Raw genomic sequence first — 228990 nt, forward strand, 5'->3', positions numbered from 1 at the left:
TGCATTTTTGCGAGGCGTTTGATCGCTTCAGAGGTACGTCCTTTGGCGCGTTCTTCTAAAAACCGACCTAATAGGATCAATACGACGATAACTGCAGCCGCCTCGAAGTACACGTTGACCGCTCCCTTGGGCAGTAGCCCTGCAGCAAAGGTCGCTACCACTGAGTACGCGAACGCAGCAGCTGTGCCCACGGCGACGAGTGAGTTCATATCAGGGGTTAACCTGAGGAGCGCCGGAATTCCCTTTTGGTAAAACCGTCTTGCTGGAAAAACCAATACTATCGTTGTTAGTGCAAATTGGATGTACCAGCTATTTTGCATCCCTATAGTATTCATGATTAATTCATGAACAGCGGTTATCAGGTGCGCCCCCATCTCCATCAAAAAAACCGGTAACGTCAATCCTGAAGCGAGAATGAGGTCATCTCTCAACTCAAGAAGTTTTACCTCTTTCTGATTGGAGGCAGCCTCTTGCAACTGAGTGACAGAATTGATGGCTTTTGCTTCGTAACCAATACGCACAATAGCGGAAATCAGATCGGCCTTCTCGACATAGCCATAAACGGTTGCCCTTTCTGTGGCCAAATTGACTGATGCCTCAGCAACACCAGGTACAGATTTCAATGCTTTTTCAACTCGACCAACACATGAGGCGCACGTCATGCCTATTACATTTAGTTCTATTTTTGATGTTGGGACTTCATACCAAATCTTACGAATTGCTTGAATCAAAGCTGAAAGATCAGTGTCTGCTGATGTTTTAATGTTTGCACGCTCAGTAACAAGGTTAACTGACGCACTTTTTACACCTGGCACTTTGTTTAACGCTGCTTCAACACGGCGGACACAGCTAGCACATGTCATGCCTTGGACAGGAAGGGAGATATCTTGGATAGCATCACTTAACTGTTTTTCAGACATACTTAATGGCCTCGGAAACTGCTTGGTTAAATGTTCATCCAGTCTAAAGCTTTCCATGATGGAAAGGTCAACCGCATTTCAATAAACAAACATTAAGAAAATGTATTACCAGAACCGAAAGTAGCTTAAGGATTGTGGTGTCGGGCTTAACGTGAAAAATACTTTTACATGGTTTAATTAATTTGCCTCCAAGTATTGGGATATGGTCTTTTTTAAATCCTCTGGATTATCCACGCTGAGGAAATGCCCAGAACCCGTGATAGTCTCAAGCTTTGCGTTTGGTACTTTCTTCCAAGTCAAATATCTTTCGGCTTGTCTTGACCAGTCATTTTCTCCGTATATCAGCATTACAGGGCTTTTGATCTTATGATATTGATCAGTGGCCTGCGCCCAACTGCGCCAGTTTTTTAATATGTTCCTGCCAAGAAAACTGTAGCCCGGCCGATGTCCTGTTTTATCAAACATTGTCATTAACCAGGTTGGGATTTTTTTGATTTTTGTGACGCCGCCATTCATCACCAGGCTCAAGAAAAATGGATTCTCAAGTGCAGCAAAAATCGCCCCATTGATGGGAATTGAGTAATTCCACATCATAAAGTTGGCAATAACGTTGCCACGCCGGATGCCATCTGCGTAACGGGTTTCATAATCGTATGTATTGACCGCAATCACCTGCTTAATCTTATCTGGGATTTGTGCAGCGACCGTGAGAGACAATGTCGCGCCAATAGACTCACCAATTAAGGTGAGATTGGTCAAATTCAGCTGATCAATTAAATCAAGCACAGAGGCTCTCAAATAGGGCTCGTCGTAGTTGATTTTCTTATTGATGGACGATTGACCGTGACCAGGTAAATCAATGGCATAGACGGTAAATTTGCTCGCATAAAATGGAATCATCTCGCTAAACAACTCAATTTGCGTTCTGATCGTATGCATTAAAAGCAGCGGTTCTCCACTCCCTGTTTTAATGACTCGAACCGTTTCCCCGTCTTTAAGCGTGACAAAAAATTCCTCTCCGTTAAATTTAAGATCTGTTGGTGCATCACGCATTTCATTCTCCCTTATCAAATTAATTAGTACTTATCATTGCGAATGAAGTGATATTTAAGTGATCACCCCACAGGTTTGATCCATCATGCTCAACCGTTAAAACGTTTAAAAATGACAGATGCATTAACCCCGCCAAACCCAAACCCATTCGAAAGGGCATATTCAAGATGTCGATGAATGGGAGCTTGTTTCGTAATCGCCAGCCCAGTTGCCCGCGCATCTGGCGTGTACAAATTGATCGTGGGTGGGCAACACTGCGCCTCAATTGCTTTAATGGTAAAAATGGCTTCTAGACCGCCCGCTGCGCCCAGCAAATGTCCAGTGGAAGACTTTGTGGCACTGATCACAGGTTGGGAATGGCGCTGACCAAACACAGTTCTGATGGCTGCCAGTTCACTTGCATCTCCCATGGGAGTAGACGTGGCATGCGCATTGATATGGTCAACGGCCTCGGGAGATATGTGTGCTTGATTAAGGGCAATCATCATGGCCCTGGCAGCACCGGAACCCTCCTCGGGGCTGGAGGTGATATGGTAGGCGTCAGAAGTGGTTCCATATCCCACTAATTCAGCAAGCGGTTTTGCACCTCTCGCCATGGCGTGTTCATAGGACTCAATCACCAAAATACCAGCCCCCTCTGCCATCACAAACCCATCACGATGCGTGTCAAACGGTCTTGAGGCTAACTCAGGGCTTGCAGCGTATCTTGTACTCAGTGCTTTTGCGGCTGCAAACCCGCCGAGGCTGACTTTATCAATACAAGCTTCTGTCCCCCCACAGATTGCGATATCGGCTTCATTGGCATGAATCATCCTGGCCGCATCGCCAATCGCTTGTACGCCTGCTGCACAGGCGGTAACCGGAGCACCGAGTGGTCCTTGGAATTGGTGTTTAAGTGCTATCTGCGCAGCCGCCAAATTGACCAAAAATGATGGAATCGTAAATGGCGAGAGCTTACCCACACCCACTGCTTCGCCTGTGCGGACTGCATGTGCAATGGCTGGGAAACCACCCACCCCTGAAGCGACAATCGTGGCAGTGCGTTGTTTTTGAATCTCAGTCATCGGTAGCCACTGGGCTTGCTGAATGGCCTCGTTAGCGGCAATCAGAGCAAATTGAATAAATCTGTCAGAGCGTCTTAACTCCTTTGCATCGAGATATTCAGACAAATTGAGCCCCATGCTCGGATCAAGCTCTGATGGTTTAACCCAACCGGCGATGTTGACTGGACTGCCTTCTGCCAACGCATCAGGGAGCATAGAGATTCCAGACTTTCCCTCCAACAAATGTTTCCATGCCAAGTCAACGCCTGTTCCAAGCGGACTGACTGCGCCCATCCCAGTAATCACAATACGTTTCATCATAAATTTCCCTGAAGGCCTATTGAGTTAAATTGGCAAGTTGTTTTGGGTGGGTATTGATCGGGATACATAACATGGCCGTAATGAGCGCCAATGCAATATGTATGCTGTACGTTGGGATAAAGTCACCCGGCTTGAGCAGTGCTTTACCAAGGAATAACACGGTGATGGACACACCTATCACCGTGCCAATTTGGCGGGCAGCGTGATTGATGGCAGAACCAACGGCATAGTCTTTTTGTGGCAAACCAAACATGGCGGCAGCGGATAAAGAGGGCATGACCAAGCCGACAGAGATGCCGCTTAATAGTAAACCCGGTAGCCATGTAGCCAGATAATTAGGGGTGGTATCGGGGACCATTAAAAACCACAGCCCACTGAGGGCGTAGGTCATGGTGCCTGTGATAAGCAAAGGACGATGTCCTACTTTGGAGGCTATTTTCCCTGCAACCAATGCGGTAGGCACAACCATCAGTGGCCCTGGCATGACAGACGCACCGGCTAAGGACTGGCTTAAATGCCATATATTCTTCATCCAAAAAAAGAATGAAAAAAACATGATGGAAAACGCAATCCCGAAAGTGATGGCTGCCAGGTTTGCAAATAAAAAGGTTTTGTTTTTAAACAGGCTGAGGTCAAACAATGGTTCTGAGTAAAACTTCGCCCATGGAATATAACTTGCCAGCAACACCAAACCTAACATCAGAATGGCTGTTAACTCATAGGGATTCCAACTAGGCGACTTCATCTCAACAATCGCAAACGCAATTGCTCCGACACCGACGACCAACTGCAACATGCCGACAAGATCAAGCCGCATATGCGCTCTTGGCTGAACCGACTCATGCAATACAGCTAAGCTTTGCCATATGCAGAATAATCCAATCGGGATGTTGATAAAAAACGCCCACTGCCAGCCACCTACATCAATAATCCAGGAACCAATCCCCGGACCTAATGCCGCGGCCAAAGCACCAACAGCGCCCCAAGCGCCCATGATGACTGACCGCCTCTCGCGAGGAAACGCCTCCAATACCAGCGCCAATGCAGAGGGGGTCAGCAGACAAGCGCCGATAGATTGAAAAACTCTGGCGACAATAAGCCATGAGACGCTTGGGGCGGCACCGCATGCAAATGAGGCGCTGATAAATAACAAGGTGCCTAGTGTGAATATTTTTTTACGCCCAAATTTATCTGCAATACCACCCGCCGGGATCAGCATGGCAGCATAGACAATAGAGTAGCCGCTCATCGCCCAGGATAGATCAGCGGCAGTAGAGTCCGGAAAGCTACTGAGAATATTATTGAACCCAGCATACAGAATCGTCGTATCCAGGGAGGACATAAAAATCGCAATACTGGCGATTGCGAATACCCGCCAAGCTGCCGGGATTGCTTTATTTGCTGACACTAACTGCTGTATGTTTGAGTTCATGACATTCTCTGATTTGACTTAGGCGTATTAGGAAACTGGCCACACCGCCTAGACTCGTTGCGGCCAGTGTTCTCTTAGTGACTCAGAAAGAACTCAGCTGTGTTTACAAACGAATCATGGTACTGAAAAATAGAACCGTGATTGGAGTCTGGATATAACAGCAATTGCGCATTTTTAAGCTGCTTATATAAGGTAATCGAACCCTCGGTTGGTAACATGGTGTCATTGCTACCCGTCACCACCAAAACCGGTTGTTGAATGGCTTTTAACGTTTTGAATTCAGGATCAGGTGTGCTCGTCCATACAATTAAGGCCTTGCCATGTGCATCTGCAATCTCCTTGCCACTTTCAGGGTCACGCCCTTCTTTTCTGGCATACACGCGAGACAAAAATGCAGCGGCGGCTTGCTTCCCTGCATCACTTTGTGAGAAGAACAGATAGTCGCGTGGATCTGGTGCATTGGCTCTGGAAAAAGCCTCACCCAACACTTTCATCAGATGATTGCCACCGCCTTGATGGGTAGTCCCGGCGAGAATCACTTTTCGAACCAGCTCTGGATGTTGCGCAGCAAGTTCTTGAGCAACAAACCCACCCATCGAAAACCCCAACACATCCACTTGCTTATAGCCCAGAGCTTGAATAAACGCATAAGCATCTGTGGTCATTTGTGCGATGTTGTCGGCAACCACTCCATTCGTAGCACCAACACCTCTGTTATTGAATACAACCACTGGACGATGCTTGGCCAAGGCATTCACTACCGCTGGATCCCAAGCATCCATATTGCCAGTGAAGTGCTGAAGGAACACTAATGGAGTACCTGATTGAGGGCCTAAAGTGCGGTAAGAGAATTTAATGCCATTGGCCTCTACAAATTTTGTGGCCGCTGTCTCCAGTTTATCCGCAGCCAAGGCCGTGCCTGACTCTATGATGGATAAGGTAGTGGCGATAAGTAACAATGATTTTAAAATTTTATTCACGAATATCTCCTGTTCAGTCAAATAGATGTTTAGCCCGCGGTGATTAGCTCAGGTAACGATTCGCTGGTTTAGCTAATGACAAATGCGGCCCCAATGCTTTTCTTGCCGCTTCAAATGCTTGCCAATCCTCAATATTTGGCAAAGAGGGAATAGTGATCACCTCGCCCAAATCAAATCCTCTTAGCGCGGCATCCACCAGATCATCAGTTTTCATCACCATTTCAGGCGGCAAGTGACTTGCTGGCATATTCACTTTGTCCAGGAACGGCGTATCGGTCGCGCCAGGCAATACCACCTGAATGCGCACCCCTTTGTCACCAAGTTCATGCTGCATGGATTGGCTAAACATCACCACATAAGACTTAGTTGCGTTGTAAACGCCATTGAACATTTCAGGAATATAGGCAAGCACTGAGGCAACATTGATGATGGCACCTTTGCCTTCAGCAAAAAATCGTTTGGCAGCTGCGCCGGAGAGTCGTGTGAGCGCGGTGATGTTCAATTGAATCATGGTCTCCATCGCATCCATATCAGACTCAACCAACGTCGTAGACGCACCACCACCTGCGTTATTCACCAGCAGGGTAATACTGCTATCTTCCCGTAAGCGTGTTTCGACTTTTAATAAATCAGCCTTGAGGGTCAGGTCGGCCGGCATGATTTCTACCTGACTTCCAGATGTGCTCTTAATACCATCTGCTACTTTTTGCAGCTTTGCTTGATCACGTGCCACCAAAATCAAGTCATAACCTCGCTTTGCTAGTCGGTCTGCATACACAGCCCCAATCCCAGTTGATGCACCTGTGATCAATGCTGTCCCAAGTTTATTCACTGCATTCATTTTTCTACCTCTTTACGGTTTAACAGTTACGTATATATATAAAATACCAATCGGTACATAAATACTATGCAACAAAATTTGCTCTGTCAACATTTTTTTGTAACAATTGGTATAAATTACTTAAGTGAAGAAAATTGAGATGACTGAAGAGTTAAAAAAGACACGAGGTCGCCCCAAAATGTTTGATAACGAGGTGATCCTGGACAAGGCTTTGAAAGTGTTTTGGGAAAGGGGCTATGAAGGCGCCTCAATGGCCGAGTTAACCTCCACGCTTGGTGTGAATAAGCCAAGTTTGTATGCTGCGTTTGGCAATAAGGAAGAATTGTTTAGGCAAGCACTTTCTAAGTATGTCTCCGGTCCAGCTTCATTTGTGAGGATGGTGATGAAAGAGCCAACAGCTCGCAAAGTCGCAGAAAAGTTTTTATTAAGTAGCGCAGAGTTTCTAACTAGTGAAGCACATCCCAAGGGATGCATGATCGTGCAAGGCGCCCTTTCATGCGGTGAAGGCGCACAGATCATCAAAGAACAGCTTATTCAGTATAGAAAACATTATGAGGGCTTGTTGACTGAGCGATTTGAGTTGGCACAACTGGAAGGTGATTTATCGCCTGACGTAAATGCCGTTGATTTATCTAAATATTTAGCTACTCTACATCAAGGGATGTCAGTGCAAGCGGTCAATGGCGCCACTCAAGAAGAACTCAAAAGGATGGTTAATGTAGCGATGTTGAATTGGCCGAGCAAATAAGGGGTATCTATCACTGTGGCAGGCGAAAAGCACAGCCCAATCTTATAAGGGCTTTCATCGGTCATTGCTTTAGAACACTTAGTTGATTGTTCAGATTTGATACTTACCACAACATAAGTTGAAAGTTTGATCGTTTAGACTACAATCGGTAAAACGCTAGTGCTCTGTCTCTACATTAATAATCTAATAAGGAGACGCATGAACAACAAAACCAAGAAGGAGCAAAGGATTCCAGCCATGTATATCGAATATTCAATTCATAATATAGAGACCCATGTGACTCTATAATTACTATTAGAACTCGGAATCTTGTTATGTGCAATTTCATAAAAAAATTGTCGGGAGCAAATGTATTCCCAACACTCTGTTATCTATTAGCAGCGTACTTTTTGTACGCTTTTTGTATGTTCGTTGGAGTGCCTCCTAGCAAACCTCTTGATAGTTCGAGCGGAAGTTACTTGGCACTTGCACTATTTCTATTTATGCTCCCCGAAGCCAAAAAGCTGAAATTCGGGCAGCTATTTGAGTACGAGGCTCGGGTCAAAGAAATCAAAGAAGAAGTAAAACAGTTCAAAGATGAAACCCGCTCCACGCTCGCTGCATACACAAGCCTTGTCTCCGCTATTAGCAATACTGTCAGCCAAACCATCAATGTCAATCTTCCAAGCCGCAGTGAGACAACTCAGGCGAAGGAGGACCTCGACACAACTTTAAAAACAAAAACAGGCAAGTCGGAGATTGAGGAACAAATCGAACAATTTCTAGCCTCTGAAGGAAACGATCTCAATTACGCACTTGCTAAGCTCCGTATGCAACTTGAGAAAGAGCTACGCCGTATCCTAGACAAGGAGCCCTCTGCCCCCCTCACGCCAGAGCGAAACACCAAGTTTCTTTCGACGCGTTCATTGTTCCTTCAGTTTGTTGGGCAATTTCCCAACTATCAAGGAATCGAGGGTTCCTTTGATTACGTGCTCAAAATTTGCAATGCAGCAATACATGGCCAATACATCCCCGAAGGCTACGCCCATGAGGCACTATCTATGGGGTTCCGAATGCTAGCAGAGCTCAAGAGCATCAATGAAACCTAGTTCTAACCCATCATTCAAGCGTGACGCCTAACGGCGCCCCTTAATTCAAACGTTAATCTAAATCTCAAATTTAGAAAAAAGTGCCGTTTATTGAATCCTGTAGGTTAAGAAGTTCGTTAACTATCTGATTTTATTGAAATGACACTCTCTTCTTGAATTGCAAAAATCTCAAGTTGAATTACAAACGACAAAAACCCATAAAATTTTTATGTATTAGCCCTTGAAATCAAAAAATCCCGCCCCAAATTAGCAATCAAGGTGCGCGAGTGCTAAAATGCGTACCGCTTTGATTGTTTTAGTTTTAACGTTATCCCTATAACACTTTAGGAAAACTCCAAGGAGAATCTCATGAACATTCGTCCGTTGCACGACCGTGTAATTGTTAAACGCGCTGCTGAAGAGCGCACTACTGCTTCTGGCATTGTGATCCCTGACAGTGCAACAGAGAAACCAGACCAAGGTGTGGTTCAGGCAGTTGGCAATGGCAAAAAAGATGACAACGGCAAGGCTATCGCTTTGGACGTGAAAGTCGGCGACAAAGTATTGTTCGGCAAATACTCCGGCCAAACAGTGAAAGTCAACGGCGAAGAGCTGTTGGTGATGCGCGAAGAAGACATTATGGCGATTGTTGAGTAATCACTCGCAACTCAATCCCACACATTTGTAATTTAGGAGAATTTAAATGGCAGCTAAAGACGTAAGATTTGGTGATGACGTTCGCCAAAAAATGGTAAATGGCGTTAACGTATTGGCTAACGCTGTTCGTGTAACTTTGGGCCCTAAAGGCCGTAACGTGGTATTGGAGCGTTCTTTTGGCGCGCCAACCATCACTAAAGATGGTGTGTCTGTGGCTAAAGAAATCGAACTGAAAGACAAGTTCGAAAACATGGGCGCACAGATGGTGAAAGAAGTTGCTTCTAAAACCAATGATATCGCTGGTGACGGCACAACGACTGCGACTGTATTGGCACAAGCCATCATCCGCGAAGGCATGAAATCTGTCGCTGCCGGCATGAATCCAATGGACCTGAAGCGCGGTATCGACAAAGCAGTTGAAGCTGCTGTAGCTGACCTGAAAGCACAATCCAAACCCTGTACTACCAGCAAAGAAATCGCCCAAGTTGGCGCGATCTCTGCTAACTCTGACGCCTCTGTTGGCCAGATCATTGCGGATGCAATGGACAAAGTGGGTAAAGAAGGCGTGATCACTGTTGAAGACGGTTCAGGCCTGAGCAACGAGCTGGATGTGGTTGAAGGTATGCAGTTTGACCGTGGTTACCTGTCTCCATACTTCATCAACAACCCAGAGCGACAAATCGCGTTGCTGGACAACCCATTCGTGTTGTTGCACGACAAAAAAATCTCCAACATCCGTGACTTGCTGCCAACCTTGGAACAAGTGGCAAAAGCTGGCCGTCCATTGCTGATCATCGCTGAAGATGTTGATGGCGAAGCGCTGGCAACCCTGGTAGTGAACAACATCCGCGGTATCCTGAAAACGACTGCAGTTAAAGCCCCAGGCTTTGGTGACCGTCGTAAAGCCATGTTGGAAGACATCGCGATTCTGACTGGCGGTACTGTGATCTCTGAAGAAGTGGGCCTGAAACTGGAAGCCGTACAACTGCACGATCTGGGTCAAGCCAAGCGTATCGAAGTGGGCAAAGAAAACACCATCATCATTGACGGTGCTGGCAACGAAGAAGCGATCAAGGCCCGTATCACTCAAATCAAAACACAAATCGAAGAAGCTTCTAGCGACTACGACCGTGAAAAACTGCAAGAGCGCGTGGCCAAACTGGCTGGCGGTGTTGCCGTGATCAAGGTTGGCGCGACGACTGAAATCGAAATGAAAGAGAAAAAAGCCCGCGTGGAAGATGCATTGCACGCGACACGTGCTGCGGTTGAAGAAGGTATTGTGGCTGGCGGTGGCGTGGCATTGATTCGTGCCCGCGAAGCGATTGCCAAAGTGAAAGGTGACAACCTGGATCAAGAAGCAGGCATCAAGATCGTTCTGCGTGCGGTTGAAGAGCCACTGCGCCAGATCACACAGAACGCTGGCGTTGAACCATCAGTCGTGGTGAACAACGTGGCTGCCGGTAAAGGCAACTACGGTTACAACGCAGCCAACGAAACCTATGGCGACATGGTTGAGATGGGCGTACTGGATCCAACTAAAGTGACCCGCTCTGCCTTGCAACACGCGGCTTCTGTGGCTGGCCTGATGCTGACCACTGACTGCATGGTTGCTGAACTGCCTAAAGAAGATGCACCAGCAATGGGTGGTGATATGGGCGGTATGGGTGGCATGGGCGGTATGATGTAGCCTTTGCTTGGATGACATCATTGCCGACCATACAAAACAGTGGCGCGACATGATGTCATTTCAATCTTCCCTGCATCGGTGATGCGTCGTTAGTTTTGACATTTAGTCCTTGCCGTACTTCATGTACTGTCTGCGTCGTAAATGTTTCAACGCCTAGCCTCACCTTGGCATTGAAGTTGAAATGCCCTAACAAGCATTCACACAAACAAAACCCGCTTCTGCGGGTTTTGTTTTATCTGTCATTCTCCGCCATAATGGCGAATGGCGCGGCGCACATGCGCGGCATACTCATCTCACGAAAGAATTCATATGACTACTCTAAACACCCTCACTCAACGCCTGAGCTATATCGTCGGCGAAAATATGGCTCACCAATTGCAAAATGACGGCCTGGAGCTGGATGCTGCGGCCGTGGCGCTGGCAGTGAGCGATGTGATGGCCGGCAATGCTTCACGCATGACCGACGACGAAAAACGCAGCACAGTGGAACAAGTGCAACAAGAGAGCCAGGCCAGACAGATGGCTGCCCACGCGAAAAACAAGGCGGCGGGCGAAGCCTATCTGGCAGACAATGCGAAAAAAGAAGGCGTAACCACGACAGCGAGTGGCTTGCAGTATAAACAACTGGTCGCAGGCAATGGCGCGAAGCCTACCACCAGCGACCGTGTCAAAGTCCACTACCACGGCACACTGACCGACGGCACGGTGTTTGATAGCTCTTATCAACGCGGCGAACCGATTGTGTTTCCAGTGACTGGCGTGATTGCAGGCTGGGTAGAAGGCTTGCAGTTGATGAACGTAGGTAGCAAGTTTGAGCTGACAATTCCATCGCACCTGGCGTATGGCGCAAACGGCAGCGGCCCTGTGATTGGCCCGGATGCGACGCTGGTGTTTCAGGTTGAGTTGTTAGCTATCGAATAAGCCGGTCCTAGTAGTACAAATTCAAGGCAATACAGATTCAGGGCATCCCTCGGGTGCCCTTTTTCATGGGGCCGCCGATTCCCGGCTTGCCTCCCTGCCTGCGCTATTGTTAGACTTTGTGAATCTTTCACATTGTCGAGCGCCACAGATGCAAGATCCTCAATTAAACTTAACCGGTGAAATCGTGACTGTGCGCCCTGAACACAGCATAGATACCATTCAGCACCTGCCCAATTATGTGGGCATCTCTCAAATGACGGCGGGGGCCAGGGGCATTTCGATGAATATCGTGGTGATCCCGCCAGCGGCCAAAGCGCAACCGCATTACCATCAAGGCTTTGAAACAGCGATTTACCTGCTGAAGGGTGAAGTGCAAACGTTTTATGGTGAAAATTTGAGCAAGTCCTGTATCAATCAAGCGGGCGACTTTATTTTCATCCCGGCAGGGGTGCCGCATCAGCCAGTCAATTTGAGCCCTGATACCGAAGCGATTGCGCTCGTGGCACGTAACGATGCCAATGAGCAGGAAAGTGTGCGGGTCTATGCGGCTCAGGCCACTGTGCTTGGCTGATCAAGCCGCTGGCAAAAAACCTAGACGGACTCTTGTCGCTGACCGCGACCCAACAAGGCGCTGACGGCTGCTTGCGCCGTTTTCTGGTTGGTGAGTAGTTGATTGACTTCAAAAGTGATGGGCATTTCGACGTCTATGGTTTCGGCACGACGCATGACTTCACGCGCAGTGTTGACGCCTTCTGCCACGTGGCCCAATCCCGCCAGAATGCTCTCTAATGATTTGCCAGAAGCCAGTTGCAAACCGACTTCACGGTTACGCGAATATTGGCCGGTACAGGTCAGAATCAAGTCGCCTGCCCCCGCCAAGCCCATAAAGGTCTCGGCCTTGGCACCCAGCGCCATGCCAAAGCGGGTGATTTCGGCTAAGCCCCGCGTGATCATGGCAGCGCGCGCATTGTTACCAAAGCCCATGCCGTCAGAGATACCGGCGGCAATCGCCATCACGTTTTTAACCGCCCCACCCACCGAAGCGCCGACCACGTCGACGCTATCGTAGACGCGCAAGCAGCCGCCATGAATCAGCTGTGCCGATTGCTGCGCCAGCTCGCGGTGATTGGCGGCGAGTGTAATTGCCGTTGGCAGGCCTCGCACCAGTTCGGCGGCAAAGCTGGGACCGCTTAACACGCCCCACGGATACTCTGCGCCCAACTCCTCTTGCGCCACTTCAAAAGGCAGCTTTGCCGTTTGCGGCTCCAGGCCTTTGTTGGCCCAGATCAAGGGCTGTTGTATGCCCAGACTTTTGAGTTGCTGCAAAATCGGCCGGAAACCCGCCGTAGGCACCACGGATAAAATCAAATCGGCGCCATCAATCGCTGCAGCCAGATCATCCTCTACCGAGAGTTTTTCAGGGAAAGCAAAGTCGCCCAGATACAGCGGATTGGCACGCGCCTTGCGCATGCCAGAAACGTGCCCGCTATTACGCGCCCACAACACCACCTCGTGTTGCAAGGCAATATGCATGGCAAGTGCAGTACCCCAGGCACCTGCACCAAGAACGGCAACTTTACTCATTTGGATGGATCCTGATCAGTCACCGCGTGCTGTCTGCGGTGACTGACAAAGTGAGACGAAATTAGTTAGGGGCGCCAGCCGCTTGCGCAGCTTGTTGCTGCTGTTGCAGATACAAGGCTTCGAAGTTGATCGGGTTCAACAACACGGGCATGAAGCCAGCGCGGGTAACCATATCGGAGATAGCTTCGCGTGCATAAGGGAACAAGATGTTAGGGCAAGCCACCGCCAGGATAGGCTCCATGTTTTCTTGTGGCACGTTGCGGATGGCAAAAATACCGGATTGGTTCACTTCTACCAGGAATGCGGTTTTATCTTCGATTTTCGCGGTCACAGTCACTTTGATGGAGACGTTGAAAATACCGTCTTCCACCTGTTGTGCCGTATTACCCAGTTCTACATTGATCTGTGGCGTCGTACGCTCGGTGAAAATCGCTGGTGCATTAGGCACTTCGATAGAAGCATCATGCACATACAATTTTTCGATGCTAAAAATCGGTGCTGCGTTTTGGTCCGCTTGGTTTTGTGGTTCCTGAGCCATGAATTGTCCTTAAAATTATCAATACACAAAGGCGCTATTCTAACCGGACATCCCTGGCCTGACTATGGGTTTTTTATGACAGCGGACAGGTCACTTCAAGCGGCCAGCAACGGGTCCAGACCGCCCTGCACATCCAGGGCATGCAAGTCATCAAAGCCGCCAACATGGTGCTCGCCAATAAAAATCTGTGGCACCGTACGGCGGCCGGTTTTTTCCATCATTTCGGCCCGTAACTCTGGCTGCAAATCGACACGAATTTTTTCAATTTCGGTCACGCCCTTGTTTTTCAATAACCGTTCGGCATTGATGCAATAAGGGCAGACTGCCGAGGTATACATCACTACTTTTGCCATCATGATTCCTTTCAAGTGGATGACTTGGTGGCTGGCATCTTGGCCTCCACCCAGGCGGCCATGCCACCTTTGAGCACATTCAACGTGGTAAAGCCCTGTGCCTTGAGCAATTTGGCGGCGGCGTTGGCGCGGCTGCCGCGCTGGCAAACCAGCAACACCGGCTTTTCCTTGAATTTTTGAATTTCATTTATGCGGTCAGCCAGTTGCGCAAGCGGAATATGGCGCGCACCCTGCAAATGCCCCAGGGCAAATTCGTCCGCCTCGCGCACATCCAGTACCAAGGCAGATTTTCTATTCATCAGCATCACGGCTTCAGTGACTGAGAGCACAGTTGCCCCCGCCGCAGAACGGCTCAGCATGGGCAGGATCAGCGCTAGGCCAGAGCCGACCGCCAGTCCGATTAACAACACATTATGTTTTAAAAATTCCACAGCGTTACTCACTTTGTTGGGTTATGACGACCGGTGTGCGGTCTTCAGGAGACTGGCCGCTTGGGTAGGCGTGACCAGCGGTTGCGATTATAATAGACGAATTCATCAATCCGACATTTCGTCACCACTTTTAAAGATTGTTAGCCATGTCTATCAAACCTGTCATATTGCTGATCCTCGATGGTTTTGGCCACAGCGAGACCCGCGAACACAATGCTGTTTTACAGGCAAACACGCCCAACCTCGACCGGCTCAAAGCCACTTACCCCCACAGCCTGATCAACGCCTCCGAACACTATGTCGGCCTGCCAGACGGCCAAATGGGCAATTCTGAAGTGGGTCACCTGAATATTGGGGCGGGACGCATTGTCTTTCAAGACTTTGAGCGTATTAATAACAGCATCAGCAGTGGTGAGTTTTTCAAGTTACCCGCCCTGGTCAATGCCATGCAGGCCCTCAAAGCCAGTGACAAAGCGCTGCATATCCTGGGCCTGCTGTCTGATGGCGGCGTGCATAGCTACCAGCCGCATATTCACGCCCTGCTCGAAATGGCCAAGCAACAGGGCCTGAGCAAGGTGTATGTCCATGCCTTTCTGGATGGCCGGGATACCCCGCCCAAAAGCGCGCAGCCTTACCTGCAAGCGCTCGAAGACCATCTCCAGCAGCTGGGCGTTGGCAGGGTGGCCTCTGTGGGCGGCCGCTTTTATGGCATGGACCGCGACAAGCGCTGGGAGCGGGTCGCGGTGGCTTATGAGTTGCTGGTCAATGGTACAGCCGAATATGTGGCGGCAGACAGCCTGACGGCCTTGCAGCAAGCGTATGCCCGCGATGAAAGCGACGAGTTTGTGAAGTGCACGGCAATTCGCGCGGCTGACGAAGCCCCCGTGCGTATGGAAGACGGTGACTGCCTGGTGTTCATGAACTTCAGGAGTGACCGCGCCCGCCAACTGACCGATGCCCTGCTCAACCAGCAGTTTGCAGGCTTTGAGCGCAGCCGGGTGCCACGCTTTAGCCACTATTTCACGCTGACCCAGTACGACAAAAACCAGACGCTGGCAGAACCGATTTTCGCGCCCTACACCGTGCCCAATACCTTTGGCGAATACGTCTCCAAACTCGGGCTCAAGCAATTGCGCATTGCCGAAACCGAAAAGTATCCGCACGTGACGTTCTTCTTCAACGGCGGTGAAGAAACCGTTTTTGCTGGTGAAGACCGCATTCTGGTGCCTTCACCCAAAGTTGCGACCTATGACTTGCAACCAGAAATGAGTGCGCCAGAAGTCACCGACAAACTGGTCGCCGCCATTGAATCACAGCAATATCAGGCCGTGATCTGCAACTATGCCAATGGCGATATGGTGGGCCATACCGGCAACTTGCAAGCGGCCATTAAAGCGGTAGAAACGCTGGACACCTGTGTCGGCCGGATTGTGGCGGCTGCCCAAAAAACCGGCGCTGAAGTGATTATTACCGCCGACCATGGCAATGCCGAGAGCATGTTTGACCACACCAGTGCGCAGGCACACACCCAGCACACCACCAATCTGGTGCCCTTTATTTACGTTGGGCGCCAGGCGGTGATTCGTAGCGGCGGCGCACTGTCAGACATTGCACCGACCTTGTTATCGCTGATGGGGGTCGCACAACCTGCAGAAATGACCGGCCAGTCGCTGATCCAATTGAATGCAGCGGCCTGAGTGGCCGCTCAGGTGCATGACTCCGATCATCGTTAAGCAGCTGGCAAAGCCAGCGATCAAGTGTTTTAGCCTGTTGGCAGGCCTCTGGCTCTGTGGCGCCGTGAGCCTGCCAGCGCAGGCCGCGCCTGCGGACAAAACAGAAACAACCAAAGGCGATCTCGAACAGGTCAAAGAGAAAATCCAGCAACTGGCCAATGCGCTCAAAGCTTCGCGCGTGGCCAAACAGGATGCACATGAAGCGCTCAAGGCTTCGGAAACGGCCATCAGCGCATCCCGCAAAAAATTGCGCGAGATTCAGGATGCGCAGCTGGAAAACCGCAGCAAATTACAAGACTTGCAAAAACAACTCAATGGCCTGCAACGTCAGGTCAACCAGCAAAAACAATCGCTCAACGAGCAGCTAAACCAGCAATACCGGCATGGCAACCATAGCCCGCTGCAAATGCTGTTGCAACAACAGGACCCCAACAACACGGCACGCAATCTTAAATACCTGGGCTATCTCACGGCGGCGCACCAGCAGCAGATTCAGTCGCTGCAAACCAACCAGGAAGCCATAGACCGCGTCCGCACGCAAACCACCGAACAATTGCACGAAACCGAACGTCTGGCCAGCCAATACAGCGACACCACGCAAAAACTCGAAAACGAAAAATCACTACGTAGCGAGGCGTTAAAAGAGCTGTCCAAACAGATCGAAACGCAAGAACAGCAGATGGTCCGGCTGAAAAAAGACGAAGAAGCGCTGTCACAGTTGTTCCAGCGCTTGCTGGCCGAGGCCAAGAAACGTGAGCAGGAAGCGCTGGCGAAAGCCAAGCGCGAGAAAGAAGCGGCGGCTAAAAAAGCCGCTGAACTGGCGGCGCGTAAAAAGAAATCCGGCGGCCGCACGTTTGAGCATACGCCGCAAGCAACAGTCGATGACTCAGGCAGCGACACGCAAAGCAGCACCGTGATTGCCAAAAACGAAACGCTACCTGAATACAATGCCAACAAGGAAAACTTTGCCCAGTTACGGGGACGCTTGCGCCTGCCGGTGCGCGGCGATGTGATCAACCGTTTTGGCACGGCCCGGGCAGAGACCGGGGTAAGCTGGAAAGGCATCTTCATCCGCGCCAGGGAGGGCAGCGAGGTGAAATCGGTCGCGGGCGGGCAAGTGGTGTTTGCCGACTGGATGCGTGGCTTTGGCAACCTGATTGTGATTGACCACGGCAACGGCTACATGAGCCTGTACGGTAACAACGAGGCCTTGTACAAATCGTCAGGGCAAAGTGTTAAAGCGGGCGATACGATTGCCGCGGTGGGCAATAGCGGTGGCAATGCTGAAAATGGGGTTTATTACGAACTGCGCCGCAACAGTGTGCCGTTTGATCCGCTGCAATGGAGTAGTGTGCGTTAGGCGTTGGCCCGCCTTGCGCACCCCGGTGTCCTGGTCGGCGCGCGGTCCTAGTACCGTTCTTCTGTTGAAGAATCCACGGCCTCGCGCACATGCTGCCTGGCTTCCAGATACAACTTGTCCAGCTCAGCTTGCGACATGGTAAGCGTGGTGTTAGAGACCTGCATGAGTTGCACGGGGCGTGTGCCCCCCGCTGCTGGCATGGCATCCGCTGGCGGCACCAGATCATTGGACGACACATCACTGGGTGGCAGGGGAAGCGCTGTAGACACTTGACTGGGCGCATCTTCGCTACAAGCCACCACCAAGAAACTACAGGTCAGAGATAAAAACAGTTCAGAATAACGCACGGCAATACGACACTTCTATCAAATACTCAAAAATCTTATTCACCCATCACATGCATGAGGACGCGTCTGCGGGCAGGCAGGTGCCGATGCTCAAACAAAAAAATGCCCTGCCACTGGCCCAGGGCAACCCTGCCTTGTAGCACAGGAATCGACAAGCTGGTTTGTGTCAGCGCGGTACGCACATGTGCAGGCATGTCATCCGGGCCCTCCACGGTATGAATGAACAGGTCATCGCCATCCGGTACCAGCCGGTTAAAAAAGGCTTCCAGGTCCACCAGCACATCGCGGTCATAATTTTCATTGATCAGCAGGCTGGCTGAAGTGTGCTGGATATACAGCGTCAACAAGCCGGACTGAATGCCGGATTGCTGCACCCATTGCAATACCTGCGGCGTGATGTCATACAAACGCCGCCCTTGTGCATTAATAGAGAGGGTTTCGTGCTGTTGTCGCATCCATCAATCTATCCGTAAATCAGCGTCAGTTTACCAGTAACGCCAGCCGCCGCCCCAATAGGGCCGGGCTCCCCAAGGGCCACCATAAAAACCGGGGCCGCCGTAAAAACCTGGCCCGTAAAACCAGGGATCCATGCTGCGCAACCGGGCATAATCCCGTTCACGCTTTAACTTGGCTTCTGCCTCAGCGCGCGCTTTTTCACGCTTGTTAATCTCATCGGCGATGGCGTTTTGCTGCGCCAGCGCATTCGCCTGCTGCATATAATCAAGCACGCCTTTGGAAATACCTTTTTGATGCCATGACAACACCTCTGAAGGGGTCAATGCATAACGCGATTGCGACTGCTTGATTGCATCAATAATCTCGGCATCCGTCTTGCCCTGCTTGCTCATGGTCACAATCTCATCCAAACTCAACGTCGACTGCGGCGGTGGCACCAGAGCAGCGAGTTGCTCGGGAGAAATACGGTCAATCTGCACCGGTTGCGGTGGTTGTGTCGCGCATCCGCTCATCAAACCGAGCAAAAAAATGATCAAGGATAAACGCCAAGCTTGTGAGTCTCGCATAGTTGCTCCATTTTACACCCGCACAATAAAAAAGGGTCATACGAATATGACCCTTTGCTTGCATCACAGGTTCAGCCTGCATGCAGATGACGACGCTGCGCCCAAGATGAGTGCGCTGACAGTCAGGCTTTGCGGAACTGCATTTTCCCGCCCTGAAAATCCACCTGTATCGTGTCTTTGGCCGCAAACTGCCCAGCCAGGATTTCACGTGCCAGCGGATTCTCTATTTCACTTTGAATGGCGCGTTTGAGCGGGCGTGCACCATAGACGGGGTCAAAGCCCGCATTGGCAATTTCGGCCAGCGCCGCATCGGTGACGTCGAGTTGCATCTCCATGGCCGCCAGCCGTTTGGCCAGCAATTGCAACTGGATATTGGCAATCGACTTCACATGCGCTTCACCCAGTGAATGGAACACGACCACCTCATCAATGCGGTTGATGAACTCTGGCCTGAAGTGCGTTTTCACCTCACCCATGACCGCCAGTTTAACCACCTGGTAATCCTGGTCACTCATGCTCTGGATCATCTGGCTACCGAGGTTAGAGGTCATGATAATGACGGTATTCTTAAAGTCTACCGTCCGCCCCTGGCCATCGGTCAGGCGACCATCGTCCAGCACTTGCAGCAACACGTTAAACACATCTGGATGCGCTTTTTCCACCTCGTCCAGTAATACGACTGAATAAGGCTTGCGGCGCACGGCTTCGGTCAGCGTGCCGCCTTCTTCATAGCCAACATAGCCGGGTGGCGCACCAATTAAACGCGAGACCGAGTGTTTTTCCATAAACTCACTCATATCGATGCGCACCAGATGGTCTTCACTATCGAACAGGAAGTTGGCCAGCGCCTTGCACAACTCGGTTTTACCCACGCCAGTCGGCCCCAGGAACAAAAAGCTGCCATACGGACGGTTAGGGTCACTCAAGCCACTGCGTGAACGGCGGATCGCATCCGAGACCAGCCGGACCGCTTCGTCCTGGCCCACCACCCGCGCATGCAGGCTGTTTTCCATATTGAGCAGTTTTTCGCGCTCGCCGGTCATCATTTTACTGACCGGGATGCCGGTAGCCCGGCTGACCACTTCAGCAATTTCATCGGCACCGACTTCGGTACGCAACATTTTATGTTTGACCGTGCCACTCGCTTCAGCGCTTGACGCGTGCTTCAACTGGGCTTCGAGTTGCGGCAATTTGCCATACTGCAACTCTGAGACTTTTTGCCAGTCGCCTTTGCGTTTGGCAGCTTCCATCTCCAGTTTAATTTTTTCAATCGCCTCTTTCACGCCTGCCGAGCCTTGTACGGCAGCCTTCTCCGCTTTCCAGATTTCCTCGAGGTCGGCATACTCTTTTTCAAGCTTGCTGATTTCTTCTTCAATCAGGCCAAAGCGTTTCTGGCTGGCTTCATCTTTCTCGCGGCGCACGGCTTCACGCTCAATCTTAAGCTGAATCAGTCGGCGATCCAGCTTATCCATCACTTCCGGCTTGGAGTCGATCTCCATCTTGATACGCGAAGCCGCCTCGTCGATCAGGTCGATGGCCTTATCCGGCAAAAAACGGTCCGTAATATAACGGTTAGACAGTTCTGCCGCCGCGACAATGGCCGGGTCGGTAATTTCCACACCATGGTGTAATTCGTACTTTTCCTGCAAACCGCGCAAGATGGCAATGGTCGCCTCGACGCTAGGTTCGTCCACCAGCACCTTCTGGAAGCGACGCTCTAACGCCGCATCTTTTTCGATGTATTTACGGTACTCATCCAGCGTGGTCGCGCCCACGCAATGCAGCTCACCCCGGGCCAATGCAGGCTTGAGCATATTGCCGGCATCCATCGCGCCTTCAGATTTACCGGCACCGACCATGGTATGAATCTCGTCAATAAAGACGATGGTCTGGCCTTCGTCTTGCGCCAGCTCCTTGAGCACCGCTTTCAAACGTTCTTCAAATTCGCCGCGGTATTTGGCCCCGGCCAACAGGGCGGCCATGTCCAGGCTCAATACTTTTTTGTTTTTAAGCGAATCAGGCACTTCGCCATTGACAATACGCTGCGCCAGTCCTTCTACAATCGCGGTTTTACCCACGCCGGGCTCACCGATCAATACCGGATTATTTTTGGTGCGGCGCTGCAAGACCTGAATGGCGCGCCGAATCTCGTCATCGCGGCCAATCACCGGATCCAGCTTGCCAGCACGGGCGCGCTCGGTCAGGTCCAGCGTGTATTTTTTCAACGCTTCACGCTGACCTTCGGCTTCCTGGCTGTTGACGGAATCATTGCCGCGCACGGCTTTAATCGCCTGTTCAAGTGCGGTTTTACTCAAGCCATGTTGCTTGAGCAGCTGCCCGGTGGGGCCTTTATCTTCGGCCAGCGCCAGCAAGAACATTTCGCTGGCAATATAGGTGTCGCCGCTCTTTTGCGCGAGCTTGTCGGTGACATTGAGCAGATTATTGAGGTCGCGCGACACGCTGACATCGCCGCTGTTTTCGCTGACTTTGGGCAGGTTATCTATGGCTTGTTGCAACCCGGTTTTAAGTGCACTGACTTGCGCACCTGCGCGTGACAACAGCGCCGCTACCCCACTGTCGTCCTGATTCAGCATGGCCAGCAACAAGTGAGGCGCTTCTATGGTGGGATGATCCGCCCCGACGGCCATGCTCTGCGCATCGGCCAGGGCCTGTTGAAATTTAGTCGTGAGTTTATCAAAACGCATGGCAAACCCTTTCTTGATTAAAGTATCGCCGCACGCTTGCGGCTGGATACCCATATAATGCGGCGGGTTTTTGCGTTTTCAATAGCGCCAGATCAAATGACAGCGTTTTTGAGCTGGCTATTTTGCGAATGGCAGGACTTTCAAGCCTTGATCACTGGTATTCACGGCCAGCGACACCTGGCCTTGTAAATTGAGCCATTGCGGGTAATCCAACTTCGTCGTGCTATGCAGCATGACACTGGGCGCGCCCCAGGTACGGCCACCATCCACAGAGACCATGGCCACGATATCAAAACCGCTGCTATCCCGCTCTTGCCAGGCCAGCCAGACTTTATCGGCCACGCTCAACAAGGCCGGGTGGCTGGCATTGCGTTTGAGGTCACCAATCCGTTTCGGCGGTGAGCTCACCCAGGCCTGGCCATCCATGCGCGCCAGCCGCAAGCCAGGCTTGTCCCCTGCCCCATCAAAATAGGCCAGGTGATAGCCAAAGCCTTCACCAACCGCAATCGCAGCACCATGATGCGGACAACCATCCAGTTTCCAGTGACCATAACTGGCACGCACCAGCACCGGTTTGCCGGTGCCACCAATTTCGGCCATGGCGTGGTCGCGCTCACTGCCCTCAAAAACATGCCGCCACAAGACTGCCACCGTGCCATCCGGCTTGCTAGTCATGGCAATCCGGCAACACTCGCAGCTGCTATCCGCCAATTTTTGTTCCGGGGCAAAACTTTTGCCATGATCGCTTGAAACCGCGTAGTAAATGGCAGCACCATCATAAGGTTTGCCCGCAGCCTTGGCGGCCAGCAAATCGCGTTTATCTACCCAGGCCACGGTGATGGTGCCATTGGCGGCCACATGCAAACTGTCAAAACGGTGGGTGATTTCATCGCGGTGCTGGTGCACGATATAAGGGGCCTCAAAGCTTTTGCCGCCATCGGTAGAGCGTGCAAACCAGATATAGCCGGCATAAGGCTTTTTCAGCGATTCGGTCCAGGTGACATACAGATGGCCATTGGGGCCAACCGCAATCTTGGGCCTGGCTTCGCCATCGGCGGCCACTTTCATCGGCAACGAATTGACCACGGTTTCCCGACCAAGGGGTTTGCCCGTGGCATCCAGCAAAGACACCCAGACCTGACCCTGCCTGGCCTGAGCCAGCCAGATGCGGCCGGCACCCTCGGGCGTGACACTGACGGCCAGGGCGTTGGGCGCCTGCTCGGCATGGCCCTCATGACCTTCGTGCGCTTGCGCACAATCCACCCAGCTTGTCATCAGGACAAACAGCCCTAAAACCACGCTTAACCCATGCCTGAGCAGATTGATTTTATGTATAAAATTGACGTTCATTAACACAAGTGAAACTCGCTAAAGTTTAGCGCCAACTGCGCCGTTAACCCACTTAATCGTCCCAGATAGACGCCTGGAATCAAGCAGACTGAATTATGTTACCCACCGTTTTTGATCATCATAGCACAGCATGGTTGCAGCCATTTGCCGTCACCATGCCCGATATGGCTATGCTGGCCATCAATCGCCGTGCAGTGAGCCTGGCGGCAAACGAACAGGCATTGTCTCTGCTCGCCCCCGTGGGTGAGGAATTACCCAAAGAGACACGTCAGGTGCTCATCGAAGCCATGCGCGAAGGCAAAACCGAGCTAAACATCACGCTTACTCTCAAAGGCCTCAAGCGCGATTTCAAATGCAGACTATTCTATCCGCAACACACCCGTCGCGCCGTGGGCCTCATGCTGGAGGAAGAAGAAAAGACCTTGACCGACCAGTTGCTGCATATGCAATCCATCGTGCATTCACTGATCGAAATGAGCCCTGACCTGATTTGCATCAAGGATAGCGACAACCGCTGGATGATGGCCAACGAGCAAATGCTCAACACCTTCCAGATCAACCATTTTGACTTTGAGTTTTTGAATAACCGTCAAATTGCGCAGACCTTGCATCCGGTATTCCGCAACAGTTTTGAACATCACGAAAAATCAGACCAACAAGTCTGGCAAACGCGCCAGCCCTACCACAATGAAGAGTTGGTGCATTTGCCACAAGGCGGTCATAAAACGCTAGAGGTGCATAAAGTCGCCTACTACGACCGCGAAGACCTTCCAAGCCACCTGATCACGGTCGCCCGCGATGTGAGCGAGCAAAAGTTCATTCAAACCCAACTCAACAACCGCAGTGCCGTGCTTGATACCCTGATCTCATGCGACTGGATGCTGCACTCGACTGAACGCTGGCAAACGGTGGCAGAAAACGTACTGCAACAATGCTGCCTGTCCTTCAGATTCAGTCGCGCCACCCTGCTGCAGCATGAGAATATCCATACGCGCAACAAGACAGAAATGCGCTCCAAGGCCCTGTTTCATTGGGCCATGAACGGCTTTCATGCCACCTATGAGCACTGGGAAAAAGTGTCTTTCCTCACGCCAGAACTACAACGCTGGCATGCCCTGCTGGCGCAGGGCCAGCCTGTCATGTGTGATGCCCTGAGCCTGCCAGAGGCCGAGCGCGCCCTGCTCAAGTCGCACGACACGGTCAACCTGGTCATTGTGCCGCTGATGCTGGACGATGACTGGTGGGGCTCCATGGTCATTGAACGCTGTTTTGATGCAGAGCCGACCAGTTCACAAGAACTGGGCTCACTGATGGCTATCGGCCGCACCTTGAGCGTGGCCATCAACCGCGAACAAACCGGCAAACATCTCAAGCTGGCAAAAATCGCCTTTGACAGTACCACCGAAGGCATCATGATTGTGAACCCGGCCGGGGAGCTGGTGGGGATCAACCAGGGTTACACCTTGATTACCGGCTATGCAGAAGAAGAGGTGCTGGGCAGCAAACCGCAAATCTTCAAACAGCGTCCGCGCGGCTTGTTTGGTGCGCTCAAACGTCATGGCAAATGGTCTGGCGAAATTGAGAATGTCCGCAAAAACGGTGAGAGCTACACCGAGTGGATGACCATCACGGCGGTGCGTAACCACGCCAATGCCATCACCAACTATGTGGGCGTGTTTGCGGATATTTCGGAAATGAAACGTTCGCAACGCCAGTTGAACTCTCTGGTTAATCACGATCCGCTGACCGGCCTGCCTAACCGCCGTCTGATTAATCACCTGTTCGCGCATGCGATTCAGCGCTCCGGCCGCAATGAGCAGCAAGCGGCCATTCTGTTTATCGACCTCGACCGCTTTAAAAATATCAACGACAGCCTGGGGCATTATGCAGGCGACCAGTTATTGTTGAGCGTAACCGAACGTCTGCGTCAGGCCGTCCGTGAGTCTGACATCGTTGGCCGCCTTGGTGGTGACGAATTCATCATCATGCTGGAAAACCTGCGCAGCAAGGCCGATGCGTCACAAAAAGCGCATGATATTCTGGAAGCCCTGCGTGTTGAATTCAATATTGATCACCACCAGATTTTTGTCAGTGGCAGCATTGGTATCTCGATGTACCCGCAGGATGGGCAGGATGTCGAGAGCCTGATCAAAGCCGCCGACCTCGCCATGTATCAGGTCAAAAACAACGGTAAAAACCATGTCGCGTTTTACGACGCTGCACTGAGCCGCGACGCCGTTGAGCACTTCCAGCTGGAAACCGAGTTGCGGCAGGCGCTCAATAAAAACCAGCTGAATATGTTCTATCAGGCCCAGATTGACCTCAAGACAGGCATGATTATTGGCGCGGAAGCGCTCATCCGCTGGATGCATCCGACTCAGGGCATTATCTCGCCCGCCAAATTCATCCCGCTGGCAGAAGAAACCGGCCTGATTCTGAGCATAGGGGAATGGGCCCTCGCTCAGTCGGTCCGGCAAGCGCATGCCTGGCATCAACAGCATCCGGAATTCAAGAAAATTGCGATTAATGTCTCTGCTGTGCAGATCATGAAAAGCAAGTTTGCCGACACGGTCTACGGCATCCTGATGGAAAGCGAATGTGACCCATCCATCATTGAGCTTGAAATCACCGAAAGCACCTTGATGCAGCATACGCAACATGTGGTCGACACCTTCAATCAACTCAAGCTGTTGGGAATCAGCATTGCGATTGATGATTTTGGCACCGGCTACTCTTCACTCTCACACTTGAAACGGTTGCCGCTGGACCAGATCAAGATAGACCGCAGCTTTGTCAAAGACCTGCCAAATGACAAGGACGATGCTGCGATTACCAGTGCGATTTACGCCATGGCGACCCAGCTGGGATTTACCGTGGTGGCTGAGGGCGTAGAGACAGAAGAGCAGGAAAAATTTTTACAGCGACTGGGGTGCCAGACAGCCCAAGGCTATCTGTACGCCTACCCGGTCAATGCGGACGATTTTGTAAAACTGTTAACATTAAACAATCAAAGAAAAATAAAACGCCATGCATAATCAAGCCTCCGACACTTATTACATTAGCCCAGACCAACTGCAAGTGGGGTTATATATCCACCTTGATCTCGGTTGGATGGATCATCCATTCTCGGTCAGCAACTTCAAGATCACTGAAGATGCGCAAATTGACACGATCAAATCGCTGGGGCTCAAGCAGCTACGCTATGACCCGCGACGAAGCACCAGTCACCCGCTGAAAAAAAATGCCAATGTCGTGGAGTTTCTGGTGAAAAAAGCGTTGTTCCCAGAGCCGGAACCCGCCAAGGAAACCACGCCGCTCAATGCTGCACAGCAGAAACGACAGGTGCTCAAGCAAGTCATCAACGAGAGTGAGCAAAAGTTTATGCGCACCAGTGCCGAGGTCAAAAACATTCAGAAGCTCTCAACCGAGCATCCTGACCAGGCTTATGGACTGGCTCAGACCCTGGTACAAGACCTGGTCAGCAGCACACTGACTGAAGGTGATATTGCGATCCACGCCATGAGCGGACACCGTGTCGGCGATCAGCATTACCAGCATGAGCTGAATACCCTGGTGGCCAGCCTGATCCTGGCCAAGAACCTGAATATCAGCGATGAGGATGCGGTGATACTGGGCATGGCGGCCATTTTGCATGATATTGGCAAGCGGCAGATTAGTGACAAAATCCTGTTGAAAAAGGACCCCCTTAACCTGCGCGAAGTCGGGATTTATCAAACCCACGTCGCCTTAGGCCTGAATATGCTCAAAGAGGTCGCCGTACCCAAAAAAATCATGACACTGATTGCCCAGCATCATGAATTTGCGGATGGCAGCGGTTACCCGCAAGGCCTGCGTGCAGAACAGATTGACCCGTTGGCGCATATCCTGATCATCGCCAATGTGTATGACAACCTATGCAACCCTTCTAACCCGGCCTTGGCAAAAACGCCCTACGAAGCGCTCAGCATGATGTTTGCGCAGCAACGTCACCAGTTTGACCAGACCATTTTGCGCCGCTTTATCAAATGCCTGGGCATTTATCCGCCAGGCAGTGTGGTGCGCCTTTCAGATCAGCAACTGGCAACGGTGATCTCCACCAACCCGCAGCAACCCTTAAGGCCTTTCGTGCAGATACTCAACGATGATCCTGAGGAAGAAGGTGAAACTTTTGACCTCAGGGAAGCGCTGGACATCAACATCATCCAGTGTCTGAAACCAGAGCAGCTGCCCGATATCCTGCAAAAACGCATGCGGCTCAAACAGCGCACCAGCTACTTTCTGGATAAAGTTTACGCGACCGTTTGACCCGGTTGAAAGGTGACCCGCGGTAAAGATGGCGCGGGTCAATAATCAAACTTGACTTGTACATACCCTGTGCGTTGCGGGTAGGGGTGGCGGACATAGGCCTGATCGTTGTTCAGGTTATCGATCCCCACACTGGCGGTCCAGCGCTTGCTCATGTGATAATTGGCCTTCACATCCACGAAAAAGAACTTGCTCGCAGCGATGTAGGTGTCATCATTGACATCGCTGTTATCCAGCAGGTTATATTGGCGGCCGCTATACCGGGCACTCACACTGTAGGTGATCTGACTGCCCTGATGATAGGTCGTCACCAGCTTGAACATTTCGCGTGGAATCCGCGGGGCCTTGTTGCCCTCAATACTACGGTCCACCCGGTTACGGAGTATTTCTGCATCGGTAAACGTGGCACTGCCCAAAATATCCAGGCCATGAATCCATACATCCTGCCATTCTGTGGACAACTCTATCCCCCGGGTCCTGACGTGGTCCAGATTCTGGATAAAGGAACAGCCACCCGCCCCGGCTGTACACACCCCTGTGCCATAGGGAATCGCGCGGCCATTGGCAATGGTCTGTGAGATCAATGCATCATATTTTTCTTCGTTAAACACGCTGGCGCGAATCAGGCCGCTAGCAAACCGCCTTTCAGCAGTGATTTCAGCTGATAGCACCTCCTCCGGTTTGAGATTCGGGTTGTTCTGGACAATCTGGCTGCTCTGCGTAACCTGTTGATAGAGCTCACTCACCGTCGGAAAACGGAATGCCTGTCCAAATGAAGCACGGAATCCCCATTCTGGCATGGGTTCAAAACTCAATGAAACCTTGGGCGAAAACCGGTTAGCCTCTGCCGTCGCATAATTGGCCGTAGACAACACGCCGCCAGTCACGGCCTGGTTACGGCCATCCATAGCCTGCCAGCGCTCTGCACGTCCTCCTAACGTGAGCGACCATTGCGGGTGCAATTGCCATTTATCCTGAATAAACAATGCTTGCGTACGCGTGCTGCCACGTGAGCTGCTATTCAAGTTGCCTTTGTTTCCCACTTGCCAGTCTGCCGTATCAAAGGTGGTGCTGCCAAGATCGTACTCATCAATATGGTAGCCCACATCCACAACATGCCGCCCCCAGCCAGCCTCTGCCGGCCTGAAGGTTGCACGCGCATCAAAGGTGGTCCAGCCCGTGCCTGACATGTCTGTCACGCGCCCGGCACGATTGATGTAGGGATTCCCCGCAGCAAGTGTCGTTGTCGAGGTAGCAATATTTGACTGGCTATTTTTGTCCTGCTGGTAGTCATAGTCTGAAAAAGTCAGTTGCCAGTCAAAAAAGCCTTTGCTGTCCGACTTGAGGTCTATGGCCTGCATGACATGCGTCGCGTCGGCTTTTGACGGATTAAATCCGCTCAAATCATAGCGCAGGCCATTGAGCTGTACGCGGTTGTTATACACCGTGTTTCCATTAGCGTCCTTGAGATACGACGCCACATCCGTATGACTGTTCAAATGCCATAACCCCAAGGTATAGGTGGCTTTCACGGTATCCGTTACATCGTATGCGGCCTTGAACCGCAGATTCGTTTGCTCCGGCCGCTCCATGCTCACTGCCCCAAACACATTACGCGGCAAATTTCTATCGTTCTTGTCGACAGAGGCACCGGTAACGGCGACCCCGCCCGCTGTGCGGCTCCCAGCACTCAAATCACGGACGACAAAATCCATGGGCTGGCCTTCATTATTCAGATAATCAGCGCTGAGCAGCAGGCTCAGGTCATTCCATTTATCACCAAGCGAAGCAGAAAGGTGCTGGCCTTCAAGATTGAGTTTTGAATGGTATAAATCAAAATTCTGGCGGAAATACTGCACATTGGTATGCGCCTCCAGCTTGGTCGGCATCCTAGTTTTTACGCTGACCACACCGCCAAACGAGTTACCGGCGAACATGGCAGAAAAAGGTCCGTACATCATGCTAATCTGCTCAATCTCATCCGGACTAATCATGCCCCAGCGTGGCGGGAAGGCAAACGAGTTTCCCAGCAAATTGGAGAGTAATACGCCATCTGCGTACAGCATGGTTTGCGCACTTGAAAGTGTCCCCACGGTCCGCCCGGCAATAATGCCGTTTCTATCGCCAATATAGCGCTCCCGGATTTGCAAACTGGGCAAAAACTTCATCGCCTGCGCGGCCGTGGTGGCATTCACACTCTCCTGAATCTGTTTTTTGTTAAAGCTTTCTACGGTGGCCGGATAATCGACAATCCGGCTATCCACCGTACCCGATACCTCGACATCATCCAGCTCTACCTGATTATGATCGGCATACACTGGCATGGATGCCAACCCCAACACCAGGCTGGCACCCCAGTAAAGGCTGCCTGGTAAACGAAACGGCTTCATGACTTCTTCCCTGAGCATTTAAGTAGATGGTTAATAAAATAGATTAAAAGCCACATTGACCGACCGCCCCATGCCGGGCACATTCATCCCGTAATAGGCTGCACCCCCCGTCGTCATGGAGTTACCTTCTGCCACATATGCCCCGCCCAGGGGCAATAAATAAAATTTGTTGAACAAGTTTTCGACAGAAAAATCGAGGCGGGCATGCTGCCACTCATAGCTGCTGCGCAAATGAAAAATCGTGTAACCCGGCGTATTTACTTCGTTTCGCACCTCTGAAACACGCACTTTTTCTGCCACACTTTGCAGCTCAAGACGGTTGGTCCACTTGCCCAATTGATGCTGAAAGCCAGCTTTTAGATTGAGTGGCATCATGTGATAAAGATGTCCGCCAGTGGTTTGATTATTCCCGCGTACGTAGCTAATTACCCCTGTGGCTGAAAAGTTGCCTACACTTGCCAATCGCCCAAACTGATAGCTGCCGGACAAATCCGCCCCATATAGCAGCGCATCCACATTCTCATACTGCAACAAGACGTAGCAATTCGTGGTCGTGACGTTAGTACCATTACAGCCACTTCCTGCAGAGGTATTTCGTTGCAGGCGCCTTGCATCAATATAATTGTCAACATAAGTGGCATATGCCGTCGTTTTCACCGCCCATTTTTCATGGTTGGCATCATGCCAATCCGCGACCACACTCATGGTATAGGCGACCTCAGGCTTTAGGTCTGGATTACCCACATAACCATTGCCATCACCAACAAAGTTATTCATCAAGGCGGCCATGCTATTGGTAGACCATGCGAAGCGTTCGTATAAATTGGGGGAGCGATTTTTGCGGGCGAATCCGATCTCATAAGCCTGATTGGCGTCAGCACGATATTTCACTAGCGCGGTAAAATCATACTGCTGAGTCTGGGTGTTACGATCGCCACGATTCAGTTTGGCAGCATCCACACTATAGGTAGTGTTGTAGCCTTGAACAGGGTCAACAGATGAACGGACACTGTCTGTACGCAGGCCTAATAATGTCATCCATTCTGCATCCCATACAGACTCCCACTCGCCATAAACACCCAGACGGTCTCTTTTACCATTCCGTATGTTCTGAAACGTGTTTGGCCCCATATTAAAACCATCAATAGGTGTCCACCAATCGTCGAGACGATAGTTTTGGAAATCCATCCCAAGGCGCAGCGTGTCACGCGCATTAAGTAGCAAAGTGGTTTTGATGCTGCCGCCATCAGTGCTTGCGTCGCTCAGCATAGGCATATACATACCAAATGCCCGGCTGCGCAACATATCCATGGCGTGTCGGGTGTCTTGATGAAAATAGCGAACCTCCAGTTCACCCCAATCGTATGCTCCCAGATAATGCATGTTGACGGTTTTATTTACGTTTGCAGGCTTGTGCGTTAACAGGCTGGAACCATTATTCGGATCAAACTCGCTGGAGACCATGTCCATACGCTGATTGGGAAACCCCTCCCAATCTAGGCTTTGCTCACCCCACTTCAATTCAAACAGGTGATTGTCATCCACGTTCCACGCCAACCCCAACTCCTGATTACGCGATCGGCGGAAAGCAGAGCTGGCCACCTCTTTTTCGCCAACCCGATCTTCAGTCGGAGTCGTTTGCAGAATTGGTTTTTTGAAATTGCCTGCTGCCTGATAATTATTAGCATCGGCATAAGTCTCTGTATATGCCAGGCTAAACTGACGGGTTGCTGCACCCAAAGCCACATTGGCTCCTCTGGCCGCCCCATTGCTCCGGTAAAACGTCCCCAACTGCCCAAAGCTGACATAGACCTGATCGTCATTGGCAAAGCGCGGACGCGCTGAATCCACTTGTATGGTGCTGCCGATACTATCGCCGCCCACGCTAACTGGGGCAACGCCCGCATAGACCTGAATGCTGCGCACTTGCGCCGGATTGATAAATGACAACGCCGGGTTCATATGATTTGGGCAAGCACTCATCAAATCCATGCCATCCACTTGCGTACGGTTACGGTCATCTGCAAACCCATGAATGGTCGGCAGACTTGAAATGCCGCCAGCACTAAAGCTACTGACACCAGGGATATCTTCGAGCAACTTAGCGGTATCTGTCGTGTTAACCCCCTTTTGCCGAATGGCTTTCAAAGGGATGACCTCCCCTTTAAAACGGCTTTCCTGGTCAACTTGCACGGGAGGCAATTGCAAGCTTTTCTCGCTTTCCTCAGCATTAGGGCCAGCGTAACCAAGCATGGGCGAGACGAGCAACGCCATCAACAATCTCAATAATTTCATGATTTTTTCAGTCAAAGATGGCAAATGCGCATGCATTTGCCATCTTTCTCCGCTCTTCCTAGTTATGCTTGCTCACGGCGGCGGCGCGCTATCATGCCGGTCATGACCAGGCCTAAACTCAACAGCGTATAGGTGCTTGCCTCAGGAACAGGCACAGCCACCATGCTGATCACCTGACTAACGGGATACCCACTCATGGTTCCCACCGAGCCATACCCAGCCGCGGAGGTCCCTGTCATACAAACGGCGCCCATCATGCCGCCAGGCGCACAGTCGGCATAAGCAAGTTTGTTAATTTGAGTCTGTGTCAACGCAGTCAATGGATTATCAGGGACAAAAATCAAGGCGTAAGCGTTACCAGGATTATTTGCCGGACGCGGATAGCCGTAATAAACACCGCCGATATCCACACCCGCCTGAGGGCTCCAGCCATCCCCGCCAGCCAGGGTTGAGAAGGTACTCGTGTTGCTGTTTTTAAAGGTGGCAGCAAATGTGCCGCCTAAAGCAGCGTCATACCAAGAAACCAACTGGTAATTCAGGTTTAACCAAGTCATATTGGAAGCATCTGTACCAGTCATAGACTCACTCAGCTTACCCGCCAGGCCGGTAATTACTTTTGTTGCTGAGTCATAACTAAATGACCCTTCAAAAATAGAGTTTTTTGGCTGGGTGTCTGGCTCAAACCAGGTGGTGGTCACGTTGTAAGTAGATACCGCAGCAAATGCTGGGCTGGTTACCAAGGTCATGGCAGCGATTGCCAATGTTTTTTTCAATACGTTCATTATCTTCTCCTATCATGTTGGTGAGGGCGTTAAGCACACTCTCCAACGATTCATGTCATGGGGTTATTTGCTACGACGGCGCACCTGCCAGCCGACCAAGGCCAGACCTGTCAGCAACAGGGCCATGTTTTCCGGCTCTGGGACTGCGCTGACGTTCAGTGAGGCGGTGTAGCCAAAACTAGTCGCCAGCTGGTTTGCGGCGTTGTTACCGCCAATCATGATGGTGTAATCCCCTGCCCCCAGCAGAAACTTGCCGGTGACCACATCGGTCGCTGTGGTCGCAGAGCCCTTGTAGATAAAGCTGCTCAGTTCGCTGTCGATGCCAATCGCATCGCCGTCACCGCCCATTTTCCAGTTGCCCAATGCATTCCAGCTGCCATCGGTGTCGGTATACGACTTGTTGGAGCCCAGGTTGGCTTGCGCCCAGCTGTAGCGCCAGACGATAGAAGCGTTGGCACTATCGTAATCGGCACTGGTTTGCGTGCCTGGAAAAACGCCACCGGTTCTGACTGCCGCCAGTCCACCGTAAATAGAGAAAGCAGGTAACAGATCGGCAGAGGTTGCATCGACGCTGAAATCCACCCAGGCATTGTTTTGCAGGGTGAAGCGGAAAGCGCGGCCGATATGGCTATCGCCCAGATTGCCGTCAGCGGCGCCGGCCCAGCCATAGTTGGTATTGACCGTGGTGGTAATGCTATTGCTGGCATTCACCAGGCCAGAGAATGTGCCAAAGTCACGCCCGGTATAACTTAAATGCGCCCAGGCAGGTTGAGTGAGTCCCAGCAAGGCCAGGGCCAAGAAGGTTTTTTTCATAGACTTTTCCTCAGAAATATTTTTTGTAAACGGCATGCCCCCTACTGGTCAGCTACCAGCAGGGTGAGCATCACACATCAGGCGGCGAAGACTTGCCTGGCATCCCGATCGGGTTGCCAGCGGATAAGCGCGCTGATGTCACAAGCGAAATAAGAGCAAAGTTTGCCCAGATGCTCGGTGCATGCGTTGTAAGAAGGATTTTTGACCATGCGATGCAAGGTCATGCGGCTGATGCCGGTAGACTCAGCGATTTCTTTGAGGGTGATGTGGCGTTTCCACTCCACCTGTTTGGCAAATATCATTGCCTGAAGGTTGATGACGATCATGTCATGACTCCATATGTGCCTGCATCACAGGCATACCCATAAACCGTCTACACAACAGACGGCACTAGATTGAGTAAGGTGGAGTCAGTGGGGGTGCGCGCGTGGGGTGCGCGGTGGAGTAAACACTTGCGACAACCGGGGCCTGATAGCTGCTTAAAGCAATCTCGGCCTGGGCTTGTTGAAACAGAATGTAAGCCGGATTGGGCTGGGGCAATACCACATCATCCATCGCCATATGGCAGAACGGACAATGATTGAGATGATGCCCCAGTGAAACCGGTTTTTGTGAAGGCTGATAGTCAATCAGGGTAGCGCGCAATTTTCCTTGCGTGGTGATCACCTGAATGACCAGTTTACTGCCCTGCGAGGAACACACCTCCTGAATAAAGCTTTTGCCTGCTTGCATGGGAAACGCGAGGCTCAACGTCGGCACGAGCGCAGCCAGCATGATTGCCATCAAGGCCATGCGTGCCATCCAACGTTGAAATTTGCGCGTCACCATGCCGCCATTTTAACGGCAATCCTTTAAAATAAACAATAGCCTCTTCATTGACACAGGACAAACCATGGCCACCCCCAGCCTGCTGGCACTATTAGATGACATTACCACCATGCTGGATGACGTTTCCGTCATGAGCCAGCTCGCGGCCAAAAAAACAGCGGGGGTACTGGGCGATGACCTGGCACTCAATGCCCAGCAAGTCACAGGGATTGCCGCCAAGAGAGAGCTGCCAGTGGTGTGGGCGGTGGCGCGAGGATCGCTGCTGAACAAACTGATTCTGGTGCCTGCAGCGCTGTTGATCAGTGCGTTTTTACCTTGGCTGATCACCCCCTTGCTGATGCTGGGAGGGGCCTTTCTGTGCTTTGAAGGCTTTGAGAAAGTCTGGCACAAACTGCGCCATGACAAGCACTCGGACACCAGTGAACAAGCGATCCACGCCGCCATGCAGCAACCTGAGACAGACCTGGTCGCCCTGGAGCAGGAAAAAATCAAAGGCGCTGTACGGACGGACTTCATTCTGTCCGCCGAAATTATTGTGATTGCCCTGGGCGTTGTCGCCGATGCAGCTATCACGCAGCGTATTCTGGTGCTCTCCCTCATTGCCGTCGTCATGACACTGGGGGTGTATGGCCTGGTCGCTTTGATCGTCAAAATGGATGATATCGGCTTATGGCTGATGCAACGAAGCGGTTATCATCTTCTGGCCACTGCCGCACGCAAAACAGGTTGGGGCATGGTGCAAACGGTCCCCTACCTGATGCGCTTGCTCAGCATCGTCGGCACCGCGGCCATGTTTCTGGTCGGCGGCGGCATTCTCGCCCATGGCACCCCCCCCTTGCATGCGCTGATTGAGCAATCTCCACAGTGGACGCTGTTGTGGAACGCCTTGATCGGCATATTGGCGGGCGCTATCTGCTTCGTCTTAATCCATATCGCGATGATATTTAGAAAGAAACACTAGTTTTTTTCTAAGCCCTTGTTAGAATTACCTAAAAAGGGGGCTTCATGATACTTTCGCGCAAAGTAATAGTGGTTGCTTTATCGGTTTCCGTTGCTTGCTTGCTCGGTTCTTTGCAAGCAACACCCGCTCAAATGTTATGGCTGGATAATGTGCACTGGTTTGTCACCAATGCGGCCTGCCTGATTCTGGCGCTACTGGGTTATTACCGCAGCCATCTCTCACACCGCCCCTGTAAACGCTGGTTTGTGTTTGGTACCTTGGCCTATTTTACCGGCGGCGTGCTCTGGATATTTGAAGTCCTCACCAAACAAACCAATTTCCCCGCCCAGTCCGATATTTTTTACCCCCTCATGGGCGTATGCCTCATCATCGGCTTTATCACCGCCTTACGCAGCCAGCTTTCTGCGGCCAAAACCTGGGCATTCTCGATTGACACCATTTCATTCAGCATTGCTGTTCTCAGCTACATCCTAATTTTATATTTGCCACAATCGTCCGAAGTCAGCCCACTACAGCTGGCCGTGCTCAGTGCCTACCCTGCCAGTTTACTCAGTGCTGCGCTGGTTTCCCTGCTATTGATCCCATACCTGCGACCGGCATGGATGATGCCCTGGCTTATGCTCAGCGCGGGGTTGACCTTGCTGGGCGCATGCTGGATGCAATGGAACCTGAACTCACTCAACCACGTGCCTCAAACTAGCCTCTGGACCAATTACGGTTTTTCAGCGGCAGACCTGTTGATCGGCAGCGGGCTGTATGGCTGGCAAGTCCGCATTGCCAAGCGCGTGTCTTATCACAGGCAATGCAGACGCGTTCGCGGCTTGATTCCAGCCATTACCTTTATTTTTAGCATGTGTACACTGGCGCTCATCTGGTGGCAAAGCGGCCCGCACCCCTATGCCTATTACATTGCCATCGGCTCAGTCATGATGATCCTGGTGTTCTCGGCCCTGCGGCAAAGTATCTTGCTGCGTGAGAGTGAAAAACTGCTACTCGCCGAAAACCTGCTGGCCGAAAAAGAACGCCAGTTCCAGCAGTTGTCGCGCAACGACCCGCTCACGCGGCTTCCCAACCGGCTGGCCATACACACCCTGCTAGAACACGCCATCATCACGGCAGCCGATGCCAGCGACACCGTCGCCCTGCTTATGATTGATTTAAAGCACTTTCAAAGCATTAACGACAGCTTCGGCCACCATACCGGCGACTTGTATTTACTGGAGATCGCACAGCGCCTGCAATATATCACGCACGAATCTGGCGAGTTAGGCCGTGTGCATGGCGACAAATTTGCCTTGATTACCTCGCGGAAAACCGATGCCGAACTGGTTCATCTGGCAAACAATTTATGCAGAATTGTGCATAAGCCCGTGCTGATTGAAGGACATGAATTGATTCTGGATGCTTATATCGGCATCAGCCTGTTTCCGCGTGATGCAGAAGATGCAGAGCAGCTGGCACGCAATGCCAACACCGCACTTGCGCATGCCAAGCACGGCACCCAACATCCGTATTTATTCTATTGCAAAGAACATACCCGACTGGCCCAAAACCGCTTCAAGCTCGACGTGCAACTGCGCAAAGCCATCAAAAAACAAGAATTCTTTTTGCAGTTTCAACCGATTTTCAGCCTGGGCAAACAACAACCGGTCATCTGCAATATTGAGGCGCTCATCCGCTGGAAAACCAATAAGGGAGAGGTGGTCTCCCCGGCTGAATTTATCCCCTACGCCGAACAGTCTGGCCTGATTTTACCCATGGGCGAATGGATTATTGCAGAAGCATTCAAGCATTGGGCCAAGCTGGTTAAAGACAGTGGTCATGAGGTGGGCCTTTCAATTAACATCTCCCCGCGGCAATTCCGTGACCATAGCTTGCCACTCCGCATTGCCGGGCAACTACAACGCTATCACCTGCCGGCCCGCTTGCTGACCCTGGAAATCACCGAAAGTGCCGTCTTTGAACATGAAGAACAGGCGCTGGAAACCTTAAAACAATTCAAGGCTATTGGCGTGCGCCTGTCGCTCGATGATTTTGGTGTAGGCAACTCATCGCTGTTTAAACTCAAACACCTGCCCCTGGATGAACTCAAAATTGACCGTGCCTTTATGATTGATGTGCCGGAAAGCAGCGCCGACAGCGAAATTGTCAGCACCATTATCAAAACAGCCGGCATTCTGGGCTTGTCCGTTGTGGTAGAAGGCATTGAAACCGAAGCGCAGCTTGAGTTTCTACGCAAGATCGGTTGCGATTGCATACAGGGCTTTCTGCTGGGCCGCCCAATGGATATCCAAGGCATTCCGCCCCTGTTAGTCGCGGCCAAGACACAAACGCTGAGCGCTTAATCTTTGACGCTGTCAGCCTAAGGCTTAAAACTGCAGTTTGAGCTGTATAGTCACGGCATCACCTTCCCGCACACTCGCCTGCTTGCGAATTTCTGCCTTTAAAAACAAGACATAGCGCTTGTGATCAAATGCCGGAAAAATCGAGGTTTGCCACGTCAAGGCTGGGGCTGGAATAGATGGGGCGCGGCTGGAAGTGATACTCGCAGTGACCTTGACCGCCCCCCAGCCGCGGCGTTTGGTTTGATGGTATTGGCTAAGGGTATGAATTTCGTCAGAGATGTCTTGCGGCAAGCTGACGTAATGCCAGGTGCTTTTGCTGCCTTGCCAAAGCCTGATCACATCGCTAAACGTATACTCTAACCCATCCATCGCTGTCTCACTCATCGCAAGTCACCAGAACGCGCGTTCACCTGACTGCAGAACGCGGTTTCAGGAGGCCGTGGGTTGTTTAAAACTATCCAGCATCAACATGCCCACACCGACGCAAATGGCACTGTCTGCCACATTAAACGCAGGCCAGGCCCATTGCTGATAATAAAACAGCAAAAAGTCCACCACATAGCCGAGCGTGAGGCGATCATAGAGATTGCCCAAGGCGCCGCCCAACACCAGCGCCAGCCCCAAACAGAATAACTTTTTCTGCGGATGTTTGACCAGCAAATACACCATCACGGCAGAAGCCAGCGTCGAGACCGCCGTAAAAAAGCCATGCTGCCAGCCACCGGCATTGGCCAAAAAGCTAAAGGCTGCGCCGGTGTTGTGGTAACGCACCAGATCAAAAAAACCGGTGACGGGCAAATGCTCGCCATAGACAAACATGCGCTGAATCAGATGCTTGGTGTAGAGATCAAGCGCGATGACAATGGCGCTTAACACCAGCCATGGCAGAGCCGAGCGAACATTAGGCATAGTTGCGCACTTCACCTTTGCCAAACAGGTTGCTTACACAACGACCGCACAGGGTCGGGTGTGCGAGATCAATGCCGACATCCGCACGGTAATGCCAGCAGCGGTCGCACTTCTGGTGTGCGCTCGGCTTTACCAGGATTTTCTGCGCTGACGCATCGGCCACTTTATAGGTGGTCGCACTGGAGGTGATCATGACAAAGCGCAAGTCATCCTGCAGGCTGCTCAGGGCTTCAAATGCCTCGCTGGCAACATGAAACTCGAGCTCGGCTTGCAATGAAGAACCCACCTTGCCTTCGCCACGCAACACTTCAATCTCCTTGGCAGCTTGTGCACGCAAGGCAATAACAGTTTGCCAGTGCTGTAATTGCGTGTCACTCAAGCCATGGGCTGGCAATGCATACCAGTCTTCTTCAAATACGGTTGCCACAGCATCCAGCCCTAAGGTCTGCCAAATTTCATCAGCAGTAAAGCTCAAGATTGGCGCCATCAAGCGCATCATGGCATGCGTGATGTGATGCAGGGCGCTCTGAGCCGCACGTCGCGCATGCGAGGTTTCACCGCTGGTGTACAAACGGTCTTTGAGGATATCGAGGTAGAAACCGCCCAAGTCTTCAGAACAGAAACTCACAAATTTCTGTACGGCCAGATGGAATTCGTATTTGTCGTAATCGGCCAGAATACCCGTTTGCAATTGATGGGTCAGATGCAGCGCGTAACGGTCAATTTCCAGCCACTGATCAACCGGCAACAAGTCTTTGCTGGCATCAAAGTCAGCCAGATTGGATAGCAAAAAGCGCAAGGTATTGCGGATACGGCGATAGCCATCGGCCACACGCTTGAGGATCTCGTCACTGATGGTCAGCTCACCTGAGTAGTCGGTTGAGGCCACCCACAAGCGCAAAATATCGGCACCATAGGTGTCCATGACCTTTTGCGGCGCCACCACGTTACCTTTGGACTTACTCATTTTGTGACCAGCGCCATCCACCACAAAACCATGCGTGAGCAGAGCCTTGTAAGGCGCGTTGCCGTCAATGGCGCAACCTGTCAGCAAGCTGGACTGAAACCAGCCGCGGTGCTGGTCTGAACCTTCCAGGTACAAGTCAGCCACTGGCTGGTGTTCAGCCTCACGCTGGTTAGCTGCCGCAGATAGGCTAGCATGATGCGCTGAACGCACCACCGCGTAATGTGTCGCCCCAGAGTCAAACCACACGTCCAGCGTATCCGTGACTTTTTTGTATTGCTCGGCATTTTCAGGCGCATGCTGCGCAAGGAAAGCGGCACCATCCAGGCTGAACCAGGCCTCGATGCCCTGCTGCTCCACCTGTTTGCACACGGTTTCCAGCAACTGCATGGTCTGTGGATGTGGCTCACCGGTTTCTTTATGCACAAAGAACGGCATAGGCACGCCCCAGTTACGCTGGCGAGACACACACCAGTCTGGGCGGTTTTTTATCATCGCCTCCAGGCGTGCACGGCCCCAGCTCGGGAAGAATTGGGTCGCGTCTACCGCTGTGTTGGCATGCTCACGCAAAGCTTTGCCATCTTTGCCTACCGAATTCATACCGATAAACCACTGGTGCGTCGCCAGTTGCATGAGCGGCGTTTTATGACGCCAGCAATGTGGGAAGCTGTGGTTCAAACGGGCAGAGGCAAACAGCACGCCGTTTTCCTGCAATTTCGCCAGAATAACTTTATTCGCATCTTGGCGGCTTAATCCACGGATATCGGCCAGCTCAACCAGTTCACTGCTAAAAAATTTGCCATCGCCACCAATCAATACAAGTGGTTTCTCGTTAGGGAAGTTGGCACGCATAACCAGCCAGTCATCGTTACCGTGCGCAGCGGCCGTATGCACTAGACCTGTACCTGCATCAGTCGTCACGTGGTCACCATAGATAACTGGTACTTCACGATTATCAAAAGGGTGTTTTAACGTTAATTGATTGTAGCCATGCACCCCCCTGTACTCTGGATCAGGAGGTAGACCACATAAAACTCTACCGAGAGTTTTTCCAATAACGCTTGCATCAGAAACCTCATATCGTGAAAGAGTCTTTTCGAGTAATTCAGATGCAATAATTAGGTTTCCTTTAGAGGATTTTACCAATGAATATTCAAGATTTGCATTAACACTAACCGCTTGGTTAGCAGGTAAAGTCCATGGTGTCGTTGTCCAAATCACTGCATAAACATCACCTTCAACTTTGTCCAAGCCAAAGGCCTTCGCTAAAGCGGCGTTATCCACAACCTTGAAGCCCACATCAATCGCAGGCGAATTGACATCCTCGTACTCCACCTCAGCTTCAGCCAAGGCAGAACCGCAGTCCACACACCAGTGGACGGGCTTGGAACCCTGGTACAAATAGCCATTCTGGTAGATTTCGCCCAAGGCACGCATGATATCGGCCTCGGTATTAAACGCCATGGTCAGATATGGGTGATCCCAATCGCCCAGCACCCCCAGGCGAATAAAGTCTTTTTTCTGTTTCTCGACCTGCTCGGCGGCATAGGCGCGGCACAGCTCGCGGAACTTGGCCGGGTCTATATTTTTGCCATGGTTTTTCTCGACCACCAACTCAATGGGTAGGCCGTGGCAATCCCAGCCTGGCACATAAGGCGCGTCAAAACCACTCATGGTTTTGGCCTTGATGATGATGTCCTTGAGGATTTTATTGACGGCGTGACCAATGTGAATATCGCCGTTGGCATAGGGCGGGCCGTCATGCAGGATGAACGCTGGCGCACCTTTGCGCTTGGCGCGGATACGCTCGTAGACCTTACGCTCTTGCCAGCTTTTTAACCAGGCGGGTTCGCGCTTGGACAAATCGCCACGCATGGGAAAGCTGGTTTCAGGTAAATTCAGTTTATATTTTGAATCTTTGCTTTGGTCGGTCATTTAAAAATCCATGAGTTAACCGCCGATCAACGCAGATGCACGCCGATAAAACCCTCTATCAAAATATAGAAGGCTATCGGCGTTTATCCGCGTTCATCGGCGGTAAAATATTGCTTTGCCTGCAAGGCATCCAGCGCAATCTGCGCTTTTAACGCATCTAGTCCGGCAAACTTTTGCTCGTCGCGCAGTTTGTGAAAAAACTGCACCTGCACATGTTGATCGTAAAGATCACCATTAAAATCAAACACATGCACTTCGAGTTTAAGCTTGGGGATGCCTTCCAGCGTCGGGCGATTGCCCAAATTGGCAACAGCCGGTAAATTGTTCAATTTTACCGCATAAACCCCTGTCAGTGCAGGCCGTTCGTGGCGCATATGGACATTGGCAGTGGGGAACCCCAGTTGCCGCCCCAGCTTGGCGCCATGGACGACCTTGCCACTGATGCTGTAAGGCCGTCCCAGCAAGGCCTGCGCTTTGAGCAACTCGCCAGCCGCCAGCGCATCGCGCACCAAGGTGCTCGACACACGCTCACCTTGCAGCTGCACTTCTGGTAAGGGAATCACATTAAACCCGTGCTCAATCAGGGTTTGCACACTGCCCGCCCGCCTGGACCCAAAACAGAAGTCCTCGCCCACCATCACCACATTGGCGTTGAGTTGCTCGCGCAGCACTTGCATAAAAGCGGTTGGGCTCTGCCCGGCAAACGCCTGGTTAAAGCGCTGCACATAGACATGCTGCACACCACACTCGGCAAAATACTCCAGCTTTTCGCGCATGGAGGCCAAACGCGCGGGGGCATTTTGTGGTGTAAAAAATTCACGTGGATGCGGCTCAAAGGTCATGACCGCTGGCGTTATCTTGTAGGTTTGCGTGTAGGCAATCAGCTGCCTCAGCAAGGCCTGATGCCCTAAATGCATGCCATCAAAATTACCGATGGCAATCGCCTGCGGCGTTTGAGCCGCTGGAAAATGACGAAATATTTGCATTATTTGGCCACCCGCTTCATAAAATGTTGAGGCCTAAAGCCTAGCAAACCTAAGGCTGAAAAATAAACCGCCATACCCAAAACTACCACACCTGCCAGATGCAGCATGCGCGTCAAGGCAGGCATGGCTAACCAATCCCCCACCCAACGATCTGCGGCGTGCAATGCCAAGGCCATCAGGGTGACCGCAACGAGCAGCTTAAACAGAAAGCGGCCCCACCCTGGCTGCGGCTCGAACGCACCACTTTTTTGCAACATAACCCACAGCATGGTCGCATTCAGGCAAGCGCCCAAGCCCACAGCCAGCGCCAGCCCGGCATGCTGCAATGAGGTAAACAGCAAAAAGCCCACATTGAGAATTTGGGTCATCACCAAGGTAAAAACCGCAATTTTGACTGGCGTTTTGACATTTTGGCGTGCATAAAAGCCAGGGGCCAGTACCTTGACCATAATCAGGCCCAGCAGGCTTAGGCTATACGCAATCAGGGCGCGCTCGGTTTGCGCCACATCGACCGGTGTGAATTTGCCGTAATAAAATAGACTCGCCACCAATGGTTTGGACAGCACGGCCATCGCCACAGCCGCCGGAATGGCCAGCATAAAGGTGAGGCGCAGGCCCCAGTCCAGCAATTGCGAAAACTCGGCGCCGGATTTATCTACATGCGCCTTGGATAAGCTGGGCAACAAAATCGTGCCCAATGCCACGCCCAGCACCCCGGTCGGGAACTCCATGAGACGGTCAGCGTAATACAGCCAGGACACACTGCCTGTGGGCATGAATGAGGCAAAAATGTTATTCAACACAATCGAAATTTGCGCGACAGAAACGCCAAAAATCGCGGGCCCCATGAGCTTGAGGATGCGGCGTACGCCTTCATCTTGCAAATTCAGTTCGTAGCGCGGCAACATGCCTATCTGTTGCAGGTAAGGCAGTTGATACAGCAACTGAATAATCCCGCCGACAAACACGGCCCAAGCCAGTACATACACCGAGTTGTGAAAATGCGGGGCAATAAAAATCGCAGCGGTGATAAAACTCAAATTGAGCCAGACCGGCGTAAATGCGGGCACCTGAAACTTGCTGAAGGCATTCAACACGCCCCCCGCCATCGAAACCAGCGAGATAAACAGGATATAAGGAAAGGTAATGCGCAACAGCTCCGTGGTGAGTGCGAATTTGGCCGGGTCGCTCACAAACCCAGGCGAGGTCAGCCGCACGATCAGCGGTGCTGCCAGCATGCCCACAATGGTGATCCCGACCAGAAACAGGCCCAGCAAACTGGCAACATGATTGATCAAGGCCCGGGTCGCTTCTGGCGTGCGTTGCTTGCGATATTCGGAAAGGATAGGCACGAAGGCCTGACTAAACGCACCTTCGCCCGAGATCCGGCGTAATAGATTAGGAATCTTGAAAGCGACAAAAAAAGCATCGGTGGCCATCCCCGCGCCAAAAATACGGGCAATCAAGGTGTCACGCACAAATCCCAGCAGGCGCGAAATAAAGGTCATGCCACCCACGGTGGCCAATGCTTTGAGCAAATTCATAAATGGTGGAAAATACAGGCCCTGGTTTATTTTTTTGACCGTGAGCCGCTCCCAACGAACGGCTGACTGATTAAAAATTTGGCCGATTTTACCATGCAGGCATCCGCAGTCGAGGAAAATGCGTTTTTATCTTGCAAAAACAAAGCGAAAACAGTATGATGCACGGTTTCGTATCACACCCCTTTTGAAAGTTACAGGATAAAACGAATATGGCAAATACCGCACAAGCTCGCAAACGCGCGCGCCAATCCGTCAAAGTTAACGCGCACAACGCTGCGTTACGTTCAACTTTGCGTACTGCGATCAAAAAAGTAATCAAAGCGATTCAATCTGGTGACAAAGCTGCTGCTGTGGCTTCTTACCAAGAAAATGTCAGCGTGATCGACCGTATCGCTGACAAAAAAATCATTCACAAAAACAAAGCTGCTCGTCACAAGAGCCGTTTGACTGCAGCAATCAAAGCATTGTCCGGTGACGCACCTGCAACTTTGGTTTCTGTGAAAAAAGCAGCAGCCCCTAAAGCCGAAGCTGCACCAGCTAAAAAAGCTGCCAAGCCTCGCGCGAAAAAAGCCGCTGAATAATTTCAGTAGGGGTGCATACTAGAAAAGCCGGACTGATGTCCGGCTTTTTTATTGCCTTGATCTATTGATTACGATGATCTAGCGCATTATCCAAACCGCTGTTGCTGTTATGATCACAGCTAAAAATGCAATCTTTGCTCAGGAGAGCCCTTTGAGTTTTATTGACAAAAACTTGCTTGAGAATGAAGTGGTGATTTACCGCGCGCAGATGCACTGGATTATTTTCCTGAATACCTTCATCTACTTATTGTTGAGCGTGTTGGCGTGCGCATTTAATCTGCGCTTGGCACAATCCAACCAGCTATTATGGGCGATCAGCCTGCTCGGCTTGTTGCTGGCCCTGATCAGTGGCATCAGCAGCTATATCCGCTACAAGACCTCTGAATTTGCCATTACCAACAAACGCGTGCTGATCAAGATTGGCTTTATCAGACGCCACTCGCTGGAAGTATTGCTCCATAAGGTGGAAGGCATAGGCGTCAATCAAAGCATCCTCGGCAGAGTGTTAGGCTTTGGGACGATTACCGTCACAGGCACAGGCGGCACCAAAGAAACGTTTGACCAAATTGCTGCACCGCTTGAATTTAGAAAACAGGTGCAGGCAAACCTTTCGTAGCCTGCCTGCTTCAGAGCGAAAAAAAGCCCGGATAACCGGGCTTTTTGGTGGCATTGGCAAACACTTATTCACCAATATGTAACTCGCTACGCGCCACTTTAGCGGCATTCAGCACGGCCTGCGCATCATCGCCAATCACCGTGAAATGTCCCATTTTGCGGCCTTTGCGCGGCTCATGCTTGCCATACAAATGCATTTTGAGGTTGCCGTGGGCAAAGGCTTTATCCCAAGCTGGCTCTACCTGTTTACCACTGTACAGCCAGCTATCGCCCAGGATATTCACCATGACCGCATCGCTATGCAAGCGCGGACTGCCCAAGGCTTGGCCGGTGATCACGCGCACTTGCTGTTCAAACTGATTGGTGACACAGGCATCAAGGGTGTAATGACCAGAATTGTGAGGGCGTGGCGCAATCTCATTCACCAGCAACTGGTTGCCGACCACAAAGAACTCCACCCCCAGCACGCCGACATAGTTGAGTTTGGTCGCCAGTTTTTTGGCCAGCTCTTGCGCATTGGCTTTGATCACTTCAGAACAGCGCGCCGGGGCGATACTCACATCAAGAATACCATTCAAATGGCTGTTTTCTGCCGTGGGGAAAGCTGCAATGTGGCCGTGCGCATCGCGCGCCAGCACAACAGACACTTCCAGGTCCAAAGGCAGCATTTTCTCCAGCACGCAGACTTCTTGCTTAAAGCCCTGAAAGGCAGCGACCGCTTGCTCACGGTTGGCAACACGCGCCTGACCTTTGCCATCGTAACCGAAGCGCGCCACTTTGAGCACGGCAGGATACATCTCGCCATCCGCAGGCAAGTCGCTCTCCGCCATCACCGGCACAAACGGACCCACCGGCAAGCCAGCTTCTTTAAAGAAGGTTTTTTCTTTCACACGATGCTGGGCAATCGCCACAGCATCCGCGCTCGGATGCACGACGGTAGACTTAGCCAAGGTAGCCAGCGTCTCGGCCGGCACATTTTCAAATTCGGTAGAGATGGCCTGGCAGGTTTCCGCCATGGTTTTCAGCGCGGCCGCATTGTCATAGGCTGCACATAAATGCACATCGGCAATCATGCCTGCCGGACTGTTCTGGTCCGGGTCCAGCACAGTGACTTTATAGCCCATCTCGTGCGCTGCGATCACAAAAAAGCGACCCAGCTGGCCGCCGCCTAACATGCCCAACATGGCAGGAGGTTGAATCACGGATGATGTCATGGTTTTTCGCTCAACTCCATTGCATGCACTTTTTCAGCTTGTTTTTTGCGGAAGGTAGTTAATTTTTCTGCTAACGCCGGATCTTGATTGGCCAGCATCGCCACCGCAAACAAACCGGCATTGGCCGCACCGGCATCGCCAATGGCAAATGTCGCTACCGGGATGCCCTTGGGCATTTGCACGATGGACAACAGGGAGTCTTGCCCTTGCAGATGCTTGGAAGGTACAGGCACACCCAACACTGGCAAGGTGGTTTTTGCTGCAACCATGCCAGGCAAATGTGCGGCGCCCCCCGCCCCGGCAATAATCACCTGAAAGCCATTGCCTGCGGCAGACTCGGCAAACTTGAACATCAGGTCTGGCGTACGATGGGCAGAGACCACACGCGCTTCATAAGCGACACCAAAGTCTGCCAGCATTTGTGCGGCATTTTTCATCACCGGCCAGTCACTGTCCGACCCCATAATAATGGCTACCAAAGGTTTACTCATCCCGTTACCTTTTAATCAATGTGTTCATTTGTCATGCGTAGCTGGCTTCTGCAGCCAGCTACGTTTGCTTATAACAACACCAGATTGTCCCGGTGTATCAATTCTTTTTCTTCCACATACCCCAGCACGCTTTCTATTTCACTACTGGGCTTACGTTTAATCCGTCGTACTTCATTGGCATTGTAATTGACAATGCCGCGTGCCCATTCCTTACCCGCAGCATCGACGCAAGCCACCACATCGCCGCGCTCAAATTGGCCCAGCACATCCACCACGCCAATCGGCAGCAAGCTTTTACCCTCTTTGGTCAGGACATTCACCGCGCCGTCATCCAGCACCAATTTACCACCCACGCGCAGATGATCCGCCAGCCATTGCTTTTTAGCCAGCGTTTTCATTCTCACGGCTTGCAGGTGCGTCCCAATCGCCTCGCCCTGACTCAAGCGTACCAGCACTTCCGGCTCGCGCCCTGAAGCAATCACGGTATGTGCGCCACTATTGGCGGCACGCTTGGCGGCCAATATCTTGGTTAACATGCCGCCAGTACCCACTGAGCTGCCTGCGCCGCCTGCCATGCTTTCGAGCGCAGGATTGCCTGCGGTTTCAAAATTGATAAACACGGCATTCGGGTCTTTACGCGGATCGGCGGAATACAGGCCTTTTTGATCAGTCAGGATGATCAGCGCATCTGCTTCAATCAGATTCGCCACCAGCGCACCCAGGGTGTCGTTATCGCCGAAACGGATTTCTTCGGTCACCACCGTATCGTTTTCATTGATAATCGGGATGACATTGAGGTCTAGCAGTGTGCGCAAGGTGGAGCGCGCATTGAGGTAGCGCTTGCGGTCGGCCAGATCTTCGTGGGTGAGCAGCAATTGCGCCGTGTGCAACCCGTGTTGCGCAAAGCATTGTTCATACATCTGCACTAGGCCCATTTGACCAACGGCCGCAGCGGCCTGCAGCTCATTAACCTCTACCGGGCGTTTTTTCCAGCCCAGTCGCTGCATACCTTCGGCAACCGCACCACTGGAGACCAGCACAACTTGTTTGCCCTGCTTGACCAAGGCACTGATTTGCTGTGCCCAAGCGGCAATCGCCGTCTTATCCAGGCCCTGACCATTGTTAGTCACCAGGCTGGAACCCACCTTGACGATCAGGGTTTTACTGTCTTGTATGAGTGAAACGCTCATAAAACTTATTCTGTGATCGGTTGGACGGGAGTCTCTTCAAGATCACGTTGCGCACGCGTCTGGTCTATATGATCCATGATGGCATAGGTCAAGGCCTGACAACCAACACCGCTAATGGCGGAGATAGGGAATACCGGTCCATCCCAGCCATAGGCTTTAATAAAGTCAGCCACTTTTTGCGCACTGTCTTCCAGCATATCAATCTTATTCAACACCAGCCAGCGGGGTTTGTCGTAAAGTTCTTGATCGTATTTTTTCAACTCGTTGACGATGGCCTTGGCTTCTTGCACCGGATCGACGCTCTCATCAAACGGCGCAATATCGACCAGATGCAACAGCAAGGAGGTGCGTTGCAAATGACGCAGGAACTGATGTCCCAGTCCTGCCCCCTCCGCCGCGCCCTCAATCAGGCCAGGCACATCGGCAATCACAAAGCTGCGATTGCTATCGACCCGCACCACGCCGAGGTTAGGGTGCAATGTGGTAAAAGGATAATCGGCGACCTTGGGCTTGGCGGCAGACACCGAGCGAATAAACGTCGACTTACCGGCATTAGGCATCCCCAGCAAGCCCACATCGGCCAATACTTTCAGCTCGAAATATAACTCAAAAGCTTCACCAGGCTCACCCTTGGTGCATTGACGTGGAGAACGGTTGGTACTGGTTTTAAAATGGATATTCCCCAGACCGCCATTGCCGCCTTTGGCAATCAGCACTTTCTGGCCATCAGTATTCAAGTCCACCATCATCTGGCCGGTCGCCTTATCGCTGATGGTCGTACCGACAGGCACACGCAGTATCATGTCGTCGCCCCCCTTGCCATAGCAATCGGAACCGCTGCCGTTTTCGCCACGCTCGGCCTTGAAGGTCCGCGTATAACGGTAATCGACCAGGGTATTGATATTGCGGTCTGCAATGACAAAGATGGAACCACCACGGCCACCGTCACCGCCATTCGGACCGCCCATAGGCTCGTATTTCTCACGGCGGAACGTGGCAACACCGTTGCCGCCGTCACCGGCGTAGACTTTGATGGTCGCTTCGTCAATAAACTTCATGATTCAATTTGCCTTTAAGCGCATTACTGCGTAACTCGGTGCTCAAAACCTGTGTGTATTGCAAGCTTGGGCCTACCGTGCGCCTTGCACTGCATCTTAAAATTTCTCACTGCGCGCGGACAATCCAGCGCACAACCATACAAGGCTACAATCTGATAACTATAAAGTAAAAAGCCCCGTCAAGCGACAGGGCTTTTTTCATAAAAGTGCGATTAGACCGCTTCGATGCTCACGGTATGACGCTTCAACGCGCCTTTTACAGCAAATTTTACTTTGCCTTCTACCAGTGCATACAGGGTGTGGTCTTTGCCCATGCCAACGTTTTCACCAGCGTGCATTTTAGTCCCGCGCTGACGCACGATGATGCTACCAGCGTTGACAACTGTTTCACCGAAGGCTTTAACGCCCAGGCGTTTGGCTTGTGAGTCGCGACCGTTACGTGAACTACCGCCTGCTTTTTTGTGTGCCATGTTTGATTCCTTATTCTAGCAATCTGCTCTACTCAAGCAGAACGTGCTTATTTTGCTGAAATAGTGTCGATTTGAATTTCTGTGTAGCTCTGACGATGACCTTGCGTCTTGCGGTAGTGCTTACGACGACGCATTTTGAAGATCATCACTTTGTCACCACGGCCATGTGAAACCACTGTGGCATTCACTTTTGCACCAGCTACCAACGGTGCACCAATCGTAGTTGTCTCGCCGTCTGCAATCAACAACACTTTGTCGATCACTACTGTGGAGCCAACGTCGCCAGTCAATTTCTCAACTTTTACTTTGTCACCAGCGGCTACTTTGTACTGTTTGCCACCTGTTTTAATCACTGCGTACATAATAATGCCTTAAACATCGCCTTTTAAAGAACCCGCAATTATACGCAATTTATTCGGGAATGCAAATATATTTATGCATCATTTCAATCGCGTGCAGGAACGGTGGATGGTAGCCAGCGCTGGCACCAAAGGGGGCTAGTTTACCCTAGATCGCCAGGGACGAATACTGCCACGTGTGTAATAGCGGTAGACTGCAAACACGCACATGAGCAACTCCTCTTCCAGCACGGGATTTATCTGCTTGTCCATTTGCATGTCCGCCACCCGATACACCGGTTGTATTTCCAGATTATTCAGCGAGCTCAAAGGCTGAAATCGCACATTGAGCAGAACCCGGCTGTGTTGCATTAATTGCACGGTAAACATATCTTGCACGGCAAGCTGTAACGACTGACCATCTCTCAATGTGACGCCGTACAGCTTTTTGTTGTGCTGAGTCATTTGCTCAACCCCCGTATTAATTTTCCCTGTGTCAGTCATTCGTCCTGCCGCCTGCTGAAAAGGCCAAGCTTAACGCCTACGCTGGTTGCATCACAGAGGCAGTTTGCTTTAAATTGACCATATCAGATAACCTCCCTGTCAGGACCATGGCTTGAAAAAATACGAAATGATTGCCGAAGAGATCGCCAGTGCGATTCAGCAAGGCTTGCTCAAGCGGGGAGACAAACTGCCTTCTATCCGGCACATCCAGGCCAGCAAACAGGTGAATGCTTCGACCGTGTTTCAGGCATATTATCTGCTGGAGGCCCGCGGCCTGATTGTGACGCGCCCGCGCTCTGGTTACTATGTGGCGGGACCGTTACGCAGCGAGCGCCTGCTGCCACAAGCAGCTCACAATGCCAGCCACCCGACCAAACTGCAAGTCAGTGACCTGGTGTTCACGTTGCTGGAGCGTATCAAAGACCCGCAACAAATCCCGTTTGGCTCGGCGTTCCCCAGCCCGTCCCTGTTCCCGCTCGCCAGACTGGCCGATCATATGGCCAGCACAGTGCGCCGCATGCAGCCACAACTGACCGTCAGTGATATCGGCCAAGGCGATGTCGAGCTGCGGCGGCAGATTGCATTACGCTACCAACTGGACGGCAAACCGACGGATCCGCATGAGATCGTGGTGACCAATGGCGCCATGGAAGCACTGAACTTATGCCTGGCCGCGGTCACGCAACCGGGCGATAGCGTGATCATCGAATCGCCCAGTTTTTATGCCGCGTTGCAAGCCATCGAGCGCATGGGGCTGAAAGCCATCGAAGTGCCTAGTGACCCTGAGCTGGGCATAGACCTGGTGGCACTTGAGCAAGCAATCCTTCAGCATCACCCCAAAGCGTGCTGGCTCATGACCAATTTTCAGAACCCGACCGGCAGCCTGATGCCGGAGCCGAAAAAACAGGCGCTGGTGGCCCTGATTACCCGTCACCGGTTACCGCTGATTGAGGATGACGTCTACCGCGAATTGTATTTTGGCAAACAGCGGCCTTTACCGGCCAAGACTTGGGACAACGACGGCTGGGTCATGCATTGCAGTTCATTTTCAAAATCGCTCGCGCCCGGATACCGCGTCGGCTGGGTTTCCGCCGGGCGCTTCAGCGAAACCATCACGCGCCTTAAACTCTCCACGACCCTGGCGACCTCGATTCCGGCACAGCTGGCCCTGGCCAGCTATCTGGCGAAAGGCGGTTACGACAAACACTTGCGCCAACTGCGTCACCAGCTTATGTTGCAACAACTGCAGTTCACCCAAGCCATTCATCAATCCTTTCCTGCTGAGGTGCGCTACACCCTGCCGCAAGGCGGCTATTTCTTATGGCTGCAACTGCCCGGCCATCAGGATAGCCTCGGGTTGTTTCAGCAAGCCATCCAGCATAATATCAGCCTCGCCCCTGGACACTTGTTTTCCTCGCAACAGCAATATGCCGGATATGTGCGTCTGAACTATGGCCACCCGCTCAATGCAGAGCACAGGCAGGCGATAGAGACTCTGGGGCAGTGGATGCAATAGCCAACGAACAACCCAGCCAATCTGATATGGTTTTTTATTTAAAAACTGAATCTGTTTTAAATTAATCCCGCCCTCTACACTACACACGTCTTCATCAAGATAGAGTGCCTGTATGACCGCTTCCCGTAGCAAACCCGTGATCCCGATTGTGGCTGCCCCTGCCAGCGAACAAACGATTTCGCTGTATCAGAAAACCAGCAAAGTCTACCCGCGCAGTGTCAGCGGCTATTTTAAAAACTGGCGCTGGTTCATGATCTGGGCCACACAACTGGTGTTTTACGGTTTGCCCTGGCTGCAATATGGCGGTCGCCAGGCGTTCTTGCTCGATATTGATACGCATCGCTTTTATCTGTTTGGCCTGGTGATCTTTCCACAGGACCTGTTTTATCTGGCCATGCTACTGATCATTTGTGCGGTCGGATTATTTTTGTTTACAGCGGTGGCAGGCCGGCTCTGGTGTGGCTTTTCTTGCCCGCAGTCGGTGTATACCGAAATTTTCTTATGGATGGAACGCCGCATAGAAGGCGACCGCCTGGCCAGGCAAAAGCTGGATGCCCAACCCTGGGGGCTACGCAAAACTGGCCTCAAATTAAGTAAACACTCGGTCTGGCTCGGCTTTTCACTCATCACCGGCTTGAGTTTTGTCGGTTACTTTACGCCCATCCGCGAGCTTGTCACTGACCTCACGCAATGGCAGTTGGGTGGCTGGTCCTGCTTCTGGCTTGGCTTTTACAGCCTGGCGACCTATGGCAACGCAGGCTTCTTGCGCGAACAGGTATGCAAACATATGTGCCCCTATGCGCGCTTTCAGAGTGCGATGTTTGATAACCACACCCTGATCGTCGCCTATGACAGTGCGCGTGGCGAACCGCGCGGTCACCGCGCCAAGAGTCAGGACTACCAGTCACAGGGACTGGGCGCTTGCATCGATTGCAGTATCTGCGTACAGGTGTGCCCGGTAGGCATTGATATCCGCAATGGACTGCAGTATGAATGCATCAGTTGCGGCTTGTGTATTGATGCCTGCAATGACGTGATGGACAAAATGCACTATCCGCGTGACCTGATTCGTTTTTCTGCGGCCGGCGCCACAGACCAGCACGCGCTCAGTTCCCATTTATTGCGTCCGCGCGTACTGATTTACAGCAGTTTATTTGTGTTGATGATCGCCTGGCTGGGATACGGCTTGCTACACAAACCGGATTTCAAGGTCGATATCATGCGCGACCGCAACATCCTATACCGAGAAACCAACCAGGGCATCGAAAACGCTTACCAGCTGCACCTGACCAATGCCACCGAGCACCGCGAAAGCTATCAATTACGTGCAATTGGTCTGGATGGCTTGCAGATCGAAAGTGAGCAAACACTGACTGCGCAACCGACGGAGGAAGTCCTGGTGCCGATGAGCCTGCTGGCCCCTGCCGGCAACCAACGTGGCAGCCAGCGCATCCAGATAGAAGTGACTGCCTTATCCAGCGGCGAAAAAGTCAGCACGGAAAGCACCTTCTACCAGCCCTGACCGGACAGCGCCCCTTGCCCGCGTACCATGGCTGACCTACCCTCCTTTAGTCAGCCAAATCGAGTACGCGGGTCTTTTTATGCGCCAGCATTTTCAGTAGCAGTTTGTAACTATCCAGATCAAACTTGAGCGCTGTGGTTTGCGCACGCAAGGCATTTAAACTTTCATCGTCTTCTGCCACGCCCAGATAGACCCAGTGCTCAAACACATGAATCTGACGCAGACCATGCTCCAGGTCATATTCCTCAATGCCAATCTTGCCACGATAGGGCCAGACTTTCAGCTTGTGTGCCATGAGCGCCTGTTGTACGCGCAGAGCATGCATTTCTGGCGATTCCTGACCACAACATACGCCTTTGCAGCGCCTGAGCTGAAAGGCAAAACAAGGCCCGCTGCGGCCGGGTTCCAGCCCCAGGGCCTTGACACATAAATGACTGAGTTCAGCAATCTTGCGCAAGGTTTCCACAGCCTGGCGCTTGCTTCTAAAGGTGCCAAACAACTGGGACATCTGGCTAGGATCAATCTCATCCTCATGCACCAGCCTGACTAAAGGTTGCGCGGCCGGATCAATCTGCCAGCTGCATAAAGAGCGTTCGCGGCGAAGCTGACGGTTATAAATGGGCTGTCGCTCCTTGACCAGCCGCGACTCCAGCAACAAGGCACTGAACTCACCGGCGGTCGCGATCCATTCAAAACGCTTCATCTCCTGCGTCATGCGCATCTCCTTGGTGGAGGCATGATCGCTGCTAAAATGCGACAGCACGCGTGCGCGCAGATTGACACTTTTACCGATATACAGGGGCAAGTCATTCTCGCCATAAAACAGGTAGACACCCGGCGCCTCAGGCAACTCGCCGACCAGGCTGGCATCGATATGCGGTGGCAGGGTTGGGGCTGACATGAGTTTAAGCGCGGCAGCTTTCACAGCGTCTTCGCCAAGCTCTCGACGCGCATCGTTGAGCATGAACAGTATCGCCTCCACATCGCCCATGGCGCGGTGTCTGGCCAGGCCAGTGATCTGGTGGCGTGCCACAATCGCATCTATGCCATGACTATAATGTTGCGGATAAAGCAATCGTGACAGCTTGACCGTACACAATACTTTTTGCCGCAAGGTGATGCCTATGCGCTTGAATTCGGTCTTTAAGAACCCATGATCAAAGCGTACATTGTGTGCCGCCAACACCGTGCCCTCGAGAAAAGCAAGCAAGGTGTCTGCAACCTCGGCAAACGTTGGCGCCTCGGCCACCATGCCGTCATTGATGCCTGTCAGCGATTGAATAAACGGCGGGATAGGCTGTTGCGGGTTGATCAGTGTTTGCCAACGTGCCGTTTCAACGCCGTGGTCAAAGCGCACCAGCGCAATTTCGGTAATCCGGTCTTTGAGTGGTGTGGCCCCGGTGGTTTCGAGGTCAAGAAAGGTGACAGAGGGCAACATCAGGCAGACAAACGATCACAAATGCAACATAAGAAATTTCATGGCCTTTATTTTAGCCCAGAAAGAGTGTTTCAGAGGGTTTCAATTGAGGCGCATTGCAAGGCTGCTGTAAGCTCACTACGATAAGATTTAACGATTATTATGTAACATTAGTTACATACTCCTAGACGACAACTATGGACACCCTCGATAAATGGTGCTGTAATTGTCTTTATACATATTAATGACAATATAATTTTAACTATGCCAAATTTATACTTAGAAAATCAATTATGTTTTTCGTTGTATTCCGCTACTCATGCCTTATTGCGGTCTTATAAGCCTGACCTTGATAAGTTAAATCTGACTTATCCGCAATATCTGGTTCTGGTCGCCTTGTGGCAATACAAACAGCTCTCGATTAAAGAAATTGCAGAGAAGCTATTACTGGAGCCTGCCACGATTACGCCTGTGGTCAAACGACTGGAAGTCAAAAAACTGACCAAGCGTACCCGCCAGAAAGATGATGAGCGCGTAGTGATTGTCAGCCTGACTGAAGAAGGTCAAGCCTTGCGTAGCAAACTGTCAACCGTGCAAAAGCGCGTGGCCTGCGATACCGGCCTGTCTAATGATGACTTTGATGGGCTCAACAAAACATTGAGCAATTTGACTAAAAACGTTTCTGCCAAAATCCCTGGCTAAGCACACACGGGACTCTCGCCCAAACAAAAAAGCTGTGATGACATTCATCACAGCTTTTTTATTGCCGCCAGGGATAGCCGCCTAGTCAGGCATATTGAGCTGGCGCATAAAGGCGCGAAATGATCCTTGAGACGCTTGTAACGCCTGTAGTTTACTGAGTGACTCAGAGAGCGCATCATTCATCACCGCCAGCGCGTCTTCATCAAGCCGCAAACTCATGGCACCTATTTCCAGTTCAATCGTACGGTGGGTTTCACAATAGTGCACGCGAAACCCGCTTTGGCCGGACAATAATATTCTTTTACACATCATGTTTTCTTTCTACCATTCGTCGATCAGAATTCATCCAGCAGCACCAAAAGCGCGCGCTTAGCTGGTCGCCAGTGCCGGGCTGGCCTGCTCATGTTCATTAACCAGCAGGGTCCAGTGCACGCACATGCGGCGCGACACGTGACATATCAGGTCGGAATCCGCGTATTCTGGCGCAGCCAATGTTTCAGCCAGCCGCAACGCCTGTTTGGCCAGGTCATAGGTGGGTTTTTTGATATATAACGTCGCCACATACAGCAGCGAGGCCATCACAGACTCGGCATCGGGCAAGCTGGGGTCATACCGCATGGCAGGCATAGTCATGGTTTGCATGGTGTGTTCTCCTCTCTAAACCGTCATCGCAATCTCGGTCTGCATCACAATCCGTGCCGCCGCCTTGCGCAACATTTCATTAATCACAATAAAGCTGTCTGCTTCAAACTTGAGCGTGGTCCCGCCCACTTCGAGCTCCACCATGTCTGATGACTGGTGATAAAGTACTTTGCATGCGGTGTTGCCGGCCAGCATGGTTTTACCCACAACAGTTTGACGTTTCATCACAAGCCTCCTTTAGCTGGTTGAGATTAAATGATAATGATTATCATTTATAAAGTCAACAAAAATGACAGCAGGCGTGATAACGTTGGTAAATAAGGGCCAGAGATCGTGCGATTAGTGACGGTGCGGATAGGCCAGCAAGAATGCGGTGGCATCCTCGACTTGCATGGGTTTGCTTAACAGGTAGCCTTGCATTTCATCACAGCCTTGTGCCTGCAAAAAGGCTTGTTGTTCAGGCGTTTCCACCCCTTCGGCAATGGTTTTCAGGCCCAAGCTGCGCGCCAGTTGAATGATGGCAATGACAATGGCCTTGTCTTCATCATCGGTGGTGAGGTCGCGCACAAAAGACTGATCGACCTTGAGCTTGTAGACCTTGAATTTTTTGAGATAGCTTAAAGACGAATAGCCGGTCCCGAAGTCGTCAATCGACAGCCGTACGCCTAACCCGTTGAGCGCATCCATCATGGTCACCGCCCCCATGGGGTTCTCGAGGGCTACGCCTTCTGTCAGCTCAAGCTCCAGACAATCTGGTGCCACGTCATAGCGCTCAAGCGTGCTTTTCACCAGCGCAGGTAATTTGGGATCACGGAACTGAATACTGGAGAGATTGACCGAGACCGTCATCTTGTGTAACCCCAGCTGCTGCCAACGCTGAATTTGCTGCGTCGCCTGTTCCAGTACCCAGCTACCAATGGCAATAATCAGCCCGTTAGACTCCGCCAGTGGAATAAACTCTGCAGGTGAGATAAAGCCCAACTGTGGATGCTGCCAGCGCAACAACGCCTCGACGCCAACCAACTGACCATTCTCCAGTGCAATTTGTGGCTGGTAATACACTGCCAATTGCCCCAGGGCAATGGCGTGACGCAGGCCATTCACCAATTGCAAATTGCGCGCCGTTTGCAATTGCATATGATTACTAAAGAAGCGAAAACTGTTACGACTCTCCTGCTTGGCGCGATACATGGCGACATCGGCATTGCGTTGCAGGCTTTCCATATCCAGCCCGTCATCAGGATAAATCGCCACGCCTATTGAGGCCGTGATCGTTAACTCATACTGGTCAATAATCACAGGCAACTCAACCACCTTGAGCAGGCGCTCGACCATGTCTTTGGCCATCGCCTGATCAGCCTCAGTCAGCAGAAAGACAAATTCGTCACCGCCAAGGCGGCAAATCGTATCTTGCGGGCGCACCATGGCCTGAAAGCGCTTGGTCAGTGCCACCAGCAGATTATCGCCGTAGCGATGGCCCAGACTATCATTCACGTCCTTAAAGTGGTCTAGGTCGAGAAACATCAACGCAAACTGCCCATCCTGATCCCAGGCTTTTTCGATTTCAGCCATCACGCGCTCGGTGAGCAGGTTGCGATTCGGCAGCCCGGTCAAGGCGTCATAATTAGCCAGAAATCGAATGCGCTCCTCAGCCTGTTTTCGCGTGGTAATGTCGCGGATAAACGCGCTGTAATAATGATCGTCGTCGCGCTCGATTTCAACAATCGTCAGCTCGATCGGAAACTCCTGACCATCGCGCCGGATCGCCGTGATCTCAATCAACTTGCCCAGTAGTGTAGATTGGCCGGTTTGCTGCAAACGCAGCATGCCCTGATGATGCGCCTCCCTGTAAGCGGAAGGGACAATGACCTCGCCCAGATCGCGTCCCATGACATCAGCCCGCGCATAGCCAAACAGTTGGCTGGCCGCCCGATTCCACTCTACAATCCGCCCGGCCTGATCAATATTCACAATCGCATCCAGCGCGTTTTCAAGCACAAGCTGCGCGCGCTGCTCACTGATCTGCAAATCCCGCCTAAAAGCCGTGCGCTGCGCCTCTACCGCAAAGCGGTCCAGCGCAAAATCAATATTGGCCGCCATGTCCTTGAGCAAATGCTGGATATTTTCATGAAACGCCTGCGGCTGCTGGGCATACAATGCCAGGCAACCTATCACCCGGCCTTCTGTATGCAACGGTAAAAAAGCGGCTGAATGCCAATTGAACTCCTTGGCTTTGTCATGCCAGGGCGCGGTGACCGGATGCGTTTGGAAATGCTGTACCCAGTAAGGATGGTCTGACACAATCGCCAACCCACAAGGTCCTCTGCCACTGACCTGTGAAGGATCTGCTGTAATGGTCAGCTGATCAAGATACTCAAGCCCTGAACCATAAGCGCTCGCCACCCGAACCTGCTTGGTATCATGATCCAGCTCACCGACCCAGACCAGATTCGCGTGGCCCAGATGTACAATAATGCGACAAACTTGGTCGAACAGCGCCTGTTGATTCTGGCTTTGAATAATTAACTGATTACACTGGCTTAAAGCCATGTAGAGCTGATTCAGCTGCCTATGCTGCGCGCTGGCTTCAGCCTGCTGTGCCTCCACACGTCGCTTGAAGAGCACTTGCTGGCGCCAGGCCAACCAGCCGCCCACACTCCACACCACCAGGCCGATCACCAGAAGCAAACTGACAGAACCCGCCTCGGCAGAAAAATCATCGCCCGTCGCCAAATATAGGCAACACAATAGAACACACAAGCCTATCAGCCATATCATTCTGATAAGCGCGCCCTGCCCTGCGAATATGTTTTTTTGTGCAGTCATGGATGTCCAGCCTAACCTCCCGCACATTAATTTAAGGGAAGTGATTAAAATCAATTCGCCAATTACATAGATAAACATCCGACAAATTGACTGATACGGATAAATCAGTGATACAGACCGGCCGGTCATCAACAAGACCAGAAAGCTTAAGACAGGGGTATGGCGCAAAATACAAACATCACCAGACCAACAACCGCCCAGCAACGATGCTAATACAAGCGTTTAAAAATAACCAGCCCATCCCCTGCATGCAAAATATGTCACCTCTAGACCTCAAGCGCGGGAATCATCCCCAAACCGCATTAAACCAGATATATTTATAATCATAAAAACAACTCGGGGGCACAAAATGGACTTTAAGGTATTCTCGGCATTCTATTTGGTACCACTCATTATCTCCGCCATCGGCTCGCTGATTGAATTCAGAAACTGCGAATTCAACACTCCCAGGCACGCCCTGGGCAAAGCCTTCTTCCTCACCTTCAGGAGCATGGTGCCCGTCCTCAACATCTTCTCCGCCATCCTCTACTTGATGACCTGCGGCGCCTACACCTGGAAAAAGTGCACCCTTAGCAAAAAGCAGTAAGCCAAAAAACAAAAAGACCCAAGGCACACACCCTGGGTCTTTGCATCTCTCGTGGCGACCATCTGCCCACACGCTTATCTGGACATCACTGACTGAATCAAGTGTTTATTTTCTGACGGCACATCCAGAAACTCCAAATTGGTCCTGAATCCCCGCATCCCGCACAAGGATGAAAAGACCACCCGGCAGTTAAATCTGTATTTGCGCAAGCCAGATTCAGCCGCCACCGGAATCTCAACATCACACACCTGCCCGGGCTTGTAATACTTATCCGCAAACAGACTCATGCCGCTCATGGAAATATCGTGGGTAACTGCAGTATAAGCGCGTCCAGTACTATCAATTAACTGAGACTTTTTGCGCCACAAACGACGGTTTACGTCAGATGAATTGTTGTACAAACTACTGATAGACATGATGCGAAAAACGTCAAAAACATTTACTTAATTGACCAATATTTTATTAAGGATTTTTGCTCTGAACAAGAGGGTTTTATTTAAAGAAAAAACTTTAAATAGGCAGGATTTAGCATAAAACACAAAATGCTAGACATCATCTAAAAAATCAGAGTGTTTTTTTACTCTGACCCCATTAGCATGGGTAAATAAGCTATTATTTTATTTTCTATAATCCTTAAGAAAATATATATGAAATCAATTGTTATCTTGCTAATCATTTTATTTTTTAGTTTTGAATCTAATGCTCAATCGGTAACAGCTTATAACAATTTTTTTGAACAGCCTCAGAACAGTACACAAAACACAGGTTTTGGACACTCTTATGGATTACAAGTAACTGATTCAATCATTGGTGTTTCATTCATTCCTACGATTAGTGGAGAGGTATCCAACATTTGGGTAGGCGTAGGAACTAGTTTACAAAATCCTGGAACAGATATATTCAATTTGTACATTGCGACTTCTGGCTCTTTTCAGGAACCAGACACAGTAATTGGAGAAGTCGAGGTTCAAGGTGAACTATCCAAAAGGACCAGTATTGTAGAACTTTCAGCAGAGTCCGGTATTTTTCTTAACAAGGGCACTTCATATTGGTTATTGATATCTCCTGGACAAGGCACTTCAGAGGTAGGTTTTTTAGGCGGTGCAACTACAACATCATTGGCATATTTATACCCAGATAGCCCCTCAGGTTGGTTTGTTGGTAACTCAATGGGTAGTGCAGCCTTCAGAATTGATGTAAATGTTGCAGAGGTATCACCTGTGCCAGAACCAGAAAATTATGCCTTGTTAATGTTGGGAATTGGATTTGCTGCATTAACCATTCATCGAAGAAAGTGAATTGGGCTTAATTTAATACAAAGGTCGGGAAACCGGCCTTTATTATTTTAAGCAACTCCCATCCAAAATAATATTGGTTCTTCGTGAGTAACTACCCATCAAACTAAGATAGGTTTTGAGGCCTCTGACCAAGGAAGGGTGAGTTTCGGGCAAAGCTGACTGATCAGCTAGCTAGAAACCCTGAAATGCCGAAAAACTTGAATTCTGAAAATCAACTACGTTTTTTGAAATTAGCGAAATGCTGAAAAACTGAAATCTGAATCACCGTTAGGCATTGAGAAAAGGAAAACGGCTCACATTTCTGCAAGCCGTCTTTGATTTATTTGATGGGTGTGCGGGGATCGAACCCACGGCAAACGAATTACGTGTTTAGCTTCTTCCGCAATCGAACTAAACCAATTAAACCTAAGCCAGCTAGCAACATTCCATTGTTTACAGGCTCAGGAACCATACTCAACATAAAAATTCTTTTTTCTCCATTGTAGAATCCTTCCCCCACTATTTGGCCAGAGTTATTAACTGCGATTGCCGAGCTTAGATACCAATTTGAGCCTGGTGAAACTAATGTATTGATATCTTTTAAAACGCCGTTTTCCCATAAGACTGCAGCAGTGTCATTTGAATTCTGGTCGAGATAACTACTACCAACAACTAATCCATGATTATTAATATCAAGTGCTTTACTGCCTGCATTGGCAAGGCTGCCTAAATCAACCGTTTGACCATTACTCCAAAGAGTCGCGTTGGCAAGGTAATCATGCAAACTATATTGAGAATATCCAACGATATCACCTAAATCGTTAATGCTATTTGCATAGCTATAACGTCCACCAAGCGTTCCTAAATCAATCATTTCGCCATCTCGCCAGAGTGTTGCGTGAGATGCATTTCCTCCATCATATTTAAATGAGTGACCAACGACCCAATCTTGATTATTAATTGAAGCAGACTGTGACGTATCACTATATAAGGAACCAAGAATATTTAACTGATTATTTTTCCAGACCGCTGCCGTTTGCTTACCGGAAATATCCACTGAACCAGCAACACTTCCTTGATCATTAATTGCAACCCCAGTTGCAAAAGGCTCATTCAAAATTGTGATGGTATTAGTTGTACTTGAAGCCCAAACTGTCGGTACAAGGTAAAACCCTTGCCTGTCATACGTTACGGCTACTTGGTTTGATGAGTTTATACCACCCGCATAAGTGGAACCATCCATACCCGAAAGCGTTGTAATACCTTTCGAATCAACAACTGTTGCTATTCGAAAAAAAGAATTGCCTTGTGAAACAACAGCCGTACCCGATATCACACCGTTGTCATTGATATCACTCACTAAGAAATCAACGTTATGTGAGGGGGTGGGTTATTTGGTATACGGGATTAAACGGGAAAATTTGGGCCAAAGTGGGATGGAATAAGGCTTACAGCGATATTTCATCAAAATAGAATTTGGCGCAAAAATTATCAGGAATTGAGCAAAACAGATAAATTTTGCACTTTTATTGGTACAAAACCGTTAAATTTCAAACCAACCAAACTTTAACGGGATTACTCGGCCTATCACGCGGAAATGTGAGGCTTCATCAGCTGAGTATATTTCGGGCGGGAACCCTTCCTTTTCATTATCGCTTTTGACGATAATTGAGCCATCCAAATTTAGCTTGATGCGCTTAAACCTTAGATTCTCCCCTTGTTGGATGCAATAGATCGCATCATCAATAAAGCTGCTGCAGGCAGTGTCTACCATTACCTGGTCACCATGAGATAGTGTTGGCTTCATGCTGTCGCCGTGGACAGTGATTAATTTGACGTGTTTATGGTCCAGGCCAATGTAGCGGCGCCAATCAGCCGCATTCACTTTAAGCTGCAATATTAATTGATCTGTAGGGGTTAACTGGCCATGTCCAGCTGCAGCGCGCACCTCAACGTAGTTATCAATATACAAATCAACAGGCATTTGCTTTGCAACAGGCTTTGGAGGCTCGTTAGCTGGATCTCTTAGCCTATATTCGGCCTTATTTTCGATGTTAGAAGAATCGTCTTGAGGCGATAGCCACCAATCTGCAGGCATACCCGTGGCTTGAATAAGCATATTTAAGCTGTTCTTGCCTGGCGTCCTATCGTTCTTTATCCACTCATGCACGGTTTGCTTAGCCAAGCCATGCCTTTCAGCCCATTTTTGGACTGTCTCTTCACCAATCAATTCAAGCAATTTTCGTGAAATACCCACGTCCGAGTTCCTTTCGTAAAGTCGGACGTTTAACTCGGACGTTTTTTTTGCGTCCAAGTTAAACAATAACGCATATAAATCAATACGTTACGAATCCTGTAATAAAAACATCAAAAAACTTAACTCGGACGTATTGACAGCCGAGTTTTGACGCGTTAAAGTTCGGACATGTCAAAAACGAATGTGATATTAAACATGCCAAAAAAACCAGCCTCATCAGACTGGCATCCTGCCGATGTGATCGCCGCATTTAAAAAACGTGGCACATCCATTACGCGTGTGGCGCGTGAGCTTGGTATGTGCGACTCATATCTGAGACAGGCATTAGTCAGGCCATACCCAAAAGCCGAGCGCGTACTTGCAGAGCAGCTGGGCGTGACTCCGCAAAGCATTTGGCCTAGCCGCTATCACGCCAATGGCACGCCAAAAAGCGGACGTGGCGAGCGCGGAATTGGCCGCCACCATAGCTATTACGCAAAAAAGAATGATACAGGCGTTACAAACAAAAGCAATGTAAAAGGGTTAACGGGGGTTAAACAAGCCGCATGAAAAAACTCGACTTAAAGACTGGCGATTTATTTGAGGTACCGCAAGCAGTGGCACCGATAGCTGGTGTTTTAGCTTGCCGTGCGCAGATTGCTAATGTGATGAGCGATGCCCTTAAAGGGTGTGATCGTTATCAAGTAGCCATGCAAATGAGCAAGCTACTCGGGCGTGATATCAGCAAGCATATGCTGGATGCCTACACAGCCGAGAGTCGTGAAGAGCATATGCCGCCGATTGATACAGCGATTGCTTTTGATATGGCGACCGAAGGCATGAACATATTGAATTTTTATGCGCAGATATTGGGCGCACGTCTGGTTGTTGGCCGTGAGAATCTTAACTGGCAGCTGGGCAAGCTTGAGCACATGCGCGAAGAGTTGGCTAAGCAGATCAAGCAGGTCAGACAAGCATTGGGTGAACAGTCATGAACTTAAAAGACTGGTACACAGCACTTGAGATTGCAGAAATGAAGCTACCAGACTTGCCAACATCTGACCGGCGTATGCGTGAAAAAGCCGAGCGTGAAAACTGGCCAGCCCGCAAGCGCAGTGGCCGTGGTGGTGGCTTTGAATACCAGCCACCCAAAGCAGTCATGAAGCTGATCAGCGACAAAGTACTTGGTGCAGTTGTCGCAGGCACAATAAAACCAGCCACCACGGCTGTGGCCAGCACTTTAAACCAGATGCCATCAGTGCGCGAGGCAAGATATACGTCGACCGGCGCCGTAGTGATCGCTGGCCTCAACCGTAAAGCCAGAAATGACGCTGACCTGACAACCAAAGAGCGTGAGCGCCGTGATGCCAGCATCGTGTTATGCAAAGCCATAGATGCAGGCATTGTGAGCAGCCAAAAAAGCGCACGTAAGGTGATCATGGCCTTGGCCGAGGGCATTTTTAGGGGAGAGGCGCCGCAAGAGATTGTTGATGCCGCCAATATTACCTACACCAAACCGCGTGCCGGTGGCCAAACTTATGATGCGCTGGTTTCACGGCTTCAAAAGATGTATACGGCCTACGATAAAGGCCGCTTGCAGGGCGATGTGAGCATGTATCTGGTACCTGGCCAGCGTCAGGAAGAGCAGTACCCGCCTTACCTGATCAAAGCCTTTTTAATCCACTTCTGCCACCCAAACCGCCCGCCTGTGATGACTGCATGGCGTAACAGCGCGGCATGGTTTGAGGCAAACGGTCTAGAGCAGCCAGCAGTCGACACCTTTTACCGCATTGAAAAACGGCTCCCTGTCACCGTGAAATATCGTGGCCGTGTCACCGGCAGCGAATGGCGCAGCCTGCTGCCATACGTGGCCCGTGATGTGAGCATGTTTAAAGCCAACGATATCTGGGTTGGCGATGGTCACTCATTCAAGGCCAAGGTACAACACCCGATACATGGTCGGCCATTCGTGCCAGAAATCACCGTGATACGTGACTGGGTCAGCCGCAAGATCGTTGGATGGTCTGTCGACATGGCTGAAAGCTGCATCGCTGTGAGTGCAGCGCTACGCGATGCCATGCTACGGACCTCGGCACGGCCATTGGTTTACTACTCAGACAACGGGTCTGGACAGACTGCCAAGCAGCTGGATCACCCTGTACATGGTGTGCTGGCCCGCATGGGTATCGCTCATGAAACTGGTATCCCTGGCAACCCGCAGGGACGCGGCATTATTGAGCGGCTATGGAGCGATACATTTATTGCTCTGGCACGTGAATACCCCACATTCCAGGGCAGATCAGGCGATGAAAACACCATTAATCGCATGCTTAAAGACCTCAACAAAAAAGAGCCCAAGACCATGCTGCCGCGCTGGGATGATTTTCTGGCAAATGTGGCCAGAGTGGTTGAGGAATATAACAGCCGCGATCACAGCGTGATCGGCATGACCCCCAATCAGGCGTACAGCGAAAAAATAGACCCTGACAGCATTGATGTCGGCGTGACCCCACAAGAATTAGCCAGCCTATGGATGCCGCAAGTAGAGCGCGTCCCACAGCGAGGCCTGATCGAACTATTCAAAAACGAATATGCCATGCCGGATCTGGTGAACTTGCTGGCCGAGGGTGAGCGCGTGGTTGTCCGCTTCGATATCCACCGTCCTGAAAAAGTCATGGTGTTCCGCCTGGATGGCCGCTATCTCGGTGAGGCGGTTTGGGATGGCCATAAACGTGCCGCCTTCCCTATCAGCTTCATGGATACCAAGCGCGAAGAGCGCGTAGAACGGAAGATCGTTTCCCTGCAACGCAAAGCAGCAGATGCCAGAGGTGAGTTGGGCAACACGGTCGACAGCGAAGCAACAGAAGTATTCGTTATCCCACCACAGGTCAAGCCTGAGCCACTGGAAGTACTGCAGATTAAGCCTAAAGCGAAAGAGGCTGAAATGTCCTACCTGGACGTGCAACGCATGATTTACCAGCAGGGAAACAACGACGACACAGATGAGGTGGCCGCAGGTTAGCTACCAACTAACCAACGGCCTTTTTGTAGCACTAGAGCAAAACTAGTAAGGAGAGTGTAGCAATGCGAAAACAATATGTCCAGACAAGCAACTGGTTCACCTTTCAGGCGGCAGTTCAAGCAGTAGAAAACTCAGGATCCGACGAAGCCAGAATCATGCTGTTAACCAGTGAGCCTGGTTGCGGAAAGACTGCTGCCGTTGACCGCTTTGGCAGCGAGGTAAATGCCATTTACTTGCAAGGCATGCCCAGCATGACCGTGACATTTACCAGCGACTATCTGGCAGATCGGCTTGGTGTAAAAGAGACGCGGAACTACCAAAAGTTTAACGCTATTTTAAAACGCCTGGCAGATACCAACACGCCAATCATACTTGATGAAGCGCAGCACGCCGCAGAGGGTAAAGCCAAGTCTCTGGAGTATCTGCGCCGCGTGAGTGAACAGGCTGGTGTCATGCTCATCCTTGTATGTCATACCCGTGAAAAAAACCTTTTCACCGAAAGCAAAATGGCACACATCAACACGCGCATCACCGCCAAGCCTGAGTTTCAACCTGCTGACATTAAAGACTGCAAATTGTATATGCAGGCCTTGTGCGAGGTCGGCTTTGATGAAGATGTGGTCAAGCGTGTGCTGGAGCAATCGCGTGGCAGGTACCGCATCATCAACAACGCCATTAAGACACTTGAAGGCCTAGCCAGAGTAAAGGAAACCGAGATTGTCACCGGTGACATGGTTGGCAAATTGCGCCTGTGCGAAGACGTTGGAAAGGCGCTGTAATCATGAAACGTCAGATCACAGCAGATCAATTTAACGCTCAGGTACCAGTGGGTACCCGTGTCAAATTCCACCCGATTATTGGTCGACCAGACTACATCTATACCACCACCAGATCCGAAGCATGGGATATGTGCGGGGCCGTCATTGTAAAGGTTGAGGGCCGTGCCGGTGGCGTGGATGTTGAGGCAATCGAAATGATTGAGGAGCAGGCCTGATGCTTGAAAACCGCAAACGTGCAATTGAAACCAGCCCACGCCGCCGCATGAACTCTGGTGGTCTGCGTGCCAAGGCATGGTGGGTCATGCGCAACCGTAAAAGCGCCACGCTTGAGAGCCTGCTTAATACCCTGGCTGACGGGAGTCAGAAAGATGCAGAGAGCAACCTGCGCAAGTACTTAAACGCGCTGGCCCGGGCTGGCATTTTAAAAGTTGAGACCCGCCGCCAGCCAGGCAAGGCACTGACCAGCAATGGGCATCACCGTTATAGCCTGGTTATTGATTGCGGAGTTTCTGCGCCAGTTTGGCGCAAGAGCCTTAATCAGGTTTATTGCCCTGACACTGCCAAGGTTTATGAAATTGAACAAGCTACAGGACCTATGAAGGCGGTATCACCGAAAGGCGGTACCCAATGAGTGAGATGAAGACTATATCTCTGCAAGAGTTCAGAGACACTTTAAAAATTCAGGGTGTTAAACCAGTGGACTATGCCTTTGTTTGTCCTCGTTGTAGAACGGTTCAATCCGCACAGGACTTGATCAAAGCAGGTGCTGGTGAAAATTTTGAGCAGGTTGAAAAGTACCTAGGTTTCTCTTGTTTTGGTCGCTTCACGAATGCGGGAGCACCAACAAAAGGACAAAAGGGACCATGCAATTGGACATTAGGTGGATTGTTTCAAATCCACAATCTTGAAATTGTCGATGAGGATGGAAAGCATCATCCAATATTTGAACCCGCCTCGCCTGAGTTAGCTCAACAGCACGCATTAAAACATGCTAGTGAGATTCGTCATGAGTGAGGTCTTTGCCTGGGCCAAGCAGTTTGCCACAGAAAACAGCGTGCAAGCACTGGCTGACCTTACCGCGGGCAAATACAACCGCAGCACGATGAGCCTGTATCTCAATGGCAAATACCCTGCAGGTGTTGAAAAGATCGAGGCGGTGTTGCGCCCGCTGATGACTCGCCGTGCCTGCCCATTTTTAAACAAACAGATCACTGCAGATGACTGCAAAAGCCGCCAGAGCCGCCCAATGCCGCACGCACGTAAGGGCGCCATGTTTCAGCATTACCAGGCTTGCCAGAACTGCGCACATAAGGAGAGCTGAAATGCAACAAGTTGAAATGCACAGGTTTGATGTATCAGTCACAGCGGTAACCACAGGCATGCCATCACGCACGTGCCGCATGGAGGTTATAGCACCCAATTGGGCAGATGCAGCGACTGCCAGCATGAAGCGGGTTGGTCCTGCTGAGCGCATTTGCGTGATCGTCAGTACACAAAAAGCAAAAAAGGAGCGTGCAGCATGAGCCGTCTACAAGCAATTGTTGTTGGTGCCCTGGTTGTGGTTGGAATTTCTGCGCTGCAAGGTTTTCTGCAGGAGCAAGAAGATCGGCTGATCAAAGCCAGCCTGAGCGAAAACATTGCAGCAGCGATCATGCAGTGCTTGCCGGAAGAGGTGGACGAAGTATGCACCATTAAGTTGGTGCAGGATGGTGTACAGCTCAAGTTTGTTACCGAGCGTCACACCCAAAAACATTATGGCCAGCCGGTTAAGCAGCCAAACCTTAAATTTGTGGTGGCACTGGGAGATCAAAAATGATTGATCAAATCGACAACATCCTGTTCTACCTGCGCAACTCAGACAGTAAAAAGCCAATGAAGGCCGAAACCTTGGCCGCTAAGCTTGAGCTATCGATGGAGCGCTTTGAAGAGATCATGAACGTGATCTGCAATATCGTGCCAGCGCCGGTGAATCGTGCTTACAGAGAGGTAACCGAAAATATTCAGAAAAAAATACCCGCCTTTAAAGGATATGTTTACTGGCCAACCGGCGTGATAGACAAAGCACATTGGAAAGACTTTAAGCCCGCATCAGCAAAGCCTGCTGCGCAGCCTATCCGTACTGAAAAAAGTATTCCAAAAGTATCAACTGATACTTATGAGACCCCTGTTTTTGGTCAGCCGACGATATCTGATGCGCCTGCAGCCCCTGATTATTCAGATAAGCCTAAGGCCTATCAGATCCTCAAATACATAGAGGCTAATCCAGGTACAACTAGCAAACCTATTGAAAATCTCCTCCGTTTAACATCAGCCATCAAGCCCTACATTAAGGGATATTTGGATCGTGAAGAGGTTATTGATGCAAACAGCGAAAACGGTCGAATCTACCGAGTAACTAAGCCGGTTGATGAGTTTTATCGCCATTGCAAAGTTGCTGAAAATAAACAACCAGGAGCCAAAGATGCAGCCACCCCGATTCCGCAACAGCCGCAGGAAACCACAGCCACGGATACGGTGGATGCGCAAGGACATGAAGTTGAATCGTCAGGATTTGCAGCTGATCAGGCGTCGCAAACCTTTACGGATAGTCGTGAAAATGAAATCCATCAAACTCAAGTGGAGCATGATCATCCCGTTGTAGATGAACCGGCACGCTACCGCTTTGCATACACCAACGATGGTTGCTTGATGCTAATGACCTTTGGTCAGTTGCCTATTGAGCTAAACCGTCACGAAACACAATTACTGATCTCATTCCTGGACGATCAGTTAACGCTGATGAGGGTTGTATGAAACTCGTCTGCCCAGTCTGCCAAGCTGAATTCTCGCTAGAAGCCGCGTTGAATGACCGAGCGGCACGTGACGCGATCGTGCTGGCTTTTCGCATGACCGAGATCGGTGACGTGCTGATCAGCTACGTGCAGCTTTTTAAGCCAGCCAAACGCGCCTTGAGCCTGAGCAAGCTGGAAAAAATGCTGACTGAACTGGTGCCGATTGTCACCGCTGGCAAAGTCAGCGTCCAGGGCACTGAGTATCCGGCACCGCAAGCGTATTTCAGGCAAGCAATGGAAACCATGCTGGCCTCGCGTGAAAGTCTCATCTTGCCGCTCAGCAACCACCGCTATCTGTTCAAGATCATCGCTGGATATACACAAAAAGCCAGCGGCCAAGCAGAACGGGCCAACGAACAAGGGCGCAAATATGGCGAATACCACACCGCAGACAAGCCTGCCGCTCGAAATATTGTGGTGGCACCTGCACCCGGAAAAGTTAAAGCAGAAATGCCAGCCAGAGTGCGTGAAAACCTCAAGCGCTTTGCACAAAACGCACAGCACTACATCGACAAAAAAGGAGCTGAAGATGGCGAATAAAACCAAGCATGACCTGCTCGCCGTGATGGTCAATCACTGCGGTAAGGATAAGGCAATCTCATCCCGGGAGCTGGCTTTTAAGGTAGACGTCACCGAGCGTAAGGTGCGTCAGCTAGTCACTCAATGCCGCCAAGATGGTACCGCCATCTGCGGCCACCCGACAACCGGTTACTTCATCGCCAGCACACAGCAAGAGCTGGAAGAAACACTCGACTTTTTACGCCATCGTGCCCTGACCAGCCTCAAGCTGGCCAGCACGCTGGGCAACATACCGCTGGGCGATCTTATCGGCCAGTTACACATCAACGCATAAGGATCATTTTATGAGCAACCAAAAACAATTAATCGAAAGCGCCGCCAAAGACTACTCCAAAGAGCGCAGCGTGTTGGCCGAGCTGGTGACCACGCTTGATAACGAGATATTGAGGCTTCAGCGTAAAGCCATCCCTGCTATCAAAAAAGCAGTCAGCTCTACGAAAGACGCCGAGGCCAAGCTTGAGGCGCTATTAGTGAATAACGCGAATCTCTTTAAAAAACCGCGCACATGGACTATTCACGGCATCAAGTTTGGCTTTGCCAAGCAAAAGGGAAAGATCGTGGTTTCAGATGAAGAAAACACAATCACCTTGATCCGCAAGCACCTGGCTTCAAAAGCTGATGTCCTCATTGTTAAACATGAGACCGTAAGTAAAGAAGCCCTGGCCAATATCACGGTTGAGGAATTGAAAAAAATCGGCTGCAAAGTAGTCGCCGATACCGATGCTGTGACTATCAAAGCAACCGACAGCAACGTCGACAAGCTGGTCACCGCGCTGCTCAAAAATGATGAGCCAGATCAGGAGGTCGCTTGATATGCATACCATAACACTCACATTTGCATGGTGGTGGATTCCTACTGCGATCACAGTAATTGGTATGGGTTGGGCGCTGTGGATTATCGCTAGGGCAGATGCAGGCATTAATGGTTTTTTTAGTTTATTCGCGCTAATTCCAGCTCTCTTCTTCAGCCTGCTTGCCTGGTTAATCGCGGCGATTTTTAAATAAGGAGATTTGTAATGCAACAAACACCAGAATTTAAAAACGGCCTGACAGCAGGCATTGTCCTGGCCGTGGCACAAATGATCCGTGATGGCTTTACCGCCACCGCAAGAAACATCATTGACGCAGCAGCTATCAAGCCAGAAGAGGACTTGAGCTTTTGCAGTGACTATGACCTCGAGGCGCTGCGCGATGAATGGCCAGAGTTTGCAGATGTATATGGCTACGACTATGAACCTGAGGAGGCCGAGATTCCTGAGTCTCTTTGGGTGAGAAACGATGATCAAACTATCGATTGCACTTTGCTGATCTCTGATCACCATTTTAATGGTCCGGTGACAAGGGAGCGTGTAGCTAAATGGTCCGATGCGGAATGCAAGGCCGTTGAAGAGTACTGCATTGCTGTGCATATCAATGCCAGCGATAACGATGATTATCCAGTGCCGCCAAAACCCGCAGTATTGGAGGCAGCATGAAAGCAAATCCATACGGTACTTGGACAGAGCAAAAGCTTCACAAAGCTGGATTTTTAACAGCCTCTGAGCGTAGGCAAAAAGGCATTAATGACACATGCGGCAGCTGCGCAAGCCTCGATAAAAAACACGGGGCCCATTGTAAAACGCATGACTTTAAAACCCGGACAGGTGCTGTCTGTAATGAATTTAAAGAGCGTACAGCGGAGGATATCTGATGTCAGCACTAGACAACATTCCCTGCGCGCATACGCCCCTGCATCAACGCGCTGCGGCCATCCTCGCCGCGCACGGCGACATGCTGCAAGACCAGCGCCGATCCGATGACCTGGTGTTTTTAAACATGCTGGTACGTCGACACATGGTATTTGGCACGCCGCGTTACGAAGCACGCCTCGACGAGATCCAGGCTGAGTATCCGATCAGCAATATCGCGATCGCACAAGCGGACACCGATGTGGCTGCAGTTGTGAAATCAAACCGAACTTAGGAGAAATCGATGTTTATCGTAAAGCTCAAAAAACTGTTTTCAAAAAGTAAAGATAAGCAGGCCCCTATGAAAAAAACACTGCCGCCACCTGTGCCGCTCTCTAGCAAACAAGTTGCAGATTTAGCAAGCCGCGCCTGCGCTCCGGCTCAGACAAGTAAAGCCAGCTCTGAAGACTTTGGTACCAGTATGGCGGTCGGCATGATCACAAATAACGCCATGATTGGTGGCATGGTTGGAGGTAGCTTTGCAGGCGGCTTAATGGGCGACCTGGCAAGGGATGGTGCACTCGGCGAGGCGCAGACAAGCTCAAATGATTGCACCAGCAGCTCAAGCTCATATGACACTTATTCATCCAGTTCTGATTTTTGATTTAAACCCTCAATTCAGGCCGTTAACCAGCGGCCTGATGTGGATAGTTTAACGGGGATTGGAATGCAAAAAAAAGACTACGTGATTCTGGTTTATAACCCGTTTGGCAAGACATGGTTTTGTGAGCCAAGCGATGAGGATGATGCATCGGACTTAATAACGACTACCGATGCAGTTATGGCAGCTCGATATGATGACTTTAACAAGGCCAGATGGAGACTTAGAACCTTAGTAAGGCTACATCCTAAGCAAAGTTTCAAACTTGATGTGATTGATAGACAACCATGACTAAAAAAGAAGCGATCGACAAAATCAAAAAATGCCTGGCTTTGGCCAAGTCGGCCAACGAGCATGAAGCTGCTGCAGCTTTACGCCAGGCGCAGGCCTTGATGGAGAAATTCAATATTGAGGATGATGACGTTCTAGCATCCGAGGTCAGTGAGTTTTCTGCACGGTCAGCAAACCAAAAGCCTTCGAACTGGGAGGCCTGGTTATCCCAGGTGGTTGCTGAGTCATGTGGCTGCAAGCTGGTGTTTCGCAACTTCTTGAGTGCCGAGTATGTGTTTATCGGCTGCGGCATCTCAGCTGAGATCGCCACGTATGCCTTTCAGGTGTTGCACCGCCAGTGCAAAAAATCACGTGCGGAGTACATCCAAAACAAGCTCAAGCGCTGTAACCCGTACACTAAAACAAAGCGGGCAGATGTCTACTGTAGGGGCTGGGTACGCGCTGTGTCTGAAAAGATCACTGCACTGGTTTTGAATGACCAGCAAACAGCGGCCATCACTGCTTACATGAGTATGCGGTACCCAAAACTTAATGAGACCAAGCCGCGCGATCGGAACGACTCATCGCGCATGAGTAACCGTGCTTTTGATGATTTTGCAGCTGGCGCCGCCCAAGGTGCAAAAGCTGAGTTAAACCGTGGTGTAGCTGGCCAGGAAACACTGGCATTGGAGTGATATGGCTAAACCAAAACCACACCGCAACAACCAGATCGCGCAGATACACATCGCTCGTGCCCAGCTGGGCCTGGACGAAGAGACCTACCGCAGCATTATCCGCATGATGAGCAATGGCCGCACCGATAGCAGCGCCCAGCTTGACTATGCCGAGCGCAACAAGCTGCTGGAGCACTTTAAAGCCCGTGGCTGGAAAAACACCAAAATGGCCACGCCTTCAGCAGCTAAAAAAACCAACCAGCCGCTGATCACGAAAGTGGGCGCGCTGCTGGCCGATATGAAGCTGCCTTGGAGCTATGCCGATGGCATTGCCAAGCGCATGTATAACCGCGATCGCCTGCAGTGGTGCGAGGCCGAGGAGCTGCGTGGCGTGATTGCTGCGCTGGTTAAACGTCAGGAGCAGGCATGATTGTGATTGAAGTTGTCGAGGCGATGGCGTTTTTCGGGTTTGGTTACCTGGTAGGGTCACTGTTAAACCGTAAGCCGCCTGTCATTAAGCAGGTGATTGATTCAAAGTTTTTGGATGATTTGGTTGATGAACTAGACATTCATGCAGTCACAGAACATGTTGATCGATGCGGCATGGTGCTGATGCCTAAAGGATTTGAGGATATTAGACGTGGAAAATCAAAACGTTTACCCTGATCTGCCAGAGTCCCTGCAGCAGATGATTGATGCCATAGGCGAAAACGCCACGCTGGCATTGGTTGAGGCTTTCCCGGGCACGACACAGCGCTTGCCTGCCTTGAGCAACGTCAGCACGCATCACTTTGTGCCGGTGATCGGCGAGGTGCTGTTGATGGGCATGGTAAAAGCCCTTGGTGGATCCCGTGACCTGTACATCCCGCGCTGTCTGGATGGCATGCGCAAGAAGCGTGACCAGGCAATTGTGCGCGAATACCTGGCTGGGGCTAAGGTAAATGAGCTGGCTTTGAATTATCATTTATCAGACCGTCAGATCTGGCGCATTCTGAAGGAAACAAACATGCTGGATGAACGTCAGCAGGCGCTTTTTTAAGGGGATTGGTATGGCAAGAGTACAAAGCTCATTTTGTGACGATTTAATGCACCAAGAGTGCGGTGGTGGTTTGCCACAAGGTAAGCATTTTGGTGTGGTGACTACTGATGGCCGCTATTTTGCGATCCTGCTGGAAGATGGTATGCCTGTTGATAGGGTTGCGCATGCATTGATCGATATGGGCCAGGGCATGCTTTTACCGGCAGAAGTGAAAAAATAGACTGAGCATACTTTTAAGGAGGGCTTATGATTTATGCAGTTTTAGGGGTGAGTGCTTTTGTTGGTGGCTGGTTAGGCTGGGCAATAGGATGCAAGAAAAGAAATCTTTCGAATACGGTTGCGCATGGAGGGGGATTTATTGTTGCATGCCTGATGACGGCTATAGTGTTGAATCTAATTGCTGCTCCCTCTAAGGATGTAGTCGCAGAAACAGAAAAGACAGAGACATTTATTACTCCTCAAAACCTGAAGGAAGTCTCAGTAGATGTGATTTATGGCTGGCAAGATACCTTCATGAAAGAAGGCAAAGACAGCGCTTTTAATGAAGTGGTCAAATTGCAAAAGGTACTGCGTAGCTGGCCAGAATCACAACAGACTTTTGAAGAGCCTTGTTTTATGCAGCTGAAGAATGAAACAGCGCGTATTCTGAATATGATTGATGGGTTATCACCAAGAGGCAGCCCTGAGAACGCTGATTACAGATTAGAGTGCAGGAAGTCAATTAATTACGTTTATGATGCCAAGAGGGTGTCAAACGTCTGGCAGAATCTGTAATTCTTGAGCATTGTTGACCAATAATCATATTGGCAGTAGGCTGTAAAAAGGGGTCGCATTCGCGGCCCTTTGTTTTACCTGAAGCGTGTCAGTGTCGAGTAATCTCCCCTCAGCCTCTAACATGGAGGCATGAAAAAACCCTCCATTAAAGCCCCTCGCATGACCGATTGGTTACTGGTAACCCTGGTGTTGCTAGTGATCATTTATCGGGTTGCCCCTGAACAATTGCCGGTGTCGCTCTATAAGCTATCGCTAGTCACAATGGCTGGCTGTGTGGGTTATTGGATAGACCGCAGCGCTTTCCCTTATGCGCGGCCAGATGCGTTTATGTGCAAGCCGTTTAGTGTTGGCGGGCCATATGTGCCTGATAAGGCAGTTGATCCATCACAGCAGCTTGTATTTGCTGCCTCTATGTTGCGCCGGGCGATCATTATAGCTGCTGCCATGCTGGCAGCCAGCTTGGGGGCTTAGCATGAGTAAGCCTGATTCATTTTACTGGTATCTCCTCAATCATGCAGGCACAAATTTCCTTTGTAAATTCATGGTTTTCTACATGGTAGCCATTTTGGTTGGCGTGTTGCTCGCCTTTAGCCCTAATGTCCAGGCCGCTGGATTTTTGCCGTCAAACGCCATCAAATATCGTAGAGAGTTAACGCGCCTGGCGCATGCTGAGTGGGGCTTAAATGCCCCTATCCCTGTTTTTGCCGCGCAAATTCATCAAGAGTCAACCTGGAACCCTGCAGCCGTCTCCGCTGTGGGTGCTCAAGGCATGGCCCAGTTCATGCCGGATACCGCTAAATGGTTGTGTGAATCTAGCGGCACCGCCGCTAGTCAATGCCTCCCTCAAAACCCTGTCTGGTCCATGCGGGCGCTGATGCAATACGACAAGTGGTTGTATGCGCGGGTGTGGGGCTTGAATGACTACGACCGGATGTGGGCAACACTCAGAGCCTATAACGGCGGCTTAGGCTGGTGGCAACGCGAGGCTTTAATGGCGCCAGCAAAGCGCATGGCCACGCGTGAAGAGATCGATTCCTTCTGCGGCAAAAACCGGCGCCACGTCATGCACTGTAAAGAAAACCTCGCTTACCCGCACCGCATCATGAACATTTATCAGCCTCGCTATAGCGGCTGGGGCCGCATCATCATCCAAGGGGGTCAAGCGTGAATATCACTTCGCTCGATGAGTTAACCACCAAGCCATTGATCCCTACCTGGTTGATTGGGATTTTCTTTTGCATTGGCGTTTGCCTGGTTGTTGGTTTGTTGTATGCCTATGGGCAGCAGCAGTTTCATCGTGGTGAGGTGGCATGTGCATTGCCATACCTAAAGCGTGCCAATACCGATCTGGCCGAGGCGAATGACTTCATTATCAAATTGCAGAAAGAAGCACGCGATGCCGAGCTGGCGCATGTGGCCAGGCTGGCTGAAATGGACAAAACCTACCAGGAGAAAAAGTCAAATGAAAAAGCTAAGACTGACGCTGTTATTGCTAAGTTGCGCAGTGGCATTGTCAAGCTGCAGTACCGCACCCCAGCTGCCAGCAGCCAGCAAGCCAGTGCAGATTCAACCAGCGCGGCTGGCCCCGGCCCCGGCAGCAGTGATGGTGCCGAGACAAGCGAACTTCCGCCAACGCTTGCTGGAGATCTTTACGATCTCGCAGCCAGAGCCGACGAAATCACCGAGCAGCTCACCGCCTGCCAGCAAGTGATTGTTGAAGACAGGCGCGTGTGCGGCTTGGACTCGCCTACAGAGTAGACGCATGTCACGGCAGTTTGATTTTGCCTCAGATATGGAGGCCAGGGAGCGCGACAGCGTAGTTGCAGCCAAGCGCGAAGAGATAGCGTACATAACACAACCCGCATATTCACATTGTGAAGACTGCGGGGAAGAGATCGCCAAAGAGCGGCAGAAAATCAAGGGTGTAACCCGTTGCATTATTTGCCAGGGAATTAAAGAGAGTAAGGATATGCGAGGGTTGCGTTGATGGACATGGAAGCAGTCAAATTTGGGTTCCAAGTGTTGCAGTTCTTGGTGACTGGCGCCATAGGAGTTTACGTGTATATGTCCAAAAAGGACATCGTTACAAATGAACGGATTGGCAAATTGGAAAATGACATCGATCAGAAGATTGACCAGCACGGCGAAAGAATAGCGCGCTTGGAAGCCAAGGCTGAAAAGGCTCCAACCCATGAGGATATTGGCAAGGTCTACGACAAGATCAACCAGGTATCGGATTGCGTAAGCCGCCTCGAAGGGGAGTTTGCTGGCGCGACCAGGACGTTGCAATTGATACATGAAACATTGATGGAGCGCAAATGAGTTACCAGGACAAATTAAGAGAAGCGTGGCGGCTGCAAATGCTCAAGCTGCTTAACAGCCTGCCCAGCTACAAAGCCGGGCAGTATTTTCTTTATCAGTGCATGACTACTGGCGAGATCCCGCCACCTAGTGCAGACCAGGTCGAGACTGAAATGCACTGGTTAAGTGACCAGGGCTATGTTGAGCTCACAGCCGTTGGCCAAATGCAAGAAGCTAAGATTACGCAGCGCGGTATCGATATTGCAGAGGGCCGTTCTATTGTGCCAGGTGTCGCCCGGGTGAGACCTTGATATGGCAGGTAAATCATCCATCAAGCAGTTGGATCCTCGCATTAAATCGGCAGTGGATGAGGCTATCCGCGAGGGCCGTGCCACCATTGACGATATCGTTAAGCTGATCACAGACCTAGGCGGGGAGGCTTCGCGCAGTTCGGTTGGCCGCTACAAGCAAAAGGCCGAAGAGCAGATGCAAAAATACCGTGAGGCGCAAGAGGTGGCCAAGGTATGGGTGGGCAAGCTGCAGCAGGATCCTGAAGGTGACATTGGTCGGCTTCTTGCAGAAATGTTGCGCACCGTAGCTTTTCAGACCATTGGCGACATGGAGGCAGGCAGCAGCATGGATGTCATGCTGTTGGCCAAAGCGTTAAAAGACTTGGCAGGCGCCGATAAGTTAACTGCAGAGCGTATCCTCAAGGTGCGTGAAGAAGCCACCCGGGAGGCCGCTGAAAAAGTCACGGCAATTGCAAAAACCAAAGGCCTTACTAAAGATACCGTTGAGGCGCTGCGTGCCGAAATCTTGGGGGTAAGCCGTTGAGCATCATTGCTGACCAGGTTGCCGCAATCTATGCAGAGCAGGATGATCTGCCGCATGCTTTGCTGGGTTATCAGCAAGAGTGGATCGCGGACCAGTCGCCTTTCAAGATCATGGAGAAAGCGCGACGGACCGGTATCACTTGGGCCGAGGCTGCTGATGACGTATTGATCGCTGCCTCCGAAAAATCAGCCGGTGGCCAGAATGTGTACTACATCGGCACCGACCAAGAGATGACCGAGGAGTATATCCAGGCGTGCGCCATGTGGGCCAAGGTATTTAACCGCGCTGCCGGTGAAGTTGAGGAAGGCTTGTGGGAAGAGGATGAAGACGACAAGCATATCCGCACGTTTTCAATTCGCTTCCCTGAGTCTGGGTTCAAGATCATCGCACTTGCATCGCGCCCACGCAAGCTGCGTGGCCGTCAGGGAGTGCTGGTTGGCGATGAGGCAGCATTCCAGGATGACTTGGGCGAGCTAGTCAAGGCCGCGATGGCTTTCTTGATCTGGGGCGGTAAAGTTCGCTTGATCTCAACGCATGACGGCGAAGACAACCAGTTTAATGAGCTGATCAATGAGGTCCGCGCGGGTAAACGTAAAGGCACTGTGCACCGCGTTACCTTCCAGCAGGCCGTTGAAGATGGCCTGTATAAGCGCGTATGTATGCGCAAGGGCATTCCTTGGGTGGAAGAGGAGCAGATCAAGTGGGTCAATGATGTGTATGACTTTTACGGCGCAGATGCGGATGAGGAGCTGGATGTTATCCCGGCCTCCGGATCTGGCGTGTTCTTGCCGACTTCACTGATTCAATCACGCATGTCTGACAGTACGCCACTGGTGCGTGGCCATTGGGATAATGCGTTTGCCATGCTGCCAGAACACCGGCGCAGGCAAGAAATTGAAGAGTGGTGCAAAGACAACCTTCTGCCACATCTGATGCGCCTGGATAAATCCCGCCCGCATGTGTTTGGCCTGGACTTTGGCCGTAAGCGTGACCTGACAGTGATGCCAGTGCTGGCAGAAGCCAAGAACCTGCGCACACCAGTCGTGATATGGATTGAGCTATCAAACTGCCCCTACAAGGCGCAAGAGTACATTTTGGAGTATGTGGCCAAGCGCCTGCCGCGTTTCCGCAAGGCGGCGATGGATGCCACAGGCAATGGTTTGGCACTGGCCGAGTTTGCCCAGCAGAAGTTTGGCCAACTGCGCATTGAGGCAATTCACTTATCAGACAGCTTTTACGTTGAGCATATGCCGCACTTTCAGGCAGCGTTCCAGGACGGCTTGATGACCGACATCCCCCGGGATGATGAAATCCGAGACGATTTGAAAGCAATCAAGAAAATCAAAGGCGTGCCCAAGGTCCCTGCCAGTGAACGCAAGCAACGTGGCGGGGACAAGAAACAACAGCGCCACGGCGACGGTGCCATTGCGCTCTTCTTGGCTGACTATGCGATGAAGCAAGAAGGCTTCTCCCCAAGCGATTTGCGCAGCGCTGGACGCCGAGAGTCTATCAACAGCTTAAACGGGTTTATGTGATGAACTGGTTAAAAAGCATATTTATTATGACCTTGTCATCACCATTTGTATTCGCTGGTTATTTGTTTCAGGCGGCCAGAAGTGGTTTTAAGGCTGGTATTTATTGGCGCAAGCTACATGAAGATTGGTTTACAGATAATTGAGGTAAATTATGGCCGATGAAAACATTACCAAGCCAGAAAAAAACGAGATAGCCACCACGCAGGATGGCCGTGATATCACCCGGGGCTTTATTGATAACCTGCCATTGTTGGCACCGCAAGATAAGCTGCTGCAGCTCAAGGGTGCCGGTGATTTGCGCATTTACCAGGAAGTACTGCGCGACGATAAGGTAAAAACCTGCCTGGCGCAGCGCTTTAGCGCAGTGACTAGCCGTGGCTGGAATGTGAAACCCGGGGGCAATAAACTGGTAGATAAAAAGGCCGCTGAGTTTTTAACCGAGCAGCTCAATAACCTGCAGTTTGACGATATCACCGAGAAAATGCTTTATGGCGTGTATTACGGCTATGCGGTCGCTGAAGCGATTTGGGCCGAAGATAGTAGCCGCATTATTCCCCAGGCTATCAAAGTGCGCGACCGTCGCCGGTTTGGCTTTGCCCCGGATATGAGCCTGCGCCTGAAGACCATGCAAAAGCCTATGGGCGAGATCTTGCCCGAGCGTAAGTTCTGGTATTTTTCGTGCGGAGCTGATCACCACGATGAGCCATATGGCCTTGGCCTGGCACATTGGCTTTACTGGCCGGTGTTTTTCAAGCGTAGCGGCATCAAGTTCTGGCTGAAGTTTCTGGATAAGTTTGGTACGCCAACGGCACATGGGACTTACCCGCAAGGGACAGAGGAAGCAGAGCAGGACAAGCTGCTCAACGCGCTGAGAGATATCCAGAACGATAGCGCGGTGATCACCCCTGAAGGCATGATTATCAATCTGCTTGAAGCCACGCGCAGTGGCGCAGCCGATTATGCCAGCATGGTCCGTGTGATGGATGATGCCATTGCCCAGGTGATCCTCGGCCAAACAGCCAGTACCCAGGGCACGCCCGGGCGGCTCGGTAACGACCAGCTGCAGAGTGATGTGCGCCTGGATATCGTCAAGGCCGATGCCGATGTGATCTGCATGAGTTTCAACGCTGGACCAGCTCGCTGGCTTACCGACTGGAATTTTGCGGGGGCAGCTTACCCGACTGTATGGCGTGAGGTAGAAGAGCCGGAGGATCTCGATAAGCGTGCCGATCGGGATACCAAGATTAAACAGCTTGGCTTTAAACCGACGCTTAAATATATCCAGGAGAAGTATGACGGTGAATGGCAGGAATCGGCAGCGAATGACTCAACTACTCCCCCGGGCCCAGACAATAATCAGCAGGTGTCATTTGCTGAAGGCAATGAGGATCCGATCACGCTTGCGCAATCTGCACGTGAAGATCAATTGTCTGCAGAGGCTGCGCCCGCTTTTGACAAAATATTAAAACAGGTGCAACACCTGGTTGAGAATGCCGATAGCCTTGAGCAGTTACGTGATGACTTAATTGCTGAATTTGCGCAGTTGGATAGCGATAAGCTCACCAATGTGATGACAATTGCATTCTCTGCTGCAGAGCTTGCTGGTATGTCGGATGTGAGTGATGGCAATTAATGCTGTTTTAAAGAAGCCATTCAAAGAGCAAGCTGACTTTTTTAGCCAGAAAATCAACCTGCCAAGTGAGCGGTATGATGATATCAAGCTCGCTGCGCATGACCGCGCCTTTATTGTAGCCGGTGCCATGAAAGCTGATCTGGTGGCCGACTTGCGCAATAGCGTGAATCAGGCCATCGCTGAAGGTAAGAGCATTCAGTGGTTCAGGCAAAACTTTGATGCCGTTGTTGCAAAAAATGGCTGGACCGGTTGGACGGGCGAAGGCTCACAGAAAGGCCGTGACTGGCGCACTCGCATCATTTACCAAACCAACATGAGCACCAGCTACGCCGCTGGCCGTTGGACGCAGCTCAATGATCCTGATCTGCTAAAGGTACGCCCATACTGGCGCTATGTGCATGCGGATGGGGTACGTCACCCACGGCCCATGCATTTAAGCTGGAATGGCATTACCTTGCCGCATACCGATGTTTTCTGGAAAACACACTTTTGCCCAAATGGGTATTTATGCCATTGCCGCATTACTGCTGCCAGCGCTGCTGACTATAAAGCTGCGCAAGGCGATGGCAAAGGCCAACGCCCGGACAATTGGAATCAGATAGACCCTAAAACCGGCGCGCCGATTGGTATTGATAAGGGTTTTGATTATGCCCCGGGTGCAAATGTCAACAAACCAATGCAGTCGTTTGTTGATAGCAAACTGATCAAGCTCGATGCCCCGATTGGCGCTGCTATGTGGAAAGAGCTTGCTCCGGTAATTGCCAAAGAGCGGCAGGAAATGTGGTGGCAAAAGCTTGATGCACTTGACACAGCTAAACGCCCATCTGGTAGCTATACCGTGTTGGCCGCGATGGCGCCAGACACGCTCACCTGGTTAGCCAAGAATCAAAAGGCCATGCCGGTAAGTGCTGAAATTGCCGTGCCTGATTACCTTCCGTTTGGCGCTAAACAGGCTAGACACCTGGCAGCCGGCAATGCGTTAACTTTGGATGAATGGCGTAATGTGCCTGCGTTATTAAACGCACCAGGCGCGATTTATTACGATACCAGAAATGACACACTGATTTTTGTGGCTGAAGAAAAAGGGCCGGCCAAAATAGCTATTGAGTTTGATCCTCAGAAATCTAAAAAAACAGGCTTAAACCTGATACTGACTGCCTTTAGAGTAGACGACTACAGTATTGCTGGTGAGGTGAAAAGCGGAAACTGGCAGATTGTTGAGGTCTCCGGTCGCAGGTAGGAATCGAACCTACTTAAGTGATCGCAAAGCGGGAGCCACCCTGTTACCAATCGAGCACTGCCACCGAAGTGGTTTTATTATCGGCCTTTTATGCAAAAAATCAAGCGAGACACTCAATGATAGAACTCACCTGGCAGAACAGAGCTGTACTGGCTGCCCTTGGCCGCCTGGCTGAAGGCGCGGCAAATCCACGGCCTGCATTCTTGGCCATTGGGGAAGACTGGGTTGAATCAACCAAGCGCCGCTTTGATACCGGTACCGCGCCTGATGGCTCTCAGTGGGCCCCAAATAAACCCACGACACTTGCACGTAAAAAAGGCAATCAGCCGCTTGTTGCTGGTGGCACGCTCAGAGATCAAATCGCTTATGAAGCAGATGCAGAAGGCGTGACGATTTTCTCAACTAAAGAATATTCTGCTACCCAGCAGCTGGGTGCCGAAAAAGGATCATTCGGGCGGACGAAGCGCAACTCTCCCATCCCGTGGGGAGATATTCCAGCCCGGCCATATATTGGGATCTCCCCTGACGATGAGTTGATGATAGAAGGTAACGTCAGTGATTATTTAAACAGCCTGATTTAAGCACGTTTTTTTACAAGTAATTTTTAAGCGATTAAACGCGTTTTCTCAGTTTCAGGCTATATCGGTATTAAAAAATTCCGTTCTCAATTTTTAACGGGGGGTTAACGCTATTTTTGCCCCATGCGCGTGCATAGTTTTGACCGCAATTTTGTCCCGTGGTAAATTGTTTGCAGTTTCACCCCTCCCGCAATGACCTGACACGCGTCAGTATCGAGTAATGTTTCCCCTGCCTCTAACATGGAGGCATGACTAATCCAGCCCCAATCGAATTCTTCAAACCCGGCAAGCATGTCGACACCAGCGGCAAGGTTGTGCACGTCACTGCCGATCATTTGCGTGCAACGGCTGCTGCCTACAAACCAGAGCTGCATGATGCTCCTCTCGTTGTCGGTCATCCAAAAATGGACGATCCCGCATATGGCTGGGTTAAGGCCGTGCAGTTCAACGAGCAAACGCAACGCTTGGAGGCGATCCCGCACCAGGTAGATGCCGACTTTGCTGAGATCGTCAACGATGGCAAATACAAGAAAGTCTCTGGCAGCTTTTACCTGCCAGACTCCCCGGGCAATCCTGTGCCTGGTGTTTACTACCCAAAACACATCGGCTTCCTCGGAGCTACTCCGCCTGCAGTCAAGGGCTTAAAGTCTGCCAGCTTTAAATCTGCCAATTTTGCTGAAGAAGCAGAAGGCGTGGTCGAGTTTGCCGACTGGGATCAGATGACCATTGCCGGTTTATTACGCTCCCTGCGTGACTGGATCATCAGCAAGGACGGCATTGAAACTGCGGACACTGTTTTGCCTGCGTACCAGATTGAAAGCCTGCAGATCAATGCAGCGCAAGACAATGACGACGCTGATGATGGCGCAGTCCCTACCACCTCTTTTTCTGAAACCAGTAATCCTGGAGAACCTATGACACCTCAAGAACAAGCCCAAATGGATGCGCTTAAAACGCAAGTGCAGACCTTAACTACACAAAACCAGACCTTGACCACCCAAGTGGCCAGCTTTGCCGAGGCGCAAAAACAAACCTTGCACCTTGGCCATGTCAGCTTCGCTGAAGGCTTGATTAAGGCAGGCAAGCTGCTGCCAGCGGATAAAGACGCCACTGTGGTCATGCTCGATAAGCTGGCTGGCGATGAATCTACCGTTGAGTTTGGTGAGGGTGACGGTAAGCAATCGCAGACCCCGCTGGCCATTTACAAGGCGCAGCTGGAAAAAGCGCCGGTGCTGGTCAATTTTGGCGAGCATGCAGGTGCTGATGGTGATGCCGGTGATGGCACCGTATCTTTTGCTGCCCCACAAGGCATGGCTGTATCTAATGATAAGTTGGAACTGCATGCTAAAGCTACAAAGTATGCACAGGAGCACAATATCGATTTTATCGACGCTGTAAAAAAGGTTTCTGCCTGATTCATCCACCACTCACTTATTAATTAAACCAGGAGTAAATCGTGAGACAAGAAATCCCTCTTTTAAAGTTATCAATCGTCGCCACGGCGGCGCTGACGGCAAACCGTTTTGTATCTACAGCAGGCGGTGTGCCAGCTGCCGGTGCTAATGCTTATGGTGTAGCTGACTCGGATGCTGCCATCGGCGCCCGTGTAGCGGTTAAAACGCATGGCACATCAATGGTAGAAGCTGGAGCTGCTATTTCAGCTGGGGCGCTAGTTGAGACTGATAACCTCGGGCGCGCCGTCACCAAAAACACTGGCGTAAGTTTGGCGCGGCTCGCCCCTGGTGAGGTGGCGACAGTAGCAGGCCAGATCGTTGAGGTCATCCTGTTCCCTAACTAAACGCCGCTGGTTTTTTGTACTAATTTTGATTTTTCCTTAAAGGAGTTGTGAGATGAATGAAGTTTTGATTTTGGGTTTGTTGTTTTTACCTGCGTTGTTGTTATTTGCGTTGCCTTCGATGCGTAACCATCTTGGTTTGTATTTTGAAAACCAAATGTATAAATCTGGCGCTTTGATGTACGTGATGACGCCAGGCCAAGCGCGTGTGATTGATCCTATCCTGAGTACTGCTGCGCAAGGGTATAAAAATGCTGATTATGTTGGCCAGTATCTGTTCCCTACTGTTCCGGTAGATCAGCGCGGCGGCAAAATCATTACGTTCGGCAAAGAAGACTTCATGCTCTACAACACTGGCCGTGCGCCAGGTGGGGCTACCAAACGCGTTAACTATGGCTACCAAGGTGCACCTTATGCGCTAGAGCAACACTCTTTGGAAGGCCAAGTGCCATTTGAGCTGATGCAAGATGCAAACCAAGTGCCTGGTATCGATACGGGCAAGATGGCAGTGAACAAAACGCAAAATATCATTGCTTTGCGCCTGGAAAAAGCCCAGGCGGACCTGGCTACCAACCCGGCAAACTATGCAGCATCTAACAAGCGCGTGCTTTCTGGTACCGACATGTTTGATAACGCATCATCCAAGCCTGCGTCAATTGTTTCTGATGCCATTGAGACCGTGCGTAGCAAGGTTGGTAAGCGTGCAAATACGGTTGTGATTGGCGCTGCAGTATTTGCTGATCTGAAAAACCATCCTGAAGTGATTGACCGTATCAAATACACAGGCCGTGATGTCGTGACAGCAGAATTGCTGGCGGCTTTGTGGGATGTGAAGCGGGTATATGTTGGTGATGCAGTTTGGGCTGATGATCAAGGCACTTTTAATGATGTATGGGGCAAGTCTGTTGTAGTTGCTTATACCGAAATTGGTCAGCTGCAAGATCAAGGCCTGCCAAGCTATGGTTATACATACCAACTGCGCAATTTCCCAATTGTTGAAGAGCCCTACGTAGACCGTAATGCCAAGTCTTGGATTTACCCAGTGACCGATGAAGTGCAACCAGTCATTGCTGGTGCATTGAGCGGCTTCCTTATGACTAATGTGGTGGGATAAGTCAGGGTATTTATTAAAGCCCTCTGGATCCAGAGGGCTTGTGTAAATTCCATGAAAGGAAGCGACATGCAAACTAAGACTTATCAGTGTTTGGAGCCTATCCGCCACAACGGTAAAGATTATATGCCTCCAGGCACGATTGATTTGACTGATGAAGAGGCCAACCTGTTGGTTGATTGTGATGCTGTGGTTGAGATTGAGGGTGATGCAGAAAGTGATCCTCCAGCTGGCACTCCAAGTGGCGAAAGCACTGCAGCTGCCGATGCTTTAGCCGAACAAGCTGACAAAGAGACCAACCATGACCCACTGAATAATAAGGATGGTGGTGATGCCACTCTGGCAGCGCAGACAAACGCTGCTGCCAGCACGAATATTGAAGAGGCCAATGGGCCAGCCGCAGCAGAGGGTAATGCCTCTGCAACGCCAGAAGCTCCGGAGGCATCAGCCCCCGGAGCCGAAGGCAACCTTATACCTGCCAGTGCCGATGCCGTTCAGGATCCTGCCGATCCTGCCCCAGCGGTAGATTCTACCGCTGGGGGTGATGGCCAAACTATTCTTGACGCTGCCACTACGACTCTTGACGGGTCGGCCACCGGGGTGGTTGCCGCCCTGGTGGTAGCCGAGGCGCTAGAACAAGTTGCACCAGTTCAAGCCGATCAGGCTCCGGCCGATCCAGCTCAAGCAGATCAGGCTAGCTCTGAAGCACCCAAGAAAACACGCAAAGCGAAAGCTGCTGATTAATGAGTTATGCCACCCAGCAAGATATGGTGTCCCGCTTCGGTAATCGCGAGATGGTTGCGCTTACCGACAGGGACAACACTGGAGTGATTGATGCCAGCGTTTTGTCAGGTGGCCTGACGGCTGCTGATAACGAGATCAATGTTTATCTGGCTGGCCGCTATGATTTGCCCCTGGCCAGCACGCCAACCATTGTGCGGGACTTTGCCTGCGACATTGCCAGGTATCGTCTGTGCAGTAGTGAGGTCACTGAGACTAAAGAAATCCGCGATAGATATAAAGATGCAGTGGCTTTTTTTACCAAGGTGTCCCGGGGTGAGATCAGCCTCGGGCTTAACGCATTACAGCAACCGATTGTTGCGACTGCTGGTGGCGTTAAATCGATCAGCTCGCCCGGAGTTTTTACGGATGAAGCACTGGATGGTTATTGATGACTGACATTATCAGCCAGGTCGAGACCGCCATTATTACGGAGATTAAAGCAGCGGCTGGCATGGCATACCTTAAAACGGTTGATAGCTATGGCGGCCAGTTTGACGAAGATCTGGGCGAAGTCATACGCAGCTATCCAGCAGTCTGGGTGAGCTATGCCGGTGGGGCAAAGCCCAAGCCACTGGGTTCGGAAAAGTATTTAGTGCCAGCGACCTTTGTGACATTTGTCGCGGCGCGCAATTTGCGTAATGAGCAATCCACCAGGCATGGCTCTCCTGGTGAAGTGGGTACATATCAGCTTTTATCTGATGTGCGCACTTTGCTGATGCGGCAGGACTTTGGTTTGGCCATTGAGCACTTAAAGCCGGGCGCTGTACGCACTTTATATAACACACGCATCCGTAATGCGGGGCTCTCTGTTTTTAGTCTGGAATGGTCGACTGCATTTGTAGAAAAAGTGCCAAGCAAAGATGAGGTTGATTTGCTGAAGATTGGTTTGAATTACACCCTAAAACCGGGCGACGATATTCCAGACGCGTCCGATCTACTCACTTTAAGTTAGGAGTCATCATGTTTGTAGTTGCAGCCCCGGGTATCAAAGTGCCCAAAGAGGATAAACCTCATGACTATATTGAGCAGGAGGCCGTCGAGGTGTCAGATGACTCTGCGTACTACCTGCGCCGAATTAGTGATGGTGATTTGATTATCACCGAGCAGAAAACTGAAACCAAAAAAGCAAAAGGAGCTGAATAATGGCCAGCCCAAATATCTCTTTTGATAGCATCTCATCCAGCATTCGCAAGCCTGGTAAGTATTTTGAGTTTAATACCAAGCTGGCAGTGCGTACGCTGCCAGGTAACTTGCAAAAAACTTTGATTTTAGGTCAACGTTTAGCCAGTGGCAGCATTGCTGCAGGCGCAATTGTTGATGTGTTTTCGAGTGCGGATGCTGCGACCTACTTTGGCCGCGGCTCGATTGCGCATTTGATGGTGTTGGCCGCATTGCAGGCAAACCCTTACTTATCGCTTCAGGTAGTTGCATTAGATGATGCGGCTGGCTCTGTTGCCGCGACAAAAACGATTCCCTTTGTTGGCCCAGCATCGTCTACAGGGATCGCGCAACTGAATGTCGGTGATCAAAGCGTAGTGATTGCGATTAGTTCGGGTGACACTGCTAATAATATTGCCAGTGCACTGCAAGCACAAATTGCCAAGCAGCCAGATTTGCCCTACACGGCGACTGTGTCCACTAACACGGTAACGCTTACAGCAAAAAACAAAGGCACGCTTGGGAACCAGATCCCTGTCTCCCTCAGCATTACCGCATCTGGTGTCACTGCATCTGTTACAGCAGGCACACCCGGTGCAACGGATCCGACAATTACGACTGCGTTGGCAGCTGTGTTTAGTGCTGGCCATAACATTATTATTTCGGCCTGGAATGATGCCACCAATCTCACTGCGCTGCGTACTCACCTGGATAATGTGAGTGGCCCGCTTGAGCAACGCGGCGCTGTGGGTGTATTTGCGCACGTCGGTACGCTGGCAGCATCAACCACGCTGGCCAGCAGCGTTAACTCAGGTCGTATCACAGGTTTCTTGTTACCAACGGCTTACGACAACGTATTTGAAGTGGCTGCCGCCTATGGCGCTGTGATTGCCAGTGAAGAGGATCCGGCGCGGCCGCTCAACACTTTGCCGCTGACCGGTATTTTACCCAACCCGCTTGCAAACCGATTGATGCGTACTGAACAGGAGAATGCGCTCAATAACGGCATCACGCCAAGCGAAGTTGGCCCGGGCGATAAAGTACAAATTGTGCGTGCAGTCACCACTTATACACTGGATCCACAGGGGATCCCAGATATCAGCCTGCTTGATTTGACCACGATCCGTACGCTGGACTATGTGCGTAAAGCCGTGCGTGAGCGTATCAGCTTGCGTTTTCCACGTGAAAAACTGTCAGAACGTACTCAAGATAAAGCACGATCTGAGATCCTGGACGTGCTGTACAAGCTCGAGGAGCTGGAGATCGTCGAAAACGTGGATGCGAATAAAGCTGGCGTGATCGTTGAACGTGATTCGCAGGATCCTAACAGACTGAATGCGCGGATCCCGGCCGATGTGGTAAATGGATTGCATATCTTTGCTGGCCGCATTGATCTGCTGTTGTAACTAAAGGAGAACAATATGGCATTGCAAGAATATTTGGGCGCAATCGTGATGGAGGTCGACGGCCAAGAAGTCGAGATCGAGAGCGTGGATGTGACCGAAAAGACTGGCCGCAAGCTGGTCAAGACCATGAACAAAACCGGGCGTGCCAAGGGTTTTGCTAAAGGTATCGCTGAGTATGACCTGAAAGTCACGGCAGTGATCCCGTTAACTGGTGATCTCGACTGGGCGGCGATTGAAGGGGCTAAAATTACCATCTATCCGTTGTCGGCAGGTGGTAAACGCGAAAGCTACCTGGATTGTTTTACACTTGAGGTGGGTAAAAAATACACTGTCGACGGTGAAGCAAAGCAGGACCTTTCGATGGCTGCGTTGCGTAAGGTGAACGAATGATTACGATCAAAGACATTTTACCTGTTGGGGTTGAGCACAATGGCAAGGTGCACCGCGATTTTGAGTTGCGCCCTGCCAAGCTGCTGGACAATATTGAGGCGATTGAGGAGCTGGGTGACCAAGCCGCCAGTGCCTTGCGTCTGGGAACCGCTATTCTTGCGCGCCAGATTGTTTCTATTGGCGATATCCCGCGTGAATTGATTACAACTGACTTTGTGTATCAGCTGCTCGATGTCGATTATGATGCCCTCGAAAAAGCTCGGGAAAGCTTGCAAAAAAAGTTGATACCGCCGAAAGCGCCCTCAAAAAAACCAGAGTAGCGATTCTGGCTTTGCGCAAGCATGGATTTACAGCTGAGGAAGTTGTAAACATGACTGGCCCAGAGCTGGATTCGTATCTTGAAATCCTGATCGGTAAACAGTCAGCCTCACAGGGTGAGTCAAATACACGGCGGTTTGTGAATAAACGCCGTATCAACAAAAAGGGTTAACGATGTCCGCGAATAGCAATTTGGGCGTTACGCTGGCCCTGCGACTGCTAGATAAACTTTCACAACCGCTTAACCGTGCCTTGAGCATGGCTAAGCGGGATATGGATGCAGTCGAGAAAAGTGGCAATGCACTTAGCCGTTTATCAATGTCTACTCTGGTTGGTGGCATCAACCAGGTTACCCGCGCAGCTGCTGCTGCAGAGCGTGGTTTAAAGGCCGTTCAAACAGCAGGCCGGGTAGCTGCCGGCATTAGCGCCGGGGTATATGTTGCCTCGAGGCCTATAGAGCGGACAATGAGTTACGATCTGCGTTTGGCCAATATGTCCAACACGGCATTTTCGTCACTGGATAAAACTGGTCGTCAAGCAGGCATGCGACAACTTAATCAGGCGATTATCAAGGCCGTACGTGCGGGTGGTGGTGATCGTGACCAGGCTGCAGAGACACTTGATACCCTGATTGCCTCTGGCGCATTTAGTCCGCAGTCTGCAATGAAGATTCTTCCTCAGCTGCAGAAAGCAGCGACAGCTGCAAATACCAATCCTACTGATTTAGCCAATATCGGTATCCGTGGCATGCAAACCTTTGGTATCAAACCAGATCAGATGGGCGATGTGATTGATATGGCTATCATGGCAGGTCAGCTAGGTGGCTTTGAGCTCAAGGATATGGCCAAGTGGCTACCGCAGCAAATGGCTGCGGCAAAACTCAGTGGCATGACTGGTATGGGCGGAATGCAAAAGCTATTGGCCTATAATCAGGCAGCTGTGATTACCGCTGGTACCAAAGATGAAGCCGGTAACAACCTGGTGAACCTACTTGCTAAAATCAACAGCCAAGATACAGCTAAAGATGCGCAAAAACTGGGGATTAATTTGCCTGGTACCTTGGCTGCAGCGCAAGCTAAGGGCATGAATTCACTTGATGCTTTTGTCGGAATTGTTGACAGCATTACCAAGCGTGACAGTAAGTTTCAGGCATTAAAAAAACAGGCAGCCGCATCTAAAGGCGATACGCAGCAGCAAGCATTTGCTGCACAAGCGGATATCCTTGAGGGTTCAGCGATTGGTAAGATCGTGCAAGATCGTCAAGCCTTAATGGCGCTTGTCGGCATCATGAACAATCGTGAATACCTAAAAAATATTGAGGACAATATTGATCCTAGCACAGGTAAATCAAAAGGGTCTGCAGCCAGAAACTTTGATTTAATCTCAAGCACGCCATCCTATCAAACCGCCAGATTGGCCAATGAAAAAGCATTTGCTGAACAAGATGGATTTGGCGGGATATCTAAGGTCATTGGCGATGTATCATCCAAGCTGGCAGACTATGCACAGCATTACCCTGGCTTAACTGCAGCGATTACAGTTGCTGCTACTGCGCTCACTGCTTTAGCAGCAAGCGCCGGTGCAGCTGGTTTGGCGGGCATGCTCACTGGCAAGGGTGCCGGTGTGGTTGCCGGTGCCGCAGGTGCTGCTACTGGTATGCGTGTGACCGCTGCGCTTGCTGGCGGCATGCCATTAGGGCAATTTTTGGCCGCAGGCGGTGCAGGTGGCGCAGCATTGGCCGGTGGTGGCCTATTGGCTGCAGGGGCTGCTGGTTATGGGGTGGGCTCGCTACTTAATAAGGGCATTGGCTGGAGTATAGGCAAAATGACCGACGGAAACGCCAATTCACTTGGTAGCCTGATTTATCAATTAACGCACAAAGAGCAAGCCCCTATTAAAGTTACGGTCGACGTTAAAAACGGCAACATCGTGGCCGCAGTTAACCAGGAAAACTCCCGTTCTGCCCGACGCTATTAGAACTGACATGTGTCAGTATCGAGCACGGTTACGCGCGCGTGTAACCTCTCGCTATGGCTTGGGAAAATCTTCTTGATGCATCCTTTCGTGGGGTGCAATTTAATTGCGTCTCTACCGATGATGAGGCTGATCGTGCGCTTGCCGAGCATGCTTATCCATATGTGGATGGTGCAGATAATGATGATCTTGGAGAAAATGCCCGAATCATTTCTGTTGAGGCTGTCTTCTGGGGGGATAATTATGCTCGAGATTTAGACCTTTTTATGAAGGCTTTCCGGCAGCAAGGTGCCGGAGAGCTGATTCATCCTGTATTCGGCTCAATTAAAAACGCTCAGCCAGCTGGCTATAAAATCCATCATGAAGCTGATGATGCCGATTTTGCAAAAGTAAGCTTGCGTTTTAAAGAGTCGACGCCATCCCCTGACTTTTTCAGTATGCAGTTGCCTGGCCAAAAAGCCAGTGCAATATCAAGCTCAATACAAACTGTGCGTGACCGCGCCGCAGATGTGCTGGCCGCTGAAGTCTCAAAAATTAGCGGTGTTAACAATGTAACTCGGTTGGATCAATTACGCGGCTCGATGTTGAGTGTGTTGACTCAGTTGCGGCAGCAGGCCAGCCAGGTGATTTTGAGTGGGCTCGATACCGTGAATTATCCACGGGCATGGGCTTCTGACGTTTCTTCGCTTATCTCTGGCATCGTAGATCTACGTGTGTTTGATGTGAATACACTCTTTGGTGACTGGCGCTATTTGCAAGACCGGTTCAGCACCGCAATTTTACTGCCTGCGCAGTCTGGTCAACCTGTTAGTGATAGCCAATTAATCAATAATCATATTGCGCTTGAACAGGCGCTGGGCATGGCAGATACCACTCAGATTATTCTGGCATCCGAGGTTCAATCACCGACGTTAACCTCTACACAAGTAGAGTCAATTACCAATGCGCCACGAGCTGCTATTCAGGATGTAATCACTTCCTATCGCGATCAGTATCCAATTGAAACCTCACGCCCTGTTGTTGAGGCTTTAAAACAAACCGCATATAACCTGCAGGTGACTGCCCAGTCCGTGATAGAGGCAAAACCGCCGCTTGTTACCCGTCAGGTTGAAGCACCAGGTAATCTAAGGTTGCTCGCCCATAAATGGTATGGCGACCATAACCGCGCCGCAGAGTTATTGCGCCTGAACGGCCAGCTACGCCAGCCTAACTTTATCAGCACTGGAGACCAGCTTAATGCCTACTCTAGATAAAGTGACTGTATTGATCGGTAACCGGGCGCACCAGATCTGGGAGAGTTACGACATTCAGTCGGATCTGATGACGCCTGCTGATGCGTGGCATGTTAGCTTGGGATTAAAAACCGGCCAATTGCCGGATTTTGTTGAGCCCTGGTCGCCAGTTGAAATAAAAATTGGCAATGACACCGTGATGATTGGCCGCGTTGACGAGCTTGCTGATGCTGTGACCAAGTCAGAGCGTACGCTTTCGATGTCTGGCCGTGATGGCGCGGCGGTGTTGGTAGATTGTGCGGCGCCAATTTGGGTGGCCCGTTTGGCCTCGCTAGAAGAAATTGTAGCTAAGGTCGTGCGGCCATTGGGCATTCATAAGGTTGTGATTGATGCAGAAGCAACCTCCCGCCGTGAAAAAATCAATGTCGAGCCTGGCGATAGAGCTTGGGATACTTTAAGGAATGCAGCTGAAGCTAACGGATTATGGCCGTGGTTTACACCGGATGGCACATTGGTGATCGGCGGCCCAGATTACTCAGCCCCAACAGTGGCGACGCTGGTGATGAACCGTGATGGCAAGGGAAATAACGTAGAGGAGCTTGAGCGTAAACGCAGCGCATCTAACCGGTATTCTGAGGTCACTGTCCTTGGCCAGACGCATGGTACTGAAACTGAAGAGGGCAAAAATGCACTTAAAGCTACAGCTCAAGATTCAGGCGTGAGTTGGTATCGGCCGCAAGTGGTGGTCGACCATGAGTCAGATAGCGCTGCCATCTGCCGTGATCGCGCCCGTAAATTGCTGGCGGATAGCAGGCTTTCATCCTTTGAACTTGTGGCCAAGGTAAAAGGCCACCGCATAAAAGAAGGCGGCGCTTTGTGGACGCCCGGTCAGCGTGTACATGTTGTCTCAGAGCCGCATGGTATCGACGGGGTATTTTTCCTTATGTCTCGACGCTTTACAGGCAGCCGTCAAGATGGCCAGCGTACAGAGCTAATGCTTAAAGAAGATGGAATCTGGGCGCTTGATGCGCATCCGCATAAGCGCAAACACCGTCGCGGCAAAAATGATTCGCCCGGGGAGATCCTCGATGTGGGCTGATGTGGATAAACGGATAAAGCGGGCGCTTGGCAGTATGCGTCTGGCATTTAGAGGGCGCTTAATGCGCGTGAATACATCCCCAAGCGTCGCCCTGGTTCAGGGGGAAGGCCTCAAGCTTGAAAAGCTGCAGGATAACGAGTTGTTTCAGGATTACGGCTTTACCTCTAATCCCCCCCCAGGGACTGAAGGCATTGTGTTGCCGATTGGCGGCAAAACGGTACACGGCATTGTGATTGCAACCGAGCATGGAAGTTATCGCTTAACTGGTTTAAAAAGCGGTGAGGTGGCTCTATATACCATGTTTGGTGACAGTATCGTATTGCGCCAAAACCATGAGATAGAAATTGTAGCTGCCAGTGAATTAAAAATCACTTGCCCACTTGTGACTATCAGTGGAGATCTTAAAGTTAAAGGCGACATTATTGATAAGTACGATACTCAAAATGAAACTGTTGCCAGTATGCGAGATATATATAACTCGCATACGCATAACGATCCTCAAGGCGGATCAGTAAGTACTCCTAATGGATTAATGTAATGGATGCCTGGATTAATCCAATTACCCGCGACTACCAGTTAACAGCTGGTGTTGTCACGCGGGATCCTGCAGAGGGTCTAGCCAATGCGGTATATCTGCGCCTGATGACGCCATTGGGTAGCTATTGGGATGACCCAACCATTGGCAGCCTGCTGCATACGCTTGAGCGCGAAAAAGATGTTAAGCGGGTAAGCGTGTTAGCTAAGCAATATTGCGAGCAAGCGCTGCAGCCGATTATTGATGATGGCCGTGTAACCGGTATTGCTGTCTCTACCGAGCAGCCGCATAACGGTTGGTTAAATTTACTGATAGAAGTCACTGCGGCAAGCGGTCGCCAGCTGACCTTTAAACACCCTGTGAAGGTTTACTGATATGCCATTTAATACCCCTGACTATCAGGCCATTAGAGACGGTATCCTACGCGACATCATCAACCAGGTCCCCACTGCGTCAGTCGGAAAAGATTCTGATTTTGCTGTGCGAGCTAATGCTAATGGTGCGGCCATTGAGGGGTTATACCAGCACCAGCAATGGATCATGCGGCAGATATTTCCTGATACCGCCGATTCAGATTATCTGGAAAAGCACGCCGGAATGCGCAAACTCACGCGTAAAGTGGCCACGTTTTCTACTGGCACTATCACTTTTAATGGCACGCCAGGTAGCACAATTCCGGCGGCCACCGAGGCTAAAGATGTCAATGGGACTGCATTTGTCACAACCGCATCCGGTACGCTGGATGGCGCTGGCAATGCAACAATCGCTGCACAGGCATCGATTGCCGGCACAGCAGGAAATCTTGCAGCTTCTACTCCGTTAACCCTTACCGCAGCACCAGGTGGTGTGTCGTCGAGTGCGCTGATTGCAACAATGGCAAATGGTACTAATGCGGAGTCTGACGCCTCGTTGTTATCTCGACTGTTATTTGTACTGCGTAACCCGCCTTGCGGTGGTGCGTCGCATGATTATTATACCTGGGCGATGGATGTCCCTGGTGTCACGGCTGCCTATGTTTATTCAAACCGGCGTGGCATTGGAACTGTGGATGTCATTATTTTGACTGATACGGGGATTCCTGGTGCGCCATTGATTGCAGCTGTTCAAGTATCTGTTGATAAGGCTCGTCCAGTATGGGCAGAGGATGGATTTTTGGCATTAGCGCCAACAGCTGTCACCGTCAATATTGCAGGTAATTTAACGATTGCTGCTGGCTATGATGCAGCAACGGTAAAAACTGCGATTAATAAGGCGTTATCCGCTTATTTTTCAACACTCAAACCAGGTGATAAGGTTTATTTAAATCGCATTCGCGCAATCGTCTCTAGCACACCTGGCGTTATCGATTTTAATTTAACGACACCGACTGACAATGTCACTACGCTTGTTGATGCTACGCATAGCGAAATTGGTGTATTGGGGACCGTGGCCTGGTCATGATGCACGCTGAACTGTTGAAGCTGCTACTGCCGCCAGTCTCTTATGACAGCACGGGCGCTTTGCTTGACGCTGAGCTTATTGCTGAAGGTAATGCATTAGATCTTGCAGAGTCGAGTGCCGACCAGATCCTGATAGAGGCAGATCCGCGCACAACTACTGTTATGTTTTCGGACTGGGAACGTGTGTACGGCCTGCCAGAAATCTGTGTCACTAATTCCGGCATTGTGCAATCCAGTCAAGAGCGTCGTGCCGCGCTGGTGGCTAAAGTCATTATGCAAGGTGGCCAGCATGAGCAGTTTTATATCGACCTGGCCGCGTCACTCGGTTACACCATCACTATCACCAAGTGGGCGCCGCAAAATACAGAGCACGACACCGAACATGCCGTGACTGATGAGAAATACCGCTTTATCTGGCAGGTTAATTCTGCCCTCAATACCATTCGCGAGCTCACCACTGAAGATGATACAGAAATGGCCACTGAGGTTTGGGGTAACACTCTGCTGGAGTGCACCATGAATCGATTTAAGCCCGGGCATACCTACATTATTTTTGCTTACACATAGGAGAGCAAACATGCAAAGAGTTAAACGTAGCACCGCAGTACCGGTGATGCCAGCGCCACCTAGTGGTGGCACGCCTGGTTATTTTGCTAAACCGGATCCTGCAGGCGGCGTACCAGCCACTGTGCCTGGTTATGAGTGGTACAACGGTTTTCAAGAGGAGCAGTGCAATATCGTTGAGGCTGCAGGTTTTGCTCTTGATGAAAATGATCATAAACAATCATTAAAATCGATTGTTAATAGATTGATATCAGGTAAAGCGCTACCAACTGAGAACATTGGTCCAATTTGGCATGACGATTACAACAGCATTATGACTTGGCAGGTTTTTAATGCGAATGGTGCAGATTTCACAGGTTATGCCTCTGTATTGATTGGTTCAATGCTTTTAGATACACAAGCAACACCTCGCCCTGGATATTTTAAAACTGGTACCGCAAATCTTAGTCGTTCCACTTATGCTGCAGTAAGAGCATGGGGAAAACATAATGGATTATTTGTTTCTGACAGTCTTTGGGTAGCCGGGAATATCGTATTTTGTGATAACTCTGATGGGTTAACATTTAAGGCATATGACTTGCGGGGGGAGTTTCTTAGACTATGGGATGATAGTAGAGGTATAGATCCTGGCCGAGCTTTCGGCTCTAGGCAAGCAGCTTCATTAATTGCAACGGCCATTGGTCCTGACGCACTGCATAACCTGGTTGTTGAAGGAGCAACAATTAATAATGCGACGGTTGCAGAGTTCAATGCAGCAATGGGTACTGATAGTGTTAATGATGCTGACTATGCATCAAGTTTAAAAGGTTTGTCTGTCGTAAGTTCTACTGGATCTTATCCAGGTAACTCTTCATCTATCACGCCATCGGCAAATTTAGCCAGGCCACTGAACAACAATACTGCAACAACAGTTGGTGCGTCGCGGCCTAGAAGCACTGCCGTTGCTGGCATGGTTAAATTTTAGGAATCATCATGGATACAAAAATTGTTTACAACTACTCTCCTGAAGCGCCACATGTCTACACAGGTCCGCAACAATGTTATAAAACATCACTAGATCAGGATACATGGCATTGGACAGGCCTTGCGCTAGAGAATGAACCGCCAGCAACTGCAGCAAATCAAATTGCAGCAGCCAACGCTGATTTTACCGACTGGGTAGTGATTGCCGATTTTGTTGGTTTTAAATACTGGCTTGCGGATGGTTCAGAGCATGTCATTCATGATTATGGTTTCAGTCCACCAGCAGATGCCTTGAGCGAAAAGCCAGTCACATCTCCAACTCAAGAGCAGTTGATCACTCAATTCACAGCTGATATTCAAGATCGCTTGAATAGCTTTGCCCGTACACGCAATTATGACAATTGTCTTAGTTGTTGTACCTATGCTGGATCTGTAGTCGAAAAGTTTGCAACTGAGGCTGCATATATGATTTCTCGTCGTGATGCGCATTGGCAACTTGCATATGAGATTTTGGCTGATGTGAATGCAGGTTCAAGACCTATTCCAAGCAAGGAAGATTTATTTAATGAGCTTGGGCCATTGGAGTGGCCAAATTAAAAGAAACAGGGCGAGAGCGTTAACTATAGCGAGTAGTTAACACCCCCGTCTCACCGTAATGTAGCTACGGATCAACCGAGGCCCTGCCACCCACGTGGGCGGGTCGATTATAAGGGCGACCGTATGCGTAGCACAAAGGAAAAAGCCACAGAGTTTAGATGTGGCAGTTGTAACCGTAAGTTGGCTGAAGGCTTGGCCATTAAGTTAAGTATCAAGTGTCCGCGTTGCGGACTCATTAATAGTTTTGAGCGTCATGAACGCCTGGATGATAGGAGTCATGATGCACGATCGATCTTTAACAAAACGGAAATCGCCCCTGGCATGGGTCGGGGGCAAGAGTAAACTCACCGGCACCATCATTCCACTGATACCGGCGCACAAGTGCTATGTAGAGGTGTTTGCTGGTGCCGCGTGGGTGCTTTTTAGAAAAGAACAAAGCAAGGTGGAAGTGATCAACGATATTAACGGTGATCTGATTACCTTGTATCGAGTATTACAGAATCACCTGGAAGAGTTTGTGAAGTACTTCAAATGGTCCCTGATCAGCCGCGATGAATTTGAACGCCAGCTGCAGGTAGCGCCACACACGCTCACCGATATTCAACGTTCGGTCAGATTCTACTACCTGGTACGTACATCATTTGGCGCTAAGGCTGTAAATCAGTCCTTTGGGGTTGCCAACAGCACTCCGCCAAGGCTTAACTTTAATCGTATTGCAGAGGACCTCACAGAGGCGCATTTGCGGTTAAGCCGAGTCACCATTGAAAACCTGAATTATGCTGAGCTGATTACCAGGTATGATGGCGAGCACGTGTTCTTTTATGTGGATCCGCCTTATTGGGATTGCGAGAGTGATTATGGCAAGGGCTTGTTCGATAAGACCGACTTCATTACACTACGTGACAAGCTGGCCAGCGCTAAGGGTAACTGGATGGTCAGCATCAACAACGTGCCTCAGATTCGCGAGCTGTTCGCAGACTTTCATATCCGTGAAGTCAAAACGTCTTACAGTATCGGCAATGCCGCTAATAAACCAGTTACTGAGTTGCTGATATCTAACTATTAAAAAATAGCCGGTAATGTTTGGTAAGTTTTGAGCTTACCAAACAATTAACTTTACTTTGCGTAGAGTGTCATCATCGGCATAAAAGTTACTAGTGGACGCTCCATGTTTTTATGGGTTCTTTCAAGAAGATTTGTACCTAAATTTTCATCAAATGTAGCCATGAGTTCAAATGTTATTTGTCTGACTGTGGCATATGCAATATTTGGCATTGCAGATTCTAATGGAGCATCGTTTGTTGATCCGAACATGTCTAAGTTATCGTGATATAGTTGATCAAATTTTACTTCTATTTCAGGATCAAGATGGTTGCCACCTTCTTTATTAGCAAGTGCTAGAACAATATCTTTTCTGGAAAATGTATTCCCATTTGAGACCTCAATAAATTTATCTTCCCACCATTCTGAATAACTCCTTACTGGTACCACACAATTATATTTTGGATCAGCTGGAGGGAATCTGTTTTTTACAAGAGGTGCTACAAATTTATACTCGTTATTCATAAATCCAGGAATAACCAATCCAGTATCAATTGGATGAAAGTTATATTTGAAACCTGGTGTAGCATTTTGATTTAAAGTTTGAATGAGTATATTTTTTCTTATGCCTGAATCTACATAATTTAATGACCTCAGCTTGTTCATCTGATTCAAAATTGAGTTACTTTTATTTGTTTGATGTAGCAAAGTCCTAAGTGTTGAACTTAAACGGATAGCCTCATTTTCCATACCTGCATCAAACGCTCTACATGATCTATATAAATAGTCGCAATTATGATTAAAGCTGTTTAAAATTTCTTGTTGAGTTCTTGGTCTTGTTCCAGCCATTTTTTACCTTTCACGAAAATAAATTTCCCCTTCTGACACATGTCAGAACCACAATTCTAATTGAATGATTACACCTAAACTATCTATATTGGATAGATATTGGAACAATCATGGCTTTAAAATTTGAGATCATCGGAAACAGTCTTGTAGTTACAGAAACAGCAGATGGCACGGTGAAATTGGAACGTCCGGCATCGGATGTGTTTGGGGTTTGTGAATTAAATCAATTCAAGATTTTTACAAGAACTCAGCGCAATGACATTTTGTTATCAGCTGATTATTCATCTCTGGTTGACTCAACTGGCGCAGCTTTAACAAAGTCAACATTGACCACTTTTTTCAGAAACAAACTGGGTTTTAATAAGGCTGGCTCGTCAGCCTTAACAACGATTCAAGGCACTTTTGATGTTGGCCAAACTTTAACTGCAGTTGTTGCTGATGGGGTTATTGCGACAGGATTTCAATGGTATCGAGATAACGCTGCAATAGCTGGCGCAACCAAAAGTACTTACCTTTTGCAGGACATTGATCAAGGAAAAGTGATAAGGGTAACTCTTACAGGGCTGGTTGTTTCATCAACCAATACTGATGCTACCCCAGCTTTAACGTCAGCGCGTCCAACTGCTATGCAAGCATCGCCGCTGGGCTCTGCTAACGGTGGCAAACGTAGCCTTTCTACGGCACATAATTCTAGTCAAATGGCTATGGCTGCGGCAGACACAACTGACTCAGTTGTCGAGTTTTCTAACGTATCTTTTTTTGACACTGCAACTACAGCAGAGTATGTATCACCAGATACGTTAGAGGTAAGAGGCTACGTTTTTACGCCAGGGGGAGCATATGGCGCCGATACCTGGTCACCTCGCACTTTTACTGGCCCTTTGGCGGTCGGCGCAACCGGTGCAAACATGTCTGCCCCCGCAACTGAGTCTGCCCTTTATTTGATTAAGTTTTCTAGCGGCGAATTGCGCTGGGCGACGTTAACCTTCAATAGTGCTGCAATTACGTGGCGAAAAGGTCTTAAACAAGCTGCTACCGAAAACTATGGCTTTAAAGCCCCTAACTCAAACTATTGGGATAGAACTCAGATTACAGAAAACGGTAATCCAGTCATCGTTTTGCCTGGCGGCGTCAAAACCTATAAACGTCTTGTGGTGCCAGGCGCTAAGCAGAAAAAAGGTATTCCAGCGTATGTTAACTGGTACGTGAATAAGCAAGGTGGCGGCACATTTATGCTTCCCGCACAGCAGCTTCCAAATGGTGAAGATGAATTATTTAATGGATTGCAGGAAGCTCTTTATGACAATGCAACTGATTACAGCAATCAGTATTTTGGTAAAGACCCTTGGCGAACAGGCACATACGGCACAGGTTCATTTAGAGGCATTCTGTCTGGTTTGAACCCTACTAACATGAGTTATCGTCCTGTCACGGTTTGGGGTGACTCGCTTATTTCTTTCCTGACATCTTATATGCAGGTTTGGCTGCATAAATGGGGTGTGCCAAACAAGATTATATCTAAAGCTGGTCAAGCGCCTGGTGACTTTGCAACCCAAAGTGTCATCCGCAAGCAAATGGTTGATAAAGGGGTGTTGATTATTCAACTTGGCATTAACGGACCGGACGTAAATGCAGTAAAAGCGCTGATTGCTTTGGGTAGAAGTCTTGGATTTACTTACATCATCTACATCCTGCCAAGTAATAAAACCTCATCTTCAAATGGCTATATTGATGAAGATGGGCAAACTCAGGACTTAGTAACAGGCCCATTCAATACAGCAATGAGAGCTTTGGAGGGGCAGCCTGATGGTCCAGATAGGATCTGGGATGGCAATGCCGCTGTTGCTGGTACTGATCCGACTAAACTTAAAGCAAATGCTAGTACTGATGGTACGCACTACACGACTCTAGGTCGTGATCTTCAGGTTAGTTATTTTGATGCTCAGAACTACATCGCAGACTTGGCGCTTCCAGCGTAGTTATTATTAAGATTCTTTATAATGCATTGGTTTCTGTATAGGGCAATTTAACTGCCAATTAAGGCCGTTAAATTTTTCCAAATAAAGTGCAAATTTACGCCAAATTTCGCGCGGCCTTACAGTTATGTAGTAGTGGATTATTTATAAGTCCCAAATCTTTGATGCTGTAATTACCTGCACTCACCGATGAACTGACTACTGCAAATGCTACAAAGATAGAAAAATTTTTAACTTGGTCAAGCACATTTCTTCCTTATTACTTCTTATTGAACTTTAGAATTTATTTGAAATAATGAAATATCAAAGTGAAAAGATTGTGAAACCAGCCTAGAAAACAAAAAAGACCCAAGGCGTTAACCTTGAGCCTCTCTAGAAATGGTGGCGCTTCTGTGAGTCGAACACAGCATCAACGGATTATGAGTCCGGCGCTCTCATTAAATATTTCGGTATGCTGAAAAGAAAAACGGCTCACATTTCTGCGAGCCGTCTTTTATATTTTGGTAGGGTGTGCGGGGATCGAACCCACGACAAACGGATTAAAAGTCCGCTGCTCTACCAGCTGAGCTAACACCCCATCTGTTTCTTGTCTGCCGCTTTGTTTTGCGTCAAATTTGAAAGAACGCGATTATGGAGGATGAATTAAATTTGGTCAATGCTGTTTTGGCTTTTTTTGTATAAAAAGTTTATTTTTTTATTCATCCCGATTTTTTGCTTTACATTCCGGGGAATTTTCCGCCCATCATGCCGCCCATGCCCCGCATCAGCTTGGCCATGCCACCTTTGCTGAACATCTTCATCATCTTTTGCGTTTCTTCAAATTGATTGAGTAGGCGATTGACGTCTTGCACTTGCACACCGCTCCCGGCGGCGATCCGTTTTTTGCGTGTGGCTTTAATCAGCTCGGGTTTGCGGCGCTCTTCTGCCGTCATGCTATTAATGATGCCTTCGATGCGGCGCATGGATTTATCCACGTCGTCGGTGTTGATCTTTTGCGCCATGCCGGAAATCTGGCTGGGCATTTTGTCCATGAGTGACGCCATGCCGCCCATTTTGCGCATTTGCAGCATTTGCGCTTTAAAGTCTTCGAGGTCAAACTTGGCGCCAGACTTGATTTTGTCGGCGACTTTTTGCGCCTCGGCCATGTCGACCTTTTTATGCGCTTCTTCAATCAGGCTTAAGACATCGCCCATGCCCAAGATACGGCCCGCCATGCGGTCTGGGTGGAATGGCTCAAGGCCATCCACTTTTTCGCTGACACCGATGAACTTAATCGGCTTACCGGTGACATGGCGCACAGAGAGGGCGGCACCGCCACGTGCATCGCCGTCCAGCTTGGTGACGATGACGCCTGTCAATGGCAGAGTTTCGCCAAACGCTTTGGCGGTGTTGACGGCATCCTGGCCTTGCATGGCGTCGACTACAAACAAGGTCTCAGTGGGCTTGAGGTAGGCATGCAGGTCCTTGATTTCAGCCATCATGGCTTCATCAATGGCTAAACGACCGGCCGTATCAAAAATCACCACATCGTAGTAATTCTTTTTGGCTTGATCCATGACCTGCGCAGCAATGTCCAGCGGCTTTTGCTGTGGGTTGGAATCAAAGCAGTCGATCTCGAGCTGTTTGGCCAGCGTTTGCAGCTGGGTAATCGCCGCAGGGCGGTAAACGTCGGCACTGGCCAGCAGGACTTTTTTCTTTTGCTCTTTGAGCAGCTTGGCCAACTTGCCTGAGGTGGTGGTTTTACCTGCCCCCTGCAAACCTGCCATCAAAATCACCACAGGCGGCACAGCGGCCAGGTTAAGGCCGACGTTGGCTTTACCCATGAGCTCGGTGAGTTCATCATTCACCACCTCAATCACGGCCTGGCCGGGGGTGAGGCTTTGCAATACGTCGCGGCCATTAGCACGCTCTTTCACGCGCGCAATAAAGTCTTTGACTACCGGCAGGGCCACGTCGGCCTCCAGCAGGGCCATGCGGACTTCGCGCATGGCATCGGCAATATTATCTTCAGTCAAACGGGCTTGGCCGCGCAGGTTTTTAATCACGCCCTGCAAACGGCCGGTCAGGTTTTCCAGCATGGAAGGCCTTTCTTTCATCATTCATGAAATTTGTATAAAGTGATTTTACATCATGGTGGGGCAACCCTTGCAATAAAGCGCATGCATCCGGCGTTTGCGCGGCAGTAACCCTAGGCGAATGCAATGAGTTTTGCCATAATGCCAAGCATGACTCAACACCTGCTACCTTACCTGATTGTCGCGTTTGTCTATATGGCGGTGGCGCTCGATTACTGGCGCATTGCCAAACAGGGCAAACCGGTCGATGAAAATGCTTTTCCGTTTCAACTGCACGGCGCGATGGTGGCGCTGGGGCTGGTCATGCATGGCGGCCTGCTCTATCGGGATATGTTTGCTATCGGCTCAGTCAATTTGGGGGTGTATTACGCGCTTTCGGCGATTTTATGGCTGACGGTGTTGATTTACTGGGTGGCCGATTTAAAACATTCATTACACAGCTTGCAGGCCTTCGTCTTGCCGCCTGCCGCGCTTTGCATGCTGATGCCAGGCTTTGCGGTGACAGACTATTATGTGGATACCCACGGCTTCACCCTGTTTAACCTGCATATCCTGATCGCCATACTGGCTTACAGCCTGTTTACCTTTGCGGCGCTGCATGCGTGTCTGATGCGCATGGCCGAGCGCGCCTTGCACCAAAAAAACAGCTGGCTGGCGCTGCAAGGCTTTCCACCGTTACTGGTGCTGGATGCGCTGCTGTTTAAAGTGTTGCACGTGGGCTTTGTCTTGCTGACGATTACCTTGATCAGCGGCATGTTGTTCAGCGAAGAAATTTTTGGCAAACCCTTGCAGTTCAACCACAAAACCGTGTTTTCGATTGCCTCATGGATGATCTACGCCTGGCTGCTGTTCGGGCGCTTTAAATATGGCTGGCGGGGCAAAGTCGCCACCCGCTGGACGCTGGTGGGCTTTGTCTTGCTGCTGCTGGCGTATATAGGCAGCCGTTTTGTGTTACACGTGGTGCTGGGGCGCTAACTATTAAGCGCCTGCCAGCATATACGGCTCTTTTTAGTTTCGCAGACTGATGATAGGCCAGCCTTGGCCTTGCGCGTAGGCGGTAAGCGTAGGGTCTGCATCCACCGCCACCGGATTGGTCACCAGCTTCATGAGTGGCAAATCGTTGTGTGAGTCACTGTAAAAATAACTTTTCTCAAAATCGGCCAAGCGCTGACCACGTGCAGCCAGCCACTCGTTCAGACGCGTCACCTTGCCTTGCTGAAAGCTGGGCGTGCCACTGACGCCACCGGTATATTGCCCATCCACCATTTCAGGATCGGTGCCGATCAAATACTCAATGCCGTAAGCGGTGGCAATCGGCTTGGTGACAAAACTGTTAGTCGCGGTAATGATCATGCACACATCGCCATTGGCTTTGTGCTGGTTGACCAGGTCTTGTGCTTTTTGCGTCATCATCGGGCGGATAACGTTGGTCATATATTTTTTATGCAGCTCATCCAGAAACGCTTTGGGATGTTGCGACAAAGGCTGCAACTGGAACTTGAGAAAAGCATAAATATCCAGACAGCCGTTTTTATAGTCTTCGTAAAACTGCTCGTTGCGCGCCTTGTGCTGCGCGCCATCCAGCAGGCCTTCACTAATCAAAAACACGCTCCAGTTATAGTCGCTATCCCCTGCCAGCAGGGTGTTGTCCAAGTCAAATAAGGCCAGGTTTTGTTTCATCACGCTTCATTTCTTTAATCAACATTAAACAATCTGTTCATCGGGCACGGCTTCTTTGGTTGCCGTCAGCACTAAAAAGACGCCGACCAGAATCACGGCCAGCGAAATATATTCCATGAGGTATATCTGTTCGTCGGCAAACCAGACGCCGACGACAAAGGCGACCACCGGATTGACAAAGGTGTTGCTACTGGCGACCAGGGGACGCACATGATGCAATAACCAATGGTAGGCAGAAAAAGCAATGATAGACCCAGGCACGATCATAAAGCCTAGCGCCACCCATGCCCGGGGCGACACCTGCGCAGGCATATGCTCGCCAAAGGCGATACTGAATAAAAACGCAATGATCCCGCCACACAACATCTGGCTAGCGGCACCCATGAGCCCGGAAGGCATAGACAAATGTTTGCCCCAGACCGATCCCAATGACCAGCATGCGGCTGCAAACATCAGCAAGCAGGCACTGACCCAGTCGCCTTGCAGGCTACCACGGGTATTCAGCAATAAAATACCTACCAGGCCAATCGCAATGCCCAACCATTCGCGGCGGCTGATTTTGTGCCCCCACAGGCTGGAGAAAATCGCCATCCAGATGGGCGCAGTCGCAATCGCCAGCGCTGCCACGCTGGAGGACACATGCAGTTGCACATGTGACACCGTCCCATTGCCCAGCACGGGCAACAGCAGGCCAACCAAGGCCGCTCCACGCCACTGCAAGCGTGTCGGCGGCGCATGCCCGAGCAAGCGCAAACTGACATATAACAGGCTACCGGCTATGGTAAAACGCAGCCCCACCATCACAAAGGGCGGAAAGCTCTCAATCGCATACTTAATCGCGAGGTAAGTTGAGCCCCAGATAAAGTAGGTACAAGCCAGCGCAATGGTCACCAACAACCAATGATTTGTTTGCGTCATTGCGGCTTGCCTTTCCAGGGTGTCATGGTTGAAAAAAGAAAACGCTTGTTACCCGCAGGCAACAAGCGTTGGTTCAGAGCCTGCTTACACTTGCGGGTTCAATTTTTCTGCTTTTGCATACAGCTTGTTGAGGCCATTCAGATAAGCTTTAGCGGAGGCGACGACAATATCGGTATCGGCGCCCTGACCGTTCACGATGCGCCCACCCTTAGATAAACGCACGGTCACCTCCCCTTGCGCATCGGTACCACTGGTGATGTTGTTGACCGAATACAGCAGCAACTCGGAATCACTTTGCACCACGTTTTCAATCGCCTTGAAGGTCGCATCGACCGGACCACCGCCATTGGCTTCGGTACGCTGCTCGCTACCATCCACACTCAGGGTCAAAATCGCGTGCGGGATCTCGCCGGTTTGCGAGGCCACTTGCAAGTAGCTCAGCTTGAACATTTCACGACTTTCCTGAACCACTTCATCACTGACCAATGCATGCAAATCCTCGTCAAAGATTTCCGATTTTTTGTCAGCCAGCTCTTTAAAGCGCGCAAACGCCGCATTGAGCGCGTCTTCACTTTCGAGCTCAATGCCCAACTCTTTCAACCGGGTTCTAAACGCATTACGGCCAGACAGTTTGCCCAGCGTCAATTTATTTGCACCCCAGCCCACGTCTTCGGCGCGCATAATTTCATAGGTCTCTCGATGCTTGAGCACGCCATCCTGATGGATGCCAGACTCATGCGCAAACGCGTTGGCACCGACAATGGCTTTATTCGGCTGCACAGGATAGCCGGTGATGGTAGACACCAACTTGGAAGACGGCACGATTTGCGTGGTATCAATGCGCGTGTGCAGATTGAAGATATCGCTACGGGTTTTAATTGCCATGACGACTTCTTCTAGGCTGGCATTCCCGGCGCGTTCGCCCAGGCCGTTGATTGTGCACTCGACCTGACGTGCACCATTCATGACCGCTGACAGCGAGTTGGCGACCGCCATGCCGAGGTCGTTATGGCAATGGGTAGACCAGACCACTTTGTCCGCGCCCTTGACGCGCTGGATCAAGGTGGCAAAGCGCTCGCCCCACACCGCCGGCAGGCTGTAACCCACCGTATCCGGGACGTTAATGGTTTTGGCGCCTGCTTCAATCACGGCCTCAAACACGCGCACCAGAAAATCAATCTCTGAGCGTACCGCATCTTCCGCAGAAAACTCGACATCCTCAGTATACTCACGCGCCCATTTGACTGCTTGCACAGCACGCTCAACCACCTGGTCTTCCGTCATGCGCAGCTTGTTTTCCATATGGATTTTGCTGGTGGCAATAAAGGTATGGATACGGCCACGGACGGCATGCTTGATCGCCTCGCCGGCACGGCGCACATCGTTTTCACTGGCTCGTGCCAAGGAGCAAACGGTAGAGGTTTTAATCACCTTGGCGATCTCGGAAATCGCGTCAAAATCACCGGGGCTGGCGGCAGCAAACCCGGCTTCAATCACATCCACGCCCAATTTCTCCAACTGGCGGGCAATGCGGATTTTTTCTTCTTTAGTCATCGCCGCGCCGGGGCTTTGTTCTCCGTCACGCAACGTGGTATCAAAAATAATAATTTGTTCCATGAATATTCCTAATCTGACAGCAGGATTTTACCCGCTTGTCCTTTAAATGACTATAACCGCGCCCACACCGCAGGCGTCAAATAAAAAACGCGCTTACCCAAGCGCGTTTTAGAGAAGACTCTGCACTAGGCAGTATTTTTGGATTGCAGCCGCTCGCGTGCCCACATGTAATAGCCAGACAAGGCATACACGAACACCACGCTAAACAACACTTCTGGCGGGCTGTATGAAATCAGCACAAAGGCCATCACCACCGCCAGAATGGCTACGAACGGCACCGAATGTCTGAGGTTGATATCCTTGCCGCTGTAGAACTTGAGGTCAGAGACCATAGAGCCTGCGGCAAAAATAGTGATAAACCAGGCAATCCATTTCACCTGCAAGGCGCCAAAGAAAATCTCGCGGCCATCGATATTGTATTCATAAGACACCCAGACAAAGCCGGCAATCAAGGCTGCTGCGGCCGGACTTGGCAAGCCCTGAAAGTAGCGCTTGTCCTGAAAGGGATCATCCAGCTTGGTATTGAACCGGGCCAGGCGCAAGGCGGCACAGGCGGCATAAATAAACGCTGCAATCCAGCCCAGCTTGTTCATGGGCTGCAAGGCCCACACATACATGATGAGCGCCGGGGCGACCCCAAACGACACCATGTCCGCCAGGCTGTCATATTCAGCGCCAAACGCACTTTGGGTATTGGTCATGCGTGCCACACGGCCATCCAGGCCATCCATCACCATGGCAATAAAAATCGCAATCGCTGACTGCTCAAAGTGCTGGTTCATCGCCTGCACGATCGCGTAAAAACCGCCAAATAGCGAAGCTGAGGTAAACAGGTTGGGTAGCAGGTAAATCCCGCGCTGCCGCAGGGTGGTGTGTTGTTCGCGTCTAGACTGGCGGTTTTGTGATTCAACCATAAGGAACTTTTCAGAATTGCAGAATACCTGCATTGTTGCGGGCAATCACAAAAAATGCAAGCGTGCCCCCAGCATGCAAGCGGGTTTTCTCCGCAAGAAGCAAGTATCCCGGCTGTGCTAAAATAGCGCTTTATTTAAGCCAGTTATCGCGCGTTCATGCAGTTTTCCTTACACAATACCGACGGCCTAGCTCGCCGCGGCACCGTCAGCCTGCCCCATGGTGAAGTCCAAACCCCGGCCTTTATGCCTGTGGGCACGTATGGCACGGTCAAAGCCATGTCTCCACAGGAGCTCGATGAGATTCAAGCCCACATTGTGCTCGGCAATACCTTTCATTTGTGGTTGCGGCCAGGACTGGAAGTGATTGCAGCACATGATGGCCTGCATAAATTCATGGGCTGGGATAAGGCCATTCTGACCGACTCAGGCGGTTTTCAGGTATGGAGCCTGGGTGACTTGCGCAAAATTACCGAAGAAGGTGTCAAGTTTCAGTCCCCCATCAACGGCGACCGCTGCTTTCTGACACCTGAAGAGTCCATGCGCATCCAGCGTGTACTCAACAGTGACATCGTCATGATTTTTGACGAGTGCACACCCTACCCGGCCAGCCATGATCAGGCGCGCAAGTCGATGGAACTCAGCCTGCGCTGGGCACAACGCAGTCGCGATGCATTTAATGTCTATCAGACACACACCATCGCGCATACCTTGACCCTGCAGGGTGGCCAGGAACAGGTTGCACAACTGCGTACCGAGCATCTGCCCACCAACGGCAATGCACTTTTCGGCATCATTCAGGGTGGCATGCATGAAGACCTGCGCGATATCTCACGCCAGGGCCTGGAAGCCATTGGCTTCGATGGCTATGCCATTGGCGGCCTCTCGGTCGGCGAACCCAAAGAAGACATGTTACGCATCCTGGCACATACTGCGCCACAAATGCCTAAAGACAAACCTCGCTACCTGATGGGCGTCGGCACCCCTGAAGACCTGGTGGATGCCGTCAGCTATGGCATTGATATGTTTGACTGTGTGATGCCCACCCGTAACGCCCGTAATGGCTGGCTGTTCACGCAATACGGCGATGTGAAGATCAAGAACGCTAGTTACAAAACGGATACACGCCCACTGGATGATGAGTGTGAGTGCTATACCTGTCAGCACTTTAGCCGTGCCTATTTGCATCATCTGCACCGCATCGGCGAGATTCTTGGCGCACGTTTGAACACCATCCATAACCTGCATTATTACCAGGTGTTGATGCAAGGCATGCGGGCGGCGATCGAAGAAAACCGCTTTAAGGCGTTTAAGGCCGAATTTGCCCGGAAACGGACAGAGAAGCGTTAAGAACAGCTCCATGCTTGTAGAGGTGAATGAAACACTTAAGCATAAGCTGAATCGATGATCGATTTATTTCGCCTTTAGGCGACCGTTCTTTCTTATGCTTGTCCATCAGAAAGAAAGCAAAGAACACGACACCCTAGCTTCCGCTTATCCCCTCCGTTGCTCGCCAAAAAAAGCGGTCACGAAACTCGACCTGGCAGCTCACAAAATGCGTGAGCCGCTGCGGGACTCGAACAGTCGCTCCCTTTACTAACGCTCATGCTTCAATCATAACCAAGCTAATATTACCCTCGTCTAGATTCCGGCCACTGCCAGAACGACAACGCTCATAAAACGCATTTCAGCAAATAACGCCCTTTCATCCTCGAATCACACCCCGCCATTTATTCTTCTCTTGCCTGTGCTAGAATCGCGAGTTACTTATTAGATTCATTCAGGAACAAGTATTATGTTTATCAGCAATGCCTATGCCGCTGGCGCGCCAGCCACCGACTTTATGAGCTTTTTGCCTATGGTGGTCATTTTTGTGTTGTTTTATTTCATGCTGATCCGCCCACAAGTCAAGCAGGCCAAGCAGCATAAATCCATGCTCGAAACACTGAAGGCAGGCGATGAAGTGGCGACCAACGGCGGGATTGTCGGCAAAGTGACTAAAGTCAGTGAAAATTTTGTCAGCATCGAAATCGCGGCCAATACCGTGGTGCATGTACAGAAACACACTGTGCAGACCTTGCTGCCTGCTGGCACTTTAAAATCGATTTAACTGTTATCCATTTAGTGCAAGCGCAAAGCGCTTGCCTTTCATTCTGAACAAGAGTTTGTTATGAACCGTTATCCGTTATGGAAATTCGTGCTGATTGGCACCGTGATTGTGATTGGGCTGCTGTACACGATCCCCAACTTTTTTGGGGAGTCGCCTGCGGTACAAATCAGTCCGGCCAAAACTTCGCTCAAGCTGGATGAGGGCTTGCTGCGCAAAGTGGAGGATACGCTCAAGCTCGCGGATATTCCGTTTGATGGCGTGTTTATGGATGCGAGCGGCGTGAAGGTACGTTTTGCCAATACCGATACGCAACTGCTGGCAAAAGACAAATTGGTCGCCAACCTGGGTAAAGACTATACCGTCGCGCTCAATCTGGTGCCACAAACACCAAACTGGCTGCAAAGCATAGGCGCCAAGCCGATGTATCTGGGTCTGGACTTGCGTGGCGGCGTGCACTTTCTGCTGCAAGTAGACATGAAAGCCGCGCTGGATAAAGCCGCAGAAAGCACCATGGGCGATTTCCGCATGGCCTTGCGTAAAGAGAAAGTCAATTATTTCGGCATTGAGCGCCAGGGCCAAGTGGTGGTGGTGAAATTTGAATCCGAAGCAGAAGCCACCAAGGCTCGCAACCTGCTGGCCAAGGACTATTCTGACCTGACTTATAAAATTACGGGCAGCGACAAGGACTTCAACCTGACAGCCAGCATGAGCGTGATGGCGCAAAAACGCATTCAGGAATTCGCCCTCAAGCAAAACCTGCAAACGCTGCACAACCGGATTAACGAGCTGGGCGTCGCTGAGCCTATCGTGCAACAGCAAGGCATGGACCGCATTGTGGTGCAATTGCCTGGTGTGCAAGATACCGCCAAGGCGAAGGAAATCCTGGGCCGGACCGCGACCCTGGAAATCCGCATGGTAGACGAAGAGAAGTCTGACATGGCGACCTTGCAAAAAGCGCAAAGCGGACAGGTGCCGTTTGGCGATGAGATGTTCACTGACCGTGAAGGTCGCCCCGTACTGGTGAAAAAGAATGTGGTGCTGACCGGTGACCGGATTACCGATGCAGGGCCTGGTGTGAATGGCCAAAATGGCGCTTCAGTCGTGAATGTCACGCTGGATGGCCGTGGTGCCGGAATCTTTAAAAATGTCACCCGCGAAAACGTTGGCAAACGCATGGCGATTTTGCTGATTGAAAAAGGTAGCACCGAAGTGATTACAGCGCCGGTGATCAATGAAGAAATTGGCGGTGGCCGCGTACAGATTTCAGGCATGGCCAACGCGCAGGAAGCCACAGACATTTCATTGCTGTTACGTGCCGGGGCATTGGCCGCACCGATGGAAATCATTGAAGAGCGTACTGTGGGCCCAAGCATGGGTGAAGAAAACATCAAACGTGGTGTGCACTCTACACTGTGGGGCTTTGCCGCGATTGCGGTCATGATGATTGTGTACTACATGGTGTTTGGGGGCGTCTCGGTCATGGCTTTGGGTGTGAATCTGCTATTGCTGGTTGCCATCCTATCCATGTTGCAAGCCACACTTACTCTGCCAGGTTTGGCCGCGATTGCACTGGCCCTGGGAATGGCAATTGACGCCAACGTACTGATCAACGAGCGTATCCGTGAAGAGTTGCGTAACGGCAATACGCCGCAAGCCAGTATCCATGCTGGTTACGATCGCGCGTTTGATACGATTCTGGACTCCAACGTGACGACCTTGATTGCAGGTCTGGCACTGTTCATGTTCGGGACCGGCCCGATCAAAGGCTTTGCTGTGGTTCACGTGCTGGGCATTATGACCTCTATGTTTAGTGCCGTGCTGGTTTCTCGTGCACTGGTGAATCTCTTGTATGGCTATCGCCGCAAGATTGAGCACCTGCGGATCGGCTAATCCGTGACCTGCCACGACTAGAAACGCATTTAAGAGAACACATTATGGAATTATTCAGAATTAAAAAAGACATCCCGTTCATGAGTTACGGGCGTCTGACCACTTCAATCTCGCTGATCACGTTTGTGCTGGCAATTTTCTTCCTGTTTCACCGCGGCCTCAATTATGGGGTGGACTTTACCGGCGGGACCGTGATGGAAGTACATTACCCGGCCGCTGCCAATATCGAGCAAATTCGTCAGGTCATAGATGCGGTTGGCTTGAAAGATGTCACGGTGCAGAACTTTGGTTCTAGCCAGGATGTGCTGATCCGCCTGCCCGTTAAAAAAGAATTATCGATTGCCCAGCTCTCTGAAAAAATCTCGACCGCCCTGAAAGGCGCGGATGCTGGTGCTGAAATCCGTCGTGTGGAGTCTGTCGGCTCGCAAGTGGGTGAAGAGTTGTATGAAAATGGGGCGCTGGCCTTGCTGCTGGTCTGCGCAGGCATCATGGGTTACCTGGCCTTGCGTTTTGAATGGCGTTTTGCGGTAGCTGCCATCATCGCCAACATGCACGACGTGATTATTATCTTGGGCTTCTTTGCGTTCTTCCAGTGGGAATTCAACCTGACGGTGCTCGCCGCGATTCTTGCCGTGCTGGGTTATTCGGTGAACGAATCTGTGGTGGTCTTTGACCGTGTGCGTGAAAACTTCAAGAAAATGCGTAAAGCCAGCGCAGTGCAAGTGATTGATAATGCGATTACGCGCACCATGTCACGCACCATTATCACCCACATCATGACGCAAACCATGGTCTGTTCCATGCTGTTTTTTGGTGGCGAAACCTTGCACAACTTCTCCCTGGCCTTGACCATCGGCATTCTGTTCGGCATTTACTCATCCGTATTGGTTGCCTGCCCGATTGCCATGTGGCTGGGCGTCAACCGTGCCAACCTGATTGGTGACAGCGAGAAAAAACCCAAAGAAGACGAAACTGCCCTCGCCCCTTAAGCCGCGACCTAGTCCCGGTTTCCCTTGATTTTTAGCCACTGGTGAGTACACTAGTGGCTTCTTGTTTTTATCGTCGCCCCCTTGGACAATATCCCCTTAAGCTGGCAGATTTGCCTGCTACTGCTGTTGCTGGCTTTTACGGCCTTTTTCTCTATTGCCGAAACCAGTTTAATGTCGCTGAACCGTTACCGCATGCGACATCTGGCCAAAGAAGGTCACCGCGGGGCTAAACTGGCAAGCCGCTTGATTGCGCAAACCGACAAAACTCTGGGTGCCATCCTGCTGGGTAACACGTTTTGCATTGTGGGCTCCTCGACACTGGAAGTGATTATTTCCGAGCGCCTGTTTGGTGAGGGCGACTATGTGTTGATGTTTGGCTCGCTGGCCATCACTTTTGCCATTCTGGTGTTCAGTGAGATTTCGCCAAAAGTGATTGCCGCTGCCCATGCCGAAAAACTGGGCTTTGCCAGCAGTTACCTGCTCTACCCGCTATTATGGTTATTCACGCCCGTGGTCTGGTTTGTCAATCTGTTTGTCAAAGCCTTCCTTAAAATACTCAGAGTGCGCGTTAACTTTGACGAGCAGGCCCAAGCAGTGACGTCTGAAGAGCTGCGCAGCATTGTCAGCGATGCCGGGCAATATATCCCGTCACAAAGCCGGACCATTTTGCTCAACTTGCTTGATCTGGAAGACATTATTGTCGACGATGCAATGACGGCGCACACCATGGTGGAATTCATCGACCTCGATGATCCGATTGAGCAAATCATGGAACAACTGGTGCGTAGCCACCACTCGCGGCTGCCAGTACGCCAGGGCGATCATGAAGACATTGTTGGCATTTTACATGTGCGCAAAGTACTGCCGCTCCTGCGCGACTTCCATATCGGCCAGGCGCCCACCAAAGCGTTGCTGCAGGCAGCGATGAGTCTGCCCTACTACATCCCTTCTGGCACGCCGCTGTATACCCAATTACAGCAGTTCCAGAAGCACCATGAACGCATTGCGCTGGTGGTAGATGAATATGGCGAATTCAAAGGCCTGCTGACACTGGAGGACATTCTGGAAGAAGTGGTCGGTGAGTTCACCACTCAAACGCCAGAACATGAACGCCAGTTTCATCAACATGAAGATGGCAGCTGGCTGGTGGATGGCAGCAGTCTGTTGCGCGATCTCAACCGCAAATTGAAACTCTCGTTGCCTACCGATGGTCCACGTACATTGAATGGACTGATTCTGGAGCACTTTGAGGATATTCCCGAGCAGAATACCAGCTTCAAGATCGGTGATCACCGGCTCGAAATCCTGGAAGCGCAGGACCGTATCGTCAAGCGCGTCAAAATTTATCTTTAAAACACGGCTAACTTCCGTATCCAGCACTTGAATTTTTTAATACAAGGCGCAAAATAAGTCCTAAGACAGGTATACGAAACTATGGCAAGACCCAAGCGTGATAGTGATTTGGCGGTAGCCCCTCAAGTTGCCAAACCCAAACCTCCCGAACTGTTCAAGGTGTTGTTACTCAATGATGACTACACCCCAATGGAGTTTGTGGTGGCAGTGATTGAGCGTTTTTTTAGCAAGACCCGCGAACAAGCGACGCAAATCATGCTCAAAGTACATACCGAGGGGGTCGGCGTATGCGGTGTATACCCACAAGACATAGCCGAAACCAAAATGCACCAGGTGCTGGAGTCGGCCAGAGAAGCGCAGCATCCCTTGCAATGCGTCATTGAAGCGGCGTAACACAGGGTTGAGGCCGGGAATAGGCATCGCAAGAATATCGGGCAAATACGCTGACATTCTTGCGCTTCAAAGCATCAGCAGCAGTGGTAGCATGTGAATACATGGTTTCATTCAGTTTGACTCATTTAAACTTGAGCAAATAGTACGATTGGGGCATTGAATTTTTTTGAAAAAAGCACGATAACAAGAAAACAAATCGTTTTTGCCAGTTAGCGAAGGGTTGCTGTTGTGAATCCGGCGTTTTTTGTAGTGTAGTGTATTAAGGAAAGTCATCATGATTGCTCAAGAACTTGAAGTTAGCCTGCACATGGCTTTTATGGACGCCAGACAAAAGCGTCACGAATTGATTACGGTTGAGCATCTGTTATTGGCTATGTTAGATAACCCGACAGCCGCTGAAGTCCTGCGTGCCTGCGGTGCCAAATTTGATACCCTGCGTAGCGAACTCAGCCAATATATTGAAGAACACACGCCGACAGTGGCTGGCAGCGATGAGGTTGACACGCAGCCGACCCTGGGCTTTCAACGCGTCATCCAGCGCGCCATGCTGCATGTGCAGTCCTCCGGCAAAAAAGAAGTGACGGGGGCCAATGTCCTGGTCGCAATCTATGGCGAAAAAGATTCGCATGCCGTGTTCTTCCTGCATCAGCAAGGCGTGACTCGCTTGGATGTGGTCAACTTCATTTCACATGGCGTGGCCAAAATCCAGGAAAACGAGCAAAAATCCAGCAGCAGCGAACAGGAAACTGAAGGTGAAAGTGTCAGCACCGGCGCACTCGAAAACTTCACCCTGAACCTCAATGCGCAAGTTGTTGCGGGCAAAATTGACCCGCTGATTGGGCGTGGCCTGGAACTTGAGCGCGTGATCCAGACACTGTGCCGTCGCCGCAAAAACAACCCGCTGCTGGTGGGTGAGGCAGGCGTAGGTAAAACTGCGATTGCAGAAGGCCTGGCTTCACGCATCGTCAACAAAGAAATTCCAGAAGTGCTGGAAAATGCCACCGTGTATTCGCTCGACATGGGCGCGTTGTTGGCAGGCACCAAATACCGTGGTGATTTCGAGCAACGCTTGAAAGCCGTCATGAAACAATTGTCCGAGAAACCGGATGCGATTTTGTTTATTGATGAAATCCACACGCTGATTGGCGCCGGCTCTGCCAGTGGTGGCACGCTGGATGCCAGCAACCTGCTCAAGCCAGCGCTCTCCAACGGTTCACTCAAGTGCATAGGTGCGACCACTTATCAGGAATACCGTGGCATCTTCGAGAAAGACCACGCCTTGTCTCGTCGCTTCCAGAAAATCGACGTGCAAGAGCCTAGCGTGGCTGAGACCATTGAAATTCTCAAAGGCCTTAAGACCCGCTTTGAAGAGCATCACAGCGTAAAATATAGTGCCAGCGCCCTGACTGTGGCCGCTGAATTGTCTGCCAAATATATCAATGACCGTCATTTGCCAGACAAGGCGATTGACGTGATTGACGAAGCAGGAGCAGCCCAGCGCATTCTGCCCAAGAGCAAGCAGAAAAAAATTATTGGTAATAAAGAGATTGAAGAGATTATTGCCAAGATTGCGCGCATTCCGCCCAAAAATATTTCCAGTGATGACCGCAATGCGCTCAAAACGCTGGAACGCGATCTCAAAGCCGTGGTGTTTGGTCAGGACAAGGCAATCGAAGTATTGTCTTCTGCCGTCAAAATGGCTCGCAGCGGTTTGGGCAATGGCAACAAGCCGATTGGCAGCTTCCTGTTTGCGGGTCCCACCGGGGTCGGTAAAACCGAGGTGGCCAAACAATTGGCTTACATCCTGGGCATTGAGTTGCTGCGCTTTGATATGTCCGAGTATATGGAGCGTCACGCCGTCTCCCGCCTGATTGGTGCGCCTCCGGGCTATGTCGGCTTTGACCAGGGCGGTTTGTTGACTGAGGCGGTCACCAAGCAACCATACTGCGTATTGCTGTTGGATGAAATTGAAAAAGCTCATCCTGACATCTTCAACATTCTGTTGCAGGTGATGGATCATGGCACGCTAACAGATAACAATGGCCGCAAGGCGGATTTCCGCAACGTCACCATTATCATGACGACTAACGCGGGTGCAGAAAGCATGTCAAAAGCCAGCATAGGCTTTACCAACAGCAAGGACAGCACTGATGAAGCCGCTGACCTCAAGCGTTTGTTCAGCCCTGAGTTCCGTAACCGTCTCGATGCGACTGTGTCGTTCAGCGCCCTGAACCAGGAAGTCATACTGCGCGTGGTAGACAAGTTCTTGATGCAGCTTGAAGATCAGTTGCATGAGAAAAAAGTGGATGTCACCTTCAGTGATGAGCTTAAGGCTTATCTGGGCAGAAAAGGCTTCGATCCACTCATGGGTGCGCGTCCGATGGCACGCCTCATCCAGGATACGATCCGCAAAGCGCTGGCCGATGAATTGCTGTTTGGTAAGCTAAATGATGGTGGTCAGGTCCATATTGATATTGATGAACATGACCAGATTCAGTTGAACTTTAAAGAGGAAACTGTTTCAGCCTGATTTGGATTGAACTTTCATCGCACAAAGGCCACTCTAAACGGTGGCTTTTGTGTTTCTTGCACTGCTTTAGTGCAAAAAAACCATGGACACGAGTCAAGCGATTGCTGCCTGGCTCCCGTGTTTTGTTTCAGCCAGGCTTAAAATCAATACGTTAGGGATATGCAAATTGCTGGTATAGTTATTGCTATCAATGAATTGCCTGACAGAACTGATTTTGTACATGCAAAAGATTTTTTATTTTCTACATGTGTTGTGTTTGCTGTTTGCACTGCAAACAACGGCCGCCGAACCGGCGGCCACCACTACCCTGCTCGAGACCGGCTTGCTTGACAACGCCGTCACTACAGTCGCGAGCCTGGCTAACGCGTCTGATGACGCCTTGTCTGCGGACTTTGGAGAGGTGAGCAACTCGGTTGACATGCTTGAGATTGCCGAAATCGACATTGATAAAATCCTGCTCCCCGGATTCAGTTACCCATTACATAAAACCCAGTTCCATCCTCCCGAACATCAATCCTCTTCCTATCACTTGCTCTTATCCTTCTGGCTAGACCGGCCTCCGCAATCCGTTTAAAGACGTCGTTACTGCGCGCATCCTCAGGATGTGACGCAGGTGTCATATGTATTCACAGAGTGCTGTCAACAGCACTCTGTCATGAGGATCATTATGTTGTCTTGTATTCGTTGGCGAACCTTATACTGGCTGGGATGGCTGTGTAGCCTGCCCGCCCTCGCACTGGCCGAAGGCCAAACTTTTGACTTGCAAATGCTGCTGGACAAAGCAGTGGCTGAGAATCCCACCATTGCAGTGAGTAAAGCTCAAACGGCAGCTGCTGCCGCTGGCGTCACCGTATCGCGTTCTTACTATAATCCGGACCTGGAAATCATGGCGGGACCCGCCAGATATCGTAATGCCCCAGGTACGACCAACCAGAACTATGGCGTGACCATTTCCCAGCCACTGGACTTTCTTAGCACGCGCGCCTCCCGTCGTGAATATGCTGAGCAGCAGTTTAATTACGCCGAGAAAGGCATCCACACTACCAGCTTTGACTTGCGTAACCAGATTAAAGCGGCTTATTTGAATGTCTTACTCCGCCAGCAGATTATGGAAATGCTGGGCGCAAACCTGGCGTTACTGCAGCAAGTACAAAGCCGCGTCAAACGCAAGGTTGAAATAGGCGAAGCGGCCAGATATGAATTGATCAAGGCGGATACTGAATTACTGGCTACTGAACGTGACTATGCCAGTGCACAAACCAGAATTGACGAAGCCAAAGCCATGTTGCATGGCATGATCGGCAATATGCCTGACGCGTTTGAGATCAAGCGGCAGTTACCTACCATCTCGAACCTACCCGACATCACCGAATTGAGACGTTCGGCAGAGAACAATCCTTACCTGCAACAGCTGCAGAGTGCCAGGGACAGTGCTGAAGCCAAACTCAAACTGGAGCAGGCGCTACGTTTCCCCGGGGTGACCGTGAAGTCAGATTTCACGCAAGACCCGGACCTGAATACCTTAAGAGTAGGCGTGGTGGTGCCTTTACCGGTCTGGAACCGGCGCGAAGGCCAGATAGCACAAGCAGTGGCGGGGATTGAGGAAGCCAATGCCAACATCAAGCAGCAGCAACTGTTGCTGCGTAAGGAGATAGACAGCGCCTATCAACGGACCGTGATTGCCAGCAACCAGCTAAAAGCGTTTGAAAACGGCTTGTTGCAACAATCGCAGGCAACCTTGAGTCGCGCTGAAGCGGCTTATAAATTCGGAGAACGCGGCATTCTGGAGTATCTGGATGCACAACGCGTCAATCGTGAAGTCAAACGGGACTACCTGATTGCCAAATTCGATTATTTTTTCAGTGTCTTGCAAATCGAACGTTTCATCGGTTCCGATTTGGTACAACCTTAAGGGGATGGTCATGTCTCGTGTGTTATTTTCAACTTTACTGGTCGCCGCGCTGGCTGTGGTGTCTACCGCGTGCTCAGAAAAACCTGCCCCGGTTGCAGAAAAAAAAGAAGTCGTCGACCCTAGCCTGGTCACCTTGACCAAAGAATTACAAGCCAACGTCAAGGCCGGTCCGGTCACCGAAGTACAGTTCGTCGATACTTTGCGCATCCCTGGCCGTATCCAGGTGGATGAACAATATGAATCGCGTGCAGGGGCGTCGATTACCGGTCGTATCAGTACACTCGATGTCAATCTGGGCGACGAAGTTAAAGCAGGCCAGCGTCTGGCCACCATCAAAAGTACAGAGCTGGCGCAGTATCAACTAAGTTATATTAAAGCCAGCCAGCAGATGCAATTGCATAGAAAGGCCGTTGACCGCGCCAAGCAATTGCTTGAAGCCGACGTGATCAGCCCGGCCGAATTGCAGCGCCGTGAAGGTGAGCTCAATGCCGCCAATGCAGAGGTCAATGCTGCCCGCGACCAGTTACAGGTCCTTGGCATGGCGCCTAATGCCATCGCACAGCTGGGTCTGGCCAATAGCGGCATGTCTACCAGCCAGGTCAATTCAAAAATCACCGGCACGGTCATCGCGCGCAATGCCAGACTGGGGCAAGTCGTCGCCCCGGCCGAAGAACTGTTTGTGATTGCAGACTTATCGCATGTCTGGGCAGTCGCCGAGATCCCTGAACAGCAAATTGCACATATCAGCGAAGGACAGACCATCAATATTGAGGTGCCGGCACTGGACGATGCCGAATTGACTGGCAAGCTGGCATTTGTGGGCGATATTGTTAACCCGGCCACGCGGACCGTGATGGCGCGTGCCAATATCGATAATAGCAAAATGCTGTTAAAGCCAGACATGCTGATCACCATCCTGCTCGAGGCTAAACCGGAAAAAGTTGTGGCTGTACCCGCGACGGCTGTGGTGCGTGAAAACAATGCAGACCATGTTTTTGTGCAAACCATGAAACCAACGCAATACAAACTGATGCCTGTCACCCTCGGTAGAACCTATCAGGGTTACCGGGAAGTATTACAGGGCTTGCAAGCTGGTGATCAAATCGTGCTGGATGGCGCTTTTCACGTCAATAACGAGCGTAAGCGCAAAGAAATGGAGTAAGGCATGATTGAGTCTTTAATTCGCAGCGCGCTCAAGCAGCGCCTGATTGTGTTGGTGCTTGCCGTCGCCCTGATTGGCGCCGGTTTATTTGCCGTTAAAAAACTGTCTGTAGACGCATTCCCTGATGTGACCAACGTTCAGGTCATGATTGCGACACAGGCCACCGGGAAATCTCCGGAAGAAGTTGAGCGGTTTATCACCGTACCGCTGGAAATCGCCATGACTGGCCTGCCCGGCCTCACTGAAATGCGATCGGTGAACAAAAACGCCCTGTCACTGATTACGCTGGTTTTCACTGACAGCACCGATGTGTATTTCGCCCGCCAACTGGTGATGGAACGCCTGATGGAAGTCATGGAGCGTATGCCTCAAGGCGTGACGCCTATTCTTGGGCCTGTCTCCACTGGCTTGGGAGAGGTGTATCAATTCACGCTGGACAAACCCAGTGATGGCAAAAAAGAACTGACGCGTGAAGACCTGACCGAAAGACGCGCCATCCAGGATTGGGTCGTGCGCCCATTGCTGCGCGGTATTCCCGGTGTGGCCGAGATTAACTCTCAAGGCGGTTACGTTAAACAATATCAGGTCCTGGTCAATCCTGACCGCATGACGCATTTTTCGATCAAGCTCAAAGATGTGTATGAAGCGTTAGCGCGTAATAATGCCAACAGTGGCGGCGGCATTCTGCCCCACTATGCCGAGCAATACCTGATCCGCGGTGTGGGCCTGGTGCAAAACCTCGACGATATCCGCAACATGGTGCTCAAGGAAGAAAACGGCATCCCGGTCTACATCCGTGATGTCGCAGAAGTCACCATAGGCCATGAAGTGCGCGTCGGCGTGGTGCTGAAAAATGGTGATACCGAATCCGTGGGTGGCATTGTCATCATGATGCGTGGCGGCAACGCCAAGGAAGTAGTCAGCCGTATCAAAGCGCGGGTAGAAGAAATCAACAGCAAAGGCATGCTGCCGCATGGCTTGCAGATCGTGCCTTATTATGATCGTAGCGAACTGGTGGATGCGGCACTACACACTGTTACCAAAGTGCTGATTGAAGGCATTATTCTGGTGATTGTGATTCTGTTCCTGTTCCTGGGCGACGTGCGTTCCAGCCTGATTGTGGTCGGCACGCTGGTGCTGACGCCACTAATTACCTTTATGGTGATGAACCATTACGGGATTTCTGCCAACCTGATGTCATTGGGCGGACTGGCGATTGCCATTGGCTTGATGGTCGATGGATCAGTGGTGGTGGTTGAAAATACGTTTCACCACCTGGGGCACCGTAAAGACGAAAGCCGGATTCGCGTGGCACTGGAAGCTGCCACGGAAGTGGCGACACCCGTTTTGTTTGGCGTAGGCATTATTATCCTGGTGTTCTTGCCATTGATGACACTGGAAGGCATGGAAGGCAAAATGTTCGCGCCTCTGGCCTACACCATTGCCATTGCCCTGTTTGTGTCGCTGATCTTGTCGCTGACCCTGACGCCAGCGCTGTGCTCCTATGTGTTAAAGGGCGGGAGCGGTGAAGACACCAAGCTGATACAGACGATCAAGCAACCCTATTTATCCGCTCTGAACTGGGTACTCAATAACGAGAAAAAAACCATTACTTTCTCGGCGCTTTTATTTATTGGCACCATTGCGCTATTCCCGTTTTTGGGGACTTCTTTTATCCCAGAAATGAAAGAAGGCTCGATTGTGCCGGGCATTAACCGTGTCCCTAATATTTCGCTCGAAGAATCCATGAAAATGGAAAACAAGGCGATGAAGCTGATCATGGAGCAAGTGCCGGGCGTCAAGTCTGCCATCTCCGGCCTCGGCCGTGGTGAAAGTCCGGCCGATGCGCAGGCACAAAACGAGTCCACCCCCATTATCAGCCTGAAACCGCGTGATGAATGGCCGGAAGGCTGGACACAGGATGATATTGCGGAAAAAATGCGTCAAGTGCTTGAGAAGTACATCCCGGGCGTGCAAATCATCATGGCGCAGCCTATTTCTGACCGCGTGGATGAGTTGCTGACTGGGGTGCGTGCCGATGTCGCCGTCAAGATATTCGGTGAAGATCTGGATATGCTGAAACAAAAAGCGGACGAAATTGCCAAGATTGCCGGCACGGTCAAAGGCGCGACAGAAATCAAGGTAGAAAAAGTCTCCGGGCAACAATACCTGAATATTACGATTGACCGTCAGGCGATTGCCCGACATGGCATCAACACTGCCGATGTGCATGACATCGTTGAAACAGCCATAGGCGGCAAAATCGCCACCGAGATTTTTGAGGGACAACGCAGATTTTCAGCCGCAGTGCGCTATCCAGAATCTTTCCGTAATAACGAAGAAGCCATCCGCAACATTATGTTGACCTCCCCTAACGGCTCGCGTGTGGCGCTGGACGATGTGGCCGATATTGAAGTGAAGGATGGGCCGGCGCAGATCAGCCGCGAGCTGGCCAAACGCCGCATTGTCATCGGGGTGAACGTGAAAGACCGCGACCTGGGTGGTTTTGTGGCGGAGCTGCAACAAGTGCTGGATCAGCGCCTGCAATTGCCCGATGGTTACTACCTTGAGTATGGTGGCCAGTTCCAGAACATGGAGCGGGCCATGGGGCACCTGATGATTATTATCCCAGTCACCATTGCGGCGATTTTCTTCTTGCTGTTCTTGCTGTTCCAGTCGATACGCTTTGCCACCATGATTATTCTGGTGCTGCCATTTGCCTCGATTGGCGGCGTGATTGCCTTGTTTGTCACCGGCGAATATTTATCAGTCCCGGCCTCTGTCGGCTTTATTGCCCTGTGGGGGATTGCAGTACTTAATGCCGTGGTGCTGGTGTCTTATATCCGCACCTTGCGTGATGAAGGCCTGAGTCAACTGGAGGCGATTCGCAAGGGCTGCGCGCAGCGGTTCCGACCAGTCATGATGACGGCCACGGTGGCCATGCTAGGCTTGGTGCCGTTTCTGTTTGCCACCGGCCCAGGCTCAGAAGTACAGCGGCCATTGGCGATCGTGGTCATTGGTGGCTTGATCACTTCAACCTTGTTGACACTGATTGTGGTGCCAACCTTGTACCGTAAGTTTGAAGAAAGCAAAATAGAGGCATAATCCATGCCTAAACAAGCGACGTAAAAATATTCAGGGTGACTGTTTATGAAAGAAATCAAAGCGGTTGTACAACCAGCGAGATTACCTAAAATCCGCTCGGCCTTGCGCAACATCAAAGGCTTCCCCGGCATGTCCGTCCACAAGATGGAAGGCTGCGGTCCACACCTGCAAAAACCAAGTGCAGGGGTACGAGAGGAGCTCACCGATTACAGCCCTAAAGTCTATCTGTATATGGTGGTGCCGGATGACCTGGTAGAGGGTATCTTGCAAACCATCGTCGAGGTGGCCCATACCGGCAATGTGGGAGATGGCATTGTCTGGGTGACGCCCGTGGAACGCATGATCAGGCTCTCAGAGCAAATCATGGTGCTAGACTAGTGGTCGTGTGGCACTAAGTTAGGCGGACTGGACTGGCGCGCCTTACAAGTCGCGCCAGTCCAGTCCCTCAGCCTGATGGGCAATGCCTATCCAGTCACTGGCACAATGCAAGACTTCACTCAACGCCTGCCTGGCCAAGGCAGGCGTATTATTTTTCTCGCTTAAATGCGCAGCAACCAGATGCTTGAGGCGGCGGTTGTCCAGCTGACTCAGTAGCTGGGCACTGGATTGATTGTCCAGATGCCCCAACCAGCCACCTACCCGCTTTTTCAGCGAGTGTGCATAAGGCCCGGTGCGCAACATCTCCAGATCATGATTGCACTCAAGCAGCAAGCCATCACACGCCTGTAGCATGGCCACGATATGCGGGGTCACACTGCCGACATCTGTGAGCACCCCCAGCTTGTGCGCGCCATCCGTAAACACAAATTGTGCGGGTTCGCGGGCATCATGTGGCACAGGATAGGGATGGACTTCTATGTCTTGCAGGGCAAATGGCGTATGGGCATCAATCAGCTGTATCTTCACCGCCTGGCTAGGCAAATAGCGCTCGCACATGCGGTAGGTGCCATGCGTGAGCCAGACGGGGATCTGGTAGCGTGCAGCCAGTTTAAACGCGCCTCGCGCATGATCGTCGTGCTCATGCGTCACCAGGATGCCTGTCAGTTGCTCAGGGGCCAACTGCAAGCGCGCCAGACGCTGCACGGTTTCCTTGACACTAAAGCCGCAGTCAAGCAAAAGCCGGGTTTCCCCGGCTTCTACCAGCGTGGCATTGCCTGCGCTGCCACTGCCCAATGATGCAAATCGCACGCGCGGACCCGCTTATTTCAATTGATCATACAACAGCGAAATAATGCGGTTTGCCGTAGTGGAGGTATTGCGTTTGTTGTCAGGCGTCAACACATACACATCGGTGGTGTCATCGGCATTTTCCAGCACCTGGATATGGTATTGCTTGCTCGACTTGTCACCATCGGACGTGCCTTTCCAGAATTTGCTTTTATCACCGGATTTAACCTCGGTCGGTGCATTACTCTTCTCGTCATCGTCACTGCTCCAGAATTTCAAGCGCTCCAGCAAGCCTTTTTTCTGCTTGATCGGGTCTTCAGCATCCGTATCCGCATAACGCACATAGAAAATACCTTCAGAGCGGTTTTTATCCTCGGTCACAAAACCAATACGGTCCAGCGCCAGGCCCACACGGCGCCATGCGCGGTCAAACGGCTCATTAAGTTTGAGCGTCACGCTCTGGTCCGGCTCTTTTACCACATCGGCGCGCTTGTCCGAAACCGCCTGCGTCATGACCTGATCGGCTTTCTGCTCATCCAGACCAAGCTTGACCATCATCCGGCGCAACAACTCCGCATCCAGATCAGCATCAAACTCTTTCCCTGCATTATTTTTGTTATCCGCCGCATTCGGACGATAGCCGGTATCAATCACCCCTAACTGAGTGGTGACATAGTTTTTGCCATCATCTGGCGCACCGGCAACAGTGCGGTGCGTCATATAGATTTCAGTGGTGCCCTCTTTTTCGCCACGCTCCAGACGGGTACGAAACTTACGTCTATCGGCAAAGCCGGAGAGCTTATCCAGCCAGGCATCAAACTTCTCGCCATACCCACGGTTGTCTTCTTTGGGCTTGATGGCATCCGACTGCAACCACTCTGTCTCGATCACCCCAAGTTCAGGATTCTCGACACGGACGGCAAAGCCTTGATCAAGCCAGAAATCACGCACCAGCGGCCAGATTTTTTCCGGTGGCGCATTCACCACCAGCCAGCGCTGGGAACCCGCTTTGACCATACGCACATTTTTCATGTCAGCCAGCACGGGCTGCGGACCATTCTGCTCTTGCGCTTCCTGGTTTTGGCTATAAGCCGAATAGCTGGTGGCGCCTGGCACATTGTAGGTGCTGCTGGTGCGGACCGACGTAAGGTCAGGCGGCACTTCAAGTGGCTTGGAACGACTGGCCCCCTTGTAGTCCGAACTGTTGTTCATAAACGGGATAGAATCGCAGGCGGCCAACACAGTCACCAGACTGAACAGCACTGCGCGTTGTAACCATACATGACTCATGTGTTTCACTAGCCTTATCCTAAATTAGTCTTTGCACGCTCAAACAGCGGCGATTTCTGCCTGCTGCATGGCGTGACGCAATACTTCATGATACTGGCCCGACAAATTGACCAGCGGCAGACGGATCCCGGTGCCGATCAAGCCCATTTGTTGCAATACCCATTTCACGGGGATGGGGTTGGCCTCAACAAACAGTTTCTGGTGCAGGGCAAACAGTTTGGCATTGGCCGCCTTGGCGGCAACCAGGTTGCCACTCAAGGCCTGCACGCACATTTCGTGCATCAGTTTCGGTGCCACATTCGCCGTCACGGAAATAACCCCTTTGCCACCCAGCAACATCATCGCCAGTGCTGAGGCATCATCGCCACTGTAGACCGCAAAATCTGATGGTGCGCGCAGCAGCAAATCAGTGCCCCGCTCAATGCCCCCTGTCGCATCTTTGATGCCGACGATGTTGCGGAGCTGCGCCAGGCGCAACACCGTGTCATTGCTCAGGTCGCACCCGGTGCGGCCAGGCACATTGTATAAAATTTGCGGGATATCGACGGCTTCAGCCACTGCTTTAAAGTGCTGATACAAGCCCTCTTGTGAAGGTTTGTTGTAATAAGGCGCGACCAGCAGGCAGGCATCCGCACCCAAACTTTTGGCTTTGGCAGTTAAAGCAATGGCTTCAGCGGTAGAGTTAGCACCAGTACCGGCAATCACCGGCACCCGCTTGGCGACATAATCCACCGTGGTTTTAATCAGCAGGCAATGCTCGTCTACGTCTACGGTGGGCGACTCACCGGTCGTCCCGACAATCACAATACCGTCCGTACCGGCATCGACATGAAAGTCGATCAGCTTTTTGAGTGCGTCCAGATCCAAACGACCATCTTCAAACATCGGGGTCACAATTGCGACCAAACTGCCCGTCAACATACCTAACGCCATTCAATAATAAAGCCAATATTTTAACTGATTATACGCATGAACGCCAAAGAACCACTTGCAAGGCGTCTGTGACTCCATAATCCTGCCAGCAGCATAGATTTAAACAGTGGGGATACGGCATAAAGTCCTGAGTAACGCACCCTTTCAGTTATAATCAATCCATTCGGATTAACGCTCGTCCAAGCTCCATGCCGCCTTCCGCACAGCCACTAGCAGACCTCACGCAGACAGGCGTAACCGCGCCAGAAAACCCTGCCAGACTAGAGCCATTGATCAGTCAAATTGACGCCCTGCTGCCACAAACCCAGTGCGGCCAATGTGGATATAACGGCTGCCGACCCTACGCTGGCGCCATTGCTCGCGGCGAGGCAAACATCAACCAGTGCCCACCTGGCGGCGACGCTGGCATACACGCACTGGCCGCCTTGCTCAACCAACCCTACCAAGCGCTCAATCCCGCACATGGCGTGACCAAAGGCAAACTGGTGGCCGTGATTGATGAAGACGCCTGCATTGGCTGTACGCTGTGTATCAAGGCCTGCCCGGTTGATGCTATCGCCGGCGCCTCCAAGCAAATGCATACGGTGATCGCGCAGGAATGCACCGGCTGTGAATTGTGCCTGCCGCCCTGTCCGGTCGATTGCATCAGCCTGCAAGCCGTGCCGGGGCGGCAGATGGCAATGTCTCCCGCAGAATCCGACCTGGCAAGACGCCGCCATCAACAGCGGCAAAAACGCTTGGCGCTTGAAAATCACGCAACAGCCCACACCTATGCCAAAGACCAGCCCCGGATGGAGACGAGACCGGCCAGCGACACCGCGCAGCCAACCCCGACCGCTACCGAGGCACTCAAACAGGCGGCAATTGCAGCCGCGCTGGCGCGTATTAAAGCCAGGCAGGCTAAGCCACCCCAATAGATTGAAATCTTGTGATGAATGCTCAAAAAAGACAGGCCATTTTTGAAAGACTGGCGCAGGCCATTCCCAACCCCACCACAGAACTCGAGCATAGCTCTACCTTCGAGTTGCTCATTGCGGTGATTTTGTCTGCACAAGCGACAGACAAAGGCGTGAACATCGCCACGCGCAAGCTGTTCAAGGTCGCCAATACGCCGGCAACCATCCTGGCACTTGGGGTCGAAGGCCTGGAAAGTTATATCAAAACCATAGGCTTGTATCACGCCAAAGCTCAAAACGTGCTCAAATGTTGCGAGCAATTGCTTAACTTGCATGACGGTGAAGTTCCAGATACCCGAGAAGCGCTCGAAGCCCTGGCCGGTGTTGGCCGCAAAACAGCCAATGTGATTCTGAATACCGCCTTTGGCCAACCCACCATTGCGGTCGATACCCATTTATTCCGCGTCGGCAACCGCACCAAACTGGCCCAGGGTAAAAATGTACTCGAGGTCGAACAGCGTTTTTTGAGCACGACACCTAAAGCCTTTTTAAAAGATGCGCATCATTTGCTGATTCTGCATGGCCGCTATACCTGCACAGCCCGCAACCCTAAATGTGGTGAATGTTGCATCGCCGATTTATGTGAATTTCACGACAAACAGATACAGCCGGTTGCCCCACCGGCAGGAGTTTAGCCATGGCCTTGTTTAATCCCAGCCGCGATGAAGTGAGGCAGTTTTTCTTTGATGCCTGGGCAAAATTCAAACAGCAACAAGCCTTGACCGAGCTGGAGAAAATGGCCGTGGGCATCATGCATATGCACCCCGAATACCATGACATCCTGGACCAGCCAGCGCATTACCTGCAACAGGCTTACTACCCTGAAATGGGAGAAACCAATCCGTTTTTGCATATGAGTTTGCACCTGTCCATCCAGGAACAAATCAGCATCAACCAGCCGATCGGCATTACGCAAGCCTACGGCAAACTGTGTACCCGCTTTCAGGAAGAGCACGCCGCCCAACATGCCTTGCTCGAATGCCTGGCAGAAACCATCTGGCTGGCGCAGCGCAATCAAACCGGTCTCGATGCCGCGCATTATTTGCAATTGATAGAACAACGCGCAGACATGCCCCCCAGTCAATAAGGCCTGGCATGCGCGTATGCTGGAAGATAAGTTGAATCACTTATTAAAGCACAAGGCGATTTATGCGAGCATGACAAGATCACCGACTCCCCTCTCTAGCTTGCTATGAAACTACTTTCAGTCAATGCGGCCTTGCCGCAAACCGTTCACATCAACGGCAAACCCGTCCTCACTGGCATTTATAAAACACCCCTGACAGGCCAGGTTACCGTGCAAGCGCTGGGCCTGGAGGGCGATGGTCAGGCCGATTTGACCGTGCATGGCGGCGAACACCAGGCCTTGTATGCCTACCCGTTTGAGCATTATGCGCATTGGCAAAACCGCTGGCAAAAAAGTACACTCGCGTATGGCACTTTTGGCGAAAACCTCACCGTACAAGGATTGCTCGAAAGTGACGTCTGTATCGGCGATATCCTGCAAATCGGGGATGTGGTGCAGGTACAAGTGACCATGCCGCGCATTCCGTGCTTTAAATTCGGCCACAAAGTGGGCAAGCCCGACATGCTCGATGAGTTCTTGCGTAGCGGCTACAGCGGTTTTTACTTGCGTGTGCTGCAAGTCGGCCTCATTCAAGCCGGTGACGACATCCAGATTTTGCAGCGTGACGTGCACGGCATCAGCATACGCACCGCATTGGGACTGCAAAAACTCGGGGAAGGAGACCAGACGCTGCTGCAAAAAGCATTGCAGGTGAGCTCACTGGCGCCATTGCTGCGCAAAGTCTATTCTGAACGACTGTCGCAACTGGGATAGTTTGTGTCACACCCATGGGAGCTTACGTCACTCTCCTGCAAACGCTATTCCACCGCCCTTGAATCTATGATTCAATAGCCGCCATGAAACCAAATCCGCATGACTGGCTCAATGAACATGGCGACTATCTTTACCGTTTTGCCCTCGCCCGCTTGCGCGACAGTCATCAAGCTGAAGATGTCGTGCAGGAAACCTTGCTTGCAGCCATCAAAAATCCAAACTTTGCCGAACACTCCAGCCCACGCACCTGGCTGACCGGCATCCTCAAGCATAAAATCATAGACTGTCTGCGCAAACAACTGCGTGAAGTGCCCGCCTCGGAACTCATGAGCGAAGAAGATGCCAATATGGATGAGTTTTTTGATGAAACCGGGCACTGGGCAGAAAAACCGCAGGCGTGGGATATGCCACAGCAAGCCTTGCAACAAAGCCAGTTCCTGACCATATTGCAACAATGCATGGAGCGGCTGCCACAAAAACTGGCGGCGATTTTCACCATGCGCGAAGTCGATGACATGGAGAATGAAGAAATTTGTAAGGTACTCGAGATCAGCGCGACCAATGCTTGGGTCATGCTATACCGCGCCCGCATGAGTCTGCGAAAATGTCTTGAGATGAACTGGTAACCATAGGTAGCACAGAAAATAAATGTTGAGTTGCAAACAAACCAGCCTGCTGGTCTCGCAATCACTGGACCGTCCACTCAACTGGCGTGAGCGGTGGGCGGTGAGAGTGCATTTGCTCATTTGCGTCTATTGCAGGCGTTTTAAACAGCAACTGCTGTGGATGCGCCGTCACCTCGCCAGTTGGCAGCAACAGGCGGCGGACGATCAGTCACTGACGCTCTCTGCAACAGCCAAGGAACGAATCACACAACAACTGGACAAGTTTTACTGATGTCCGCTTTTCAATCTGAGCAAGAAGGAAAAAATCATGAAAAAGCAAAATGTGGCATTAATGACAGGTGCAGTGGCCTTGTCAATTGCAGCGGTCAGCGCGCATGCCGCAAGTAATCCGTTTGAAATCAAACCGCTCGCGCAAGGATACCAGGTGGCAGAAGCCACAGACAGCAAAGCCAAGGAAGGTAAATGTGCGAGCGGCCAATGTGGGGCACACAAGAAAAAGATGAAAGAAGGCAGCTGCTCTGCCGAGAAAATGAAAGAGGGTTCTTGCCACCACCATAAAAGCAAAGAGGGCAGCTGTTCAGCAGAAAAAATGAAGGAGGGTGGCTGCTCTGCCGAGAAAATGAAAGAAGGTGCCTGTCACGCCAGCAAATCCTGAGGGACCCTAGCGCCATGGCGTTACGCTCAGAGATTCAGGGTGCGGGCTTGGGGCTCAAGCGTGAGCTGATTCCCCAACTGATGCGGCAGCATGGGGAGCCACAGCTCAGCGCGCTGCAGTTTTTGGAGATTGCCCCGGAAAACTGGTTACAGGCTGGCGGCAAATACGCGGCGGAACTAGACTGGTTTGTGCAACGCTATCCCATGGTGTGTCATGGCTTGTGTTTATCGTTGGGCGGTCCAGACCCGCTCAACATCGCTTTTCTCAAACAGCTTAAGCAGTTTCTGAAAGACTTCGAGATTCCGCTCTATACCGAGCACCTGAGTTATTGCAGCGACCTGAGCAATGGCTATATTTATGATTTACTGCCTATCCCCTTCACGCAAGAGGCGGTGAAATATGTGGCGCAACGCATCCGGCAAACGCAGGATATTCTGGAGCAGCGCATCGCAGTTGAAAATACCTCGTTTTACGTGGCGGCACCGATGTCAGACATGGATGAAGTCAGCTTTATCAATGCCGTATTGACCGAGGCGGATTGCGACCTGCATCTGGATATCAACAATGTGTATGTCAACAGCGTCAACTTTCAGTTTGATCCTTATGCCTTTTTGGACCAGATCCCAGCCGAGCGTGTGGTGTACGGGCACTTGGCCGGCCATTGGCAAGCGCAACCTGACTTACTGGTAGACACCCATGGCGAAGCGGTCATTGAACCGGTGTGGCAATTACTCACCCATGCCTATCGCAACTTGAAGATCTTCCCGACGCTGCTGGAGCGAGATAGCAATATTCCGACACTCAACGAAGTCATGCTTGAAGTGAAGCGGATTGCGCAATCGCAGCAATCGCAATTGCTGACCGACGCAAACATGCTGCCAGAGGTGGCCTGATGCAGGCTTTTCAGGCTTTTCAGGATTATCAGGCCAATTTTACCGCCCATTTGCGTCAGCCGGCACAGCATGCCCCTCCGCTTGGGGTAGACCGCAAACGCATGCGCATTTACACGGAGATCGTCTTTAACCAGTTTTTGACTAGCCTGCAAGCCTGTTTTCCAGTGCTGAGGTCCATCCTGGGCAAGCGCATCTTTCAACGCCTGGCGCGGCAGTGCTTCTCCGGGCAAACATTTGCCAATCCCTTGTTTCAGGATATTCCCGCCAGATTTGTCGATTTTTTAAGCACCCATCAAGCCGCTGACCTGCCCCCATACACGACTGAATTGGCCCATTATGAATGGATAGAACTGGCGCTTAGTCGCGAGCTGGCAGAAGCACCACTGCCAGCGGCCGCGCAAACAGCGTTGGCGCCTGGACTCGCCCATCGCGTCAGCCTGACCGCCGTGCATCGCCTGCTGCATTATGCTTTTCCGGTGCATCAACTGTCGCGCAAGCAACGGCACCTGCCTGCCGCTGACACTTACCTGCTCGTGTATCGCACGCCAGATTTCCAGATACGCTTTATCCAACTCAACGTGATCACCTACCAATTGTTACAACAGATACATCTGCATCCGGCCACTGCAGAACAACATTTGCTAGAATTGTCCCAACATCTGCCAGATCTGCCGCGCGAGACTTTGCTTCAATTTGGAATAGAGACCTTGCAGACCCTGGCCGCGGCGCAAGCGATCGACGTTACCCCAGCGCAGGACTAATACGCACCGGGCTCATTAATCCACGTAAACAATTACCCTTAAAGTATAAATATCGTTAATATTTATCGTGAAAATAACTTTTTTGTCTAAAATAAACCCAGTTCGGGATTTTTTCCCGACATTCGCCACCTCATAACAGGTGGACATTCAGGGAAGCTGATACAATAAAAAAATAAATATTTACATTAAATTAACCATGCAAAATACTCTTGCCAAAGAAGCTTTAAAACAATTTCGGATTATTTTTGGAACCGTGAGGCAACACTTCAGGGAGATTGAAGTGTCGTGTGGCATTTCAGGCTCGCAATTGTGGTTATTACACGAAATCGCCACGCACCCAGAATTAGGTGTTTCTCGTCTGGCTGAAAATCTGGCCATCCATCAATCCACCTGTAGCTTGCTGGTCGAAAAACTGGTCAAAAAACAATTGGTGCAAAAACAGCGTCAAAGCGAAGACCAGCGCAAAGTCGGCCTGATTGTGACTGATGCTGGGCACGCGGTGCTCGCCAAGGCACCGAAACCAGTAGATGGCATTCTGCCGCAAGTCTTGCACACACTGGATATCGAAGCTTTAAAAGAGTTAAATGCCTCGTTGAACATGGTCATTACCAAGTTGGACGCACAATCCAAAGCGCTCGCTGACCAGCCACTGGGTGATATGTAAAATAATCACTTGATTTGAGATTGAGAATCACTGTTTGCGTCACAAATCATTCACCAGGCTTCAGCTAAATCAGCCCTCAATCAGCTCAAAATAACTTACACAAATAAAAAAGTCGGCAACTGCCGACTTTTTTATTTGTATCTTAAATCCTGCAAAAGCGAGCTATTCGCCAAACACTGCCGCCTCACGTGCCGCTGCCGTTTTGATGACATCGGCTTTGGCCGCATTATCCAGATCCCACCATTGGCGGATTTCCTCTAGCGTTCTAAAGCAGCCCTGGCAAAAACCACTCACTTCGTCCATGCTGCACACCCCGACACATGGTGAGGCAATTTCCTGTTCTGACATGCTGATTTCCTTTCAAACTTACCCTAGCTCAAAGCACCGTGGCAATTTTTATATTTTTTGCCAGAGCCACATGGACAAGGGTCATTACGCCCAACACGTACGCCTTCAGGCACATTCAAAGATTCCGCGGCGCTTGCATCTGTAGTTGCCAATGCAGAGTCGTAATCCGTGTGTTGATACTGCACATTTGCCACCTCGGCGGCGCGCATGGCTTCTTCTGCGCGGCGTTCTTCGGCCTCAAGCTCTTCGCGGGAACGAATCTGCACCTGCATGGTGATCTTGGTGACTTCACTTTTCACCGTATTCAACAGCGACTCAAACAGCTCAAACGCTTCACGCTTGTATTCCTGTTTGGGGTTCTTTTGCGCATAAGAACGCAAATGAATGCCTTGGCGCAGATGATCCAGTGCCGCCAAATGCTCGCGCCAGTGGTTATCCAGGCTTTGCAACATGACTGATCGCTCGAAATTACGCATGTTGTCATTGCCTGCGAGTGCCTCCTTGGCACCATACAGTTCGTTGGCAGCATTGAGGATACGCTCACGCAAGGTTTCCTCATGCAGGTCAGGGTTGGTTTCCAGCCATTCCGCCACTGGCAAGGTCAAGCCAAGCTCAGCCTGCAAAGCCTGCTCGAGCGCTGGGACTTCCCATTGCTCTTCCACGCTGCCTGGAGGAACGTAAGTATTAAACAAGCTGTTGATGACGTCTTCGCGCATGGCATAAATCGTTTGACCGACATCAATAGACTCTAGCAACTCATTGCGCTGTTCGTATATCACCTTGCGCTGGTCATTGGAGACATCATCGTATTCCAGCAATTGCTTGCGGATGTCAAAGTTACGACCTTCAACCTTGCGTTGCGCGTTTTCAATGGCGCGCGTCACCATGGCATGTTCAATCGCTTCACCTTCCGGCATGTTGAGGCGGGTCATAATCGCTGCCACGCGCTCACCGGAGAAAATACGCAACAATGGATCTTCAAGCGACAGATAGAAGCGGCTGGAGCCTGGATCGCCCTGACGGCCTGCTCGTCCACGCAGCTGGTTATCTACACGGCGAGATTCGTGACGCTCGGTACCGATGATATGCAAACCACCCGCTGCCAGCACGGCATCATGGCGCTGCTGCCACTCGGCTTTGAGCTGGGCAATTTTGCCAGCTTTTTCTACCTCAGACAGTTTTTCATCCTGCTGGATAGCATGAATTTCATTTTCCGAATTACCGCCGAGCACAATATCGGTACCGCGGCCAGCCATGTTAGTGGCAATGGTAATCACGCCTGGACGACCGGCCTCTGCCACGATGCTTGCTTCGCGCTCATGCTGTTTGGCATTCAATACCTGATGTTCAAGCTTGGCCTGAGTCAGGAGCTTGGAAATCAGTTCGGAGTTTTCAATCGAAGTAGTCCCGACCAGCACAGGCTGACCTTTGGCCTGACACTGTTTGATATCCTCAATGACGGCTTTATATTTTTCCATCGCCGTGCGGTAGACCTTATCCATCGCGTCCAGGCGCTGTACCGGTCTGTGGGTTGGAATCACCACGGTTTCCAAGCCATAAATCTGGTTAAACTCATAGGCCTCGGTATCAGCCGTCCCGGTCATGCCGCTCAGCTTTTGATACATGCGGAAATAGTTCTGGAACGTGATCGAAGCCAGGGTCTGGTTTTCTTTCTGGATGGTCACGCCTTCTTTGGCTTCGACTGCCTGATGCAGGCCATCAGACCAGCGGCGGCCCGGCATCATGCGGCCAGAAAACTCATCGACGATGACGATCTCGCCGTTACGCACGACATAATGCTGATCGCGATGATAGAGATTTTGTGCGCGCAAGGAGGCATACAAATGATGCACCAGCGTAATATTCGCCGGTTCATACAGGCTTGAACCCGCCGCCAGCAAGCCGGTTTGTTCCAGCAATTGCTCGGCATGCTCATGCCCGGCTTCACTCATGGTCACACTCTGGGCTTTTTCATCTACCCAGAAGTCGCCTTCACCCTCTTCGGCTTGCTGACGCACCAATTGCTTGGCCACTTCATTGATGGCGCCATACAAATCCACGCTGTGTTCCGCCTGGCCGGAAATAATCAAGGGCGTACGCGCTTCATCAATCAGGATAGAGTCCACCTCATCCACCAGCGCATAATGCAAAGGACGCTGTACGCGCTCCTCTTTGCTAAACACCATGTTGTCGCGCAGGTAATCAAAGCCGAACTCGTTATTGGTCCCGTAGGTAATGTCTGCCGCATAGGCCAGCTGCTTGGCATCATGCGTCATTTGAGACAGGTTAATGCCTACGCTCAGACCCAGGAAGTTATACAGTTTGCCCATCCATTCGGCGTCACGCTTGGCCAGATAGTCGTTGACCGTAACCACATGTACGCCTTTACCGGTCAAGGCATTCAAATAAGTCGGCAAGGTCGCCACCAGGGTTTTACCTTCACCGGTACGCATTTCGGCAATTTTGCCTGCGTTGAGCACCATGCCACCGATCAGCTGTACGTCGAAGTGACGCATCCCCAACACGCGCTTGCCGCCCTCACGCACAACTGCAAAAGCTTCTGGCAACAGCTTTTCCAGGCTCTCACCGCCAGCATAACGCTGTTTGAACTCCTCAGTTTTGGCCCGCAACTGCTCATCCGAGAGTGCGGCGATTTCTGACTCTAATGCATTGATTTGTTTGACGATTTGCTGGTACTGCTTGACGAGCCGATCATTGCGGCTACCAAATACTTTTTTAAACAACGAGGCTAACATGAGTCACACCGATTTCCGCTGACGCGGTGTTAATTGAAATAAACAGAGATTGTATAAGATATAGAGGGCGATTGTCTCAATTATTGTATTGCCTGACTGGGTCAGGAATGATTTTTGAGATACTCACGCGGGTCCAGCGGGTTGCCATTGAGACGAATTTCATAATGCAAATGCGGCCCGGTTGAGCGTCCGGTACTGCCAATTAAGGCAATCTTTTGACCCTTGGTAACACGGTCTCCCGGGTTCACCAATAACTTCGAATTGTGGGCATAGCGCGTTTCAAGACCCGCGCCATGGTCAATCTTGAGTAAATTGCCATAGTCTGCGGTTTGTACCGCGGTAGTCACAATACCGTCTGCGGCAGCATAAACCGGCGTCCCCACCGAGGCTGGGAAATCCAGGCCTTCGTGGAAAGCGCGATGGCCACTCATGGGATCAATCCGCCAGCCATAACTGGACGAACTATACGCGGCTTCCACCGGACTACTATTAGGCAGCATTTCGCGCAATACGCTCTTTTGCAACAACTTGGCCTCAAGCTTGCCCTGATACTCATCACGCAAATCGAGGTCTGCAGACATTTGCTCGATGGTTGCTTTCAGGTCTTCCTCACTCAGCGGAGAATCTTTTACCAGCGGCCCCCCGCGGCCCATCATGTCGTTGACCGGCGTTCTTTCATTAATCGGCTCGGCAGTCGATTTGACGCCTGCCAATTTGGACAAGCGCTGATTTTGCGCATCCAGCCGCAAAATACGCGCCTGCAATTCGCCAATTTGCTTGGCATAAGCATCGAGGTGATTTTGGGTAGACAACATGGCACCACGCAAGTGAGGCGGCAGCATAGCTTTAACGCCTTGTGATTTAATGACCTGCTGCGGTGTGATAAACAACAGCGTCAACACGATAGGCACCAAAATCAGCGCCAGCACCAAGCCGACACTTTCAAACACGCCCAATGTTTTGGGCTTGGCCATTTTTTCTGAAACAATAATGATATTAATCATGCTACGAACTCTCGCGATGCACCCGCCGCATGCCGACTAAACATGCATGACAGCGATGTGGTGTACAATATTCAAGCATTCTGTGGACAACCGGCCATGTTCAAAATCAACCAGATTTTCAAACATCATCAAGCGCTCAAACCGCTACTACAAGAAGCGGATGACCGTCAGCAATTACAACAATGCTGGTCTGCAGTTGCCCCGGAATTTTCCAGGCTTTCGCATGTGCTAGCCCTACAAGAGGGGGCGCTAACGATTGCAGTGCAATCAGGCGCTGTGGCCAGCAGAATCAGGCTAATGGAAGCCCAATTACTGCGAAAAATCCAGGAATTTAGTCAAAACTCCCGGAAAATCAAGGCTTTAAACCTTAACGCAATTAAGGTCAAAGTGCAAGTAAAATCTCGCCCGCCTAGCAAAACCAAACGCATCAAATCCCCGTCCAAGCACGCCTTAACGGCACTCGAACGTTGCGCCAAACAAATCGACAATCCTGCGCTGGAAGCGGCCCTGCTTGAGTTTGTCGATCACCAGCGTCAAGACTGAGCCAACCTCACCTGCCAGCCGGGAACCCGGCCATCTCTGCAATCAGAGTACGTATGCTCCGCTATTACACGCTATTGTAGGTGCACACTAATAGTGCAATAATGCCCCAACCTGTTACATTCCATTAACAAATCTGGCAACAGGGTGGTGAGCAGTCATTATCTTCAACGCAGTTTCATCAGGAACAGGAGAAGTCATGTCAGTTGCACTAATGTTAGCGCTTGGTGCCGCCGTTCTGGCGGTAGTGTATGGCGTCGTAATGAGTCAATGGATTTCAGGGTTGCCCGCGGGGAACGCCCGCATGCAAGAAATTGCCGGCGCCATTCAACAAGGGGCGGCTGCCTATCTCTCCCGACAATACAAAACGATTGCCCTGGTTGGGGTTGTTTTGACGATCTTGATCGGTATTTTTCTAAACCCGCAAACTGCCATCGGTTTTGTGATTGGCGCGGTTCTCTCCGGTGCCTGCGGATTTATAGGCATGAACGTCTCGGTGAAAGCAAACGTACGGACCGCCCAAGCCGCGACGCATGGCATAGGGGCGGCTCTGGATGTCGCGTTTAAAGGCGGCGCAATCACTGGCATGCTCGTCGTTGGCCTGGGACTGTTAGGGGTGGCAGGGTTTTATATCTACCTGGGTGCTGAGCAGGCGACTGATCTGAACCCACTGATTGGCCTGGCTTTTGGTTCCTCGTTGATCTCTATCTTTGCGCGCTTGGGCGGTGGCATTTTCACCAAGGGGGCCGATGTAGGGGCCGACCTGGTAGGTAAGGTAGAAGCTGGTATTCCTGAAGATGACCCCCGCAACCCGGCTGTGATTGCGGACAATGTCGGCGACAATGTGGGTGACTGCGCAGGCATGGCGGCTGACCTGTTTGAAACTTATGCGGTGACCCTGATTGCCACCATGGTACTGGGGGGACTGATGGCAACAGAAGCAGGTGCCAATGGCATCATTTACCCCTTGCTGCTAGGGGCGGTTTCCATCGTCGCCTCAATTATTGGCTGCTTTTTTGTCAAAGCCTCGCCCGATATGAAGAATGTGATGCCCGCGCTATATAAAGGCCTGGCGGTCGCTGGCGTCCTCTCGCTAATTGCGTTTTACTTTGTGACGCAATATGTATTTCCGCAAGGCTATACCCATGGTGAAGTCACGGTGTCCAGCCTGGCCCTGTTTGGCGCCTGTGCGGTAGGGCTGGGACTGACCGCGGCACTGGTATGGATTACCGAATACTACACTGGGACCGATTACGCGCCGGTCAAACACGTGGCGCAAGCCTCTACCACCGGCCATGCCACCAATATTATTGCCGGGATAGGCGTCTCGATGAAGTCCACCGCCCTGCCTGTACTCTCGGTGTGTCTTGCGATTTATGTCGCTTTTCACCTGGCAGGACTGTATGGGGTAGCCATTGCCGCCATGGCCATGCTCAGTATGGCAGGCATTGTCGTGGCTTTGGATGCTTACGGCCCGATCACCGATAACGCAGGCGGGATTGCCGAAATGGCTGAATTACCTAGCAGTGTCCGCGATGTAACTGACCCGCTGGATGCTGTAGGCAACACCACCAAAGCGGTCACCAAAGGCTATGCTATTGGCTCCGCAGGCCTGGCAGCGTTGGTCCTGTTTGCAGACTACACACACAAGCTTGAAAGCGCCGGCATCACTGCCAGCTTTGATTTGAGCGATCCCAAAGTCATCATAGGCTTGTTTATCGGCGGCTTGATTCCATATCTGTTTGCCGCCATGGCCATGGAAGCGGTAGGTCGTGCCGCAGGCAGTGTGGTTGAAGAAGTCCGCCGCCAGTTTCGCGAAATCAAAGGCATTATGGAGGGCACAGCCAAGCCTGAATACGGCAAAGCCGTGGATATGCTGACCAGCGCAGCCATCAAGGAAATGATGTTGCCCTCCCTGCTGCCGGTGGCCGCACCGATTGTGGTCGGACTGGTTCTGGGGCCGGTCGCACTGGGTGGTTTGTTGATGGGCACCATCGTGACCGGCTTATTTGTCGCTATCTCGATGTGTACTGGTGGTGGCGCCTGGGATAACGCCAAGAAATACATTGAGGATGGCCATTATGGCGGCAAAGGGTCTGATGCGCACAAGGCGGCCGTGACAGGCGATACCGTTGGTGACCCTTACAAGGATACGGCGGGCCCAGCTGTGAACCCACTGATCAAGATCATCAATATTGTGGCGCTACTAATCGTGCCCTTATTACATTGACCTTGGATTTCAAGCGTCCATAAAGCAAAAAGCCGGGCGAACGACCCGGCTTTGTTGTGCGCGTTGCAACAAATTAGAACGCTGGCTTCACTTTAAAACGCTGGCTTCACTTCGGCCTTGTTGTAACGGGCAACCCCATCCACGATTTCCTTGTGGGCATCTTCAATCCCCACCCAACCTTCAATTTTCACCCACTTACCCTTGTCCAGATCTTTGTAGTGCTCAAAGAAGTGCGCAATCATATCCAGGCGCCAAGGCGATACATCGGTCAATGTTTTTTGATAAGCATAGAGGCCGCAGACTTTCTCAACCGGCACCGCCAGCACTTTGGCATCACCACCCGCTTCGTCTGTCATTTTCAGCATGCCCAATGCACGGCAACGCACGACCACACCTGGCAACAAAGGCACTGGCGTAATCACCAGCACATCCACCGGGTCTCCATCATCGCCCAGGGTATGTGGAATGTAACCATAGTTACATGGATACTGCATGGAGGTGCCCATAAAGCGATCGACGAACAGCGCACCGCTTTCTTTATCTACTTCATATTTCACTGGATCACCATTGGCTGGGATCTCGATAATGACGTTAAAGTCGTGGGGCAAATCTTTGCCGCTAGGCACCAAATTCAAAGACATGTTTTTAAACCTATCCCTATAAAAAAATCGCCATTATAGGCGATTAATATGAACATTTGCTGGCAAACAACACTATTTTTGATCCTGCGCAGCCGCGACCGCATCGCGGCATGCCTGCCTGATCGCCACAGGAATCAGCTTGAGCGCGAGATACAGCAACAGCGGAATAATCACCATCTCATCAAGCTGGCCAATCAGCGGAATAAAGTCGGGAATCAGATCAAACGGCAACACCAGATACGCCAGGGCTAGCCATAATAACACTTTGGCTAACCAGGGCGTTTGCGGATGTGCAAGCAATGCGCGATAAAACAAGACCTCTTGTTTAAAGCGTTGGCCCAGCGTCACCAGTTGTGCACGAAACCCCATCGCCCTTGACAGATTCAGCGGTCAATCCACCTGCAGCGTGCGGCCGGTGAGTTTGGCAAATGCCTCCATGTACTTGTCCGAGGTGCGTTGAGCCACGTCAGCTGGTAATTCCGGGCCTGGCGGCGTCTTGTCCCAACCGCAACTTTCCAGCCAGTCACGCACATACTGTTTATCGTAGCTGGGCGGGTTGCTGCCTACCTGATACTGGTCTGCAGGCCAGAAGCGTGAAGAATCAGGCGTCAATACCTCGTCCATCACATGCAATACCCCTTGCGCATCCACACCAAATTCAAACTTGGTATCGGCAATGATGATGCCTTTGGTACGCGCATACTCGGCCGCACGCGTATACAGCGCAATTGCCGCCTGCTCGACCTGGGCCGTGAGCGCTTTACCAATCAGGGCTTCCACCTGGGCAATACTGATATTTTCATCATGCTCGCCTACCGCCGCCTTGCTCGAAGGGGTAAACAAAGGTTGTGGCAACTGCTGCGCCAGTTGCAGGCCTGCTGGCAGCGGAATATCACATACCGTGCCCTTGGCCTGATACTCTTTCCAGCCGCTGCCCACCAGATACCCGCGCACAATCGCTTCCAATGGCAAGGCTTTGAGTTTTTTGACCACCACGGCACGGCCTTTGACCTGCGCCACTTCATCCGGCGCGACTACAGATTCCGGCGCGATCCCGGTCAAGTGATTAGGCACCACATTCTGCAATTGCTCAAACCAGAAGTTGGCCATTTGCGTCAGCATCGCGCCCTTGTGTTGAATCCCCGTGGGCAAGATCACATCAAAAGCACTCAAGCGATCTGTACTGACCAGCAGCATGGTCTGCGCGTCGATATCGTAGATATCACGCACCTTCCCCTGGTGCAGTTTTTTCAGACTCTTGATAGAAGTTTCGAGCAATGGCGCTGACATAATCGTGATCACAAAAGTAAAAACCGCATTATAAATGCGCCACGCCCTTGCAGGCGAATAAATTGTCCGGTAACGACATCAGCCCGCAAATGGAGGCCGTCTCGCTAAGCAGCCACCTCTTCAATCTCGACCGGATCAGGCAAATTGGTCATGCACAGCTTGGCATAGCCCACATAGCGCGTCAGACGCAGCAAATTGCAGGTATAACCATACTCATTGTCGTACCAGGCTACCAGCTTCACAAAAGAGGGGTCCAGCATAATGCCAGCCGATGCATCAAACACGCTGGCAGCTGGGTAGCCTCTGAAATCACTGGAAACCACGGCCTCATCGGTATACCCCAGTACCCCCTTCAAATCTCGCTCTGCGGCGTACTTCATCACGGCGCAGATGTCTTCATAAGTGGTTTTTTGCTGCAACTCGACCGTCAGGTCAACCACCGACACATCTGCCGACGGAATACGCATGGCCATGCCGGTTAACTTTTTGTTGAGGGCCGGAATCACTTTACCGACGGCCTTGGCCGCCCCGGTACTTGAAGGAATAATGTTATCAAAGACGCCGCGACCTCCCCGCCAATCTTTGTTCGACGTCCCATCCACCGTTTTTTGAGTCGCCGTGGCCGCATGAATAGTGGTCATCAATCCACGTTTGATGCCAAAATGGTCATGCAACACCTTGGCCATAGGCGCCAGGCCATTGGTGGTGCAAGAGGCGGCAGAAACAATTTCTTCACCGCGATAATGGTAATGATTGACGCCATAGACATACATAGGCGTGTCGTCCTTCCCTGGCGCTGATTGGACGACAATGCGCGCGCCCCCATTGATGTGTGCAGCACAGGTTTCCTTGGTCAGAAAGACACCAGTACACTCCACCACCACATCCACGTTTGCACTGGCCCAGTCAATCTGCGCCGGATCACGATGTGCCGTCAACCGGATGGGCTTGCCATTCACCACCAGCGATTCGCCCTCTAACTGTGCATCGTATGCGAGACGACCGTGCACCGAATCGTACTTGAGCATATACAACATCTGCTCGGGCGCCTCGATGCCGTTGATCGCCACCACCTCCACATCTTTGAACTCTGCCTGATTTAAAGCGGCTCTGAGCACCATGCGCCCAATTCTGCCAAACCCGTTTATGCCGATCCGAACAGTCATTTTTTGGACTCCTTTTGTCGTGGATATCCTAAAACAAGCAATTTTGATGCTCATTTTGAGCAGTTAGCGTTAGACAGTCATCGTGGCCTTGAATAGAATAGAGTTGAAAACTTAAAAACTTTAAATCATTCAAGCCCCCCGCCCATCGGATATTTTGTGAACGTTGCAGAGCAATTACTGAGTGGTATTCTGGATACATTATCATTGCAAGTGGCAGTGATTGATGAAGCAAGTAGCATTCTCTATGTGAATCAGGCTTGGCGCAGCTTTGGCCTGTTTTACGGCCTGCAACTTGACACAGACTGGTTTGGCATCGCCTATCTCGATATTTGCAAGGCCAATGAAGACACCAACCAGCCAGCCTTGCTGGAGGGCGTTCAACAGGTATTAAGTGGGGCACGTGACCATTTCAGTATTGATTACCTCTGCCACACCCCAACCCAGGAGCCGACCTGGCTGACCTTGAATTTGCAGCCGATGCAAAGCAGCCTCGCAGAGCAATGCCCGTGCTTTTTGCTGACCCTCACCAATATCACGCATCACAAGCAGGTCGAAGACCGGATTTCTGCCCTCACACTGACAGACCCGCTCACCGGCCTCGCCAACCGCCGTCGACTGGAGCAATTCATGCGGGATGAGTGGTCACGCGCGATCCGCCATCAATCCAGTCTGAGTGTGATGATGGTCGATGCGGATCACTTCAAGCAACTCAATGACAGCATGGGGCATGCCGCTGGCGATGACTGTTTGCGCCAAGTCGCCACCATTCTGCAAGGCTTTAGTAACCGGCCAGGAGATCTGGCTGCACGCTACGGTGGAGAAGAGTTTGTATTGGTACTGGGCCAGACCACGCAGGCTGAAGCCGTCAAAATTGCCGAGCGCATCCGGCAAAAAATCATGGCGCTGGATATCCGTTTTGCCGGACACCGCTTGATGACAGTGAGTATAGGCATTGCCTCACTGGGCGCCCATCATGCGCAATCCACAAAGGAGCAACCCGCACGCACCCAGTGGCTCAATTTTAGTGAAGACGGTAATTTACTGCTGGAACAAGCGGACAAGGCCCTGTATGTGGCAAAAAAACAGGGCCGTAATCGCGTTGAAGTGTACGACAAACACCACAGACTGACGGTGCCGCTCTCGGTGTAGCCCAAATGTGGGCTAAGTCCGCGAGCAGCTCACCGCGGTGAGCAAAAACTAGGCAGCACGCGCTTCCAGCATGGCCACCGCAGGCAAGGTCTTGCCTTCCAGAAACTCCAAAAACGCGCCGCCGGCCGTTGAGATGTAAGACACTTTGTCATAGATGTCGTATTTTTGAATGGCGGCAATGGTGTCACCGCCGCCGGCCAGCGTAAACGCCTTGGTTTCGGCAATCGCCTTGGCAATGGTTTTGGTGCCTTCGCCAAACTGGTCAAACTCAAACACACCGACCGGGCCATTCCAGACCACGGTACCGGCTTTCATGATGATATCGACCAACTCGGCCGCGGATTGCGCGCCAATATCAAAAATCATGTCATCCGTTGCCACTTCGGTCGCAGCTTTTTTGACGGCAGGCTCATTCGCATCAAACTGCTTGCCCACAACCACATCTTTGGCAATCGGCACACAAGCGCCACGGGCAGCCATTTTCCCCATCAGGCCTTTGGCCGTTTCCACCAGGTCGTCTTCGCATAGCGATTTGCCTATTTCATGACCCGCCGCCTTGAGGAAGGTATTGGCGATGCCGCCGCCTACCACCAGTTGATCCACTTTGTCAGACAAACTTTCCAGCACGGTGAGCTTGGTAGAGACTTTAGACCCGCCCACAATCGCCACCAGCGGACGAGCCGGGGCCAGCAAGGCCTGGCTCAAGGCATCCAGCTCTTCGGTCAGCAAAATACCGGCACAGGCGACAGGTGCAAATTTGGCAATGCCGTGGGTGGAGGCTTCGGCGCGGTGCGCAGTGCCAAAGGCATCCATGACAAATACATCGCAGAGCGCGGCGTACTTTTTGGCCAACTCATCATTGTTTTTTTTCTCACCCACATTAAAGCGGCAGTTTTCGAGCAAAATCAACTGACCGTCCTCTGTGGTCAAACTGTCTTCAGGCGCATTCGGTGCCAGCCAGTTTTTCACCAGACGGACCGGCTGACCCAATAGCTTGCTCATGACATCGGCCACGGGCTTCAGGGAGTTTTCTTCGGTATACACCCCCTCTTCAGGACGGCCCAGGTGTGAGGTCACCATCACTTTGGCGCCGGCTTTTAATGCATATTCTATGGTGGGCATGCTGGCCACAATTCTGGCATCACTGGTCACTACGCCATCTTTTACCGGCACATTGAGATCCGCACGGATGAAAACGCGCTTGCCACGTAAATCGAGGTCGGTCATTTTGATGAATTTCATGAAGGTCTCCCTTGAGCGGTCGGCGCCGCTTGAATATAAACTGGTAAGGATAAAAAGCTGTTTGGCAAAAGCAAACGGGGCATAAAGCCCCGTGCATGATTAAGCAATGTGTTGAACCAGACGCAGCAGGTTACAGGTATATCCGTATTCATTGTCATACCAGCCGACCACTTTAACAAAGGTCGGATCCAGCATAATGCCGGCATCGGCATCAAACACACTGGCGGCTGGGCTGCTACGGAAGTCACTGGAAACCACCTTCTCGTTGGTGTATTCCAGTACGCCTTTCAGCGCGCCGTCAGCAGCTTGTTGCATGGCTGCACAAATGGCCTCATAAGTCGTTTCGATATTGAGCTCCACGGTCAGGTCAACGACAGACACATCGGCAGAAGGCACGCGCATGGACATGCCGGTGAGTTTTTTGTTGAGGGAAGGAATCACCTTGCCCACCGCCTTGGCCGCGCCTGTACTCGAAGGAATAATGTTTTCAAACACACTGCGACCACCGCGCCAGTCTTTTTTGGAGGTGCCATCAACCGTGAGTTGTGATGCAGTGGCGGCATGAATGGTGGTCATCAGGCCACGCTTGATACCAAAGCTATCGTGCAAGACTTTGGCTAAAGGCGCCAAGCCGTTGGTGGTACACGAAGCCGCTGAAATAATGGCCTGACCAGTATACTCATGGTGATTCACGCCAAATACAAACATGGGAGTATCATCTTTACCCGGCGCAGATTGCACTACTTTTTTGGCACCGCCTTGAATATGCGGCTGGCAGGTTTCCTGAGTCAAAAAGGCGCCGGTGGACTCCACCACAATCTCTGCACCGCCTTTGCGCCAGTCAATATTGTTCGGGTCACGCTCAGCCGTCAAATGGATACGCTTACCATTCACGACCAACGCGCCATTGTCAGCTTCTACTTTGGCATTAAACCGACCATGGACTGAGTCATACTTGAGCAAATACATCATGTATTCAACATCATATGAGCTGTTAATCGCGACCACTTCAATATTGCTGAACTCTGGCTGCTCAATTGCCGCACGCAACGCCATGCGACCTATCCGTCCAAACCCGTTAATGCCTACCTTGACTGACATATGCTCCCCAACATTGTTAGAACTAAAATGAAGTATTTTAACCTAAACACACTATACTGGACAGACAGTAAGTGTTTGATTTGATACACGACTCAAGCATTCCCATATTTAAAACCCGGTCATTTTGACCACGCAGGGCTGCTTGTGATGAAAGAGGAAGGTTATGCAAGACAACATTATTCTGGCGGGTGGCTGCTTTTGGGGCATGCAGGATTTAATCAGAAGACTGCCAGGCATCATTAGCACACGGGTAGGCTATACCGGCGGAGAGGTGCCCCATGCCACTTACAAAAATCATGGCAACCATGCCGAGGCGATCGAGATTGTATTTGATCCCGCGCAGATCAGCCTGCGGCAATTACTGGTGTTTTTCTTTCAGATTCACGACCCGACCACGCCCAACCGCCAGGGTAACGATTTGGGGCCCTCTTACAGATCAGCCATTTTTTATGCATCAGCAGCACAGAAAGCTGTTGCCGAACAATTGATCACTGAAATGAACGCCTCAGGCATCTGGCCCGGCAAAATTGTCACCGAGCTTACGCCCGCAACAGATTTCTGGCTGGCAGAACCAGAGCATCAGGACTATCTGGTGCGTTACCCCAACGGCTACACCTGCCACGGCCTGAGACCGCAGTGGATATTACCGCAAGATCGCGCAACAGCAAGCTGGTTATAAACCAGGCATGAACATTATTCTGGCGTTACGGTGGGCGGCTGCTTGGTCACGGCCGAGGGTTTGCGTGCTTTAGGATAATGGCGTCTGGCAGGATGATGCAGAAAAGTCGCCAACTCATTCAAGGCCAATTGATAGACCTCGCGCTTGAATTCGATCACATCCTCCAGCGGCACCCAATACTCACTCCAGCGCCAGGCATCAAACTCGGGATGCTCGGTCGCGCGCAATGACACATCACTGTCACGCCCGATCAGGCGCAACAAAAACCAGATCTGCTTTTGTCCTTTGTAGCTTCCGCGCCACTCGCGCTTGACCCAGCTGGTAGGCACGTCATAGCGCAGCCAGTCACGTGTACGGCCCAGAATTTTAACGTGCTCAGGCTTGAGGCCAACCTCTTCCATCAATTCACGATACATGGCTTGCTCAGGCGTTTCACCATATTTGATGCCGCCTTGCGGAAACTGCCATGCATGTTCCCTGATACGCTTGCCCCAAAACACCTGATTGTGCGTATTGCAAAGCACAATTCCGACGTTTGGACGGTATCCATCACGATCTAACATAAAAAACTGCCTTCAATATTTCATGCAATTTTTTCACACTTTAGACTTTAATGAAAGGACAACCGATGTCAGAGTATTTACAAACAGCTCGTTTTAAGCAACAAAAAAGCCCACTGATCGTGAGCTTTTTTGAACAAGTAACTTTTTACACTTGATGAAGTGTCAGTTTTAAGCTCTGATACGACGAATGTACAAACCAGCCATAAAAAGTAATCCGGCTAACATCATTGCAGAACTTTGAGCTTCAGGCACTGGCGTTACAACCATTCCCACAAAGGTATAATCTGATTGATTATCGCAACTAGGGCAAGTTGATTTCGGATAACCTTTTACCGCTGTGAATGAGATGCTGTCAACAGAACGGAAACCAAATGGATTATTGATTTGCCAAGCGCCAGTACCACCGTTTACAGCACCACTGCCAATTGACAAAACACTACCTTCACCAGTCCATGCTGCAGTATGCACGCCTGTCGCGGTTAGGTAATATGAAGCTGTACCGCCATCCGCAAAATTCACCAGCAGTTTAGCAACCTCTTTAACATCACCGTACTCAGGACCATCAAACAACAATGCCAAATTCAGGGAGGAAACAATTACCTCTTTAGAGAAAGAACCCGTCAATCGTTCACCGATATCAATTTCGCCATCTGTTCTACCACCGGCAATCCCAACACCAGTGATACCGTCCTGGCTTTTCTTCTTAAACGCGCTACTGCCTGTAAATGTTGCAATCGTACCGTCTGAAAAAGTAGTAGCGTATGTAGACTGACCGTTAACAAAATCAGAACCGACCACCGTTCCCGTCGTAGTAGTTATCGCAAAAGCAGAGTTTGCAAGCGATAGCATTGATATTGACAGCAACAACTTTAAACCGGCTAAATACATGTGTTTCATAGTGTCTCCTCAAAGTTTAAATTATTCCCTCTTACCGATATTACCCTATAAAAATTGAAAATTAACATAGCCCATTTGGGTAGAAGAAAAAAATACTTTTTTTAATGAATTTAATCACTTAAAAACCACAGTATTCAATTTCAATTCACTCAAAAAGATTGATGTCAACCAAATCTAAGAATACTTCGTTTGATTGTTATGCGTACGTTACTCAAGAACCCAAATTATTTTTTTCGATGTTTGAAACAATATCTGGCGTTGATCGAAAAGTCACTTGCAAACATCCTGCTCATTACTATCTGCCAAACATGTTTCGCTGAAAATCTTGCATATATAACAAATCAAGGCAGTGACAGTGTATCCGTGCTGAATATTGCCAGCAAGCAAGTTACGCGTACCATTGCGGTGGGGAAAGCGCCGGTTGGGGTCGCCATTGCGCCTAAAAAACAGCGTGTGTATATCAGCAACGCTAATAGCCAAACCGTGTCAGTGATTAATAGCGCCACCCAACAAACGGTGCAAGAAATTCCGGTCAACGCCCAAGCCGTTGGCATTGCATTAAGCCGCGACGAGAAAACCTTGTACGTGGCCGATTGGGGCGGTGAGCAAGTGATTGCAGTAGATACTGCGCATCCTGAAAAACAGCAAACCTTCAAAGCGGGCAAAACCCCTTCCGGCTTGCTGGTCAGTGCGGATAACAAAAAACTGTTTATCGCCAACCGCGACAGTAACGATGTCACCGTGGTCGATACCAAAACCTTGAAAACCATCGCGCAAGTGCCCGTTGGTCTGCATCCCTTTGCACTAAGCTTGAGCCCGGATGGTAAAACCGTGTTTGTCGTTAATGTGGTCAGCAACACGCTGACCTTGCTGAATGTAGAGACCTATCAGGCCAGCACCGTCAAAACCGGGCAGCATCCTTATGGCGTGGCGATTAGTCCAGATGGCCGTCGTGCTTACGTGAGCAACAATCACGCCGAAAGCGTATCGGTAATTGATTTGACCAATGGCAACACCATCAAAACCATCGCTGTGGGCGAATATCCCGAGGGCATTGAATACGACAAGGCCAGTAATCAGGTACTGGTCGTCAACTGGGGTACTGACAATGTCTCCATCATTGATGCACTCACCAATACCGTGACGCAAACGATCAGCAGTCCTAAGTTATGCCGCTCTTTCGGGCAATTTATTCTCGAAGCGAAATAGCAAGAAAAGGGCTGTGCAGAGCCAAAGCAGTCTATTTTTTGATTTTTTCACAGGATGACCAATGAATTAGTCGCAAAGAAGTTTATTTTTGGGTAAAGTCTCGGATTGTTTTTTAAAACACTTTGACCGCTTACCGATCCACGCCGAGCTTTAGTTTTAAAAGTCTGTAAATTTCAGGAGATATGTAATGAAAAAATTTCTAGGCATGATTGCTGTTTCTTTATTGCCGTTGATCCCCCTCACCGCTGGTGCACACGGTGCAGCAGCCTTACGCTTTGAAAAAAGCGTCACCATCAAAGCGCCTGCTGCAAAAGTATGGGCATTGGTCAAAGATTTTGGGAACGAACAAGCCTGGCATTCAGGCGTTGTGTCTACCACCGTAGAGCAGAAAAAAGATGAAAACGGCGACGATGCCACCTACCGCACCGTCAAACTGAAAAACGGCGGCGTCATGTACGAAAAACTGCGTTTTATTGACGACGCTGGCATGCGCGTTAAATATGAATATGTGTATGAAAAAAGTACATTACAGTTTGCTAACTTTTACCCAATGATCACAGTGACTGCCAACGGCAATGACACTGTCGTTTCAGTCAAAGGCAGCTACACTCGCGCCGATTCCTCCAACATTCCAAAGCCTGAGCAAAATGATGATGCCGCGACCAAGGCGCTCGACGACTTTTTTGATCCAGGTCTCGAAAGCCTGAAAAAGGTTGCCGAATCGGGAAAGTAATTAGCCAGGGTTCTGGAAAAAAATCGCAAGGCAACAGTAAACCCTGGTGGAAATTCTGGTAAGTCTTACGTTGTAAACAGCACTGTTTTTGCAAATCAGTCACGGCCAAAAGCAAGCGACTGGCACCAAGTAAAGGGATTGTGTACCACACAATCCCTTTTTTGCATTTAGCCAAACCACCTGCCCAAAACCATCACCTATTCTGTCAAAGATGGGCAAAGCCTGTCACTTTCTGTCAGCTTAACTAATCGCAACCAAGCCCTCACTTTTTAAATTCAATTCAAAGAAATAAAGCATAAAAACCCTTTAATTCATATTTTTCAATCAGTTACAAACTACAAAAGCGGATTGGCACGCCTGTTGCTTTAGGGTTAGCCAACACTGTTGAAAAAGCAGTGACTTAAACAAAGAAGTAACTGACTTTAAACTTGACTTGAAGGAAAACATGATGAAAAAACACGTACAACAAGGCTTTACCCTGATTGAGTTAATGATCGTAGTGGCGATTATTGGTATTTTGGCTTCAGTGGCGATTCCGGCATATCAGGATTACACCCGTGAAGCAGCAGACTCGGCATGCTTGGCAGAGGCCAGTGCATACGCGAAAAGCTCTCTAGCTGCTCTTACAGTTAATCGTCCAGTGAATGCGCACAGACCATCAGCCTGCACTCTAATTGCAACGCCAACAGCTGCAACCACAACATTTAACCCTGTACCAGCTAATAACGCTGGTACAGGCCGAGTCATTACATGTGATATGTCTCAAGGTGCAACATGCTCCAGAGCTGCAGCATCTTAACTCCCTAGGGGGAATAAACGAAAGCCCGTTAATCGGGCTTTCGTTTTTTATTGCAGAGCAACGCAACTCACGCCCTACCAAAATGATCAACGCTTAACCTGAAATCGCCCCTACCATCTTGATAGAGTGAAGATAGACCTAAGAAAAACATTCTCAAAATTTTAAAAAAGCTGACTAGTACTCATCATTGATTGCCTCAGAAATAAATTATGATTAGGCAAACTACAATTTCAAGCGCAAGTTATGCTCAAAAACATCACTCTAAATGCTACCTGTCATAAACAATCATGCATTTTCTGGCTACACGGCCTAGGTGCCGACGGACATGACTTTGAGCCTGTGGTACAGATGCTCAACCTGCCCCACATAAAATTTATCTTACCCCACGCCCCCTATCGTCCAGTTACTCTGAATAACGGCTACGAGATGCGTGCCTGGTATGACATCTTTGGGCTACAGCCGGATAGCCCGCAAGATGAAGTTGGGATTAAAAGCATGCAAGCGATATTAAACCCGATGATAGAAGCAGAAATTGCGCAGGGGATTCCGGCGCACCGCATTTTACTGGCGGGATTCTCGCAAGGTGGGGCGATGGCTTTGCATACGGCAACGCGTTTTCCGCAAACGTTGGCAGGCGTACTGGCGCTTTCCACTTATTTACCCTTAAAGAGCCAGCTCTCTCAAGAAAAACACCCAGCCAACCAGCAGTGCCCGATCTGGATGGCGCATGGGCGCTTTGATAGTGTAATCACACTGGCAACTTCGCAAGCGTCGCGGCAAACACTGGAGGCCGCAGGCTATGCGGTGGAATGGCATGAATACGATATGCCGCATAGTGTGTGCGACGAAGAGATCAACGATATCCGCCAATTTTTGCTCAAGGTGCTGCCGCCAGCGCAATAACCCTATCTTGAGAATAATCCCGCAAGCAGGGGGAGTTTTGTTAAAATAGCCAGCGTTTTCATAGGCCTATTTTCATGAGTGCTCCCAAAAAAACACCGTCTGCGGTGAGTGATCAACCCAGTTTTGCCGAACGTCTGGCGGCGCTAGAAACCATCGTCAAGCGCATGGAGTCAGGCGAATTGCCGCTGGAGGCCTCGCTGGCAGCCTATACTGAGGGCGTGCAATTGTTACAAGCTTGCCAGACCTCTTTAGAGCAAGCAGAACAAACCGTGATGCTGCTTAACCAACAACAGCAACTGACGCCCTTCGAAGCGAATTAACCCGCCAGCCACTTTCCTGTTTATTCATGACTACTTCTGCTTTTGTCTTTGATCACTGGGCACGCGCACATCAACAACATGTGGAGCAGGTGCTGTCTCGCCTCTTGCCAAGTGACCAAGTATTGCCTGAGCGCCTGCACCAGGCCATGCGTTATTCGGTGCTGGGTGGGGGTAAACGGGTCCGCGCCTTATTGAGTTATGCCGCAGCAGAACTGGCAGGCACCTCCAGAATGACGGCTGATGCCAGTGCGGCAGCGGTGGAGTTGATACACGCGTTTTCATTGGTGCATGACGATATGCCATGCATGGATGACGACGATTTGCGTCGTGGCAAACCCAGCTGCCACAAGCAGTATGACGATGCCACGGCACTCTTGGTGGGTGATGCGCTGCAAAGCCTGGCGTTTGAATGCATTGCTGAGACGCAAGCGCCACAAGCGCTCAAGCAAGTGCAGGTACTGGCACAAGCGACCGGCTCACGTGGCATGTGTGGCGGCCAAAGCATCGATTTGCAGAGTACGGGCAAACGGTTGACGCGTGCTGAGTTAGAGACCATGCATCAATATAAAACTGGCGCGCTGATCCGAGCCGCGACATTGCTTGGCGCTTATGCGGCGCCAGACACCGCACCGGCATTAATTCAGTGTTTGGAGCAATACAGCCAAAAGATGGGGCTAGCATTTCAGGTTGTCGATGACATTCTCGATGCAACAGCAGATACGCAAACCCTGGGCAAAACGGCTGGCAAAGATGCGCTGCAAGACAAGTCTACCTACGTCAGCCTGCTGGGGCTGGAGGAGGCAAAAACGCTGGTAGAAGCACTTTATGCTGAAGCGCTGCAATTATTGGCAGGCTATGGTGCCCAGGCGGATCCGCTGCGCGGGATTGCCAAATTTATTTGTGAGCGTCCTTTTTAATCATGACTTCACTGTTGTCCCGTATTCAATCCCCCACTGAGTTACGCGCACTCGAGCGCACACAACTCAAAGTGCTGGCTGCAGAGCTGCGAGCATTTCTGATTCAAAGCGTCTCGCAAACAGGGGGGCATCTGGCCTCTAACCTTGGCGTCGTCGAACTGACCATTGCGCTGCATTACATTTACAACACGCCGGATGACCGCTTAGTGTGGGACGTGGGCCATCAAACCTATCCGCACAAAATTCTGACCGGCAGACGCGAAGCCATGGCAAGCCTGCGCAAGGCGGGCGGGATTGCCGGTTTTCCCAAGCGTGATGAGAGTGAGTACGACACCTTTGGCACCGGCCACTCCAGCACCTCGATTTCTGCAGCGCTAGGCATGGCAGTAGCGGCCAAAGCGCAAGGACTCGATCGCCGCAGTGTTGCCATTATCGGTGATGGTGCCATGACCGCAGGCATGGCGTTTGAGGCGCTCAATAATGCGGGCGACATGGATACCAATATCCTGGTGATCCTCAATGACAACGACATGAGCATTTCCAACAATGTGGGGGCGCTCAACAATTACCTGGCCCGCCTCATGTCGGGCAAACTGTATGACAGCGTGCGCCGTAGCGGTAAAAAAGTGCTGGATATCATGCCGCCCGTCAAAGAATTTGCCAAACGCGCGGAAGAACATGCCAAAGGCATGGTCACGCCCGGCACCCTGTTTGAAGAATTCGGGTTTAATTACATCGGCCCGATTGATGGCCACGACATAGACACGCTGGTGGATACGCTGGGCAATATCCGCCAATTGCAAGGGCCGCAGTTCTTGCATGTGGTCACACAAAAAGGCAAAGGCTACAGCCCGGCCGAAGACAACCCAAACAAATACCACGGGGTAAGCAAGTTTGATCCGGAAAATGGCCACAGCCTGAGCCACAGCGACCGTCCGACCTATACGCAAGTGTTTGGTGATTGGCTGGTAGACATGGCCGCGGCAGATGACAAACTGATAGGCATCACGCCTGCCATGTGTGACGGTTCCGGTCTCAATCGTTTTGCAGAGACGTATCCGGCACGCTATTTTGATGTCGGCATTGCGGAACAACATGCATTGACCTTTGCTGCTGGCATGGCGTGCGATGGCCTTAAGCCTGTAGTGGCGATCTACTCGACCTTTTTACAGCGCGCTTACGACCAATTGATCCACGATATTGCGCTGCAAAAACTGGATGTGTTACTGGCGATTGACCGTGCCGGGCTGGTCGGTGCCGATGGCCCCACGCATGCGGGCAGCTTTGATTTAAGCTTTTTGCGCTGCATCCCGGAGATCGTCATCATGGCACCCAGCGATGAAAACGAGTGCCGGCTGATGCTGTCTACCGGCTACCACTACCCCGGGACTGCGGCTGTCCGTTATCCGCGCGGCAGTGGCATCGGTGCCACCGTATCGCCCACGTTAGCGACGCTAGAAATCGGCAAAGCCAGCCAAGTCAGACAGGGTGTAAAAGTGGCAATTCTGGCGTTTGGTAGCATGCTGCAGCCTGCATTACAAGCTGCAGAAGCTTTGAATGCCAGCGTGGTGAATATGCGCTTTATCAAACCGCTGGATGAAGCGATGGTGTTGCACATGGCGCAAACCCACGACTACCTGGTCACGGTGGAAGAAAACGCTGTTCAGGGTGGAGCTGGCGCTGCCGTCATGGAGTGCTTGCAGTCGCATGGCGTGGTGAAAGCCATCCGCTGCCTGGGACTTCCTGACCGTTTTATTGATCACGGCAAACATGAAACTATGCTTGCGGATTGTGGTCTAGACGAGACCGGTATACGCTTGGCTATTGAGAAATTAATTTCCGAGTAGTAAACTCAACTATTAACTAACAGGCGGGCATCCCCGCTATGGAACCCTAATGAATCAACCCGTGATCCCCACAACGATTGAAGACGTACAAAATACGCCTGACGTGCGTCGTCTGGACATCAACAAAGTCGGCATCAAATCTATCCGTCACCCTGTCATTGTCAAAGACAAAACGGGCGGCGAACAACATACCGTAGCGATGTTTGATATGTTTGTGCACTTGCCGCACAATTTTAAAGGCACGCATATGTCTCGCTTTGTCGAGATATTGAACATGAACGAGCGTGCCATCTCGATTGATTCATTTGAAACCATCTTGCGTCAAATGGTGGAGCGCCTCGAGGCTGAATCAGGCTATGTGGAAATGCGTTTCCCTTACTTCATCAACAAAGCGGCGCCAGTATCTGGCGTGAAAAGCCTGCTTGATTATGAAGTAACGTTTATCGGTGAAATCAAAAACGGCCAATTCGAGATTACCGTCAAGGTTATGGTACCAGTGACCAGCCTGTGCCCATGCAGCAAGAAAATTTCAGACTACGGCGCACATAATCAGCGCTCACATGTGACTGTCACTGCATTATTGAGCGAGTTTATGTGGCTGGAAGACTTGGTAACCCTGGTTGAAGAACAAGCCTCCTGCCAGTTGTATGGCCTGCTCAAGCGTCCAGATGAAAAATTCGTTACCGAGCGCGCCTATGACAATCCAAAATTTGTCGAAGACATGGTGCGTGACGTCGCAGCACAACTCAATGATGAAAAACGCATCATCAAATACGTTGTTGAATCTGAAAATTTCGAGTCTATCCACAATCACTCGGCTTATGCATTAATTGAGAAAGACAAACGTCTTTCATAACCGCACATGCAAATAAAAACGGCCATCAGGCCGTTTTTTTATACCTGCTGAAGCTGCGCGCTAATGGCTAAACATGCCATTGCGCGCATAAGGTTGATTCAGATGCAGGCCGACCGCCACGATGATCGCCCCCAGGAGCGGAAACAGCGCCGCTAGCGTAAAGGTCAATTGGCCGCCTAAATACTGCAACGCAAAACCGCCGAGTAAGCCACCCAGCGCGCCACCTACCCCGTACGCCACACTGTTATATATGGCCTGCCCTTTGGCCTGGTGACGGCCATTAAAATATTGCGTCACCACCTCGACCGAGGCCGCATGAAAACTGCCAAAAGTAAACGCATGCAGGGTTTGTGCCAGTAATAACAACCACAGTTGATCTGGCACCAGACCCATCATGGTAAAGCGCACCACGCCAATCAGCAGGCTCACCAGCAAAATGGTTTTGAGTTTAAAGCGTGCCATGATCCAGGGCATTTTCATGAAAATGCCAATTTCGCAAATCACGCCTAGCGACCATAACCAGCCGATCATGCCTTTGCTATAGCCATGCTCGGCCAGATAAATCGAATAAAAGTTATACATGAGCCCATGCGCGGTCACCATCATGGCGCAGCCAATCAGCAGCGACATCACGGCAGGCTGCTTCAGAATTTGCCACACTGAAAAATCATCCTGCGCATGCGGTGGAACATGCGCCTCAGGTAATAACCAGGTAAGGCCAAACAAGCTGCATTGCACCAGCAGAATAAACCAGAGCAGGCTGCCTATGCCAAACCAGTCCGTCAGGTAACCGAGTAAGACTGAGGCCACAATAAAGCCCCAGGAGCCCCACAAACGGATTTTGCTGTAATGGCCGTTGGTGCTGGCCAAATGCGCCAGTACCAGCGACTCCGACAGTGGCAAGGTGGAGCTGGTAAATAAACTTAAGGCGACCATGACAATAAACATGGTCTTGAAATCATGGGCCCAAAAGATGGCGACAAAGCCCAGCAAGCCGAGAAACGCGGTCAGGCGTATCCAGCGTACACGTTGCCGGGTATGGTCAGCCAACCAGCCCCACAGATTGGGCGCGACAATCCGGCTCAACTGAAACAGCGACATGAGGATGCCAATATCCGCAGGACTGAAGGATTCGGCCGTCAGATAAAGCCCCCAGTAGGGAACGAACGCACCGACGAAAAAGTAGTAGATGAAATAAAAGCGCGACAGATTAAAGTGTAAGGCGTGGCTCATGACATTTGTGCGCTTTAAAGGTCACCGCCCAGGCGCAGGCCATGGGCGGGTGAAATTACAGACGAGGCGTGTTTGAATGCACGTCCGCATTCTGGCCGCGATGACGCAGGGCATGATCCATCAGCACCAATGCCAGCATCGCCTCAACGATAGGCGTGGCCCGGATGCCGACACAAGGGTCATGACGGCCCGTGGTTTGCATCATGATCGCCTCGCCAGACTGATTAATTGAACGACGCGCTTGCGGGATACTGGACGTGGGCTTGAACGCGACATTGACCACAATGTCCTGACCGCTGGAAATGCCGCCCAAAATACCCCCGGCATGGTTGGTGGCAAACCCTTCTGGCGTCAACTCATCACAATGCTCGCTGCCGCGCTGGGCAATCGAATCAAACCCCGCACCGATTTCCACGCCTTTAACGGCATTAATGCCCATCATCGCATGCGCAATATCGGCATCCAGACGGTCGAAAATCGGTTCGCCCAGACCAACCGGCACGCGTTCGGCCACCACAGTAATCTGAGCACCGACAGAATCGCGTTCGCTACGGATCTGGTCCATATAAGCTTCAAGTTGCGGCAACATCTCGACATTGGGGGCAAAGAAAGCATTGCCCTCATGTGCCAGCGCTTCCCAGCCCACAAACGGCACCTTGATTTCACCGAGTTGGCTCAAATAGCCGCGGATTTCTACGCCGTATTGTTGCTTGAGCCATTTTTTGGCAATCGCACCGGCGGCAACGCGCACTGCAGTTTCACGCGCACTGGAACGGCCACCGCCACGGTAATCGCGAATGCCATATTTCTGGGCATAGGTATAATCCGCATGCCCAGGACGGAAAGTGTCCATGATTTTGCTGTAATCCTGCGAGCGCTGATCGGTATTGCGAATCAGCAAACCAATCGGTGTACCAGTCGTTTTGCCTTCAAACACGCCAGACAAAATCTCAACCTCATCGGCTTCAGCCCGTTGTGTGACGTGGCGTGAAGTCCCTGGTTTGCGGCGATCAAGATCGACTTGCAAATCGGCCGCGCTCAACTCCAGCCCTGGTGGACAGCCATCCACAATCCCGCCAATGGCCGGACCATGCGATTCGCCGAATGAGGTCAGGGTAAACAGGGTGCCGATGGTATTGCCAGACATGTGAACTCTCACTGAATAATTTTGTTTATTTTATCATAGACTGCCTGCGACCCCGCCCACGGGTTGATTTCCGGGCCTTGAACGCTTATGCTGAAACGGCTTATTGATCTGGGACCATGATGGCTAAACGCAAGCACCCGCACCGCAAACATCGACTGTTAGGCAAGCCGCAAACCGGCACCGACACGACCGCGCAAACAGAGTCAACCGCCGCCTGCATTCATAAAATTTGCTACAACGCGCAAGCGCTAGTCGCGCAGCAACTGACCATGCAGGAGATCACTGATTGGCAAGCGCCTGGCGGGCATGTGGCCTGGATTAATGTGCACGGCGTACTGGATATTCCCCTGTTACAAGCCGTCGCCCGTCGTTTCAAGCTGCATCCGTTGGTACTGGACGATATTTTAAACACCGAACAGCGTCCCAAACTGGATACCTACCCCGACTACCTGTTTCTGGAAACGCGCCTGTTTTACTATGATGCTGAAAGCATGAGTGTGAGCTCCGAGCAAATCAGCATGGCCTTGGGTCGTGAGTGGCTGCTGACTTTTCAGGAAAGGCCCTCTGGCAGTTTTGAGCCCGTGCGCGAGCGCTTGCGCCAGGGCCAGGCCTTGCTGCGTCAAAGTGGCCCGGACTACTTGTGCTATACCCTGCTAGATAGCCTGATGGAACGTTACTTTCAGGTGCTGGAGGCCATCAATGAGGATGCCGAACAACTCGAAGCCCATTTGCTTAACCAGCCCACGCCGGAAGACCTGCAGAATATCCACCGCCTCAAACATGTGTCCATCCAGCTCAGACGGGCAGTATGGCCCTTGCGAGAAGTGCTCAATAGCCTGATCCGCAATGAACACGGATTCTTTAGTCCGCAAACTGTACCTTACCTGCGCGACCTGTATGATCACACCGTGCATTTCACCGAGTCGCTGGAAGCGATCCGTGACACCTTGAGTGGACTCATGGATATTTACATGACCAGCCTGAGTCAGCGCGTCAACCTGGAAGTACGGGCATTGACCGTGGTCGCCATGCTGTTTATGCCAGCGACACTGATTGCGGGGATTTTTGGCATGAACTTCAATGAAATGCCATGGCTCAAGGAGCCAAACGGCTTTTGGTGGGCGATGTTGATGATGCTGGGCATTGCCTTGGCCATGCTGCTAGTTTTCTGGCGGCGGCAGTGGTTAAGCAGCCGCCGTGAAGCTTAGTGGCGCTCAGGCAAGCGTCGCCATCGGTTGCCGGTTCAATTGCCTGAACACATCCTGTAGCTCGAAGTAAAGCGCCAGATAGTCATGGGCGGCGGCACTTTGTGCGTCATACTCAAACACATGCTGACCCATGCGCAGACTTTCGCTCAAGGCAGCATGCTCACCAATTTTGGTCATGAGCAGCTCCTGACCAAACAGGCGGCGCATTTCCTGCTCCACCTCAGTGGTCATGCTCTTGCGTGACTCGGCACGCGTGAGCAGGTAGCGGCGCGCGATCTTGCGCTTGAGCACGGGCTGCAAGGCATTGAGCGCCTTGTCCATCCTGACCGCAGAATGAATCGATAAATAATCCGTGGTCACAGGGACTACGACCAGGTCACTGGCAAACACGGCACTTAATGAAATCACCCCCATGTAAGGGCAGCAATCCATCACCACCGTTAACGCCGGCTGCTGTTGTGCCAGGGTGTCCAAGCCCGCATTCAACTTACCCAGGGTCGCCGGTCCACGGCCAAATTGCGAATCGAGCTTGCTCAATGCATGATTGGCCGTAATCACTTGCAAACCATTACGTAACGGTTGAACCAGATTGGCGACAGCGGTGCCACGCTCATAAAAATCGAGCAGGCTGGACTGAACATTCAACCCTGTGTGCTTATAGATCTCCGTCAATCTTGCCTGCGGATCCATATCCAGCAACAACGCTGGACGTTGTTTGCGCTGGTAGGCGGCGGCCAGATTTAGCGCAGTCGTCGTCGCCCCAACTCCGGCTTTCTGATTAAGAATGGCAATTTTTAACATGAGGGTATGAATGCAAAGTCGCGCTTGAGGAAATCATTTCAGACCTGGATATTTCAGACCTAGATGCGCACTATCATAAACGATGTTGCCAGTAGAGACCACCCCGCACCGCCTGTGCAAGCAACAAAGCCGGGCGCACAAAGCAAACAGTACAAAAAAAGAAACCCGCAAAAGCGGGTTAAAAGGGGGTTTGGATCAGGAGGAAATCAATGCTAGTCGTTGAAAATCAACTAAACCTAGCCATCAAACAAAACATTTTGTGTTTCGTTTAAAGATGTGTTCAGTATAGGGAGGAGTTATTGCAGTAATTTGACCAAGCTGTAACTGAATTGTAAAACTGAAAATTCAATTGTTATTAAATTGTAACTTTAATAAAAACAACAACTTGCAAGAATCGCTTGAAAAACTGTTTTAAATAAAACAGTCAAAAATGGAATCACCGTTAGTCTAACAGAAGGCGGCTCGCCAGACTAACGGCTTTGATCAAAGACAAGAATTAGCTGAAAAAATCGCGTGCTTTATCGACCCAACTTTTGTTCTTCGGGCTATGTTTGCCAGCATCCGCCTGGGTGCTGTTCTCAAACTCGCGCAACAACTCTTTTTGCTTCTCGGTCAGGCGCACCGGTGTTTCAACCACCACATGCACCATGAGATCGCCATGCTCGCTAGAGCGCAAAGGCTTGATGCCCTTGCCACGCAAACGGAACACGCTGCCGGTCTGTGTTTCTGCCGGAATCTTCATTTTGGCAGCGCCATCCAGGGTCGGCACTTCGATTTCGCCGCCCAGCGCAGCGGTACTGAAGCTGATCGGCATCTCGCAATGCAGGTTTGCGCCATCGCGCTGGAAGATCGGATGTTCCTTAAGGTGGACCACCACATACAAATCACCGGTTGGCCCCCCGTTGACGCCAGCCTCCCCTTCACCGCTTAAACGAATACGGTCGCCTTCATCCACACCGGCCGGAATTTTCACGTTCAGTGTCTTGTTCTGTTTGACGCGTCCATTGCCATGGCAAGTTGGGCAAGGGTCTTTCACCATCTTGCCGGTGCCGTGACACTTGGGACAGGTCTGCTGCACAGAGAAAAAGCCCTGCTGCATGCGCACCTGACCATGCCCGTTACAAGTAGTACAAGTGACAGGAGAGGTGCCAGGCCGTGCACCAGAGCCATGACAGGTTTCACAGGTGGCTTGCACCGGAATACGGATTTTGGTTTCGGTGCCGCGCGCCGCCTCTTCAAGCGAAATTTCGAGGTTATACCGCAAGTCCGCGCCACGGTAGACGTTGGAACGCTGATTGCGTCCACCGCCAAAAATATCGCCGAAAATATCGCCAAAAGCATCACTGAATCCACCGCCACCGAAGCCGCCAAAGCCAGCGCCGCCGCCCATGCTCGGGTCTACGCCGGCGTGACCATATTGATCGTAAGCGGCGCGTTTTTGCTCATCGCTGAGCACTTCATAGGCTTCTTTTGCTTCCTTAAAGCTCTCTTCGGCTTTAGGGTTATCCGGGTTACGGTCCGGGTGAAACTTCATCGCCAGCTTTTTAAAGGCTTTTTTAATTTCCTCATCGCTGGCGTCCCGGTTCACACCGAGCACTTCATAATAGTCTTTTTTTGCAGCTGCCATTGCTTGCCTTTTTCATGTCCAGTTAACAGCGTCTAGAAATGCGAAAGTCGTTAGCCTGCAAGAGGACTAACGACTATTCGCCTGCCGTGTCGAATTAGTCCTTTTTCACTTCTTCGAACTCGGCATCGACCACATCGCCTTCCACGGTTTTTTCACCTTGGGGCTGTGCGCTCTCGGTATTAGCTTGAGCCTGTTGCTCAGCGTATACCTTCTCTCCCAGTTTTTGCGAAGCTTCCATCAATGCGTTGGTTTTGGCTTCAATGTCGGCTTTGTCATCGCCTTTAGCGACATCTTCCAGCGCCTTGATTGCGTCTTCGATCTTGGCTTTTTCATCGGCCTCCATCTTGTCGCCATGCTCACCCAGCGATTTTTTCACGCTGTGCAATACACTGTCAGCCTGGTTACGGGCATCGACCAGTTCACGCAGTTTCTTGTCTTCGTCTGCATATTTGGCCGCATCTTCTTCCATGCGCTGAATTTCTTCTTCAGACAAGCCGGAGTTTGCCTTGATGGTGATTTTGTTTTCTTTGCCAGTCGCCTTGTCTTTCGCAGACACATGCAGAATACCGTTGGCATCGATATCAAAAGTCACTTCAATCTGTGGCATGCCACGCGGTGCGGGTGGAATATCGCTCAAGTTGAACTGACCCAAGCTCTTGTTACCTGAGGCCATTTCACGCTCACCTTGCAGCACGTGAATGGTCACGGCATTCTGGTTGTCTTCAGCCGTAGAGAACACTTGCGAAGCCTTAGTCGGAATCGTGGTGTTTTTCTTGATCAGCTTGGTCATCACGCTGCCCAGGGTTTCAATACCCAGTGACAATGGGGTCACATCCAGCAACAATACGTCTTTGACATCGCCTTTCAATACGCCGCCCTGAATCGCAGCACCTACCGCCACGGCTTCATCCGGGTTCACGTCTTTACGTGGCTCCTTGCCAAAAATCTCTTTCACTTTTTCTTGCACTTTAGGCATACGGCTCTGACCACCAACCAAAATCACGTCAGAGATGTCAGAAGGCGACACGCCTGCGTCTTTCAATGCCATTTTGCAAGGCGCCATGGTGCGCTCGATCAGGTCTTCCACCAGGGATTCCAGTTTGGCGCGGGTGATTTTCACCACCAAGTGCTTAGGACCCGTTGCATCTGCCGTGATGTACGGCAGGTTGACTTCTGTCTGTTGTGCGCCGGACAACTCGATCTTGGCTTTTTCAGCTGCCTCTTTCAGACGCTGTTTAGCCAGCAAGTCGTTGCGCAGGTCCAGACCGTTTTCTTTTTTGAACTCATCGGCCAAGAAGTCGATGATGCGGTTATCAAAGTCTTCACCACCGAGGAACGTGTCACCGTTGGTGGACAACACTTCAAACTGGTGCTCGCCATCAATCTCAGTAATTTCGATAATCGAAATATCGAACGTACCACCACCCAGGTCATACACCGCGATCTTGCGGTCGCCTTCCTGTTTGTCCAAACCAAACGCCAATGCGGCAGCGGTTGGCTCGTTGATAATCCGTTTCACTTCCAGACCGGCAATACGGCCTGCATCTTTGGTGGCCTGACGCTGACTGTCGTTAAAGTAAGCAGGCACGGTAATCACGGCCTCGGTCACTTCTTCGCCCAAATAGTCTTCAGCAGTTTTCTTCATCTTGCGCAGCACTTCTGCGGAGATTTGTGGCGGCGCCTGTTTTTTGCCGCGTACTTCGACCCAAGCGTCACCATTGTCGGCTTTGGCAATGGTGTAAGGCATGAGGTCGATGTCTTTTTGCACTTCTTTTTCGTCAAAGCGACGGCCAATCAGACGCTTCACCGCAAACAGGGTGTTTTTCGGGTTGGTCACGGCCTGACGTTTAGCAGGGGCACCGACCAGAATCTCGCCATCTTCCTGATAAGCAATGATAGAAGGTGTGGTACGCGCACCCTCAGCGTTTTCAATCACACGGGGTTTCCCGCCTTCCATCACAGCCACGCAGGAGTTGGTGGTCCCCAAGTCAATCCCGATAATCTTTGCCATAGTCGTTATCCTTATCCTTTAAATTTGGTTAATCTCAATCTCTGATGCACTGAACATTGGGACATCTCTACAGATTTCAAGTCCCTGTTCACAATATGGATTATTTTGCCTGAATCACGGTCACCAGCGCCGGACGCAACACGCGCTCATTCAGGCTGTAGCCTTTTTGCAAGACGCTTAATACCGTATTGGGCTCACCCTCTGCTGGCACCATGCTGATGGCTTGATGCTTGTTCGGGTCAAACTTCTCACCCACCGGGTTGATTTCAGCAATATTGAATTTCTCAAATACGCTCAATAGTTGTTTTGCAGTCAGTTCTACGCCATTTTTGTAGCTATCCACATCGGCGTTCTCTACCGCCAACGCGGCATCCAGGCTGTCCTTCACTGCCAGCAACTCACCACTGAATTTTTCGAGCGCAAATTTACGCGCCTTATCAATATCGTCAGCAGCGCGGCGACGAATATTCTCGCCTTCGGCTTTCACATACAGCACCTGCGCCTTGGCTTCTTCCAGCGCTGATTCGAGTTCGGCAATGCGGGCATCTTGAGTATCGTTCGTGAGATCTGGTGTGGTTTGGCCATCAGGCTGGCTGTTGATTGGCTCAGCCGCTGATGCGTTATTTTCTTCTTGCATATTGCTCCCCTAAGATTTATTACGGTATTTTTTGCAAATGGGGAGCAGTCGCAGAGATTTCAAGGGCCATCAGATAAAATTTAGGGCGCTATCTTGGGTTGATGTGCTTGAAACGTCATCCTTGCCCAAAAGAAAAATCGAGATCAGACTCAAGCAAAGAAGTAGCAATATATCTTGCATCTTCTTGGCTGATTGTTTGGCGGCTTCCAAGATAGAATCAAACGTGTATTTGATATGAGATGCTGCCACCATGTCATCGATATTTAAACATCGAGGATTTACTCTGGTCGAGCTTGTTTGCACCATTGCCATTTTGGGTATTCTTGCTGCATCTGCGCTTCCACGCTTTGCGAATGTTGCAAGCAGTGCCCGAATTTCGACTTTATATGCTTTTAAGGGCACAATTATACAGGCGGCTACAATGGGTAGAAGCATGTGTTTTTTGGATCCTGAATGCAATATGAACGCAGATGGTGGGCAATTTCCGACCACGGTGATAGAAGGCAAGACGATTTATTTTCATTATGGATATCCGACGGGATGGGGTCGTTTTTTTGTAGACGATGGTGTCGGTAGTCTTAGAGATTTAATGGATATCACGGGCTTCAGTTACACACAGCATCAAGGCGGTTCTTTCCAGACTGTATATACCAAAGATGGTGCAACAGACCCACAAAATTGCAAAGTGATTTATCAATTGAGCCCAGATGGCCAGCCACCATTGATGTCCGTCAGCTTAGTCACCAGCGGCTGTTGATAGCCCGGCCATCGGTGTTGATAATGCGTCCGGCACGAATCACGCAATTGGAGCCAGCATGGCTATCACATCGTTCACTAACGGCATTAACCCAGCCCCACCGAGATTCATCGCAGGTGAAACTCGCCCTGCTGCCACTCCCGTGTAAGCTGGCTCAGTATCCGTATACAGGGCCACAACAGGCACATTTAATGCCGCGGCCAGGTGAGAAAGCCCGGTATCAACACCAACAGCGAACCGCACATGAACCATGCGACGAGCGAGTGTTTGCAGATCCATTTGGGGCAGTACCAGCGCATCTGGCACTTGCCCTGCAATGCGTAATGCACGTTGATGCTCCATGTCATTGCCCCAAGGCAGCCACATTTGCAATCCTTGCCGCGCATAATACTGCCCCAAGGCAACCCAATGAGTTTCTGGCCATAGTTTGCTATCGCGGCTGGTAGCATGGAGAGCGAGAAATGCCATGCTATTGGCATCTGGACATTGCGCAGACAGTCCGTAATTGGGCTTTTCCAATGGCATCGCATAATGAAGTGCGCTGGCCGCCAGGGTGCGCATCCGAATCACGGCATGCTGCCGGTAGGGAATCGCATAGGTGTGCTGATAAAAGCGGCTGGCCAGGGGCTCACGAATGGAATGCCGATCATAGCCGTGGCGCGGACCACGCGCCCAGGTGGCCATCACCGCACTTTTGAGCAGGCCTTGCAAATCCAGCACGGCATCATACGGTTGCGCCGCGACGGCCTGTTTGACTGCCGAAATTTCACGCCAGGTCTGCCAACGCCACCACTGCTTGCGCCAGCGGCGCACCGCGACGGTAAACACCTGCTTTACCTGCGGGTGCAATCTTGGAATATCGGCAAAACTTTCTTCTACCAGCCAGTCAATCTGCGCATCGGGATGATGCTGCAAGAGATCTTCCACCACCGGCAAAGCGTGGATAACATCCCCCATAGAGGTGGTTTTGACGATCAAGATGCGTTTCATGGCCGCTATTTTCGCATACAATGCCAGCGCATGAAGTTTGCGTTTCTCATATTCAAATACTTTCCCTACGGCGGTGTGCAGCGTGACATGCTGCGTATTGCCCGCGACTGTGTGGCATTGGGACACGAAGTCACCATTTTTACCGGCGAATGGCGTGGCGAACAACCATCAGGCATACACATCCGCTTGCTCAAGGCCCGAGGTTGGCTCAATCATCACCGACACACCTCGCTGATCCGCCAGATGCAGCAAGGGATTGCGCAAGGCCAGTTTGACCGTATTGTCGGCTTTAACCGCATGCCGGGGCTGGATGTCTATTTCGCCGCCGATCCCTGCTATGCCGAACGCATGTCACGCGAACCCTGGTATAAAAAACTGTCTGGTCGTTACCGTTTTTTTTCTGCCATGGAGCAAGCCGTGTTTAGCCCCCAGGCAGGCACACAAATTTTGCTGCTTAACCAGCATGACCAGGCGATTTTTCAGCGTTGGTATGGTACCGATCAGGCGCGCTTTCACCTGATCCCGCCCAATATCCCGCTGCAGCGATTTGCTGACTTACCCGCCCGGGATCACCGCGCCTACGTGCGCCAGGCATTTGCGTTACCAGAAGACGCCATCATCTTGCTCACCGTCGGCTCGGCTTTTTTGCGCAAAGGCGTGGACCGTGCAATCAACGCCTTGAGCAGCCTGCCAGAGACACTCAAGCAACGTTGCTGGCTAATCGCCGTCGGAGAGTTTGAATCCAGCAGCAATATGCAGGCCTATGCTGCCGAGCGTGGTGTCGCCGACCGTTGTATTGAAGCTGGGGGCCGTCCGGATATCCCGGCGCTGATGCTAGGCTGCGATGTGCTCATACACGCCGCGCGCTCAGAGCTGGCAGGCATCGTCATCATTGAAGCGATGACGGCCGGTTTGCCGCAATTGGTGACCAGTGTGTGCGGCTATGCGAGCTATGTTGCCGCCGCCGGGGCAGGAGAAGTATTGCCTGAACCGTTTGATCAGGCCGTGATGAACCGCACTTTGCAGACCATGCTCACCAGCTTGCCGCAACAACGCTGGGGCCAACAGGCCCGCGCATACGTCGCCCAACTGGCCGCCAAACAGGTCTCAGCGCCTGAAGCCCGCATCATTGAGGCTGCTTCAAGCCGCCGCCCGCTTTAACCGATTAAGGCGCAGCGGGTCGCCCGGCCTTAAAAGGCAGATGCCGCAACTGGTCCGCCGCCGCTTTGCTGGCTTCACTGCGTTTCAAGGCATAGGCTTTGGCCTGCTCAAGCAAGGCCGCAGAAGGCAGCTTGGGGTCCTCAGACAAGCGGGACAGTTTTTCAAAGCTCTCTTCATAAGGCGTGGCGACCTGTGCGTCAATCTGCGCCGCCATTTCATCAAAACTGACACTGCCCTCACGCCCTTCAAGCATGATCTGCTGCCATTTGTGCTGAGCCTGCTGATCAATCTGGTTGAGTTTTTGCAATTGCTTTTGAATCGCCACCTCTTGCCGCCAGCGATATTTGGGTGCCGGCAAATGCGTCAACAAACCTAGCACGACCAGCGCCCAGGCCAGCCCTGCCAAGGCTTGCGATATAGTGATAGCGGGCGAGCCACGCAAAAAAGCGGGCAACATGAGCAAGCCCAGCACACCGCCGGTCAAAAACCCGCCAATATGCGCAGAGTTATCAATGCCGGGGATCACATAGCCCATGCCTATGGTCAACGCTGAAAAGAGCATGCCTCCCCAGAACAACCAGCGAAATTCAACTTGCTGCATCTGGTGTCTGGCAACCCAGAGATAGACCAGCAACGCGCCATAGATGCCAAAAATCGCCCCAGAGGCCCCACCTGACACTGCCTGATTGCCCTGAACCACCAGCGACAACAGATTACCGCCTATGCCGCTGACCAGGTAAATCAAGAGAAAGCGTGCAGAGCCGAACATGCGTTCGACCAGCTTGCCGCCATCCCACAAGGCCAGCATATTCATGCCCAGATGCACGGCGCCAAAGTGTAAAAACATGGCGCTGCCCAAGCGCCACCACTGACCATCGGCCGTGGCTGGGGCAAAATTGGCGCCCCAGGTCAGCTGTACTGTATTGGGCGAGTGCCAAAACCCGGCGCCACCAAGCAGCATGAGCACGAACACCAGCACATTGAGCGCAATCAAGGTGCGCGTCATCGGCGGCACAGGTGCGCGCAGCTCAATGCGAGGGGTGGGTGAAGCGTGCATCTAGGCGAGGGACTCCTGAAAAGGCACCTGCAACAAGGGCGGCTGTTGCAAGCTGTCGATTAAGGTTTGCAGGTTTTCTTCTGGCATAGACATCTGCGGATCAATCCTGTTCGCGACCCAGCCACAACACGCTATCTGCCGCGACTTGAGCCCCTCTGCCGTCAGCAGCGCATGATTGATACAGCCCAGGCGCATGCCGACCACCATCAGCGCAGGCAATTGCAGGGCCTGAATCAAATCGGCCATGCTCTGCGTCTGGTTTAAAGGCACCAGCAAGCCCCCTGCGCCTTCCACAATCACCACATCGGCCAGCGTGGTCAGTTGTGCATAGGCGGCTTGAATGACCTCAAGCTGAATTTCCACGCCGGCTTGCGCAGCGGCGATATGGGGCGCAATAGCCGGTGTAAAGCGGTAGGGATTAATCAGTTCAGCAGGTGCTGTCACGTTGGAGGCTGCAGTCAGTAAACGCACATCTTCATTTTGCCAGCGGCCATCCAGCCACTCGCAACCGGAAGCTATTGGCTTCATGCCGATCACCGTCTTGCCTTGTGCAATCAACTGCTGCATCAAGCGAACGGTGACTGTGGTTTTACCGACACCGGTATCGGTGCCAGTGACAAAAAAACGTGAAGGCAGCGGCTGCATCATGCCCCCTGCGTGGCGGGTTTGCGCGACATGAATTGCACCGGACTGGTCCCAGGTGCCGTGTAGGGCTGGCTCCCGGTCCAGGCATGTACGAACACCACTTCATAGGTGGCGGGCAATTTACCCTGGTGGCGAAAAGCCTCATAGCCCTGGCGCAATTGCTGCAAAAACCCCCTGCCACTCAAGCCCTTGGCACGCCCCGCCGTCGCATTATGTGCGCCAATCGCTTTGAGGTCGCGCATCACAGATTCCACCGTATCGTAGGTCAGGGTGTAATGCATCACATCCAGCACCGGCGCGCTAAAGCCAGCCCGCGTCAGTGCATCGCCGATATCATGCATGTCAATAAAACGGCTGACATGGGTGTGTCCTTGACCAGAGGCTGCACGCAGTTCTTTCAGCGTATCCGGGCCCAAGGTGGCAAACATGAGCAGCCCGTTGGGTTTAAGCACACGCCTGAATTCTTGCAATACAGTGTCCATGTCGTTACACCACTGCACGGCCAGGTTGGACCACACCATATCAACACTGGCGGTTGCCAACGGCATGGCTTCAATGTCGGCACACACCATTTGTGGTTTGGCCTGCCAGAAGCGATACCAGGGAAACAGCGTTTTCGTGCGGGCCAGCATGCCTTCGGCAATATCCAGCGCCACCCCTCTTGCCTGCTTAAAATGTTTGAGCAAGGCATGCAAGCCATGACCGGTGCCGCAACCTGCATCCAGAATCACCGCAGGCGCCAGCTTGACCACGTCCAGACGGCTCAACATTTCCTCACGTACCTGACGCTGCAAAATGGCGGCGGCATCATACTGTTTGGCCGCACGGTGAAACGACTGGCGCATGCGCGTCTTGTCGATCTGATAAACATCCTGCATTTAATGCTCCCCGGCGCGCGCAGCGGGCTCATCCGCCATAAAGGCTTCCACCGCTTCGCAAAACGCTTCCGCATGTGACAAAAAGGGCGCATGTGCCGCCCCGGCGATCACGCGCAAGTGTGCACGCTGCAAATGCATGGCCAGCCAGTGCGCTGCCGAGACCGGCGCCAGCGTGTCTCTATCCCCGTGAATGATCAGCGCGGGCTGGAACAAGCGCCCGACCTCTTCGCGCAAATCGGTCTGCATCAGGATATCCAGGGCCTGATTCAAGCTATCTTGGGTAGGCGTGGGTTTGGCACCAAACGCAATACGCAATTGGCGTACCGTGCTGCGCGCATCTTTGGCATGCATGCATTGCAGGGTCAAGAAATTGAGCAAGGTGGCATTAAAGTCTTGCGCAAACCGCTCGTTGAACTGCTCAAAATGGCGGGCTGCAATGCCATGTGGCCAGTCTGGCTTGCTCACAAAACAGGGGTTGGTCCCCACCAGAATCAGCTTCTCTACCCGGTCCGGTTGATTGAGGGCAATTTGCTGCGCAACCAGGCCGCCCAGCGACCAGCCTAAAATGGTGGACACGCCGGGGATTTCCTCAGCGACCGCTTCGGCCAGGCTATGCAAGTGATAAGGATAAACCGGACGGCTCTGGCCCATGCCGGGCAAATCCACCAGAAACAGTCGAAAATGGGTGGACAGCCGCTTGGTGACCCTTTCCCATACCGCACTGTTCATGCCCCAACCATGGAGCATTACCAGCGGTTTGCCTTGCCCCATGATTTCGATAAAACAACTCATGCCACCGCCCCGATAGCTAACTCACGCTCGGCATCGTGCAAGGCTTGAATCAGCGCCCTGACGTCGGACTCACGATGGGCAGCCGACAGGGAAATCCGCAGGCGGGAAGTATTAACCGGCACGGTGGGGGGCCGGATTGCCGGCACCAGAATGCCACGCGCCTGCAAATACTGGCTCAATGCCAGCGCCTCATGGTTATCGCCCACCACCAGTGGCTGGATAGCGGTTTCTGACGGCAGCAAGTGCCAACGGGTGAGTGAGAGCTCACTCTTGAGCAGCGCAATCATGTCAAACAATTGCTTTCTGCGCGCATCACCCTGCTCTATCTCTTTCACTGAAGCCAGCAAGGCGGCGGACAGCGGTGGTGGCGCAGGCGTGGTGTAGATATAACTGTTGGCGTGCTGAATCAGGTAATCAATCACAATTTGTTGGCCTGCTACAAAAGCACCCGCCACACCCGCGGCTTTGCCAAGGGTGCCCATCATGATCAGGCGTGGTGACTGCAGCCCCAGATGCTTGAGCGAGCCACGCCCTTGCGGACCGAGCACACCAAAACCGTGCGCATCATCCACATACAAATAGGCATCATAGCGTTCGCAGAGCGCAAGATACTCAGCCAGCGGTGCAATATCGCCATCCATACTGAACACCGCATCAGCGGTAACCAGTTTGTGACGGGCCGTGCTGGCTTGCAATAATTTTTCCAAGGCGGCCACGTCATTGTGCGGAAAGCGATGATGTGTGGCACGTGACAAAAATGCGCCATCATTCAGACAGGCATGATTCAGCTTGTCCGAGAACACGGCATCTTCACGCCCCATCAAGGCACTGACGACGCCAATATTCGCCATGTATCCGGTGGAAAACAGCAAGGCTGCCGGTTGCCCGACAAAAGCCGCCAGCGCCTGCTCTAACTGATCATGATAGCGGTGATGACCGGTAATCAGATTGGAGGCGCCACTGCCCACGCCCGCTTCCGCAGCGGCTTGTTGCAAAGCGGCCACCAGCGCAGCATCGTTGGCCAGGCCCAGATAATCATTGCTGCAAAACGACAAAAATGGCTGGCCATTGGCGGTGATATGCTCGGCCTGTGGTGAATCCAGCAAGCGGCGTTGACGCATCAGGCCCAGTGTTTGCCGTTTTTCCAGATCGGCCCGTAAAGACTCCAGCAGATCGCTCATTTAGATTTTCTTCAAGCCTAATTTGGCAAACAGGGCATTGTCAGACTCAACCTCAGGGTTACCAGTCGTCAGTAATTTTTCACCGTAAAAAATACTGTTGGCCCCGGCATGGAAGCACAAGGTCTGCACGGCTTCGCCCATGCTCTGGCGGCCAGCAGACAAGCGGACAAAGCTGGTCGGCATGGTGATGCGGGCGATGGCAATCGTACGCACAAACTCCAGCGGATCCAATGGGTCGGTGCCATGCAAAGGCGTGCCTTCCACTTGGGTTAACAAGTTGATGGGCACGCTTTCCGGCGGTTGCTCCATATTGGCCAACTGCGCAATCAGGCCCGCGCGCTGCGCACGGGTTTCACCCATGCCAATAATGCCGCCGCTGCACACATTGATATTCATGCTGCGCACGCGGTCCAGGGTGTCCAGACGGTCCTGATACGTCCGCGTGGTAATCACATCGCCATAGAACTCGGGCGCGGTATCCAGGTTATGGTTGTAATAATCCAGCCCAGCCTCTTTCAGTTGCTCGGCTTGCCCATCCTTAAGCATGCCCAGCGTGGCACAGGTTTGCAGCCCCATCGCCTTCACTTCAGAGATCATTTTGAGCACAGGCTCCAGGTCGCGCTGTTTGGGTCCGCGCCAGGCAGCTCCCATACAGAAACGGCTGGCACCGCTTTCTTTGGCTGCTTTGGCTGCGGCCAGCACCTCGTCCAACTGCATCAAGGGCTCGTTTTCAACCTCGGTATGATAACGCGCAGCTTGCGGGCAATAGCCGCAGTCTTCGGAACAGCCGCCCGTTTTAATCGACAGCAGTGTGCTGACCTGCACGGCGTTTGGATCAAAATGCTCCCTATGCACAGTGTGCGCTCTGTGCAGCAAATCATTGAACGGCAATTCAAACAGTGCCATGATATCTGCAACGCGCCAGCGCTCAACCGTTGGATGACAGGAAGCCGCAGGCTTCAAGCCATCCAGATTAATGACGGAGGTTTGCATTTCGGTGCCACAAGCAGTAGCAGAGGTGTGTTGTTCCATAAGTCCCACGCATTAAAAAATAGATGAATAATCCGGCCGAATTATATGTTGTTTAAAATCATACGTGAAAAAATTTTACAACAGCTTAAAATTTAAACAAATCAACTCCACTCACTGGTTGTCGCAGTGGCTGACAACGACGCTGCCCTGCCCGCTGTGCCATCAAGCCCCAGGCGCTCGCCAACCTTCAGCGACTGACGAGCCAATCTCCCCTCCAAACGGACTTTGTTTAGACTGCCAGGCCAGCCTGCCCTGGTACCAATCGCCGCGTTGCCCACAATGCGCATTACCAAATACGCGAGGTGAGCTGTGCGGCATCTGTTTACAGCATGCCCCCGCTTTTGACCAAACGCTGACCGTTTTTCGCTATGCCTATCCGCTAGATCGACTCTTGCATCAATTTAAATACCACCAGCAATTGCCATGGGGGGCGCTATTGGCACAGGCCTGGCTATCCCGCCTGCCAGTGTTACCCGCGAGCCAGCAGCCAGCCGTCCTGGTGGCGATGCCCATGCACCTGAACCGCATCAAACAGCGTGGGTTTAATCATGCGCTTGAATTAGCCAGGCACTTGCAAAAGCAGTGGCAAATTCCGTTAAGGATAGACGGCTGTGAGCGATTGATAGACACGCCAGCGCAAGCAGCGATGGACATGAAAACAAGAACCCGCAATCTACGCGGTGCCTTTGCGACCTCGCAGCGATGGCAAGGTCAGCATGTGATGATCGTGGATGATGTGATGACGACAGGAGCCAGCATGCATGCGCTGGCAAAAGTTTTTAAACAGGCGGGGGCTGCACAGGTGACGGCGCTCGTGCTGGCACGCACCCTCAAACAGGACTAGCTAGCACAATTATTCGGCATTGGCTTGTACGCTGCCGCCCAGTTGACGGATGCGCTGCGTAACAAATTCGAGCAAGCGCTCGCTTAACGGCAGGCTTTGCGCCTGTTGCAAGTGCTGCAAGGCTTGCGCATTCTGGCCCACAGCTTGTAATGAAATGGCGTACGCCACCATCCATTGTGCATGCCCCGGCCGCAACAGCGTCGCGCGTTCAAAATGTGGCAAGGCGGCGGCATGCTGGCCGGTTTGCTGATAAGCCATGGCCAGCATCCATTGCGATTCGGCATCTTGCGCCAGCGCACTGGCCACCGGTTTTAATGTTTGTAATACCGCCTCTGCCTGACCATGTGCCAACTGCCATCTGGCGAGTGATTTGGGCAAGCCCACTTGAGCCGGAAACTGCTTGATGCCTGCCTGCAGAACCGAAACAGCCTCGGCCTCTTGCCGGGACTCAAATAAATAGGCGGCCAACAGCTGGCGTGCATCTTCAGACTGCGGATAAATCGTCAGCGCTTGCCTGAGCATTGCCAACGCCTCGTTCAAACGACCTTTTTGCTCATGATCGACAGCACGCTGGATCAAGACATTCACTTCCTGCTCAGGTCTGACATGTTTATTGACCATGCCTTTTTCGGCTGACTTTTCATCACTTTTGCCCTGATTCTGGTCCGCGTGCGTCTCCAGCGTAGGCGCGATGGTGGCAACCGTGATTGCCGCCGTATCCGCGGACTTCATGCTGAACTCACCCTCGACTTGTGGTGCAGCAGCATTAGCCACTGGCTTCACTTGAGCAACGACAGCGCGCGCACTGGGCTTTGCTGGAGCAGGTTCGGACTGCCAGGCACTGAACAATGACCTGGTCAACTGCGGCGGCGCCCAAGTCGCCACCGTGCCTGCCTCTGCGGCTGCCGGGGCTAAAACAGTCTGTACGCGTGGTTTTGGGCCTTGAGCCTGCGGCGCGGCATGGGGTATCGCAGTCACATGCTGCGGATAAAAATACGCCATCAACATGGGCGTATTCATCCACACCCATCCGGCTGTCGCAAGCAGCAGCCCGCCACCTATCAGGCGATTCAACCAACGGCCAGCTGGAGCTGGCTGTGCAGACAACACTGGCTTGACCTGCCCGGCCCAACCATCAGTGGTGTTGCCCTGACGGGCCTCTACGTTTTGTAACACCTGATTAATCAAGCTCATTTGATTCCTCCGTCGCCTGCTAACGACCAAACCCGGCCAGGGTGGCATGCAACGTCAACCACCATTTAAACCCATGCTCCAGCCAACGATGCTGTGCTTTGACACTGGCTTGTGTATCAAGAATCGCCGCTTTCACATCCTCGGTTGTAACCCTGTGCTGGCCACGGCCAAACGCAGACAATAATGCTTTATGCGCCAGAATATTCAACAAGCGCGGAATGCCGTTGGCATACCGGTATAGCAATCGCATGCTGGCCGGACTAAACACCATGCCGCCCTGATACCCGGCCACATGCATGCGATGATTCAAATAAAACGCTAATTCTTCCCATTGCAGGCCTTTGAGGTGATATTCAAAGCCAATGCGCTGCCGCAGTTGGCGAATAGACGAATGGTTGAGACGTTCTTCCAGCTCAGGCTGGCCAAAAATGACCACTTGTAACAACTTGCGCTTTTCGGTTTCGAGGTTACTCAGCAAGCGCAAGGCTTCCAGCGTTTCCAGCGGCATGGCTTGCACTTCATCCAGACAGACCACCACATGCGTGCCTTTTTCAGCAAAGGTCAGCAATGTGCGATGCAGCGCATCTATCATGTCATGGTGGGTAAACTCAGGCTTGAAGGCGACGCCAAACTCGGTGGCCAGCGTCATCAGTAAGGCGTGCGGATCTAGATAAGGGTTGGGAAGGTAAGCAATCTGGCAACCGGGTTCCAAGGCTTTGAGCAGGCGCCGGCAGAGCAATGTTTTACCGGTGCCAACTTCACCTGTGATTTTGACAAAGCCTTCACCCGACTCAATCGCAATCAATAGCGTATTCAGCGCTTCTTGCAACGTGCGTGTGGCGTAATAAAAGCTCGTATCCGGCGTGATCGAAAATGGAAACTCTTTTAAGCCAAAATGCTGCAGGTACATGCCCGCTCCTAAAATGCGTTGTCTGACTTGAGTTTTTCTACTCGGTCCTGGCTGTCGAGCATATCTTGCGCCCAGTTATCGCCACTGCGGACCACGGTGGATTTGAGCAGAATAACCAGTTCTGTTTTGGTGGAGCTTTGGTCTTTCTGGCGGAACAGGTTACCCAAAAATTTGACATCACCCAAACCAGGTACTTTTGTACGTGTATTATCCACGGACTCTGACATCAGCCCGCCGATCGCAATCACACTGCCATCGCGGGTACGCACGATGCTATCGGTTTCATTGATGTTGGAGGAGGCCGTTGGAATCGTGTAGGTGCCACCGTTGGCACTGGACAAACTCACAGTACGGTTGACCTGGGTGACTTCACTGATAAACGGATGGACGTGCAGAATAATGTTGTCGTCCTTGTCAATTTGCGGTGTCACATCCAGTGAAATACCAGAAAAATACGGTTGCAGCTGAATATCTGGCGTCACTACGGCGCCGCCCGTGGTGGTGGTGACATTGGTACGCACATTGGTCACGTAGAACGCATCATTCCCCACCTTGAGTACCGCTTTCTGATTGTTGATGGTGGCAATGCGCGGACTGGACAGGACTTCTACATTGCCCTGTGTTTCGAGAAAGTTAAGCAGCGCAGAAAAGTTTTTGCCTTGTACTGCTAACGCAAACATTGAGCCGCCTATGGACACCGGATCACTGTTACTCAAAGCGCCAGGTACGGTGCTGGTCAGCGTGCCGTTGGTCAAGGCACCGGTTTCTCCCAGGGTGGTATTGCCGTTGACGTTACCAAAGGTGTAATCGCGGCCGCGAATGTTTCTGACCGCCGCCCAGTTAATCCCTTGTTGCGAGTTTCTATTCAGTTGCACCTTGATAATCTTGGCTTCCAGAATCACCTGACGATCCACGGTCACCTGCATCAGACTCAGAAATTTCTCCACCTGGCGGATTTCCTTGGGCATGGCTTTGACCATGATCAGGCCAGACTGCGCGTTAATGACTACCTTGCGCCCGTTTTCTTCGCCAATCAGGCTACTCAATGAGCCTGCAATCTCGTCCCAAAAGTCATTATTGGTACGCATACTCACATCTGAAGCATACACTTGCAGGTTGGAGGCGCCCGAGGCCGCCTGGTTGCCCGTACCTGTCCCGGTTGAGCCAGAGCCAACGCCCATGGCACCGTTCATGGCGGCGGCCTGTCCGGCCACGCCTGCGGCACCACCCGCACCAGAACCGCTGGCCGTCCCGGACGTGACACGGGTGGCAGAAGACCCTCTGCGAGCGCCTGTAATGTAATTAACCTGAAAAACCCGGGTTTGCAGGGTTTGTGGCTCGACAAAAATCTGCTTGCCGTTCATTTTGTACTCATAACCATACAAGTCACGCAAGGCATTGAGCGCTTCAAACAGCGTGACATCGCGCAGGTTAATCGTAATCTCGCCTTTCAGCTCCGGGCTTAAGGCAATGCTGTAAGGACTGCCAGAGACGATACCCATCAATACCTGGCTAGCCGGGGCTTTGTTAACCACGAGGTCAAAACGCGGCTCGACACGTTTGGCCAGCGCTTTGGGTGGCTCAATTTTAAGTGGCTCAAACAACTCATCCGTCACTTCTTTAGGCGGCGGCACCACTTGTGCTTGCGCCTTGGCCGCAGAGGTCGCCAATTCGTTTTGTATTTTTGGCTGAATTGATGGATTGGTCGGCGTGAACGGGTTACTGGTGCATCCAGCCAACCCGGCGCCTATCATCATCACACCCAAGGTATTCACAAAAGTTTTCATAGCAGTCTCTCTATTGATATTCACCTGGCGGCCACTTCAGCCAATCGCAGGCATTTTCACTTTATTTTTTAACCGTTTTTGCCTGTTTGGCTTTTTTTATCTGCGCAGGCTGCGGTGCCTGCATCACAACACTGGTCAACCCCAAGCCCAACAGTTTTTTCTCACCGTTTTGATTGATAAACACCGCTTGCTGGTGCTTGACCGAAACCAGTTTAAAACCTTGATAACGCTCACCCAAGTTAACGAGCTCGCCATTGACCACAGCAAACCCATGCTTGCCGTTGTCCTGAATGGCCGTGACTTGCCAAGCCTGCGCAGTCTCCGTTTGTGCCTCTGGCAGATAAGGCAATACGGCAGCTGGCGGCTTCGTAGGGTCTATCATTTGCTCGGCGGCCTGGCTATGTGCCATGCTGACCAATACCATCCAAATCATGAATATGCGCATGCTATATCCCCAACCAGGCGTTTTCCCCACTCAGGGTATACACTTGAAAAATCAATTCGCTTTCTGGGTAACCGCCTTTAAGCTCGGCATTGTCCCATGCCAGCTGACGGCCGATCGCTTTCAGGGACTTGCTATACGCCATCAACGCAAAATACTGCCCTTTTAAATGGACTTTTACGGCGTGCTGGTAAACATGTGGCATGTTTTTCCAAGCCTCTTCCGAGGTTGATGACGCTTCAGCGCCTGGCGCGGCTTGCGCCTGCAATAACTTTCTTCGCGTTTCAATAAAATCCACCACCGGCAAGGATTGCATTTCAATCACTTGCACATCGGTATGCTTTTGCAACAGTTTTTTCAGCATCTCCACCATGGCTTGCGGTGGGACCATAAAGGCAGAAACTTTAAGTAACTCATCTGCCTGGCTAGCCATTTTTTGTCTGGTTTCTGCAATCTCCTGCTGAAACGCCTGCGTAGCTGGCTGTGGCGCCGCCTGGGCAGCAATCTTGGTCAGTTGCTCGGTCAGGGTGGTGGTATCGTTTTGTATCTTGAGGATTTCTTGCTGGGTATTAGCCAGTTGCACCCGCTGTGGCTCCAGCAAAAAGGTATCCATCAGGCCCACCACAGCAAACAAGCCGGTGCCAAACAACATCCAGCGCTCGCGCATGGAGAACGCTTGCCATTTGTCGCTGATTGCCTGTAGTTTTTCAGATCGCATGACTTACTGCCTCCCGCTCTGGTTGCCGGGCTGAGGTGGCACCGTCTGGCGCACAAATTCGTCCCAACTCATGCCATTCACCAATTTGTTTGTGGCTTGCGTATCACGCCCTTTGACTTCAAAGGTATACACTTTGAGTACAGGCAATGCTGTGTTCGCCTGATTCGAAGGGCTATTTCCGCCTTGTGGATTAACAGGCGCGGCTGAGGCCGGCGTCACTGGCGGAGCACCCCCGTCTTTGCCTGCAGGCGAGGTCGTGGCAACCTCTGGCGCTGGCGCAAGCGATGGACTCACTGCAGAGGCTCCAGCATTTCCGCCTGAACGCGACTGCGGCTGTTGCAAATCCAGTTGTTTGAACTGAATACCTGAGAACTCAGTCCCGGCAAATACAGCCTGGTGAGAGAGCAAATCCAGATAGGCTGGAATATCCTCTGACTGCAACGCTTGCCCGGCAAGCGTCAAGTGTTGGACGGCAGGCTCAACTTTAAAACCGGTTAACCAGACGCCAGGTTGCTGTTGCCCGGTAAATGCACGCATGTAGTCGATCAGGTGTGCCGATTGTTCTGAAATGGACTGCTGGAAAATAGCCAGAATTTGGGTCTGCATCTCCAGTTGCGCTTTTAATGCTTTTAACTCAGCCTCAAGCTTGGTGTTATCGATAGGCATCGCCTTTTTCGAAAAGGCTTCCACTTTTTTCTGCATGGTTTCATACTGCGCAAGGGCTTGGTTACGCTGCACTTGCAATTGCTCGTTTTCAGCAGCCAGTCCAGTATAAAAGTAATACATCACCACTGCGGCCAGCACATAGACGGCCGCCACCATCGGCAGGCTAAACCACTCTCTGGCTTTAACACCACCGCCTTCATACAGGTTAATCTGCTGACTCATACGGCCGCCTCCTGACGCAAGGCAGCACCCAGGGCAGGCATCAACATGGCCTGTTTTTCAAGGCTGGAAAAATCCTGGTTGGCAGGCAGCTCAACAACATCTTCCAGGTTAAAAACATTGACCGGCACATAGAGGCTGGAACTCAGGCCGCTCACCAGATAATCGCGATGCACGACCGGCGCCACCACCATACGGTTCAAGCTCAGGAAAGGAAACTGACGGTCAAAGCTGTCCAGCGAGCGTTGCAGCTCAAGCACCAATTTATCAAAATTGATTCTGAAGATTTCGTCCCTATCGTTCAAAAAGTCGCGATCCAGCTCAATCAGACGCGTATGGTAAAGCTCACCTTTTGCCGTAAACGTGATCAGGCAACCGCGTGGCAGGATGCTCACCATCACCAGCGCGCGATCTTCGTGTTCAAGCAAATGGGCAATATTGCGTTGTGCCAGCGCGTGCACATCAATCGAACGCAGGTTAAATCCGGCATCGACCAAATGATTACCCGCCCCGGTTACCGTAGCTTTTTTGGCGCAAATCGCCAGCATCAGCGCTTGGCGATTTGCCACAGAGGGATCCGAAGGCAGATCAATCCCATCAACCACCGCTTGTTCTACCGCATAATCAAGCAATCCCTTGAGTTTCCAGCGTAACGCCGGTTTTACTTCATCCTCTGGCAAATTGGGCTTGTCGATCTGCACAATGTTGTACTGGTCGACATTGAGTACCAGATTGCAGGGTAAAGACTTGAGGTCATTTTTGGTCACAAAGTGACGTAATGTGGAAGTAGCATCCAGCGGTATTTGCTCAACCGCCGCAAACGAAACCACCGGCTTGGTCCCTTCTGCAGGCGGCGTCAAGGCAACAGTACTCACATGCATGTCGGTAAAACTCACCCCTACCTGCTGCTTGTTTTTTTGTCTTTTAAACCATTGCATAGAGAGTCGCCAGTCTTTCAGAGTCACTTTATCATTTAAAATCAAAGAATAATAATACTTACTTCAAGCACAATCGCAAATTAGTATACACAAAAAAGCCGCACATCAAATCATCTTCTTATGCGCAAAATGACTTAACTGGCCATGCGCCATCGTGGCACCAGACAATCACGCTATCCGGCCACGCCTCATATATGCGAGCAACTTTAGTGCCTGAAACGGGAGATCAAATGCAGGAATAAGACGACAAAACCACCTGATTTAGGTGGTTTTGTATAGGCGAGGACTGATATCAACTAAAAGTTCTCGCGCATGTATATGATAGGTGCCTTATAAATACCGAAGGTGGCGCGCGCACTAGGGTCTGCGCCAAACCATCCCCCCAAACCATCTGTCCCGTCAGCGGCGTTAGACTGAACACTACTGGTACAAGTACGATCTCCGCCGGCACTGCCAAAATTGAGATCCAGATCTACACTCCCTGTATTGGGTGTTGTGCCCGACACGCCCGGAGCGCTCAAGCGCAAACTCATAACCCCATTATTCATGGCACTGTTCACGCTCAACACGGTTTCACAGGCATTAAGATTGCCTCTGTAGTTTTTCATGGCGATGGTATTCAGTGGAAAGCTGGTGCACGTATCGTCTGAACTGCGGCGATACCCACCGCCACCCCAGTACTGCACTTCAACGGGAACAATCAACGGCAATAACTCAGAGCCATGCGCAGGCGTAATGGCAACTCGTCCATAACGGTAGGTGGCACTTGATAAAGTAATCGTGGCAGGATCGGTTGCAACGCCATCGGAATCCTGTACGCGCGTCGTCACCGAAAAGGTTTGCTCTGCAATAGGGCTTGCAGGACGTGTCACGTTAAATCTTGCGGTCATCGCCGCTTTCCCGCCAGACCACCCCCCCTGTAGCGCAGGACTATGGACACTTTGACTTAATGTCCCACCTACCAGCGGAGGATTAGTTGAGAAATTAAAGTTTGCCCAAGCACTTGGATTATTGAACTTGGCATAACTGCTGGGTCCCGTGCCTGTGTAATATGTCGTGGTCGCCCCATACCCATTCTGGGCAGTAATGGTAAATGGTATCTCCAAACCAGCTTTGGTGCTGGTATCCTGATTATAGTAGACAAAAGTACTACAAGCTTGCTTGCTCCCCCCTGTAGTGATCACAAACTTATTCGGAATGAATCTGCCAAAAAAACTACTTGCAGCGGTATTGCCAAAATTGCAGCCATATTTCTTGGGGGTACCCGTGCCCGTATTATCAAATCCGCCATTATCACAATCTCCATTAGCTTTATCTACAGCGGTAAAAGTATCGTCATAGACCCCTTGGGCTGCAAATTGAAAAAAGCCAACCTCACTGTACTTAAAACTATCACTGCTACTGGTGCCACTACTGGCCGCAGGAAATTTGTTAGGAGTTATAGGGTCATAGCTAATCTGCCCCATCGTCACTACACCATCATGCTGATAGACTTTTGACGTATCTATAGAAGGGGTTCCGTTATAGCCGCTTTCACCAGTCACAGCTGTTAAGTTAAAACTATCTGTGCCTGCCTTAAGCTTGTAAGTATAGGTCGGCGAGGGGGTAGTAGACGAGAGGCTTGTGTTGGTAGTTGAAACTGTAAAGGACTGCGGCCGAATGGCAAAGTTATCAGAAGAACAACCCGATTTGTTCTGACCGGCGTCACTCACCTGACAACGCACCTTGGTATATGCTTGCTTCACATCTGAGGCGTTGAATGTCACTGTTTTATGCCCGCCATCCGAAGCCATGAAGCTAACAGACTTGGTCGCGATGATGTTCGTACTGCAGGTGTTATTACTATCGGTGACCAAATCAACTTTTAAACCAGACGAATTGTAGCCGTTGGACTGTTCACCATTGGCAAGTACGGCAACCACCTCAACATCAAAAGACTGACCAAGCACCTTGGTGTAGAGTGGGTTACGCTTAGATGAGTCAGCTTTTAGGTTGTTATATTTAATGGGGGCACTTTCCATACACTCAAACGTATTCACACACGCCGTGTTCGTCATGGTAAAACTACAACTTTGCGAATTATTTGCCGTGTTCCAGCACTTGATGCCATTCATCGGCCCTTTGCTGAGGCCCGTCGCTCCCAAGGTATAAGTAGCTGCAGCGCTACCTTGTAAGGTAATGGTGTCAATGGTGCGGTCACTCCCAACGTCGAACTGGGCGTCCGGTGTCACCGTGACGGTTGGAGAGCTGGGAGAAATGGTCAGCGTCCCCGTAAGGCTACCTGAATTGATTAACTGGTTATCCGGACAAGGCATGGTAGAAACCAAACAAGCCATGACCTGAATATCGACCGGACATAAAGAGGAACTGCCAGGGTGGCGTATTTCCAGGTGATCATAATCAGGCACCAGGGTTGAGCCAACCACAAAGTCATAGCTGAATGTGTATGTTCCAGGCGATGTAAAGTCGTATTCAATCGCAGCGCCTGTGTCTGTTAAAGTGGTATTGACTGTATTCCCCAATTGGCCTGTTTTGGCTAGCGCACAGGCGACGGAATTGTCATTGGACCAGAATGTTTGGTAATTGCCTACGCAATAACGGCCAAATTTCCCATCCCGCTCCCTGAAACTCTCAACCACATCCAGGTTGGCAGGCAAACTTGTACTAGAAGGGCACTGAACATTCGTATTTCCACTTCCTGAAGAGCAGCTACCTGCATAAGGATAAGTCCCGGCGACCTGTTTGCCGTTGGTATCGACGTAACGAACACCACATCCACAGTCAGAGCCACCCAAATAGGTATCCACCACATGATAATAACGCACTGGATTACTGGAGCTGACTGGATACAACAAAGGAATATTAATCGTGACCTTTGCAGTCACAAAGTCATAGGGATAGGTATAACTCCAATCGATAGTGATTTGTGGACCGCCGCCGATATTGTTCGCAGGAACAGTGAACTGCGAACGGGTTGTCTGCGCATTTCCAGCGGATGCGTTAGCTGGCGTCACCGCTGTCATTGCTTGCGCTGTATAGCTTCCTGGCGCGTTGTAGGCAAAGTGATCAGGGCCATAAATAGTATTATTGCCACGAATATAAATCCCGTTATCTAACCGACTATTAGCTGGCGTTCGATCAGGTTGATAAAGCTGGCCGCTACTATTGAGCCTTTGTACCTGAATTTGGGAGTTATCATTGATGAAGATTTTCAACCCATTTGAAGAGTCAGAACCGCCGTTGGCGTTTAAAGTAACGGTTGCCGCTTTTGTCGCTTCAGCAGAAAACAAGCTGACCAGACACAAAAGCCATATCACTGTTGCATGCTTCCATCTAAACACGGTCATTTTCCTCTAACTACACTCTTCTGTACCCATCAGGCAACGACTCAAGCTCACTGTGACTTTGCGCTCAATATAATCAAGCGCGCCAGCTGCCCCTTTTGAGGCGGTAGCGGTAATGGTATACATGCCGATATTCTGTGTCCCTGCGCGATCTTGCGGCATCGGGTTTGTCTGATTACATGTCAATGCAATGTTAAAGCCATTAATCGTAAACGGATTAGGCGGTGTTGGGCATGATTGCATTGATGTCGTCCCTGGCGCAATCACCTGATAAGCCGCCCACTCCACGCCTGCCTTGGCAGCCAGGTAAGCTTGTGCACCTTGCACATCCTGTATCGTGCCTTGATTGGCCAACAATGACAGCCGCATAGAATACCCTACAAGCGACGCCAATATCACCATTAAGAAGATTGCCACAGGCAACATAAATCCTTTTATGCGATGAAGCGTATTTTTCATGGCGAATTCACCACATTAATCAGGTTAACCAGGCGTACAACGCCACCATTTTTACTGAGCTCGAGCTGTGCTATTACCACGCCGCTATGCTGCATGACGCCTTCTGTATAAGTAAAACTACAGCCCGTGACATCTTGCGCAACGATACTAGGGGTGAGTCCGGCAAAGTTTGAGGGGTGCGCAGAGGGAATTGCGTAGTTTGAATACATCAACAGACGGCGGTTGGCTAAATCACAGACATAAAATACGGCCCCTTTCACTACATAAAAACGGCTACCCGGGGAGGGTAGTGGAAAGGCTGAACCGCTAAATGAGAGCGTGCTGAGATTAGTGCCAGTGATGGTTAAGGAGCGAATCGTATCCCCGGCATACACATCTGCTCCTTGGATGCCAAGGTTATAAATCACCAACTGGTCGCCAGAATCTACAGAAGGCACAGGGTCGCCGAGTACGTTAAAAGTGTCATTCGCACTTACAAAATCCAGCGTATCCTGCTGGTAGCGGCCGCCAGCTTTGATCGGCACAAACTCTACATAGGAATTATCAGCAGCCACCCAGACACTATTGGGCAAGGCGTTGCGGATATCGCGTGACATGCGGCGCAATGAGATATCGGCGCGATCGGCGAGCTCATAATAAGCCTCGGAATTCACATAAGCCAAAATGGAATTTTTGATAAAGGTGACGGAAATACCGCCGAGAATTGCCATCACCACAATGACGATGACCAACTCCACCAAGGTGAAGCCTGAAATAGCAGATTTGGGTTGGTTAAATTTTCGGCGCATAACGAACCCTGTATCCAGTCAGCCGGATGGTAGTGTCTGCGGGACCTGTCACCGTAATCACAATCTGTAACACCGCATCTGCTGGCAGCGCTGCAAAAGCACCACTCCCGCCCGCCTGAGTAATTGCAACGGATGCCGCGTAAGGGTTTAAGCCCGGTAAGGCAGTCGCATTGCCAATGCGGCAAATGCCGGCACATCCACCACCAGGCATGGAAAATCCACCATAATCGGCCACATTATCAAATGGATCGGTGGCACTGTAACGGCTCTCCGTAGAGGGTGTAGGGCCATTTAAGGTCGCATTTTGTGGATTGGTACAATCGCCATAACTTGTCGCCGTAGACGCATTCGGGTCATCGGGATCACAATAAGTAAAAGGCATTTGCTGGACTTCTTGCATCAGCGACTCAGCAATGGCGATTGCTTGCTTGCGCGCCAGTGGATCTGCTGAATGACGTCCCATAAATGAGAGCGCACCGATAACACCGGCGATGGCGGTGGTGACAATCACCATAAACACCACCATCTCCACCAATGAAAAACCTGCTTGCAAGCGCATGCACAATTTGCCTGGTTGTCTGTAAGAGTGATGTTTGTTGTGATGCATTGTTATTATCCAGCCTGTAACTGGTGGACTGCTCAGTGTACGTATCCGGTGTCCGCCTCAACAGTCACAGTCACAGATTGCGCATTATTTTTCTTGTTGGTCGCTTTATAGTTAACCGTCGTAGAATTAGGCACCACCCGCCCGAGTGCGTCAAAGCCCACGCTTACATTGTCTGAGGTGATATCCACATTCTTGCTGCTCGTGAACACGTATGCCGCAGCTGTTTCAGGATTAATTACCACCTGATTGCACGCGGTATCGAAACATAAGCTAACCGTATCTGGCACCGCATTATTATGAATCACATATACATTGCGACGTTGAGCAATTGCCGTTTTTTGCGCATAGCGTAATGTAGATGAAAGTAAACCCGCGTCACCGCGGGTTTCGAAGATGTCACTATTGACAAATCTGGGTGCAGCTACCGCCGCCAGTATTCCCATAATTGAAATCACAACCACTAGCTCGACAATAGTAAATCCCTTCATTCCAAAGTCTAGTCTTGTTAACACGCATTACCTAAAGTCGCCAAACCAGTAGATGGGTTGTAAGTGATTGTACAAGTGCCTTTTGTATAAGTAGCATTATCGGCACCAGTTCCCGCATTAAATGTAAAACCTGCTCGATCCTGAATAGCAGCATCAATACCAGCTGCAGTAGAAATTGGCCACCCTGTGGTATCACTTACTGTGACGTCAGAACTATCCATCTTTACGGTTGTACCCGTGGCACCACCTGCCATCCAAGCGGCCTTTGCCAAACTTGCCGCTGATGAGAGCGCTCCAGCCAATCCTTGCGCTGCTGCCTTTTGAGCATTTGCTTGAACATTGATAAATCTTGGCAATGCTGTTGCTGCCAAAATACCAAGAACCGCGATCACAACCACCAATTCAACTAATGTAAAACCAGCTTGTTTTTTCATCACTCAAACTCCTAATCAAAATGCCCTGCCGTTCTTATCACAGTGGCAGGTTAACACTGCGTTAAATTGTCATTAGCAAATACTATGCCAGACAATTTTGGTCCATTCTCTTGAAAACTGCAAAGAAGCTCAAATTACCCACCTTTGAGCATTACTGAACTCATATCCCAAATAGGTAAAAATACCCCCAATGCAAGTATCAGAACAAGCACACCCAGAAATACAATTAAAATAGGTTCAATCTGCGCACCCAGAGTTTTCACATCGTACTCAACATCTGCCTGATACATATCTGCAACTTCTTGCATAAGCGTATCTAATGAACCAGACTCCTCACCCACCGCAATCATTTGTAAGACAAGCGAATTAAAGACTCCAGTTTGCGTGGCTGTTCTGAGGATGGTTTCACCGCGCTCAATGCCCGCAGACATGCTTAAAATTTTTGCTGAAATATAGTCATTTTCGACCGTTTGTGACACCAGCCTTAACGCTGACAGAATGGGCAAACCACTGCGTGTAGACAACGCAAAGCTACGCGCAAAACGGGCCATGGTGCCTTTAAAAATAATTTTACCGGCAATCGGGATACGCATTTTGATACGGTCCCAGTTTGACCGGCCACTTGCCGTTTTAAGATAAGTTTTAAATGACCAGCCTGCCGCGGCAATCATGCCAATCAGCACAAACCAGTAATTGCGCATGAAGTTTGAAAATGCAATCAGCATTTTGGTAATCAATGGCAAATCGGCATGCATGCTAGCAAACACTTTTTCAAACTGCGGGATCACCATAACGTTAATCACCACAATCGCAATTGCCATGGCAGTGAGTACAAACATAGGATATTGCAAAGCCGATTTGATTTGCCCACGCATAAAGCGGTCAAACTCGATATGCTCAGACAGGCGCAAAAAAATATTATCCAAATTACCCGTCGTTTCGCCAACCCGGATCATACTGATATAAAAACTATCGAAGACTTTTGGATGCTCAGTCATCGCCACTGACAATTCACGGCCTGAGTCCAGGCCCACACGCAGTTGCCCCACCACTTGTGCCAGCTTGGGGTTACCTACTGAGCTTTGAATACCTGAGAGGGCGCGCATAATCGGAATACCGGCTTTAAGCAGCGTATACATCTGCTTGCTGAAAATCATCACCTCAAGACTGGTGATTTTTTCTTCAAACAGGTTAATCGCAACAGCACTCGTTTTCTTGGGCTTAATCTCAACTGGCGTAATTCGGGTACCACTTAACGCGGCGCCCAAGGCATCGGCATCGGCGGCTTCTTGTACCCCAGTCACCACCATGCCATCTTCGGTACGCCCTTTGTATTCAAATAATGGCATAGGCGTTATTCTTCAAACTGGTTATCGACACGCATGATTTCTTCCAGCGTGGTTTTACCTTCAAGCGCCAGTTGTAGCGATTGGTCGCGCAGGGTTTTGCCTTTCAGGCGTTCACGAGCCTTTTTGATAAAGACATTCGTATCCGGCATGTTGGCTGCCATCGCCAGTTCATCGGTCATTTCGAGAAATTCATACAAGCCCACCCGCCCCAAATAACCGGTGCGGTTGCAATGCTGACATCCTTTGCCATTACGGAAGTTGGTCGGTAACGTTGCATCAGGCAACACCTGATTGAGCCACACTGTTTCACTCTCAGTAGGCACATGCGCTTCAGCACAGTGCGGGCAAATTAACCTTACCAGACGTTGCGCCATGACACCGAGCAAGGACATCGCCACCATAAAGCGCGGCACCCCCATGTCAATCAAACGCACCGGGGCAGTTGAAGCATCGTTAGTATGCAAAGTTGAAAGCACCAAGTGACCAGTCATGGAGGCACGCAGACCGGTTTGCGCAGTTTCTTCATCCCGCATCTCGCCCACCAGCACAATATCCGGATCCTGCCGCAAAATGGCACGTAGCAACTTGGGAAAATCCAGCTCGATTTTCTCATTCACCTGCGTCTGAATAATGCCGGGCAGCCGATACTCCACCGGATCTTCCACCGTAATAACTTTGGTTTCGGGGGTATTAAGCTCACTCAATGCTGAGTACAAGGTCGTCGTTTTACCACTCCCGGTAGGCCCGGTGACCAAGACCATGCCACTGGGCCGGTTAATCATTTTTCTAAAGCGTGCCAGCAAAGCCGGCGGCATACCCAGTTTATCGAGCTGAAAATGGGCAGTGTTCTGAATCAGCAGACGCATGACCACCGTTTCGCCATACTGCGTTGGCATGGTCGAAATACGCATATCGACCGCCTTACCTTTGACCGAGAAGCCAAAACGACCATCTTGTGGCAGGCGCTTTTCAGAGATATCCAAGCCAGCCATGATCTTGAGACGCATGACCAACGCAGTGGCAATTTTGATATCTGCCTGGGTTTGAAAATGCATGACACCATCAATCCGAAAGCGGATCAGCAGCTTGTTGTCTTGCGGCTCAATGTGCACGTCAGACGCTCGCACTTGCACCGCGTCCTCAAAAATCGTCTGCAACAGCTTGACCACAGGCGCATCGTCCACGCCCAGGTCTACACCCATCATGCTTGAGAGATCGGCATTGCTGTCTGCCAGGTCCTCTTGCAACTCAAGCGCCAGTGAAGAAATCTGCTCAGTCTGGCGATAGGAACGATCAATGGTCTGCATGAGCAGACTCTCTTGCACCACGACGATATCAATATCACGCCTGAGCAGCCTGACCAACTCGTCATAGGCATAGACATCCGAAGGGTCAACCATCGCCACCAGAATGCTGTCTGGACGCTCTTCGAGCAAAATGGCACGGAAACGACGTGCCTGCACTTCAGGGAGTTTTTGAACCTGCTTGGGATCCAGCTCATACTGTCCAAGATCCAGGAAAGGGATATTGAGCTGATGTGCAACGGCTTCAGCAATTTGCCGCTCGTTGGCATAGCCTTTTTCAGCAATCACCCGTCCAAGGCGGCGGCCTGTCTTGCGCTGCTCTTCCAGCGCCTGATCCAGTTCAGCTTGGGTCATGAAATTCTGTCTGACCAGAATTTCACCTAATCTAATTTTCTCGGGACGAGCCATGGCGTTGTAATTATTTATCTTGAGATACTTTCTCGACTATCATATCACCGTCATACTATCCTTGCGTAAGCAAACAAGCAGCCAAACATGTTTCATATCGTGCTTTTCGAACCCGAAATCCCGCCCAATACAGGCAACATTATCCGTCTCTGTGCCAATGCAGGAGCCAGGCTACATCTGGTCAAACCACTGGGTTTTGAACTTTCAGATAAACAGTTAAAGCGGGCTGGGCTGGACTACCATGAATATGCAGCGTTGACCGTGTATGAAAACTGGGCGGAATGCCAGCAAGCGCTGCATGGAAAACGCATGTTTGCCTTGACCACCAAAGGCAGCACGCGCCACAGTGATTTGCAGTTTAAAGACGAGGATGTATTTGTATTTGGACCAGAGTCACGTGGCTTGCCAGAAGAAATTCGCGCCCAATTTGCGGCAGAGCATCGTGTCAGATTGCCAATGTTGCCGCATAGCCGTAGCCTGAATTTATCCAACTCAGCCGCAATTTTGCTGTATGAAGCCTGGCGACAAGTCGGGTTTACCGGTGGTGTTTAAAATCACTCTCTAAAACCTATAGACAAAAAAAGCCCCGATTAAGGGGTAAATCGGGGCAATAGGCCTCATCGTAAAGGCTTCCGCTCAGGGAGGAAAGAAGCGGAAAGATGATTCATCATCATCGTGCAAGTATGAGTGTGGGATGTTTTAAAAAGTTCCAGAGAAATGTTGAGTACAACGATTTGCCGACTACAAGCACATGCTTAGACTGCGCCTGAAACGCTGCATCATGCGATAATAACGGCATGTATTCTGAAAATAATCTGTTACAGGGCCTGAATGATAAACAACTGCAAGCGGTCACCCTGCCGCATGTCTCGGCACTCATTCTAGCCGGGGCGGGCAGTGGCAAAACCCGCGTGCTCACCACGCGGATTGCCTGGCTGATCCAAACCGGGCAAACCTCCCCCATGGGCCTGATGGCAGTGACGTTTACCAACAAAGCAGCCAAGGAAATGCTGACCCGCCTCACCAGCATGTTGCCGATTAATACACGCGGCATGTGGGTAGGCACCTTTCACGGCTTGTGTAACCGCATGTTGCGCGCGCATTACCGTGAAGCGGGCTTACCGAATACCTTTCAGATTTTAGATACCGCCGACCAGCTTTCTGCCATCAAACGCGTGATGAAACTGATGAATGTGGATGATGAAAAATATCCGCCCAAGCAGGTGATGGGCTATATCAATAGCTGCAAAGAGGAAGGCCTGCGTGCGGATAGCGTCGATGCTTACGACGGCCATAGCCAGAAACTGCGCGAAATTTATGCGGCCTATGATCAGCAATGTAACCGCGAAGGCGTGGCCGATTTTGCCGAGTTATTATTGCGTTGCTACGAGCTGCTTGAGCGCGAACCGCACATCCGTGCGCATTATCAGCAACGCTTTCAATATATCCTGGTCGATGAGTTTCAGGACACCAACCGGCTGCAATACCTGTGGCTAAAACTGTTAGGCGGCGCACATAACAGTATTTTTGCCGTCGGGGATGACGACCAGAGCATTTACGCATTCCGTGGCGCACGCGTCGGCAATATGAATGACTTCCAGCGCGACTTCAACGTGCAGAATATCGTCAAGCTCGAAGAAAACTACCGTTCGCACAGCAACATCCTCGATGCCGCCAACGCCATCATTGCCAACAACCGCAACCGTTTGGGTAAAAACCTGTGGACCTCGGCCGGCAAGGGCGAGCCGATTCGCATTTATGAGGCTTACAACGATACCGACGAAGCGCAGTTTATTGTCGATGAAGTGAATATGCTGCAAAAAGAAGGCGTGCCCTTGGGCGAGATGGCCCTGCTCTACCGCAGCAATGCGCAGTCCCGCATCCTCGAACATACCCTGTTTTCGGCCAACATCCCTTACCGCGTGTATGGCGGCCTGCGCTTTTTCGAGCGGGCTGAAATCAAACACGCTTTGGCCTACATGCGGCTGATTGCCAACGCCAACGACGACACGGCCTTGTTGCGTATTATTAACTTCCCGCCCCGCGGCATCGGCGCACGTGGCCTAGAACAACTGCAAGAAGCTGCGCGCCAAAATGAATGCAGCTTATGGCAAGCCGCCACCAACAAAGTGGGTGAAGGCAAGCTAGGCAGCAAAGGCCTGGATGGCTTTGTGGCCCTGATCCGGCAAATTGTTGACCAAGGCTACGGCATCACGCTGGGTGAAATGGCAGAAATGGTCATCAACCTGAGTGGCCTGATGGCGCACTACCAAAACGACAAAGAAGGCGAAGACCGCATTGAAAACTTGCAAGAGCTGGTGACGGCTGCGGTCGCCTTTAGCAAGCAGGACTTGGGTAACCATCACAACATGGAGGAAGATGCCGACCTGCTGACCCAGTTTTTGAACCATGCCAGCCTAGAAGCAGGCGACCATCAGGCCGACGTTGGTCATGAGGCCCTGCAACTGATGACCGTGCATGCCGCCAAAGGCCTGGAGTTTCAGAGTGTGTTTATCAGCGGCGTCGAAGAAGGCCTGTTCCCGCACGAGCAAGCTGCCTATGAAAATGGTGGCCTTGAGGAAGAGCGGCGGCTCATGTACGTCGCCGTCACGCGCGCGCGCCAGCGCTTGTATATGACATATGCGCAAAGCCGCATGCTGCATGGACAAGTTCGCTACGGCATCCCTTCACGCTTTGTCGATGAAATCCCTGCCGAACTCACCAAACGCCTGAATAGCAAACCGGCTGCCAAACCTTATGCGGCAGGCGGTCAATACACCATGCCAGCTGCACAACCGGCAAGCACCCAGTCCAACTATCCGTTCAAGATTGGTCAAAGTGTGCGCCACAGCAAATTTGGCGAAGGGGTTGTGGTTAGCTATGAGGGGAACGCCAGCGATCTGGCGGTGAAAGTAAATTTTGGCAGCGCCGGATTAAAAACGCTGATGCTGGAATACGCCAAGCTCGAAAAAATCTGAGGTCGTTTACGCCTGTTATCTAGGCCTCGGGGCAGTAACCTCACGGACCGTCTGTTGATACGCCTCAAGTTGAGGTTTCATTCGTCTCAGTTGTTACGTTCAACCATTTCAAGCTAGCTTGCAGCACAAGATATTGTCATAAATATTTCATCCAATCTTGACATTTCCTTGATCAAGAATCTTCACGCTTCGTCGATACTGCTAGCATGATTTATGCTGCCCCCAATACCGAAATTGAAGCCATCCTGGCACAGAGAAACCTGTTGCCCTTGTTTCAGCCCATTATTGATATCAAGCAAGCGCAGGTGTTTGCGCATGAAGCACTGATTCGCGGACCACTGGAGTCCAAACTACATGCGCCGATTGCCTTGCTCAATGCAGCCAAGTTATGTGGGCGGGATATCGAGATGGAGTCTATCGCGCGCGATGTGATTTTTGAAGAATATCGCCGGGCGAACCATGCCATGCCACTGTTTGTAAACTTTAGCCCGGATGCCTTGCTGCACAGCGAAAGTGACTGGTCATTAAGCTTGGCGCAGCTGGAGAACTATCAGCTTGCAGCCAGCGATATTGTTATCGAAATCACCGAGAGTTCCACCATACGCGATTACGCCGAACTCAAGGAGGCGGTCACCAAACTCAAGGCACTCGGGTTTAAAATCGCGCTCGATGATCTGGGTGAAGGGACTTCAAGTTTGCGTTTGTGGTCTGAGCTGTCACCGCACTATGTCAAAATCGACAAGCATTTTATTGCCAACATCCACAACGATCCGATCAAGCTGGAATTTGTCCGCGGCATTCAGAAAATTGCGCTGGAGTCTAACACGCTGACGATAGCCGAAGGCATAGAAACCAAAGAAGAACTGGCGGTCATCAAAGACTTGAAAATAGACTATGCCCAGGGCTACCTGCTGGGCCGTCCGTTCCCAAAATTTCAGGCGACTTTGTCCGAGGAAGTGAGCACCCTGCTCAACAAAAACATTATTCGTTTATTTGCGGACCAGCAAACCATGGTCTCCAAACAAGCGACCGTGTCCGGGCTCACCAGCTATCAAGTGGCGGCGCTACCTGAAATGACCAATGAAGAAGTCTATGACTGGTTTCATCATGACAACAATCTCAACTCTATCCCGGTCACCGACCATAAAGGCAAGCCGCTGGGGCTGATCAGCCGTTATGACACCATAGACCGCTTTGCGCGGCGTTACCAAAAAGAATTACATGGCAAGAAATCCTGCACCACATTTATGGATACGCAATGCCTCATCATCCAAAAGGACATGCACATCCTGGCTTTGAGCGAGCTGATCCTGCAAGCCGATCCCAAGTATTTACTGAACGGCTTTATTATTGTCGACGGCGAGCGTTATGTGGGCATGGGCAGTGGTCACGCGCTATTGCGCGAAGTGACCAACATGCAGATTCATGCCGCACGTTATGCCAACCCCCTCACCCTGCTCCCGGGCAATGTGCCAATTAATGCCCATATCGACAAGCTGCTGGAACGGCGCATAGCGTTTGTCGCCTGTTATTGTGACCTTGATCATTTCAAGCCATTTAACGATGCCTATGGTTATCGCCGCGGCGACGAGGTGATACAGTTTGTCGGGCGCATGCTGAGCAGCATGGTGAACCATGAGCATGACTTTGTCGGCCATATCGGCGGTGACGACTTTGTGATTGTGTTTCAGAGTGAAGACTGGGAACGGATATGCCGCGACATTCTGGACACGGTGGCGAAGGTCATGCCAGACTTTTATGACCTCAAGGATGTGCAGTCAGGTGGCATTCATATTGAAGACCGCTTGGGCAATGAACACTTTTTCCCGTTTGGCAGCTTATCCATTGGCGCAGTGAGAGTTAGCGCCGAGTTTTTTGCCAGCCATCATGAAGTGGCTGGCGCCATGAGTCATGCCAAAAAGCAAGCCAAAAAGATTGTCGGTAACAGCCTGTTTACCGAGCGCCGCAAGCGATAACGTTGCAAGCAGCAAGCCATTAAACGCTGGCCTCGACTTGTGGTGCGGCCCTGAAGGCATCTTTGTAGCTGATATATTGAAAGGCAAACATCAGCGCATTGATGACCAGCAAGGCAATAAATACCAGCAGCGGCATCAGCAGCTGCGTGACCGTTGGAATCAGCACGCCTAAAATGCCAATCACCAGCCCCAGTCCCAGCATTACCACCAGCATGCCCAGCATCATGACTAGCCAGGCTACGCCCATGGGCACGGTATATTGCAGCATGCCGGCGATACTGGATTTGATCGCTTTCACCAGCGGATAACCATTGAGGGCAATCAGCATGGGGGAAAACCAGGTGGCAATAAACAAAGGCAAGAGCAATAACAACAACTTCACAATAAATGACAACGCATTTTCAAGAAACTTGGTCATATGTGAATCACTCATGCCGGCTTTGGTCGGCGCATGCGAAATGAGCGAAGCAAGTTCGCTGCTGAGCAGATAAGTCGCCAACACGGCATAAATCAGGCAGCTAGCGCCCAACAGCAACAAAGGTTTCAGATGCAGCTTGAGATGTTGCCAGGCGTCACCGGGCGACATTTCACCGTGCATATCCACCTGACGGTAGAGCATCACAATCCAGGCCATGCAGACGGGCCAGATCACCACACTCACCATGCCTAGAAACCCCAGCAATGGCAAGGATGGCAACACCATAAAAATGAAGATGTAGGCCAGCGAGCACAACATCCAGATATGTGGTTGCGTTTTAAATAAAGCCAGGCTTTCTTTGACCCAGCGAATCCCGCGCTGGCTGTTTGTTTCTGTCATGTGACTCCCTTTTATAGCGCGACTAAGTAAGCGCTTGACGATTCAGCAATACCCGCTCGAAATGAGCCGGGTCTTTGGCATGGGTCAACTCCCCCGCCACAGGATAGTAAAAATCATACAGGCGCGATAGCCAAAAGCGCAAGGCAGCGCGGCGCAACAAGGCCGGCCAGAAGGATTTTTCTTCTGCAGTGAACGGGCGAACCGCGTGATAGGCATTCATGAACACGGCCAACTTGTTATCGACAAACGCACCGTTGGCATCCACGCACCACTCATTCACCGCAATGGCCACATCGTAGGCCAGTACATCATGGCAGGCATAGTAAAAATCAATAAAGCCACCCAACACATTGCCGTCAAACAACACGTTATCGCGGAACAAATCGCCGTGTATCACACCATGTGGCAGACCAGACAAATCCAGGCCATGCTGAAACTGCAATTCCTCTTGCAACAAATGCTGCTGTACGGGTGCAAGCTTGGGCATCACCTGCTGCGCTGTCATCACGCGCCAGCCCTGACCGCGCTGATTGTGTGATTGCTCATGAAACGCCATACCCGCCAGATGCATACGCGCCAGCGTCTGCGCCACGGCTTCAATCTGGGTCAGGTTAGGCTGACTGACATCACTGCCACGCAAGCAGCTCACCATCAGGGCAGGTTTGCCATGAATCCGGTGCAAGGCCACGCCTTCTTTATCGACAATCGGGCTTGGGCATTGAATGCCGTGCTGCGATAAATGCGTCATTAAGTGCACAAAATAAGGCAGCTCGTCAAAATCGTTTTTCTCGAACACAGTCAGCACAAAGCGTGACTCGCTGGTTTCGACAAAATAATTGGTATTGGTAATGCCAGCCGCAATGCCGCGCAAAGTTTGCAGCTCGCCAACATTAAAAGGCGCCAACCATAGGCGCACTTCATCCAGACTCAGAGTGGTAAAAACAGACATGTGGGTGACAACCCTACCCTTACGGGCAGGTCAAAAACATTTAGAAGCGGAAAAGAATCCATTTGGGCACGGACACCGGGCGAGAAGGACCATCATGCACCCACTCGCCATTACGGTCTTCCCGGTGCAGGTAATAGGACTTGCCGCTCGGTGGCGTCACTTTCACCATATAGACCTCACCATTGAGGCTATATTCCTCAACCTCGTTATCACCATCCTTGCGCTTGGAGATGGTCGGCTGGTCTATGGGTTGTCCTTCAATGACTTTGGGCGGAGAGGGAATGTCATCCAGCAACTCGGCATCTTTGGGGGCCGCAGCACTAGCCAGCATGGAAAAACTCGCAAGGCACAGTGTGGTCAGCATAAAACGGGAAACATTACGCATGGAAGACTCCTTAGTCAGTGATCGCTATTCTAGCAAAAAGCCGTGCCGTGGCGGACATCCAGCGCTGAATAAACTTGTAAATATCCTGGCTTTGCGCGCAGCGATTACAGGTACAACTGCATCTTGCGCTCCGCTGGCGTCAATTCGAAGCCAGTGGTTTCATAATGTTTGAAAATCGCGTCCACGATCTGTTGCGGCTCATCAATCACTTGCACCAGGTGCATATCGGTCGGCGAAGCCATGCCTTCTGCCACCAGCGTATTGCGCAACCAGTCTATCAAGCCTGCCCAAAACTGGCTGCCGACCAGAATAATCGGAATCTTGCGGCTTTTGCCAGTTTGCACCAGCGTAATCGCCTCCATCAGTTCATCCAGTGTGCCAAAGCCGCCCGGCATAACGACAAATGCGCTGGCATATTTAACAAACATGACCTTGCGCATAAAAAAGTATTTGAAACTGATGCCGATATCCTGATAGGGATTGCCGTGCTGCTCGAAAGGCAACTTGATATTCAGCCCGACACTGGCGCCACGGCCTGGAAAAGCACCTTTATTGGCCGCCTCCATAATGCCTGGCCCGCCGCCAGAAATCACACTAAAGCCTGAGTCTGATAATAGCCGGGCAATTTCTTCGGTGCGTTGATAATACGGATGGTCAGGCTTGGTACGAGCACTGCCAAAAATCGACACCGCGGGCGTAATCGCCTTGAGGTTTTCAGTGGCGCCGACAAACTCGGCCATGATTTCAAAGGCATGCCAGGATTCATGGCTGGCACTATCGCCATTGAGCAGCTCAGGCTCGACCATGGTAGGCAGCTTGGGGGTGGTCATCATTCAGTCCTTCAACAATCAAAACCAAATTAGTGTACATGAAGTGGCTTTGAAATGCGTAAAATACGCCATTGATTTGACTCTTGAGAACACACGATGAAAACCCTGCTGCTGGTCGATGGCTCCAGTTATTTATACCGCGCGTTTCACGCCATGCCGGATTTGCGCAACTCGGCCAACGAACCGGTCGGGGCGATTCAAGGCGTGCTGAATATGTTACGGCGCCTGCACAAGGACTATCCTTCTGACTATAGCGCCTGTGTGTTTGACGCCAAGGGCAAAACCTTCCGCGACGATCTTTATCCCGAATACAAGGCCAACCGCGCCAGCATGCCGGACGATTTGCGCGTGCAGATTGAACCGCTATACGAAACCATCCGCGCGATGGGCTGGCCGCTGATTATTGAAGAAGGCGTTGAAGCAGACGATGTGATTGGCGCACTGGCCAAGCAGGCCGAAAAAGAAGGTATCCGCACCATTATCTCGACTGGCGATAAAGACATCACGCAACTGGTGAATGAAAATATTACCGTGGTCAACACCATGCGTGATGCCTTCCGTAAAACCGATGATGTATTGGATATTGCCGGCGTAGAAAATAAATTTGGCATCCCGCCCAGCAAAATTATCGATTACCTGACATTGGTCGGTGACAGTGTAGACAATGTGCCTGGGGTCGAAAAAGTCGGCCCAAAAACGGCGGTCAAATGGCTGACAGAATATGGCTCTCTCGACAATATCATTGCCAATGCCGACAACATCAAAGGCGTGGTCGGCGAGAACTTGCGCAAAGCCCTACCCTGGTTACCCACAGCACGCGAATTGATCACCATCCGCTGTGATATCGGTATCCGTGAGCATTTTGATGAACTGATCCCCAAAGCCCCGGACAAGCCTGCGCTACTCGCGCTGTTTGACCATTTTGAGTTCAGAAGCTGGAAGCGTGACTTAGACAAATTGCCAGACGGTGCCACAGCACCGTTGATTGAAAATCCGGCCCTACCGACCGTCGAGGAGCTTAGCGGACAAGCCGGTGGCGATTACTCGCCGGATACGCGACGGCTTTACCAGACCATTTTATCGGACAGTGAACTGGAACCGTGGCTCACCAAACTGGAACAAGCCGCTCTGCTTTGCTTTGACACTGAGACGACCTCACTGGACCCCATGCAAGCCAAAATTGTCGGCGTCTCGTTCAGCATCACGCCGGGGGAAGCGGCTTACATCCCGCTCACCCATGATTACTTTGATGCGCCTCCACAACTGGCTTTGACGGCGACCCTTGCCAAACTCAAACCCATCCTTGAAAACCCGGACATTAAAAAAGTCGGCCAGAACCTCAAATATGATATGCATGTGCTGGCCAATCATGGCATCACGCTGCAAGGCATTGCGCACGACACCCTGTTGCAATCGTATGTGTTTGAGAGCCACAAAGGGCATGGCATGGATGAGCTCAGCGAGCGCCATCTTGGCATTGCCCCCATCAGCTACGAAAGCGTGGCGGGCAAAGGCGCAAAACAAGTGTCGTTTAGCCAGGTCACTGTCGAGGTGGCTGCCGAATATGCCGCGGAAGACGCCGACATCACGCTGCAACTGCATCAGGCCCTGTACCCGCAAGTGACAGTCTCGGACAAACTGCGCTTTATTTATGAGCAGGTGGAAATGCCCAGCATGCAAGTGTTGCAACGCATGGAGCGCAACGGCGTGTTGATCGACAGCCACATGCTCAACCGCCAGAGCAATGAAATTGGCCTGCGTTTGATGGAGATTGAAAAACAGGCGTATGAGCTGGCCGGACAACCGTTTAACCTGGGTTCGCCCAAGCAGTTGCAAGAAATCCTGTTTGGCAAACTGGGTATCAAACCCTTGAAAAAAACGCCTTCTGGCGCCCCCAGTACCGACGAAGATGTATTGCAGGAACTGGCGCTGGATTACCCGTTGCCCAAGGTAATCTTGGAGCACCGCAGCTTGGCCAAGCTGAAATCCACCTACACCGACAAGTTGCCGAAAATGATCAACGCGCAAACCGGGCGCGTGCATACCAACTACAACCAGGCGGTGGCGATTACCGGGCGATTGGCCAGCTCGGACCCCAACCTGCAAAATATTCCGGTACGCACCGCCGAAGGCCGTCGCATCCGCGAAGCCTTTATCGCCCCGCCCGGCAGCCAGATCATCTCGGCGGACTATTCGCAGATTGAGCTGCGCATCATGGCGCATCTCTCACAAGATGCCGGGATGCTGACGGCCTTTGCCAATAACGAAGACATCCATCGCGCCACGGCCGCAGAAATTTTTGGCGTGGACAAAGCGGCCGTAGACAACGAGCAGCGCCGCTACGCCAAAGTGATTAACTTTGGCCTCATCTATGGCATGAGCGCGTTTGGCCTGGCGCAAAACCTCAATATCGAGCGCGGCGCGGCGGCCAATTACATTGAGCGCTATTTTGCGCGTTACCCCGGTGTCAAAGCCTATATGGAAAACACGCGCGCACTGGCCAAGCAGCAAGGCTATGTCGAAACCTATTTCGGCAGACGCTTATGGGTACCTGAAATCAACAGCGCTAACGTACAAAGAAGAAACGGCGCCGAACGCGCCGCCATTAATGCCCCCATGCAAGGCACGGCGGCCGACCTGATCAAACTTGCAATGATCGCCGTCGACCAATGGCTGACCGAGCAAAAACTGCAGACCAAACTCATTATGCAGGTGCACGATGAACTGGTGCTGGAAGTGCCTGAACATGAACTGGCATTAGTCAAACAGACCTTGCCCGTGCTCATGCAAGAAGTGGCAACCTTATCAGTGCCGTTACTAGCCGAGGTCGGCGTGGGCAACAACTGGGAGAGCGCCCACTAGACAGTCGCCTGACTTACGGTCAATATGAGCCTATCTTTTTTAACTGTGGAGCTTGGGCATGAAATCATTAGCGATGGTAGGCATTATATTGATTGCAGTCGGCGCAGCTGGTCTGATTTTCAAAGGGTTTAGTTACGAGAGCAAAGAGACCGTAGCAAAAATCGGCTCTTTAGAGGCCAATGCAGAGATCACCAAAGAGGTGGAAGTCCCGCAAGCGCTTAGCCTGATTGTGATTGCGGCGGGGGCTGCCTTGTTGATCATCGGTTTGAAAAAGTAAATCCTCAAGCCAGGGTAGGCGTGGCGCTATCTGGACGTTTGCAGCAAGCGAGTCAGCTGAATCTGACAGGTTTTTCCTAGATGGGCTGACAGATGACAGGCGCAACTGTGCTTAGCATAGAGCTTCATCATAACAACAGGGGAGTACACACATGCTTTGGACAATTGTTGTAGGGATTATCGCGGGTTGGTTGGCAGGCTTGATCATGAAAGGCGATGGCTTTGGCCTGATTTGGGATTTGGTGCTTGGTATTGCCGGTGCAGTGGTTGGCGGCTGGCTGTTTGGCCTGCTGGGCTTGAGTGCCAGTGGCGGCATGATAGGCAGCATTATCGTCGCCACCATCGGTGCCGTCTTCCTGATTTTTATTTCCCGTCTGCTCAGGTCGGCATAAAGCAGCATTCACCCTTACTGCAGTACAGCCTAGCTGGAAAAAATGACTTTTCCAGCTTCGCCTTTTTTGGCCTGATACATCGCATTATCCGCCTTCTGCAGTAAGGCTTCGATGTCGTCGGCCGTTTTAGGCCAGTCATAGGCGATACCGATACTACAGCCTACCGCGATCTCCTGACCCGATTGCAACTTGATGGGCTGACTGATGCTTTCGACCAGCTTGCCTGCAACCATGCGGGCCAGCTCTTCCGGCTGGGAGGCAAAGGTCAGCAGAATCACAAACTCATCCCCGCCAAAACGACACACCATATCTTCTTCGCGCAACACATCAGGTAATCGTTGTGCGATGGCCATCAACACTTCATCGCCCACAGGATGACCATGGGTATCGTTGACAGCTTTAAACCCATCGAGATCCACGAATAATAAAACAATGCCCCGTTGCGGCTGGCTGCTTTGAAGCTGGCTGACAATGCCATGCATCATACTGAGCATGCCGCGCCGGTTGAACAAGCCGGTCAGCGGATCTTCGGTCAACAGTTTCTCTAAGGCGTTTTGCTGCTGGCGAAATACGGTTAAATCCATCAAAAAACTGATACAAAAATCCAGCTCATCTTCAATCACACGGGTCAGTGCAATCCGCAATGGAATTTCGCGCCCATCCGCATGTATCCCGTGACGCTCAGCGACCACTTTTCCAGCCTGGTCATGTTGCCTGCGTTTGCGCGAGAGCGTGCTGAGCTGCTTCCAGTCGGGGATCATTTTGCCAAGCGAACGGCCCACGATTGCCTGCGACTGAACGCCAAACATCGCCTCAAAAGCGCGGTTCACCATCTGGATATGCCCCTTGGCATCCGTAATCACAATGGCGTCTATCGCGTGCTGAAAGATCACGCGCATTTGATGCTCCCTGAACTGTAACTCGCGGGCCAATTGCCGCTGCCGACTAATCATGGTTTGCGCCAGAATAGCGCCTAGCAAGGCCACCAAGCCCATGGTGACCAGCAAGGACAAATACAGCCGGTCCACGGTGGGCACAGGCTCATCAAACTGTATGGGGCCAGTAAAGCTGGCCGCAGCCATGCCCAGATAGTGCATGCTGGTAATGGCAGCCGCCATGACCAGACCACTGAACAAATGGCGCCAGGGCCGCAGTCGCCGCAAACGGGTACAGCGTTGATGAAACCACAACGCCAGAATGGCTAGCATCACTGCCGAGCACACGGACACCAGTACCAGCCATGGATTAAACGCCATGACAGCAGCCGTTTGCATGGCCAGCATACCGGTGTAATGCATCACTCCGATGCCCAAGCCGATCAAGGCGCCGCTAATGGTTAAATCGTAAGGAGATTTTCTTGCTTGCGCCACCCATTGCATGGATGCCCAGGAGGCAACAAATGCCGGCAACAAGGAGAGCAAGGTGATGACCAGCTCGTAACGCACCGTGGCACACAGCTCGAAAGCTAGCATGCCAATAAAATGCATGCCCCACACTGCCGATCCCATCGCCAGGCCACCGCCAAGCATGGTCAAGTGGCGGTCGCGCTTAAGTTTGAATTGCTGGGAGACCTCGGCCAGATGGATGGCAATGACAGAGGCTGTGAGTGCGATCAGGTAGGACAAGGCGACCATCGAGGGTTCATAGCGAGATGAAAGGATGGTGTCTGCTGGACTCACAAAATCAAAGAGAAAACTGTTCAATGGATTTCTTTCGATAATGTACTGATCACTGACTGAAAAGCTGGCTAGGCCAGCACGCAATGGGTCAAAACCACATCAAAGCACTTGCACACTTACACGCTCTACAGACCGCAAAAGTGCTGCAACAATGGCTATGCTGTGAATTTTCAGCAATTGCTTGGTATTATGCTGCTGTTAAAACGCTCACTCAAAAGTAATTTACTCAATATAACATGCGCCAATTTGGGATTTATATCATCGGTGACGAGATCCTGTCCGGCAAGCGCCAGGATGCCCATCTCAGCAAGGTCATTGCGCTTCTGTCTGCCCGCGGCTTGCAACTGAGCTGGGCGCATTTTATCGGCGATATCCCCGAGCAAATCACGCAGTTACTCAAGGCCAGTATGGCGCGCGGCGAGATTGTGTTTAGCTTTGGCGGCATCGGCGCCACCCCGGATGACTACACCCGCCAATGTGCAGCCGCGGCTGCCGGGGTACCGATTGAGCGACATGCAGGCGCCGTTGCCAATATTGAAGCGCAATATGGGGAAGCGGCTTACCCTAAACGCGTGCTTATGGCTGACTTTCCGCAAGGCTGTGAGCTCATCCCCAACCCGATTAACCGCGTGGCCGGATTCAGCATTCACGAGCATTACTTTGTACCCGGCTTTCCAGAAATGGCGCACCCGATGGTGGAATGGGTGCTGGAGACCTATTACAGTCACCTGTTTCATGGCCAGGACTATCTGGAGCAAGCCATTGTCGTCACTGAGGCAGGCGAAAGCGACTTGATTGACTTGATGAACAGCATGCTGAGCCGTTATCCCATGCTCAAGTTGTTCAGCTTGCCGCGCACCAACCAGCGCCGCACCACGGAAGTTGGTCTCAAAGGCGAAAGTGCGTATGTACTTGCAGCCATGCTGGAGCTGAAGGCTGGCGTGTCTGCATTAGGCTACCCCTGGGCGGATGTTTAAGAACGGATGGACTGCCGCCCACACTGCGGAGCCTGCTGCATTGCCCCGTCTATCAACAGCCCGATTCCCGGCATGCCACATGGCAAGCCCGCGGGGGTACCCTGCATACAACTGGATGAGGCCTATCGCTGCAAATTGTTTGGGCAGCCACAACGCCCAGCGTTTTGTGGCGGATTAAGCCCTAGCCTGGAGATGTGTGGCGAAGAACAGCAAGGACGTGCATATGCCATCCAGTGGCTAAGTGCCCTCGAACGTGCCACTCAGCCAGGCAACGCCTAATGAAAATTTGGCTTTACGACTGACGATACGCCCTGCGCATGAGCCAGAGCCCTGCCAGAATCATAGGCACGCAGAGCCATTGGCCCATGCTGAGCCCCAGCGACAGCAAGCCTAAAAAGCTGTCTGGTTCACGGGTAAACTCAACCAGAAAACGGAAGCTGCCGTAACAGAGCAAGAACATGGCTGACACCGCACCGATGGGTCGTTTTTTGCCCGCAAACCACCAGAGAATCAGGAACAGCGCGACCCCCTCTAGTGCAAACTCGTACAACTGCGAAGGATGCCGTGCCACCTGATCCACGGCTGGGAACACCATGCCCCAGTCCGCATGGGTTGGCCGCCCCCATAACTCGCCATTGATAAAATTACCCAGTCTGCCTGCCCCCAGGCCAATCGGCACGAGCGGCGCCACAAAATCCATCAATTGCAACCAAATCACGCCGCGCTTGCGGGCAAACAAGGCCATGGCCACCATCACACCAATAAAGCCACCATGAAACGACATGCCCCCTTGCCACAGGGCAAAGATTTCCAGCGGATGTTGCAGGAAATAACTGGGCTGGTAAAACACCACATAGCCCAACCGCCCACCCAGCACGACACCGAGCGCGATGTAAAACAGCATGTCGTCCGGGTCACGCGCCTGCCAGGGTGAGTTGGGGTCCAGTTTACGCAACCGGTTGACCTGGTACTGCCCCAACCACAGGCCACCAAAAAAACCGATCAGGTACATCAAACCGTACCAGTGGATACCAAAACTACCGATTTGTAATGCGATGGGGTTAAAGCCCGGATGGGTAAACATGCCGTATCACCGTGAAAAAAACTGCATTATAACTGCTGACCCGACCAGCGCAGGCAAACAGAGACTAAAAGCCACTCAATCACTGAATGCACCCACCATTCAATCCGGATTGGAGGCGCTTGGCGACATGCGCCAGACGGCCAGCAAACTGATCAAGGCCATGCTGGAAAGATAGGCCCCTACCCAGGTCAAGCCACCCTGATTGACCAGATATTGAGCAATGGCAGGTGCGAAGGAGGCACCCAGAATACCACCCAGCTGATAGCTGAGCCCTGCCCCGCTGTAACGCACAGCAACCGGGAACTGCTTTGGCAGAAAAGCGCCCATGGGGGCAAAAGTGACGCCCATTAAAAACAGCGCCGCAAACAGAAAAACCAGGATCAGCCCGCTATCCGCACTGCCTAGTAAGGGCGCCAGGGCAAATCCCAGTAATACGGCCAGACCTTGTCCGAGCATCAGCACAGGTCGCTGGCCAACCTTGTCTGACCACCAGGCAGCCAGTGGCGTCGCGGTGGCCATGCCTAGCACAGCGATGCACAACAGCCCCAGAAAAACCGGGCGAGCAATGTGCAAGGTTTGCGTGCCATAACTCAGGCAAAACACCGTCGCCGTATAAAACAGGTGATAACACACCCCCATGGCCAGCGCACCGAGCACAATGGCACGTCCATGCATGACCAACAACGCCTTGAGCGGCCAGCGATGCAACTCTTTTGAAGACTGTGCCTGCGCAAATGCGGGCGTTTCAGCCAGCTTGAAGCGGACATATAGCCCGACCATGACCAGCGCCGCACTGACGATAAACGGCACGCGCCAGCCCCATTGCTCAAATTGTGTCTCCGTTAGCCCCAAAGTTAAGGCCAAAAAAGTCAGAGTTGCGAGTAAAAAGCCGATTGAAGGCCCCAGTTGCGGAAACATGCCAAACCAGCTGCGACGATGTACGGGCGCATATTCGGTTGCCAGCAAGGCAGCCCCTGCCCATTCTCCGCCCAAGCCTATGCCTTGACCAAACCGTAACAGACAAAGCAGCGCCGGCGCCCACAGCCCCCATTGATCGTAGCCTGGCAAGACGCCAATCAGAAACGTCGAGCAGCCCATGACCAGCAATGACGCGGCCAGGGTGGATTTGCGGCCGATACGGTCACCAAAATGACCAAACAGCAAAGCGCCCAGTGGCCGTGCAATAAACGCCAGACCAAAGGTCAGCAAGGCATTTAACGATTGCACCGCTGGCGCGCTGGCGGGGAAAAAGACCTGGCCAATGACCAGCGCTGCCGCCATGGCATAAATATAAAAATCGTAAAATTCGATGGCTGTACCAATAAAACTGGCAAAGGCAATGTGCTTGAGTGAGGGGCTAGACATCGCAGCATCTTAGCTGGCAGACCGTAAATCTCCAAGCCTCGCCAGCATGCGGCCGGCCAAATAAAAACGCCGGGAGATAACTACTCCCGGCGCGTTGAATAAAGCCATGACTTACTTGGAAGCCTCGGCTTTTTTCTTCAGAGGCTCTGGATCCCAACCCGCGCCCAGAGCTTTAAACAGTGACACGGTGGCTGTCAGCGTGTTTTGTCGGCTCTGAACCAAGGCTTGTGTCGCCTCATTGTGGTTACGTTGCGCATCCAGCACTTCAAGATAGCTGGAGTAACCCGCCTGATAACGATTTTGCGAAATACGCAAAATGTTGGCAGTGGTTTTTTGCTTGGACTCCGCCACCGCTTCTTGCTCACGGTATTGGCGCGCATTCACCAGCGCATCATTCACTTCGCTAAATGCAGTCCGCAAGGCGGCCTGGTAGTTAATCACGGCCTGCTTCTGCAAGGCAGAGGCCTGATCGACCCTGGCGTTCAAGCGTCCACCATTGAATATTGGCAAGCTTGCTGCAAAGCCCAGTGTCCAGATTTTGGCTGGCGCCGTAAACAGGTCACTCAGGATTTTACTCTCGCCACCATAAGCCCCGGTCAGTGACAAGGTCGGATACAGGGCTGCTTTTGCCAATTTCACATTCGCATGTGCAGCGATCAAATCCTGCTCAGTCTGGCGGATATCCGGACGTGATTCCAGCAAGGTGGATGGCAAGCCTGCGGGAGGCATCGGCGGTATCGGCATGGACATTAAACCGCCGACCGGGATTTTGACGCTTAAGTCTGCAGTCAACACTCCGAGCTGATGCTCGCTGATTGAACGTTGGCGCTGCAACTCCAGCGATTGCGCGCGTAAATTGGTCACTACCAGCTCAGCCTGGTTAACATCCAGTGCGGTATTAACACCTGCATCCAGCTGCCGTTGTGTCATGGCCAGGCTTTCTTGCGCCGTTTTGATGTTTTCGGCGTTGACGGCCAGCTGTCCATCCAGACTACGGATTATCAGGTATTGATTGGTCACGAGCCCTACCAATGACCAGCGTACTGCCTCACGGGCATACTCGGTCGACAGCAGATTGGCCCGTGCCGCGACATTGGCCGTTCTCAACTTGCCCCACACATCCAGCTCAATACTGCCGTTTAACGCCAGTTTATTGTCATTACGCGGGTTGACCCCGAAAACCGGGTTAGGCCCTGCCCCGGTAATTCTGGTACGGGTATTGTTGTTGTCCAGCGTGATGGTCGGCAGCACATTGCCAGAGGTTTCACGCGCCACGGCATCGTATTGTTCAATGCGTGCCACGGCGAGCTGCACATCACTGTTGTTGACCAGCGCAGTATCAATCAGCCTGGTTAACACTGGATCATTAAACAAGGACCACCATTGCTGCATTTGTGCCGCAGGCACCGCCGTCGACGTCGCCGCTTGGGGCTCAACATACCCCTGTGGCAGCGGACTGTCAGGGCGGCTATATAACGGGCCCAGTAACTGGCAACCTGCCAACGACAAGGCTGCCAGCGCGATGATGAGCGGGCGTTGTGCCCACACCAGTTGTTTTACTGTCGGTTTCATACCGCTTCCTCTTCTTCAACATGACCATGGTGACGCACTTTTTTCTCACTGGTCAGCCAGGTAAAGAACAATGGGATAAAGATGGTGGCAATAAAGGTTGCCAGCAACATGCCGCCGAAGACGCCCGTCCCCATGGATTGACGCGCTGCAGCACCTGCACCGGTCGCAAATACCAGTGGAATAATCCCCAGCACAAACGCCATGGACGTCATCACAATCGGTCTGAAGCGCAAGCGGGCGGCTTCAAGCGCAGCTTCAGCCAACGGCATGCCCTCTTCCATTTTTTGCGAGGCAAATTCCACAATCAGGATGGCGTTTTTAGCCGCCAGACCAATTAGCGTAATCAGGCCAATCTGGAAGTAGATGTCGTTGTTCATGCCACGCGTCAACACTGCCAGCAAGGCACCCGTCATCGCAAACGGGATCGCCATGATCACTGCCAGCGGCAAGGACCAGGTTTCAAACTGTGCCGCCAGGATCAGGAACACCATGATGGTGGCGAAGCCAAAGGCCACCAGCGCAGCAGAACCGGTCCGTTTTTCCTGGTAAGCTTGACCGGTCCAGGCAATCTGGTAACCATCCGGCAAGTTTTCCTTGGCGATTTTTTCCACCAGTTTGATCGCATCGCCAGAGCTCACGCCGGGCGCACCGCTACCGAACACTTTGGCAGACAGCAGGCCATTGTAGCGCTCCAGCTGTTCGGCACCGACGATGTTGCTGACTTTTGCCAATGCAGACATCGGCACCATATTGCCATTCGGATTATCATCCGTCGGCTGGCTACGTACATACACCTTGCCCAGGTCTTCAGGCTTCATGCGGTAACCCGCCTCGGCTTGCAACTGCACGCGGTAAGTCCGGCCATTACGGTTAAAGTCGTTGACATAGAGCGAGCCCATGGTGCTCTGCAAGGTCGCATAAATATCCGCAATTTTCACATTCTGTGACAAGGCTTTGGCTTCATCCACCTCAATGTACAACTGCGGTACGGTCGGCCGGAAGAAACTATTAATCTGTGTCAGTTGCGGATTGGCACGCATCGCATCCATAAAGTTGTTCATGACTTGCGCCAGCTTGATGGGATCCGTATCCCCATGACTCTGCACATAAACCTCAAAACCACCCGCAGAACCCAAGCCACGAATCGCTGGCGGGTTCACGGCAAAGCCCATGCCATCCGGCTGACTCATGCCTATGCCGATCAACTTTCCAACCATCTGGTCGGCATTGGTAGTACGCTTTTCCCAATCCGTCATACGGACAAACATGGTCGCCGCATTGGTTTTGTTGGCGCCGGTGAGCAATTCAAACCCATTCACCGCAAATTCATGCGCAGTGGCAGGATCTTTCGCGACCGCTGACCGGATGTTTTCCATGGTCTGGGAAGTCCGCTTCAAGGTGGCACCATCTGGCATCACCACAATGCTAATGACATAGCCCTGATCTTCTGGCGGCACAAATCCACCGGGCACGGTACGGAACAGGAAGATCATCACCACCAGCATGGCCCCAAACACGACGGCACCAATCAATTTGTGACGAAGGGTCAAGCGGACGGTGCCCGTGTACAAGTTGGTCAACCGGCCAAAGCCCTGGTTAAACTTTCTGAAAAAAGCATTTTCGTGATGACCACCACTCTTCAGAATCATGGCACATAAAGCAGGGGTCAGGGTTAACGCCACCACGCCTGAAATGACCACAGCAATGGCCACGGTGACCGCGAACTGACGATAGAGCTGCCCGGCAATGCCGCCCTGGAACGCCACGGGAACAAACACTGCGCACAGGACCAGTACAATCGCCACCACTGCCGCTTGCACTTGTGCGATAGACTTAATCGCCGCATGCAACGGGTTCAAGCCTTCCTCTTTCATCAAACGCTCGGTATTCTCCAGCACCACGATCGCATCATCCACCACAATGCCGATGGCCAGAATCATGGCAAACAGAGTCAGCAGGTTGATCGAGAAGCCGAACACATACAAGCCGGCAAACGTACCAACAATCGAAATCGGCACTGCAATCATCGGAATCAGGGTTGCGCGCCAGCTTTGCAGGAACAGGAACACCACGATCACGACCAGTACCAGCGCCTCACCAAAGGTATGGAACACTTCTTTGATGGTGGCTTTCACAAAGTCACTGGTGTCATAAGGAATGTTGTATTCCATGCCTTGCGGGAATTTGGCTTTTAACTCTTCCACCTTGGCCTTGATCGCATTGGCGGTATCCAGTGCATTGGCACCGGTCTGTAAAAAGACCGGCATTGCCACACCGGCCTGGCCATCGAGTGCAGAGGTCACGTTATAGCTTTGTGCACCCAACTCGATGCGTGCCACATCTTTCAGGTGCAAGACACCGTTCGGGCCTTGCGCACGCAAAATAATGTTGCCGAACTCTTCAGGGTCAATCAACCGTCCTTTAGCTGTCACGGTAAATGACAATTGCTGATCAGGCAAAGCGGGCTCTGCACCGATCTTGCCGGCGGCATACTGCGCGTTTTGTGCGCTGATGGCCGCAGAAATATCGCTGGTAGACACCCCCAGTTGCGCCATGCGGTCAGGACGCAACCAGACACGCATGGAGTAATCTTGCCCACCAAAAATGGTGACATCGCCCACGCCCTTGATGCGCTTGAATTCATCCAGCAAATTCAAGGTGGCGTAGTTACTCAGGAACAAACGATTATGGTCTTTGTTTTTCGAGGTGAGCATCACGACCAGCAGGATGTCATTCGAACGTTTTTGAACCACAACCCCGGTCCGGCGTACATCTTCGGGCAAACGCGGCAACGCAATGTTCACACGGTTACTGACGTTAAAGGTCGCCTGGTTGACATCGGTACCGACATCAAATGTAGCGGTAATGGTTAAGGTACCACTGCTGTCAGAGCTAGAGTTAAAGTAAAGCAGGTTTTCCACACCACTTAGCTGCTCCTCAATCGGGGCAGCCACGGTTTTTGACAGTGTTTCTGCGCTGGCACCAGGATAGCTGGCCGTAATCAGCACCGTAGGGGGTGCAATTTGCGGATATTGGGCAATCGGCAACTGGAATGCCGCTGCGAGACCTGCCAACACGATGATGATAGACAGCACGCTGGCAAAAATCGGGCGTGTGATAAAAAATCGGGTCATATCGTTTTCCCTGAGACGGGCCTGGTACATGCCCAGGCCCTTGGTAACATAATGGGCTTATTCAACAAAGACGGTGAATGCGTTAAGACTTGGCTGGTGCCGGTGCCGCTTGGGCTGGCGCAGCGTCTGGTGCATGTGGTGCCACCGGTGCACCAGGTCTCACCTTGATCAGATTGTCGACAATGACCTGATCGCCGGCTTTCAAGCCATCCAGTACCGTCCAGCGGTTGTCAAACCAGCCACCCGCGACAATCGGCCTGACCGCGGCCACCGTCTTGCCTTCTTTATCTTTTTCGGCCACAAAGACAAACTTGCCTTGCTGACCAGTCAATACGGCCGTTTGCGGAATCAGGAAGACGCCATCACGCTTGCCAGTGGTCAGGCGCACACGGACAAACTGACCTGGCAACAAGGCACTGTCCGCATTCTGGAACTCGGCCCGCAGTTGCTGCGTCCCCAATGCCGGGTCAATCTGACTGGCAGAGAAGTTAATCTTGCCTGAATAACGATATTCAGTATTGTCTGCCAGGATCAATCGTACATCCTGCACGCGGCCTGGGCGCAAATGCCCGCCCAACGCTGTGAGCTCGGACTCGGACAGGCTGAAGCGGACCCAAATCGGCGACAATTGTACGATGGTGCTCAACAAGGTAGTGTTGGCACTGACCAACGCCCCTTCTGACAACACAAAGCGACCGGCAATCCCACTCTCTGGCGCTTTAACATGCGTATAAGACAGATTCAGCTCTGCTTCACGCAGTTGCGCCTGATATTGCAACAAAGTCGCTGCGGCAACAGAGTTATCAGAGGCCGCATTATCATATTCACGCTGACTGATAGAGTGGCTCTCCAGCAAACCCTTAAGACGTTGCGCCTCACGTGCCGTTTGCTCAATGCGGGCTTTTTGCTGTGCAATCAGCGCCTTGGACTGATCTACCTGCAACTGGTACGGAACAGGATCAATCAAGAACATATCCTGCCCGGCCTTGACCGCATCCCCTTCTTGATACAGGCGTTTAAGCACAATGCCACCAACGCGGGGACGCACTTCAATTTGCTTGGCGCCCTCGGTTTGCGCAACCACCTCAGTCTGCACCGGGATAGTTTCAGCGGCGACGGTTTGCACGGTGACTGGCATCGCAGGCATGCCGCCTGCGGCTGGATTTTGCTGCTGTGAAGATTTTCCGCAAGCACTCAATCCCAGGCTTAAAGCAAGCACGAGCAAGGCATGACGAGGCTGGATAGTCTGTGAAATCAACATGTTATCCTCTGTTTAGTTTTAAAATAGACTTGATTACATACATCATTGGATGTATATTATATACAAACACGAATGTATGTAAATGGGTTTTGCAAAAAATTTGCCCATCTCGTGCCGTCACAAGTTGCCAGTGACCACTGATAAAATACGACATTCAAATGAAACATTCATGAATTTATGAAAGAGCGATAAATACTTATGGTACGTAAAACCAAAGAAGATGCCGCCATCACGCGCCAACACATTATTGATGCTGCGCGACAGATGTTTCTGCAAAAAGGGGTTAGCCGCACCAGCCTGGAACAGATTGCCTCCCATGCCAATGTTACGCGCGGCGCCGTCTATTGGCATTTCCAGAATAAGGCAGATTTGTTTCATGCCATGCGCGAAGAAGTGTATTTGCCGTTGATAGACCGCATGGATGACACCCTACTCGGGAACGCGGAAGAGTCCAATATTGACCCGCTGGGCCGCATTCGCAAACACCTCGAAAACACCGTACAGATTCTTAATGACGACACCACCACGCGCGCAACTTATGAAGTCATGATGACCAAGTGTGAATACGTGGATGAGTTTGCCGATGTACTGAAATCTATTTTAGGTAACTGTAGCGGACTCGTGCACAAAATGGAACAGGCCTACGCCAAAGCACAGGAAATCGGCCAGGTCGGCACCCAGCTTAGTCCGCAAGAACTCGCCTGGGACACCCACCTGTTTTTCTCAGGCCTAATGCACATGTGGGTCAAAGACACCGAAGGAACGTTATTCCGCGACCGCGCCATGCAACTAATCAACACACACATTAATCTGCGTAAAAAATAAGCAAAAATGCTACTTTAAACATTCCCTCGTCTGCGATTTGCAGTTAAAATAGTCAGTCTTTTCACTGACTTATCCAAGCATGCAAATCGGACCGCATCAACTTAAGAACAACCTGGTGGTTGCCCCTATGGCGGGCGTGACCGACCGTCCTTTCCGCATGTTGTGCAAAAAAATGGGGGCAGGGCTGGCCGTCTCCGAAATGGTCACCTCCAATTCCTTATTGTATGGCAGTGAAAAAACCAAGCGCCGCGCCAACCATGAAGGCGAAGTCAGCCCGATCTCGGTGCAAATTGCCGGCGCAGAACCGGCCATGATGGCCGAGGCAGCCAAACATAACGTCGACAATGGTGCACAAATCATCGACATCAACATGGGTTGCCCAGCCAAAAAAATCTGTAATGTGATGGCAGGGTCTGCCCTGCTGCGAGACGAACCGCTGGTGTCCCAAATTCTCAAGGCCGTGGTCAATGCGGTGGATGTGCCAGTCACCCTGAAAATCCGTACCGGCTGGGATAGACAAAATAAAAACGCCATCCAGATTGCCAGAATGGCAGAAGACATCGGCATTCAGGCGCTGACGATTCATGGCCGCACGCGGAATGACCTTTACCATGGCGACGCCGAATATGACACGATTGCCGCCGTCAAGCAGCAAATCAAGATTCCGCTGATTGCCAATGGCGATATCACCACGCCAGAAAAAGCCAAATTTGTGCTTGATTACACCCAAGCCGACGCCGTCATGATCGGCCGTGCAGCCCAAGGCCGCCCCTGGATCTTCCGCGAAACCGAGCACTTTCTGAAGACTGGCGAGCACATGCTGCCGCCGACCGTAGATGAAATTCACCAGGTGATGCTGGAGCACTTGCATGACTTGTATGCTTTTTATGGTGACCTCACTGGCATGCGCGTCGCACGCAAGCATATTTCCTGGTATACCAAGGGCTTATCTGGCTCTGCTGCCTTCCGTCACAATATGAATACCTTGCAAACCATAGAATTACAATTACAAGCCATCAATGACTTCTTTACCGAGCTCCGTGCGAAAAACGACCGTCTGGTCTACGCCGAGGAGACTGAACTGGATCAAGAGCACCCAGGCACCCAGGAGCTCGCAGCCTAATGCAAACTGATAGTAAATTAAGTCTCGCCGTACGCGAGTCTCTGGACGACTATTTCATGCATCTGGATGGGCAACCGCCGCATGCGATTTACGAAATGGTGCTTGGCTGCGTGGAAAAGCCCATGCTGGAATACGTACTGAACAAAGTGGGCGGCAACCAGAGCAAAGCCGCCGACATGCTGGGCATTAACCGCAATACCCTAAGAAAAAAAATGGCCGCCTACGGCCTCGAATAAGCATGACCCCGGTCTGATGACATCCCAACATCAGACCTTTTCATTTTTTAAGCCTTTTCATTTTTTATTTTGCAACTCCATTCAAACTCATTATGACGATTAAACGCGCGCTTATCAGTGTTTCCGATAAAACCGGTGTGCTGGAACTGGCACAATCCCTGCACCAACTGGGTGTAGAAATCCTTTCCACGGGGGGCACTGCAAAACTGTTCCGTGACAACCACATTCCCGTCAAAGAAGTGAGCGACTTTACCGGTTTTCCAGAAATGCTGGATGGCCGTGTCAAAACGCTGCACCCCAAGGTGCACGGTGGCCTGCTGGGACGCCGCGACCTGCCTGAACATGTGGCGGCCATGCAGCAATATGGCATTGAGAATATCGACTTGCTCGCCGTCAATCTCTATCCGTTTGAAGCGACGGTGGCCAAGCCCAACTGCACGCTTGAAGATGCGATTGAAAACATTGATATCGGCGGTCCGGCCATGGTGCGTTCCGCAGCCAAAAACTGGAACGATGTCGCCGTACTGACAGACGCTGCCCAGTACACTGAAGTGGTCAACGAGTTGAAAGCCAATCAGGGCGCCGTGTCCAAAGCAACACGTTTCAAATTGTCTGTGGCCGCATTTAACCGCATTGCCCAATACGATGCCGCCATCAGCAACTACTTGTCCGCCATTGACTTCACCGAAACCGAAGCGGCAGGCAAGCCAGTCCTGAGCCAGTTCCCAGGCCAGATGAACAGCAATTTTGTCAAAGTACAAGACCTGCGTTATGGTGAAAACAGCCATCAGCAAGCCGCCTTCTACCGTGACCTCTACCCTGCCCCAGGCAGCCTGGCCACCGCGCAACAATTGCAGGGCAAAGAACTGAGCTACAACAACATCGCCGATGCAGATGCGGCCTGGGAAGCAGTAAAATCTTTCACCGGCCCGGCCTGCGTAATTGTCAAACACGCCAACCCTTGCGGTGTAGCCCTGGGCGTGAACGCACTGGAAGCCTACAGCAAAGCCTTCAAAACCGATCCGACCTCGGCTTTTGGTGGCATCATTGCCTTCAACTGCACGCTTGATGGCGCAGCTGCCGAAGCCGTTTCCAAACAATTTGTCGAAGTGCTGATTGCCCCCGATTTTACGCCAGAAGCCCTAGCCATTTTTACCGCCAAAGCCAATGTCCGCGTGTTGAAAATTGCCTTGCCCCAAGGTGGCAATACGGCTTGGGAACAAGGCCGCAATGCCGTCGACTCCAAACGTGTGGGTTCAGGCATTTTGCTGCAATCTGCCGACAACCATGAGATGCACATGGCAGACCTGAAAGTGGTCACCAAACTGCAACCAACGCCACAACAAATGCAAGACCTGCTGTTTGCCTGGAACGTGGCTAAATACGTCAAGTCCAATGCCATCGTATTCTGTGGCAATGGCATGACCTTAGGCGTGGGTGCAGGCCAGATGAGCCGTGTCGACAGTACCAAAATCGCCGCCATCAAGGCGCAAAATGCCGGCTTGAGCCTGCAAGGCTCAGTGGTCGCTTCTGACGCATTTTTCCCGTTCCGGGACGGCGTAGACGTACTGGCCGATGCAGGTGCGAGTTGCGTGATCCATCCCGGTGGTAGCATGCGCGATGAGGAAGTGATTGCGGCGGCTGATGAACGTGGCCTGGCCATGGTCGTGACCGGCATTCGCCACTTTAGACATTAATTCTTTTTGCCACAGAGAACACAAAGAACGTCTTCAAAGCATTCCGCCTTTGAGTGCTACTCTGTGTCTTCTGAGTTCTCTGTGGCTCAAACTTAATCAGGTAATAAAAGATGAAAATTTTAGTGATTGGTTCTGGCGGTCGTGAGCACGCACTGGCCTGGAAAGCCGCACAAAACAAAGCAGTGAGCCGCGTTTATGTTGCTCCCGGTAATGCAGGCACCGCGACAAATCCTGACATGATCAATGTGCCGATAACCAAAATCGATGAGTTGGTAAAATTTGCCGAAGATGAGCAGATTGCGCTGACCATTGTCGGCCCGGAAGCCCCGTTATCGCAAGGCGTGGTCGATGCATTCCGCGCCGCTGACCTGAAGATTTTTGGCCCGACTAAAGCAGCGGCACAATTGGAAAGCTCCAAGGATTTTGCCAAAGCATTTATGGTCCGCCACAACATCCCTACCGCCAAATACCAGACCTTCAGCGAGGTCGCACCAGCGCATGCCTACATTGATGCCAATGGCGCACCAATCGTCATTAAGGCGGACGGCCTGGCAGCGGGCAAAGGCGTGGTGGTTGCCATGACATTGGAAGAGGCCCACGCCGCAGTCGATGCGATGCTGGCTGACAATAAGCTCGGCGATGCCGGTGCACGCGTAGTCATTGAAGAGTTTTTGACTGGCGAAGAAGCCAGCTTTATGGTCATGGTCGATGGCAAAAACATCTTGCCACTCGCCACCAGCCAGGACCACAAACGCCTGCTTGATGCCGACCAAGGCCCCAACACCGGCGGCATGGGCGCTTACTCGCCTGCGCCAGTGGTGACGCCAGAGATCCACGCCAAAGCCATGCGCGAGATTATTGTGCCTACCGTTGAAGGCATGGCCAAAGATGGCATCCCGTATACCGGCTTTCTGTACGCCGGGTTGATGATTACACCGGCAGGCGATGTGAAAACACTGGAGTTCAACTGCCGCATGGGTGACCCCGAAACGCAGCCCATCATGATGCGCCTGAAATCAGATCTGGTCGAACTGGCTGAACACGCAGTCAATGGCACGCTGGACCAGGCACAAGCAGAATGGGACAGACGTTTTGCCTTGGGTGTGGTGATGGCAAGCGCCAATTACCCGGATACCCCCAGATTGGGCGATGAAATTCATGGCTTGCCGAAAGACGTACAGGATGGTCATGTGTTCCACGCTGGCACCACCCTCAAGGACGGCAAGGTAGTCACCAGTGGCGGTCGCGTCTTGTGTGTGACGGCCTTGGGCGAAACGGTCAAGTTTGCGCAACAGCAAGCTTATAAAGTACTGGAACAAATCCAGTTCGACGGTGCTCAGTACCGTAAAGATATCGGTTACCGCGCCATCAAAAACTAAGCTGTCATGACAAACCAGATCCAACCCCAGGCCGTCTTTGATTACCTGCAAGGCTTGCAGGCCCGTATTGTCGAAGCCATTGAACTCGTCGATGGCAAAACCTTTTTGCAGGATAGCTGGCAGCGCCCTGAAGGTGGGGGCGGGAACTCTTGCCTGCTCGAAGGCGGAAACGTGTTTGAGCGGGCTGGGGTTGGCTTTTCACATGTGCTCGGCAACAAGCTACCGCCTGCGGCCAGCGTCGCACATCCCGAAGCAGCGGGCCGCCCCTGGGAGGCCATGGGCGTCTCCCTGGTGTTTCACCCGCACAACCCCTATGTGCCGACCGTACACATGAATGTGCGTTTTTTTGTCGCCCGGGCGCAACAGGCGGGTGAAGAGGATATCTGGTGGTTTGGCGGCGGCATGGATCTGACGCCTTACTATGGCTTTGAAGACGATTGCATCCACTTTCACCGCGTTAATAAAGAAGCGCTGGCTGCCTTTGGTGCCGATTACTACCCAAAATTCAAAAAAGACTGTGATGCTTACTTTTTCCTCAAGCATCGCAAGGAGCCGCGCGGAATCGGCGGTGTCTTTTTTGATGACTTTAGTGAATTGGGCTTTGAAAAAAGCTTTGCCTTGCAACGTGCAGTGGGTGATGCCTTTATCAACGCCTACTTGCCTATTGTGCAACGGCGTAAAGAGACGCCTTATGGCGAACGCGAACGCGATTTCCAGGCTTATCGCAGAGGCCGTTATGTCGAGTTCAACCTGATTTTTGATCGCGGCACGATCTTTGGGTTACAGTCCAATGGCCGTACAGAGTCCATCTTGCTCTCTATGCCACCCATCGTTAAATGGCGCTATGACTGGAAACCTGAAGCCCGTAGCGCAGAGGCCAAACTGTATACTGACTTTTTGATTGAAAAGGACTGGGTTTAATATGCGAGTTTCAGTAGAAGCCAGACAACACGCGCAAGCCCTGCTGGATTTTATTGATCAAAGCCCCAGCCCTTGGCACGCGGTAGACACGGTCGCAAGCCGACTCAAGGCGCATGGCTTTAAAAACCTGCGTGAAAACGAACCTTGGCAATTCAAGGCAGGGGGTAAATATTTCGTAGTGCGTGATGGCGGCTCCATCATTGCCTTTGTACTTGGTCAACAAGCCCTTGCCGACAGCGGTCTGCGCATTGTCGGCGCGCATACCGACTCACCCGGCCTGCGCCTGAAACCGCATGCAGCTTACAGCACAGAAGGTCTGGCGCAACTAGGGGTAGAAGTCTATGGCGGCCCCATTCTGGCCACTTTTACCGACCGCGACTTGAGTCTGGCCGGTCGTGTGGTGCTCCGCACCCCTGAGGGCCTGCAAACGCGCCTGGTCAAATTGGAGCAGCCGATGGCGCGCCTGCCCAATCTGGCCATACACATGAACCGCGAAGTGAATGAAAAAGGCCTGGTACTCAACAAGCAAACCGGTCTGCCCCTGATTTTTGGTCACGCAGCCAACAGCTCCGAAGCCAAACAATTGCTGATTGATACACTCGCCGGCAAACTGGCCGTGCCCGCAGACGTCATTGCTGGCTGGGACCTCACGTTTTATGACACCCAGCGCGGCAGTTTCTGGGGCATGGAACAAGAATTCATTGCCAACAGCCAACTGGACAACCTGGCTTCGTGCCATGCCGCGTTGGAAGCCCTGTTAGGCACCGAAACGCCGCAGGCGACCTCTATTTGTGCACTGTTTGACCACGAAGAGGTGGGCTCTGAAAGCGCCACGGGGGCGGGTGGCAGCTTTTTGCTGGATGTGATTGAGCGGATTTGTCATAGCACCCGTCTCACGCCAGAAGACAAACTGCGCAGCTTTGCCAACAGTTTTTTTATCAGTGCCGATATGGCACATGCCTTTCACCCCAATCATGCCGGCAGCTATGAACCGTGTCACCATGTGCAAGTCAACCAGGGCCCGGTCATTAAAACCAATGCCAACCAGCGCTACAGCACCAATGCCGTCACGGCTGCGCGCTTTATCCACTTGTGTGAACAAGCGGAGGTCCCCTATCAACAATATGCGCACCGCACCGATTTAGGCTGCGGCAGCACCATAGGGCCCATCATGGCAGCGCAATTAGGCATCGCCACCGTCGATGTCGGTAACCCGATGTGGGCCATGCACAGCCTGCGCGAAAGTGCGGGTGTGCTCGATCATGGCTACATGATTGCCACACTCAGCCGGCATTACGCCAGCTAATCCATCAGCAGCATTGACGCTGGTACAACGATTGCTTTACCCTAGGCAGACATGGGGAGAAACAATCAATGCTAGAACAATTATTGCGCAAAAAACCTATCCAACCACATGCGCATACCGGCCTGAAAAAATGTTTAACCGCCTTTGACCTGGCCTTGCTAGGCATCGGTGGCGCCATCGGTACCGGCATTTTTGTCCTGACCGGTATCGCGGCCGCGACCCAATCTGGCCCTGCCGTCGTCCTTTCATTTATTATTGCGGCCATCGCTGCAGGATTTGCGGCGTTATCTTATGCCGAACTCTCGTCTTCAGTTGGCGGCTCTGGCAGCGCCTATGGTTACAGCTATGTCGCGTTTGGCGAGTTTGCTGCATGGATGATGGGATGGATGCTATTACTGGAGTATGGCGTTGGCGCTGCAGCGGTTGCCAATGGCTGGGCAGGTTACTTTGTAAACACCTTGAGCAACCTCGGGCTACACTTGCCAGCGCACCTGACCAAGGCACCGGTGTTAGGCGGCACCATCAACCTGCCAGCCTTTGCCATTATCTGGGTACTGACCCTGCTACTCATGGTCGGCGTCAAGGAAAGTGCGCGAGCCAATAACCTGATGGTGATTATCAAACTGTCCACGATTGCGATTTTTCTCGCCTTGTCCGTGGGTCATATTCACACCGAAAACTGGCTGCCATTTATGCCGTTTGGCTGGTTTGAAACGCTGGACAATGGCAAAAATATTGGCGTACTGGCTGGCGCCTCGCTGGTCTTTTTTGCCTATTTTGGCTTTGATGCTGTGTCAACCGCGGCCGAAGAATGCAAACTGCCACAACGCGACTTACCGATTGGGCTGATCGCTTCACTATCATTTTGTACCATTATTTATATCATCGTCTCTGGCACGCTGACCGGTGTGATTCCTTATCACGAGCTGAATACCTCGTCACCCGTGGCTTATGCATTGACCAAACTGGGTTATACCTGGTCATCCACACTGGTGGCGACTGGCGTGCTGGCTGGCTTGATTACTGTGCTGCTGGTGCTGCTCTACGGCCTGACACGTATTTTATTTGCCATGAGCCGCGACGGCCTGATTTCCCCGGTATTTTCAGCAGTGAATCCTGACCGCCAAACACCCAGTAAAATTATCTTGCTTTGCGGAACGGTGGTTTCCATCGTGGCCGGTTTTATCCCGCTCGGCGAATTGGCAGAAACGGTCAATATCGGGACGCTAGCCAGTTTCATTATGGTCTGCATTGGCGTGATCCGCTTGCGTCAGACCCATCCAGACTTACCGCGGCCGTTCAAAAATCCTTTTAATCCGCTGATCCCACTTGGCGGCGTCATCACCTGCGGTGCGCTGATGTCGTTTTTACCCGCCTCAACCTGGCATCGCTTTGGCTTGTGGGCGGTGGTGGGCGTGGTGTTCTATTTTGTTTACTCACTCAGACACAGCCGCTTGCGCTAATCATTTAGCCCGCGCGAGCAGCAATAAAAAAGCCGACGTTTGAGTCGGCTTTTTTGATTCACAGCAACGCTGGAATTACAGAGACAATACCCATTCAACAATGGTTTTGATGTCTTCGTCTTTCACTTGTGGGCTGTTTGCTGGCATTGGAATATTGCCCCAAACACCGCTACCACCCGCTTTAACTTTAGCGATCAATTTAGCTTCAGCACCTTTGTCGCCTTTGTATTTAGCAGCAACATCTTTGTAAGCTGGGCCCAATACTTTAGCATCCACACTGTGGCAAGCCAAACAGCCGCTTTTTTGTGCCAATGCTTTAGCAGCGGCAGCGTCAACAGCGTGAGCAGAACCAGCCATCAACATGGTCGCTGCTGCGATTGCGGATAATAAAACTTTCATGCGATCTCCTTGAATATCCTCTAAATAAATAGAACCCCGAAATGCAATTTTCGTGCATGTGGCATCTTACCTGACCAGCCAAAATCTACAATAGTAAAACCGCTAAAATACGAGGCCGTATTGATAATTTGAACCAGTTTGGCGTTTTGCCAACACCCTAAAAACGCACGTGAAACAAGATGGTTGACACGTGTCACAACAAGGTTACAGGGTCTCGATCGAATACTCGGCGCTCAGGACATGTTTGCGGCCAGGATTAATCACCACCATATTATCCAGCGCGTTGGTTGTTTCCACACAAATGGTCTTGCGCCACTCTTCGCCCACGCCCATATCGCCCATGGTCGCAGCCTTATCGGCACCAGGATTCCAGACAACCGTGGTATCACTGCCGGATTTGGACACATGGATGATGCGATTATAGCCGCTGTCATGGATAGAACAATCAGAGCTGTGATCGACATAAACACGGTCATATTCGTGGCCGTCAAAGCTCAATGGGTTGTGCTCGACGTTGCGCTCGTATTTGAGTAGCTTATCCAGATAAACCAAATCTTGCATGCCGGTAATTTTGATATTGGATAAATCACTGACATTAAAATAGGTGTGAAAGGCTTCACTAATCACAAATGGATGCTCAGCCAGATTGGTGGTCGCCAGATCAATCCGCAAGCGGCGGCCAATAGTAATGGTCAGCGTCAGCTCATAAGGATAGGACAACTGACGTTGTGCTTCTGGCGTTTGCTGCATTTCGAGAATGATGCGGGTGGCACCGGTTGGCGTCGCGTCAATATCCATGACTCGCCAGGGAATCACGCGCGCAAAGCCATGCGGACACAAAGTGCTGTCGGTAGGGTGCGCGCCAAACCACGGCCAGCAAATGGGGACGCCACCGCGGATAGAACGCCCTTTGACATAACGCGCATTGCTGGACAACCATAAAACCGGGTGTGAAAGGAACTTGGGTTGCCAGTGCATGACATGTGCGCCCTGCAAGGCAATCTTGCCGGTCGCCAGCGGATTATCAATTTCGAGATATTGCAGACCGTTTTCGTCTTGCCATTGATTGACATGCGCATGCAACTTCATGCGCTTGGTCATTTCCATGCTTTTGGCGAGGATGCTACATTCGTCGTTCATTATCTTCCCCTTTCGATCTGGGTCACATCACGCACGGCGCCTTTGGCGGCACTGGTGCTCATGGCGGCATAAGCGCGCAAGGCAGGCGATACCAGACGCTCACGGTTCAGCGGTTTCCATGCCTGGGCGCCTTTGGCCTCCATATTGGCTCGGCGGTGCGCCATTTCTTCATCAGTCACCGCCAGGTGTATGGTGCGATTCGGAATATCAATTTCTATGGTGTCGCCTTCCTGCACTAGGCCGATCGCACCGCCTTCAGCAGCTTCTGGCGAGGCATGCCCAATACTCAGGCCGGATGTACCACCTGAGAAACGGCCATCAGTCAGCAAGGCACAAGCTTTACCCAACCCTTTGGATTTGAGGTACGAGGTCGGATAAAGCATTTCTTGCATGCCCGGCCCGCCACGCGGCCCTTCATAGCGAATCACCACGACATCCCCGGCCACAATCTTGTCGTTGAGAATGGCTTCCACGGCAGAGTCCTGGCTTTCAAATACACGGGCGCGCCCGGTGAATTTAAGAATACTGTCATCCACGCCTGCTGTTTTCACAATACAGCCGTCTTGCGCAATATTGCCATAGAGCACGGCCAGCCCCCCATCCAGCGAGTAGGCATGCGCCTTGTCGCGGATACAGCCGTTTTCGCGGTCATTATCCAGCTCTGGCCACAACATGCTCTGGCTGAACGCGATGGTGGTTGAAATGCCACCTGGCGCAGCACGATAAAACTTTTTCACGTCCTCATCCTGCGTGGTCATAATGTCCCATTTGGCCAGCGCTTCGCCCATGGTTGCACTATGAACGGTTGGCACGCCCGTATGGATGACACCGGCACGATTCAGCTCGGCCAGGATGCCCATCACGCCACCGGCACGATGCACATCTTCCATGTGATATTTGCTGGTTGCTGGCGCCACTTTGGAAACGCACGGCACCTGACGTGAGATGCGGTCGATGTCTTTCATGGTGAAATCGACACCGGCTTCATGCGCAGCCGCCAGCAAATGCAAGACGGTATTGGTAGAGCCGCCCATGGCCACATCCAGACTCATGGCGTTCTCAAACGCTTGCATGGTCGCGATATTGCGTGGCAACACACTGTAATCATCCTGCTCGTAGTGGCGTTTTGCCAGCTCAACAATCAGTCGACCCGCTTGCAAGAACAACTGCTTGCGCGCAGCATGGGTGGCGAGCGTAGAACCATTGCCTGGCAAACTTAAGCCCAGGGCTTCAGTCAGACAGTTCATCGAGTTGGCGGTAAACATGCCCGAACAGGAACCGCAGGTTGGGCACGCAGAACGTTCTACTTCTGCCACCTCTTCATCACTGACATGACTATCTGCGGCTTCGACCATGGCATCGACCAAATCCAGCTTGCGTATCTGGCCTTGCCAGTTCACTTTACCGGCTTCCATCGGCCCACCAGAGACAAATACGACAGGGATATTCAAGCGTAATGCCGCCATCAACATGCCCGGAGTGATCTTGTCACAGTTGGAGATACACACCAACGCATCCGCACAGTGCGCATTCACCATATACTCAACACTGTCAGCAATCAAATCACGGCTAGGCAAGCTGTAGAGCATGCCTCCATGCCCCATGGCGATACCGTCATCGACAGCAATCGTGTTAAATTCCTTGGCTACGCCACCCGCTTTTTCAATTTCACGGGCAACCAGTTGGCCTAGATCTTTTAAATGCACATGGCCAGGAACAAACTGCGTAAACGAGTTAGCCACCGCGATAATCGGTTTGGAAAAATCTTCATCTTTCATACCAGTGGCACGCCACAAGGCGCGGGCACCAGCCATGTTACGACCTTGGGTAGTCGTGTGAGAACGGTATTTAGGCATGGGAAACACTAGGATTGACGTTAAAATCCTATTTTAACTGAATCCGTAGCCGCATGTGCGGCTGAAACAGCTTTGTTACATTCGCGGCGCGCGATAAAAAATGCTAAGGACGGTATTGCTTGTGTTGATAGGACGAGCAATGCCGGCTCACCGCCGGGCTGCGTAGCGCCTGGTGCTTGGTATGTTGGCCACGCGTACGTTTACGCCAGGCAATAAATGCAGCCGAACTTAGTTGCTGCCGCATGAGGATAATCACGTCTGCCTGCCTGAGCCCAAACTGACTGGCAATCGCCTCAAACGGCGTACGATCCTCCCATGCCATCTCAATAATGCGCGAAATATCCCCTGGATCCATTTCAGCTAGCAACACCGTTTGACGCCTGTCCATTTCTGATCCTGCCATTGTTTGAAAAATGCTGCCCGCCCTAGCGGAGGCGGCGCATCAGGCAAATGCGCATGATGCTCGGCATAATGTGCCAGATAGCGTTCATAGGCATCATCGCCAGAAAGCTGTCTGACACGCTGCCATATTTGCTTGAGCAATCGCATGATGTTCCTCCTCTAGCCCAGTTTAGTCGCCACATAGGCCGCTTCATGACTTGCACTCACGGGCAAACCGGCCAGGCTACGTCTACTCATCCTGACCATATCCACTACCACCACCCACAGCATGGTCACAAAAAACAAGGTGAGCCAGGCATCTAACTGCTGGTTAAAAATCAGTTGCGGCGCAACAGCCGCCTTTTCTGGCGGCAATACCCCTGTAGACAGCTTCTGCGCCAAATCATTCGCGGCCGCAAAAAAACCGACCCGGATATCCTGACTAAAAATCTTCTCGTAAGCCGCACTGGTGGTCACCACCAGCAACCAGACCAAGGGCAACGCAGTGATCCAGGCCTTATTCGCGCGGCCAGACTTGATCAATATCCCGGTGGCAACCGACAGGGCAATCGCGGCCAGCATCTGGTTGGCAATCCCAAACAGCGGCCATAAAATATTGACGCCGCCATTCGGGTCAATCACCCCGATATAGAGAAAATAACCCCAGCCAGCGACGATCAACGCGCTGGTTAACACCACAGACGGCGTATAGGAGGTTTCCCCTAACTTGGGATGCAAGTTACCCAACATATCTTGCAGCATAAAGCGACCCACGCGTGTGCCTGCATCGAGCGTGGTGAGAATGAAGATGGCCTCAAACATGATGGCGAAGTGATACCACAAGGCCAGCAAATGCTCTCCGAAGACCGTGCCCAGAATACTGGCCATGCCCACCGCCAGGCTAGGTGCGCCCCCGGTGCGGGCAAACAAGGTCGTTTCTCCCATCGCACTTGCCAGATGCTGCATCTGTTCCACCGTGACTGGATAGCCCCAACTGCTGATGGTATTCACAGCATCCAGCGCCTCTTTACCGACCACGCCTGCCGGGCTGTTAATCGCAAAATAGACA

235 protein-coding genes and 2 tRNA genes (2 of these 237 running past the window's edge) are annotated in these 228990 nt (G+C 51.4%); 129 read left to right on the forward strand and 108 right to left on the reverse strand.

Features of this window, described 5'->3' with window-relative positions:
• From GOC95_RS05205 to GOC95_RS05230, 6 genes are all read right to left on the reverse strand, one after another.
• On the reverse strand, positions 1-920 hold the 5' portion of the coding sequence (locus GOC95_RS05205) for a heavy metal translocating P-type ATPase (protein ID WP_275356168.1). Its footprint begins 1567 nt before the window's first position; only the first 920 of its 2487 coding nucleotides appear in the window; its start codon is at positions 918-920; its stop codon lies off the left edge, out of view.
• Between the two features lie 177 nt (positions 921-1097).
• The gene (locus GOC95_RS05210; protein WP_275356169.1) at positions 1098-1973 is read right to left on the reverse strand and encodes an alpha/beta hydrolase; all 876 of its coding nucleotides are present in this window, start codon (positions 1971-1973) and stop codon (positions 1098-1100) included.
• Positions 1974-2062: 89 nt separating this feature from the next.
• Entirely contained in the window at positions 2063-3337 is a 1275-nt protein-coding gene (gene fabF / locus GOC95_RS05215; RefSeq protein WP_275356170.1) for a beta-ketoacyl-ACP synthase II, read from the reverse strand.
• Positions 3338-3353: 16 nt separating this feature from the next.
• Entirely contained in the window at positions 3354-4769 is a 1416-nt protein-coding gene (locus GOC95_RS05220) for a DHA2 family efflux MFS transporter permease subunit (RefSeq protein WP_275356171.1), read from the reverse strand.
• Positions 4770-4843: 74 nt separating this feature from the next.
• Positions 4844-5749, reverse strand: a complete 906-nt coding sequence (locus GOC95_RS05225; RefSeq protein ID WP_275356172.1) for an alpha/beta hydrolase — start codon at positions 5747-5749, stop codon at positions 4844-4846.
• Positions 5750-5792: 43 nt separating this feature from the next.
• Positions 5793-6590 (reverse strand): SDR family oxidoreductase, encoded by a 798-nt coding sequence (locus GOC95_RS05230; protein ID WP_275356173.1) that lies wholly within the window; start codon positions 6588-6590, stop codon positions 5793-5795.
• A gap of 139 nt (positions 6591-6729) precedes the next feature.
• On the opposite strand from GOC95_RS05230, the gene GOC95_RS05235 reads away from it, so the two are divergent.
• The 6 genes from GOC95_RS05235 to GOC95_RS05260 all read left to right on the forward strand — a co-directional run bounded on the left by GOC95_RS05235 (position 6730) and on the right by GOC95_RS05260 (position 12241).
• The gene (locus GOC95_RS05235; RefSeq protein WP_275356174.1) at positions 6730-7338 is read left to right on the forward strand and encodes a TetR/AcrR family transcriptional regulator; all 609 of its coding nucleotides are present in this window, start codon (positions 6730-6732) and stop codon (positions 7336-7338) included.
• A 458-nt stretch (positions 7339-7796) separates the two neighbouring features.
• Complete coding sequence (locus GOC95_RS05240) at positions 7797-8426, forward strand: hypothetical protein (RefSeq protein WP_275356175.1); 630 nt, start codon at positions 7797-7799, stop codon at positions 8424-8426.
• Between the two features lie 348 nt (positions 8427-8774).
• Entirely contained in the window at positions 8775-9062 is a 288-nt protein-coding gene (locus GOC95_RS05245) for a co-chaperone GroES (RefSeq protein WP_194748562.1), read from the forward strand.
• Positions 9063-9108: 46 nt separating this feature from the next.
• A complete protein-coding gene (gene groL, locus GOC95_RS05250; RefSeq protein WP_194748563.1) occupies positions 9109-10749 on the forward strand; it encodes a chaperonin GroEL in 1641 nt (546 codons plus the stop codon).
• Between the two features lie 309 nt (positions 10750-11058).
• Positions 11059-11670: an FKBP-type peptidyl-prolyl cis-trans isomerase gene (locus GOC95_RS05255; protein WP_275356176.1), complete on the forward strand. Its 612-nt coding sequence runs from the start codon at positions 11059-11061 to the stop codon at positions 11668-11670.
• 148 nt (positions 11671-11818) lie between these two features.
• Positions 11819-12241, forward strand: coding sequence for a cupin domain-containing protein (locus GOC95_RS05260; protein ID WP_275356177.1), 423 nt, complete (start codon positions 11819-11821; stop codon positions 12239-12241).
• Positions 12242-12261: 20 nt separating this feature from the next.
• On the opposite strand, the gene GOC95_RS05265 is transcribed toward GOC95_RS05260, so the two are convergent.
• The 4 genes from GOC95_RS05265 to GOC95_RS05280 form a co-directional block, all read right to left on the reverse strand.
• Complete coding sequence (locus tag GOC95_RS05265; protein WP_275356178.1) at positions 12262-13254, reverse strand: NAD(P)H-dependent glycerol-3-phosphate dehydrogenase; 993 nt, start codon at positions 13252-13254, stop codon at positions 12262-12264.
• Between the two features lie 61 nt (positions 13255-13315).
• The gene (secB, locus tag GOC95_RS05270) at positions 13316-13792 is read right to left on the reverse strand and encodes a protein-export chaperone SecB (RefSeq protein WP_194748568.1); all 477 of its coding nucleotides are present in this window, start codon (positions 13790-13792) and stop codon (positions 13316-13318) included.
• Between the two features lie 95 nt (positions 13793-13887).
• Positions 13888-14145, reverse strand: coding sequence for a glutaredoxin 3 (gene grxC, locus GOC95_RS05275; protein ID WP_194748569.1), 258 nt, complete (start codon positions 14143-14145; stop codon positions 13888-13890).
• Between the two features lie 11 nt (positions 14146-14156).
• Entirely contained in the window at positions 14157-14576 is a 420-nt protein-coding gene (locus GOC95_RS05280; RefSeq protein WP_275356179.1) for a rhodanese-like domain-containing protein, read from the reverse strand.
• A gap of 146 nt (positions 14577-14722) precedes the next feature.
• Between GOC95_RS05280 and gpmI the strand changes: the two genes are divergently transcribed.
• The gene (gene gpmI, locus GOC95_RS05285; RefSeq protein ID WP_275356180.1) at positions 14723-16273 is read left to right on the forward strand and encodes a 2,3-bisphosphoglycerate-independent phosphoglycerate mutase; all 1551 of its coding nucleotides are present in this window, start codon (positions 14723-14725) and stop codon (positions 16271-16273) included.
• A 16-nt stretch (positions 16274-16289) separates the two neighbouring features.
• Positions 16290-17669, forward strand: coding sequence for a peptidoglycan DD-metalloendopeptidase family protein (locus GOC95_RS05290; RefSeq protein WP_275356181.1), 1380 nt, complete (start codon positions 16290-16292; stop codon positions 17667-17669).
• A 47-nt stretch (positions 17670-17716) separates the two neighbouring features.
• Here GOC95_RS05290 and GOC95_RS05295 read toward each other — a convergent pair whose 3' ends face one another.
• The 5 genes from GOC95_RS05295 to GOC95_RS05315 all read right to left on the reverse strand — a co-directional run bounded on the left by GOC95_RS05295 (position 17717) and on the right by GOC95_RS05315 (position 23093).
• The gene (locus tag GOC95_RS05295) at positions 17717-18016 is read right to left on the reverse strand and encodes a hypothetical protein (protein ID WP_275356182.1); all 300 of its coding nucleotides are present in this window, start codon (positions 18014-18016) and stop codon (positions 17717-17719) included.
• Positions 18017-18051: 35 nt separating this feature from the next.
• Positions 18052-18471 (reverse strand): secondary thiamine-phosphate synthase enzyme YjbQ, encoded by a 420-nt coding sequence (locus GOC95_RS05300; protein ID WP_194740530.1) that lies wholly within the window; start codon positions 18469-18471, stop codon positions 18052-18054.
• Positions 18472-18501: 30 nt separating this feature from the next.
• Positions 18502-19038: a hypothetical protein gene (locus GOC95_RS05305; RefSeq protein ID WP_275356183.1), complete on the reverse strand. Its 537-nt coding sequence runs from the start codon at positions 19036-19038 to the stop codon at positions 18502-18504.
• A 122-nt stretch (positions 19039-19160) separates the two neighbouring features.
• Positions 19161-21743, reverse strand: a complete 2583-nt coding sequence (clpB, locus tag GOC95_RS05310; protein ID WP_275356184.1) for an ATP-dependent chaperone ClpB — start codon at positions 21741-21743, stop codon at positions 19161-19163.
• 117 nt (positions 21744-21860) lie between these two features.
• Positions 21861-23093, reverse strand: coding sequence for a sialidase family protein (locus tag GOC95_RS05315; RefSeq protein WP_275356185.1), 1233 nt, complete (start codon positions 23091-23093; stop codon positions 21861-21863).
• Positions 23094-23188: 95 nt separating this feature from the next.
• On the opposite strand from GOC95_RS05315, the gene GOC95_RS05320 reads away from it, so the two are divergent.
• Positions 23189-26128 carry an EAL domain-containing protein gene (locus GOC95_RS05320; RefSeq protein WP_275356186.1) on the forward strand — a complete coding sequence of 980 codons (2940 nt, stop codon included), beginning with the start codon at positions 23189-23191 and terminating at the stop codon, positions 26126-26128.
• Positions 26121-27398, forward strand: a complete 1278-nt coding sequence (locus tag GOC95_RS05325) for an HD domain-containing phosphohydrolase (protein ID WP_275356187.1) — start codon at positions 26121-26123, stop codon at positions 27396-27398. The genes GOC95_RS05320 and GOC95_RS05325 overlap by 8 nt, the downstream gene beginning before the upstream one ends.
• A gap of 38 nt (positions 27399-27436) precedes the next feature.
• On the opposite strand, the gene GOC95_RS05330 is transcribed toward GOC95_RS05325, so the two are convergent.
• From GOC95_RS05330 to GOC95_RS05355, 6 genes are all read right to left on the reverse strand, one after another.
• Complete coding sequence (locus tag GOC95_RS05330) at positions 27437-29788, reverse strand: TonB-dependent receptor (protein ID WP_275356188.1); 2352 nt, start codon at positions 29786-29788, stop codon at positions 27437-27439.
• Between the two features lie 30 nt (positions 29789-29818).
• Positions 29819-32083, reverse strand: a complete 2265-nt coding sequence (locus GOC95_RS05335; protein ID WP_275356189.1) for a TonB-dependent receptor — start codon at positions 32081-32083, stop codon at positions 29819-29821.
• 62 nt (positions 32084-32145) lie between these two features.
• Positions 32146-32865: a PEP-CTERM sorting domain-containing protein gene (locus tag GOC95_RS05340; RefSeq protein WP_275356190.1), complete on the reverse strand. Its 720-nt coding sequence runs from the start codon at positions 32863-32865 to the stop codon at positions 32146-32148.
• Between the two features lie 63 nt (positions 32866-32928).
• A complete protein-coding gene (locus GOC95_RS05345) occupies positions 32929-33678 on the reverse strand; it encodes an FxDxF family PEP-CTERM protein (RefSeq protein WP_194748581.1) in 750 nt (249 codons plus the stop codon).
• Between the two features lie 77 nt (positions 33679-33755).
• Positions 33756-34004, reverse strand: a complete 249-nt coding sequence (locus GOC95_RS05350) for a helix-turn-helix transcriptional regulator (protein WP_194748582.1) — start codon at positions 34002-34004, stop codon at positions 33756-33758.
• A gap of 64 nt (positions 34005-34068) precedes the next feature.
• Positions 34069-34506, reverse strand: a complete 438-nt coding sequence (locus tag GOC95_RS05355; RefSeq protein WP_275356191.1) for a DUF2946 domain-containing protein — start codon at positions 34504-34506, stop codon at positions 34069-34071.
• Positions 34507-34570: 64 nt separating this feature from the next.
• Here GOC95_RS05355 and GOC95_RS05360 point away from each other — a divergent pair, with 64 nt between their 5' ends.
• The gene (locus tag GOC95_RS05360; RefSeq protein WP_275356192.1) at positions 34571-35467 is read left to right on the forward strand and encodes a DUF808 domain-containing protein; all 897 of its coding nucleotides are present in this window, start codon (positions 34571-34573) and stop codon (positions 35465-35467) included.
• Positions 35468-35598: 131 nt separating this feature from the next.
• A complete protein-coding gene (locus GOC95_RS05365; RefSeq protein ID WP_275356193.1) occupies positions 35599-37812 on the forward strand; it encodes a bifunctional diguanylate cyclase/phosphodiesterase in 2214 nt (737 codons plus the stop codon).
• 24 nt (positions 37813-37836) lie between these two features.
• Here the strand turns inward: GOC95_RS05365 and GOC95_RS05370 are convergent, their stop codons facing one another.
• The 5 genes from GOC95_RS05370 to murJ form a co-directional block, all read right to left on the reverse strand.
• A complete protein-coding gene (locus GOC95_RS05370; RefSeq protein ID WP_275356194.1) occupies positions 37837-38196 on the reverse strand; it encodes a DUF1905 domain-containing protein in 360 nt (119 codons plus the stop codon).
• A gap of 45 nt (positions 38197-38241) precedes the next feature.
• A complete protein-coding gene (gene lspA / locus GOC95_RS05375; protein ID WP_194748585.1) occupies positions 38242-38721 on the reverse strand; it encodes a signal peptidase II in 480 nt (159 codons plus the stop codon).
• Entirely contained in the window at positions 38714-41620 is a 2907-nt protein-coding gene (gene ileS, locus GOC95_RS05380) for an isoleucine--tRNA ligase (protein WP_275356195.1), read from the reverse strand. Before ileS ends, lspA begins: the two co-directional genes overlap by 8 nt.
• A gap of 83 nt (positions 41621-41703) precedes the next feature.
• On the reverse strand, positions 41704-42606 hold the full coding sequence (locus tag GOC95_RS05385) for a bifunctional riboflavin kinase/FAD synthetase (RefSeq protein ID WP_275356196.1): 903 nt from the start codon (positions 42604-42606) through the stop codon (positions 41704-41706).
• Positions 42606-44150, reverse strand: coding sequence for a murein biosynthesis integral membrane protein MurJ (gene murJ / locus GOC95_RS05390; RefSeq protein ID WP_275356197.1), 1545 nt, complete (start codon positions 44148-44150; stop codon positions 42606-42608). Before murJ ends, GOC95_RS05385 begins: the two co-directional genes overlap by 1 nt.
• 209 nt (positions 44151-44359) lie before the next feature.
• Between murJ and rpsT the strand changes: the two genes are divergently transcribed.
• The gene (rpsT, locus tag GOC95_RS05395; protein WP_194748589.1) at positions 44360-44731 is read left to right on the forward strand and encodes a 30S ribosomal protein S20; all 372 of its coding nucleotides are present in this window, start codon (positions 44360-44362) and stop codon (positions 44729-44731) included.
• A 151-nt stretch (positions 44732-44882) separates the two neighbouring features.
• Positions 44883-45347, forward strand: coding sequence for a PH domain-containing protein (locus GOC95_RS05400; protein WP_275356198.1), 465 nt, complete (start codon positions 44883-44885; stop codon positions 45345-45347).
• A gap of 64 nt (positions 45348-45411) precedes the next feature.
• Here the strand turns inward: GOC95_RS05400 and GOC95_RS05405 are convergent, their stop codons facing one another.
• The 7 genes from GOC95_RS05405 to GOC95_RS05435 all read right to left on the reverse strand — a co-directional run bounded on the left by GOC95_RS05405 (position 45412) and on the right by GOC95_RS05435 (position 50611).
• A complete protein-coding gene (locus GOC95_RS05405) occupies positions 45412-46560 on the reverse strand; it encodes a 5-(carboxyamino)imidazole ribonucleotide synthase (RefSeq protein WP_275356199.1) in 1149 nt (382 codons plus the stop codon).
• Positions 46557-47051: a 5-(carboxyamino)imidazole ribonucleotide mutase gene (gene purE, locus GOC95_RS05410; RefSeq protein WP_275356200.1), complete on the reverse strand. Its 495-nt coding sequence runs from the start codon at positions 47049-47051 to the stop codon at positions 46557-46559. Before purE ends, GOC95_RS05405 begins: the two co-directional genes overlap by 4 nt.
• A gap of 68 nt (positions 47052-47119) precedes the next feature.
• Positions 47120-48241 carry a glutamate 5-kinase gene (proB, locus tag GOC95_RS05415; protein ID WP_275356201.1) on the reverse strand — a complete coding sequence of 374 codons (1122 nt, stop codon included), beginning with the start codon at positions 48239-48241 and terminating at the stop codon, positions 47120-47122.
• Positions 48242-48246: 5 nt separating this feature from the next.
• Entirely contained in the window at positions 48247-49299 is a 1053-nt protein-coding gene (gene cgtA, locus GOC95_RS05420) for an Obg family GTPase CgtA (RefSeq protein ID WP_275356202.1), read from the reverse strand.
• 212 nt (positions 49300-49511) lie between these two features.
• Positions 49512-49769, reverse strand: coding sequence for a 50S ribosomal protein L27 (gene rpmA / locus GOC95_RS05425; protein WP_049637894.1), 258 nt, complete (start codon positions 49767-49769; stop codon positions 49512-49514).
• A 47-nt stretch (positions 49770-49816) separates the two neighbouring features.
• Complete coding sequence (gene rplU, locus GOC95_RS05430) at positions 49817-50131, reverse strand: 50S ribosomal protein L21 (RefSeq protein ID WP_018986099.1); 315 nt, start codon at positions 50129-50131, stop codon at positions 49817-49819.
• 135 nt (positions 50132-50266) lie between these two features.
• Positions 50267-50611: a hypothetical protein gene (locus GOC95_RS05435; RefSeq protein WP_275356203.1), complete on the reverse strand. Its 345-nt coding sequence runs from the start codon at positions 50609-50611 to the stop codon at positions 50267-50269.
• A gap of 112 nt (positions 50612-50723) precedes the next feature.
• On the opposite strand from GOC95_RS05435, the gene GOC95_RS05440 reads away from it, so the two are divergent.
• Together GOC95_RS05440 and ccoG are read left to right on the forward strand one after the other, a co-directional pair.
• A complete protein-coding gene (locus GOC95_RS05440) occupies positions 50724-52127 on the forward strand; it encodes a PLP-dependent aminotransferase family protein (RefSeq protein WP_275356204.1) in 1404 nt (467 codons plus the stop codon).
• 112 nt (positions 52128-52239) lie between these two features.
• Positions 52240-53649 (forward strand): cytochrome c oxidase accessory protein CcoG, encoded by a 1410-nt coding sequence (ccoG, locus tag GOC95_RS05445; protein ID WP_275356205.1) that lies wholly within the window; start codon positions 52240-52242, stop codon positions 53647-53649.
• A 46-nt stretch (positions 53650-53695) separates the two neighbouring features.
• On the opposite strand, the gene GOC95_RS05450 is transcribed toward ccoG, so the two are convergent.
• Positions 53696-55087 carry a 3'-5' exonuclease family protein gene (locus GOC95_RS05450; protein ID WP_275356206.1) on the reverse strand — a complete coding sequence of 464 codons (1392 nt, stop codon included), beginning with the start codon at positions 55085-55087 and terminating at the stop codon, positions 53696-53698.
• 306 nt (positions 55088-55393) lie between these two features.
• On the opposite strand from GOC95_RS05450, the gene GOC95_RS05455 reads away from it, so the two are divergent.
• Positions 55394-55768 (forward strand): MarR family transcriptional regulator, encoded by a 375-nt coding sequence (locus tag GOC95_RS05455; protein ID WP_228518828.1) that lies wholly within the window; start codon positions 55394-55396, stop codon positions 55766-55768.
• Between the two features lie 81 nt (positions 55769-55849).
• Here the strand turns inward: GOC95_RS05455 and GOC95_RS05460 are convergent, their stop codons facing one another.
• The 6 genes from GOC95_RS05460 to GOC95_RS05485 all read right to left on the reverse strand — a co-directional run bounded on the left by GOC95_RS05460 (position 55850) and on the right by GOC95_RS05485 (position 60238).
• Positions 55850-56077, reverse strand: coding sequence for a hypothetical protein (locus tag GOC95_RS05460; protein WP_275356207.1), 228 nt, complete (start codon positions 56075-56077; stop codon positions 55850-55852).
• Positions 56078-56137: 60 nt separating this feature from the next.
• Positions 56138-56410: a hypothetical protein gene (locus GOC95_RS05465; protein WP_275356208.1), complete on the reverse strand. Its 273-nt coding sequence runs from the start codon at positions 56408-56410 to the stop codon at positions 56138-56140.
• 15 nt (positions 56411-56425) lie between these two features.
• On the reverse strand, positions 56426-56635 hold the full coding sequence (locus GOC95_RS05470) for a hypothetical protein (protein ID WP_194748602.1): 210 nt from the start codon (positions 56633-56635) through the stop codon (positions 56426-56428).
• A 114-nt stretch (positions 56636-56749) separates the two neighbouring features.
• Positions 56750-59188, reverse strand: a complete 2439-nt coding sequence (locus GOC95_RS05475) for an EAL domain-containing protein (RefSeq protein WP_275356209.1) — start codon at positions 59186-59188, stop codon at positions 56750-56752.
• 334 nt (positions 59189-59522) lie between these two features.
• Positions 59523-59849: a hypothetical protein gene (locus GOC95_RS05480; protein ID WP_275356210.1), complete on the reverse strand. Its 327-nt coding sequence runs from the start codon at positions 59847-59849 to the stop codon at positions 59523-59525.
• Positions 59850-59896: 47 nt separating this feature from the next.
• Positions 59897-60238: a PilZ domain-containing protein gene (locus GOC95_RS05485; protein WP_194748605.1), complete on the reverse strand. Its 342-nt coding sequence runs from the start codon at positions 60236-60238 to the stop codon at positions 59897-59899.
• Positions 60239-60469: 231 nt separating this feature from the next.
• Between GOC95_RS05485 and GOC95_RS05490 the strand changes: the two genes are divergently transcribed.
• Complete coding sequence (locus GOC95_RS05490; protein WP_275356211.1) at positions 60470-61120, forward strand: PEP-CTERM sorting domain-containing protein; 651 nt, start codon at positions 60470-60472, stop codon at positions 61118-61120.
• 361 nt (positions 61121-61481) lie between these two features.
• On the opposite strand, the gene GOC95_RS05495 is transcribed toward GOC95_RS05490, so the two are convergent.
• Together GOC95_RS05495 and GOC95_RS05500 are read right to left on the reverse strand one after the other, a co-directional pair.
• Positions 61482-62459, reverse strand: a complete 978-nt coding sequence (locus GOC95_RS05495; RefSeq protein ID WP_275356212.1) for a hypothetical protein — start codon at positions 62457-62459, stop codon at positions 61482-61484.
• Positions 62460-62642: 183 nt separating this feature from the next.
• Positions 62643-63356 (reverse strand): S24 family peptidase, encoded by a 714-nt coding sequence (locus GOC95_RS05500; protein ID WP_275356213.1) that lies wholly within the window; start codon positions 63354-63356, stop codon positions 62643-62645.
• 195 nt (positions 63357-63551) lie between these two features.
• Between GOC95_RS05500 and GOC95_RS05505 the strand changes: the two genes are divergently transcribed.
• From GOC95_RS05505 to GOC95_RS05665, 33 genes are all read left to right on the forward strand, one after another.
• A complete protein-coding gene (locus GOC95_RS05505) occupies positions 63552-63905 on the forward strand; it encodes a helix-turn-helix transcriptional regulator (RefSeq protein WP_275356214.1) in 354 nt (117 codons plus the stop codon).
• A complete protein-coding gene (locus GOC95_RS05510; RefSeq protein WP_275356215.1) occupies positions 63902-64330 on the forward strand; it encodes a hypothetical protein in 429 nt (142 codons plus the stop codon). The genes GOC95_RS05505 and GOC95_RS05510 overlap by 4 nt, the downstream gene beginning before the upstream one ends.
• Entirely contained in the window at positions 64327-66357 is a 2031-nt protein-coding gene (locus GOC95_RS05515; protein ID WP_275356216.1) for a Mu transposase C-terminal domain-containing protein, read from the forward strand. Before GOC95_RS05510 ends, GOC95_RS05515 begins: the two co-directional genes overlap by 4 nt.
• 62 nt (positions 66358-66419) lie before the next feature.
• Complete coding sequence (locus GOC95_RS05520; RefSeq protein ID WP_275356217.1) at positions 66420-67136, forward strand: ATP-binding protein; 717 nt, start codon at positions 66420-66422, stop codon at positions 67134-67136.
• A gap of 2 nt (positions 67137-67138) precedes the next feature.
• Positions 67139-67351, forward strand: a complete 213-nt coding sequence (locus GOC95_RS05525; protein WP_275356218.1) for a hypothetical protein — start codon at positions 67139-67141, stop codon at positions 67349-67351.
• Complete coding sequence (locus GOC95_RS05530; protein WP_275356219.1) at positions 67351-67767, forward strand: hypothetical protein; 417 nt, start codon at positions 67351-67353, stop codon at positions 67765-67767. Before GOC95_RS05525 ends, GOC95_RS05530 begins: the two co-directional genes overlap by 1 nt.
• Positions 67764-68150 (forward strand): VVA0879 family protein, encoded by a 387-nt coding sequence (locus tag GOC95_RS05535; protein ID WP_275356220.1) that lies wholly within the window; start codon positions 67764-67766, stop codon positions 68148-68150. The genes GOC95_RS05530 and GOC95_RS05535 overlap by 4 nt, the downstream gene beginning before the upstream one ends.
• Positions 68143-68457, forward strand: coding sequence for a hypothetical protein (locus tag GOC95_RS05540; protein ID WP_275356221.1), 315 nt, complete (start codon positions 68143-68145; stop codon positions 68455-68457). The genes GOC95_RS05535 and GOC95_RS05540 overlap by 8 nt, the downstream gene beginning before the upstream one ends.
• A 198-nt stretch (positions 68458-68655) precedes the next feature.
• Positions 68656-68952 (forward strand): hypothetical protein, encoded by a 297-nt coding sequence (locus GOC95_RS05545; RefSeq protein ID WP_275356222.1) that lies wholly within the window; start codon positions 68656-68658, stop codon positions 68950-68952.
• Positions 68949-69929: a hypothetical protein gene (locus GOC95_RS05550; protein WP_275356223.1), complete on the forward strand. Its 981-nt coding sequence runs from the start codon at positions 68949-68951 to the stop codon at positions 69927-69929. The genes GOC95_RS05545 and GOC95_RS05550 overlap by 4 nt, the downstream gene beginning before the upstream one ends.
• On the forward strand, positions 69926-70507 hold the full coding sequence (locus GOC95_RS05555) for a hypothetical protein (protein ID WP_275356224.1): 582 nt from the start codon (positions 69926-69928) through the stop codon (positions 70505-70507). The genes GOC95_RS05550 and GOC95_RS05555 overlap by 4 nt, the downstream gene beginning before the upstream one ends.
• A complete protein-coding gene (locus tag GOC95_RS05560) occupies positions 70497-70820 on the forward strand; it encodes a hypothetical protein (RefSeq protein WP_275356225.1) in 324 nt (107 codons plus the stop codon). Before GOC95_RS05555 ends, GOC95_RS05560 begins: the two co-directional genes overlap by 11 nt.
• A gap of 10 nt (positions 70821-70830) precedes the next feature.
• On the forward strand, positions 70831-71358 hold the full coding sequence (locus GOC95_RS05565; protein ID WP_275356226.1) for a host-nuclease inhibitor Gam family protein: 528 nt from the start codon (positions 70831-70833) through the stop codon (positions 71356-71358).
• 1 nt (position 71359) lies between these two features.
• Complete coding sequence (locus GOC95_RS05570) at positions 71360-71551, forward strand: hypothetical protein (RefSeq protein WP_275356227.1); 192 nt, start codon at positions 71360-71362, stop codon at positions 71549-71551.
• Between the two features lie 11 nt (positions 71552-71562).
• Positions 71563-72021 carry a hypothetical protein gene (locus tag GOC95_RS05575; protein WP_275356228.1) on the forward strand — a complete coding sequence of 153 codons (459 nt, stop codon included), beginning with the start codon at positions 71563-71565 and terminating at the stop codon, positions 72019-72021.
• Positions 72018-72236, forward strand: coding sequence for a hypothetical protein (locus tag GOC95_RS05580; protein ID WP_275356229.1), 219 nt, complete (start codon positions 72018-72020; stop codon positions 72234-72236). The genes GOC95_RS05575 and GOC95_RS05580 overlap by 4 nt, the downstream gene beginning before the upstream one ends.
• The gene (locus GOC95_RS05585; RefSeq protein ID WP_275356230.1) at positions 72236-72508 is read left to right on the forward strand and encodes a hypothetical protein; all 273 of its coding nucleotides are present in this window, start codon (positions 72236-72238) and stop codon (positions 72506-72508) included. The genes GOC95_RS05580 and GOC95_RS05585 overlap by 1 nt, the downstream gene beginning before the upstream one ends.
• Positions 72509-72517: 9 nt before the next feature.
• Positions 72518-72877, forward strand: a complete 360-nt coding sequence (locus tag GOC95_RS05590; protein ID WP_275356231.1) for a hypothetical protein — start codon at positions 72518-72520, stop codon at positions 72875-72877.
• Between the two features lie 284 nt (positions 72878-73161).
• Positions 73162-73839 carry a DUF2786 domain-containing protein gene (locus GOC95_RS05595; protein WP_275356232.1) on the forward strand — a complete coding sequence of 226 codons (678 nt, stop codon included), beginning with the start codon at positions 73162-73164 and terminating at the stop codon, positions 73837-73839.
• Position 73840: 1 nt separating this feature from the next.
• Positions 73841-74248, forward strand: coding sequence for a regulatory protein GemA (locus GOC95_RS05600; RefSeq protein WP_275356233.1), 408 nt, complete (start codon positions 73841-73843; stop codon positions 74246-74248).
• The gene (locus GOC95_RS05605) at positions 74245-74484 is read left to right on the forward strand and encodes a hypothetical protein (protein WP_275356234.1); all 240 of its coding nucleotides are present in this window, start codon (positions 74245-74247) and stop codon (positions 74482-74484) included. Before GOC95_RS05600 ends, GOC95_RS05605 begins: the two co-directional genes overlap by 4 nt.
• Positions 74459-74857, forward strand: a complete 399-nt coding sequence (locus GOC95_RS05610) for a Mor transcription activator family protein (RefSeq protein WP_275356235.1) — start codon at positions 74459-74461, stop codon at positions 74855-74857. The genes GOC95_RS05605 and GOC95_RS05610 overlap by 26 nt, the downstream gene beginning before the upstream one ends.
• 10 nt (positions 74858-74867) lie before the next feature.
• Entirely contained in the window at positions 74868-75077 is a 210-nt protein-coding gene (locus GOC95_RS05615) for a hypothetical protein (RefSeq protein ID WP_275356236.1), read from the forward strand.
• Between the two features lie 26 nt (positions 75078-75103).
• On the forward strand, positions 75104-75631 hold the full coding sequence (locus tag GOC95_RS05620; RefSeq protein WP_275356237.1) for a hypothetical protein: 528 nt from the start codon (positions 75104-75106) through the stop codon (positions 75629-75631).
• Positions 75632-75760: 129 nt separating this feature from the next.
• Complete coding sequence (locus tag GOC95_RS05625; RefSeq protein WP_275356238.1) at positions 75761-76102, forward strand: putative holin; 342 nt, start codon at positions 75761-75763, stop codon at positions 76100-76102.
• Position 76103: 1 nt separating this feature from the next.
• On the forward strand, positions 76104-76799 hold the full coding sequence (locus GOC95_RS05630; protein WP_275356239.1) for a transglycosylase SLT domain-containing protein: 696 nt from the start codon (positions 76104-76106) through the stop codon (positions 76797-76799).
• Complete coding sequence (locus GOC95_RS05635; protein WP_275356240.1) at positions 76796-77389, forward strand: lysis system i-spanin subunit Rz; 594 nt, start codon at positions 76796-76798, stop codon at positions 77387-77389. Before GOC95_RS05630 ends, GOC95_RS05635 begins: the two co-directional genes overlap by 4 nt.
• A gap of 228 nt (positions 77390-77617) precedes the next feature.
• Positions 77618-77953: a hypothetical protein gene (locus tag GOC95_RS05640; RefSeq protein WP_275356241.1), complete on the forward strand. Its 336-nt coding sequence runs from the start codon at positions 77618-77620 to the stop codon at positions 77951-77953.
• A complete protein-coding gene (locus GOC95_RS05645; protein ID WP_275356242.1) occupies positions 77950-78243 on the forward strand; it encodes a hypothetical protein in 294 nt (97 codons plus the stop codon). The genes GOC95_RS05640 and GOC95_RS05645 overlap by 4 nt, the downstream gene beginning before the upstream one ends.
• Position 78244: 1 nt before the next feature.
• Positions 78245-78766 carry a phage protein Gp27 family protein gene (locus GOC95_RS05650; protein WP_275356243.1) on the forward strand — a complete coding sequence of 174 codons (522 nt, stop codon included), beginning with the start codon at positions 78245-78247 and terminating at the stop codon, positions 78764-78766.
• The gene (locus GOC95_RS05655) at positions 78763-80301 is read left to right on the forward strand and encodes a hypothetical protein (protein WP_275356244.1); all 1539 of its coding nucleotides are present in this window, start codon (positions 78763-78765) and stop codon (positions 80299-80301) included. Before GOC95_RS05650 ends, GOC95_RS05655 begins: the two co-directional genes overlap by 4 nt.
• Before the next feature lie 151 nt (positions 80302-80452).
• Positions 80453-81934: a DUF935 family protein gene (locus GOC95_RS05660; RefSeq protein WP_275356245.1), complete on the forward strand. Its 1482-nt coding sequence runs from the start codon at positions 80453-80455 to the stop codon at positions 81932-81934.
• A complete protein-coding gene (locus GOC95_RS05665; RefSeq protein WP_275356246.1) occupies positions 81924-83174 on the forward strand; it encodes a phage minor head protein in 1251 nt (416 codons plus the stop codon). Before GOC95_RS05660 ends, GOC95_RS05665 begins: the two co-directional genes overlap by 11 nt.
• Here the strand turns inward: GOC95_RS05665 and GOC95_RS05670 are convergent.
• Positions 83162-83239: transfer RNA gene (locus tag GOC95_RS05670), tRNA-OTHER, on the reverse strand. The two genes, GOC95_RS05665 and GOC95_RS05670, sit on opposite strands and share 13 nt — an antisense overlap.
• A gap of 51 nt (positions 83240-83290) precedes the next feature.
• On the opposite strand from GOC95_RS05670, the gene GOC95_RS05675 reads away from it, so the two are divergent.
• From GOC95_RS05675 to GOC95_RS05780, 22 genes are all read left to right on the forward strand, one after another.
• Complete coding sequence (locus tag GOC95_RS05675) at positions 83291-83755, forward strand: phage virion morphogenesis protein (RefSeq protein ID WP_275356247.1); 465 nt, start codon at positions 83291-83293, stop codon at positions 83753-83755.
• 245 nt (positions 83756-84000) lie between these two features.
• Entirely contained in the window at positions 84001-85167 is a 1167-nt protein-coding gene (locus GOC95_RS05680) for a hypothetical protein (RefSeq protein ID WP_275356248.1), read from the forward strand.
• Positions 85168-85208: 41 nt separating this feature from the next.
• Positions 85209-85550 (forward strand): capsid cement protein, encoded by a 342-nt coding sequence (locus tag GOC95_RS05685; RefSeq protein ID WP_275356249.1) that lies wholly within the window; start codon positions 85209-85211, stop codon positions 85548-85550.
• 52 nt (positions 85551-85602) lie between these two features.
• Positions 85603-86661, forward strand: a complete 1059-nt coding sequence (locus tag GOC95_RS05690) for a hypothetical protein (protein ID WP_275356250.1) — start codon at positions 85603-85605, stop codon at positions 86659-86661.
• A gap of 66 nt (positions 86662-86727) precedes the next feature.
• The gene (locus tag GOC95_RS05695; RefSeq protein ID WP_275356251.1) at positions 86728-87402 is read left to right on the forward strand and encodes a hypothetical protein; all 675 of its coding nucleotides are present in this window, start codon (positions 86728-86730) and stop codon (positions 87400-87402) included.
• Entirely contained in the window at positions 87402-87830 is a 429-nt protein-coding gene (locus GOC95_RS05700) for a DUF1320 domain-containing protein (protein ID WP_275356252.1), read from the forward strand. Before GOC95_RS05695 ends, GOC95_RS05700 begins: the two co-directional genes overlap by 1 nt.
• Positions 87830-88393, forward strand: coding sequence for a phage protein Gp37 (locus tag GOC95_RS05705; RefSeq protein ID WP_275356253.1), 564 nt, complete (start codon positions 87830-87832; stop codon positions 88391-88393). Before GOC95_RS05700 ends, GOC95_RS05705 begins: the two co-directional genes overlap by 1 nt.
• Before the next feature lie 8 nt (positions 88394-88401).
• The gene (locus tag GOC95_RS05710) at positions 88402-88584 is read left to right on the forward strand and encodes a DUF2635 domain-containing protein (protein WP_275356254.1); all 183 of its coding nucleotides are present in this window, start codon (positions 88402-88404) and stop codon (positions 88582-88584) included.
• Complete coding sequence (locus GOC95_RS05715; protein WP_275356255.1) at positions 88584-90005, forward strand: phage tail sheath subtilisin-like domain-containing protein; 1422 nt, start codon at positions 88584-88586, stop codon at positions 90003-90005. The genes GOC95_RS05710 and GOC95_RS05715 overlap by 1 nt, the downstream gene beginning before the upstream one ends.
• 15 nt (positions 90006-90020) lie before the next feature.
• Positions 90021-90395: a phage tail protein gene (locus tag GOC95_RS05720; protein WP_275356256.1), complete on the forward strand. Its 375-nt coding sequence runs from the start codon at positions 90021-90023 to the stop codon at positions 90393-90395.
• A complete protein-coding gene (locus GOC95_RS05725; protein ID WP_275356257.1) occupies positions 90392-90715 on the forward strand; it encodes a hypothetical protein in 324 nt (107 codons plus the stop codon). Before GOC95_RS05720 ends, GOC95_RS05725 begins: the two co-directional genes overlap by 4 nt.
• A 172-nt stretch (positions 90716-90887) precedes the next feature.
• On the forward strand, positions 90888-92690 hold the full coding sequence (locus GOC95_RS05730) for a phage tail tape measure protein (protein WP_275356258.1): 1803 nt from the start codon (positions 90888-90890) through the stop codon (positions 92688-92690).
• A gap of 53 nt (positions 92691-92743) precedes the next feature.
• Positions 92744-93940 carry a DNA circularization N-terminal domain-containing protein gene (locus GOC95_RS05735; protein WP_275356259.1) on the forward strand — a complete coding sequence of 399 codons (1197 nt, stop codon included), beginning with the start codon at positions 92744-92746 and terminating at the stop codon, positions 93938-93940.
• On the forward strand, positions 93924-95018 hold the full coding sequence (locus tag GOC95_RS05740; RefSeq protein WP_275356260.1) for a phage baseplate assembly protein: 1095 nt from the start codon (positions 93924-93926) through the stop codon (positions 95016-95018). The genes GOC95_RS05735 and GOC95_RS05740 overlap by 17 nt, the downstream gene beginning before the upstream one ends.
• Positions 95008-95556, forward strand: a complete 549-nt coding sequence (locus GOC95_RS05745; protein ID WP_275356261.1) for a phage baseplate assembly protein V — start codon at positions 95008-95010, stop codon at positions 95554-95556. Before GOC95_RS05740 ends, GOC95_RS05745 begins: the two co-directional genes overlap by 11 nt.
• The gene (locus GOC95_RS05750; RefSeq protein ID WP_275356262.1) at positions 95556-95927 is read left to right on the forward strand and encodes a phage GP46 family protein; all 372 of its coding nucleotides are present in this window, start codon (positions 95556-95558) and stop codon (positions 95925-95927) included. The genes GOC95_RS05745 and GOC95_RS05750 overlap by 1 nt, the downstream gene beginning before the upstream one ends.
• A gap of 1 nt (position 95928) precedes the next feature.
• Entirely contained in the window at positions 95929-96993 is a 1065-nt protein-coding gene (locus tag GOC95_RS05755) for a baseplate J/gp47 family protein (RefSeq protein ID WP_275356263.1), read from the forward strand.
• On the forward strand, positions 96990-97559 hold the full coding sequence (locus GOC95_RS05760; RefSeq protein ID WP_275356264.1) for a putative phage tail protein: 570 nt from the start codon (positions 96990-96992) through the stop codon (positions 97557-97559). The genes GOC95_RS05755 and GOC95_RS05760 overlap by 4 nt, the downstream gene beginning before the upstream one ends.
• Positions 97560-97569: 10 nt before the next feature.
• Positions 97570-98520 (forward strand): hypothetical protein, encoded by a 951-nt coding sequence (locus GOC95_RS05765; protein ID WP_275356265.1) that lies wholly within the window; start codon positions 97570-97572, stop codon positions 98518-98520.
• Between the two features lie 8 nt (positions 98521-98528).
• Complete coding sequence (locus GOC95_RS05770; RefSeq protein ID WP_275356266.1) at positions 98529-99116, forward strand: hypothetical protein; 588 nt, start codon at positions 98529-98531, stop codon at positions 99114-99116.
• A 123-nt stretch (positions 99117-99239) separates the two neighbouring features.
• Positions 99240-99458, forward strand: coding sequence for a Com family DNA-binding transcriptional regulator (locus GOC95_RS05775; protein ID WP_275356267.1), 219 nt, complete (start codon positions 99240-99242; stop codon positions 99456-99458).
• Positions 99370-100182 (forward strand): DNA adenine methylase, encoded by an 813-nt coding sequence (locus GOC95_RS05780; RefSeq protein WP_275356268.1) that lies wholly within the window; start codon positions 99370-99372, stop codon positions 100180-100182. The genes GOC95_RS05775 and GOC95_RS05780 overlap by 89 nt, the downstream gene beginning before the upstream one ends.
• 50 nt (positions 100183-100232) lie before the next feature.
• On the opposite strand, the gene GOC95_RS05785 is transcribed toward GOC95_RS05780, so the two are convergent.
• Positions 100233-101006 carry a hypothetical protein gene (locus tag GOC95_RS05785; RefSeq protein WP_275356269.1) on the reverse strand — a complete coding sequence of 258 codons (774 nt, stop codon included), beginning with the start codon at positions 101004-101006 and terminating at the stop codon, positions 100233-100235.
• Between the two features lie 110 nt (positions 101007-101116).
• On the opposite strand from GOC95_RS05785, the gene GOC95_RS05790 reads away from it, so the two are divergent.
• Positions 101117-102985 carry a hypothetical protein gene (locus GOC95_RS05790; RefSeq protein ID WP_275356270.1) on the forward strand — a complete coding sequence of 623 codons (1869 nt, stop codon included), beginning with the start codon at positions 101117-101119 and terminating at the stop codon, positions 102983-102985.
• 498 nt (positions 102986-103483) lie between these two features.
• Here the strand turns inward: GOC95_RS05790 and GOC95_RS05795 are convergent.
• A tRNA-Lys gene (locus tag GOC95_RS05795) sits at positions 103484-103559 on the reverse strand.
• 139 nt (positions 103560-103698) lie between these two features.
• The gene (ffh, locus tag GOC95_RS05800; protein WP_194749092.1) at positions 103699-105060 is read right to left on the reverse strand and encodes a signal recognition particle protein; all 1362 of its coding nucleotides are present in this window, start codon (positions 105058-105060) and stop codon (positions 103699-103701) included.
• Positions 105061-105198: 138 nt separating this feature from the next.
• On the opposite strand from ffh, the gene ccsA reads away from it, so the two are divergent.
• Positions 105199-106032, forward strand: coding sequence for a cytochrome c biogenesis protein CcsA (gene ccsA, locus GOC95_RS05805; RefSeq protein WP_275356399.1), 834 nt, complete (start codon positions 105199-105201; stop codon positions 106030-106032).
• Between the two features lie 33 nt (positions 106033-106065).
• Here ccsA and GOC95_RS05810 read toward each other — a convergent pair whose 3' ends face one another.
• The 4 genes from GOC95_RS05810 to pssA all read right to left on the reverse strand — a co-directional run bounded on the left by GOC95_RS05810 (position 106066) and on the right by pssA (position 110186).
• Positions 106066-106737 carry an HAD family hydrolase gene (locus GOC95_RS05810; RefSeq protein ID WP_275356271.1) on the reverse strand — a complete coding sequence of 224 codons (672 nt, stop codon included), beginning with the start codon at positions 106735-106737 and terminating at the stop codon, positions 106066-106068.
• Positions 106738-106761: 24 nt separating this feature from the next.
• Positions 106762-107655, reverse strand: coding sequence for a drug/metabolite exporter YedA (gene yedA, locus GOC95_RS05815; RefSeq protein WP_275356272.1), 894 nt, complete (start codon positions 107653-107655; stop codon positions 106762-106764).
• Positions 107656-107739: 84 nt separating this feature from the next.
• Positions 107740-109272: a 2-isopropylmalate synthase gene (locus tag GOC95_RS05820; protein WP_275356273.1), complete on the reverse strand. Its 1533-nt coding sequence runs from the start codon at positions 109270-109272 to the stop codon at positions 107740-107742.
• 125 nt (positions 109273-109397) lie between these two features.
• Positions 109398-110186 carry a CDP-diacylglycerol--serine O-phosphatidyltransferase gene (gene pssA / locus GOC95_RS05825; RefSeq protein WP_275356274.1) on the reverse strand — a complete coding sequence of 263 codons (789 nt, stop codon included), beginning with the start codon at positions 110184-110186 and terminating at the stop codon, positions 109398-109400.
• Positions 110187-110342: 156 nt separating this feature from the next.
• Between pssA and GOC95_RS05830 the strand changes: the two genes are divergently transcribed.
• The 12 genes from GOC95_RS05830 to GOC95_RS05885 all read left to right on the forward strand — a co-directional run bounded on the left by GOC95_RS05830 (position 110343) and on the right by GOC95_RS05885 (position 126005).
• Positions 110343-111533: a tRNA guanosine(34) transglycosylase Tgt gene (locus tag GOC95_RS05830; protein ID WP_275356275.1), complete on the forward strand. Its 1191-nt coding sequence runs from the start codon at positions 110343-110345 to the stop codon at positions 111531-111533.
• A gap of 445 nt (positions 111534-111978) precedes the next feature.
• Entirely contained in the window at positions 111979-112293 is a 315-nt protein-coding gene (gene yajC / locus GOC95_RS05835) for a preprotein translocase subunit YajC (protein WP_194748613.1), read from the forward strand.
• Positions 112294-112353: 60 nt separating this feature from the next.
• Entirely contained in the window at positions 112354-114183 is a 1830-nt protein-coding gene (gene secD, locus GOC95_RS05840) for a protein translocase subunit SecD (protein ID WP_194748614.1), read from the forward strand.
• A gap of 44 nt (positions 114184-114227) precedes the next feature.
• Complete coding sequence (secF, locus tag GOC95_RS05845) at positions 114228-115172, forward strand: protein translocase subunit SecF (protein ID WP_275356276.1); 945 nt, start codon at positions 114228-114230, stop codon at positions 115170-115172.
• Between the two features lie 81 nt (positions 115173-115253).
• Positions 115254-116525: a CNNM domain-containing protein gene (locus GOC95_RS05850; protein WP_194748616.1), complete on the forward strand. Its 1272-nt coding sequence runs from the start codon at positions 115254-115256 to the stop codon at positions 116523-116525.
• Positions 116526-116606: 81 nt separating this feature from the next.
• Entirely contained in the window at positions 116607-116918 is a 312-nt protein-coding gene (gene clpS / locus GOC95_RS05855; RefSeq protein WP_194748617.1) for an ATP-dependent Clp protease adapter ClpS, read from the forward strand.
• Positions 116919-117192: 274 nt separating this feature from the next.
• Positions 117193-119448 carry an ATP-dependent Clp protease ATP-binding subunit ClpA gene (gene clpA / locus GOC95_RS05860; RefSeq protein ID WP_194748618.1) on the forward strand — a complete coding sequence of 752 codons (2256 nt, stop codon included), beginning with the start codon at positions 117193-117195 and terminating at the stop codon, positions 119446-119448.
• A gap of 220 nt (positions 119449-119668) precedes the next feature.
• Positions 119669-120022 (forward strand): hypothetical protein, encoded by a 354-nt coding sequence (locus tag GOC95_RS05865; RefSeq protein WP_194748619.1) that lies wholly within the window; start codon positions 119669-119671, stop codon positions 120020-120022.
• 93 nt (positions 120023-120115) lie between these two features.
• Positions 120116-121360 (forward strand): TolC family protein, encoded by a 1245-nt coding sequence (locus tag GOC95_RS05870; RefSeq protein ID WP_194748620.1) that lies wholly within the window; start codon positions 120116-120118, stop codon positions 121358-121360.
• Positions 121361-121370: 10 nt separating this feature from the next.
• The gene (locus GOC95_RS05875) at positions 121371-122522 is read left to right on the forward strand and encodes an efflux RND transporter periplasmic adaptor subunit (RefSeq protein ID WP_275356277.1); all 1152 of its coding nucleotides are present in this window, start codon (positions 121371-121373) and stop codon (positions 122520-122522) included.
• A 3-nt stretch (positions 122523-122525) separates the two neighbouring features.
• Positions 122526-125627, forward strand: coding sequence for an efflux RND transporter permease subunit (locus GOC95_RS05880; RefSeq protein ID WP_275356278.1), 3102 nt, complete (start codon positions 122526-122528; stop codon positions 125625-125627).
• Positions 125628-125672: 45 nt separating this feature from the next.
• Positions 125673-126005, forward strand: a complete 333-nt coding sequence (locus GOC95_RS05885) for a P-II family nitrogen regulator (protein ID WP_275356279.1) — start codon at positions 125673-125675, stop codon at positions 126003-126005.
• A 42-nt stretch (positions 126006-126047) separates the two neighbouring features.
• Here GOC95_RS05885 and GOC95_RS05890 read toward each other — a convergent pair whose 3' ends face one another.
• From GOC95_RS05890 to dapA, 3 genes are read right to left on the reverse strand one after another with little or no spacing between them, the layout of a single operon-like run.
• Entirely contained in the window at positions 126048-126815 is a 768-nt protein-coding gene (locus GOC95_RS05890) for an MBL fold metallo-hydrolase (RefSeq protein WP_275356280.1), read from the reverse strand.
• 12 nt (positions 126816-126827) lie between these two features.
• Complete coding sequence (bamC, locus tag GOC95_RS05895) at positions 126828-128084, reverse strand: outer membrane protein assembly factor BamC (protein WP_275356281.1); 1257 nt, start codon at positions 128082-128084, stop codon at positions 126828-126830.
• Positions 128085-128123: 39 nt separating this feature from the next.
• Entirely contained in the window at positions 128124-129005 is an 882-nt protein-coding gene (gene dapA, locus GOC95_RS05900) for a 4-hydroxy-tetrahydrodipicolinate synthase (protein WP_275356282.1), read from the reverse strand.
• Positions 129006-129205: 200 nt separating this feature from the next.
• On the opposite strand from dapA, the gene GOC95_RS05905 reads away from it, so the two are divergent.
• The 10 genes from GOC95_RS05905 to GOC95_RS05950 all read left to right on the forward strand — a co-directional run bounded on the left by GOC95_RS05905 (position 129206) and on the right by GOC95_RS05950 (position 135412).
• On the forward strand, positions 129206-129934 hold the full coding sequence (locus GOC95_RS05905) for an RnfABCDGE type electron transport complex subunit B (RefSeq protein WP_275356283.1): 729 nt from the start codon (positions 129206-129208) through the stop codon (positions 129932-129934).
• Positions 129935-129948: 14 nt separating this feature from the next.
• On the forward strand, positions 129949-130608 hold the full coding sequence (gene nth / locus GOC95_RS05910) for an endonuclease III (RefSeq protein ID WP_275356284.1): 660 nt from the start codon (positions 129949-129951) through the stop codon (positions 130606-130608).
• Positions 130609-130610: 2 nt separating this feature from the next.
• The gene (locus GOC95_RS05915; RefSeq protein WP_275356285.1) at positions 130611-131060 is read left to right on the forward strand and encodes a DUF1841 family protein; all 450 of its coding nucleotides are present in this window, start codon (positions 130611-130613) and stop codon (positions 131058-131060) included.
• A gap of 105 nt (positions 131061-131165) precedes the next feature.
• On the forward strand, positions 131166-131813 hold the full coding sequence (locus tag GOC95_RS05920) for an MOSC domain-containing protein (RefSeq protein WP_275356286.1): 648 nt from the start codon (positions 131166-131168) through the stop codon (positions 131811-131813).
• Between the two features lie 83 nt (positions 131814-131896).
• Positions 131897-132439, forward strand: a complete 543-nt coding sequence (locus GOC95_RS05925) for a sigma-70 family RNA polymerase sigma factor (protein WP_194748631.1) — start codon at positions 131897-131899, stop codon at positions 132437-132439.
• Between the two features lie 22 nt (positions 132440-132461).
• Complete coding sequence (locus GOC95_RS05930; protein WP_194748632.1) at positions 132462-132710, forward strand: zf-HC2 domain-containing protein; 249 nt, start codon at positions 132462-132464, stop codon at positions 132708-132710.
• Between the two features lie 36 nt (positions 132711-132746).
• Entirely contained in the window at positions 132747-133094 is a 348-nt protein-coding gene (locus tag GOC95_RS05935; protein WP_275356287.1) for a hypothetical protein, read from the forward strand.
• A 14-nt stretch (positions 133095-133108) separates the two neighbouring features.
• A complete protein-coding gene (locus GOC95_RS05940) occupies positions 133109-133987 on the forward strand; it encodes a DUF692 domain-containing protein (RefSeq protein ID WP_275356288.1) in 879 nt (292 codons plus the stop codon).
• Entirely contained in the window at positions 133987-134748 is a 762-nt protein-coding gene (locus tag GOC95_RS05945; RefSeq protein WP_275356289.1) for a putative DNA-binding domain-containing protein, read from the forward strand. The genes GOC95_RS05940 and GOC95_RS05945 overlap by 1 nt, the downstream gene beginning before the upstream one ends.
• 196 nt (positions 134749-134944) lie before the next feature.
• Positions 134945-135412, forward strand: coding sequence for a MarR family transcriptional regulator (locus tag GOC95_RS05950; protein ID WP_275356290.1), 468 nt, complete (start codon positions 134945-134947; stop codon positions 135410-135412).
• A 162-nt stretch (positions 135413-135574) separates the two neighbouring features.
• Here the strand turns inward: GOC95_RS05950 and GOC95_RS05955 are convergent, their stop codons facing one another.
• From GOC95_RS05955 to GOC95_RS05965, 3 genes are all read right to left on the reverse strand, one after another.
• Complete coding sequence (locus GOC95_RS05955; protein WP_275356291.1) at positions 135575-135760, reverse strand: DUF1289 domain-containing protein; 186 nt, start codon at positions 135758-135760, stop codon at positions 135575-135577.
• A 23-nt stretch (positions 135761-135783) separates the two neighbouring features.
• Positions 135784-138516, reverse strand: a complete 2733-nt coding sequence (gene secA / locus GOC95_RS05960) for a preprotein translocase subunit SecA (RefSeq protein WP_275356292.1) — start codon at positions 138514-138516, stop codon at positions 135784-135786.
• A 101-nt stretch (positions 138517-138617) separates the two neighbouring features.
• Positions 138618-139520: a M23 family metallopeptidase gene (locus GOC95_RS05965; RefSeq protein ID WP_194748639.1), complete on the reverse strand. Its 903-nt coding sequence runs from the start codon at positions 139518-139520 to the stop codon at positions 138618-138620.
• Positions 139521-139562: 42 nt separating this feature from the next.
• On the opposite strand from GOC95_RS05965, the gene GOC95_RS05970 reads away from it, so the two are divergent.
• Positions 139563-140063, forward strand: coding sequence for a DUF721 domain-containing protein (locus tag GOC95_RS05970; protein WP_228518830.1), 501 nt, complete (start codon positions 139563-139565; stop codon positions 140061-140063).
• 196 nt (positions 140064-140259) lie between these two features.
• Entirely contained in the window at positions 140260-142290 is a 2031-nt protein-coding gene (locus tag GOC95_RS05975) for a sodium-translocating pyrophosphatase (protein ID WP_275356293.1), read from the forward strand.
• A gap of 92 nt (positions 142291-142382) precedes the next feature.
• Here the strand turns inward: GOC95_RS05975 and ppa are convergent, their stop codons facing one another.
• The 4 genes from ppa to gap (GOC95_RS05995) form a co-directional block, all read right to left on the reverse strand.
• The gene (ppa, locus tag GOC95_RS05980; protein WP_194748641.1) at positions 142383-142931 is read right to left on the reverse strand and encodes an inorganic diphosphatase; all 549 of its coding nucleotides are present in this window, start codon (positions 142929-142931) and stop codon (positions 142383-142385) included.
• Positions 142932-143003: 72 nt separating this feature from the next.
• Positions 143004-143300, reverse strand: coding sequence for a DUF1232 domain-containing protein (locus tag GOC95_RS05985; protein ID WP_275356294.1), 297 nt, complete (start codon positions 143298-143300; stop codon positions 143004-143006).
• Positions 143301-143321: 21 nt separating this feature from the next.
• Positions 143322-144221, reverse strand: a complete 900-nt coding sequence (locus GOC95_RS05990) for a phosphoribosylaminoimidazolesuccinocarboxamide synthase (protein ID WP_275356295.1) — start codon at positions 144219-144221, stop codon at positions 143322-143324.
• A gap of 104 nt (positions 144222-144325) precedes the next feature.
• Positions 144326-145387 carry a type I glyceraldehyde-3-phosphate dehydrogenase gene (gap, locus tag GOC95_RS05995; protein ID WP_194748644.1) on the reverse strand — a complete coding sequence of 354 codons (1062 nt, stop codon included), beginning with the start codon at positions 145385-145387 and terminating at the stop codon, positions 144326-144328.
• A 156-nt stretch (positions 145388-145543) separates the two neighbouring features.
• Here gap (GOC95_RS05995) and GOC95_RS06000 point away from each other — a divergent pair, with 156 nt between their 5' ends.
• Positions 145544-146536: a GGDEF domain-containing protein gene (locus GOC95_RS06000; RefSeq protein WP_275356296.1), complete on the forward strand. Its 993-nt coding sequence runs from the start codon at positions 145544-145546 to the stop codon at positions 146534-146536.
• Positions 146537-146584: 48 nt separating this feature from the next.
• Here GOC95_RS06000 and GOC95_RS06005 read toward each other — a convergent pair whose 3' ends face one another.
• Both GOC95_RS06005 and gap (GOC95_RS06010) read right to left on the reverse strand, forming a co-directional pair.
• Positions 146585-147778 carry a phosphoglycerate kinase gene (locus GOC95_RS06005; protein WP_275356297.1) on the reverse strand — a complete coding sequence of 398 codons (1194 nt, stop codon included), beginning with the start codon at positions 147776-147778 and terminating at the stop codon, positions 146585-146587.
• 99 nt (positions 147779-147877) lie between these two features.
• The gene (gap, locus tag GOC95_RS06010; RefSeq protein ID WP_275356298.1) at positions 147878-148879 is read right to left on the reverse strand and encodes a type I glyceraldehyde-3-phosphate dehydrogenase; all 1002 of its coding nucleotides are present in this window, start codon (positions 148877-148879) and stop codon (positions 147878-147880) included.
• Positions 148880-149042: 163 nt separating this feature from the next.
• On the opposite strand from gap (GOC95_RS06010), the gene msrA reads away from it, so the two are divergent.
• Positions 149043-149558: a peptide-methionine (S)-S-oxide reductase MsrA gene (msrA, locus tag GOC95_RS06015; RefSeq protein ID WP_275356299.1), complete on the forward strand. Its 516-nt coding sequence runs from the start codon at positions 149043-149045 to the stop codon at positions 149556-149558.
• Positions 149559-149572: 14 nt separating this feature from the next.
• Here msrA and GOC95_RS06020 read toward each other — a convergent pair whose 3' ends face one another.
• The gene (locus GOC95_RS06020; protein ID WP_275356300.1) at positions 149573-150121 is read right to left on the reverse strand and encodes an RNA pyrophosphohydrolase; all 549 of its coding nucleotides are present in this window, start codon (positions 150119-150121) and stop codon (positions 149573-149575) included.
• 168 nt (positions 150122-150289) lie between these two features.
• A complete protein-coding gene (locus GOC95_RS06025) occupies positions 150290-151018 on the reverse strand; it encodes a hypothetical protein (RefSeq protein WP_275356301.1) in 729 nt (242 codons plus the stop codon).
• 198 nt (positions 151019-151216) lie between these two features.
• On the opposite strand from GOC95_RS06025, the gene GOC95_RS06030 reads away from it, so the two are divergent.
• From GOC95_RS06030 to folE2, 8 genes are all read left to right on the forward strand, one after another.
• Positions 151217-152227, forward strand: a complete 1011-nt coding sequence (locus tag GOC95_RS06030; protein WP_275356302.1) for a YncE family protein — start codon at positions 151217-151219, stop codon at positions 152225-152227.
• Positions 152228-152414: 187 nt separating this feature from the next.
• On the forward strand, positions 152415-152960 hold the full coding sequence (locus GOC95_RS06035) for an SRPBCC family protein (protein ID WP_275356303.1): 546 nt from the start codon (positions 152415-152417) through the stop codon (positions 152958-152960).
• Positions 152961-153408: 448 nt separating this feature from the next.
• Entirely contained in the window at positions 153409-153759 is a 351-nt protein-coding gene (locus GOC95_RS06040) for a prepilin-type N-terminal cleavage/methylation domain-containing protein (RefSeq protein WP_275356400.1), read from the forward strand.
• Positions 153760-154002: 243 nt separating this feature from the next.
• The gene (locus GOC95_RS06045; protein WP_275356304.1) at positions 154003-154662 is read left to right on the forward strand and encodes a dienelactone hydrolase family protein; all 660 of its coding nucleotides are present in this window, start codon (positions 154003-154005) and stop codon (positions 154660-154662) included.
• A gap of 74 nt (positions 154663-154736) precedes the next feature.
• The gene (locus GOC95_RS06050) at positions 154737-154982 is read left to right on the forward strand and encodes an exodeoxyribonuclease VII small subunit (protein ID WP_194748651.1); all 246 of its coding nucleotides are present in this window, start codon (positions 154737-154739) and stop codon (positions 154980-154982) included.
• Positions 154983-155008: 26 nt separating this feature from the next.
• Positions 155009-155899 (forward strand): farnesyl diphosphate synthase, encoded by an 891-nt coding sequence (locus GOC95_RS06055; protein WP_275356305.1) that lies wholly within the window; start codon positions 155009-155011, stop codon positions 155897-155899.
• 2 nt (positions 155900-155901) lie between these two features.
• The gene (dxs, locus tag GOC95_RS06060; protein WP_275356306.1) at positions 155902-157746 is read left to right on the forward strand and encodes a 1-deoxy-D-xylulose-5-phosphate synthase; all 1845 of its coding nucleotides are present in this window, start codon (positions 155902-155904) and stop codon (positions 157744-157746) included.
• Positions 157747-157795: 49 nt separating this feature from the next.
• Positions 157796-158602 carry a GTP cyclohydrolase FolE2 gene (folE2, locus tag GOC95_RS06065; RefSeq protein WP_275356307.1) on the forward strand — a complete coding sequence of 269 codons (807 nt, stop codon included), beginning with the start codon at positions 157796-157798 and terminating at the stop codon, positions 158600-158602.
• A 60-nt stretch (positions 158603-158662) separates the two neighbouring features.
• On the opposite strand, the gene GOC95_RS06070 is transcribed toward folE2, so the two are convergent.
• The gene (locus GOC95_RS06070; protein WP_194748655.1) at positions 158663-159835 is read right to left on the reverse strand and encodes an MFS transporter; all 1173 of its coding nucleotides are present in this window, start codon (positions 159833-159835) and stop codon (positions 158663-158665) included.
• A 55-nt stretch (positions 159836-159890) separates the two neighbouring features.
• A complete protein-coding gene (gene aroC, locus GOC95_RS06075) occupies positions 159891-160982 on the reverse strand; it encodes a chorismate synthase (protein ID WP_275356308.1) in 1092 nt (363 codons plus the stop codon).
• Positions 160983-161101: 119 nt separating this feature from the next.
• On the opposite strand from aroC, the gene corA reads away from it, so the two are divergent.
• The gene (gene corA / locus GOC95_RS06080) at positions 161102-162190 is read left to right on the forward strand and encodes a magnesium/cobalt transporter CorA (protein ID WP_194749098.1); all 1089 of its coding nucleotides are present in this window, start codon (positions 161102-161104) and stop codon (positions 162188-162190) included.
• Between the two features lie 6 nt (positions 162191-162196).
• Here the strand turns inward: corA and GOC95_RS06085 are convergent, their stop codons facing one another.
• The 4 genes from GOC95_RS06085 to grpE form a co-directional block, all read right to left on the reverse strand.
• Positions 162197-162991: a ParA family protein gene (locus GOC95_RS06085; RefSeq protein WP_275356310.1), complete on the reverse strand. Its 795-nt coding sequence runs from the start codon at positions 162989-162991 to the stop codon at positions 162197-162199.
• Positions 162992-163487: 496 nt separating this feature from the next.
• Positions 163488-164618: a molecular chaperone DnaJ gene (gene dnaJ, locus GOC95_RS06090; protein WP_194748658.1), complete on the reverse strand. Its 1131-nt coding sequence runs from the start codon at positions 164616-164618 to the stop codon at positions 163488-163490.
• A 94-nt stretch (positions 164619-164712) separates the two neighbouring features.
• Positions 164713-166629, reverse strand: a complete 1917-nt coding sequence (gene dnaK / locus GOC95_RS06095; RefSeq protein ID WP_194748659.1) for a molecular chaperone DnaK — start codon at positions 166627-166629, stop codon at positions 164713-164715.
• A gap of 100 nt (positions 166630-166729) precedes the next feature.
• On the reverse strand, positions 166730-167266 hold the full coding sequence (gene grpE / locus GOC95_RS06100) for a nucleotide exchange factor GrpE (RefSeq protein ID WP_275356311.1): 537 nt from the start codon (positions 167264-167266) through the stop codon (positions 166730-166732).
• Between the two features lie 250 nt (positions 167267-167516).
• Here grpE and GOC95_RS06105 point away from each other — a divergent pair, with 250 nt between their 5' ends.
• A complete protein-coding gene (locus GOC95_RS06105; RefSeq protein WP_194748661.1) occupies positions 167517-168023 on the forward strand; it encodes a type II secretion system protein in 507 nt (168 codons plus the stop codon).
• 39 nt (positions 168024-168062) lie between these two features.
• On the opposite strand, the gene waaC is transcribed toward GOC95_RS06105, so the two are convergent.
• Entirely contained in the window at positions 168063-169013 is a 951-nt protein-coding gene (waaC, locus tag GOC95_RS06110) for a lipopolysaccharide heptosyltransferase I (protein WP_228518833.1), read from the reverse strand.
• A 30-nt stretch (positions 169014-169043) separates the two neighbouring features.
• On the opposite strand from waaC, the gene GOC95_RS06115 reads away from it, so the two are divergent.
• On the forward strand, positions 169044-170174 hold the full coding sequence (locus GOC95_RS06115) for a glycosyltransferase family 4 protein (protein WP_275356313.1): 1131 nt from the start codon (positions 169044-169046) through the stop codon (positions 170172-170174).
• Positions 170175-170178: 4 nt separating this feature from the next.
• On the opposite strand, the gene GOC95_RS06120 is transcribed toward GOC95_RS06115, so the two are convergent.
• From GOC95_RS06120 to bioB, 6 genes are read right to left on the reverse strand one after another with little or no spacing between them, the layout of a single operon-like run.
• The gene (locus tag GOC95_RS06120) at positions 170179-171231 is read right to left on the reverse strand and encodes a rhomboid family intramembrane serine protease (protein ID WP_275356314.1); all 1053 of its coding nucleotides are present in this window, start codon (positions 171229-171231) and stop codon (positions 170179-170181) included.
• Entirely contained in the window at positions 171232-171876 is a 645-nt protein-coding gene (gene bioD / locus GOC95_RS06125) for a dethiobiotin synthase (RefSeq protein WP_194749100.1), read from the reverse strand.
• Complete coding sequence (bioC, locus tag GOC95_RS06130; RefSeq protein ID WP_275356315.1) at positions 171876-172754, reverse strand: malonyl-ACP O-methyltransferase BioC; 879 nt, start codon at positions 172752-172754, stop codon at positions 171876-171878. The genes bioD and bioC overlap by 1 nt, the downstream gene beginning before the upstream one ends.
• Positions 172755-173546: a pimeloyl-ACP methyl ester esterase BioH gene (gene bioH / locus GOC95_RS06135; RefSeq protein WP_275356316.1), complete on the reverse strand. Its 792-nt coding sequence runs from the start codon at positions 173544-173546 to the stop codon at positions 172755-172757.
• Positions 173543-174727, reverse strand: coding sequence for an 8-amino-7-oxononanoate synthase (bioF, locus tag GOC95_RS06140; protein ID WP_275356317.1), 1185 nt, complete (start codon positions 174725-174727; stop codon positions 173543-173545). Before bioF ends, bioH begins: the two co-directional genes overlap by 4 nt.
• On the reverse strand, positions 174728-175720 hold the full coding sequence (gene bioB, locus GOC95_RS06145) for a biotin synthase BioB (RefSeq protein ID WP_275356401.1): 993 nt from the start codon (positions 175718-175720) through the stop codon (positions 174728-174730).
• A gap of 430 nt (positions 175721-176150) precedes the next feature.
• Between bioB and GOC95_RS06150 the strand changes: the two genes are divergently transcribed.
• Positions 176151-176603 carry a phosphoribosyltransferase family protein gene (locus tag GOC95_RS06150; RefSeq protein WP_275356318.1) on the forward strand — a complete coding sequence of 151 codons (453 nt, stop codon included), beginning with the start codon at positions 176151-176153 and terminating at the stop codon, positions 176601-176603.
• 9 nt (positions 176604-176612) lie between these two features.
• Here the strand turns inward: GOC95_RS06150 and GOC95_RS06155 are convergent, their stop codons facing one another.
• The 15 genes from GOC95_RS06155 to GOC95_RS06225 form a co-directional block, all read right to left on the reverse strand.
• Entirely contained in the window at positions 176613-177797 is a 1185-nt protein-coding gene (locus tag GOC95_RS06155) for a tetratricopeptide repeat protein (RefSeq protein WP_275356319.1), read from the reverse strand.
• Between the two features lie 19 nt (positions 177798-177816).
• Complete coding sequence (locus GOC95_RS06160) at positions 177817-178707, reverse strand: AAA family ATPase (protein WP_194748670.1); 891 nt, start codon at positions 178705-178707, stop codon at positions 177817-177819.
• A gap of 8 nt (positions 178708-178715) precedes the next feature.
• Positions 178716-180494, reverse strand: coding sequence for a pilus (MSHA type) biogenesis protein MshL (gene mshL, locus GOC95_RS06165; RefSeq protein WP_275356320.1), 1779 nt, complete (start codon positions 180492-180494; stop codon positions 178716-178718).
• Positions 180495-180555: 61 nt separating this feature from the next.
• Entirely contained in the window at positions 180556-180927 is a 372-nt protein-coding gene (locus GOC95_RS06170) for a hypothetical protein (protein ID WP_275356321.1), read from the reverse strand.
• A gap of 13 nt (positions 180928-180940) precedes the next feature.
• The gene (gspM, locus tag GOC95_RS06175) at positions 180941-181654 is read right to left on the reverse strand and encodes a type II secretion system protein GspM (protein WP_275356322.1); all 714 of its coding nucleotides are present in this window, start codon (positions 181652-181654) and stop codon (positions 180941-180943) included.
• 3 nt (positions 181655-181657) lie between these two features.
• Positions 181658-182542, reverse strand: a complete 885-nt coding sequence (locus GOC95_RS06180; protein ID WP_275356323.1) for a PilN domain-containing protein — start codon at positions 182540-182542, stop codon at positions 181658-181660.
• Positions 182539-183477 carry a hypothetical protein gene (locus GOC95_RS06185; RefSeq protein ID WP_194748675.1) on the reverse strand — a complete coding sequence of 313 codons (939 nt, stop codon included), beginning with the start codon at positions 183475-183477 and terminating at the stop codon, positions 182539-182541. Before GOC95_RS06185 ends, GOC95_RS06180 begins: the two co-directional genes overlap by 4 nt.
• A 296-nt stretch (positions 183478-183773) precedes the next feature.
• A complete protein-coding gene (locus GOC95_RS06190) occupies positions 183774-186824 on the reverse strand; it encodes a DUF6701 domain-containing protein (protein WP_275356324.1) in 3051 nt (1016 codons plus the stop codon).
• Between the two features lie 6 nt (positions 186825-186830).
• A complete protein-coding gene (locus GOC95_RS06195) occupies positions 186831-187190 on the reverse strand; it encodes a hypothetical protein (RefSeq protein WP_275356325.1) in 360 nt (119 codons plus the stop codon).
• A gap of 86 nt (positions 187191-187276) precedes the next feature.
• A complete protein-coding gene (locus GOC95_RS06200) occupies positions 187277-188068 on the reverse strand; it encodes a prepilin-type N-terminal cleavage/methylation domain-containing protein (protein ID WP_275356326.1) in 792 nt (263 codons plus the stop codon).
• On the reverse strand, positions 188052-188627 hold the full coding sequence (locus GOC95_RS06205; protein ID WP_275356327.1) for a type II secretion system protein: 576 nt from the start codon (positions 188625-188627) through the stop codon (positions 188052-188054). Before GOC95_RS06205 ends, GOC95_RS06200 begins: the two co-directional genes overlap by 17 nt.
• Before the next feature lie 80 nt (positions 188628-188707).
• A complete protein-coding gene (locus GOC95_RS06210) occupies positions 188708-189163 on the reverse strand; it encodes a GspH/FimT family pseudopilin (RefSeq protein WP_275356328.1) in 456 nt (151 codons plus the stop codon).
• 17 nt (positions 189164-189180) lie between these two features.
• Positions 189181-189597, reverse strand: a complete 417-nt coding sequence (locus tag GOC95_RS06215; protein WP_275356329.1) for a type II secretion system protein — start codon at positions 189595-189597, stop codon at positions 189181-189183.
• A gap of 134 nt (positions 189598-189731) precedes the next feature.
• Positions 189732-190946, reverse strand: a complete 1215-nt coding sequence (locus GOC95_RS06220) for a type II secretion system F family protein (protein WP_275356330.1) — start codon at positions 190944-190946, stop codon at positions 189732-189734.
• Between the two features lie 5 nt (positions 190947-190951).
• The gene (locus GOC95_RS06225) at positions 190952-192604 is read right to left on the reverse strand and encodes a GspE/PulE family protein (protein ID WP_343223964.1); all 1653 of its coding nucleotides are present in this window, start codon (positions 192602-192604) and stop codon (positions 190952-190954) included.
• A gap of 141 nt (positions 192605-192745) precedes the next feature.
• Here GOC95_RS06225 and trmL point away from each other — a divergent pair, with 141 nt between their 5' ends.
• The 3 genes from trmL (at position 192746) to GOC95_RS06240 (ending at position 197612) form a co-directional block, all read left to right on the forward strand.
• The gene (trmL, locus tag GOC95_RS06230; protein ID WP_194748681.1) at positions 192746-193210 is read left to right on the forward strand and encodes a tRNA (uridine(34)/cytosine(34)/5-carboxymethylaminomethyluridine(34)-2'-O)-methyltransferase TrmL; all 465 of its coding nucleotides are present in this window, start codon (positions 192746-192748) and stop codon (positions 193208-193210) included.
• A gap of 245 nt (positions 193211-193455) precedes the next feature.
• Positions 193456-195636 carry a DNA helicase II gene (gene uvrD / locus GOC95_RS06235; protein WP_275356332.1) on the forward strand — a complete coding sequence of 727 codons (2181 nt, stop codon included), beginning with the start codon at positions 193456-193458 and terminating at the stop codon, positions 195634-195636.
• A 206-nt stretch (positions 195637-195842) separates the two neighbouring features.
• Complete coding sequence (locus GOC95_RS06240) at positions 195843-197612, forward strand: GGDEF domain-containing protein (RefSeq protein ID WP_194748683.1); 1770 nt, start codon at positions 195843-195845, stop codon at positions 197610-197612.
• 19 nt (positions 197613-197631) lie between these two features.
• On the opposite strand, the gene GOC95_RS06245 is transcribed toward GOC95_RS06240, so the two are convergent.
• The 4 genes from GOC95_RS06245 to GOC95_RS06260 form a co-directional block, all read right to left on the reverse strand.
• Positions 197632-198429, reverse strand: coding sequence for a BPSS1780 family membrane protein (locus GOC95_RS06245; protein ID WP_275356333.1), 798 nt, complete (start codon positions 198427-198429; stop codon positions 197632-197634).
• A 22-nt stretch (positions 198430-198451) separates the two neighbouring features.
• Positions 198452-199378, reverse strand: a complete 927-nt coding sequence (locus tag GOC95_RS06250; protein WP_275356334.1) for a homoserine kinase — start codon at positions 199376-199378, stop codon at positions 198452-198454.
• Positions 199379-199418: 40 nt separating this feature from the next.
• Positions 199419-199763, reverse strand: a complete 345-nt coding sequence (locus GOC95_RS06255; protein WP_275356335.1) for a DUF2782 domain-containing protein — start codon at positions 199761-199763, stop codon at positions 199419-199421.
• Positions 199764-199867: 104 nt separating this feature from the next.
• Positions 199868-200593, reverse strand: a complete 726-nt coding sequence (locus GOC95_RS06260; RefSeq protein ID WP_194749104.1) for a TIGR00730 family Rossman fold protein — start codon at positions 200591-200593, stop codon at positions 199868-199870.
• 96 nt (positions 200594-200689) lie between these two features.
• On the opposite strand from GOC95_RS06260, the gene polA reads away from it, so the two are divergent.
• From polA to GOC95_RS06275, 3 genes are all read left to right on the forward strand, one after another.
• Positions 200690-203455 (forward strand): DNA polymerase I, encoded by a 2766-nt coding sequence (gene polA / locus GOC95_RS06265; RefSeq protein WP_275356336.1) that lies wholly within the window; start codon positions 200690-200692, stop codon positions 203453-203455.
• A 58-nt stretch (positions 203456-203513) separates the two neighbouring features.
• On the forward strand, positions 203514-203732 hold the full coding sequence (locus tag GOC95_RS06270; RefSeq protein WP_228518837.1) for a hypothetical protein: 219 nt from the start codon (positions 203514-203516) through the stop codon (positions 203730-203732).
• Between the two features lie 151 nt (positions 203733-203883).
• Positions 203884-204123: a GlsB/YeaQ/YmgE family stress response membrane protein gene (locus GOC95_RS06275; RefSeq protein WP_194748688.1), complete on the forward strand. Its 240-nt coding sequence runs from the start codon at positions 203884-203886 to the stop codon at positions 204121-204123.
• 29 nt (positions 204124-204152) lie between these two features.
• Here the strand turns inward: GOC95_RS06275 and GOC95_RS06280 are convergent, their stop codons facing one another.
• Positions 204153-205826 (reverse strand): MHYT domain-containing protein, encoded by a 1674-nt coding sequence (locus tag GOC95_RS06280; protein WP_275356337.1) that lies wholly within the window; start codon positions 205824-205826, stop codon positions 204153-204155.
• Between the two features lie 212 nt (positions 205827-206038).
• Here GOC95_RS06280 and GOC95_RS06285 point away from each other — a divergent pair, with 212 nt between their 5' ends.
• On the forward strand, positions 206039-206779 hold the full coding sequence (locus tag GOC95_RS06285; RefSeq protein WP_275356338.1) for a molybdopterin-binding protein: 741 nt from the start codon (positions 206039-206041) through the stop codon (positions 206777-206779).
• 6 nt (positions 206780-206785) lie between these two features.
• Positions 206786-207058 (forward strand): YkgJ family cysteine cluster protein, encoded by a 273-nt coding sequence (locus tag GOC95_RS06290; RefSeq protein ID WP_275356339.1) that lies wholly within the window; start codon positions 206786-206788, stop codon positions 207056-207058.
• A gap of 13 nt (positions 207059-207071) precedes the next feature.
• On the opposite strand, the gene lgt is transcribed toward GOC95_RS06290, so the two are convergent.
• The 5 genes from lgt to GOC95_RS06315 form a co-directional block, all read right to left on the reverse strand.
• A complete protein-coding gene (lgt, locus tag GOC95_RS06295; RefSeq protein WP_275356340.1) occupies positions 207072-207863 on the reverse strand; it encodes a prolipoprotein diacylglyceryl transferase in 792 nt (263 codons plus the stop codon).
• 99 nt (positions 207864-207962) lie between these two features.
• Complete coding sequence (locus tag GOC95_RS06300; protein ID WP_275356341.1) at positions 207963-209228, reverse strand: MFS transporter; 1266 nt, start codon at positions 209226-209228, stop codon at positions 207963-207965.
• Positions 209229-209339: 111 nt separating this feature from the next.
• Positions 209340-210800, reverse strand: a complete 1461-nt coding sequence (locus GOC95_RS06305) for an efflux transporter outer membrane subunit (protein WP_275356342.1) — start codon at positions 210798-210800, stop codon at positions 209340-209342.
• Positions 210797-213934, reverse strand: a complete 3138-nt coding sequence (locus GOC95_RS06310) for a multidrug efflux RND transporter permease subunit (protein ID WP_275356343.1) — start codon at positions 213932-213934, stop codon at positions 210797-210799. Before GOC95_RS06310 ends, GOC95_RS06305 begins: the two co-directional genes overlap by 4 nt.
• Positions 213935-214016: 82 nt before the next feature.
• Positions 214017-215195, reverse strand: a complete 1179-nt coding sequence (locus tag GOC95_RS06315) for an efflux RND transporter periplasmic adaptor subunit (protein WP_275356344.1) — start codon at positions 215193-215195, stop codon at positions 214017-214019.
• A 198-nt stretch (positions 215196-215393) separates the two neighbouring features.
• On the opposite strand from GOC95_RS06315, the gene GOC95_RS06320 reads away from it, so the two are divergent.
• From GOC95_RS06320 to GOC95_RS06355, 8 genes are all read left to right on the forward strand, one after another.
• Positions 215394-216020 carry a TetR family transcriptional regulator gene (locus GOC95_RS06320; protein ID WP_194748696.1) on the forward strand — a complete coding sequence of 209 codons (627 nt, stop codon included), beginning with the start codon at positions 215394-215396 and terminating at the stop codon, positions 216018-216020.
• Positions 216021-216099: 79 nt separating this feature from the next.
• Entirely contained in the window at positions 216100-217143 is a 1044-nt protein-coding gene (gene dusB / locus GOC95_RS06325) for a tRNA dihydrouridine synthase DusB (RefSeq protein WP_275356345.1), read from the forward strand.
• On the forward strand, positions 217143-217379 hold the full coding sequence (locus tag GOC95_RS06330) for a helix-turn-helix domain-containing protein (protein WP_194748698.1): 237 nt from the start codon (positions 217143-217145) through the stop codon (positions 217377-217379). Before dusB ends, GOC95_RS06330 begins: the two co-directional genes overlap by 1 nt.
• A gap of 92 nt (positions 217380-217471) precedes the next feature.
• On the forward strand, positions 217472-219076 hold the full coding sequence (gene purH / locus GOC95_RS06335; protein WP_275356346.1) for a bifunctional phosphoribosylaminoimidazolecarboxamide formyltransferase/IMP cyclohydrolase: 1605 nt from the start codon (positions 217472-217474) through the stop codon (positions 219074-219076).
• A 110-nt stretch (positions 219077-219186) separates the two neighbouring features.
• On the forward strand, positions 219187-220455 hold the full coding sequence (purD, locus tag GOC95_RS06340; protein ID WP_194748700.1) for a phosphoribosylamine--glycine ligase: 1269 nt from the start codon (positions 219187-219189) through the stop codon (positions 220453-220455).
• Positions 220456-220461: 6 nt separating this feature from the next.
• Positions 220462-221376, forward strand: a complete 915-nt coding sequence (gene hemF / locus GOC95_RS06345) for an oxygen-dependent coproporphyrinogen oxidase (RefSeq protein ID WP_194748701.1) — start codon at positions 220462-220464, stop codon at positions 221374-221376.
• A gap of 1 nt (position 221377) precedes the next feature.
• Positions 221378-222682, forward strand: a complete 1305-nt coding sequence (locus tag GOC95_RS06350) for a M18 family aminopeptidase (RefSeq protein WP_275356347.1) — start codon at positions 221378-221380, stop codon at positions 222680-222682.
• A 68-nt stretch (positions 222683-222750) separates the two neighbouring features.
• Positions 222751-224145, forward strand: a complete 1395-nt coding sequence (locus GOC95_RS06355) for an amino acid permease (RefSeq protein WP_275356348.1) — start codon at positions 222751-222753, stop codon at positions 224143-224145.
• A 75-nt stretch (positions 224146-224220) separates the two neighbouring features.
• On the opposite strand, the gene GOC95_RS06360 is transcribed toward GOC95_RS06355, so the two are convergent.
• The 6 genes from GOC95_RS06360 to GOC95_RS06385 all read right to left on the reverse strand — a co-directional run.
• Positions 224221-224544 (reverse strand): c-type cytochrome, encoded by a 324-nt coding sequence (locus GOC95_RS06360; RefSeq protein WP_194748704.1) that lies wholly within the window; start codon positions 224542-224544, stop codon positions 224221-224223.
• Positions 224545-224748: 204 nt separating this feature from the next.
• Positions 224749-225684: a D-hexose-6-phosphate mutarotase gene (locus GOC95_RS06365; RefSeq protein WP_194748705.1), complete on the reverse strand. Its 936-nt coding sequence runs from the start codon at positions 225682-225684 to the stop codon at positions 224749-224751.
• Positions 225684-227540 (reverse strand): dihydroxy-acid dehydratase, encoded by a 1857-nt coding sequence (gene ilvD, locus GOC95_RS06370; protein ID WP_194748706.1) that lies wholly within the window; start codon positions 227538-227540, stop codon positions 225684-225686. The genes GOC95_RS06365 and ilvD overlap by 1 nt, the downstream gene beginning before the upstream one ends.
• Positions 227541-227643: 103 nt before the next feature.
• Positions 227644-227928 carry a TIGR03643 family protein gene (locus GOC95_RS06375; protein WP_228518839.1) on the reverse strand — a complete coding sequence of 95 codons (285 nt, stop codon included), beginning with the start codon at positions 227926-227928 and terminating at the stop codon, positions 227644-227646.
• Positions 227901-228089 (reverse strand): YbdD/YjiX family protein, encoded by a 189-nt coding sequence (locus GOC95_RS06380; RefSeq protein ID WP_275356349.1) that lies wholly within the window; start codon positions 228087-228089, stop codon positions 227901-227903. The genes GOC95_RS06375 and GOC95_RS06380 overlap by 28 nt, the downstream gene beginning before the upstream one ends.
• Before the next feature lie 12 nt (positions 228090-228101).
• Positions 228102-228990, reverse strand: the 3' portion of a protein-coding gene (locus GOC95_RS06385; protein ID WP_275356350.1) for a carbon starvation CstA family protein. It continues 1166 nt past the right edge of the window; 889 of the gene's 2055 nt are visible here — the last part of the coding sequence; its start codon lies off the right edge, out of view — the gene reads right to left on this strand; its stop codon occupies positions 228102-228104.

Source organism: Methylophilus sp. YYY-1, from assembly GCF_029132825.1.
In the GTDB taxonomy this organism is placed as follows: domain Bacteria; phylum Pseudomonadota; class Gammaproteobacteria; order Burkholderiales; family Methylophilaceae; genus Methylophilus; species Methylophilus glucosoxydans.

What these genes read in the sequence shown, in the direction of transcription:
- GOC95_RS05210 (WP_275356169.1), bottom strand. Translation starts at nt 1,973, where the DNA reads ATGCGTGATGCACCAACAGATCTTAAATTTAACGGAGAGGAATTTTTT.
- fabF (WP_275356170.1), bottom strand. Translation starts at nt 3,337, where the DNA reads ATGATGAAACGTATTGTGATTACTGGGATGGGCGCAGTCAGTCCGCTT.
- GOC95_RS05220 (WP_275356171.1), bottom strand. Translation starts at nt 4,769, where the DNA reads ATGAACTCAAACATACAGCAGTTAGTGTCAGCAAATAAAGCAATCCCG.
- GOC95_RS05230 (WP_275356173.1), bottom strand. Translation starts at nt 6,590, where the DNA reads ATGAATGCAGTGAATAAACTTGGGACAGCATTGATCACAGGTGCATCA.
- GOC95_RS05235 (WP_275356174.1), top strand. Translation starts at nt 6,730, where the DNA reads ATGACTGAAGAGTTAAAAAAGACACGAGGTCGCCCCAAAATGTTTGAT.
- GOC95_RS05245 (WP_194748562.1), top strand. Translation starts at nt 8,775, where the DNA reads ATGAACATTCGTCCGTTGCACGACCGTGTAATTGTTAAACGCGCTGCT.
- groL (WP_194748563.1), top strand. Translation starts at nt 9,109, where the DNA reads ATGGCAGCTAAAGACGTAAGATTTGGTGATGACGTTCGCCAAAAAATG.
- GOC95_RS05255 (WP_275356176.1), top strand. Translation starts at nt 11,059, where the DNA reads ATGACTACTCTAAACACCCTCACTCAACGCCTGAGCTATATCGTCGGC.
- GOC95_RS05260 (WP_275356177.1), top strand. Translation starts at nt 11,819, where the DNA reads ATGCAAGATCCTCAATTAAACTTAACCGGTGAAATCGTGACTGTGCGC.
- GOC95_RS05265 (WP_275356178.1), bottom strand. Translation starts at nt 13,254, where the DNA reads ATGAGTAAAGTTGCCGTTCTTGGTGCAGGTGCCTGGGGTACTGCACTT.
- secB (WP_194748568.1), bottom strand. Translation starts at nt 13,792, where the DNA reads ATGGCTCAGGAACCACAAAACCAAGCGGACCAAAACGCAGCACCGATT.
- grxC (WP_194748569.1), bottom strand. Translation starts at nt 14,145, where the DNA reads ATGGCAAAAGTAGTGATGTATACCTCGGCAGTCTGCCCTTATTGCATC.
- gpmI (WP_275356180.1), top strand. Translation starts at nt 14,723, where the DNA reads ATGTCTATCAAACCTGTCATATTGCTGATCCTCGATGGTTTTGGCCAC.
- GOC95_RS05290 (WP_275356181.1), top strand. Translation starts at nt 16,290, where the DNA reads ATGACTCCGATCATCGTTAAGCAGCTGGCAAAGCCAGCGATCAAGTGT.
- GOC95_RS05300 (WP_194740530.1), bottom strand. Translation starts at nt 18,471, where the DNA reads ATGCGACAACAGCACGAAACCCTCTCTATTAATGCACAAGGGCGGCGT.
- GOC95_RS05305 (WP_275356183.1), bottom strand. Translation starts at nt 19,038, where the DNA reads ATGCGAGACTCACAAGCTTGGCGTTTATCCTTGATCATTTTTTTGCTC.
- clpB (WP_275356184.1), bottom strand. Translation starts at nt 21,743, where the DNA reads ATGCGTTTTGATAAACTCACGACTAAATTTCAACAGGCCCTGGCCGAT.
- GOC95_RS05315 (WP_275356185.1), bottom strand. Translation starts at nt 23,093, where the DNA reads ATGAACGTCAATTTTATACATAAAATCAATCTGCTCAGGCATGGGTTA.
- GOC95_RS05320 (WP_275356186.1), top strand. Translation starts at nt 23,189, where the DNA reads ATGTTACCCACCGTTTTTGATCATCATAGCACAGCATGGTTGCAGCCA.
- GOC95_RS05325 (WP_275356187.1), top strand. Translation starts at nt 26,121, where the DNA reads ATGCATAATCAAGCCTCCGACACTTATTACATTAGCCCAGACCAACTG.
- GOC95_RS05330 (WP_275356188.1), bottom strand. Translation starts at nt 29,788, where the DNA reads ATGAAGCCGTTTCGTTTACCAGGCAGCCTTTACTGGGGTGCCAGCCTG.
- GOC95_RS05335 (WP_275356189.1), bottom strand. Translation starts at nt 32,083, where the DNA reads ATGAAATTATTGAGATTGTTGATGGCGTTGCTCGTCTCGCCCATGCTT.
- GOC95_RS05340 (WP_275356190.1), bottom strand. Translation starts at nt 32,865, where the DNA reads ATGAACGTATTGAAAAAAACATTGGCAATCGCTGCCATGACCTTGGTA.
- GOC95_RS05345 (WP_194748581.1), bottom strand. Translation starts at nt 33,678, where the DNA reads ATGAAAAAAACCTTCTTGGCCCTGGCCTTGCTGGGACTCACTCAACCT.
- GOC95_RS05350 (WP_194748582.1), bottom strand. Translation starts at nt 34,004, where the DNA reads ATGATCGTCATCAACCTTCAGGCAATGATATTTGCCAAACAGGTGGAG.
- GOC95_RS05355 (WP_275356191.1), bottom strand. Translation starts at nt 34,506, where the DNA reads ATGGTGACGCGCAAATTTCAACGTTGGATGGCACGCATGGCCTTGATG.
- GOC95_RS05360 (WP_275356192.1), top strand. Translation starts at nt 34,571, where the DNA reads ATGGCCACCCCCAGCCTGCTGGCACTATTAGATGACATTACCACCATG.
- GOC95_RS05365 (WP_275356193.1), top strand. Translation starts at nt 35,599, where the DNA reads ATGTTATGGCTGGATAATGTGCACTGGTTTGTCACCAATGCGGCCTGC.
- GOC95_RS05370 (WP_275356194.1), bottom strand. Translation starts at nt 38,196, where the DNA reads ATGAGTGAGACAGCGATGGATGGGTTAGAGTATACGTTTAGCGATGTG.
- lspA (WP_194748585.1), bottom strand. Translation starts at nt 38,721, where the DNA reads ATGCCTAATGTTCGCTCGGCTCTGCCATGGCTGGTGTTAAGCGCCATT.
- ileS (WP_275356195.1), bottom strand. Translation starts at nt 41,620, where the DNA reads ATGACCGACCAAAGCAAAGATTCAAAATATAAACTGAATTTACCTGAA.
- GOC95_RS05385 (WP_275356196.1), bottom strand. Translation starts at nt 42,606, where the DNA reads ATGCAAATATTTCGTCATTTTCCAGCGGCTCAAACGCCGCAGGCGATT.
- murJ (WP_275356197.1), bottom strand. Translation starts at nt 44,150, where the DNA reads ATGAATTTGCTCAAAGCATTGGCCACCGTGGGTGGCATGACCTTTATT.
- rpsT (WP_194748589.1), top strand. Translation starts at nt 44,360, where the DNA reads ATGGCAAATACCGCACAAGCTCGCAAACGCGCGCGCCAATCCGTCAAA.
- GOC95_RS05405 (WP_275356199.1), bottom strand. Translation starts at nt 46,560, where the DNA reads ATGACATCATCCGTGATTCAACCTCCTGCCATGTTGGGCATGTTAGGC.
- purE (WP_275356200.1), bottom strand. Translation starts at nt 47,051, where the DNA reads ATGAGTAAACCTTTGGTAGCCATTATTATGGGGTCGGACAGTGACTGG.
- proB (WP_275356201.1), bottom strand. Translation starts at nt 48,241, where the DNA reads ATGAGCGTTTCACTCATACAAGACAGTAAAACCCTGATCGTCAAGGTG.
- cgtA (WP_275356202.1), bottom strand. Translation starts at nt 49,299, where the DNA reads ATGAAGTTTATTGACGAAGCGACCATCAAAGTCTACGCCGGTGACGGC.
- rpmA (WP_049637894.1), bottom strand. Translation starts at nt 49,769, where the DNA reads ATGGCACACAAAAAAGCAGGCGGTAGTTCACGTAACGGTCGCGACTCA.
- rplU (WP_018986099.1), bottom strand. Translation starts at nt 50,131, where the DNA reads ATGTACGCAGTGATTAAAACAGGTGGCAAACAGTACAAAGTAGCCGCT.
- GOC95_RS05435 (WP_275356203.1), bottom strand. Translation starts at nt 50,611, where the DNA reads ATGACTGACACAGGGAAAATTAATACGGGGGTTGAGCAAATGACTCAG.
- ccoG (WP_275356205.1), top strand. Translation starts at nt 52,240, where the DNA reads ATGACCGCTTCCCGTAGCAAACCCGTGATCCCGATTGTGGCTGCCCCT.
- GOC95_RS05450 (WP_275356206.1), bottom strand. Translation starts at nt 55,087, where the DNA reads ATGTTGCCCTCTGTCACCTTTCTTGACCTCGAAACCACCGGGGCCACA.
- GOC95_RS05460 (WP_275356207.1), bottom strand. Translation starts at nt 56,077, where the DNA reads ATGTGTAAAAGAATATTATTGTCCGGCCAAAGCGGGTTTCGCGTGCAC.
- GOC95_RS05465 (WP_275356208.1), bottom strand. Translation starts at nt 56,410, where the DNA reads ATGCAAACCATGACTATGCCTGCCATGCGGTATGACCCCAGCTTGCCC.
- GOC95_RS05470 (WP_194748602.1), bottom strand. Translation starts at nt 56,635, where the DNA reads ATGAAACGTCAAACTGTTGTGGGTAAAACCATGCTGGCCGGCAACACC.
- GOC95_RS05475 (WP_275356209.1), bottom strand. Translation starts at nt 59,188, where the DNA reads ATGATATGGCTGATAGGCTTGTGTGTTCTATTGTGTTGCCTATATTTG.
- GOC95_RS05485 (WP_194748605.1), bottom strand. Translation starts at nt 60,238, where the DNA reads ATGTCTATCAGTAGTTTGTACAACAATTCATCTGACGTAAACCGTCGT.
- GOC95_RS05490 (WP_275356211.1), top strand. Translation starts at nt 60,470, where the DNA reads ATGAAATCAATTGTTATCTTGCTAATCATTTTATTTTTTAGTTTTGAA.
- GOC95_RS05505 (WP_275356214.1), top strand. Translation starts at nt 63,552, where the DNA reads ATGCCAAAAAAACCAGCCTCATCAGACTGGCATCCTGCCGATGTGATC.
- GOC95_RS05510 (WP_275356215.1), top strand. Translation starts at nt 63,902, where the DNA reads ATGAAAAAACTCGACTTAAAGACTGGCGATTTATTTGAGGTACCGCAA.
- GOC95_RS05515 (WP_275356216.1), top strand. Translation starts at nt 64,327, where the DNA reads ATGAACTTAAAAGACTGGTACACAGCACTTGAGATTGCAGAAATGAAG.
- GOC95_RS05520 (WP_275356217.1), top strand. Translation starts at nt 66,420, where the DNA reads ATGCGAAAACAATATGTCCAGACAAGCAACTGGTTCACCTTTCAGGCG.
- GOC95_RS05525 (WP_275356218.1), top strand. Translation starts at nt 67,139, where the DNA reads ATGAAACGTCAGATCACAGCAGATCAATTTAACGCTCAGGTACCAGTG.
- GOC95_RS05530 (WP_275356219.1), top strand. Translation starts at nt 67,351, where the DNA reads ATGCTTGAAAACCGCAAACGTGCAATTGAAACCAGCCCACGCCGCCGC.
- GOC95_RS05535 (WP_275356220.1), top strand. Translation starts at nt 67,764, where the DNA reads ATGAGTGAGATGAAGACTATATCTCTGCAAGAGTTCAGAGACACTTTA.
- GOC95_RS05540 (WP_275356221.1), top strand. Translation starts at nt 68,143, where the DNA reads ATGAGTGAGGTCTTTGCCTGGGCCAAGCAGTTTGCCACAGAAAACAGC.
- GOC95_RS05545 (WP_275356222.1), top strand. Translation starts at nt 68,656, where the DNA reads ATGAGCCGTCTACAAGCAATTGTTGTTGGTGCCCTGGTTGTGGTTGGA.
- GOC95_RS05550 (WP_275356223.1), top strand. Translation starts at nt 68,949, where the DNA reads ATGATTGATCAAATCGACAACATCCTGTTCTACCTGCGCAACTCAGAC.
- GOC95_RS05555 (WP_275356224.1), top strand. Translation starts at nt 69,926, where the DNA reads ATGAAACTCGTCTGCCCAGTCTGCCAAGCTGAATTCTCGCTAGAAGCC.
- GOC95_RS05560 (WP_275356225.1), top strand. Translation starts at nt 70,497, where the DNA reads ATGGCGAATAAAACCAAGCATGACCTGCTCGCCGTGATGGTCAATCAC.
- GOC95_RS05565 (WP_275356226.1), top strand. Translation starts at nt 70,831, where the DNA reads ATGAGCAACCAAAAACAATTAATCGAAAGCGCCGCCAAAGACTACTCC.
- GOC95_RS05570 (WP_275356227.1), top strand. Translation starts at nt 71,360, where the DNA reads ATGCATACCATAACACTCACATTTGCATGGTGGTGGATTCCTACTGCG.
- GOC95_RS05575 (WP_275356228.1), top strand. Translation starts at nt 71,563, where the DNA reads ATGCAACAAACACCAGAATTTAAAAACGGCCTGACAGCAGGCATTGTC.
- GOC95_RS05580 (WP_275356229.1), top strand. Translation starts at nt 72,018, where the DNA reads ATGAAAGCAAATCCATACGGTACTTGGACAGAGCAAAAGCTTCACAAA.
- GOC95_RS05585 (WP_275356230.1), top strand. Translation starts at nt 72,236, where the DNA reads ATGTCAGCACTAGACAACATTCCCTGCGCGCATACGCCCCTGCATCAA.
- GOC95_RS05590 (WP_275356231.1), top strand. Translation starts at nt 72,518, where the DNA reads ATGTTTATCGTAAAGCTCAAAAAACTGTTTTCAAAAAGTAAAGATAAG.
- GOC95_RS05595 (WP_275356232.1), top strand. Translation starts at nt 73,162, where the DNA reads ATGACTAAAAAAGAAGCGATCGACAAAATCAAAAAATGCCTGGCTTTG.
- GOC95_RS05600 (WP_275356233.1), top strand. Translation starts at nt 73,841, where the DNA reads ATGGCTAAACCAAAACCACACCGCAACAACCAGATCGCGCAGATACAC.
- GOC95_RS05605 (WP_275356234.1), top strand. Translation starts at nt 74,245, where the DNA reads ATGATTGTGATTGAAGTTGTCGAGGCGATGGCGTTTTTCGGGTTTGGT.
- GOC95_RS05615 (WP_275356236.1), top strand. Translation starts at nt 74,868, where the DNA reads ATGGCAAGAGTACAAAGCTCATTTTGTGACGATTTAATGCACCAAGAG.
- GOC95_RS05620 (WP_275356237.1), top strand. Translation starts at nt 75,104, where the DNA reads ATGATTTATGCAGTTTTAGGGGTGAGTGCTTTTGTTGGTGGCTGGTTA.
- GOC95_RS05625 (WP_275356238.1), top strand. Translation starts at nt 75,761, where the DNA reads ATGAAAAAACCCTCCATTAAAGCCCCTCGCATGACCGATTGGTTACTG.
- GOC95_RS05630 (WP_275356239.1), top strand. Translation starts at nt 76,104, where the DNA reads ATGAGTAAGCCTGATTCATTTTACTGGTATCTCCTCAATCATGCAGGC.
- GOC95_RS05640 (WP_275356241.1), top strand. Translation starts at nt 77,618, where the DNA reads ATGGACATGGAAGCAGTCAAATTTGGGTTCCAAGTGTTGCAGTTCTTG.
- GOC95_RS05645 (WP_275356242.1), top strand. Translation starts at nt 77,950, where the DNA reads ATGAGTTACCAGGACAAATTAAGAGAAGCGTGGCGGCTGCAAATGCTC.
- GOC95_RS05650 (WP_275356243.1), top strand. Translation starts at nt 78,245, where the DNA reads ATGGCAGGTAAATCATCCATCAAGCAGTTGGATCCTCGCATTAAATCG.
- GOC95_RS05660 (WP_275356245.1), top strand. Translation starts at nt 80,453, where the DNA reads ATGGCCGATGAAAACATTACCAAGCCAGAAAAAAACGAGATAGCCACC.
- GOC95_RS05665 (WP_275356246.1), top strand. Translation starts at nt 81,924, where the DNA reads ATGGCAATTAATGCTGTTTTAAAGAAGCCATTCAAAGAGCAAGCTGAC.
- GOC95_RS05675 (WP_275356247.1), top strand. Translation starts at nt 83,291, where the DNA reads ATGATAGAACTCACCTGGCAGAACAGAGCTGTACTGGCTGCCCTTGGC.
- GOC95_RS05680 (WP_275356248.1), top strand. Translation starts at nt 84,001, where the DNA reads ATGACTAATCCAGCCCCAATCGAATTCTTCAAACCCGGCAAGCATGTC.
- GOC95_RS05690 (WP_275356250.1), top strand. Translation starts at nt 85,603, where the DNA reads ATGAATGAAGTTTTGATTTTGGGTTTGTTGTTTTTACCTGCGTTGTTG.
- GOC95_RS05695 (WP_275356251.1), top strand. Translation starts at nt 86,728, where the DNA reads ATGCAAACTAAGACTTATCAGTGTTTGGAGCCTATCCGCCACAACGGT.
- GOC95_RS05700 (WP_275356252.1), top strand. Translation starts at nt 87,402, where the DNA reads ATGAGTTATGCCACCCAGCAAGATATGGTGTCCCGCTTCGGTAATCGC.
- GOC95_RS05705 (WP_275356253.1), top strand. Translation starts at nt 87,830, where the DNA reads ATGACTGACATTATCAGCCAGGTCGAGACCGCCATTATTACGGAGATT.
- GOC95_RS05710 (WP_275356254.1), top strand. Translation starts at nt 88,402, where the DNA reads ATGTTTGTAGTTGCAGCCCCGGGTATCAAAGTGCCCAAAGAGGATAAA.
- GOC95_RS05715 (WP_275356255.1), top strand. Translation starts at nt 88,584, where the DNA reads ATGGCCAGCCCAAATATCTCTTTTGATAGCATCTCATCCAGCATTCGC.
- GOC95_RS05720 (WP_275356256.1), top strand. Translation starts at nt 90,021, where the DNA reads ATGGCATTGCAAGAATATTTGGGCGCAATCGTGATGGAGGTCGACGGC.
- GOC95_RS05725 (WP_275356257.1), top strand. Translation starts at nt 90,392, where the DNA reads ATGATTACGATCAAAGACATTTTACCTGTTGGGGTTGAGCACAATGGC.
- GOC95_RS05730 (WP_275356258.1), top strand. Translation starts at nt 90,888, where the DNA reads ATGTCCGCGAATAGCAATTTGGGCGTTACGCTGGCCCTGCGACTGCTA.
- GOC95_RS05735 (WP_275356259.1), top strand. Translation starts at nt 92,744, where the DNA reads ATGGCTTGGGAAAATCTTCTTGATGCATCCTTTCGTGGGGTGCAATTT.
- GOC95_RS05740 (WP_275356260.1), top strand. Translation starts at nt 93,924, where the DNA reads ATGCCTACTCTAGATAAAGTGACTGTATTGATCGGTAACCGGGCGCAC.
- GOC95_RS05745 (WP_275356261.1), top strand. Translation starts at nt 95,008, where the DNA reads ATGTGGGCTGATGTGGATAAACGGATAAAGCGGGCGCTTGGCAGTATG.
- GOC95_RS05750 (WP_275356262.1), top strand. Translation starts at nt 95,556, where the DNA reads ATGGATGCCTGGATTAATCCAATTACCCGCGACTACCAGTTAACAGCT.
- GOC95_RS05755 (WP_275356263.1), top strand. Translation starts at nt 95,929, where the DNA reads ATGCCATTTAATACCCCTGACTATCAGGCCATTAGAGACGGTATCCTA.
- GOC95_RS05760 (WP_275356264.1), top strand. Translation starts at nt 96,990, where the DNA reads ATGATGCACGCTGAACTGTTGAAGCTGCTACTGCCGCCAGTCTCTTAT.
- GOC95_RS05765 (WP_275356265.1), top strand. Translation starts at nt 97,570, where the DNA reads ATGCAAAGAGTTAAACGTAGCACCGCAGTACCGGTGATGCCAGCGCCA.
- GOC95_RS05770 (WP_275356266.1), top strand. Translation starts at nt 98,529, where the DNA reads ATGGATACAAAAATTGTTTACAACTACTCTCCTGAAGCGCCACATGTC.
- GOC95_RS05775 (WP_275356267.1), top strand. Translation starts at nt 99,240, where the DNA reads ATGCGTAGCACAAAGGAAAAAGCCACAGAGTTTAGATGTGGCAGTTGT.
- GOC95_RS05780 (WP_275356268.1), top strand. Translation starts at nt 99,370, where the DNA reads ATGAACGCCTGGATGATAGGAGTCATGATGCACGATCGATCTTTAACA.
- GOC95_RS05785 (WP_275356269.1), bottom strand. Translation starts at nt 101,006, where the DNA reads ATGGCTGGAACAAGACCAAGAACTCAACAAGAAATTTTAAACAGCTTT.
- GOC95_RS05790 (WP_275356270.1), top strand. Translation starts at nt 101,117, where the DNA reads ATGGCTTTAAAATTTGAGATCATCGGAAACAGTCTTGTAGTTACAGAA.
- ffh (WP_194749092.1), bottom strand. Translation starts at nt 105,060, where the DNA reads ATGCTGGAAAACCTGACCGGCCGTTTGCAGGGCGTGATTAAAAACCTG.
- ccsA (WP_275356399.1), top strand. Translation starts at nt 105,199, where the DNA reads ATGCCAAGCATGACTCAACACCTGCTACCTTACCTGATTGTCGCGTTT.
- GOC95_RS05810 (WP_275356271.1), bottom strand. Translation starts at nt 106,737, where the DNA reads ATGAAACAAAACCTGGCCTTATTTGACTTGGACAACACCCTGCTGGCA.
- yedA (WP_275356272.1), bottom strand. Translation starts at nt 107,655, where the DNA reads ATGACGCAAACAAATCATTGGTTGTTGGTGACCATTGCGCTGGCTTGT.
- GOC95_RS05820 (WP_275356273.1), bottom strand. Translation starts at nt 109,272, where the DNA reads ATGGAACAAATTATTATTTTTGATACCACGTTGCGTGACGGAGAACAA.
- pssA (WP_275356274.1), bottom strand. Translation starts at nt 110,186, where the DNA reads ATGGTTGAATCACAAAACCGCCAGTCTAGACGCGAACAACACACCACC.
- GOC95_RS05830 (WP_275356275.1), top strand. Translation starts at nt 110,343, where the DNA reads ATGCAGTTTTCCTTACACAATACCGACGGCCTAGCTCGCCGCGGCACC.
- yajC (WP_194748613.1), top strand. Translation starts at nt 111,979, where the DNA reads ATGTTTATCAGCAATGCCTATGCCGCTGGCGCGCCAGCCACCGACTTT.
- secD (WP_194748614.1), top strand. Translation starts at nt 112,354, where the DNA reads ATGAACCGTTATCCGTTATGGAAATTCGTGCTGATTGGCACCGTGATT.
- secF (WP_275356276.1), top strand. Translation starts at nt 114,228, where the DNA reads ATGGAATTATTCAGAATTAAAAAAGACATCCCGTTCATGAGTTACGGG.
- clpS (WP_194748617.1), top strand. Translation starts at nt 116,607, where the DNA reads ATGGCAAGACCCAAGCGTGATAGTGATTTGGCGGTAGCCCCTCAAGTT.
- clpA (WP_194748618.1), top strand. Translation starts at nt 117,193, where the DNA reads ATGATTGCTCAAGAACTTGAAGTTAGCCTGCACATGGCTTTTATGGAC.
- GOC95_RS05865 (WP_194748619.1), top strand. Translation starts at nt 119,669, where the DNA reads ATGCAAAAGATTTTTTATTTTCTACATGTGTTGTGTTTGCTGTTTGCA.
- GOC95_RS05870 (WP_194748620.1), top strand. Translation starts at nt 120,116, where the DNA reads ATGTTGTCTTGTATTCGTTGGCGAACCTTATACTGGCTGGGATGGCTG.
- GOC95_RS05875 (WP_275356277.1), top strand. Translation starts at nt 121,371, where the DNA reads ATGTCTCGTGTGTTATTTTCAACTTTACTGGTCGCCGCGCTGGCTGTG.
- GOC95_RS05880 (WP_275356278.1), top strand. Translation starts at nt 122,526, where the DNA reads ATGATTGAGTCTTTAATTCGCAGCGCGCTCAAGCAGCGCCTGATTGTG.
- GOC95_RS05885 (WP_275356279.1), top strand. Translation starts at nt 125,673, where the DNA reads ATGAAAGAAATCAAAGCGGTTGTACAACCAGCGAGATTACCTAAAATC.
- bamC (WP_275356281.1), bottom strand. Translation starts at nt 128,084, where the DNA reads ATGAGTCATGTATGGTTACAACGCGCAGTGCTGTTCAGTCTGGTGACT.
- dapA (WP_275356282.1), bottom strand. Translation starts at nt 129,005, where the DNA reads ATGTTGACGGGCAGTTTGGTCGCAATTGTGACCCCGATGTTTGAAGAT.
- GOC95_RS05905 (WP_275356283.1), top strand. Translation starts at nt 129,206, where the DNA reads ATGCCGCCTTCCGCACAGCCACTAGCAGACCTCACGCAGACAGGCGTA.
- nth (WP_275356284.1), top strand. Translation starts at nt 129,949, where the DNA reads ATGAATGCTCAAAAAAGACAGGCCATTTTTGAAAGACTGGCGCAGGCC.
- GOC95_RS05915 (WP_275356285.1), top strand. Translation starts at nt 130,611, where the DNA reads ATGGCCTTGTTTAATCCCAGCCGCGATGAAGTGAGGCAGTTTTTCTTT.
- GOC95_RS05920 (WP_275356286.1), top strand. Translation starts at nt 131,166, where the DNA reads ATGAAACTACTTTCAGTCAATGCGGCCTTGCCGCAAACCGTTCACATC.
- GOC95_RS05925 (WP_194748631.1), top strand. Translation starts at nt 131,897, where the DNA reads ATGAAACCAAATCCGCATGACTGGCTCAATGAACATGGCGACTATCTT.
- GOC95_RS05930 (WP_194748632.1), top strand. Translation starts at nt 132,462, where the DNA reads ATGTTGAGTTGCAAACAAACCAGCCTGCTGGTCTCGCAATCACTGGAC.
- GOC95_RS05935 (WP_275356287.1), top strand. Translation starts at nt 132,747, where the DNA reads ATGAAAAAGCAAAATGTGGCATTAATGACAGGTGCAGTGGCCTTGTCA.
- GOC95_RS05940 (WP_275356288.1), top strand. Translation starts at nt 133,109, where the DNA reads ATGGCGTTACGCTCAGAGATTCAGGGTGCGGGCTTGGGGCTCAAGCGT.
- GOC95_RS05945 (WP_275356289.1), top strand. Translation starts at nt 133,987, where the DNA reads ATGCAGGCTTTTCAGGCTTTTCAGGATTATCAGGCCAATTTTACCGCC.
- GOC95_RS05950 (WP_275356290.1), top strand. Translation starts at nt 134,945, where the DNA reads ATGCAAAATACTCTTGCCAAAGAAGCTTTAAAACAATTTCGGATTATT.
- GOC95_RS05955 (WP_275356291.1), bottom strand. Translation starts at nt 135,760, where the DNA reads ATGTCAGAACAGGAAATTGCCTCACCATGTGTCGGGGTGTGCAGCATG.
- secA (WP_275356292.1), bottom strand. Translation starts at nt 138,516, where the DNA reads ATGTTAGCCTCGTTGTTTAAAAAAGTATTTGGTAGCCGCAATGATCGG.
- GOC95_RS05965 (WP_194748639.1), bottom strand. Translation starts at nt 139,520, where the DNA reads ATGATTAATATCATTATTGTTTCAGAAAAAATGGCCAAGCCCAAAACA.
- GOC95_RS05970 (WP_228518830.1), top strand. Translation starts at nt 139,563, where the DNA reads ATGCATGACAGCGATGTGGTGTACAATATTCAAGCATTCTGTGGACAA.
- GOC95_RS05975 (WP_275356293.1), top strand. Translation starts at nt 140,260, where the DNA reads ATGTCAGTTGCACTAATGTTAGCGCTTGGTGCCGCCGTTCTGGCGGTA.
- ppa (WP_194748641.1), bottom strand. Translation starts at nt 142,931, where the DNA reads ATGTCTTTGAATTTGGTGCCTAGCGGCAAAGATTTGCCCCACGACTTT.
- GOC95_RS05985 (WP_275356294.1), bottom strand. Translation starts at nt 143,300, where the DNA reads ATGGGGTTTCGTGCACAACTGGTGACGCTGGGCCAACGCTTTAAACAA.
- GOC95_RS05990 (WP_275356295.1), bottom strand. Translation starts at nt 144,221, where the DNA reads ATGTCAGCGCCATTGCTCGAAACTTCTATCAAGAGTCTGAAAAAACTG.
- gap (WP_194748644.1), bottom strand. Translation starts at nt 145,387, where the DNA reads ATGACTGTTCGGATCGGCATAAACGGGTTTGGCAGAATTGGGCGCATG.
- GOC95_RS06005 (WP_275356297.1), bottom strand. Translation starts at nt 147,778, where the DNA reads ATGAAATTCATCAAAATGACCGACCTCGATTTACGTGGCAAGCGCGTT.
- gap (WP_275356298.1), bottom strand. Translation starts at nt 148,879, where the DNA reads ATGTCAGTCAAGGTAGGCATTAACGGGTTTGGACGGATAGGTCGCATG.
- msrA (WP_275356299.1), top strand. Translation starts at nt 149,043, where the DNA reads ATGCAAGACAACATTATTCTGGCGGGTGGCTGCTTTTGGGGCATGCAG.
- GOC95_RS06020 (WP_275356300.1), bottom strand. Translation starts at nt 150,121, where the DNA reads ATGTTAGATCGTGATGGATACCGTCCAAACGTCGGAATTGTGCTTTGC.
- GOC95_RS06025 (WP_275356301.1), bottom strand. Translation starts at nt 151,018, where the DNA reads ATGAAACACATGTATTTAGCCGGTTTAAAGTTGTTGCTGTCAATATCA.
- GOC95_RS06030 (WP_275356302.1), top strand. Translation starts at nt 151,217, where the DNA reads ATGCGTACGTTACTCAAGAACCCAAATTATTTTTTTCGATGTTTGAAA.
- GOC95_RS06035 (WP_275356303.1), top strand. Translation starts at nt 152,415, where the DNA reads ATGAAAAAATTTCTAGGCATGATTGCTGTTTCTTTATTGCCGTTGATC.
- GOC95_RS06040 (WP_275356400.1), top strand. Translation starts at nt 153,409, where the DNA reads ATGAAAAAACACGTACAACAAGGCTTTACCCTGATTGAGTTAATGATC.
- GOC95_RS06045 (WP_275356304.1), top strand. Translation starts at nt 154,003, where the DNA reads ATGCTCAAAAACATCACTCTAAATGCTACCTGTCATAAACAATCATGC.
- GOC95_RS06050 (WP_194748651.1), top strand. Translation starts at nt 154,737, where the DNA reads ATGAGTGCTCCCAAAAAAACACCGTCTGCGGTGAGTGATCAACCCAGT.
- GOC95_RS06055 (WP_275356305.1), top strand. Translation starts at nt 155,009, where the DNA reads ATGACTACTTCTGCTTTTGTCTTTGATCACTGGGCACGCGCACATCAA.
- dxs (WP_275356306.1), top strand. Translation starts at nt 155,902, where the DNA reads ATGACTTCACTGTTGTCCCGTATTCAATCCCCCACTGAGTTACGCGCA.
- folE2 (WP_275356307.1), top strand. Translation starts at nt 157,796, where the DNA reads ATGAATCAACCCGTGATCCCCACAACGATTGAAGACGTACAAAATACG.
- GOC95_RS06070 (WP_194748655.1), bottom strand. Translation starts at nt 159,835, where the DNA reads ATGAGCCACGCCTTACACTTTAATCTGTCGCGCTTTTATTTCATCTAC.
- aroC (WP_275356308.1), bottom strand. Translation starts at nt 160,982, where the DNA reads ATGTCTGGCAATACCATCGGCACCCTGTTTACCCTGACCTCATTCGGC.
- corA (WP_194749098.1), top strand. Translation starts at nt 161,102, where the DNA reads ATGGCTAAACGCAAGCACCCGCACCGCAAACATCGACTGTTAGGCAAG.
- GOC95_RS06085 (WP_275356310.1), bottom strand. Translation starts at nt 162,991, where the DNA reads ATGTTAAAAATTGCCATTCTTAATCAGAAAGCCGGAGTTGGGGCGACG.
- dnaJ (WP_194748658.1), bottom strand. Translation starts at nt 164,618, where the DNA reads ATGGCAGCTGCAAAAAAAGACTATTATGAAGTGCTCGGTGTGAACCGG.
- dnaK (WP_194748659.1), bottom strand. Translation starts at nt 166,629, where the DNA reads ATGGCAAAGATTATCGGGATTGACTTGGGGACCACCAACTCCTGCGTG.
- grpE (WP_275356311.1), bottom strand. Translation starts at nt 167,266, where the DNA reads ATGCAAGAAGAAAATAACGCATCAGCGGCTGAGCCAATCAACAGCCAG.
- GOC95_RS06105 (WP_194748661.1), top strand. Translation starts at nt 167,517, where the DNA reads ATGTCATCGATATTTAAACATCGAGGATTTACTCTGGTCGAGCTTGTT.
- waaC (WP_228518833.1), bottom strand. Translation starts at nt 169,013, where the DNA reads ATGAAACGCATCTTGATCGTCAAAACCACCTCTATGGGGGATGTTATC.
- GOC95_RS06115 (WP_275356313.1), top strand. Translation starts at nt 169,044, where the DNA reads ATGAAGTTTGCGTTTCTCATATTCAAATACTTTCCCTACGGCGGTGTG.
- GOC95_RS06120 (WP_275356314.1), bottom strand. Translation starts at nt 171,231, where the DNA reads ATGCACGCTTCACCCACCCCTCGCATTGAGCTGCGCGCACCTGTGCCG.
- bioD (WP_194749100.1), bottom strand. Translation starts at nt 171,876, where the DNA reads ATGCAGCCGCTGCCTTCACGTTTTTTTGTCACTGGCACCGATACCGGT.
- bioC (WP_275356315.1), bottom strand. Translation starts at nt 172,754, where the DNA reads ATGCAGGATGTTTATCAGATCGACAAGACGCGCATGCGCCAGTCGTTT.
- bioH (WP_275356316.1), bottom strand. Translation starts at nt 173,546, where the DNA reads ATGAGTTGTTTTATCGAAATCATGGGGCAAGGCAAACCGCTGGTAATG.
- bioF (WP_275356317.1), bottom strand. Translation starts at nt 174,727, where the DNA reads ATGAGCGATCTGCTGGAGTCTTTACGGGCCGATCTGGAAAAACGGCAA.
- bioB (WP_275356401.1), bottom strand. Translation starts at nt 175,720, where the DNA reads ATGCAAACCTCCGTCATTAATCTGGATGGCTTGAAGCCTGCGGCTTCC.
- GOC95_RS06155 (WP_275356319.1), bottom strand. Translation starts at nt 177,797, where the DNA reads ATGAGCTTGATTAATCAGGTGTTACAAAACGTAGAGGCCCGTCAGGGC.
- GOC95_RS06160 (WP_194748670.1), bottom strand. Translation starts at nt 178,707, where the DNA reads ATGTACCTGCAGCATTTTGGCTTAAAAGAGTTTCCATTTTCGATCACG.
- mshL (WP_275356320.1), bottom strand. Translation starts at nt 180,494, where the DNA reads ATGAAAACTTTTGTGAATACCTTGGGTGTGATGATGATAGGCGCCGGG.
- GOC95_RS06170 (WP_275356321.1), bottom strand. Translation starts at nt 180,927, where the DNA reads ATGATTTGGATGGTATTGGTCAGCATGGCACATAGCCAGGCCGCCGAG.
- gspM (WP_275356322.1), bottom strand. Translation starts at nt 181,654, where the DNA reads ATGCGATCTGAAAAACTACAGGCAATCAGCGACAAATGGCAAGCGTTC.
- GOC95_RS06180 (WP_275356323.1), bottom strand. Translation starts at nt 182,542, where the DNA reads ATGAGTCAGCAGATTAACCTGTATGAAGGCGGTGGTGTTAAAGCCAGA.
- GOC95_RS06185 (WP_194748675.1), bottom strand. Translation starts at nt 183,477, where the DNA reads ATGCAATGGTTTAAAAGACAAAAAAACAAGCAGCAGGTAGGGGTGAGT.
- GOC95_RS06190 (WP_275356324.1), bottom strand. Translation starts at nt 186,824, where the DNA reads ATGACCGTGTTTAGATGGAAGCATGCAACAGTGATATGGCTTTTGTGT.
- GOC95_RS06195 (WP_275356325.1), bottom strand. Translation starts at nt 187,190, where the DNA reads ATGCGGCTGTCATTGTTGGCCAATCAAGGCACGATACAGGATGTGCAA.
- GOC95_RS06200 (WP_275356326.1), bottom strand. Translation starts at nt 188,068, where the DNA reads ATGCGCCGAAAATTTAACCAACCCAAATCTGCTATTTCAGGCTTCACC.
- GOC95_RS06205 (WP_275356327.1), bottom strand. Translation starts at nt 188,627, where the DNA reads ATGCGCTTGCAAGCAGGTTTTTCATTGGTGGAGATGGTGGTGTTTATG.
- GOC95_RS06210 (WP_275356328.1), bottom strand. Translation starts at nt 189,163, where the DNA reads ATGAAGGGATTTACTATTGTCGAGCTAGTGGTTGTGATTTCAATTATG.
- GOC95_RS06215 (WP_275356329.1), bottom strand. Translation starts at nt 189,597, where the DNA reads ATGAAAAAACAAGCTGGTTTTACATTAGTTGAATTGGTGGTTGTGATC.
- GOC95_RS06220 (WP_275356330.1), bottom strand. Translation starts at nt 190,946, where the DNA reads ATGCCATTATTTGAATACAAAGGGCGTACCGAAGATGGCATGGTGGTG.
- GOC95_RS06225 (WP_343223964.1), bottom strand. Translation starts at nt 192,604, where the DNA reads ATGACCCAAGCTGAACTGGATCAGGCGCTGGAAGAGCAGCGCAAGACA.
- trmL (WP_194748681.1), top strand. Translation starts at nt 192,746, where the DNA reads ATGTTTCATATCGTGCTTTTCGAACCCGAAATCCCGCCCAATACAGGC.
- uvrD (WP_275356332.1), top strand. Translation starts at nt 193,456, where the DNA reads ATGTATTCTGAAAATAATCTGTTACAGGGCCTGAATGATAAACAACTG.
- GOC95_RS06240 (WP_194748683.1), top strand. Translation starts at nt 195,843, where the DNA reads ATGATTTATGCTGCCCCCAATACCGAAATTGAAGCCATCCTGGCACAG.
- GOC95_RS06245 (WP_275356333.1), bottom strand. Translation starts at nt 198,429, where the DNA reads ATGACAGAAACAAACAGCCAGCGCGGGATTCGCTGGGTCAAAGAAAGC.
- GOC95_RS06250 (WP_275356334.1), bottom strand. Translation starts at nt 199,378, where the DNA reads ATGTCTGTTTTTACCACTCTGAGTCTGGATGAAGTGCGCCTATGGTTG.
- GOC95_RS06255 (WP_275356335.1), bottom strand. Translation starts at nt 199,763, where the DNA reads ATGCGTAATGTTTCCCGTTTTATGCTGACCACACTGTGCCTTGCGAGT.
- GOC95_RS06260 (WP_194749104.1), bottom strand. Translation starts at nt 200,593, where the DNA reads ATGACCACCCCCAAGCTGCCTACCATGGTCGAGCCTGAGCTGCTCAAT.
- polA (WP_275356336.1), top strand. Translation starts at nt 200,690, where the DNA reads ATGAAAACCCTGCTGCTGGTCGATGGCTCCAGTTATTTATACCGCGCG.
- GOC95_RS06270 (WP_228518837.1), top strand. Translation starts at nt 203,514, where the DNA reads ATGAAATCATTAGCGATGGTAGGCATTATATTGATTGCAGTCGGCGCA.
- GOC95_RS06275 (WP_194748688.1), top strand. Translation starts at nt 203,884, where the DNA reads ATGCTTTGGACAATTGTTGTAGGGATTATCGCGGGTTGGTTGGCAGGC.
- GOC95_RS06285 (WP_275356338.1), top strand. Translation starts at nt 206,039, where the DNA reads ATGCGCCAATTTGGGATTTATATCATCGGTGACGAGATCCTGTCCGGC.
- GOC95_RS06290 (WP_275356339.1), top strand. Translation starts at nt 206,786, where the DNA reads ATGGACTGCCGCCCACACTGCGGAGCCTGCTGCATTGCCCCGTCTATC.
- lgt (WP_275356340.1), bottom strand. Translation starts at nt 207,863, where the DNA reads ATGTTTACCCATCCGGGCTTTAACCCCATCGCATTACAAATCGGTAGT.
- GOC95_RS06300 (WP_275356341.1), bottom strand. Translation starts at nt 209,228, where the DNA reads ATGTCTAGCCCCTCACTCAAGCACATTGCCTTTGCCAGTTTTATTGGT.
- GOC95_RS06305 (WP_275356342.1), bottom strand. Translation starts at nt 210,800, where the DNA reads ATGAAACCGACAGTAAAACAACTGGTGTGGGCACAACGCCCGCTCATC.
- GOC95_RS06310 (WP_275356343.1), bottom strand. Translation starts at nt 213,934, where the DNA reads ATGACCCGATTTTTTATCACACGCCCGATTTTTGCCAGCGTGCTGTCT.
- GOC95_RS06315 (WP_275356344.1), bottom strand. Translation starts at nt 215,195, where the DNA reads ATGTTGATTTCACAGACTATCCAGCCTCGTCATGCCTTGCTCGTGCTT.
- GOC95_RS06320 (WP_194748696.1), top strand. Translation starts at nt 215,394, where the DNA reads ATGGTACGTAAAACCAAAGAAGATGCCGCCATCACGCGCCAACACATT.
- dusB (WP_275356345.1), top strand. Translation starts at nt 216,100, where the DNA reads ATGCAAATCGGACCGCATCAACTTAAGAACAACCTGGTGGTTGCCCCT.
- GOC95_RS06330 (WP_194748698.1), top strand. Translation starts at nt 217,143, where the DNA reads ATGCAAACTGATAGTAAATTAAGTCTCGCCGTACGCGAGTCTCTGGAC.
- purH (WP_275356346.1), top strand. Translation starts at nt 217,472, where the DNA reads ATGACGATTAAACGCGCGCTTATCAGTGTTTCCGATAAAACCGGTGTG.
- purD (WP_194748700.1), top strand. Translation starts at nt 219,187, where the DNA reads ATGAAAATTTTAGTGATTGGTTCTGGCGGTCGTGAGCACGCACTGGCC.
- hemF (WP_194748701.1), top strand. Translation starts at nt 220,462, where the DNA reads ATGACAAACCAGATCCAACCCCAGGCCGTCTTTGATTACCTGCAAGGC.
- GOC95_RS06350 (WP_275356347.1), top strand. Translation starts at nt 221,378, where the DNA reads ATGCGAGTTTCAGTAGAAGCCAGACAACACGCGCAAGCCCTGCTGGAT.
- GOC95_RS06355 (WP_275356348.1), top strand. Translation starts at nt 222,751, where the DNA reads ATGCTAGAACAATTATTGCGCAAAAAACCTATCCAACCACATGCGCAT.
- GOC95_RS06360 (WP_194748704.1), bottom strand. Translation starts at nt 224,544, where the DNA reads ATGAAAGTTTTATTATCCGCAATCGCAGCAGCGACCATGTTGATGGCT.
- GOC95_RS06365 (WP_194748705.1), bottom strand. Translation starts at nt 225,684, where the DNA reads ATGAACGACGAATGTAGCATCCTCGCCAAAAGCATGGAAATGACCAAG.
- ilvD (WP_194748706.1), bottom strand. Translation starts at nt 227,540, where the DNA reads ATGCCTAAATACCGTTCTCACACGACTACCCAAGGTCGTAACATGGCT.
- GOC95_RS06375 (WP_228518839.1), bottom strand. Translation starts at nt 227,928, where the DNA reads ATGGACAGGCGTCAAACGGTGTTGCTAGCTGAAATGGATCCAGGGGAT.
- GOC95_RS06380 (WP_275356349.1), bottom strand. Translation starts at nt 228,089, where the DNA reads ATGCGATTGCTCAAGCAAATATGGCAGCGTGTCAGACAGCTTTCTGGC.